Source organism: Pseudomonas sp. BGA-UO-ETr-WB11, assembly GCF_059567785.1.
Genome location: NZ_JCAQOS010000006.1, coordinates 1 through 222,967 on the forward strand (window position 1 = coordinate 1; position 222,967 = coordinate 222,967).

Annotated in this window: 213 protein-coding genes, 3 tRNA genes, 6 pseudogenes and 1 riboswitch (1 of these 223 cut by a window edge); of the genes and pseudogenes, 119 read left to right on the forward strand and 103 right to left on the reverse strand. The window is 61.3% G+C overall.

The genetic code is table 11. From position 1 onward, the window contains the following. On the forward strand, positions 1–240 hold a 240-nt coding region (locus tag AC56DI_RS08845; RefSeq protein ID WP_496345840.1), incomplete at its 5' end, for a hypothetical protein. A 38-nt stretch (positions 241–278) separates the two neighbouring features. Here AC56DI_RS08845 and AC56DI_RS08850 read toward each other — a convergent pair. The 3 genes from AC56DI_RS08850 to AC56DI_RS08860 are packed head-to-tail and all read right to left on the reverse strand — an operon-like array spanning position 279 to position 3,250. Then, positions 279–2,153, reverse strand: a complete 1,875-nt coding sequence (locus AC56DI_RS08850) for a DUF927 domain-containing protein (protein WP_496345841.1) — start codon at positions 2,151–2,153, stop codon at positions 279–281. Next, the gene (locus tag AC56DI_RS08855) at positions 2,150–3,034 is read right to left on the reverse strand and encodes a toprim domain-containing protein (protein ID WP_496345842.1); all 885 of its coding nucleotides are present in this window, start codon (positions 3,032–3,034) and stop codon (positions 2,150–2,152) included. Before AC56DI_RS08855 ends, AC56DI_RS08850 begins: the two co-directional genes overlap by 4 nt. Further along, entirely contained in the window at positions 3,035–3,250 is a 216-nt protein-coding gene (locus AC56DI_RS08860) for a helix-turn-helix transcriptional regulator (protein WP_496345843.1), read from the reverse strand. Positions 3,251–3,915: 665 nt separating this feature from the next. Between AC56DI_RS08860 and AC56DI_RS08865 the strand changes: the two genes are divergently transcribed. The 5 genes from AC56DI_RS08865 (at position 3,916) to AC56DI_RS08885 (ending at position 7,211) form a co-directional block, all read left to right on the forward strand. Next, positions 3,916–4,845, forward strand: coding sequence for a site-specific integrase (locus tag AC56DI_RS08865; protein WP_496345844.1), 930 nt, complete (start codon positions 3,916–3,918; stop codon positions 4,843–4,845). A gap of 138 nt (positions 4,846–4,983) precedes the next feature. Continuing rightward, the gene (locus AC56DI_RS08870; RefSeq protein ID WP_496345845.1) at positions 4,984–5,226 is read left to right on the forward strand and encodes a hypothetical protein; all 243 of its coding nucleotides are present in this window, start codon (positions 4,984–4,986) and stop codon (positions 5,224–5,226) included. Between the two features lie 94 nt (positions 5,227–5,320). After that, positions 5,321–6,289 (forward strand): hypothetical protein, encoded by a 969-nt coding sequence (locus AC56DI_RS08875; protein WP_496345846.1) that lies wholly within the window; start codon positions 5,321–5,323, stop codon positions 6,287–6,289. A 9-nt stretch (positions 6,290–6,298) separates the two neighbouring features. Beyond that, the gene (locus tag AC56DI_RS08880; protein WP_496345847.1) at positions 6,299–6,967 is read left to right on the forward strand and encodes a metallophosphoesterase; all 669 of its coding nucleotides are present in this window, start codon (positions 6,299–6,301) and stop codon (positions 6,965–6,967) included. Continuing rightward, positions 6,864–7,211 (forward strand): HAD domain-containing protein, encoded by a 348-nt coding sequence (locus AC56DI_RS08885; protein WP_496345848.1) that lies wholly within the window; start codon positions 6,864–6,866, stop codon positions 7,209–7,211. Before AC56DI_RS08880 ends, AC56DI_RS08885 begins: the two co-directional genes overlap by 104 nt. Before the next feature lie 97 nt (positions 7,212–7,308). On the opposite strand, the gene AC56DI_RS08890 is transcribed toward AC56DI_RS08885, so the two are convergent. The 4 genes from AC56DI_RS08890 to AC56DI_RS08905 all read right to left on the reverse strand — a co-directional run bounded on the left by AC56DI_RS08890 (position 7,309) and on the right by AC56DI_RS08905 (position 9,605). Further along, positions 7,309–7,482: a hypothetical protein gene (locus AC56DI_RS08890; RefSeq protein WP_496345849.1), complete on the reverse strand. Its 174-nt coding sequence runs from the start codon at positions 7,480–7,482 to the stop codon at positions 7,309–7,311. A gap of 162 nt (positions 7,483–7,644) precedes the next feature. Beyond that, on the reverse strand, positions 7,645–8,073 hold the full coding sequence (locus AC56DI_RS08895; RefSeq protein ID WP_496345850.1) for a hypothetical protein: 429 nt from the start codon (positions 8,071–8,073) through the stop codon (positions 7,645–7,647). Positions 8,074–8,112: 39 nt separating this feature from the next. Next, positions 8,113–9,354: a tyrosine-type recombinase/integrase gene (locus AC56DI_RS08900; protein ID WP_496345851.1), complete on the reverse strand. Its 1,242-nt coding sequence runs from the start codon at positions 9,352–9,354 to the stop codon at positions 8,113–8,115. 166 nt (positions 9,355–9,520) lie between these two features. Further along, positions 9,521–9,605 (reverse strand) — tRNA-Leu (locus AC56DI_RS08905). Between the two features lie 110 nt (positions 9,606–9,715). Here AC56DI_RS08905 and queA point away from each other — a divergent pair. The 9 genes from queA (at position 9,716) to AC56DI_RS08950 (ending at position 17,320) form a co-directional block, all read left to right on the forward strand. After that, positions 9,716–10,765, forward strand: coding sequence for a tRNA preQ1(34) S-adenosylmethionine ribosyltransferase-isomerase QueA (gene queA / locus AC56DI_RS08910; RefSeq protein ID WP_496345852.1), 1,050 nt, complete (start codon positions 9,716–9,718; stop codon positions 10,763–10,765). Positions 10,766–10,779: 14 nt separating this feature from the next. Beyond that, the gene (gene tgt / locus AC56DI_RS08915) at positions 10,780–11,895 is read left to right on the forward strand and encodes a tRNA guanosine(34) transglycosylase Tgt (protein ID WP_324518011.1); all 1,116 of its coding nucleotides are present in this window, start codon (positions 10,780–10,782) and stop codon (positions 11,893–11,895) included. Positions 11,896–11,948: 53 nt separating this feature from the next. Then, complete coding sequence (gene yajC / locus AC56DI_RS08920; RefSeq protein WP_422587635.1) at positions 11,949–12,287, forward strand: preprotein translocase subunit YajC; 339 nt, start codon at positions 11,949–11,951, stop codon at positions 12,285–12,287. Positions 12,288–12,349: 62 nt separating this feature from the next. Continuing rightward, on the forward strand, positions 12,350–14,218 hold the full coding sequence (secD, locus tag AC56DI_RS08925; RefSeq protein WP_422587636.1) for a protein translocase subunit SecD: 1,869 nt from the start codon (positions 12,350–12,352) through the stop codon (positions 14,216–14,218). A gap of 13 nt (positions 14,219–14,231) precedes the next feature. Beyond that, positions 14,232–15,143: a protein translocase subunit SecF gene (secF, locus tag AC56DI_RS08930; protein ID WP_422587637.1), complete on the forward strand. Its 912-nt coding sequence runs from the start codon at positions 14,232–14,234 to the stop codon at positions 15,141–15,143. A gap of 130 nt (positions 15,144–15,273) precedes the next feature. Then, complete coding sequence (locus tag AC56DI_RS08935; protein WP_324518007.1) at positions 15,274–15,819, forward strand: glycine zipper 2TM domain-containing protein; 546 nt, start codon at positions 15,274–15,276, stop codon at positions 15,817–15,819. 126 nt (positions 15,820–15,945) lie between these two features. Next, positions 15,946–16,530 (forward strand): DJ-1/PfpI family protein, encoded by a 585-nt coding sequence (locus AC56DI_RS08940; protein ID WP_324518157.1) that lies wholly within the window; start codon positions 15,946–15,948, stop codon positions 16,528–16,530. A gap of 62 nt (positions 16,531–16,592) precedes the next feature. Continuing rightward, entirely contained in the window at positions 16,593–16,901 is a 309-nt protein-coding gene (locus tag AC56DI_RS08945; protein ID WP_324518006.1) for a ribbon-helix-helix domain-containing protein, read from the forward strand. A 77-nt stretch (positions 16,902–16,978) separates the two neighbouring features. Beyond that, positions 16,979–17,320 carry an FKBP-type peptidyl-prolyl cis-trans isomerase gene (locus tag AC56DI_RS08950; RefSeq protein ID WP_496345853.1) on the forward strand — a complete coding sequence of 114 codons (342 nt, stop codon included), beginning with the start codon at positions 16,979–16,981 and terminating at the stop codon, positions 17,318–17,320. Positions 17,321–17,353: 33 nt separating this feature from the next. Here the strand turns inward: AC56DI_RS08950 and rnt are convergent, their stop codons facing one another. Together rnt and pyrC are read right to left on the reverse strand one after the other, a co-directional pair. After that, complete coding sequence (gene rnt, locus AC56DI_RS08955) at positions 17,354–18,028, reverse strand: ribonuclease T (protein WP_324518004.1); 675 nt, start codon at positions 18,026–18,028, stop codon at positions 17,354–17,356. Further along, complete coding sequence (gene pyrC, locus AC56DI_RS08960; protein ID WP_324518003.1) at positions 18,025–19,071, reverse strand: dihydroorotase; 1,047 nt, start codon at positions 19,069–19,071, stop codon at positions 18,025–18,027. The genes rnt and pyrC overlap by 4 nt, the downstream gene beginning before the upstream one ends. Before the next feature lie 175 nt (positions 19,072–19,246). On the opposite strand from pyrC, the gene AC56DI_RS08965 reads away from it, so the two are divergent. Next, positions 19,247–20,149 carry a flagellar protein MotY gene (locus AC56DI_RS08965; RefSeq protein ID WP_496345854.1) on the forward strand — a complete coding sequence of 301 codons (903 nt, stop codon included), beginning with the start codon at positions 19,247–19,249 and terminating at the stop codon, positions 20,147–20,149. A gap of 128 nt (positions 20,150–20,277) precedes the next feature. Further along, positions 20,278–21,495: an argininosuccinate synthase gene (locus AC56DI_RS08970; protein WP_496345855.1), complete on the forward strand. Its 1,218-nt coding sequence runs from the start codon at positions 20,278–20,280 to the stop codon at positions 21,493–21,495. A 69-nt stretch (positions 21,496–21,564) separates the two neighbouring features. Here the strand turns inward: AC56DI_RS08970 and AC56DI_RS08975 are convergent, their stop codons facing one another. Further along, positions 21,565–22,239: an OmpA family protein gene (locus AC56DI_RS08975; RefSeq protein WP_496345856.1), complete on the reverse strand. Its 675-nt coding sequence runs from the start codon at positions 22,237–22,239 to the stop codon at positions 21,565–21,567. A 178-nt stretch (positions 22,240–22,417) separates the two neighbouring features. Here AC56DI_RS08975 and gloA point away from each other — a divergent pair, with 178 nt between their 5' ends. Next, positions 22,418–22,810, forward strand: coding sequence for a lactoylglutathione lyase (gloA, locus tag AC56DI_RS08980; RefSeq protein WP_496345857.1), 393 nt, complete (start codon positions 22,418–22,420; stop codon positions 22,808–22,810). Positions 22,811–22,878: 68 nt separating this feature from the next. Here gloA and AC56DI_RS08985 read toward each other — a convergent pair whose 3' ends face one another. The 7 genes from AC56DI_RS08985 to AC56DI_RS09015 form a co-directional block, all read right to left on the reverse strand. Next, on the reverse strand, positions 22,879–25,935 hold the full coding sequence (locus AC56DI_RS08985; protein ID WP_496345858.1) for a multidrug efflux RND transporter permease subunit: 3,057 nt from the start codon (positions 25,933–25,935) through the stop codon (positions 22,879–22,881). A 29-nt stretch (positions 25,936–25,964) separates the two neighbouring features. Then, complete coding sequence (locus AC56DI_RS08990; protein WP_496345859.1) at positions 25,965–27,173, reverse strand: efflux RND transporter periplasmic adaptor subunit; 1,209 nt, start codon at positions 27,171–27,173, stop codon at positions 25,965–25,967. A 375-nt stretch (positions 27,174–27,548) separates the two neighbouring features. Next, complete coding sequence (locus AC56DI_RS08995) at positions 27,549–29,174, reverse strand: methyl-accepting chemotaxis protein (protein ID WP_496345860.1); 1,626 nt, start codon at positions 29,172–29,174, stop codon at positions 27,549–27,551. Between the two features lie 80 nt (positions 29,175–29,254). Then, positions 29,255–30,352 (reverse strand): DUF1513 domain-containing protein, encoded by a 1,098-nt coding sequence (locus AC56DI_RS09000; protein ID WP_496345861.1) that lies wholly within the window; start codon positions 30,350–30,352, stop codon positions 29,255–29,257. An 8-nt stretch (positions 30,353–30,360) separates the two neighbouring features. Beyond that, positions 30,361–31,422 carry an imelysin family protein gene (locus AC56DI_RS09005; protein ID WP_496345862.1) on the reverse strand — a complete coding sequence of 354 codons (1,062 nt, stop codon included), beginning with the start codon at positions 31,420–31,422 and terminating at the stop codon, positions 30,361–30,363. A gap of 10 nt (positions 31,423–31,432) precedes the next feature. Beyond that, positions 31,433–32,842, reverse strand: a complete 1,410-nt coding sequence (locus AC56DI_RS09010) for a di-heme oxidoreductase family protein (RefSeq protein ID WP_496345863.1) — start codon at positions 32,840–32,842, stop codon at positions 31,433–31,435. A gap of 98 nt (positions 32,843–32,940) precedes the next feature. Beyond that, positions 32,941–34,257, reverse strand: a complete 1,317-nt coding sequence (locus AC56DI_RS09015) for an imelysin family protein (RefSeq protein ID WP_496345864.1) — start codon at positions 34,255–34,257, stop codon at positions 32,941–32,943. A 186-nt stretch (positions 34,258–34,443) separates the two neighbouring features. On the opposite strand from AC56DI_RS09015, the gene AC56DI_RS09020 reads away from it, so the two are divergent. Further along, complete coding sequence (locus tag AC56DI_RS09020; protein WP_422587650.1) at positions 34,444–35,016, forward strand: LemA family protein; 573 nt, start codon at positions 34,444–34,446, stop codon at positions 35,014–35,016. A 3-nt stretch (positions 35,017–35,019) separates the two neighbouring features. Then, a complete protein-coding gene (locus AC56DI_RS09025) occupies positions 35,020–35,910 on the forward strand; it encodes a GIDE domain-containing protein (protein WP_496345865.1) in 891 nt (296 codons plus the stop codon). 77 nt (positions 35,911–35,987) lie between these two features. On the opposite strand, the gene AC56DI_RS09030 is transcribed toward AC56DI_RS09025, so the two are convergent. The 5 genes and pseudogenes from AC56DI_RS09030 to AC56DI_RS09050 form a co-directional block, all read right to left on the reverse strand. Then, positions 35,988–38,048: a putative bifunctional diguanylate cyclase/phosphodiesterase gene (locus tag AC56DI_RS09030; protein WP_496345866.1), complete on the reverse strand. Its 2,061-nt coding sequence runs from the start codon at positions 38,046–38,048 to the stop codon at positions 35,988–35,990. Positions 38,049–38,202: 154 nt separating this feature from the next. Further along, entirely contained in the window at positions 38,203–38,646 is a 444-nt protein-coding gene (locus AC56DI_RS09035; protein WP_496345867.1) for a ketosteroid isomerase-related protein, read from the reverse strand. Between the two features lie 164 nt (positions 38,647–38,810). Further along, complete coding sequence (locus AC56DI_RS09040) at positions 38,811–39,413, reverse strand: TMEM165/GDT1 family protein (protein ID WP_496345868.1); 603 nt, start codon at positions 39,411–39,413, stop codon at positions 38,811–38,813. Positions 39,414–39,519: 106 nt separating this feature from the next. Beyond that, positions 39,520–39,619: riboswitch (yybP-ykoY riboswitch) on the reverse strand. A 107-nt stretch (positions 39,620–39,726) separates the two neighbouring features. Beyond that, positions 39,727–40,719: pseudogene (locus tag AC56DI_RS09045) on the reverse strand (methyltransferase); the annotation flags it as partial. 72 nt (positions 40,720–40,791) lie between these two features. Further along, the gene (locus tag AC56DI_RS09050) at positions 40,792–41,757 is read right to left on the reverse strand and encodes a 2-hydroxyacid dehydrogenase (protein ID WP_496345869.1); all 966 of its coding nucleotides are present in this window, start codon (positions 41,755–41,757) and stop codon (positions 40,792–40,794) included. Between the two features lie 79 nt (positions 41,758–41,836). Here AC56DI_RS09050 and AC56DI_RS09055 point away from each other — a divergent pair, with 79 nt between their 5' ends. After that, positions 41,837–42,463 (forward strand): LysE family translocator, encoded by a 627-nt coding sequence (locus AC56DI_RS09055; RefSeq protein WP_496345870.1) that lies wholly within the window; start codon positions 41,837–41,839, stop codon positions 42,461–42,463. Positions 42,464–42,527: 64 nt separating this feature from the next. On the opposite strand, the gene AC56DI_RS09060 is transcribed toward AC56DI_RS09055, so the two are convergent. The 9 genes from AC56DI_RS09060 to metG form a co-directional block, all read right to left on the reverse strand. Beyond that, complete coding sequence (locus tag AC56DI_RS09060) at positions 42,528–42,710, reverse strand: PA3496 family putative envelope integrity protein (RefSeq protein ID WP_422587656.1); 183 nt, start codon at positions 42,708–42,710, stop codon at positions 42,528–42,530. Positions 42,711–42,817: 107 nt separating this feature from the next. Next, entirely contained in the window at positions 42,818–43,456 is a 639-nt protein-coding gene (nth, locus tag AC56DI_RS09065; RefSeq protein ID WP_422587657.1) for an endonuclease III, read from the reverse strand. Between the two features lie 121 nt (positions 43,457–43,577). Next, entirely contained in the window at positions 43,578–44,288 is a 711-nt protein-coding gene (locus AC56DI_RS09070) for an electron transport complex subunit E (RefSeq protein WP_496345871.1), read from the reverse strand. After that, positions 44,281–44,934 (reverse strand): electron transport complex subunit RsxG, encoded by a 654-nt coding sequence (gene rsxG, locus AC56DI_RS09075; protein ID WP_496345872.1) that lies wholly within the window; start codon positions 44,932–44,934, stop codon positions 44,281–44,283. Before rsxG ends, AC56DI_RS09070 begins: the two co-directional genes overlap by 8 nt. A gap of 2 nt (positions 44,935–44,936) precedes the next feature. Next, on the reverse strand, positions 44,937–45,968 hold the full coding sequence (locus AC56DI_RS09080) for an RnfABCDGE type electron transport complex subunit D (RefSeq protein WP_496345873.1): 1,032 nt from the start codon (positions 45,966–45,968) through the stop codon (positions 44,937–44,939). A gap of 381 nt (positions 45,969–46,349) precedes the next feature. Next, complete coding sequence (rsxC, locus tag AC56DI_RS09085; protein WP_496345874.1) at positions 46,350–48,656, reverse strand: electron transport complex subunit RsxC; 2,307 nt, start codon at positions 48,654–48,656, stop codon at positions 46,350–46,352. Further along, a complete protein-coding gene (rsxB, locus tag AC56DI_RS09090; RefSeq protein ID WP_496345875.1) occupies positions 48,653–49,228 on the reverse strand; it encodes an electron transport complex subunit RsxB in 576 nt (191 codons plus the stop codon). Before rsxB ends, rsxC begins: the two co-directional genes overlap by 4 nt. Next, positions 49,225–49,809 (reverse strand): electron transport complex subunit RsxA, encoded by a 585-nt coding sequence (gene rsxA / locus AC56DI_RS09095; RefSeq protein WP_324517977.1) that lies wholly within the window; start codon positions 49,807–49,809, stop codon positions 49,225–49,227. The genes rsxB and rsxA overlap by 4 nt, the downstream gene beginning before the upstream one ends. Positions 49,810–49,968: 159 nt before the next feature. Beyond that, positions 49,969–52,014 (reverse strand): methionine--tRNA ligase, encoded by a 2,046-nt coding sequence (gene metG / locus AC56DI_RS09100; protein ID WP_496345876.1) that lies wholly within the window; start codon positions 52,012–52,014, stop codon positions 49,969–49,971. Positions 52,015–52,194: 180 nt separating this feature from the next. Between metG and apbC the strand changes: the two genes are divergently transcribed. Next, positions 52,195–53,289: an iron-sulfur cluster carrier protein ApbC gene (gene apbC, locus AC56DI_RS09105; RefSeq protein ID WP_496345877.1), complete on the forward strand. Its 1,095-nt coding sequence runs from the start codon at positions 52,195–52,197 to the stop codon at positions 53,287–53,289. 128 nt (positions 53,290–53,417) lie between these two features. Here apbC and AC56DI_RS09110 read toward each other — a convergent pair whose 3' ends face one another. Further along, on the reverse strand, positions 53,418–53,627 hold the full coding sequence (locus AC56DI_RS09110; RefSeq protein ID WP_014336857.1) for a cold-shock protein: 210 nt from the start codon (positions 53,625–53,627) through the stop codon (positions 53,418–53,420). Positions 53,628–53,952: 325 nt separating this feature from the next. Here AC56DI_RS09110 and dcd point away from each other — a divergent pair, with 325 nt between their 5' ends. Beyond that, entirely contained in the window at positions 53,953–54,519 is a 567-nt protein-coding gene (dcd, locus tag AC56DI_RS09115) for a dCTP deaminase (RefSeq protein ID WP_324517974.1), read from the forward strand. A gap of 68 nt (positions 54,520–54,587) precedes the next feature. Here the strand turns inward: dcd and AC56DI_RS09120 are convergent, their stop codons facing one another. Both AC56DI_RS09120 and AC56DI_RS09125 read right to left on the reverse strand, forming a co-directional pair. Beyond that, positions 54,588–55,577, reverse strand: a complete 990-nt coding sequence (locus tag AC56DI_RS09120; protein ID WP_496345878.1) for a 2-hydroxyacid dehydrogenase — start codon at positions 55,575–55,577, stop codon at positions 54,588–54,590. A 17-nt stretch (positions 55,578–55,594) separates the two neighbouring features. Next, a complete protein-coding gene (locus AC56DI_RS09125) occupies positions 55,595–58,354 on the reverse strand; it encodes a response regulator (RefSeq protein WP_496345879.1) in 2,760 nt (919 codons plus the stop codon). A gap of 175 nt (positions 58,355–58,529) precedes the next feature. Here AC56DI_RS09125 and cysM point away from each other — a divergent pair, with 175 nt between their 5' ends. From cysM to AC56DI_RS09150, 5 genes are all read left to right on the forward strand, one after another. After that, on the forward strand, positions 58,530–59,432 hold the full coding sequence (cysM, locus tag AC56DI_RS09130) for a cysteine synthase CysM (protein ID WP_496345880.1): 903 nt from the start codon (positions 58,530–58,532) through the stop codon (positions 59,430–59,432). Between the two features lie 64 nt (positions 59,433–59,496). Beyond that, entirely contained in the window at positions 59,497–60,846 is a 1,350-nt protein-coding gene (gene rlmD / locus AC56DI_RS09135; protein ID WP_496345881.1) for a 23S rRNA (uracil(1939)-C(5))-methyltransferase RlmD, read from the forward strand. A 94-nt stretch (positions 60,847–60,940) separates the two neighbouring features. After that, entirely contained in the window at positions 60,941–63,187 is a 2,247-nt protein-coding gene (gene relA / locus AC56DI_RS09140) for a GTP diphosphokinase (RefSeq protein WP_496345882.1), read from the forward strand. Positions 63,188–63,331: 144 nt separating this feature from the next. Then, the gene (mazG, locus tag AC56DI_RS09145; protein WP_496345883.1) at positions 63,332–64,165 is read left to right on the forward strand and encodes a nucleoside triphosphate pyrophosphohydrolase; all 834 of its coding nucleotides are present in this window, start codon (positions 63,332–63,334) and stop codon (positions 64,163–64,165) included. Between the two features lie 34 nt (positions 64,166–64,199). Next, entirely contained in the window at positions 64,200–64,739 is a 540-nt protein-coding gene (locus AC56DI_RS09150; RefSeq protein WP_324517967.1) for a DUF2058 domain-containing protein, read from the forward strand. 65 nt (positions 64,740–64,804) lie between these two features. Here AC56DI_RS09150 and AC56DI_RS09155 read toward each other — a convergent pair whose 3' ends face one another. The 5 genes and pseudogenes from AC56DI_RS09155 to AC56DI_RS09175 form a co-directional block, all read right to left on the reverse strand. Then, a complete protein-coding gene (locus tag AC56DI_RS09155; RefSeq protein ID WP_496345884.1) occupies positions 64,805–65,521 on the reverse strand; it encodes a DUF3108 domain-containing protein in 717 nt (238 codons plus the stop codon). 13 nt (positions 65,522–65,534) lie between these two features. After that, the gene (gene purN / locus AC56DI_RS09160; RefSeq protein ID WP_496345885.1) at positions 65,535–66,209 is read right to left on the reverse strand and encodes a phosphoribosylglycinamide formyltransferase; all 675 of its coding nucleotides are present in this window, start codon (positions 66,207–66,209) and stop codon (positions 65,535–65,537) included. Further along, a complete protein-coding gene (gene purM / locus AC56DI_RS09165) occupies positions 66,209–67,267 on the reverse strand; it encodes a phosphoribosylformylglycinamidine cyclo-ligase (RefSeq protein ID WP_422588348.1) in 1,059 nt (352 codons plus the stop codon). The genes purN and purM overlap by 1 nt, the downstream gene beginning before the upstream one ends. A gap of 166 nt (positions 67,268–67,433) precedes the next feature. Then, positions 67,434–68,423 (reverse strand): methyl-accepting chemotaxis protein, encoded by a 990-nt coding sequence (locus AC56DI_RS09170; protein WP_496346145.1) that lies wholly within the window; start codon positions 68,421–68,423, stop codon positions 67,434–67,436. Between the two features lie 105 nt (positions 68,424–68,528). After that, a pseudogene (locus AC56DI_RS09175) lies at positions 68,529–69,233 on the reverse strand (MCP four helix bundle domain-containing protein); the annotation flags it as partial. Here AC56DI_RS09175 and AC56DI_RS09180 point away from each other — a divergent pair. Both AC56DI_RS09180 and hda read left to right on the forward strand, forming a co-directional pair. Further along, complete coding sequence (locus AC56DI_RS09180; protein ID WP_496345886.1) at positions 69,223–70,245, forward strand: DUF2066 domain-containing protein; 1,023 nt, start codon at positions 69,223–69,225, stop codon at positions 70,243–70,245. The pseudogene AC56DI_RS09175 and the gene AC56DI_RS09180 sit on opposite strands and share 11 nt — an antisense overlap. 115 nt (positions 70,246–70,360) lie before the next feature. Then, a complete protein-coding gene (hda, locus tag AC56DI_RS09185; RefSeq protein WP_496345887.1) occupies positions 70,361–71,065 on the forward strand; it encodes a DnaA regulatory inactivator Hda in 705 nt (234 codons plus the stop codon). A gap of 39 nt (positions 71,066–71,104) precedes the next feature. On the opposite strand, the gene AC56DI_RS09190 is transcribed toward hda, so the two are convergent. The 3 genes from AC56DI_RS09190 to arsC are packed head-to-tail and all read right to left on the reverse strand — an operon-like array spanning position 71,105 to position 72,463. Further along, positions 71,105–71,515: a DUF2069 domain-containing protein gene (locus AC56DI_RS09190; protein WP_496345888.1), complete on the reverse strand. Its 411-nt coding sequence runs from the start codon at positions 71,513–71,515 to the stop codon at positions 71,105–71,107. Then, on the reverse strand, positions 71,508–72,113 hold the full coding sequence (gene wrbA / locus AC56DI_RS09195; protein WP_496345889.1) for an NAD(P)H:quinone oxidoreductase: 606 nt from the start codon (positions 72,111–72,113) through the stop codon (positions 71,508–71,510). The genes AC56DI_RS09190 and wrbA overlap by 8 nt, the downstream gene beginning before the upstream one ends. After that, positions 72,110–72,463, reverse strand: a complete 354-nt coding sequence (gene arsC / locus AC56DI_RS09200; protein WP_496345890.1) for an arsenate reductase (glutaredoxin) — start codon at positions 72,461–72,463, stop codon at positions 72,110–72,112. Before arsC ends, wrbA begins: the two co-directional genes overlap by 4 nt. A gap of 121 nt (positions 72,464–72,584) precedes the next feature. On the opposite strand from arsC, the gene AC56DI_RS09205 reads away from it, so the two are divergent. After that, the gene (locus AC56DI_RS09205) at positions 72,585–73,805 is read left to right on the forward strand and encodes a YihY family inner membrane protein (RefSeq protein WP_496345891.1); all 1,221 of its coding nucleotides are present in this window, start codon (positions 72,585–72,587) and stop codon (positions 73,803–73,805) included. A 25-nt stretch (positions 73,806–73,830) separates the two neighbouring features. Here the strand turns inward: AC56DI_RS09205 and AC56DI_RS09210 are convergent, their stop codons facing one another. Next, positions 73,831–75,240: a PilZ domain-containing protein gene (locus AC56DI_RS09210; RefSeq protein ID WP_496345892.1), complete on the reverse strand. Its 1,410-nt coding sequence runs from the start codon at positions 75,238–75,240 to the stop codon at positions 73,831–73,833. Between the two features lie 24 nt (positions 75,241–75,264). Here AC56DI_RS09210 and AC56DI_RS09215 point away from each other — a divergent pair, with 24 nt between their 5' ends. Then, positions 75,265–75,750, forward strand: a complete 486-nt coding sequence (locus AC56DI_RS09215) for a TlpA disulfide reductase family protein (RefSeq protein WP_496345893.1) — start codon at positions 75,265–75,267, stop codon at positions 75,748–75,750. Then, positions 75,750–76,025: an acylphosphatase gene (locus AC56DI_RS09220; protein WP_496345894.1), complete on the forward strand. Its 276-nt coding sequence runs from the start codon at positions 75,750–75,752 to the stop codon at positions 76,023–76,025. Before AC56DI_RS09215 ends, AC56DI_RS09220 begins: the two co-directional genes overlap by 1 nt. Before the next feature lie 60 nt (positions 76,026–76,085). Here the strand turns inward: AC56DI_RS09220 and AC56DI_RS09225 are convergent, their stop codons facing one another. Both AC56DI_RS09225 and AC56DI_RS09230 read right to left on the reverse strand, forming a co-directional pair. After that, positions 76,086–77,042 carry a hypothetical protein gene (locus tag AC56DI_RS09225; RefSeq protein WP_496345895.1) on the reverse strand — a complete coding sequence of 319 codons (957 nt, stop codon included), beginning with the start codon at positions 77,040–77,042 and terminating at the stop codon, positions 76,086–76,088. A 10-nt stretch (positions 77,043–77,052) separates the two neighbouring features. After that, positions 77,053–78,768 (reverse strand): proline--tRNA ligase, encoded by a 1,716-nt coding sequence (locus AC56DI_RS09230; RefSeq protein WP_496345896.1) that lies wholly within the window; start codon positions 78,766–78,768, stop codon positions 77,053–77,055. Positions 78,769–78,942: 174 nt separating this feature from the next. On the opposite strand from AC56DI_RS09230, the gene AC56DI_RS09235 reads away from it, so the two are divergent. Continuing rightward, positions 78,943–79,302, forward strand: a complete 360-nt coding sequence (locus AC56DI_RS09235; protein WP_422588366.1) for a PaaI family thioesterase — start codon at positions 78,943–78,945, stop codon at positions 79,300–79,302. 70 nt (positions 79,303–79,372) lie between these two features. On the opposite strand, the gene AC56DI_RS09240 is transcribed toward AC56DI_RS09235, so the two are convergent. Continuing rightward, complete coding sequence (locus AC56DI_RS09240) at positions 79,373–80,767, reverse strand: OprD family outer membrane porin (protein WP_496345897.1); 1,395 nt, start codon at positions 80,765–80,767, stop codon at positions 79,373–79,375. 300 nt (positions 80,768–81,067) lie between these two features. Here AC56DI_RS09240 and AC56DI_RS09245 point away from each other — a divergent pair, with 300 nt between their 5' ends. From AC56DI_RS09245 to AC56DI_RS09285, 9 genes are all read left to right on the forward strand, one after another. Further along, the gene (locus AC56DI_RS09245) at positions 81,068–81,760 is read left to right on the forward strand and encodes a thermostable hemolysin (RefSeq protein ID WP_496345898.1); all 693 of its coding nucleotides are present in this window, start codon (positions 81,068–81,070) and stop codon (positions 81,758–81,760) included. Next, on the forward strand, positions 81,744–83,207 hold the full coding sequence (locus AC56DI_RS09250; RefSeq protein ID WP_496345899.1) for an AMP-binding protein: 1,464 nt from the start codon (positions 81,744–81,746) through the stop codon (positions 83,205–83,207). Before AC56DI_RS09245 ends, AC56DI_RS09250 begins: the two co-directional genes overlap by 17 nt. 9 nt (positions 83,208–83,216) lie before the next feature. After that, positions 83,217–83,870, forward strand: coding sequence for an iron-containing redox enzyme family protein (locus tag AC56DI_RS09255; RefSeq protein WP_496345900.1), 654 nt, complete (start codon positions 83,217–83,219; stop codon positions 83,868–83,870). Positions 83,871–83,879: 9 nt separating this feature from the next. Further along, on the forward strand, positions 83,880–84,671 hold the full coding sequence (locus AC56DI_RS09260; protein WP_496345901.1) for an SDR family oxidoreductase: 792 nt from the start codon (positions 83,880–83,882) through the stop codon (positions 84,669–84,671). 12 nt (positions 84,672–84,683) lie between these two features. Further along, on the forward strand, positions 84,684–85,337 hold the full coding sequence (locus AC56DI_RS09265) for a tetratricopeptide repeat protein (protein WP_496345902.1): 654 nt from the start codon (positions 84,684–84,686) through the stop codon (positions 85,335–85,337). Between the two features lie 29 nt (positions 85,338–85,366). Beyond that, complete coding sequence (locus AC56DI_RS09270; RefSeq protein WP_324517938.1) at positions 85,367–86,023, forward strand: response regulator; 657 nt, start codon at positions 85,367–85,369, stop codon at positions 86,021–86,023. Beyond that, entirely contained in the window at positions 86,024–87,514 is a 1,491-nt protein-coding gene (locus AC56DI_RS09275; protein WP_496345903.1) for an ATP-binding protein, read from the forward strand. Positions 87,515–87,618: 104 nt separating this feature from the next. After that, the gene (locus tag AC56DI_RS09280) at positions 87,619–88,050 is read left to right on the forward strand and encodes an HIT family protein (RefSeq protein ID WP_496345904.1); all 432 of its coding nucleotides are present in this window, start codon (positions 87,619–87,621) and stop codon (positions 88,048–88,050) included. Then, positions 88,047–88,250, forward strand: a complete 204-nt coding sequence (locus tag AC56DI_RS09285) for a SlyX family protein (RefSeq protein ID WP_422588331.1) — start codon at positions 88,047–88,049, stop codon at positions 88,248–88,250. Before AC56DI_RS09280 ends, AC56DI_RS09285 begins: the two co-directional genes overlap by 4 nt. 59 nt (positions 88,251–88,309) lie before the next feature. On the opposite strand, the gene AC56DI_RS09290 is transcribed toward AC56DI_RS09285, so the two are convergent. The 5 genes and pseudogenes from AC56DI_RS09290 to AC56DI_RS09310 all read right to left on the reverse strand — a co-directional run bounded on the left by AC56DI_RS09290 (position 88,310) and on the right by AC56DI_RS09310 (position 92,319). Beyond that, positions 88,310–88,534, reverse strand: coding sequence for a cold-shock protein (locus AC56DI_RS09290; protein ID WP_305650214.1), 225 nt, complete (start codon positions 88,532–88,534; stop codon positions 88,310–88,312). Positions 88,535–88,651: 117 nt separating this feature from the next. Continuing rightward, positions 88,652–88,909, reverse strand: a pseudogene (locus AC56DI_RS09295) (cold shock domain-containing protein membrane protein); the annotation flags it as partial. 172 nt (positions 88,910–89,081) lie between these two features. Further along, entirely contained in the window at positions 89,082–90,149 is a 1,068-nt protein-coding gene (locus AC56DI_RS09300) for a GGDEF domain-containing protein (RefSeq protein WP_496345905.1), read from the reverse strand. Between the two features lie 133 nt (positions 90,150–90,282). After that, positions 90,283–91,101 (reverse strand): SDR family NAD(P)-dependent oxidoreductase, encoded by an 819-nt coding sequence (locus AC56DI_RS09305; RefSeq protein ID WP_496345906.1) that lies wholly within the window; start codon positions 91,099–91,101, stop codon positions 90,283–90,285. Between the two features lie 99 nt (positions 91,102–91,200). After that, positions 91,201–92,319, reverse strand: a complete 1,119-nt coding sequence (locus tag AC56DI_RS09310; protein WP_496345907.1) for an HD domain-containing phosphohydrolase — start codon at positions 92,317–92,319, stop codon at positions 91,201–91,203. A 163-nt stretch (positions 92,320–92,482) separates the two neighbouring features. On the opposite strand from AC56DI_RS09310, the gene AC56DI_RS09315 reads away from it, so the two are divergent. The 17 genes from AC56DI_RS09315 to nadA all read left to right on the forward strand — a co-directional run bounded on the left by AC56DI_RS09315 (position 92,483) and on the right by nadA (position 106,048). Further along, a complete protein-coding gene (locus AC56DI_RS09315; RefSeq protein ID WP_324517932.1) occupies positions 92,483–92,704 on the forward strand; it encodes an FmdB family zinc ribbon protein in 222 nt (73 codons plus the stop codon). 40 nt (positions 92,705–92,744) lie between these two features. Continuing rightward, positions 92,745–94,520: an aspartate--tRNA ligase gene (gene aspS / locus AC56DI_RS09320; RefSeq protein ID WP_324517931.1), complete on the forward strand. Its 1,776-nt coding sequence runs from the start codon at positions 92,745–92,747 to the stop codon at positions 94,518–94,520. 111 nt (positions 94,521–94,631) lie between these two features. Continuing rightward, positions 94,632–95,378 carry a YebC/PmpR family DNA-binding transcriptional regulator gene (locus AC56DI_RS09325; protein ID WP_422588327.1) on the forward strand — a complete coding sequence of 249 codons (747 nt, stop codon included), beginning with the start codon at positions 94,632–94,634 and terminating at the stop codon, positions 95,376–95,378. A gap of 152 nt (positions 95,379–95,530) precedes the next feature. After that, positions 95,531–96,055, forward strand: a complete 525-nt coding sequence (ruvC, locus tag AC56DI_RS09330) for a crossover junction endodeoxyribonuclease RuvC (RefSeq protein WP_324517929.1) — start codon at positions 95,531–95,533, stop codon at positions 96,053–96,055. A 20-nt stretch (positions 96,056–96,075) separates the two neighbouring features. Next, a complete protein-coding gene (gene ruvA / locus AC56DI_RS09335) occupies positions 96,076–96,681 on the forward strand; it encodes a Holliday junction branch migration protein RuvA (RefSeq protein ID WP_496345908.1) in 606 nt (201 codons plus the stop codon). 32 nt (positions 96,682–96,713) lie between these two features. Continuing rightward, positions 96,714–97,766, forward strand: a complete 1,053-nt coding sequence (gene ruvB, locus AC56DI_RS09340; protein ID WP_324517927.1) for a Holliday junction branch migration DNA helicase RuvB — start codon at positions 96,714–96,716, stop codon at positions 97,764–97,766. A gap of 53 nt (positions 97,767–97,819) precedes the next feature. Further along, entirely contained in the window at positions 97,820–98,272 is a 453-nt protein-coding gene (gene ybgC / locus AC56DI_RS09345) for a tol-pal system-associated acyl-CoA thioesterase (protein WP_496345909.1), read from the forward strand. A 2-nt stretch (positions 98,273–98,274) separates the two neighbouring features. Next, positions 98,275–98,970, forward strand: a complete 696-nt coding sequence (tolQ, locus tag AC56DI_RS09350) for a protein TolQ (protein ID WP_324517925.1) — start codon at positions 98,275–98,277, stop codon at positions 98,968–98,970. 34 nt (positions 98,971–99,004) lie between these two features. Then, on the forward strand, positions 99,005–99,457 hold the full coding sequence (tolR, locus tag AC56DI_RS09355; protein ID WP_324517924.1) for a protein TolR: 453 nt from the start codon (positions 99,005–99,007) through the stop codon (positions 99,455–99,457). Continuing rightward, positions 99,457–100,398, forward strand: coding sequence for a cell envelope integrity protein TolA (gene tolA, locus AC56DI_RS09360; RefSeq protein ID WP_496345910.1), 942 nt, complete (start codon positions 99,457–99,459; stop codon positions 100,396–100,398). The genes tolR and tolA overlap by 1 nt, the downstream gene beginning before the upstream one ends. After that, positions 100,395–101,696, forward strand: a complete 1,302-nt coding sequence (gene tolB / locus AC56DI_RS09365; RefSeq protein ID WP_496345911.1) for a Tol-Pal system beta propeller repeat protein TolB — start codon at positions 100,395–100,397, stop codon at positions 101,694–101,696. Before tolA ends, tolB begins: the two co-directional genes overlap by 4 nt. Positions 101,697–101,746: 50 nt before the next feature. Further along, positions 101,747–102,250: an OmpA family protein gene (locus AC56DI_RS09370; RefSeq protein WP_324517921.1), complete on the forward strand. Its 504-nt coding sequence runs from the start codon at positions 101,747–101,749 to the stop codon at positions 102,248–102,250. A gap of 6 nt (positions 102,251–102,256) precedes the next feature. Next, the gene (ybgF, locus tag AC56DI_RS09375) at positions 102,257–103,069 is read left to right on the forward strand and encodes a tol-pal system protein YbgF (protein ID WP_496345912.1); all 813 of its coding nucleotides are present in this window, start codon (positions 102,257–102,259) and stop codon (positions 103,067–103,069) included. 223 nt (positions 103,070–103,292) lie between these two features. After that, the gene (gene queE / locus AC56DI_RS09380; protein ID WP_422588321.1) at positions 103,293–103,940 is read left to right on the forward strand and encodes a 7-carboxy-7-deazaguanine synthase QueE; all 648 of its coding nucleotides are present in this window, start codon (positions 103,293–103,295) and stop codon (positions 103,938–103,940) included. A gap of 1 nt (position 103,941) precedes the next feature. Beyond that, positions 103,942–104,616, forward strand: coding sequence for a 7-cyano-7-deazaguanine synthase QueC (queC, locus tag AC56DI_RS09385; protein WP_496345913.1), 675 nt, complete (start codon positions 103,942–103,944; stop codon positions 104,614–104,616). A 54-nt stretch (positions 104,617–104,670) separates the two neighbouring features. Next, positions 104,671–104,746: transfer RNA gene (locus AC56DI_RS09390), tRNA-Lys, on the forward strand. Positions 104,747–104,989: 243 nt separating this feature from the next. Beyond that, a complete protein-coding gene (gene nadA / locus AC56DI_RS09395) occupies positions 104,990–106,048 on the forward strand; it encodes a quinolinate synthase NadA (protein ID WP_422588319.1) in 1,059 nt (352 codons plus the stop codon). Between the two features lie 62 nt (positions 106,049–106,110). On the opposite strand, the gene AC56DI_RS09400 is transcribed toward nadA, so the two are convergent. Beyond that, entirely contained in the window at positions 106,111–107,544 is a 1,434-nt protein-coding gene (locus tag AC56DI_RS09400) for a M48 family metalloprotease (RefSeq protein ID WP_496345914.1), read from the reverse strand. A 107-nt stretch (positions 107,545–107,651) separates the two neighbouring features. Between AC56DI_RS09400 and AC56DI_RS09405 the strand changes: the two genes are divergently transcribed. Then, positions 107,652–107,903 carry a sulfurtransferase TusA family protein gene (locus tag AC56DI_RS09405; RefSeq protein WP_496345915.1) on the forward strand — a complete coding sequence of 84 codons (252 nt, stop codon included), beginning with the start codon at positions 107,652–107,654 and terminating at the stop codon, positions 107,901–107,903. A 62-nt stretch (positions 107,904–107,965) separates the two neighbouring features. Here the strand turns inward: AC56DI_RS09405 and AC56DI_RS09410 are convergent, their stop codons facing one another. Together AC56DI_RS09410 and AC56DI_RS09415 are read right to left on the reverse strand one after the other, a co-directional pair. Next, on the reverse strand, positions 107,966–108,439 hold the full coding sequence (locus AC56DI_RS09410; RefSeq protein WP_496345916.1) for a peroxiredoxin: 474 nt from the start codon (positions 108,437–108,439) through the stop codon (positions 107,966–107,968). Between the two features lie 10 nt (positions 108,440–108,449). Beyond that, on the reverse strand, positions 108,450–109,007 hold the full coding sequence (locus AC56DI_RS09415) for a glycine cleavage system transcriptional repressor (RefSeq protein ID WP_496345917.1): 558 nt from the start codon (positions 109,005–109,007) through the stop codon (positions 108,450–108,452). A gap of 212 nt (positions 109,008–109,219) precedes the next feature. Here AC56DI_RS09415 and dapA point away from each other — a divergent pair, with 212 nt between their 5' ends. The 5 genes from dapA (at position 109,220) to AC56DI_RS09440 (ending at position 113,118) form a co-directional block, all read left to right on the forward strand. Then, positions 109,220–110,098, forward strand: coding sequence for a 4-hydroxy-tetrahydrodipicolinate synthase (gene dapA / locus AC56DI_RS09420; RefSeq protein ID WP_422588314.1), 879 nt, complete (start codon positions 109,220–109,222; stop codon positions 110,096–110,098). 35 nt (positions 110,099–110,133) lie between these two features. Continuing rightward, on the forward strand, positions 110,134–111,264 hold the full coding sequence (gene bamC / locus AC56DI_RS09425; RefSeq protein WP_496345918.1) for an NlpB/DapX family lipoprotein: 1,131 nt from the start codon (positions 110,134–110,136) through the stop codon (positions 111,262–111,264). 114 nt (positions 111,265–111,378) lie between these two features. Further along, on the forward strand, positions 111,379–112,248 hold the full coding sequence (locus AC56DI_RS09430) for a phosphoribosylaminoimidazolesuccinocarboxamide synthase (protein WP_496345919.1): 870 nt from the start codon (positions 111,379–111,381) through the stop codon (positions 112,246–112,248). Positions 112,249–112,406: 158 nt separating this feature from the next. After that, positions 112,407–112,496, forward strand: a tRNA-Ser gene (locus AC56DI_RS09435). 190 nt (positions 112,497–112,686) lie between these two features. Next, positions 112,687–113,118, forward strand: coding sequence for a hypothetical protein (locus AC56DI_RS09440; RefSeq protein WP_496345920.1), 432 nt, complete (start codon positions 112,687–112,689; stop codon positions 113,116–113,118). Here the strand turns inward: AC56DI_RS09440 and AC56DI_RS09445 are convergent. The 5 genes from AC56DI_RS09445 to AC56DI_RS09465 all read right to left on the reverse strand — a co-directional run bounded on the left by AC56DI_RS09445 (position 113,087) and on the right by AC56DI_RS09465 (position 119,922). After that, positions 113,087–113,611, reverse strand: a complete 525-nt coding sequence (locus AC56DI_RS09445; protein ID WP_496345921.1) for a hypothetical protein — start codon at positions 113,609–113,611, stop codon at positions 113,087–113,089. The genes AC56DI_RS09440 and AC56DI_RS09445 overlap by 32 nt on opposite strands. A gap of 375 nt (positions 113,612–113,986) precedes the next feature. After that, on the reverse strand, positions 113,987–114,529 hold the full coding sequence (locus AC56DI_RS09450; protein ID WP_496345922.1) for a recombinase family protein: 543 nt from the start codon (positions 114,527–114,529) through the stop codon (positions 113,987–113,989). A 129-nt stretch (positions 114,530–114,658) separates the two neighbouring features. Beyond that, positions 114,659–115,114, reverse strand: a complete 456-nt coding sequence (locus tag AC56DI_RS09455) for a hypothetical protein (protein WP_496345923.1) — start codon at positions 115,112–115,114, stop codon at positions 114,659–114,661. 517 nt (positions 115,115–115,631) lie between these two features. Beyond that, positions 115,632–118,034, reverse strand: a complete 2,403-nt coding sequence (locus AC56DI_RS09460; RefSeq protein WP_496345924.1) for a DUF4238 domain-containing protein — start codon at positions 118,032–118,034, stop codon at positions 115,632–115,634. Positions 118,035–118,443: 409 nt separating this feature from the next. Next, entirely contained in the window at positions 118,444–119,922 is a 1,479-nt protein-coding gene (locus tag AC56DI_RS09465; RefSeq protein WP_496345925.1) for a tyrosine-type recombinase/integrase, read from the reverse strand. 509 nt (positions 119,923–120,431) lie between these two features. On the opposite strand from AC56DI_RS09465, the gene AC56DI_RS09470 reads away from it, so the two are divergent. Continuing rightward, positions 120,432–121,067: an OmpH/Skp family outer membrane protein gene (locus AC56DI_RS09470; protein ID WP_496345926.1), complete on the forward strand. Its 636-nt coding sequence runs from the start codon at positions 120,432–120,434 to the stop codon at positions 121,065–121,067. A 339-nt stretch (positions 121,068–121,406) separates the two neighbouring features. Here AC56DI_RS09470 and AC56DI_RS09475 read toward each other — a convergent pair. Continuing rightward, positions 121,407–121,562, reverse strand: a pseudogene (locus AC56DI_RS09475) (integrase); the annotation flags it as partial. A gap of 137 nt (positions 121,563–121,699) precedes the next feature. On the opposite strand from AC56DI_RS09475, the gene AC56DI_RS09480 reads away from it, so the two are divergent. From AC56DI_RS09480 to AC56DI_RS09490, 3 genes and pseudogenes are all read left to right on the forward strand, one after another. Then, entirely contained in the window at positions 121,700–123,364 is a 1,665-nt protein-coding gene (locus AC56DI_RS09480; RefSeq protein ID WP_496345927.1) for a nitrite/sulfite reductase, read from the forward strand. Further along, positions 123,361–123,882 carry a DUF934 domain-containing protein gene (locus AC56DI_RS09485; RefSeq protein WP_496345928.1) on the forward strand — a complete coding sequence of 174 codons (522 nt, stop codon included), beginning with the start codon at positions 123,361–123,363 and terminating at the stop codon, positions 123,880–123,882. The genes AC56DI_RS09480 and AC56DI_RS09485 overlap by 4 nt, the downstream gene beginning before the upstream one ends. A 150-nt stretch (positions 123,883–124,032) precedes the next feature. Next, a pseudogene (locus tag AC56DI_RS09490) lies at positions 124,033–124,143 on the forward strand (LrgB family protein); the annotation flags it as partial. Between the two features lie 127 nt (positions 124,144–124,270). Here the strand turns inward: AC56DI_RS09490 and AC56DI_RS09495 are convergent. Then, on the reverse strand, positions 124,271–125,971 hold the full coding sequence (locus tag AC56DI_RS09495; protein ID WP_496345929.1) for an amidase: 1,701 nt from the start codon (positions 125,969–125,971) through the stop codon (positions 124,271–124,273). Between the two features lie 388 nt (positions 125,972–126,359). On the opposite strand from AC56DI_RS09495, the gene pqqF reads away from it, so the two are divergent. From pqqF to nahK, 5 genes are all read left to right on the forward strand, one after another. After that, positions 126,360–128,921, forward strand: coding sequence for a pyrroloquinoline quinone biosynthesis protein PqqF (gene pqqF / locus AC56DI_RS09500; protein ID WP_496345930.1), 2,562 nt, complete (start codon positions 126,360–126,362; stop codon positions 128,919–128,921). A 298-nt stretch (positions 128,922–129,219) separates the two neighbouring features. After that, positions 129,220–130,422, forward strand: coding sequence for a porin (locus AC56DI_RS09505; RefSeq protein ID WP_496345931.1), 1,203 nt, complete (start codon positions 129,220–129,222; stop codon positions 130,420–130,422). Between the two features lie 135 nt (positions 130,423–130,557). After that, entirely contained in the window at positions 130,558–130,947 is a 390-nt protein-coding gene (locus AC56DI_RS09510; protein WP_496345932.1) for a hypothetical protein, read from the forward strand. Positions 130,948–131,162: 215 nt separating this feature from the next. After that, a complete protein-coding gene (nosP, locus tag AC56DI_RS09515; protein ID WP_496345933.1) occupies positions 131,163–132,317 on the forward strand; it encodes a nitric oxide-sensing protein NosP in 1,155 nt (384 codons plus the stop codon). After that, positions 132,256–134,892, forward strand: a complete 2,637-nt coding sequence (gene nahK, locus AC56DI_RS09520; RefSeq protein ID WP_496345934.1) for a hybrid sensor histidine kinase/response regulator NahK/ErcS' — start codon at positions 132,256–132,258, stop codon at positions 134,890–134,892. Before nosP ends, nahK begins: the two co-directional genes overlap by 62 nt. A gap of 9 nt (positions 134,893–134,901) precedes the next feature. On the opposite strand, the gene AC56DI_RS09525 is transcribed toward nahK, so the two are convergent. The 3 genes from AC56DI_RS09525 to AC56DI_RS09535 form a co-directional block, all read right to left on the reverse strand. Beyond that, complete coding sequence (locus AC56DI_RS09525) at positions 134,902–135,756, reverse strand: DMT family transporter (protein ID WP_496345935.1); 855 nt, start codon at positions 135,754–135,756, stop codon at positions 134,902–134,904. 62 nt (positions 135,757–135,818) lie between these two features. Continuing rightward, positions 135,819–136,484: a response regulator gene (locus AC56DI_RS09530; protein WP_496345936.1), complete on the reverse strand. Its 666-nt coding sequence runs from the start codon at positions 136,482–136,484 to the stop codon at positions 135,819–135,821. Positions 136,485–136,548: 64 nt separating this feature from the next. Further along, positions 136,549–137,106: a PQQ-dependent catabolism-associated CXXCW motif protein gene (locus tag AC56DI_RS09535; RefSeq protein ID WP_496346146.1), complete on the reverse strand. Its 558-nt coding sequence runs from the start codon at positions 137,104–137,106 to the stop codon at positions 136,549–136,551. Positions 137,107–137,440: 334 nt separating this feature from the next. Here AC56DI_RS09535 and AC56DI_RS09540 point away from each other — a divergent pair, with 334 nt between their 5' ends. Further along, positions 137,441–137,905, forward strand: a complete 465-nt coding sequence (locus AC56DI_RS09540) for an REP-associated tyrosine transposase (protein WP_496345937.1) — start codon at positions 137,441–137,443, stop codon at positions 137,903–137,905. Positions 137,906–138,019: 114 nt separating this feature from the next. On the opposite strand, the gene AC56DI_RS09545 is transcribed toward AC56DI_RS09540, so the two are convergent. Genes AC56DI_RS09545 through AC56DI_RS09560 form a run of 4 tightly spaced genes read right to left on the reverse strand, consistent with a single transcriptional unit; the run spans position 138,020 to position 141,719 of the window. After that, positions 138,020–138,811 carry an ABC transporter permease gene (locus AC56DI_RS09545; RefSeq protein ID WP_324518150.1) on the reverse strand — a complete coding sequence of 264 codons (792 nt, stop codon included), beginning with the start codon at positions 138,809–138,811 and terminating at the stop codon, positions 138,020–138,022. 11 nt (positions 138,812–138,822) lie between these two features. Further along, complete coding sequence (locus AC56DI_RS09550) at positions 138,823–139,551, reverse strand: ABC transporter ATP-binding protein (RefSeq protein ID WP_496345938.1); 729 nt, start codon at positions 139,549–139,551, stop codon at positions 138,823–138,825. Continuing rightward, complete coding sequence (locus AC56DI_RS09555; RefSeq protein ID WP_496345939.1) at positions 139,548–140,513, reverse strand: YVTN family beta-propeller repeat protein; 966 nt, start codon at positions 140,511–140,513, stop codon at positions 139,548–139,550. Before AC56DI_RS09555 ends, AC56DI_RS09550 begins: the two co-directional genes overlap by 4 nt. A 27-nt stretch (positions 140,514–140,540) precedes the next feature. Beyond that, positions 140,541–141,719: an ABC transporter substrate-binding protein gene (locus AC56DI_RS09560; RefSeq protein WP_496345940.1), complete on the reverse strand. Its 1,179-nt coding sequence runs from the start codon at positions 141,717–141,719 to the stop codon at positions 140,541–140,543. A gap of 156 nt (positions 141,720–141,875) precedes the next feature. Here AC56DI_RS09560 and AC56DI_RS09565 point away from each other — a divergent pair, with 156 nt between their 5' ends. From AC56DI_RS09565 to AC56DI_RS09575, 3 genes are read left to right on the forward strand one after another with little or no spacing between them, the layout of a single operon-like run. Then, positions 141,876–142,313: a cupredoxin domain-containing protein gene (locus AC56DI_RS09565; RefSeq protein WP_496345941.1), complete on the forward strand. Its 438-nt coding sequence runs from the start codon at positions 141,876–141,878 to the stop codon at positions 142,311–142,313. 3 nt (positions 142,314–142,316) lie between these two features. Next, positions 142,317–143,570 (forward strand): HAMP domain-containing sensor histidine kinase, encoded by a 1,254-nt coding sequence (locus tag AC56DI_RS09570; RefSeq protein ID WP_496345942.1) that lies wholly within the window; start codon positions 142,317–142,319, stop codon positions 143,568–143,570. Beyond that, positions 143,567–144,217, forward strand: a complete 651-nt coding sequence (locus tag AC56DI_RS09575; protein WP_324517896.1) for a response regulator transcription factor — start codon at positions 143,567–143,569, stop codon at positions 144,215–144,217. Before AC56DI_RS09570 ends, AC56DI_RS09575 begins: the two co-directional genes overlap by 4 nt. A gap of 19 nt (positions 144,218–144,236) precedes the next feature. On the opposite strand, the gene cmoB is transcribed toward AC56DI_RS09575, so the two are convergent. The 8 genes from cmoB to AC56DI_RS09615 all read right to left on the reverse strand — a co-directional run bounded on the left by cmoB (position 144,237) and on the right by AC56DI_RS09615 (position 152,152). Next, complete coding sequence (gene cmoB, locus AC56DI_RS09580) at positions 144,237–145,196, reverse strand: tRNA 5-methoxyuridine(34)/uridine 5-oxyacetic acid(34) synthase CmoB (protein WP_496345943.1); 960 nt, start codon at positions 145,194–145,196, stop codon at positions 144,237–144,239. 11 nt (positions 145,197–145,207) lie between these two features. After that, a complete protein-coding gene (cmoA, locus tag AC56DI_RS09585; protein WP_496345944.1) occupies positions 145,208–145,951 on the reverse strand; it encodes a carboxy-S-adenosyl-L-methionine synthase CmoA in 744 nt (247 codons plus the stop codon). 126 nt (positions 145,952–146,077) lie between these two features. Next, positions 146,078–146,608, reverse strand: coding sequence for a hypothetical protein (locus AC56DI_RS09590; RefSeq protein WP_496345945.1), 531 nt, complete (start codon positions 146,606–146,608; stop codon positions 146,078–146,080). A gap of 57 nt (positions 146,609–146,665) precedes the next feature. Continuing rightward, a complete protein-coding gene (locus tag AC56DI_RS09595; RefSeq protein ID WP_496345946.1) occupies positions 146,666–147,313 on the reverse strand; it encodes a lysoplasmalogenase in 648 nt (215 codons plus the stop codon). A 123-nt stretch (positions 147,314–147,436) separates the two neighbouring features. Then, on the reverse strand, positions 147,437–147,841 hold the full coding sequence (locus AC56DI_RS09600) for a protease inhibitor I42 family protein (RefSeq protein ID WP_496345947.1): 405 nt from the start codon (positions 147,839–147,841) through the stop codon (positions 147,437–147,439). A gap of 52 nt (positions 147,842–147,893) precedes the next feature. Further along, positions 147,894–150,287, reverse strand: a complete 2,394-nt coding sequence (lon, locus tag AC56DI_RS09605; RefSeq protein ID WP_496345948.1) for an endopeptidase La — start codon at positions 150,285–150,287, stop codon at positions 147,894–147,896. 63 nt (positions 150,288–150,350) lie between these two features. Continuing rightward, positions 150,351–151,058 carry a hypothetical protein gene (locus AC56DI_RS09610; protein ID WP_496345949.1) on the reverse strand — a complete coding sequence of 236 codons (708 nt, stop codon included), beginning with the start codon at positions 151,056–151,058 and terminating at the stop codon, positions 150,351–150,353. Further along, a complete protein-coding gene (locus AC56DI_RS09615) occupies positions 151,055–152,152 on the reverse strand; it encodes a methyl-accepting chemotaxis protein (protein ID WP_496345950.1) in 1,098 nt (365 codons plus the stop codon). The genes AC56DI_RS09610 and AC56DI_RS09615 overlap by 4 nt, the downstream gene beginning before the upstream one ends. A 169-nt stretch (positions 152,153–152,321) precedes the next feature. On the opposite strand from AC56DI_RS09615, the gene AC56DI_RS09620 reads away from it, so the two are divergent. From AC56DI_RS09620 to AC56DI_RS09655, 8 genes are all read left to right on the forward strand, one after another. Beyond that, entirely contained in the window at positions 152,322–153,071 is a 750-nt protein-coding gene (locus tag AC56DI_RS09620; RefSeq protein ID WP_496345951.1) for a helix-turn-helix domain-containing protein, read from the forward strand. Between the two features lie 152 nt (positions 153,072–153,223). Next, the gene (locus AC56DI_RS09625) at positions 153,224–153,922 is read left to right on the forward strand and encodes a hypothetical protein (RefSeq protein ID WP_496345952.1); all 699 of its coding nucleotides are present in this window, start codon (positions 153,224–153,226) and stop codon (positions 153,920–153,922) included. Between the two features lie 207 nt (positions 153,923–154,129). Then, complete coding sequence (putA, locus tag AC56DI_RS09630) at positions 154,130–157,294, forward strand: bifunctional proline dehydrogenase/L-glutamate gamma-semialdehyde dehydrogenase PutA (protein WP_496345953.1); 3,165 nt, start codon at positions 154,130–154,132, stop codon at positions 157,292–157,294. Positions 157,295–157,653: 359 nt separating this feature from the next. Continuing rightward, on the forward strand, positions 157,654–159,147 hold the full coding sequence (gene putP, locus AC56DI_RS09635; RefSeq protein ID WP_496345954.1) for a sodium/proline symporter PutP: 1,494 nt from the start codon (positions 157,654–157,656) through the stop codon (positions 159,145–159,147). A gap of 170 nt (positions 159,148–159,317) precedes the next feature. Beyond that, a complete protein-coding gene (locus tag AC56DI_RS09640) occupies positions 159,318–160,007 on the forward strand; it encodes a methylamine utilization protein (RefSeq protein WP_496345955.1) in 690 nt (229 codons plus the stop codon). After that, positions 159,991–162,345, forward strand: coding sequence for a putative bifunctional diguanylate cyclase/phosphodiesterase (locus AC56DI_RS09645; RefSeq protein ID WP_496345956.1), 2,355 nt, complete (start codon positions 159,991–159,993; stop codon positions 162,343–162,345). Before AC56DI_RS09640 ends, AC56DI_RS09645 begins: the two co-directional genes overlap by 17 nt. Further along, positions 162,342–163,181, forward strand: coding sequence for a DUF3034 family protein (locus tag AC56DI_RS09650; protein ID WP_496345957.1), 840 nt, complete (start codon positions 162,342–162,344; stop codon positions 163,179–163,181). Before AC56DI_RS09645 ends, AC56DI_RS09650 begins: the two co-directional genes overlap by 4 nt. A gap of 2 nt (positions 163,182–163,183) precedes the next feature. Then, positions 163,184–163,600 carry a group I truncated hemoglobin gene (locus AC56DI_RS09655; RefSeq protein ID WP_496345958.1) on the forward strand — a complete coding sequence of 139 codons (417 nt, stop codon included), beginning with the start codon at positions 163,184–163,186 and terminating at the stop codon, positions 163,598–163,600. A gap of 74 nt (positions 163,601–163,674) precedes the next feature. Here AC56DI_RS09655 and nadE read toward each other — a convergent pair whose 3' ends face one another. Then, positions 163,675–164,502, reverse strand: coding sequence for an NAD(+) synthase (nadE, locus tag AC56DI_RS09660; protein ID WP_496345959.1), 828 nt, complete (start codon positions 164,500–164,502; stop codon positions 163,675–163,677). Between the two features lie 164 nt (positions 164,503–164,666). Between nadE and AC56DI_RS09665 the strand changes: the two genes are divergently transcribed. The 7 genes from AC56DI_RS09665 (at position 164,667) to AC56DI_RS09695 (ending at position 168,657) form a co-directional block, all read left to right on the forward strand. Continuing rightward, the gene (locus tag AC56DI_RS09665; RefSeq protein ID WP_324518361.1) at positions 164,667–164,879 is read left to right on the forward strand and encodes a VF530 family protein; all 213 of its coding nucleotides are present in this window, start codon (positions 164,667–164,669) and stop codon (positions 164,877–164,879) included. 6 nt (positions 164,880–164,885) lie between these two features. Further along, the gene (locus tag AC56DI_RS09670) at positions 164,886–165,296 is read left to right on the forward strand and encodes a MerR family transcriptional regulator (RefSeq protein ID WP_496345960.1); all 411 of its coding nucleotides are present in this window, start codon (positions 164,886–164,888) and stop codon (positions 165,294–165,296) included. Between the two features lie 57 nt (positions 165,297–165,353). After that, positions 165,354–165,932: an NAD(P)H-dependent oxidoreductase gene (locus AC56DI_RS09675; RefSeq protein ID WP_496345961.1), complete on the forward strand. Its 579-nt coding sequence runs from the start codon at positions 165,354–165,356 to the stop codon at positions 165,930–165,932. 88 nt (positions 165,933–166,020) lie between these two features. After that, entirely contained in the window at positions 166,021–166,329 is a 309-nt protein-coding gene (locus tag AC56DI_RS09680) for a PepSY domain-containing protein (RefSeq protein ID WP_422588523.1), read from the forward strand. Next, positions 166,329–166,649 (forward strand): PepSY domain-containing protein, encoded by a 321-nt coding sequence (locus AC56DI_RS09685; RefSeq protein ID WP_496345962.1) that lies wholly within the window; start codon positions 166,329–166,331, stop codon positions 166,647–166,649. Before AC56DI_RS09680 ends, AC56DI_RS09685 begins: the two co-directional genes overlap by 1 nt. After that, entirely contained in the window at positions 166,649–167,317 is a 669-nt protein-coding gene (locus AC56DI_RS09690) for a response regulator transcription factor (RefSeq protein WP_324518352.1), read from the forward strand. The genes AC56DI_RS09685 and AC56DI_RS09690 overlap by 1 nt, the downstream gene beginning before the upstream one ends. Further along, on the forward strand, positions 167,314–168,657 hold the full coding sequence (locus AC56DI_RS09695; RefSeq protein ID WP_496345963.1) for an ATP-binding protein: 1,344 nt from the start codon (positions 167,314–167,316) through the stop codon (positions 168,655–168,657). Before AC56DI_RS09690 ends, AC56DI_RS09695 begins: the two co-directional genes overlap by 4 nt. 9 nt (positions 168,658–168,666) lie before the next feature. Here the strand turns inward: AC56DI_RS09695 and AC56DI_RS09700 are convergent, their stop codons facing one another. Then, positions 168,667–168,960, reverse strand: coding sequence for a DUF2845 domain-containing protein (locus AC56DI_RS09700; RefSeq protein ID WP_496345964.1), 294 nt, complete (start codon positions 168,958–168,960; stop codon positions 168,667–168,669). Between the two features lie 185 nt (positions 168,961–169,145). Here AC56DI_RS09700 and AC56DI_RS09705 point away from each other — a divergent pair, with 185 nt between their 5' ends. After that, positions 169,146–170,018: a hypothetical protein gene (locus AC56DI_RS09705; protein WP_496345965.1), complete on the forward strand. Its 873-nt coding sequence runs from the start codon at positions 169,146–169,148 to the stop codon at positions 170,016–170,018. A gap of 62 nt (positions 170,019–170,080) precedes the next feature. Here the strand turns inward: AC56DI_RS09705 and metR are convergent, their stop codons facing one another. Continuing rightward, positions 170,081–171,001, reverse strand: coding sequence for a transcriptional regulator MetR (metR, locus tag AC56DI_RS09710; protein ID WP_496345966.1), 921 nt, complete (start codon positions 170,999–171,001; stop codon positions 170,081–170,083). Positions 171,002–171,313: 312 nt separating this feature from the next. On the opposite strand from metR, the gene metE reads away from it, so the two are divergent. The 3 genes from metE (at position 171,314) to brnQ (ending at position 176,571) form a co-directional block, all read left to right on the forward strand. Then, complete coding sequence (metE, locus tag AC56DI_RS09715) at positions 171,314–173,605, forward strand: 5-methyltetrahydropteroyltriglutamate--homocysteine S-methyltransferase (protein WP_496345967.1); 2,292 nt, start codon at positions 171,314–171,316, stop codon at positions 173,603–173,605. Positions 173,606–173,983: 378 nt separating this feature from the next. Continuing rightward, positions 173,984–175,006, forward strand: coding sequence for an alpha/beta fold hydrolase (locus AC56DI_RS09720; protein ID WP_496345968.1), 1,023 nt, complete (start codon positions 173,984–173,986; stop codon positions 175,004–175,006). A 251-nt stretch (positions 175,007–175,257) separates the two neighbouring features. Next, entirely contained in the window at positions 175,258–176,571 is a 1,314-nt protein-coding gene (brnQ, locus tag AC56DI_RS09725) for a branched-chain amino acid transport system II carrier protein (protein ID WP_496345969.1), read from the forward strand. A 322-nt stretch (positions 176,572–176,893) separates the two neighbouring features. On the opposite strand, the gene glpD is transcribed toward brnQ, so the two are convergent. Both glpD and AC56DI_RS09735 read right to left on the reverse strand, forming a co-directional pair. After that, positions 176,894–178,426, reverse strand: a complete 1,533-nt coding sequence (glpD, locus tag AC56DI_RS09730) for a glycerol-3-phosphate dehydrogenase (protein WP_496345970.1) — start codon at positions 178,424–178,426, stop codon at positions 176,894–176,896. 125 nt (positions 178,427–178,551) lie between these two features. Beyond that, complete coding sequence (locus AC56DI_RS09735; RefSeq protein WP_496345971.1) at positions 178,552–179,310, reverse strand: DeoR/GlpR family DNA-binding transcription regulator; 759 nt, start codon at positions 179,308–179,310, stop codon at positions 178,552–178,554. 220 nt (positions 179,311–179,530) lie between these two features. On the opposite strand from AC56DI_RS09735, the gene ybaK reads away from it, so the two are divergent. Both ybaK and glpK read left to right on the forward strand, forming a co-directional pair. Then, positions 179,531–180,001 (forward strand): Cys-tRNA(Pro) deacylase, encoded by a 471-nt coding sequence (ybaK, locus tag AC56DI_RS09740; RefSeq protein WP_496345972.1) that lies wholly within the window; start codon positions 179,531–179,533, stop codon positions 179,999–180,001. A gap of 182 nt (positions 180,002–180,183) precedes the next feature. Further along, positions 180,184–181,671 carry a glycerol kinase GlpK gene (glpK, locus tag AC56DI_RS09745; RefSeq protein ID WP_496345973.1) on the forward strand — a complete coding sequence of 496 codons (1,488 nt, stop codon included), beginning with the start codon at positions 180,184–180,186 and terminating at the stop codon, positions 181,669–181,671. Positions 181,672–181,682: 11 nt separating this feature from the next. On the opposite strand, the gene AC56DI_RS09750 is transcribed toward glpK, so the two are convergent. Both AC56DI_RS09750 and AC56DI_RS09755 read right to left on the reverse strand, forming a co-directional pair. Next, positions 181,683–182,468 (reverse strand): type IV pili methyl-accepting chemotaxis transducer N-terminal domain-containing protein, encoded by a 786-nt coding sequence (locus tag AC56DI_RS09750; RefSeq protein ID WP_496345974.1) that lies wholly within the window; start codon positions 182,466–182,468, stop codon positions 181,683–181,685. Between the two features lie 123 nt (positions 182,469–182,591). Then, positions 182,592–183,875, reverse strand: coding sequence for an alginate export family protein (locus AC56DI_RS09755; protein WP_496345975.1), 1,284 nt, complete (start codon positions 183,873–183,875; stop codon positions 182,592–182,594). Positions 183,876–184,228: 353 nt separating this feature from the next. Here AC56DI_RS09755 and AC56DI_RS09760 point away from each other — a divergent pair, with 353 nt between their 5' ends. Beyond that, a complete protein-coding gene (locus tag AC56DI_RS09760) occupies positions 184,229–185,017 on the forward strand; it encodes a PhzF family phenazine biosynthesis protein (RefSeq protein WP_496345976.1) in 789 nt (262 codons plus the stop codon). 16 nt (positions 185,018–185,033) lie between these two features. On the opposite strand, the gene AC56DI_RS09765 is transcribed toward AC56DI_RS09760, so the two are convergent. Both AC56DI_RS09765 and argF read right to left on the reverse strand, forming a co-directional pair. Further along, entirely contained in the window at positions 185,034–186,080 is a 1,047-nt protein-coding gene (locus AC56DI_RS09765; protein ID WP_496345977.1) for an ABC transporter ATP-binding protein, read from the reverse strand. Beyond that, positions 186,077–186,997, reverse strand: a complete 921-nt coding sequence (gene argF / locus AC56DI_RS09770) for an ornithine carbamoyltransferase (protein ID WP_496345978.1) — start codon at positions 186,995–186,997, stop codon at positions 186,077–186,079. The genes AC56DI_RS09765 and argF overlap by 4 nt, the downstream gene beginning before the upstream one ends. A gap of 482 nt (positions 186,998–187,479) precedes the next feature. Here argF and AC56DI_RS09775 point away from each other — a divergent pair, with 482 nt between their 5' ends. From AC56DI_RS09775 to grxD, 3 genes are all read left to right on the forward strand, one after another. Beyond that, positions 187,480–189,588 (forward strand): molybdopterin oxidoreductase family protein, encoded by a 2,109-nt coding sequence (locus AC56DI_RS09775; protein ID WP_496345979.1) that lies wholly within the window; start codon positions 187,480–187,482, stop codon positions 189,586–189,588. Between the two features lie 24 nt (positions 189,589–189,612). Beyond that, the gene (locus AC56DI_RS09780; RefSeq protein ID WP_496345980.1) at positions 189,613–190,245 is read left to right on the forward strand and encodes a hypothetical protein; all 633 of its coding nucleotides are present in this window, start codon (positions 189,613–189,615) and stop codon (positions 190,243–190,245) included. A gap of 104 nt (positions 190,246–190,349) precedes the next feature. After that, positions 190,350–190,676, forward strand: coding sequence for a Grx4 family monothiol glutaredoxin (grxD, locus tag AC56DI_RS09785; RefSeq protein WP_324518318.1), 327 nt, complete (start codon positions 190,350–190,352; stop codon positions 190,674–190,676). Positions 190,677–190,737: 61 nt separating this feature from the next. Here the strand turns inward: grxD and bfr are convergent, their stop codons facing one another. Beyond that, the gene (gene bfr, locus AC56DI_RS09790; RefSeq protein ID WP_496345981.1) at positions 190,738–191,208 is read right to left on the reverse strand and encodes a bacterioferritin; all 471 of its coding nucleotides are present in this window, start codon (positions 191,206–191,208) and stop codon (positions 190,738–190,740) included. Between the two features lie 207 nt (positions 191,209–191,415). Next, positions 191,416–191,631: a bacterioferritin-associated ferredoxin gene (locus AC56DI_RS09795; protein WP_422588502.1), complete on the reverse strand. Its 216-nt coding sequence runs from the start codon at positions 191,629–191,631 to the stop codon at positions 191,416–191,418. Positions 191,632–191,896: 265 nt separating this feature from the next. On the opposite strand from AC56DI_RS09795, the gene AC56DI_RS09800 reads away from it, so the two are divergent. After that, entirely contained in the window at positions 191,897–192,499 is a 603-nt protein-coding gene (locus AC56DI_RS09800; RefSeq protein ID WP_496345982.1) for a peroxiredoxin, read from the forward strand. 199 nt (positions 192,500–192,698) lie between these two features. Here AC56DI_RS09800 and AC56DI_RS09805 read toward each other — a convergent pair whose 3' ends face one another. Beyond that, positions 192,699–194,222 (reverse strand): fumarate hydratase, encoded by a 1,524-nt coding sequence (locus AC56DI_RS09805; RefSeq protein ID WP_496345983.1) that lies wholly within the window; start codon positions 194,220–194,222, stop codon positions 192,699–192,701. 221 nt (positions 194,223–194,443) lie between these two features. Between AC56DI_RS09805 and AC56DI_RS09810 the strand changes: the two genes are divergently transcribed. The 3 genes from AC56DI_RS09810 to AC56DI_RS09820 are packed head-to-tail and all read left to right on the forward strand — an operon-like array spanning position 194,444 to position 197,306. Beyond that, positions 194,444–195,571, forward strand: a complete 1,128-nt coding sequence (locus AC56DI_RS09810) for a GGDEF domain-containing protein (protein WP_496345984.1) — start codon at positions 194,444–194,446, stop codon at positions 195,569–195,571. Further along, positions 195,564–196,502 carry an iron-sulfur-binding ferredoxin reductase gene (locus tag AC56DI_RS09815; protein WP_496345985.1) on the forward strand — a complete coding sequence of 313 codons (939 nt, stop codon included), beginning with the start codon at positions 195,564–195,566 and terminating at the stop codon, positions 196,500–196,502. Before AC56DI_RS09810 ends, AC56DI_RS09815 begins: the two co-directional genes overlap by 8 nt. A 30-nt stretch (positions 196,503–196,532) precedes the next feature. Continuing rightward, positions 196,533–197,306 carry an enoyl-CoA hydratase-related protein gene (locus AC56DI_RS09820; protein ID WP_496345986.1) on the forward strand — a complete coding sequence of 258 codons (774 nt, stop codon included), beginning with the start codon at positions 196,533–196,535 and terminating at the stop codon, positions 197,304–197,306. 62 nt (positions 197,307–197,368) lie between these two features. Here AC56DI_RS09820 and pyk read toward each other — a convergent pair whose 3' ends face one another. The 3 genes from pyk to AC56DI_RS09835 all read right to left on the reverse strand — a co-directional run bounded on the left by pyk (position 197,369) and on the right by AC56DI_RS09835 (position 200,709). Continuing rightward, the gene (pyk, locus tag AC56DI_RS09825) at positions 197,369–198,820 is read right to left on the reverse strand and encodes a pyruvate kinase (RefSeq protein WP_324518303.1); all 1,452 of its coding nucleotides are present in this window, start codon (positions 198,818–198,820) and stop codon (positions 197,369–197,371) included. 79 nt (positions 198,821–198,899) lie between these two features. Beyond that, complete coding sequence (locus tag AC56DI_RS09830; protein WP_496345987.1) at positions 198,900–199,814, reverse strand: universal stress protein; 915 nt, start codon at positions 199,812–199,814, stop codon at positions 198,900–198,902. Positions 199,815–199,908: 94 nt separating this feature from the next. Beyond that, positions 199,909–200,709, reverse strand: coding sequence for a tetratricopeptide repeat protein (locus AC56DI_RS09835; RefSeq protein ID WP_496345988.1), 801 nt, complete (start codon positions 200,707–200,709; stop codon positions 199,909–199,911). 176 nt (positions 200,710–200,885) lie between these two features. Between AC56DI_RS09835 and AC56DI_RS09840 the strand changes: the two genes are divergently transcribed. The 3 genes from AC56DI_RS09840 (at position 200,886) to AC56DI_RS09850 (ending at position 202,449) form a co-directional block, all read left to right on the forward strand. Then, positions 200,886–201,257, forward strand: a complete 372-nt coding sequence (locus AC56DI_RS09840) for a tetratricopeptide repeat protein (RefSeq protein WP_324518297.1) — start codon at positions 200,886–200,888, stop codon at positions 201,255–201,257. A 347-nt stretch (positions 201,258–201,604) separates the two neighbouring features. After that, entirely contained in the window at positions 201,605–202,027 is a 423-nt protein-coding gene (locus tag AC56DI_RS09845) for a DUF4124 domain-containing protein (protein WP_496345989.1), read from the forward strand. Positions 202,028–202,089: 62 nt separating this feature from the next. Then, entirely contained in the window at positions 202,090–202,449 is a 360-nt protein-coding gene (locus tag AC56DI_RS09850) for a PilZ domain-containing protein (RefSeq protein ID WP_496345990.1), read from the forward strand. 476 nt (positions 202,450–202,925) lie between these two features. Here AC56DI_RS09850 and AC56DI_RS09855 read toward each other — a convergent pair whose 3' ends face one another. Genes AC56DI_RS09855 through AC56DI_RS09880 form a run of 6 tightly spaced genes read right to left on the reverse strand, consistent with a single transcriptional unit; the run spans position 202,926 to position 209,852 of the window. Next, positions 202,926–204,257: a DUF58 domain-containing protein gene (locus AC56DI_RS09855; RefSeq protein WP_496345991.1), complete on the reverse strand. Its 1,332-nt coding sequence runs from the start codon at positions 204,255–204,257 to the stop codon at positions 202,926–202,928. Then, a complete protein-coding gene (locus AC56DI_RS09860; RefSeq protein ID WP_496345992.1) occupies positions 204,254–205,300 on the reverse strand; it encodes an AAA family ATPase in 1,047 nt (348 codons plus the stop codon). Before AC56DI_RS09860 ends, AC56DI_RS09855 begins: the two co-directional genes overlap by 4 nt. After that, complete coding sequence (locus AC56DI_RS09865) at positions 205,297–206,568, reverse strand: DUF4350 domain-containing protein (RefSeq protein ID WP_496345993.1); 1,272 nt, start codon at positions 206,566–206,568, stop codon at positions 205,297–205,299. Before AC56DI_RS09865 ends, AC56DI_RS09860 begins: the two co-directional genes overlap by 4 nt. Beyond that, positions 206,565–208,154, reverse strand: a complete 1,590-nt coding sequence (locus tag AC56DI_RS09870) for a DUF4129 domain-containing protein (RefSeq protein ID WP_496345994.1) — start codon at positions 208,152–208,154, stop codon at positions 206,565–206,567. Before AC56DI_RS09870 ends, AC56DI_RS09865 begins: the two co-directional genes overlap by 4 nt. Then, entirely contained in the window at positions 208,141–209,121 is a 981-nt protein-coding gene (locus tag AC56DI_RS09875) for a stage II sporulation protein M (RefSeq protein WP_496345995.1), read from the reverse strand. Before AC56DI_RS09875 ends, AC56DI_RS09870 begins: the two co-directional genes overlap by 14 nt. Then, positions 209,118–209,852: an RDD family protein gene (locus tag AC56DI_RS09880; protein ID WP_496345996.1), complete on the reverse strand. Its 735-nt coding sequence runs from the start codon at positions 209,850–209,852 to the stop codon at positions 209,118–209,120. The genes AC56DI_RS09875 and AC56DI_RS09880 overlap by 4 nt, the downstream gene beginning before the upstream one ends. A 299-nt stretch (positions 209,853–210,151) precedes the next feature. Here AC56DI_RS09880 and sbcB point away from each other — a divergent pair, with 299 nt between their 5' ends. Then, positions 210,152–211,582: an exodeoxyribonuclease I gene (gene sbcB / locus AC56DI_RS09885; protein WP_496345997.1), complete on the forward strand. Its 1,431-nt coding sequence runs from the start codon at positions 210,152–210,154 to the stop codon at positions 211,580–211,582. 68 nt (positions 211,583–211,650) lie between these two features. Here sbcB and mvaT read toward each other — a convergent pair whose 3' ends face one another. Next, positions 211,651–212,025, reverse strand: coding sequence for a histone-like nucleoid-structuring protein MvaT (gene mvaT, locus AC56DI_RS09890; protein ID WP_496345998.1), 375 nt, complete (start codon positions 212,023–212,025; stop codon positions 211,651–211,653). Between the two features lie 563 nt (positions 212,026–212,588). Between mvaT and purU the strand changes: the two genes are divergently transcribed. Genes purU through AC56DI_RS09905 form a run of 3 tightly spaced genes read left to right on the forward strand, consistent with a single transcriptional unit; the run spans position 212,589 to position 214,119 of the window. Further along, positions 212,589–213,440, forward strand: coding sequence for a formyltetrahydrofolate deformylase (gene purU / locus AC56DI_RS09895; protein ID WP_496345999.1), 852 nt, complete (start codon positions 212,589–212,591; stop codon positions 213,438–213,440). Between the two features lie 27 nt (positions 213,441–213,467). After that, entirely contained in the window at positions 213,468–213,878 is a 411-nt protein-coding gene (locus tag AC56DI_RS09900; protein WP_496346000.1) for a CBS domain-containing protein, read from the forward strand. A 37-nt stretch (positions 213,879–213,915) separates the two neighbouring features. After that, the gene (locus AC56DI_RS09905; protein ID WP_496346001.1) at positions 213,916–214,119 is read left to right on the forward strand and encodes a hypothetical protein; all 204 of its coding nucleotides are present in this window, start codon (positions 213,916–213,918) and stop codon (positions 214,117–214,119) included. Between the two features lie 7 nt (positions 214,120–214,126). Here the strand turns inward: AC56DI_RS09905 and AC56DI_RS09910 are convergent, their stop codons facing one another. Then, the gene (locus tag AC56DI_RS09910; RefSeq protein WP_496346147.1) at positions 214,127–215,011 is read right to left on the reverse strand and encodes a methyl-accepting chemotaxis protein; all 885 of its coding nucleotides are present in this window, start codon (positions 215,009–215,011) and stop codon (positions 214,127–214,129) included. Continuing rightward, a pseudogene (locus tag AC56DI_RS09915) lies at positions 214,985–215,998 on the reverse strand (HAMP domain-containing protein); the annotation flags it as partial. The pseudogene AC56DI_RS09915 and the gene AC56DI_RS09910, both read right to left, overlap by 27 nt. 117 nt (positions 215,999–216,115) lie before the next feature. Between AC56DI_RS09915 and AC56DI_RS09920 the strand changes: the two are divergent. Beyond that, on the forward strand, positions 216,116–217,594 hold the full coding sequence (locus tag AC56DI_RS09920) for a helicase HerA-like domain-containing protein (RefSeq protein ID WP_496346002.1): 1,479 nt from the start codon (positions 216,116–216,118) through the stop codon (positions 217,592–217,594). Positions 217,595–217,611: 17 nt separating this feature from the next. Here the strand turns inward: AC56DI_RS09920 and AC56DI_RS09925 are convergent, their stop codons facing one another. Continuing rightward, positions 217,612–217,827, reverse strand: coding sequence for a TIGR02450 family Trp-rich protein (locus AC56DI_RS09925; RefSeq protein ID WP_324518272.1), 216 nt, complete (start codon positions 217,825–217,827; stop codon positions 217,612–217,614). Next, positions 217,827–218,810 (reverse strand): NAD(P)/FAD-dependent oxidoreductase, encoded by a 984-nt coding sequence (locus AC56DI_RS09930; protein WP_496346003.1) that lies wholly within the window; start codon positions 218,808–218,810, stop codon positions 217,827–217,829. The genes AC56DI_RS09925 and AC56DI_RS09930 overlap by 1 nt, the downstream gene beginning before the upstream one ends. Positions 218,811–218,951: 141 nt before the next feature. Here AC56DI_RS09930 and AC56DI_RS09935 point away from each other — a divergent pair, with 141 nt between their 5' ends. The 3 genes from AC56DI_RS09935 (at position 218,952) to AC56DI_RS09945 (ending at position 222,374) form a co-directional block, all read left to right on the forward strand. Further along, positions 218,952–219,863, forward strand: a complete 912-nt coding sequence (locus AC56DI_RS09935; protein ID WP_496346004.1) for a TIGR01777 family oxidoreductase — start codon at positions 218,952–218,954, stop codon at positions 219,861–219,863. Beyond that, the gene (gene hemH, locus AC56DI_RS09940; RefSeq protein ID WP_496346005.1) at positions 219,860–220,885 is read left to right on the forward strand and encodes a ferrochelatase; all 1,026 of its coding nucleotides are present in this window, start codon (positions 219,860–219,862) and stop codon (positions 220,883–220,885) included. Before AC56DI_RS09935 ends, hemH begins: the two co-directional genes overlap by 4 nt. Before the next feature lie 145 nt (positions 220,886–221,030). Beyond that, on the forward strand, positions 221,031–222,374 hold the full coding sequence (locus tag AC56DI_RS09945) for a spinster family MFS transporter (protein ID WP_496346006.1): 1,344 nt from the start codon (positions 221,031–221,033) through the stop codon (positions 222,372–222,374). A gap of 77 nt (positions 222,375–222,451) precedes the next feature. Here AC56DI_RS09945 and AC56DI_RS09950 read toward each other — a convergent pair whose 3' ends face one another. Further along, positions 222,452–222,967, reverse strand: partial view of a uracil-xanthine permease family protein gene (locus tag AC56DI_RS09950; protein ID WP_422588470.1) — the 3' portion only. It continues 762 nt past the right edge of the window; the window shows 516 of its 1,278 coding nt (coding positions 763–1,278); its start codon lies beyond the right edge, outside the window — the gene reads right to left on this strand; its stop codon occupies positions 222,452–222,454.

Here is a 222,967-nt window from a genome sequence, read left to right on the forward strand (position 1 = left end):
TTCCATACTGATCACCCTGTGTTCTCCTGCTCAAAAATTGAGCAGAAGCAGTTGAACACCTGGGTCAGTTTTCAGTCGGCAGAACAGCCTCTACTGGGTCAGTTTTCGGTCAGCGGCAACATAGAAGCTTCTATCCATGAGCAGAGCTTTATCTGGAGTACACGCAAACTAATACTTCGCGCGGTACTGGCGGAACACGCGGAACCACTCGCAGCGGCAAGGTCTGTGGTGGTTCCGTGAGTTTTTATGCTGACGGAACCGACGGAACCTACAGACGGTCATGGACTTGGATTGAGAGCGGGTAGTTCCTCTATTGGTACCAAGTGATATAGCCAGAGAGACTGTCCATTCACCTTCACCTTTTTCGCGCGTTCCTTAACGCTCCGCTGAGCAATCCAGCCGGCCGTGTCTAGCGCAGTGAGAACTCGTTTCATTTCATAGCCAGGCACTGCGCGGCGCAGGCCTTCCGAAGTGAGCAGCCACATGCGGGTGTTCCCATCATCCCGCCACCAGCCAGCGCGATCCCTGACCACAGCATCACTTCCAATGGCAGAAAACAACGCATCTCCGTGACGACTAAGGAAATCAGCTAGGCTGCGCAGGATTTTGGTGTCCTCACTCAAACCATGTCCTCGGCCCGCGCGCCAAGACTCGAATAGTTCAAGCATTGCAGCCTGCGCTGTTCCGCAGGGCGCAGGCAAAATACTCCACCGTATGGCCAGTTCACCAGCCAGTGCCAGCAGAGCAAAACGCTCTGCCGCTCGGCCCTCCTGACCACTGCTGTGGGGGTACTGAGCAACCAACGCCGCAGACATTGCGTGCAGGCCATCAACCTCGCCTGACTCCAGTAATCGACTAATAAATAGCGGACCAGCGTGCCCATAATGTGTAACGCTGGCTTTCTGCAATGTATCGGAAAATTCCCGACCTCCAGGCAGGCCATGTAGGTCATCCCACGCGCCGAATGTGCGTTGTGCTGGTATATCCAGTAAGCGAATTTCCTGGCCGGCTCGGCTGAGTTGACCTCCTTCAGCCATGTGAGCCGACAGCCCCAACTCACCGGAGGAAAATACAACTACCCGCCATCGTCTGGTCGCACGGGCTGCACCAGTTCGATTTGCCCTAGCCTTTCCTACACCATTTGCCAGGGCGTAAACCACTGCCCCTATCTCTTGGGGGTCAGCCTCTCCGATTTCGTCCAGTGCCAGTAATGTGTCATTACGTTGTGCAGCGATGCCCTCTAGGCCATTGCCCGTGGCGCGCCACGATCGTTTAAATTGCTCACCATTACCCCATACCGAAGCTGCAGCCTGAATAACAGTGCTTTTCCCGGTCGAGCTGTCGCCAACAATATGAAAGCCTCCGCTTTGACGATTCAGGTGGTATAGCAATGGTCCGGCCATCGCGGCGCACACACCTAGCATCAACAGCGGGTTGCCGTCGCAGCGAGCACCAATCTCCGTTTGCCAGCTTTGCAGCGTGCCGGACTGGCGGAAATCCTCAAAATTTGCTGCCTCGCTTTGGTACATGGCATCGCCTTGTCCAATGTTTTGTCGAGGCATTACAAACAGCGTGGATGAATGCCAACCGGTAGCGGACGCCGTAATGACCTCGCGCTGCGGATGCTGGCTCTGAATGTAGCGGTTCAGTATTCGAAATGCGTCCGGATCAATTTCCACCCCCATATCAAGAAGTTCTCCGCGCAACTCCTCTCCACCCCCTTTGAGTAAACGCATCGGCATGACCCATTCACGCCAGCGCCCTAGACTAGTGCGAAAGCGCAGGAGGCGGCCGAACTCGCCACCGTCACAATTAGTGATTGCATCAACATGCAGCGGTGAGCAAATCCAGCGATTGCGGGGCGCCGTGTCTTCATTACTATCGCGAGATTCATGTAACCAAACTCCGGGCAGATAGGTCCTCGATGGACACCTCGCAGGATGATCGTAAACCTGAAATCCCGGTCGCTTCGGTTCTGGATGCAGCGCCGCTGGGATAAGGGTTAACTTTTCACCTGGAGCGGTTCCGTCGGTTCCGTCAGTGACTTCGGTCACGGAACCAACGAAGGAGGCCTGGGTGCTAACGGTTCCGCGGGTGCTGTCAGTTCCGCCATTGGGCTGGAATACGTCGTTATTGTCCTGGACCCCGCTCATATGCAGGCCGCCTGCCACTGGCGCAGATCGTTAAAGTCGGTCAGGTGGAGCGGTGCATCCACAGGCCAGGGTGGCAGGATCAACCCGCAGCCGAGTTGCTGGGCCGCGATGTGGGCGAATCTACGGCCAGGGTTCCCCTCCGTCAGGCGGTCATCATCGCCGGCTACTATCAAGTGGCTATTCGGGTGCCGGCTTCGTAAATGAAGCCCGGCTTCAAGTAAATTGTTCGCCGACATCGCGCAGGCCACAGCAGCGCCAGTTGCGGCGTGGAGAGTGCTGCCTGTGGCCCAGCCCTCACAGATATACAGCGGTTCTCCAGCCGCAATTGTGCCCAGTAATGCGGCGGCTCCTTTGGTTCTACCGCCCCCCAAAAACCGCTTGTCACCATTCAGCCCTATGCGTTGCATACTGACTATCTCACCTGCGTGATACAGCGGCACTAGCAACCATTCGTCACACTGACGCAGCCCCGTTGGGGGGCAGCCCTTTGCAACGAGGTAGGGGTGCTGTGGGTCAGCGCTATCAGCTCCATCCCATAGCTGACGGGCAGATGCAGCAGCTGTCGCCTGGCGCTGCAGCAACTCGGTATCTCGCTGTAAGCGGGCCTGATCAATACGCTGGCGAATCAAATTTGACTCAAGGGGATCGCCAGTCGTTCTGCTGCTCCAGTACGTAGTCACGCCAGTTTTCCAGCTGCCGAAACACCCTGCAGAAACGTCTCCACTGAACACCAGGTACCACCCATTACGAGAGCCGGGTTTGTCGCCAGGAGCGTGGAACCGGTGGATGCCGCCATCTGCTATGGGCCACCAGTCGAGGGGGCCAAATACGGACTGTAGGGCGGTGTGAAAGCCGTGCAAATTTGTGCTGAGTCTGCGCATTTACTTGGCCTCGCGCTTAGCAATTCTGGTCTCAATCCACTGAATTATTTCGCTGAGGACGAACCCCACGGGTGCACCTCGAGCGGTGCTGTCGCTGAGCGGAAATCGCTTTGGAAACGTTGGGTCAGTTTTCAATTTTTTATATATCGTTGCGGGCCGAAGAGCGGTTAATCGCGCAACTTCTTTCATTCGTATAACGCATACTTTCTGGGTCATGTGTAGCCTCTAATATTGAGTGGAGTTGATCTGGATGGCTGCGCGCAAACAAATTAAAAGACTAAAAAAGCAGGCTAGGCAAGCGCTATTTTTAACTTTTCTTAATTAATTAATTGGTGTGTTTTACTATCGCAATTGCTTAATTAAATAATATGTTGTGCTATCGCAATTGCTAAAGCATACGCGGCCTGCGGCGCTATTCATCGTGACTTTTCAGTAATCGCTTAGCCGAATTTCTTATGAGTTAAATAATTTGACCAATTCTAAATTGTTGGTACATGCTGCCTGCAGATAGCCAGTGGAAAGCAAGACTTTTGGTATGAAAATACTCTCAAATAAATAAATGCTTTTATATATACAACTGCATAACAAGGCGTCTTGTTAAGTCTCAGGATTGTCGGTAAGTCGAAGAGCGTCATGCTGGCTAAGCTGAGAATTATTTACCCATTTTTGGTGGCCAGAATGGCGGCCAAAAATGGGGGGGTAAGCAATATTTATGCGGTAGTTGCGGCTTTCGGAGCGCAGCGTAGATAACGGCGCAATCGGGGTAAGCAGGGGAATTTATGAGGCGACCAGATAAAAAATCAGACAGCTCAGCAAAGAGTCCTGAGACAGCCGCAGCGCCGTCAGATCGGGGAGCACTCCGAGCAATCGCCAAGCCGATCTTGGACCGCTACAACGGTCTAGCCGAGTCAACCAAAGCGGAATATCGTCAAATTATGCTGCGCCTTGATGGTGCTCACTGGCACGATTACGCGACCGCTAGACAGCTACGCAACCCATCTGCGGTGAGGGCAGCCTGGCGTGTATTTATGGCGCATTGGTTGTCCGAGGCATTACGCGAATCAGAGCACGCCCCCACCGCCGAGGCTCGCGCAGCAGCACGAGTGCTGGCTAGAAACTATGCAGCTCAACTACTGACTCAAGAGCAATACAATCTCCCCCAAAAGCCACAGATAAACTCAAAAGCCAAGCGCGGTTCACTGGCGGGGTTGCCGACCAACTGGCGTGAACTGTTAGTTGGAACGATTCCTGTTAAACATCGTAACCACTGCATGATATTGGCGCTCTGCGGTGCCAGGCCTGAGGAAATGGGAAAACCTGTTGAGCTTCTAGCCCTGCCAGACGGCACCTTGGAAGTTCTAATCAAAGGCGCCAAGGTAAGCGAACATACGAATGCCGGCCAAGAATGGCGACGTCTGACCCTGCGCGGTGGGCTTGCCGAACAACTTCGCCAAGCTGTTGTGCACAGGGGCGGCCATATTGTCGTGGAACCTAAGCAGGGGCTTGGCCTCCAAAAAGCCATTGCTGCAGCCGCGCAGAAACTGGGCTTTCAAGGGGTTAGTGCGTACAGCATGAGACACGCATTTGCGGCAGATTTAAAAGCGCAAAAAGCCGATCCTGACGCAATCTCTCTGGCGCTAGGTCATGTCAGTCGTGCAAGCAAAAGTCGGTACGGTTCTGCGCGAAATGGTCGCGCAGGGAGAACCATTTTGCTGGCAGTAGAGGCAGATAGAGCTCTGCGCGGTGAGGTGCGAGACCCGAAGTTACTTTTTGTCGATCAGCCGTCTTTTGTAAAAACTAAACGTCGATAATTCTTGGGCGTGGCGTAGGCCGCGCACGGAGCCTTAGCATCATCCGAAACTCGGATGATGAGCCAGCCCCGACTGCGCTCAAGCAAACTCATGACCGCCACCAAGACCGCGGCATAAGCCGCTGATGAGGTAACCCCCATGACCCAACGCCTACAACCCGTCATCGACCTGAACTACGGCGAGCAGGAAGTGCTGCAGCGAGTGCTGGCCGAGCCTCAGAAAATCGCAAACGCCTTGGCGCCAGACGACGCCCGTGAAAACTCGCGGATTGTTGGCGTTCTGCAGGAGCTCGCCGAAGCCTTTGCTGAGGTCTTTTTCCCTGTTGTCGAGCAGCTTCCCGATCTCGAACAGACCCAGCAAGACCTAGACATGAGTCGTTGATTGAGCAGCTCAACCACCTCTAGTAGGCTGCCTTGGAGCGCATGGCGCGCCCCAGGGCAGCGCCTTCTTCTGTGCCCCAATCCTGGAGGGCATCATGCCCAAATTCCTGATCGAACCGGACGACTTACCCTCGGCCACCCTCGAACTACTGACGTCAATCAGCGCCGGACGCGGCTGGCTCGATCTGGTTAAAAAAGCTTTGGCGATCTCCGCCGGCGAGCCGATCCTGTCGATCAAGGAGAAGGCTGGCACCCTCACCGTTCAGATATTGACGAAAGACCTCGCCAAGCTGCAGCTGCTCGACGCCCTGCGCGAGGCCTCGGCCTCGATCTGCGAAATCTGCGGCGAATTGGGCACGCTGACCCACCACCAGACCCGGTGCGTGGATCACGCAGGCTGGCGAACTTCACCCCCGTTCCCGCCCGAACAGCGTGGTTATATCGAGGTCTGCGAGAGGGCTGAAGCCGAGCCTGTCGGCCTCGAATTCGGTTCGGTTGAGTCAGACCTACTGACCCGTGAGCTGGCCCGCCACAACGCGCTGTTGGCGCTCGACAACCCGACCACGCGGGAGCAGGCGACCCAAGACCTTCTGCGTGTCTGGCGTGCTGACCGAGACTACCCACTGGGTCCAGCGGCAGGCCTAACTGCCGAGGAAATCGGCGTCCAAGTGCCAGCCACCGTCGAGGGAGGCGCCCTGGTGCGGTTTTCTGAAATTCCAGAACCTTGGGCAACCCGGTTCCAGGTGGCGAACCTCGGCGCAACCCACGCCCTAGACGGCTACTACTCCCGCGACTGGGAAAAATTCCTAGAACGCTGCCCAGCCGAAGACGAGAAAATCGAGGACTTGGTCGAGCGGGAACTCGAACGCGCAATCAGCAATGGCTTTCGCCAGGCCGTCGCGAGTGGCAGGGTCAAGCGCGCCGAACGGGGTGTCGATGACGCTGATTTGGCGGAGTTTGTGCGCGTCCAGGTCGAGAAAGGCCGCTGGCCGGAAGGCGATTTGCTGGAAGCGTTCCGCGTCTGGCGAGACCAGAAAAATACGTCGAACGCCGCTTACCTGTGAGAAGTTTTTATGCGTATCCATCTGTTGTCCGACCTGCATAACGAGTTCAGTCCGTTCATTCCAGAGCCTCTGGACTGCGATGTGGCCATTCTGGCGGGCGACATTGACGTCAAAACTCGCGCTGTTGATTGGGCCAGGCAATCCTTCTCTGTCCCAGTGCTGTACGTGCCAGGCAACCACGAGTTTTATGGTGGCCACCTGACCCGTACCTTGGAAAAACTAAGGGCTGCTCAGGATGATCGCGTTCGCGTGTTGGATCGGGATGAAGTGATTCTGGCCGGCGTACGGTTTCTGGGCGCGACCATGTGGACGGATTTTGCGGCCACCGGAAACCCACCCATTGCCGCCTTCAGCGCCCAAAATGCCATGAACGATTTTCGGCAGATTAGAACGGCGAACTATCGCCGTATCCGGCCTGCCGATTTAGTTGAGCAGTCCGTGAAAACCCGCGATTGGCTGCGCACCAAATTGGCTGAGCCTTTTGATGGACGCACTGTAGTGATCACCCATCATGCCCCTACCTTGCGTTCGCTCCAGGATAGCCCCCATGCTAGGGGCCACATGGATGCCGCGTATGCCAACCGCTGGGAGGACCTCATGGGTGGTGATCAGCTCGCTCTGGCGCGAGCACCTCTCGCTCGACCAACTGCGCGAGCTGTTCCCTCAGGATCTGCGTGATCGGATCATCGGTGTGACACTGATCGCCGAGCGGATCGATGGTTGGCTGCCCGCCCGCCGCGAGGGCGAGATTCTGGATTGGCTTGAGAAATCAGGCAGGATCGACGAGCTGTGGCTCGCCCTGGACGATGCCGGCTGGCAGTTCACCAGGCACAGGGACCGGCTGATCGAATGCGTTTTCTATGATGGGCTGGATGATCGGATCGAGGCGCTGCTGCGCCAGATGCTGGCGGCCGGAAGCTGAAAATACGTCGAACGCCGACGCAACTCTCATCACCTCCTTCCCATGGACGGTGCTAAAAATGGTGTAATTCTCTGAGCCAGACCTGAACCCCTCGCTCTTACAAATTGTAACCTTTGGCCTGAAACACTACACCCATACCAGATATGAAATCCAAGGCCTGCTCACCAGGCAGGTCGTAATTACCACCGAAGCGCGGACCTGCAGCAGTACCAACACGGTAGCCTTCCGACTCATTCCAGTGTATCGCTATCACCGCGTTACGATCGATCACGTGACACGCAGAGGTTACAGGCTTAACGACACCGTTAGCCGGGTTGCAGCCCGTCCACGCCTTCTTTTTGCCGTCCACGAAGACGCTGACTATCTGTATGCCCTGATCGTCCTTTATTTCCAGCTTCCAGGCGCTTCGCGCGCTCCTCAGGCGATAGCTTGGTCACGGCTCCATCCCCATCGCAAAGTCCATCTCGATCTGCGGCAGCTCAGGCTCCTGCCGTGCCCGGCGCATATACAGATCGAGCGCCTCACCCTCGATCAGTCGCCAGCCGCGCCCGGTTTCAGGTGTGTACGCCTCTGTCCCCATCAGCCAGTTGGCCCACTGGATCATCACGCCGCCCACCGTCACCGGAAATGCCTTCTCGGCCTCGGGGTGTTTCAGGATGACGGCATGGGTCGGTCGCCCGGTTCTCAGCATGGCAGTGGTCACCCAGGCGGCGTACGGCTGATAGTCCGCAAGCAGAGCCTGACGCACGGTCTCAACGAACGCCTGCCGATGATCACCTGTGCGGGCGTGAGCCTCGTAGTAGATCGAGGCTACGTGAGCCAGGCATTCGGAGTCTGCTTGTTTAAAAACACGGCTTATCATGAGCGTCCTCACAGCTGATACCCTATTGCCCCACTAGCGCTAAACCACCTTGCCGAACTGGCCTTGCATCACGTTGCCGGCTGCTAGTTTGTCTAGGTGGTCGGCATACCATTGCATCATGGTCGTGCGCTGCTCCAAGTATTGGGCTTTATTGCAGATGCCGGATATGCCTTCTTCCTTGTGGGCCAATTGCGCTTCGATATGATCCTTGGGCCAACCGTTTTCACGCAGCAGGGTGCTGGCCGTGTGGCGGGTGCCGTGGCCGACCAAGCGTCCCTTGTAACCAATGCCGGCAAACACCTTGTTGATGGTGTTTTCACTGATGGTCGGGTTCTTCGGGCCGACACCGGGGAACAGCCAGCGATTGCGTCCGGTTAGCTGGTGGAGTTCGCGAAGGGCATCAATGGCTTGGCGGGGGAGGGGTGCCACGTGATCCCGGCGCATTTTCATTTTGCCCGCTGGTGTCGTCCAAGTGCCGGCATCGAGGTCTATTTCCTTCCACTCGGCCAGGCGCACCATGCCGGGCCGTGATGCCGTCCAGATACAGAGCCAAGCGGCGGTCTTGGCCGTCAGGCGGCTGGTGGTGGTTTTCAGTGCTCTAAGGAACTCCGGTAACTCGGGTTCCAGTAGGTGAGGGTGTTGCTGGGTCTTGGGTGCTGGGGCGGCGATATCGCGCAGCCTGCTGGCCGGGTCGTTTTCAGTAAGTCCCAGGCCGATGGCGCGGCCAAATATTTGATTGACCCAGGTGCGGCACTTCTCGGCCACGTTATGGGCAGCCCGTGCTTCGATTGAGGCTTGCAGGGCGGCGCAGTCGGTGCGGGTGATTTCATCCAGTGGCTTGTCACCTAGCGCCGGGAGTATGTCTTTATCCAGGTAGGTGCGGATTTTGCTGAGGGTGGAGTCGGCTAGGCCCTTGTCTACTTTGGCTTGCAGCCAGTCGTCAGCAGCTGCGCGGAATGTTCGGGTCTTGGCCGTTTCAATGGCGACCTTGGCGGCACGCTTTTGCTCCAGTGGGTCGATGCCATCACTGATGGTCTTGCGCAGATCGGCGGCTTTGCTTCGGGCCAGCTCCCCGCTGACTTCGGGGTAGCCCCCCAGTCCAAGCCATGCCCAGGTGCCGCTCGGCTTTTTGTAGCGCAATTGCCAGGATTTGCCGCCGTCAGCCTTCACTCTGAAATAAAGGCTGCTGCCATCTAGTTCCCGATATTCCTTGGTTTCGGCTTCCAGGCTGGTCAGTACGGTGTCAGCCAGCGGGCGCCGCTTTATCTCAGAGCGTTTCATGTCCTGTATCCCAAAGTTAGGGCTTTTCACAGGGATACAGGTGGGGATACACCGTGTCAAGGCATAGGCATAGACAGGGGGATATAGCCAGAAACAAGAAAGCCCGCACGGGGCGGGCTTTTCAGGTGGTTTCATAGACTGTCAGAGACAGGCTGAAACAGATAAATGGTGCCCCGAGGGAGACTCGAACTCCCACTCCTTTCGAAAACGGATTTTGAATCCGCCGCGTCTACCAATTCCGCCATCAGGGCAACAATGGGCGCGAAGTATAGGGAGGGAAAAGCCGTCGGTCAATCCACCTGCGTGGTCAGATTGCGCTATTTCCGCTAAACTTTGCGGCCCTGCAAAACGACCTCTTTATATGCGCGTTGCCGACTTTACCTTCGACTTGCCCGAAGCCCTGATTGCCCGTCACCCATTGCCTGATCGTAGCGCCAGCCGCCTGCTGACCCTGGATGGGACTACGGGTGCCTTGGCTCATCGTCATTTCCCGGATTTGCTGGAGTATCTGCGTCCGGGTGATCTGATGGTGTTTAACAATACCCGAGTGATTCCGGCGCGCTTGTTCGGCCAGAAAGCGTCCGGCGGCAAGTTGGAAGTGTTGGTCGAGCGGGTGCTGGATACGCGCCGGGTGCTGGCCCATGTGCGTTCGAGCAAATCGCCCAAGCCTGGTTCGACGATTATTCTTGATGGCGGTGCCGAGGCTGAAATGCTGGCGCGCCACGATGCCTTGTTTGAACTGCGCTTCAGTGAAGATGTCCTGCCGCTGCTGGAACGGGTCGGCCATATGCCGCTGCCGCCCTATATTGATCGCCCGGATGAAGACGCCGACCGCGAGCGCTATCAGACGGTGTACGCCGACCGCACGGGCGCCGTGGCGGCACCGACGGCGGGCCTGCATTTTGATCAGGCGTTGCTCGACGCGATCCGCGAGATGGGCGTGGAGACGGCCTTTGTCACCCTGCATGTCGGCGCTGGCACCTTTCAGCCGGTGCGCGTTGAGCGACTCGAAGACCATCACATGCACAGCGAATGGCTGGAGGTCGACGCTGCCGTGGTGGCTGCCGTCGCCGCTTGCCGGGCGCGGGGTGGGCGGGTGATTGCCGTGGGCACCACCAGCGTACGTTCGCTGGAGAGTGCCGCCCGCGATGGCGAGTTGAAGCCGTTCAGCGGTGATACCGATATCTTTCTTTATCCCGGGCGCCCCTTCCATGTGGTTGATGCCCTGGTGACCAACTTCCATTTGTCCGAGTCGACCCTGCTGATGCTGGTGTCGGCGTTTGCTGGTTACCCCGAGACCATGGTGGCGTACCGCGTCGCCATCGAGCAGGGTTATCGCTTTTTCAGTTACGGTGATGCCATGTTCATTACCCGCAATCCCGCCCCGCGTGGGCCCGAGGAACAGCTATGACGGGCAATTGCCGCATGTCTTTTGAACTCCTGGCCACCGATGGTCGGGCTCGGCGCGGGCGCCTGACCTTTCCCCGTGGCGTGGTGGAAACCCCGGCGTTTATGCCGGTGGGCACCTACGGCACGGTCAAGGGCATGCTGCCGCGCGACATCGAGGCGATTGGTGCGCAGATTATCCTCGGTAACACCTTTCACCTGTGGCTGCGTCCCGGTACTGAAGTGATCAAGCGGCACGGCGACCTGCATGACTTTATGCAGTGGCAAGGGCCGATCCTTACCGATTCCGGCGGTTTCCAGGTGTTCAGCCTGGGCGCGATGCGCAAGATCAAGGAGGAGGGCGTGACCTTCGCCTCGCCGGTGGACGGCGCCAAGGTGTTTATGGGCCCGGAAGAGTCGATGCAGGTGCAGCGCGATCTCGGCTCCGACATCGTGATGATCTTTGACGAATGCACGCCGTATCCGGCCGATGAGGATGTGGCACGCCGTTCCATGGAACTGTCGCTGCGTTGGGCCAAGCGCTCGAAGATCGCCCACGGCGACAACACGGCGGCGCTGTTTGGCATCGTTCAGGGCGGCATGCACCAGGACCTGCGCATGCGCTCGCTGGAAGGCTTGAATGAAATCGGCTTCGACGGTCTGGCCATTGGCGGCCTGTCGGTGGGTGAGCCGAAGGAAGAAATGATTCGCGTACTGGACTTCCTGCCACCGCAATTGCCGGCCGACAAACCCCGTTACCTGATGGGTGTGGGCAAGCCGGAAGATTTGGTTGAAGGTGTGCGCCGCGGCGTGGACATGTTCGATTGCGTGATGCCAACCCGCAACGCGCGTAACGGCCACCTGTTCGTCGACACCGGCGTGCTGAAAATCCGTAACGCGGTGCACAAGCATGACGACTCGAAGCTGGACCCGACCTGCGATTGCTACACCTGTCAGCACTTCTCCCGTGCGTATCTGCATCACCTGGATAAATGCGGCGAAATGCTGGGCAGTATGTTGAATACAATCCATAACTTGCGTCATTACCAGCGCCTGATGGCTGGTTTGCGCGAGGCTATTCAACAGGGTACATTGGCCGCCTTCGTGGATGCCTTCTATGCCCGTCGTGGCTTGCCAACGCCGCCGCTGGACTGATCCAGACCAAGCATTTAGACCCTACTTTTCACGTCTCTATAGAGGAGCGTTACATGAGCTTTCTGATTCCTGCTGCTTTTGCTGCTGATGCTGCCCCGGCTGCTGGCGCCCCTGCCGGTACCGGTTTTGAATGGGTGTTTCTGGTCGGCTTCCTGGTTATTTTCTACCTGATGATCTGGCGTCCCCAGGCCAAGCGCGCCAAAGAGCAGAAGAACCTGCTGGGTGGCTTGCAGAAGGGCGACGAAGTGGTCACCTCCGGCGGTATCGCGGGCAAGATTGTCAAGGTTTCTGACGACTTCGTGGTCATCGAAGTGTCTGACACCGTTGAGCTGAAGATCCAGAAGCTGGCCATCGCAGCGACCCTGCCCAAGGGCACGCTGAAAGCCATCTGAATTCAACACTATTAACATCGACGGGGCGCGCAATGCGCCCCGCGTCATAAGCGGGCGGCGTCATGCTGAATAAATACCCTCTGTGGAAATACCTGCTGATCCTCGCAGTGCTGGCGATCGGCTTTATCTATTCCGCACCGAATCTCTATCCTGACGATCCGGCCATTCAGGTCAGCGGTGCCAGCACGGCGTTGCAGATCAATCAGGCCGACCTTGATCGGGTTAGCAAGGCTCTGACGGACGCTGGTATCGGCGTCAAGTCGGCGAGCCTGGGTAAAGAGGGGAAGGCTGGCTTGCTGCGTTTGCAGGATAAAGCCGACCAACTGCCCGCCAAAGACGTGGTGCGTAAAGCCCTGGGCGATGATTATGTGGTGGCGCTGAACCTGGCACCGACCACGCCGCAATGGCTGCGCAACCTGGGCGCCAGCCCGATGAAACTGGGCCTGGACCTGTCCGGTGGTGTGCACTTCCTGCTGGAAGTGGACATGGACAAGGCCATCAATGCGCGCCTGAAAGTCTACGAAGGTGACGTCAAGAGCCTGTTGCGTAAAGAGCGTGTGCGCTATCGCAGCCTGCCGCAGCAAGATGTGGCTATTCAGCTCGGCTTCACCGATGAGGCAGCGCTGGAAAAGGCCCGTGCCCTGGTGCAGAAGAGCTTTACCGACTTCGCCTTGACCACCAGCGAGCGCAATGGCTTGCAGGTGCTGCGCCTGGAGATGACTCCGGCCAAGCTGCAGGAAATTCGCGAATACTCGATCAAGCAAAACCTGACTACCGTGCGTAACCGGGTTAACGAGCTGGGTGTGGCCGAGCCGCTGGTGCAGCGCCAGGGTGCCAACCGCATCGTGGTCGAGTTGCCGGGTGTGCAAGACACCGCCGAAGCCAAGCGTATTCTCGGCAAGACCGCCAACCTGGAATTCCGTCTGGCGGCTGATGCCGACGCCGGCAAGGCCAGCACCGAGTCGTTTGAATTCCGTGAGCCGGGCCGTCGTCCGGTGCCGCTGGAGCGTGGTCTGATCATCACAGGTGACCAGGTAACCGACGCCCAGGCGAGCTTCGACGAGAACGGCCGTCCGCAGGTGAACATCAACCTTGATGGTCACGGCGGCGAGCTGATGAGCCGCGCTACCCGCAGCAATGTTGGGCGCAGCATGGCGGTGATCTTTATCGAGCAGAAGCCACTGACCAAGTACGTCAAGCAGATGGTGGATGGCGTCGAAAAAGAAGTGCCGGTACAGACCTTTAAGGAAGAGAAGCTGATCATCAGCCTGGCGACCATCCAGTCGCCGCTGGGCAGTCAGTTCCGCATCACCGGCCTTGACGGCAAGGGCGAGTCCTCCGAGCTGGCCTTGCTGCTGCGCGCTGGTGGCCTGGCCGCACCGATGTACTTCGCGGAAGAACGCACCATCGGCCCAAGCCTGGGTGCGGAAAACATCCAGTTGGGCATCGAGGCTTCGCTGTGGGGCTTCCTGTTCGTCTCGATTTTCATCCTCCTGCTTTACCGTTTCTTCGGTGTGCTGGCGACCGTGGCCCTGGGCTTCAACATGGTCGTGCTGCTGGCGCTGATGTCGATGCTGGGTGCTACGCTGACCCTGCCGGGGATCGCCGGTATTGTGTTGACCATGGGTATGGCGGTGGACGCCAACGTGCTGATCTTCTCGCGGATTCGTGAAGAAATCGCCAATGGCATGTCGGTGCAGCGCGCCATCCATGAAGGCTTCGACCGGGCGCTGTCGGCCATCGTCGACGGCAACCTGACCACCTTGCTGGTCGGCGGCATTCTGTTTGCCATGGGCACCGGGCCGATCAAGGGCTTCGCGGTGACCATGTCGCTCGGCATCCTTACCTCAATGTTCACTGCGGTCATCGTGACCCGCGGCATGACCAACCTGATTTTTGGTGGTCGGGACTTCAAGAAGCTGTGGATCTAAAGGGGCGATGACAATGAAACCTGTAATCAATTTCATGGGCATTCGCCATGTGGCGTTTGCCGTGACCGTTCTCCTGACCCTGATTTCCCTGGGCAGTTTGGCGGTCAAAGGTCTGAACTTCGGCCTCGACTTTACTGGCGGTACCCTGATCGAGTTTGCCTACGAAAAGCCGGCGGACCTCAATAAGGTGCGTGAGCAACTGCGCGGCGCCGGTTATGAAGATGCCGTGGTGCAGAGCTTTGGCGCGACCACCGATGTGCTGGTGCGACTGGCTGGCGATGATCCGCAACTGGGTAACAAGATTGCTGCTGCTCTGCTTGAAGCCGATGCCAGCAACCCGGCAGCGGTCAAGCGCGTCGAGTTCGTGGGCCCGACCGTGGGTGAAGAGCTGCGTGACCAGGGTGGCCTGGGCATGTTGCTGGCCCTGGCCGGGATCATGGTCTACGTGGCATTCCGCTTTCAGTGGAAGTTCGGCTTTGGCGCCATCGTCTCGTTGATCCACGACGTAATCGTGACCCTCGGGGTGTTCTCCTTCTTCGAAATCCCTTTCGATCTCACCGTGCTGGCCGCAGTGCTGGCGATCATCGGTTACTCGCTGAACGACACCATCGTGGTCTTCGACCGGATTCGTGAGAACTTCCGTTTGCTGCGCAAGGCCGAGTTGATCGAGAACATCAACATCTCCACCACCCAGACCCTGCTGCGCACCATGGCGACGTCGATTTCGACCCTGCTGGCGATTGTGGCGCTGATGATCTTTGCCGGTGAAAACCTCTGGGGCTTCTCCCTGGCGCTGTTTATCGGTGTGTCGGCGGGTACTTACTCGTCGGTGTATATCGCCAGCATCCTGCTGATCTGGCTCAAGCTGACCCGCGACGACCTGATCCCGCCAGTAGTGGCCGAGGAAGTGGACGAGCGCCCTTAAACGCATCTGTGACGTCGCTCGCGGTTTAGGCAGGCGGCGGTTTGTGCACTGAACTGATTACAGGTATCGGCAGTCAAATGTCGGGAATGGGAGCGAATAGGCTCCCTCACACAGTTGTCAGGAGTCGGGCGTGAACAAATCAATGCTAGTGGGTGCGGTGCTAGGTGCGGTGGGTGTCACTGCGGGTGGTGCGGTGGCGACCTACAGCGTAATCAACAGTGCGCCGAAGTACGCCGAAGTTTTGGCGGTACAGCCGATCAAGGAGACCATCAAGACGCCGCGGCAAGTGTGTAAAGACGTGACGGTGACCAAGCAGAAGCCGGTGCAGGACCAGCACAAAATCGCCGGTACGCTGGTTGGCGCCCTGGCAGGTGGTCTGCTCGGTAATCAGATTGGTGGCGGCACCGGCAAGAAGGTCGCCACTGTGGCGGGCGCTGCCGCTGGCGGTTACGCCGGCAATCAGGTGCAGGGCAACATGCAGGCCAACGACACTTACACCACCACCGAGACTCGTTGCAGCACGGTGACCGATACCAGTGAAAACGTGGTCGGTTATGACGTGAAGTACCAGATTGGCGATAAGGTCAGCCAGGTACGCATGGACCGTGATCCGGGTACGCAAATCCCCTTGAGCAAGGAAGGCGAGCTGCTGCTGGTGCAGAAAGCGGCCGAGTAAGCGTCCGTCGTTCGATCAAGAAGCGCCCCGCGGGGCGCTTTTTTTATGCGCGTAGTAGCCAGCTATTACCCCGTGGAAGAGCAGCGGGTGAACAATGGGCTAACTGAATACACCCACGGGAGAGCGATCATGGCAGCGAAGAAGATTCTGATGGTAGTCGGCGACTATGTTGAAGACTACGAAGTGATGGTGCCCTTCCAGGCCTTGCAGATGGTCGGCCACAGTGTGCACGCGGTGTGTCCGGGGAAGTCGGCCGGGCAGAGTGTGCGCACCGCCATTCACGATTTTGAAGGCGAGCAGACCTACAGCGAAAAGCCGGGGCACAACTTTGCCCTGAATTTTGACTTCGCCGAGGTCAAGGCGGCTGACTACGATGCCTTGCTGATCCCCGGTGGTCGTGCGCCGGAATACCTGCGCCTGAATGCCGACGTGCTGGCCCTGGTGCAAGCTTTCGATGCCGCCGGCAAGCCGATTGCAGCTGTCTGCCACGGCGCCCAGTTGCTGGCGGCGGCGGGTGTGCTTAAAGGCCGTGAATGCAGCGCCTACCCGGCCTGTGGCCCGGAAGTGCAGTTGGCGGGCGGCCAGTATATGGACATCGGCGTCGATCAGGCCCATGTTCAAGGTAATCTGGTGACGGCGCCGGCTTGGCCTGCGCACCCTAACTGGCTGGCGGCCTTCCTCGGTCTGCTGGGTACCCAGATCAGTCTGTAAGCGTTTACTGGTAACCGTGGGCGCCATGTGCGTGGCGCCTGCGGTTATTCAAGGAGGCATCCATGTGCGAGCTGTATGTCAAAGCGGATCCGATTCTTTACGAGTCGCGCTCCCGCTCGTTGCGCATTCGTGGTGTGGTCACCACCTTGCGCCTGGAAAATCAGTTCTGGGACATCCTCGGCGAAATCGCCGCCGTCGATGGCATGACCACCAATCAGTTGATCACCAAACTGTATGACGAAGTCATGGATTACCGCGGTGAGGTGGTCAACTTCGCGTCTTTTCTGCGCGTCAGTTGCACGCGCTTTCTTGGCCAGCGCCGCGAGCGCCTGGGCGAGTTGAGCCTGGTGCCGGGGCGTGCACTGCCCTGAATGGCCGTTGCACTTGCACGTCTGCGGCCCATGGCGATAATCAGCCGCCACTTCTGGCGATGAATCGAGCGTGGGCGATGGGTAACGAATTACAGGTTGAGGATATTCAGCTGGGTGACGGCAAAGCCGTGGTCAAGGGCGCGTTGATCACCACCCAATACCGTGGCTGGCTTGAGGATGGCACGCCGTTCGACTCGTCCTTTGATCGCGGTAAACCGTTCCAGTGCGTGATCGGCACCGGTCGAGTGATCAAGGGCTGGGATATTGGGCTCATGGGCATGCAGGTTGGCGGCAAGCGCAAGCTTTGGGTGCCGTCCCATCTGGGCTACGGCGAACGCCAGTTCGGCGCCCACATCAAACCCCACTCCAATCTGATCTTTGAAATCGAACTGCTGGAAGTGCTGACGCGCGATGAGTGACCGGCGTCAGCCCTAGGGCCTAGGCTGGCGACCTCAGTCGTCGAAGTCGTGCCAGCCGCCCAGTTCCTTCCAGCGATTGACGATGCCGCAGAACAGCTCGGCAGTCTTCTCGGTGTCGTAACGGGCCGAGTGGGCTTCGCGGCCGTCGAAGTCCATGCCCGCCGCCTGGCAGGCTTTCGCCAAGACCGTCTGGCCATAGGCGAGGCCGGCCAGGGTGGCGGTGTCGAAGCTGGAGAACGGGTGGAACGGGTTGCGCTTGAGTTCGGTGCGCTCAACAGCAGCGTTGAGGAAGCCGAGATCGAAGCTGCTGTTGTGCCCGACCAGAATCGCGCGCTTGCAGCCGTTGGCCTTCAGCGCCTTGCGGATGCCACGGAAAATATCAGTCAGGGCGCTTTCTTCACTTACTGCCATGCGCAGCGGGTGATCGAGCTTGATGCCGGTGAAATCCAGTGCGGCCTGTTCGATGTTGGCGCCGGCAAACGGCTCAACACGAAAGAAATAGGTGTGGTCGGGGAACACGAAGCCCTTTTCGTCCATGCCGATGGTGGTCGCGGCAATTTCCAGCAGGGCGTCGGTGGCGCAGTTGAAACCGCCGGTTTCAACATCGACGACTACCGGCAGGTAACCGCGAAAGCGTTGGGCCATGGGGTGTCGTGCACCGCCGCCGCTACCGCCTTCATGTTCGTCGTCGTAGTGGTCTTCGCTCACGCAGTGTGCTCCAGCAGGCGCCAGCGCAGTTGTTCACCAGCGCGCAGCGGAATAACGGTTTGCTCGCCGAGCGGCAAGCTGGTCGGGGCGGTCCAGTCTTCACGGACCAAGGTGATGCGGTCGGTATTGCGCGGCAGGCCGTAGAAGTCCGGGCCATGCAGGCTGGCAAAGCCTTCCAGCTTGTCCAGCGCATTTCGCTGCTCGAAGGCCTCGGCATACAGTTCAATGGCCGCATAGGCGGTGTAGCAACCGGCGCAGCCGCAGGCGGCTTCCTTGGCGTGCAAGGCGTGGGGTGCCGAGTCGGTGCCGAGGAAAAACTTGCTGCTGCCGCTGGTGGCCGCATCCAGCAGGGCGTCCTGGTGGGTGTTGCGCTTGAGAATCGGCAGGCAATAGAAGTGCGGACGAATTCCGCCGACCAGCATGTGGTTGCGGTTGTAGAGTAGGTGATGGGCGGTGATGGTGGCGCCAACATTGGCCGAGGCACTGTTGACGAACTGCACCGCGTCGCCGGTGGTGATGTGTTCGAACACCACTTTCAGGCTTGGGAAGCGTTCTACGACGCGCACCAGGTGCTCATCGATAAAGGCTTTTTCGCGGTCGAACACGTCGATCTCGCTGCGCGTCACTTCGCCGTGCACCAGTAGCGGCAGGCCAACGTCGGCCATGGCTTCCAGCGCCGGGAAGATCTTGTCGATGCTGGTGACGCCCGAGTCCGAGTTGGTGGTGGCACCGGCCGGATACAGCTTGGCGGCATGCACAAAGCCCGAAGCCTTGGCGGCGCGCACGTCGGCGGCCGAGGTCAGGTCGGTGAGGTACAGCACCATCAGCGGCTGAAACTGGCTGCCGGCAGGCCGTGCGGCAAGGATGCGCTGGCGGTAGGCGTCGGCTTCGGCGGCGTTGCGTACCGGCGGCACCAGGTTGGGCATGATGATGGCGCGGCCAAAGGTGCGGGCCACATCGGCCACGGTATTGGCCAGCACGGCACCGTCGCGCAGGTGAATGTGCCAGTCGTCGGGACGCAGCAGGGTCAGGCGGTCAGACATGAAGGGGTTCCAGGCGGGTAAAACTGGTTGAACATGCTACCGGAAAAGCCCTGCGCCGGCACGCCGCTGTTTGTCTGAAAGCACCGTGGGACGGGAAAAAGTCGCCCCAGCGCTTAAGTTTTGCCGCGCTGCACCGATACTGAGAGGAATGCCGTAATCCCTTGTGGAGCCTGCTGTGCATCAGCGCTATTTCGTCCTGCTCAGTCTGCTCGTCAGCCTGCCAGCCACCGCCATTACCTTCCAGACGCGTCTGGAGGCGGTGCAGTGGACGGTGGCAGGGGATCAGTTCGAGTGTCGCTTGTCGCAGCCGATCAGCGATTTTGGCAGCGGTGAGTTTGTGCGCCGTGCGGGTGAGTCGGTGATTTTTCGTATCAATGGCCATGAGCACTGGCTAGGTAACGGCTCCGGCACCTTGCTGGCCGCGGCGGCGCCTTGGCAGCCGGGACGTGGAGATATCAACCTGGGTGCAGTGCGGGTGGCGGCTGGCCAGCCGGTCAGCAGCAATCAGTTGCAGGCTGGGCGCTTGCTCACCGGCTTGCTGGAAGGGCGCAGCCCGCTGGTGCGGATGCGCACCCAGCACGGCAACGATGCGCTGGAAGTGCGCGTCCTGCCGGTCAAGTTCGCCCAGGCTTACCGAGACTACCTTGGCTGCACGGCCAAGCTGCTGCCGGTCAATTTCGATCAGATCAAACAAGCGCAGATTGGTTTCCCGTCAGGGGTGGTGGTCGATGCGTTGGCCCAGGCCAAGCTGGACATCATTTTGCAATTCCTCAAGGCCGACCCGACGGTCAATCGCATCAACCTCGATGGCCACTCCGACAACAGCGGCAATCGCCTGAGCAATCGCGACCTGTCGCGCCGTCGAGCATTGGCGGTGATGGAGTACCTGAAGGCCAATGGCGTGCCCGAAGCGCAGATCACCCTGCGTTTTCACGGTGAACGCTATCCGCTGGTGCCAAATAACAACGAGGCCAATCGCGCCAAAAATCGCCGTGTGAGCCTGCAACTGGAGCGTGAGGCCGTGCAGGAAGCGCCGCCAGCCGCGGCTGCCAAGGGTGAGGCGGGCGCCACCTCCTGACGGCAGCAGACGGTCAGCAGTGCGGCACAAGCCGTCGCTTCGTCGTCATCGCGTGTCGCGCCCCTGTAAATAAGCTGTCGCGGCCGGTAGAATCGCGGGTTTTCCGTACAACCCGTGGAGTTGATGGCATGACGGACGTTAAGAAGGTAGTTCTGGCCTATTCCGGTGGCCTGGATACCTCGGTGATCCTCAAGTGGCTGCAAGACACCTATCACTGTGAAGTGGTGACCTTCACCGCCGACCTCGGCCAGGGCGAAGAGGTCGAACCGGCCCGCGCCAAGGCTCAGGCCATGGGCGTCAAGGAAATCTACATCGACGACCTGCGCGAAGAGTTCGTGCGTGATTTCGTCTATCCGATGTTCCGCGCCAATACCGTGTACGAAGGCGAGTACCTGCTGGGTACGTCCATCGCCCGTCCGCTGATCGCCAAGCGTCTGATCGAGATCGCCAACGAGACTGGCGCCGACGCCATCTCCCACGGCGCCACCGGCAAAGGCAACGACCAGGTCCGTTTCGAACTGGGCGCCTACGCGCTGAAGCCGGGCGTGAAGGTTATCGCTCCGTGGCGCGAGTGGGATCTGTTGTCACGCGAGAAGCTGATGGACTATGCCGAGAAGCACGGCATTCCGATCGAGCGTCACGGTAAGAAGAAGTCGCCGTACTCCATGGATGCCAACCTGCTGCACATCTCCTATGAAGGCGGCGTGCTGGAAGACACCTGGACCGAGCACGAAGAAGACATGTGGAAATGGACCGTGTGCCCGCAAAAGGCACCGGACGTGGCCACCTACATCGAGCTGACCTACCGCAAGGGCGACATTGTTGCCATCGACGGCGTTGAGATGACCCCGGCCACCGTGCTGGCTGAATTGAACCGCATCGGCGGTCTCAACGGCATCGGCCGTCTGGACATCGTCGAGAACCGTTATGTCGGCATGAAGTCCCGTGGCTGCTACGAGACCCCAGGTGGCACCATCATGCTGCGCGCGCACCGCGCCATCGAGTCGATCACCCTGGACCGCGAAGTGGCCCACCTGAAAGACGAGCTGATGCCCAAGTACGCCAGCCTGATCTACACCGGCTACTGGTGGAGCCCGGAGCGTCTGATGCTGCAACAGATGATCGACGCCTCCCAGGAGCATGTGAACGGCGTTGTGCGCCTGAAGCTGTACAAGGGCAACGTCATCGTCACCGGGCGCAAGTCCGACGACTCGCTGTTCGATGCCAACATCGCCACCTTCGAAGAAGACGGCGGTGCTTACAACCAGGCCGACGCGGCGGGCTTTATCAAGCTCAACGCGCTGCGCATGCGTATCGCTGCTGGTAAAGGCCGTAAGTTGTTCTAACGGCTGCCGGTAGAAAAAACGCCTCGCTTTTGCGGGGCGTTTTTTTGTCTGCTGATTTTGGCTGGTGAGTCAGGGTTTGCTGCTGGCCAGTTTGGCTGGGGTCGGCGGGCGCAGGTACTGCTGCAGCAGGGCTACTAGGTTGGCCTTGGGCGCCAGCAGGATTTCCACTCGGCGATTCAAGGCTCGGCCCTCAGGGCTGTCGTTGGCGGCGCGTGGCATGTCTGAACCCACACCTTTGAGGCGCATGCGGTCACGCTCGAAGCCGCTGAGACGGAAGATGCCGCCAACCGCCTGAGCCCGCTGTTCGCTGATCCGCCGGTTCAATTCCAGTTTGCCGCTGCTGTCGGCGTGACCGAGGATCAACACGGCAGCACCTTGCGGGTCTTGCTCGGCGAGCTTGGCCATACGCGTGAGCGGGCCGAGTTTGGTCGGCAGTAGCAGTTGCGGCCGGTCCGGATTGAAGCTGCCCTCTACCGGCATGGTTACCAGCAGCACATCCTCGCGTCGCTCCAGGTCGAAGCCGCTACCTTGCAGGGCTTCGCGCAGGCGTGGCTCGTATTCATTCAGCCATTTCTGATCATATTTGGGCGCCGCCAGGGTCGGATTTGCGGCGATTTTGCTGGCGCTGGTGTTGTCGAATGGCCACCAGCGTTTGGCCGTGCCGCTTTTGTCGGGTGCGGCGCCGGAGTGGGCGCAACCGCCGAGCATGACCAGAACCATGGCTAAAACGAGTTTGGGTGACATGCAGTGTTTCCTGAAAGGTGCGCTGCCAAGCGGCCGGCGCCAGAGGGGCGCAGTCTTTCCTGTCACAGACCGATAGGCAAGGGCGGTAGCGCGCCGTTGGTCGCAGGGCCGTTGCTGCTTGGCCTGGCAAGTCTGGCGGTTCACAATGCGCCACTGATTTATCGCTGAGGGAACCACCATGCGAATTTTGCACACCATGCTGCGCGTCGGCGATCTGGACAAATCCATCGCCTTTTACACCGAGGTGCTGGGCATGACCCTGCTGCGTCGCAACGACTACCCGGACGGCAAGTTCACCCTGGCCTTCGTCGGTTATGGCGACGAGGCGCACAACAGCGTGATTGAGTTGACTCACAACTGGGGCGTAAGTGAATACGCGCTGGGCGGCGGCTACGGCCATATCGCCCTGGAAGTGGCCGACGTCTACAAGGCCTGCGAGGACATCCGCGCCCGCGGTGGCAAGATCACCCGCGAAGCCGGGCCGATGCAGCATGGCAACAGCATCCTGGCATTTGTCGAAGACCCGGACGGCTACAAGATCGAGCTGTTGTCGCCTTCGCGCCGCGACTGAGTCTCTCGGCAAAACAAAAGGCCCCGTCCAGTTAGTCGCTGGACGGGGCCTTTTTTTGCGGTGGCAGCTTAGGTGTGCGCGCTCTGGGGCGCTGCCGCGCCGTCGAGGTTTGGCTTGGCCAGCACGCTGTACACGCAGGGCAGTACGAACAGGGTGAACAGGGTGCCGACAGACATGCCGGTAGCGATCACCAGGCCGATGTCGAAACGGCTGACCGCACCGGCACCGCTGGCGAGGATCAGCGGCAGCATGCCGAAGACCATCGCCGCGGTGGTCATCAGTACCGGACGCAGGCGAATGGCCGCCGCTTCTTCGACCGCTGCACGCGGCCCAAGGCCTTTGTCGCGGCGCAACTGGTTGGCGAACTCGACGATCAGGATGCCGTGCTTGGTGATCAAGCCAATCAAGGTCACCAGGCCGACCTGGGTGTAGATGTTCATGCTGGAGAAACCGAGGAACAGCGGGATCAGCGCACCGCAGATCGACAGTGGCACGGTCACCAGAATCACCAGCGGGTCGCGGAAGCTCTCGAACTGCGCCGCCAGCACCAGGAAAATCAACGCCAGCGCCAGGCCAAAGGTGACATACAGGGCGCTGCCTTCCTGCACGTACTGGCGCGAGGCGCCGGCATAGTCGAAGGCAAAGCCCGGCGGCGCCTCTTCAGTGGCGATCTGCCGCACCGTCTCGATGGCATCGCCCATGCTCACGGTCGGGAAGCCCTGGATGATCGCCGAGTTGAGCTGCTGGAACTGGTTGAGCTGGGTCGGCCGGGCGCGGTCATGCACTTTGATCAGGGTCGACAGCGGCAGCATCTGCCCCTGGCCGTTCTTCACGTAGTAGCTGCGCAGCCAGTCGGGGTTGTCGCGGTAGGCGCGTTCCACCTGGGCGATCACCTTGTAACTACGGCCGTCGATGGTGAAGCGGTTGATCTCGCCTTCGCCCAGCAGAGTGGCCAGGGTACCGCCGAGGTCTTCCATGGACACGCCCATTTGCGCGGCTTTCTCGCGGTCGATCTCGACCACCACTTCCGGCTTGTCGAAGGCCAGGTCGACGTCGAGGAAGGCGAACTTGCCCGAGGCCTGGGCCCGTTGCTTGATCCGCTCGGTCACCTGCAGCAGCGACTCGTAGTCGTTGGGGGTGTTGATCACGAACTGGAAGGGCAGGCCTTCGCCGGTGCCGGGCAGGGACGGTAGGTTGAAGCCGAAGATCTGCAGGCCGGGGATCTGGCCGAGCTTGGCCTGCACTTCCGGAAGGATCTCCATCTGGGTGCGCTGGCGCTCGTCCCAGGGCTTGAGCAGGAAGCCGCCGATGCCGGCCTGCACGCCGTTGAAACCGTTGATCTGGAACGACGAGTAGTACTCGGGAAATTCCTTGAACAAGGTTACGAACTGATCGGTGTAGGCATTCAGGTAATTGAGGTTGGTCGGCTGCGGTGCGGTGGCCATCAGGAACACGATGCCCTGGTCCTCGTCCGGTGCCAGTTCCTTCTCGGTAAACATCAGCAGCAGCGGGATTAGGCACAGCACGATGGCGGCAAAGGTCAGCACCACCGGGCGGGTGTCGAGGGTGGTGTGCAGGGCGCGCTGGTAGCGCTGCTTCAGACGCTCGAAAATCTGGTCGAGGCGATGGGCCAGGCCCGAGGGGTTTTCCTCGTGGCGCAGCAGCACCGAGCACATCATCGGCGACAGGGTCAGGGCGACAATGCCGGAGATCACCACGGCACCGGCCAGGGTCAGGGCAAACTCCTTGAACAGGGCGCCGGTCAGGCCTTCAAGGAAGCCGATGGGGGCGTACACCGCTGCCAGGGTGATGGTCATTGATACCACCGGCACGGCGATCTCGCGGGCGCCTTCGATGGCCGCATTGAACGGGGTTTTGCCTTCCTCGATATGGCGGTGGATGTTCTCCACCACGACGATGGCGTCGTCCACCACCAGGCCGATCGCCAGGACCATGGCCAGCAGGGTCAGGAGGTTGATCGAGTAGCCCATCAGCTGCATGAAGAACAGCACGCCGATCATCGACAGCGGGATGGTGATCACCGGGATCAGCACCGAGCGGAACGCGCCGAGGAACAGGAACACCACGACGATGACGATCAGCACCGCCTCGATTAGGGTCTGCACCACTTCATCGATGGAGGCCTGGATAAAGCGGGTGGCGTCGTAGGCAATCGCCACTTTCAGGTTGGGCGGCAGCTGAGCGGTCAGTTGTGGCATGACCTTGCGCACTTCCTTGATCACGTCCAGCGGGTTGGCGCTGGGTGAGGCTTTGATGCCGATATATACGGACGGGATGCCGTCGAAGGAGCTGATCGAATCGTAGTTCTCCGCGCCCATTTCCACTCGTGCCACGTCGCGCACCAGCACCCGGCGGTCGCCGAGGGTTTTCAGCGGGATGGCGGCAAAGGCGTCGGCGGATTTCAGGTCGGTTTCCGCGTTGAGGCTGGTGACCACGTACTGGCCTTTGACCTCGCCGGCGGCGGACAGGAAGTTGTACTTGCGCACCGCCTCGTTGACGTCATTGGCGGTCAGGCCGAAGGCGGCGAGCTTGACTGGGTCCAGCCACAGGCGCATGGCGAACACCTGGTTACCGAGGATTTCGGCCTCGGCCATGCCAGGCAAGGTGGCCAGCTTGGGCTGGATCACCCGCGACAGGTAGTCGGTGATCTGCGGGTTGTTCAACTCATCGCTGTAGAAGCTGATGTACATCAGCGCGGAGGAATCGGCGGCTTCCTTGCTCAGCACCGGGTCTTCGGCGTTGGCCGGCAGTTGGTTCTTCACTTCGCTGGCCTTGGCCAGTAGCTCGGTGAACAAGCGATCGCTGTCGGCGCCGATGCGCGCATAGATCGAGATGATCGACACGTTCTGTCGGCTCACCGAGGTCATGTAGTCGATGCCGGCGGCGCTGGCCAGGCTTTGCTGCAGGGGTTGGGTGATATAGCCCTGGATGGTTTCGGCGTTGGCGCCCGGATAGGCGGTGGTCACCGTGATCAGGGCGTTTTCCATCTGCGGGTATTGGCGGATGGTCAGTTTGTTGAAGGCCTGCAAGCCGAGCAGCACGATCAACAGACTGACCACCGTGGCCAGCACTGGGCGACGGATAAAGGGATCGGTAAAAGCCATGAAAAAAGGTCCTTGGCGCGGGCGCCGAATCAGTTGGCGGCGGGCTGGCTGTTGGCTTTGCCGGTCAGGGCCTGATCAGCGATCAGGCTGACGCGGGCACCGTTATCCAGCTTCAACTGGCCGGCAGTGACGATCTGCTCGCCGGCCTTCAGGCCTTTGCGAATTACCACCTGGCCGTCGCGGCGCTCACCGGTTTCGACAAAGCGGCGCTCCACCTGCAGGTCCTGCACGGGCTGCTCGGCGGCCGCAGGGGCCTGGGCGATACCGACGGCGCACATCAAACTGCCAACGGCAGACTCGCACGGGTTGGGCGCAGGCTCCGGCGTATGGGGCACCACCACATACAGGCTGTTGCCGTAGAGGGTGAAGGTCACCGCGGTTTCCGGCACTACTACTTGCTCGGCCTGTTCGGCCAGCAGCACCTGCAGGTTGGCGAACATGCCCGGCAGCAGCTTGCCATTGGGGTTGGCGAGCATGGCGCGCACTTGCAGGTTGCGCGTGCTGTCTTCGACCTTGGGGTTAATGGCGCTGATCTGACCGATAAACACCTCATCGGGATAGGCCGCGACCTTGATGCGCACCTGTTGACCGATGGCCAGCAGGGGCACGTTCTGCTCCGGCAGGAAGAAGTCGACGAACAGGGTGGAGAGGTCCTGCAGGGTGGCCACCGGGGTGCCGGCGGCAACGAAGTCACCGACATCCACCTGACGGATGCCGATGGTGCCGGCGAACGGCGCGATGATGCGTTTCTTCTCCAGCAGGGCCTTGAGTTGCGCCACGCGGGTGATGGACTTTTGCAGCTCGGCGCTCAGGCGGTCGAACTCGCTTTTCGAGATCGCCTGGCGCCCCACCAGGTTCTTGCCGCGCTCGTACTCGACCTTGGCCAGGCCCAGTTCGGCTTGAGCGGTGGCCATGCTGGCCTGTTCCACATCGCTGTCGAGTTGCACCAGCGGCTGGTGCAGGCGGACTTTCTCGCCGGAGTTGAACTGCAGGTCGTTGACCGTGCCGCCTACTTCTACCGTCAGCTCCACACCTTGAAAGGCTTTCAGGCTGCCGATGGCCGGCAGCAGGTTCTGCCAGGGCTGCAGGCTAGCGGTCGCGGCGCTGACCGCAATCGGTGGCCGCGGTCCGCTGAACTGCTGGATCTGCTGGTAAATGGAGATGAATTTAGCGGTGGCGAGGGCGAGTACCGTGAGGGTAACCACACCCAGCATGGTCAGCATGCGGCGGCGCAACATAGTCCGAATCCTTGGCTTGGCAGGAGGGGCGTTAGGGTCTGTTCCCGTTTCATCGCACGCCGCGTTGCTGCGAAAAAGAGTCCCCGGTTAGGCGCAGGACGCCGGTAATGGCTATTTCCTTACCAAGTCCTGCAACAACAGCGGGGGCATTTCTCGCGCAACCCGAAGGGGCGGGCCGGCGCGGCCGCGAATGGAATGGGAACAAACCCTATCAAGCCTCGCACCTTAGCCCTGCGCGGCCTCTAGAGTCAAAAGTGCTGCTTTGCAAAAGTTTACGGCGTCGCTTTCGCGTAACAGGCTGTTGCCCGTTTCGATCTAATTGAGGAGGGGGGGGAGGCGCAGTACCTGGCTGCTTGGCCAGGTACTGCGCGAGGCTTAGGCCTGGAGGCGCTGGCTGACGCCGCCCAGTTGACTGGACAGGTCTTGCAGGGAGTGGCTGGCGGTTTGCGTGCGAGCAACATGCTCTTGGTTGGCGTTGGCGATGGCGGTCAGTTCAGTGAGGTTTTGCGAGATATCTTCAGCCACTGAGGTCTGTTCTTCGGCGGCGGTCGCAATCTGCCGGTTCATGTCGCGGATTGCTTCCACGGCGCCGGAGATACGCTGCAGCATGGCGCCGGCCTGGGTGACTTGTTCAACGCCTTCTTCGCTGCGGCTCTGACCGCTTTCGATAGCGCGCACGGCATTTACCGCACTGTTTTGTACATCGTTGATGATTTGGTTGATCTCGGCGGTGGAGTCGGCGGTTTTTTTCGCCAGGTTGCGGACTTCATCGGCCACCACGGCAAACCCACGACCTGCATCGCCTGCGCGGGCCGCTTCAATGGCGGCGTTAAGGGCCAACAGATTGGTTTGTTCAGCGATGCCGCGAATCACTTCCAGCACCTTGCCGATGCGACCGCTGTCGGCTTCCAGGGTGCGAATCACGCTGGCAGTGTTGGCAATCTCGCTGCGAATGCTGGTGATGGTGTTGATGGTGGACTGCATAACGTTGTCGCTCTGGCGCGCCGAACTGTCGGCGTCGTCGGCGGCGTGGGCCGCTTCGGCGGCATGGCGGGCAACCTCTTGGGCGGTGGCGGACATTTCCTGCATGGCGGTGGCCACTTGATCGGTGCGGTCGAACTGCTCGCGCACGCCTTCGGTCATCAGGGTGGCGATGTTATTGAGGTTGCCGCTGGCGCTGTCCAGCTCCTGGGTACTGTGGTGCAGTTGTTGGCTGGCATCGGCGAGAAAGTCGCGCAGCAGATTGGCGGAGTCGGTCAGGCGACCCAGTTCGTCGTGGCGCTGGTTGATCAGGCGTTGGCCAATCTTGCCGCGGCTAAGTTGTTCGATATGGCCGGTGAGTGTGCCGATAGGCACCAGCAAGTTGCGATTGACCAGGGCCAGGCTGCCAATGGCCACCACGATGGCCGCCCCGACCAGAATCAATACGCCACTGAGAATGGTGCCACTGGCACTGCTGGCAATCGCCACAGATTTATTCTGGGCGTGCTCATGCAGCTGCTTGACCAAAGCGGACATCTGCTCGCTGGCGGCGCGGTCGATGCCTTTGACCGCAGCATCGCCGGCTTTGCCGTCCGCATTGGCGGCAATAAATGCGGCGCGGCCCTGGCGATAGGCCTGGCCGAGGCTACGGTGTTCATCTTTTAGGCGGCTGGCTTGTTGTCTGAACTCGTCCTCGAGCGCCGGCACAGCCAGCAGAGCTTCAAGGCTGTGCTGAACCTTGGTTTCCTGCTCGACAAACTGGTTCCAGTACTTGTCCAGAGCGGCTGGGTCGCTGCCGCGCAAGAGCACGTTTTTCCACTCTTGCACCTGGATCTTGAACTCTAGGTTGGCTTGGTCGACCTCACTGGCAGCCAGCATTTCCTGGGCCAGTAGATTTTGATACGCGTGGATATTGCCGGAGAGGAACTTGAAGCAGCCCAAGGCAATCAGCAGCATCAGCAACAAGCTGCCGCTGAGCAGGACTAGGGTTTGACTGCGCAGGGAGTTTTGGATGGCCATGCTGACGCCTCAATGTTGGGGAACCTAGAAGTTCCAGTATAGGTCGGCGTCAGGATTTGTAACTTGAGCGAGTTCTTGCTTCAGGCCAGGCGCAAATGGTTGTCCCACAGCCCGGCAGGCAGTTCCAGCGGCCGGCCGCCGATGGTTTCGCTGTGGCAGTTGTAGAGACGACAGCGGCCAACTCCGGAGCTGACCACAAAGCCTTCGGCCACCGCGCCGACGCCTGCGCAGTCGGGGAGCGGGGCATCCAGGCGCAGGCGGGCGTTGTCTAAATCCCAGATCAGCAGGCGATTGCCCCGTGGGGCGGTGAGGGCCAACAGGCGCAGCTCATCGTGAATCGCCAGGCTGGCGCAATATTGCTGCATGACCTGGCGTTGCTCGGCAGCCACCGGGAACTCTGCCAAGGCTTGGCCGGGGCGCTTGATTGCCAGAAGCGGCACGGCGTCGCCTAGTTCGCCCTGATATTGCTGACCGCAGGCGATGGTGCCGTCGGCGGCTACGGCCAGGTGGCGGATGCTGTTCAGTGGGTTGGCCAGGCGTTCGCGGCTGAACAGGTTGCCGTCGCGGCTCATCAGTACCAGACTCGACTCCATGGCATCGAGGTTGGTGGCCTCGCGACTGTCGGCCTCGGTGCGGATGCCGCCGTTAGCCACCACGAGGGTTTCACCGTCGGGCAACCACAGCAGTTGGTGCGGGCCGATGCCGTGGGTCGACAGTTCGCTGTGGCGCTGCAACTGACCATTACTCAGGCGCCAGACGCCCAGCACGCCGCGACCGGGCTCGCGGGTGTCGTTCTCGGTGCTGTACAGCCATTCGCCGTCCTTGTGGAACACCGCGTGGCCATAGAAGTGGCGGTCTGCCGGTGTGCGCAGGGTTTGCAGCAGACGGCCGTCGCGGCAGTCGATCAGGTAGCTCTCAGTGCCGGGACGACGGCCGACAAACAGCGCCAGCGGCTGCTGTGGATGCACGCTGATGTCGTGGCAGCGGCTGGCCACCTGGGTGCTGAATGCCTGGCTGCCATCCAGGCGAAAGCCGACGGCGTAGTGGCGTCCGGCCGCGTCGTTACGGGCAGACAGCAGCAGCGGCTGATGGGTTTGCTGGGTCAGAGTCCAACCGCCCAGCGCCCCGGCACCGAGCAGGGCGAGGCCACTGAACTGAAGAAAATGCCTACGGTTCATTGTTGGCCTCAGTCGCCATCGTTGGCGTTAAAGCCCAGCTGGATATCCAGGGCCTTGGCCAGGTCGGTTTCATGCAGGCGATGCAGGCGGCCGAAGCTGTCGTACAGGGCATTCAATTGTGCGCGGCCGCTGTCGTTGCTCAGCAGTTCGCTGAGGGGCTGCTTGAGGGCCGTCAACTGCTGGCGACTGTCCTGGTAGGCGCTGTCGATGCGGTTGGCCAGTTCATGTTGTTCGCTGCTCAGCAGGGCGCGCAGGCCGTCGGCTTTAGCACCTTGCCAGACCTGTTCGGCGCTATTGAGGCTGGCCAGCAGGTTGCTCAAGCTGGCGTTGCTGCGCCAGGCTTCGGCTTGATAGGGCTGGGGCAGGCCCTTGGTTTGCCGGCCCAGTGGGGTGCCGAGTTTCTTTTTCATGCCTTCCAGGCCGGTGACCTGGCTGCGCAGGATCGCGGCGATGGCTTCTTTGCCGTCGGCATAGCGCTCGTTAGGGAAGGCTTGCAGTTGCGCGAGCATGCCGTCCTTTGCCTGCCACTGTTCGAGCATGCTGCCCGCCAGCGTCTGCTGGTGGCCGCCGATGGCGATCAGTAGCGGGCAGTAACGACTTTTTTGCTCCGCCTGGCTGAGGTCGAGGCTTTGCTCGAAGAGCACGTATTCATTGGCGGTCAGGCCCTGAACCACCACGCTGGCTTGGTCCAGCGCTGTCTGGGTGAGGGGCTCCGGCTTGCTCAACAGGCTTTCGACCTGGCGGGCGACGAGATTCTTCTTGTCCGGCCAGAACTGCACTTGCCAGGCACGGTTGCCTTCCGCCAACGGGCCGAGCAGCAGCGGTTGCAGGGCGCTCCAGGCCCCCTGGGCTTGGAGCAGGGCAGCGCGGGCGCTGGCCAGGTCCGCCTCACCTTGGCAAAACGCCTGGCTGCTGGCGGCCAGTTGTTGGTCGGCCTGCAGCCATTGCTGGTAGGCCGGCAGCAGCACGCCGCTGGCCAGGGCACTGCTGGTTTGCTGATGCGGGTCTGCGGGACTGCAGGCGCTGAGAGCCAGGGCCAACAAGGTGGCGGTAACGGGCATACGGAACATGAACGGCTCCTTAGAGAGAATGCAAAAAGGCCAGCAGGGCGGCACGTTGTTCGGCATCGAAGGTGAGCACTTGCTGGCGGGCGGCTTCAGCTTCGCCGCCATGCCAGAGAATCGCCTCAAGTAGGTTGCGGGCACGGCCGTCATGCAGCAGTTGGCTATGGCCATTGACGGTTTCCGTGAGGCCCACGCCCCACAGCGGGGCGGTGCGCCATTCGCGGCCGCTGGCAAGAAATTCCGCGCGATTGTCCGCCAGACCGTCGCCCATGTCATGTAGCAGCAGGTCGCTGTAAGGGCGAATCAACTGGTTAGCCAGCTCGGGTTCGGCGGCATCGGTGCGAGTGGTGAACGATGGGGTATGGCAACTGCTGCAGCCGGCCTGTTTGAACAGTTGTTTGCCCTGGCGCACTTGCAGGTCATCGACCTGGCGACGCGCCGGGACGCCGAGGTTGCGGCTGTAGAACAACACCAGGGCGAGGATGTCGTCACTGACTTCCGGCTGGCCGCCGTTGACGGCCTGGCGACAGCTTGTTTGGGTAGCGGTGCAATCGTCGCGGGGCAACAGGTTTGTGGTCAGGCCCATGTCGCCGGCAAAAGCGTGGGCGTTTTGCTGGTTGAGCGTCGGTTGGCCGGCCTTCCAGCCAAAACGGCCGAGCACGGTTTTACCCAGGGCATCGTCCCAGACCTGGTTGGCGCGGCCGGAAATACCATCGCCATTGGCGTCGTCAGGGTCGGCGTTGGCCAGAATGCTGGCTGTAGGGATGGCTTCCAGCAGGCCGAGGCCGATCATCGGCGGTGCTATGCGCGCCGAGAACTGGGTGTCGGGGTGCAGCGGGCCGTAACCCAACTGGCTGATCTGCAGTGTGGGTTGGCGCAGGTCAACCTGGGTGCCGTCGGCAAAGTGCATGGGTAGGCTGCGATAGTCGATGCGCACCTTACCTTCCGGCGCGCTGCCGGGGATGGCCATGTCCTGCAGTTGGCCGCCGTACACCGGCTCGGGGACGATGCCTGCGTGCAGCAGGCTGGTCTTATCGGCGGGGCCGGCAGGGATGGACAGACGCACCAGCATGGACACGGCGCTTTCCGCGTCCGCGGCGGGTGGATGACCGCGACCGTCCTTGATATGGCAGTTCTGGCAAGCATTGGTGTTGAACAACGGCCCCAGTCCATCGCGGGCGGTGGTGGTGGCCGGGGCGATGACCCAGGGGTTGCGAAAGAAACTGTTGCCGACGCTGAAGTCCAGACGCCGAGATGGCGAAAGGTTGGCGGAGGGCAGGGAGAAGGCGTTGTGATCGCTTTGCTGCACTGTGGCGCTGCCGCCGGACAGGGCTTCACCAGGCTCGGCAGGCGGTGGGGACTGGTCGCAGGCCGCCAAGGTCAGCAGTAAGGACAAACCGACGAAGCGGCTTAGCAGTGCAGGCATGTTCGAGCATCTCGTGACGTTGCAGCGGGGCTGGGTAGAAATGCCAACAGGCGCCGGCTCATAAAAGTCGGGCGCCCGTTAGCGATACCGCAGTGGGTTTAGAACTGGTGGTCAGCGGTGTCCGGGTTGAGGTCGCTGATGCCCAGTTTCTTGGCCGCCTGTTCGATCGCCGCAGTCTGGGTGACCAAGGCTGTGATGGCGTCGCGGATGATTTGCTGGCCGGCCTTGTTGTCGGCGGCAATCAGTTGGTCAAAGTGCACGTGGTTTTTCTCGGCGCTGTCGACCAAGGCTTGCAGCTTGCTTTCGCTGGCCTGCAAATCGGCTTTCAGGGTGCTGTCGGCCTGGGCGTCCGCTTTGGCTACCAGGTCAGACAGGCTTGGGCCGCTGAGGGTGCTGCCGTCCGCCTTCAGGTATTCGCCGAGGTAGACGTTACGGATACCCTTGGCATTGAAGAAGTGCGAGTTATGGGTGTTGTCGCTGAAGCAATCGTGCTCGTCTTCAGTCGAGTTAGCTTCCAGGGCGACTTTCATGCGCTCGCCGGCCAGTTCGCCAAGGGACAGGCTGCCCATACCGAAGAGCATTTTGCGCAGGCCATTCTCGGCCGGCTCTGCTTCAAGCTTGGCGCGGTAGTTGTCGGCCACACCGGCTTGCCATTGGCCAGCCATGTAATCGAGGTCGGTGATCAGTAGGGTAGTGGCCGCTTTCAGGTAGCTGGCGCGGCGGTCGCAATGGCCGCCGGTGCAACCGTCACCCTGAATGAAGTCGCTGGCCGGGCGCTGACCTGCGCCTGGGTTGCTGCCGTTGAGGTCCTGACCCCAAAGCAGGAATTCGATGGCGTGGTATCCGGTGGCGACGTTGGCTTCGGAGCCGCCCAGTTCATTCAGGCTGGCCAACAGTTCCGGGGTGATGGCGCTGGCATCGAGCTTGTCTTCACCCACCTGGATCTGCTTGTTGGCGATGATGTTGGCGGTGGCACCGGGGTTGCCCAAGGCGTGCGGGTAGTTGCTGGCCACGTAGTCGATCAGGCCTTCATCCAGGGGCCAGGCATTGAGCTGACCTTCCCAGTCGTCGACCACGCCGTTGCCGAAGCGGAACACTTCACTTTGCATGTAGGGCACACGAGCGGCCAGCCAGGCGGTGCGGGCGGCGCTGAGGGTGGCTTCGCTCGGCGCGGCCAGCAGGGCGTCAACGGCGCTCTGCAGTGCTTTACCGGTGCTGGCAGCATCGTTGAACACCGCGGAGGCGAGAGCGGCGTAATGGGCAACCACGGCCTTGCTGGCGGCCGGGTCGAGTGCGCTGGCGCTGCTGGCTACGGGCGCCGTAGCCGCTGGCGGAGTGGCTTTATCTTCGCCGCAGCCGGCGAGAGTGATGGCGAGAGCGAGCAGGCTGGCGCTGGCCAGGGGCATACGAAGCATGGCGAAGTCCTTAGCGGCAAGAAGATGACGGCGGCGATAGTAGCTGAAACTACAACGTAATGCGAAGGATTTGCATTTTGATGCGCGTGAGCCGTCGCTGACATTTGGCCGACTGGACCTCAGCGCGGCGGCCTGACTGTGGTTAGAATCCGCCCGTCATTACTTTGGTTTTCTGGAGAAGCCTGTATGAGCCTGACCGCCGTTGCTCTTGTTGTGGTGCTGTTCTTGCTGGTGGCCTACCTGGTCAACCTCTACAACGGCCTGGTGCGCCTTAAGCACGGGGTGAGCAAGGCTTGGGCGAACATCGATGTGCTGCTGCGTCAGCGCCATGAAGAACTGCCCAAGCTGGTCGAGACCTGCAAGCAGTACATGCAGCATGAACGCAACACTCTGGAGGCGGTGATCGCGGCGCGCAATGCTGTGGCCAGTGCGCGGGACAAGGGCGATGTGGGTGCCTTGGGGCAGGCCGAAAGTGGGCTGCGCGCGGGCCTGGGTCAGCTGTTTGCGTTGGCGGAAAATTATCCGCAACTGAAAGCCAATGAGAGTTTCCAGCATTTGCAGCAACGCATCAGTGGTCTGGAAAACGGCATTGCCGATCGCCGTGAGTTGTACAACGAGGCGGTCAATCTCAATAACGTACGTATCGAGCAGTTCCCCGACGTGCTGATCGCCAGCCGCTGCGGCTTCAAGGCCGCCGAGCTGCTGCAGTTCAGCGAGGCCGAGAAGGCTGACGTCGACCTCAAGTCGCTGTTCAGCTAAAGCATGGAAATCGATGGGCTGGTTGTGGCCCTGGCCGCCAGTGTGGGGGCTTGTGTGGGCGGTGGCTGGTGGTCGCTGAAGCGGATGGCCGAAGCGCGCTATCTACAGGATACCCCGACCTCGAAGATTCGCTCGGCAGCCCAGGGCTATGTCGAGCTATACGGCGTGCTGCAGGAGCATCAAGCCAGTCTGCAGGCGCGGCTGACTGGTAAACCCTGTCTGTGGTGGCGCTTCAAGGTCGAGGAATACAGCAGCGGCGAAAAGCGTAACTCTTGGCGGGTGGTGAAAAGTGGTAGTAGCGAGGCGTGCTTCCTACTGTCCGATGGCACTGGCGAGTGCCTGATTGATCCCAAGGGCGCGGAAATACGTCCGGCGACCAAGGAGGTCTGGCAGAGCGACCAAGCGCCACTGACAATGGGCGGAGGTGGGTTGTTCGATTGGTTCTCCAGTGGCAAGCAATACCGCTATACCGAAGAGCGTTTGCATCAGGGCGAGCCGTTGTATGCCATCGGTGGTTTCCGCACCACCGGTGCCAGTCAGCAGGGACTGGATATGAATGCGCTCCAGGGGGCGGTTGTGCGCGAATGGAAGGCCAATTATTCCGAGCTCTTGGAGCGGTTCGATAGTGACCACAATGCGCAGCTGGACGAGTCAGAGTGGAGTCGAGTGCGTCTTGCCGCACAGCTTGAAGCTGAGGATCGCCACCGCGTGCAGAGCCTGCAGCCGGCACAGCACCAGATGGGCAAACCTAATCAGGCGCAGCCGTTTATCCTCTCCAGCCATGGTGAAGACCAGTTGGCGCGGCAGTTTTACTGGCAGGCACTGGCCGGTGGCGTGGTTTGCCTGATTGGTGCTTTGGCGTTGACCTGGTTGTTGCGCAACGCGCTGCCTTGATTCAGCCGTTAAATGCGCCACAAAAAAGCCGCTTACCTCTGCCAGGTGAGCGGCTTTTTTGTGGGCGCGCTGATGTTTTACAGCGACGCGGAGTTGGCAGGGCTCAAACGTCGGGACTGTTTGAGGAATAGCGTCAGCTCCCGTGGCGGCAGCGGTTTGCTGTACAGGTAACCTTGGCCCTCGTTACAGCCCTGGGCGACGATGTAGGCTTCCTGCTCGATGGTTTCTACCCCTTCGGCGATCACCTGCATGCCGAGGCTTTTGGCCAGCTGGATGATGGCGCGCACGATGGTGGCGTCGTCCTCGTCTTCCAGCAGGTCCTGGACGAAGCTCTTGTCGATCTTGATCTTGTCTAGCGGCAGGCTCTTCAGGTAACTCAGCGAGGAGTAGCCGGTACCGAAGTCGTCAATGGCAATCAGGGCTCCGGAACGGCGCAGGCTGAGCAGGTGCTGAGCGGCGGTAGTGATGTCTTCCATCAGGCCGGTTTCGGTGACTTCCAACTCCAGGCTGCGCGGCGGCAGGCGATAGACCTGCAGCAGGTTGTTGACGATGCGTGGCAGCTCGGCGTGGTGCAGCTGTACCGAGGACAGATTGACTGCCATGCGCAGATCGATAAAGCCCTGATCGTGCCATTCGCGCAGTTGCTTGCATGCCTGATCCAATACCCACTCGCCAATCGCCACGATGGAACCATTCTGCTCAGCCAGCGGGATGAAGATGTCCGGCGAAACAAAGCCGTGTTGCGGGTGTTGCCAGCGCAGCAGGGCCTCGACGCCAATGACGCGATGGTCGCTGTAATCGATTTGGGGCTGATAAACCAAGTGCAGCTCATTGTTGGCGAGGGCTTCGCGCAGGGACTTCTCCAGTTCGCGGCGGCGGCGCATCTCGCTGTCGACGCTGGCGATGTAGAACTGGTAGCGGTTGCGCGAGCGGCTTTTGGCCAGGGTCATGGTTTGTTCGGCTTTCTGCAGCAGCTTCTCGGTGCTGTCGCCATCTTCCGGGAACAGGGTGATGCCGATGGTGGCGCGCAGGCGGATTTCCTGGTGTTCGAGCACAAACGGCTGCTCCAGGTCATCGAGGATGGTTTGCGCCAGCTCGGCAGCTTCGTAAGGTTGCTCGATGTCGGCCTGGATCAGGGCGAACTGGTCGCCGCCCAGGCGGGCCAGGGCGCCGAGACGACCGCTGTGGCTGCGCAGCCGGTCAGACAGCAGCAGCAGTAACTGGTCCCCGGTCTGGTAGCTGAATTGTTCGTTGATGCCCTTGAAGTCATCCAGGCCAACGCAGAGTACCGCCACCCGGTGTTGCACGCGGCCGGCGTCGCTGAGGATCTGGTCGAGTTGCTCCTGCAGTTGCTGGCGGTTAGGTAGGCCGGTGAGGAAGTCGTACTGCGACATGCGTTGCAGGCTGCTTTCGGCTTCGCGGCGCAGGTGGGTGTTACGTTCGATGGAGGCCAGCAGTTGGTTGGCGGTATTGATCCACAGCCCCAGTTCATTTTTCTCGTTGCCCTTGAGCATCGGCAGCTTGTGCTCGCTGGGACGGTCCGGGTTGATGTTGCTGAGGTGCTCAATGATTTTCGACAGCGGCTTGGTCAGCAGCCATTGGTAGACCAGGTACAGCACCAGGCTCATGGCCAGCGCGCGGAGCATGCCGGAAATAAAGATCACCACCGAACTGGTGATGAAGTTCTCGCCATAAGGGGCGGTGTCGAGAGTGATGTTGAGGTCGCCGTAATACTCTTTGTACGGTCCACGGCCAACCAGGGGAATGCTGAACGTCTGCTCTTTGCCGAGGATTACGTCAGTAAGAATGCGGCTCTCGATATCCAGCAGCGGACGAGATTTTTCCGCTAGCACGGGCTCATTCGGATGGCCAATGGCTGCGTAGCGCACCGAGTCATTCTGGAACAGGCCTTCGATCACCTGCAGCCCCATTTCTCGGTCCAGACTATAAACCGCCTGGGTCGATGGGTCGCTGAACATGGCCAGGATGCGCTGGGCATCGTTGGCGACGGTCTGGCGGGTTTTGTAGATATCAAAGACGATTTGCGCGCAGCTCAACACCAGCCCAACGATCAGGGCCGAGAGAAGCACCACGCGCAGGAGTTTCAGCGACAAACTGTGCCTGAGATCAAGCTTCAAATGGATGATTCCTTGTTCGATGCTCGAGGACTCAACTGCTTGTGAGTATTGGCAAAGTCTCGATAACCGTCAAAGCCTGATTTTTACTCAAGGCCTTTTTTTTCCGCAAGTTACTGGTTGCGACGACGCTTTACAACTGACAAGGACTCGAGGCTCAGGGTAGAGCCTTTTCTTCCAGGGCTTGAATGGCCAGACCCTGCTGGGCACGAAAACTTTCCATGTCGAACATGGTGCAGATTTCCTGAATTTCGCCACTGGGCGTGAGGGTCCAGAACGCCATGGCTGAGATGCTCAGCACTTTGTCACTGGGTGGGTAGCCGAAGGCCGGTTTTTCGATGGTGCCGATCAGGGTGCTCCAGGTCACCACCTTGTTGCCTTCGGCAATGCACTCCTCGACCACCACCTGCAGGTCGGGCATGGCCAGGCGAATGTCATGGACCATCTGGGTGAAGGCGCTGCTGTTCAGCGGACGCCCGATAAACGAACTTTTATATAGAAAGTCCTTGCTGTGTAGGCGCTCGGTCAGGGCCAGGCGGCCTTTGTTCCAGGACAGATCGATGTGCTGACAAACCAGGCGTTTCAAGTCATCCAATGACATGGTGGAGCTCCACAGGGCTGGCGCTAGAGTGCGCAAAAGGTTGCGCACTCTAGCGCCTCTGTGGGCGCCGGGATTGGCCGCCGTGACAGCGTTAAGCGAGTTTTTGAACCAGCTCACACTAGGCCGCTGCAGGCGTGTTACCGGTTCCTTCGTTGCTGCGCGGCTTACGATGAAACAGCAAAAGGCCCTATTCCCGCCAGGCTTAGCGCCTGGTAGCCGGCATACAGCGCCAGTAGGGCGAAAGCGCAGGCCGCGATGCGGCGGATCAGGGTCAGCGGCAGGCGCTCGGCGGCAAAGTTGCCGGCCAGCACCACGGGCACGTTGGCCAGTAGCATGCCCAGGGTGGTGCCGATAATGACCATGATGAAGTGCGGGTACTGGGCGGCCAGCATCACCGTGGCCACCTGGGTTTTGTCACCCATCTCGGCCAGGAAGAAGGCGATTAGAGTGGTCAGGAACGGGCCATAGCGCTTCAGGCCCGAGGCTTCGTCATCGTCGAGTTTGTCCGGCACCAGAGTCCACAGGGCCACGGCCGCAAACGCCAATGCCAGCACGGCACTCAGGGTGGCGGCTGAGAAAAAGCTGGCGACCCAGCTTCCTACGGCGCCGGCGGCGGCGTGGTTGGCCAAGGTGGCGACGATGATGCCGGCGATGATCGGCCAGGGTTTGCGAAAGCGCGCGGCCAGCAGCAGGGCAAGCAGTTGGGTTTTGTCACCGATTTCGGCGATGGCCACGATAAAGGTGGGGACGACCAGGGATTCGAGCATTGGGATTCCTTGGGGCGGGTTAACAATTGGCTATGACACGAACGACCTTCCCGCCCCGGGTGAGGTGTACGTGTCATAGGTCTTGTCAAACCGGCGGCCTGCGTAGGCAGGCGTGGGTCGCACGCGCCATGGTCTGTTGACCAAGTATGTTGACGCGTGCCGGGCGAGCTAGCGCTCGCGGGAGACTACTCCCCTAGGACGGGGCGCATTGTGCCCAAGCCTGCCGCTATCGGCAAGCGTTCGGCGCTCAGAGGTTGCGCCGCCAATCGCGCTCGGCGCGGCTTTCACGGTTGGAGGTACGCACCTCGGCCGGGCGTTTGGCCTGGTACAGGTGAAAGCCGTCCGCTGCCGCCAGGGTGGTGCAGGGGCCGAGATTGGCTTCGATGATTGGTGGGTACTTGAGGAAGTTGTTTGCCACCAGGCGCAATTCGCCGCCGGGCTTGAGGTGCTTGGCCGCTTCGCGCAGCAGGGTTTCGGTCGCCTGGTATTCGGTGTGCACACCCTGGTGGAACGGCGGGTTGGTGATGATCACATCCAGCTCGAAGGGCGCGGCATGAATGCCGTCACCGGCCACGACCTCGGCCTGCAGGTCGTTGGCCTGCAGGGTCAGGCGGCTGCTGGCGAGGGCGAAGGCGTCGACGTCCAGCAAGGTTACTTGGCTCTCTGGGTAACGGCGCTTGAGGGTGGCGCCAAGCACGCCCGCTCCGCAGCCAAAATCGAGAATGTGGCCGGCTGTCAGCTGATCGAGGTGCTGCAAAAGCAAGGCCGTACCACGATCCAGGCGACCGTGACTGAACACCCCTGGCAGGCTGACGACCTTGAGCGGGCCGTCCGCCAGTGGCAGTTCATACCGCTGAGCAAGGGCCATCAAGTCTGGGGCGACGGGCGCCTGATCCACCCGCACCTGCCAGAGTTGGCAATGGCGGGCGCTGTCGAGTTTGCGCGGCTTGCCGTAGCTGGCCAGCTGTTTGGCTGCACGCTCGATGCCGGCACGTTTTTCCCCAACCAGAAACAGCTCGCGACCGCCCAGGCGCGCGGCGAGGGCCTGCAGCAGGTAGTCGCAGAGTTCACGGGATTTGGGCAGGAACAGCACCGCCGCCTCGAACGGCGCATCTGGCACGTTCACAGCAAACTGGCTGCGCCCGGCGAAGCGTGCCTGCAGCTGGGCCTGTTCACCAGCATGCCAGCTCCAGCCGTGGGCAGCGGGGAAGCGACCGAGCAGGTCATCGCCCGGTAGCCCTGCCAGCAGCAGGTTGCCGGTAAACAGCTCGGCCTGACGCAGGAGTACTTCGCTTCGCGGGTCCATGATTGCTCCTTGGAAAAAGTGGCTCAGCTTAGCCGATTCTTGGCCACGTCTGGGTATTGCCTGCCCGCGTGCTCAGTTGATCAGGCGGCGTGGCGCGGCATTGAAGTAGGCATGGGCATTCTCTGCCAGTTGGCCGACGATGCGCTGCCGGGCTTCGCGGCTACCCCAGGCACAGTGCGGGGTGATGATCAGGCGCGGAATATCGCCGGCCAGCAGCGGGTTGTCGGCCTGCGGTGGTTCGCTGCTGAGCACATCACAGGCGGCGCCGCCCAAATGGCCGCTGCGCAGGGCGTCGGCCAGGGCCTGCTCGTTGACCAGACCGCCGCGGGCAGTATTGACCAAGAGGGCGTTGGGTTTCATTGCCTGTAATTGAGCGGCGCCGATCAGGTCGCGGGTGTGTTCGTTGAGCGGGCAGTGCAGGCTGAGGGCGTCCACGTGGGGTAGCAACTCATCCAGCGGCAGACGATCACTGCGCGTCGGGCGGCCGGGCAGTTGACCGAGCAGCACGCGCATACCGAAGGCTTCGGCCAGGCGGCCGACGGCGCTGCCCAGTTCGCCATGGCCGAGCAGGCCGAGGGTCTTGCCGTGCAGCTCCATGATCGGATAGTCCAGTAAACAGAACTGGCTGGCTTGCTGCCAGCGCCCTGCAGCGACGGCCTGTTGGTAGTCGGGCAGGCGCGTAGCCAGGGCCAGCAGCAACATCAGGGTGTGCTGGGCCACCGCCGGGGTGCCGTAGCCTTGGCAGTTGCACACGGTAATGCCCTGGGCGCGTGCGGCGGCGAGATCGACATTGTTGCTGCCGGTGGCGGCGATCAGGATCAGCTTGAGATCCGGGCAGGCGGCCAGGGTGCTGGCATCCAGCAGCACCTTGTTGCTGATGACCACCTGAGCGCCTTGCAGGCGTTCGATGATGAGCTCTGGCGGGGTCTGGGCGTGCAGGTGCAGATCGCTGAAGAGCTGCCGCAGAGGTGCCATATCGAGGTCGCCGAGATCCAGTGAGGCATGGTCGAGAAATACTGCGCGGCGGCCATTATTCATCAGCTGTACCTGTTGCTGGGGAGGGTGTACGGATAAGCTCGCCAGCCTAACAGAAGGCGATTACGGCTGTGGAGGCTGCATGTACTGGACGGAATTTCTCACGGTGGCGCTGGTGCATCTGCTGGCTGTTGCCAGCCCTGGCCCGGACTTTGCCATCGTGCTGCGCGAAAGCGTGAGCAATGGTCGCCATGCCGGGATCTGGACGGCTTTGGGGGTTGGCAGTGGGATCTTGCTGCACGTCGGCTACTGCCTGTTGGGTATCGGTCTGATCGTGTCGCAGTCGATTGTGCTGTTCAATCTGCTCAAGTGGCTGGCGGCGGCGTATCTGATCTATATCGGTATCCGTGCCTTGCAGGCCCGTCCGGCCGATCCTGCCAGTGCCGAGCTGGCGCCGCTTGCTGCGCGTTCGCCACGGGCGGCGTTTGTCCGCGGCTTCGTCACCAATGGCCTGAACCCCAAGGCCACGTTGTTTTTTCTGTCGTTGTTTACCCTGGTGATCAGCCCGCAAACCCCACTGCTGGTGCAGGCGGGTTATGGCCTGTATCTGGCCCTGGCCACCGCTGTGTGGTTTTGCGCAGTGGCGCTGCTGTTCAGCCAGGCGCGGGTGCGTCGCGGCTTTGTGCGCCTGGGCCACTGGTTTGACCGGCTGATGGGCGCGGTGCTGGTTGGCTTGGGCATCAAGGTGGCGTTCAGCGAACTGCACTGAGCCTTGCGCTAACAAAAAAGCCCCGCGAGTGATCCCTGCGGGGCTTTTTTAGTGGGGGGTAGGACTAGAGGTCGAAGTCATAGTCGTTCAGCTGCTTTTGCAAGCGCCGCTCTTCCAGGTAGTTGTCGATCACTCGACGTTTGGCCAGGTTGGTTTTGGCGACTTCCACCGGTGCTTCGGCGGCTTCTTCGCCGTCCTCGGCGACCAGGTCGTCGTCTACTTCGAGGGGTTGGGTTTCAGTGCTCATCAGTTTCACTCCAGCTGTGGGGTGCCATTGGCGGACCTTATAGCGGCAAAGCGATGAAGGGTAAAAAAGATTTTTTCAATCGGCAGTATAGCCAAGCTGTTAAAGGCTCAATCGTCGCTGGTCTTTTGCTTGAAATCACACAGGTCTTCGATCCGGCAGCTGCCACAGCGCGGTTTGCGCGCCTGGCACACGTAGCGCCCGTGCAGAATCAACCAGTGATGGGAGTCGAGGAGGAATTGTTTAGGTACAAACTTGAGCAACTGACGCTCCACCTCCAGCACGTTTTTACCCGGAGCAATGCCCGTGCGGTTGCTGACTCGGAAGATGTGCGTGTCCACGGCCATGGTCGGCTGGCGAAAGGCGGTGTTGAGCACCACGTTAGCGGTCTTGCGTCCCACGCCGGGCAGGGCTTCGAGTGCTTCGCGGGTTTGCGGCACCTGGCTGGCGTGCTGTTCCACCAGCAGGCGGCAGGTTTCGATGACGTTCTTGGCCTTGCTGTTGTATAGGCCGATGGTCTTGATGTACTCGCTCAGGCCCGCGACCCCCAAGGCGTAGATCGCCTCTGGGGTGTTGGCGACGGGATATAGCTTGGCGGTGGCCTTGTTGACGCTGACGTCGGTGGCCTGGGCCGAGAGAATCACCGCAATCAGCAGCTCGAAGGGCGAATTGTAGGCCAGCTCGGTCTTCGGCTCGGGATTGTCCTCATGCAGGCGACGGAAGATCTCCAGGCGTTTGGCGGCGTTCATGCTCGGGCACCACGATTTGGCAGCCGATTCTGACTGACTGCGTTGTAGGGCATCAATTCGGTCTTCGGCTCTGGGTTGTCCTCGTGCAGGCGGCGGAAGATCTCCAGGCGTTTGGCCGCGTTCACTCGATTACCCCGGTAACCCGCACGCGCCGGCTGGGCGCTGCTTCGACCGGCACGTGCGCGGCCTTGGCACGTTCGCTGGCGCGGGCATCCAGGTAGTTTTTACCCGCGATCAGCAAGCCCAGAACCAGAAAGGCACCCGGTGGCAGGATGGCGAGGAGGAAGCCCGGGTAGTGAGGGAACACTTCGATCTGCCAACTGGCAGCTTGGGCGCCAAACAGCAGCTGCATATTGCTCAGTAGCATGCCGGTGCCGAGCAGCTCGCGCACGCTGCCCAGGGCCAGCAGCACCAGGCCGAAGCCGGTACCCATCATCAGGCCATCAAAGCTGGCATGGGCCACGCTGTTTTTCGCGGCAAAGGCTTCGGCCCGGCCGAGGATGATGCAGTTGGTGGTGATCAGCGGAATAAAGATGCCGAGGATCTGATACAGCTCATAGGTGAAGGCCTGCATCAGCAGTTCGATGCAGGTGGTCAGGGCGGCAATGATCATCACGAACACCGGCAGGCGCACGGCATCGGTGACCTGACGGCGGATCAGCGCCACGGCGGCGTTGGAGGCCGCCAGTACCAGGGCCGTGGCGATGCCCATGCCGAGGGCGTTGACCATCGAGTTACTCACCCCCAGTAGCGGGCACAGGCCCAGCAACTGCACCAGGCCGGGGTTGTTCTTCCACAGGCCGTTGACGGCAATTTCGCGATAACTAGCCATTGTTGTGTTCTCCGCTGCCGGTGTCGGGGGCTAGCAAGTGGGCGCGTTGCTGATCGAAATACTGCAGCGTCTGGTGCACGGCTTTGACCACCGCCCGTGGGGTGATGGTGGCGCCGGCGAACTGGTCGAACTGGCCGCCGTCTTTTTTCACTGCCCAGCCCGATTCATCCGGCGCCGTCAGGGATGTGCCAGCAAAGGCGCCGATCCACGGGCTTTTGCTTAGCTCAATCTTGTCGCCCAGGCCTGGGGTTTCCTTGTGGCTGATAACCCGCACGCCAGCCAGCGTGCCATCGGCCTTGACCCCCACCAGCAGGTGGATGGCGCCGCTGTAGCCGTCTGGCGCGCTGACCTGGAAGATGATCGCGCTGATCTGGCCATTCAGGCGGGCGATATAGGCCGGCTTGGCTTGGCTGTAGCCGAGTAGCGGACTTTGCACCGAGCGCGGGTGGTCCAACAGGTGATTGTCGTAGCTGCCGGGCGGCAGGATTTCGCTCAGGGCCCGGGCCTTGGCATCCCGCTCGGCGCTGGCAATCCGCTCAGCGGTGCCTTGCTGGGTGATGGCCACCAAACCGACGGTAAATACGGCAAACAGGCCGAGAATGACGCTGTTTTTCAGCATGGAGCGGCTGATTTCTGGCAGGTTCATGCTCACTCCCCGATCTTGAAACCGCGTTCGGCTTTGCGGTGGCCGTAGGTACGCGGGCGGCTGTAATAGTCGATGGTCGGGGCGGTCAGGTTCATCAGCAACACCGCGAAGGCCATGCCGTCCGGGTAACCGCCCCAGGTGCGAATGATGTACACCAGCACGCCGACACCGGCGCCAAAGATGATCCGGCCCAGTTGGCTGGTGGCGCCAGACACCGGGTCGGTGACGATAAAGAAGGCGCCAAGCATGGTGGCGCCGGTCAGCAGGTGGAACAGCGGCGAGCCGTTTGAGTCCGAGCCGCTGCCATTCCAGAACAGCAGGCTCATCACGGCGAGTGCGGCGAGCATGCCCACGGGTGCGTGCCAGCTGATCAGTTTTTGTTTGAGCAAGTACAGACCGCCGAGCAGGAAGGCTAGGTTGACCCATTCCACCCCTTGGCCGCCAAAGCGACCAAAGGCTGGGTTCTGGGCCCAGAGTTCGTCGACCGTCAGGCTCTTGTTGAGCTTCAGGCTGTCCAGGGCTGTGGCTTGGCTCCAGCCGTCGGGCAGGCTGGCCAGGCCCCAGATGTGTTCGATGCCAGCGAGCATGCCGACGCTATGGGGCGCCGGCCAGGTGGTCATCGGCAGCGGGAAGGAAATCAGCACCACCACATAGCCCAGCATGGCCGGGTTGAAGGGGTTCTGCCCGAGGCCGCCATACAGTTGCTTGCCGAAGATGATGGCAAAGCCCACGGCGATCAGGGTCAGCCACCAGGGGGCATAGGGCGGCAGGGCTAGGGCGAGCAGCACGGCGGTGACCAGGGCGCTGCCGTCCTTGAGGTAGAAGGCGATGGGCCGTTTACGAATGGCCAGGATCGCGGCCTCGCAGCCCAGCGCTACCAAGCTGGTCCACAGCAGGTTGACCAGGGTGCCGATACCGAACAGCCAGGTCAGGACCAGCACCGCCGGCACGGTGGCCAGCAGCACCTGCAGCATCACCCGTTGGGTGCGCTGGTTGCCGGTGGCATGGGGCGAAGTGATGCGGGGCAGGGCCATTGGTGCTCCGGAGCTGACTAAGACGTTCACGTGCCTGGCCAGTGGCGGCGCAGGTACTCTGGCTGATCGGTTGGCCGGAGGGCGTCCGGCGTTATTCGTGGTGCTAGGCACACGCTGTAGGCGCGGCTTCAGTCGTGAAGTTCGCGGATAAATCCGCTCCTACAAAGGCTCAACGTGCAACATGGATAGAGCCTTGTTCGTGCTTCCGCGTCCCGGATTACCTCCGGGCTACGCGGCGAGGCCAACACTGTAGGAGCGGCTTCAGCCGCGAAATTCGCGGATAAATCCGCGCCTACAAGGGCTCAACGTGCAACATGGATAGAGCCTTGTTCGTGCTTCTGCGTCCCGGATTACATCCGGGCTACGCGGCGTGCCAGGTGTTCAGTTGTTGATGTGGGCCTCTAGCTGTTGCTCTGCCTGGGCCAGGCGTTGCCGGGCCGCGGCCAGCACAGCGGCGTCGCTACTGTCATCGCGCTCCAGCTTGCGCAGGTCAGCGCGGGCAAAGGCCAGCTCGGTTTTCAGCGCGCGAGTGGCTTCGTCCACGGGCTGCTTATCGGTGCGCACCAGCTCCGGCGCCGGCTTGCCGGAGGCATCCTCGGCGGCATGCAGGGCGTGTTCAGCCTCCGCCAGGGCGTTACGCAGGGCCACCAACACGCTGTCGTCGCTCAAGGCTTTCTCGGCTTTTTTCAACTCGGCACGGCGCATGGCCAGCTCGATCTTGGCCCGTTTCAAGGGGCTCAGCTCGCTGCTTTCGGCGGGTTTTTCCGCTGCAGCGGGTGCTTGGCTTTGCAGGCTGGCCAGCAGTTGTTCGGCGGCCTCCAGCTGAGTGGCCAATTGTTGGCGCTCGGCTGCTTGCTCGCTGCTCGGCGCTTCGACCTTCTCCAGCTTGCGCAGTTGGGCACGGAGCATAGCGGCGTCGATCTTGGCTTTTTTCAGGACGTTGTCGTCGGCAGCTGGCGTGCTGGCTGGCGGAGTTGCGGTTTTGCTCAGTTCGGCAGTGAGTGCCTGTTGTGCGGCCTCGGCGGCGATGCGCAGTTCATCCACCTGACTTTGCAACTCGCTGCTGGCGTGGATGGCCAACTGCTTCTCGGCCTTCTTCAGCGCCACCTGGGTCATGCTGGCTTCGATCTTCAGGCGTTTGAGCGGGTCGATCTGCGCGGTTGCGGCACTGCTGGGGGCACTGCCGACGGCGGCCGAGCTGCTGCCTGCCTCGGCTTGGGCGGCTTTGGCGCGGGCGGCTTTCTCCGCGCGGGCCTGGCGCTCGGCTTCTTTGCGTTCCTCTTCGCGGCGCAGGCGTTCCTGGCGTTGTTCGAAGCGCTGGCGCGACTGCTCGGCCTTCAGTTGCTTGTGTTCCAGCTCGCGGATTTCGCTTTTGGCGGCGCGGTAGTACTGCACCAGCGGGATGCTGGACGGGCAAACGTAGGCGCAGGCGCCACATTCGATGCAGTCGAACAGGTGGTGCGCCTTGAGCTGTTCATGCTGCTGGCCGAGGGCGAAAAAATGCAGCTGTTGCGGCAGCAGGCTGGCTGGGCAGGCCTCGGCGCAGTCGCCGCAGCGAATGCACGGCAGCGCCTGCGCGGGCGCTGGCAACTCGTCGCGGCTGGCGGCCAGCAGGCAGTTGCTGGTCTTGATCAGCGGCACGTCCAGGGAGGGCAGGGTAAAACCCATCATCGGCCCGCCCATCAATAGGCGGCTGAGGTGCTTGCGGTCGAGGCCGGCAAACTCCAGCAACTCGCTGACGGGCGTGCCCAGCAGCGCTTCGACGTTCATCGGTCGCGCCAGGGCGGTGCCGGTGAGGGTGGTGATGCGCGAGATCAGTGGTCGGCCAAGCACCACGGCGTCATGGATGGCCACGCAGGTGCCGACGTTCTGACAGAGCATGCCGATGTCGGCAGGCAGGCCGCCGCTGGGGACTTCATGGCCAGTGAGAATCTGGATCAGCTGCTTCTCGCCACCGGAGGGGTACTTGGTGGGGAAGACTTTGAGGCTGTAGCTGCGCTCGCTGAGGGCGGCGCGCACGGCAGCGATGGCCTCGGGCTTGTTGTCTTCGATGCCAATCAGCACTGCGTCGGGCTGTATCAACTGCACCAGGATGTCGATGCCGCTGATCAGTGCGTCGGCTTTTTCGCGCATCAGCAGGTCGTCGGCGGTGATGTAAGGCTCGCACTCCGTACCGTTGATGATCAGGGTGTGAATCTTCTGCTGCGCGCGGGCGGTGAGTTTGACTGCCGTGGGGAAGCCAGCGCCGCCGAGGCCGCTGATGCCGGCCTGACGGATTTTTTCCAGCAGCTCCGTGGCTTCAAGGTGGCGATAGTCCGGGCAGGGCTGCAAGGTGGTCCACTGCTCCAGGCCGTCGCTGTCGAGCACGATGGCCGGCGCCGGCAAGCCCGAAACATGGGGGAAGGGCTGCGGGCCTATGGCGCTGATGGTGCCGGAGGTCGGTGCATGCACCGGCACGCTAACCAAACCGTTGGCGGCGGCGAGTAGCTGGCCTTTGAGAACCCGCTCACCCACGCTGACGCTCGGCTCGGCGGGCGCGCCCAGGTGTTGGCTTAGTGGCAGGATCAGGCGCGCAGGCAAAGGCGCGGGCTGAATCGGCAGCTGATTGGACAGCTCTTTATGTTCGGCCGGGTGGATGCCGCCGGGAATGTCCCAGACCTGTTGGGCGTGGTCGATCAGCGCAGTCATGCCGCTTGCTCCCGGTCGGTGGCGATCAGTTGGCTAGGGGGCAGCGGCAACTGCCATTTCCAGCCTTGCAGGTTGCCGTTTACGGGCAGCATGTCGATGCAGTCCACTGGGCAGGGCTCGACGCAGAGGTCGCAGCCGGTGCATTCGCTGATGATGACGGTGTGCATCTGTTTGGCGGCGCCGACGATGGCATCCACCGGGCAGGCCTGGATGCACTTAGTGCAGCCAATGCACTCAGCCTCGCGGATAAAGGCGACCATCTGCGGCTTTTCGCCTTCGACCGCGTCCAGGGGTTCGGCTTCGACGTCGAGCAAGTCGGCCAGAGCTTGAATAGTGGCTTCGCCGCCAGGTGGGCATTTGTTGATCTTGTCGCCTTTGGCAATCGCCTCGGCGTAGGGCTTGCAGCCGGGGTAGCCGCACTGGCCGCACTGGGTCTGCGGCAGTAGGGCATTGACCTGCTCGGCGATGGGGTCGCCTTCAACGCGAAAGCGCACTGCTGCGTAACCGAGGATTGCGCCAAACACCAGGCACATGGCGAGCAGGGCGAGCACGGCAATCAGGATCAGGCTCATAGCTTGATCAGCCCAGCAAAGCCCATAAAGGCCAGGGACATCAGACCAGCAGTGAGCATGCCGATGGCGGCGCCGCGAAAGGGTACGGGCACATCGGCAATCGCAATGCGTTCACGCATGGCGGCGAACAGCACCAGCACCAGAGAGAAGCCCAGCCCGGCGGCAAAGCCGTTGGCGGTAGCGGTGAAGAAGGTGAACTCGGCCTTGTTGGCATTCAGCAGGGCCACGCCGAGGACGATGCAGTTGGTGGTGATCAGCGGCAGGAAGATGCCCAGCACCCGGTACAGCAGCGGGCTGGTTTTATTTACCACCATCTCGGTGAACTGCACCACCACGGCAATCACCAGAATGAAACTGATGGTGCGCAGGAACTCAATATCCAGCGGTTTGAGCACGTATTGCTGGACCAGATAGCTGCACATGGCAGCCAGGGTCAGTACAAAGGTGGTCGCTAGGGACAGGCCAATGGCGGTCTCGATCTTCTTCGAAACGCCCATGAATGGGCACAGGCCGAGAAACTGCACGAGGACGAAGTTGTTGACCAGGATGGAGCTGACCAGGATCAGGGCGAATTCGGTCATGCGGGGGTGGCCATGGTGAGTACCGTCGCAAGCAGGCAGAAGGCAGGTTGTATAGCTGCGTATTATCGGCAAGCGACGCCGCGCAAACAAGCCGACCCGAGGTGTCAGCTTGTTTGCATCATGCGGGGCTTGGTGGCCCTGCGCTGATGGGTCGCAGTCTTACTTGATGCGCTGGCCGGGTTTGGCGCCGTTGTCCGGGCTGAGCAGGTAGATCTCGCTGCCACCGGGGCCCGCTGCCAGGACCATGCCTTCGCTGATGCCGAACTTCATTTTGCGCGGCGCCAGGTTGGCGACGTAGAGGGTCAGGCGACCTTCCAGCTGGCTTGGGTCCGGGTAGGCGCTCTTGATACCGCTGAACACGTTGCGCTTGGCGTCGCCGATATCCAGGCTCAGGCGCAGTAACTTGTCGGCGCCTTCAACAAACTCGCATTTCTCGATCAGGGCCACGCGCAGGTCGATGGCGGCGAAGGTGTCGAAGTTGATCTCGGCGGCCAGCGGTTCTTTGGTCAGCTCGCCATTGCCAGCGGCCGGGGCAGGCGCGCCGGTTTCGGCGGCGAGGTCTTCTTTCGAGGCTTCCAGCATGGCTTCGATCTTCGCCGGGTCGATGCGCGTCAGCAGCGGATTGAACGGATTCAGTTGGTGGTTGGCCAGTGGCGTGCTGAGGTCAGACCAGTTCAGCGCGGGCACATTGAGGAAGGCCTCGGCGTCGCCAGCCAGTTTCGGCAGCACGGGTTTGAGCATGATCACCAACTGGCGGAACAGGTTGACGCTCAGGGCGCAGACTTCCTGCACTTCGGCCTGCTTACCTTCAACTTTGTTCAGCGCCCACGGCGCTTTCTCGGCAATCCAGGCGTTGGCGCGATCGGCCAGGGCCATGATTTCGCGCATGGCGCGGGCGAAGTCGCGGGCTTCATAGGCGTCGGCGATGCTCGGCGCAGCGGCTTGGAAGGCCTCCCACAGTGCCGGCTCGGGATTGGCGTCGACCAATACACCATTGTTGCCTTTGTGGATAAAGCCGGCGCAGCGGCTGGCGATGTTCACCACCTTGCCCACGAGGTCAGCATTGACCTTCTGCACGAAGTCTTCGAGGTTGAGGTCGAGGTCGTCGACGCTGCGGCCCAGCTTGCTGGCGTAGTAGTAACGCAGGTACTCCGGGTTCAGGTGGTCCAGGTAGGTGCGCGCCTTGATAAAAGTGCCGCGGGATTTCGACATCTTCTGGCCGTTAACGGTCAGGTAGCCGTGGACGTTGACCGCGGTTGGCTTGCGGTAGCCGGCACCTTCGAGCATGGCTGGCCAGAACAGGGCGTGGAAGTTGACGATGTCCTTACCGATGAAGTGGTACAGCTCGGCGGTGGAGTCCTTGGCCCAGTAGGCGTCGAAGTCCAGTTCCGGGCGTTTGCTGCAGAGGTTTTTGAAGCTGGCCATATAGCCAACCGGAGCGTCCAGCCAGACGTAGAAGTACTTGCCGGGCTCGTCGGGAATTTCAAAGCCGAAGTACGGCGCATCGCGGGAGATGTCCCACTCCTGCAAACCAGCATCCAGCCATTCGGCAATCTTGTTGGCGACGGCGTCTTGCAGGGTGCCGCTGCGGGTCCAGGTCTGCAGCATGGCCTGGAAGTCGGGCAGCTTGAAGAAGAAGTGCTTGGAGTCGCGCAGCACCGGCACGGCACCGGAGATGGCCGAACGTGGGTTCTTCAGTTCGGTGGGCTCGTAGGTGGCGCCGCATTTCTCGCAGTTGTCGCCGTACTGGTCCTCGGCCGCGCATTTCGGGCATGTGCCTTTGATGAAACGGTCGGCGAGGAACATGCCTTTTTCAGGGTCGAAGTACTGGGTCACCGAGCGGGTAGCGATGTGGCCAGCGTCACGCAGCTTGAGGTAGATGCCGGTGGCCAGTTCGCGGTTTTCTTCGGCGTGAGTCGAGTGGAAGTTATCGAAATCGACCAGGAAGTCGGCAAAGTCGGCGCTGTGCTCGGCCTGTACGTTGGCGATCAGTTGTTCCGGGGTGATGCCTTCCTTCTCGGCGCGCAGCATGATCGCCGAGCCGTGGGCGTCGTCGGCGCAGACGTAGGTGGCCTGATTGCCGCGCAGTTTCTGGAAGCGCACCCACATGTCGGTCTGGATATATTCGAGCATGTGGCCCAGGTGAATGGAGCCATTGGCGTAGGGCAGGGCGCTGGTAACGAGAATCTTGCGGGCTTCGGACATGGTGATCGACTGCGCTGGTGATACGAAAGAGGTCGGCAACTATAAAGCAGCGGCCAGCGGCAAGCCAGAAACGGCGGGCAAACCGTGGCTGGCAATGGGCGTTTTACTGGGCGCAGCGAGGCGTGGGTTGCAGCTGTTAAGATGGCTGCCTGTTTTACTCAGTCTTTTGGAGCGTTAGTCATGGGCCTTGTCACCCGCGAAGCAGTCGAAACCGCGCTGCGCCAATACACCGATCCCCATTTGAATCAGGACCCGGTCAGCGCCGGTTGCCTGCGTGAGGTCGATATTCAGGGCGGCAAGGTACGGGTGCGTTTGCAGTTGGGTTATGCCGCAGGCTTGTTCAAAAGCGGTTGGGCGCAACTGCTGCAGATGGCCCTGGAAAACCTGGACGGCGTGGACTCGGCCAGTGTGCAGGTCGATTGCGTGATCGAGGCTCACCAGGGCCAGGCGCAGGTGCCGGCGCTGAGCAACGTGAAAAACGTGATCGCCGTGGCGTCCGGCAAAGGCGGTGTGGGCAAATCAACCACGGCGGCCAATCTGGCGTTGGCCCTGGCTCGCGAAGGCGCCAAGGTCGGCATTCTCGATGCAGACATCTACGGCCCCAGTCAGGGCATCATGTTCGGCATTCCGGCCGGCACTCGTCCGCAGGTTAAAGAGCAGAAGTGGTTTGTGCCGATTACGGCCCACGGCGTGGAAGTCATGTCGATGGCCTTCCTGACTGACGACAACACGCCGATGGTCTGGCGCGGGCCGATGGTCTCCGGCGCCCTGCTGCAGCTGGTCACCCAAACCGCCTGGGGCGACTTGGATTATCTGGTGGTGGACATGCCGCCGGGCACCGGTGATATCCAGCTGACCCTGGCGCAAAAAGTGCCGGTGGCCGGCGCAGTGATTGTCACCACGCCGCAGGATCTGGCGTTGCTGGATGCGAAAAAGGGCGTGGAGATGTTCCGCAAGGTCAACATTCCGGTGCTGGGCGTGGTTGAGAACATGGCCGTGCACATCTGCTCCAGCTGCGGGCATGCCGAGCATTTGTTCGGCGAGGGCGGTGGCGCGCGGCTGGCCGAGCAATACGGGGTTGAGTTGCTGGCATCAATGCCGCTGTCGATGCTGATTCGTGAGCAGGCCGATAACGGCAAACCGACTGTGGTGGCTGAACCAGAGTGTCAGATATCCATGGTCTATCAGGAGCTGGCGCGTCTGGTGGGTGCGCGTATCGTCCTGCAAGCAGCCGCAGCGCAAGCCATGCCCACGATTATGGTTAGCGAAGACTAATAGCTGATGGCGTTGCCCGGTGGCAGGATTGCCGGGCAGTGTTCTGGGTGTGCAGGCGAGGGGGGTTAAATCGCAGGCATAAAAAACCCCGCTCGAAAGCAGGGTCTTTTTAGCGAGTAAAGCGCAGGTTAGATAACCTGAACTTCCTCAGCTTGCATGCCTTTCTGGCCGCGGGTAGCGACGAAAGAAACTTGCTGGCCTTCTTTCAGGCTCTTGAAGCCATCGCTCTGGATAGCTTTGAAGTGTACGAACAGGTCGTCACCGGATTGCGGGGTGATGAAGCCGAAGCCTTTTTCATCGTTGAACCACTTAACGGTGCCAGTTTGACGATTCGACATGGTGTATCTCCTAAAACAAATTTAATTACAGCCCTGGAAAAGCCCAGGCCAAGACTGAGTGCAACGAGTAAAAGGAGTCGTGGCGATGATTGGATCGAAATCTTACATCAGGTAGCGATTCACGGTGACACATGCAGCACAGTGGGAACACCATACGTGATTTTTCAGGCCAGTGCTAATTTATCTGCAAGACTTTTGTAGATAAGGATATTGCCAGGTGGAGAGCCGCTATCACCGGCTGCTGACGTCAGGCTTTGAACCCTGTCGCCGGCCCCGGTAATATGCGCTCACCGTTTTATCGCTGCTTTAATTCAGGACAGTCGCCATGAGCATCAAACCGGATAAATGGATTCGTCGCATGGCCCAGGAGCACGGCATGATCGAGCCCTTCGTCGAGCGCCAGGTGCGCACCGAAGGCGCTAACGCGCTGATCTCCTACGGGGTTTCCAGCTACGGTTACGATGTGCGCTGCGCCGATGAATTCAAGGTGTTCACCAATATCAACTCGGCCACCGTTGACCCGAAGAACTTCGATGAGAAGAGCTTCGTCGACGTCAAAAGCGATGTCTGCATCATCCCGCCGAACTCCTTCGCCTTGGCGCGCACGGTCGAGTTCTTTCGCATCCCGCGCAACGTGCTGACCATCTGCCTGGGCAAGAGCACCTATGCGCGCTGCGGCATCATCGTCAACGTGACGCCGCTGGAACCCGAATGGGAAGGCCACGTGACCCTGGAGTTCTCCAACACCACCACGTTGCCGGCGAAGATTTATGCCAACGAAGGCGTGGCGCAGATGTTGTTCTTCGAGTCCGATGAAGAGTGCGAAGTGTCGTACAAGGACCGTGGCGGCAAATATCAGGGCCAGTTGGGCGTCACCCTGCCGCGCACCTGAGTTCGCGGCAGTCATGAAAAAAACCGGCCTCGGCCGGTTTTTTTCTGCCTGATTAGTTTGTCGCGGGCTTAAGCGGTGACCAGGTTGTTCGGCGTGCCTGCTGCCCAGTCCGCGATATTGCTCAGGGTCGTCTCGGCAATCGCGCTCAGGGCTTCACGGGTGAGGAAGGCCTGGTGGGCGGTGATGATCACGTTGGGGAAGGTCAGCAACCTGGCCAGGACGTCGTCCTGCAGGGGCAGGTCGGACTGGTCCTCGAAGAACAGGGCGGCTTCTTCTTCATACACGTCCAGGCCGAGGTAGCCGAGTTGGCCGTCTTTCAGCGCGTCGATCAGTGCCGGGGTGTCCACCAGGGCGCCGCGGCCGGTGTTGATCAGCATGCTGCCCGGTTGCAGGCGCGCCAGGGACTGCTGGTTGATCAGGTGGCGAGTGCCGGGCGTCAGGGGGCAATGCAAGCTGATGATCTGCGCCTGTTGCAGTACCTCATCAAGCGGCAGGTAGCGCACGCCAAGGGCTTGCAGGTCGCGGTCGGGATAGGGGTCGTGGGCCAGCAGCTGGCAGCCGAAGCCGGCCATGATGCGGGCAAAGGCGGCGCCGATCTGGCCGGTGCCGATAATGCCCACAGTCTTGCCGTGTAGATCGAAGCCAATCAGACCGTGTAACGAGAAGTCGCCCTCGCGGGTGCGGTTGAACGCGCGGTGGATACGTCGGTTCAGCGCCAGGATAAGGGCTACGGCGTGCTCGGCGATCGCGAAGGGCGAATAGGCCGGTACCCGCACCACACTTAGACCCAGTTGTTGTGCAGCATGCAGATCAACGTGGTTGTAACCCGCCGAGCGCAGGGCGATCAGGCGTGTGCCGCCGGCAGCCAGTTGCTCCAGTACCGGCGCTGAGAGGTCGTCGTTGATAAAGGCGCAGACCACCGCGCAATGGTTGGCCAGGGCTGCGGTATCCAGCCCCAGGTGGGCGTGCTGATACGCCAGGCTGCAGCCGGGTGGCAAGGCGGCGGCGCTGAAACTGTCGCGATCATAAGGCTGGCTGCTGAACAACATGATGCGCATGGTGGGCTTCCAACTATCTATAGTGCTTGGCTGGGTTGGCCGGTTTCTTCGAGCAATTGCTCGATGGCGGCGTCCAGATCGTCCAGGGCCGCGGCGCTGGCCGGCGAGTTCTGTTTAAGTAGGGTTTCGCAGTGCTGGCAGGCCGCGCGCAGGTGTGGCACCCCGCAGTAGCGAGTGGCGCCATGCAGGCGATGGACGCGCTCCAGAAGCGCGTCTTTGGCGTCGCGGGTGCGGGCGTCCCGAATGATCTGGCGGTCGGCCGCGAGGGAGTCTAGGAGCATGCCGAGCAGTTCGGCGGCCAGGTCGGCCTTGCCGGCGGCCAACTGCAGCCCTTCGGCATGATCCAGCACGCTGGGGCCTTGGGCGGCTTGACGGCGTTCGTTGGCCGGCGCGGGTTGCTGGTGCAGCGGCAAGCCGGTCCACTTGAGTACCACCTGGGCTAGCTGGCGTTCACCGATGGGCTTGGTCAGGTAGTCGTCCAGGCCATTTTGCAGCAGCGAGCGCTTTTCATTGGCCAGGGCATGGGCGGTCAGGGCCACGATCGGCACTGGCGCGCTGTCCTGTGCGGCTTCCCATTGGCGGATCGCTTCGGTGGTTTCGCGACCATCCATTCCAGGCATCTGCACGTCCATGAAAACCAGGTCGTAGCCGTTGCGTTTGACCGCGTCCAGGGCGGCATAGCCGCTGTCGACGGCATCCACGCGGGCGCCGAGATCTTCCAGCAGAGTTTGCACCAGCAGCAGGTTGGCCGGATTGTCATCGACGCAGAGTAAATAGGGCGCGCGGCTGGCGTGCGGGGCGCGGTTGCTATGGCGTTGCGGGCGCGGGCCGCAGAGTTCGCTGAGGGTGCGCTGCAATTTGCGTGTGCAAGCGGGCTTGGCCTGCAAGCGGCTATGGGTTTCGGGCAGAGAGTCGTGAAACAGCGCCTGCTCGGTGGTGGGGCACAGCACCAGGCTTTTACACGCCAGGCGGTCAAGGTCCCACAGCTTCGGGATCAGGCGCTCCGGGGGCAGTTCGCGGGCGGTGATACCGAGTACGGCCAGCTCAATCGGCGCGCTGCTGTGCTGCCGCTGAGCGACGGCGGCGAGCAGGCTGTCGAGGTTGCTGAAGGCCTCGACCTTGAGACCGCAGTCTTCCAGTTGGTGTTGCAGGGCCTGGCGGGCCAACTCATGGCTTTCCAGAATGGCCACTGGCTGGCCGAGCAGCGGCGGGCGCGGTGAGTCGCTGTCATCGTCGTTAGCTTTGGGCAGGCTCAGGCTGATCCAGAATTCCGAGCCTTCGCCGGGCGTGCTGGCAACGCCAATTTCGCCGCCCATCTGCTCGATCAGGCGTTTGGAAATCACCAGGCCGAGGCCCGTGCCGCCGGCCTGACGCGACAGCGAGTTATCGGCCTGACTGAAGGCCTTGAACAGAGCGCGCAAGTCTTCCTCGGACAAACCTATGCCACTGTCCTGCACACTGATGCGCAGTTGCACGCTGTCTTCGCTCTCGTCCTCGAGCATGGCGCGGGTAATGATGGTGCCTTCCTGGGTGAACTTGATGGCATTGCTGGCCAGGTTGGTCAGCACCTGCTTGATGCGCATCGGGTCGCCGACCAGAGACAGCGGCGTGTCGCGGTAGATCAGGCTGAGCAGTTCCAGGTTTTTGGCGTGGGCAGCCGGGGCCAGAAGAGTCAGGGTGTCCTGCAGCAGGTCACGCAGGTTGAACGGGATGCTTTCCAGCACCAGCTTGCCGGCTTCGATTTTCGAGAAGTCGAGGATCTCGTTGATGATCCCCAGTAGGCTGTCGGCCGATTGGCTGATGGTGCCGAGGTAGTCTTGCTGGCGCGGGCTGAGTTCGCCCTTTTGCAACAGGTTGGTGAAACCGATGATGCCATTCAATGGCGTGCGGATTTCATGGCTCATGTTGGCGAGAAATTCCGACTTGATCCGGCTGGCTTCCAGCGCTTCTTTGCGGGCCATGTCCAGCTCGATGTTCTGGATCTCGATGGTCTCCAGGTTCTGGCGCACGTCCTCGGTGGCTTGGTCGACACTGTGCTGCAGTTCTTCCTGGGCGTTCTGCAGGGCTTCGGCCATGCGGTTGATCCCGCCGCCGAGCTTGTCCAGTTCGTGGCTGCCGAGAGGTTCCAGACGAGTCTGTAGGTGGCCTTCCTTGAGCAGGTCAACGGCATGCTTGATCTTATGCAGTGGCTCGTTGATGCCGCGGCTCATGCGCACCGCCATCAAGGCGGTGGCAGCCAGCCCTGCAAGCACCAGCAGCAGGCTGACCAGTAGGCTGCGGTAACCGCGCAGCAACGTGCTGTCGTGGGACAGCTCCAGTTCTACCCAGCCGAGTACCGGCGCCTCGCTGGTGGCTGTGGTTTCGTGGCTATGGTTCAGGTGGCGTTGGCTCACGGCCAGTTGAAAGCGACTGGCGTTGTCGTTGCTGTGTACCTGCAATTGCCGTGATGAGCTGGCAGGCGCTCGGTTGAGCATGCTCGGTCCCGCGTGGGCCAGGAGTTTGTGCTGGCCATCGTACAGGCGTACCGAGCGCGTATCGGCGTGCTCCAGGCTGGCGTCAGCAATTTGCTCCAGCAGGGCGCTGTCGTTGCGCGCCAGTGCAGGGGCGGCGATTGCGGCCAGTTGCTCGGTCATCAGCTGTCCGCGCTGCAGCAGTTGAGCGCGCAGTTCAGACAGTTGCATCCAGGTGAAATAGCCGCCCAGTGCCACGGCCAGCAGGCTGGTGGGCAGTAGCGAGAGCATGAGTACGCGGCTCTTGATGCCGAGATCCTTGAACACAACCCTGCTCCTTGTCTGCGCTAAATACCGAGTCATTGCGGCGGCCAGTGTACCGGTTGGTCTTGGCCCCGACTAATCACAAGGTGCAATAGTCTGGTTGGCTCCAGCGATATGGCCGCCGGCCGTTTGCCGTTATCATAGGCGCCCTTTGATAGCGTGCGGATCGTCTACAGCCATGACCCTGCAGTTTCCGACCATTGCCGAGTGCATCGGCCACACCCCGCTGGTGCGCCTGCAGCGCTTGCCCGGCGCGACGTCCAATACCCTGTTGGTGAAGCTGGAAGGCAATAACCCTGCGGGCTCGGTGAAGGATCGCCCGGCGTTGTCGATGATCAATCGCGCCGAGCTGAGCGGCGCGATCAAACCGGGTGACACCCTGATCGAAGCCACCTCCGGCAATACCGGCATCGCCCTGGCCATGGTTGCTGCGATCAAGGGCTACCGGATGATTCTGATCATGCCGGACAACTCCACCGCCGAGCGCAAGGCGGCGATGACCGCCTATGGCGCCGAGCTGATTCTGGTCGAGAGCATGGAAGGCGCCCGCGACCTGGCCCTGCAGATGCAGGCCGACGGCGTGGGTAAGGTGCTCGATCAGTTCGCCAATGGCGATAACCCGCTGGCCCATTATGCCGGCACCGGCCCGGAGATCTGGCAGCAGACTCAAGGGCGGATCACTCACTTTGTCAGTTCAATGGGTACCACCGGCACCATCATGGGGGTGTCGCGTTACCTCAAGGAGCAGAGCCCGGCGGTGCAGATCGTCGGCTTGCAACCCCAGGAAGGTTCAGCGATTCCGGGTATCCGCCGCTGGCCGAGCGAGTACCTGCCGAAGATTTTCCAGGCTGAGCGCGTTGATCGGGTGATCGACATGGGCCAGGCCGAGGCCGAGCAGGTGATGCGTCGCCTGGCGCGTGAGGAAGGTATTTTCTGTGGCGTGTCGTCGGGTGGCTCGGTGGCCGCCATGTTGCGTCTGTCGGCTGAGGTGGAGAACGCCGTGCTGGTGGCGATCATCTGCGACCGCGGCGATCGCTACCTGTCCACTGGCATCTATGATCAACCCCTTGGCGATGCTTGAAGCCGTTGTTGTGACGGCTCAGGCCGTTTCTTTTTTGTGTGATTGATGATGAGTTGTACTGACCATGGCGAAGCGTGACACGGGCCTGCGATTTCAACCGGCGGGCGGCAGCAAGGCGGTCGCCGTGCCTACGGGCAAGAAGCAGCGCTTGCACATTGAGCGGCTGGCCAACGATGGCCGTGGCATCGCTTTCGTCGACGGACGCACCTGGTTTGTCGCCGGCGCCCTGGCCGATGAGGATGTCGAAGCGCGGGTGCTGGGTGCCCGTAGCCAGGTGGTCGAGGCGCGTGCCGAACGCATCTTTACCAGCAGTGCTCAGCGGCGTGTGGCGCCTTGCGCCCATGCCGGGCAGTGCGGTGGCTGCACCTTGCAGCACCTGCCCCACAGCGAACAATTGGCGCTTAAGCAGCGCACCCTGGCGGAGCAATTGTTGCGCGTCGCCGCCGCCGCGCCCGAAGAGTGGGCGCTACCCTTGGTGGGGCCGGAGTTTGGTTATCGCCGCCGCGCCCGCATTGCGGTGCGCTGGGACGTGAAGAGCAAGCACTTGGCGGTGGGCTTTCGTGCCTCCGCCAGTCAGGACATTGTCGCCATCGCCGATTGCCCGGTACTGGTACAGCCCTTGCAGACGCTGCTGAGCGCCTTGCCTGAGGTCTTGCGTGGTTTGCGTAAACCCCAGGCCCTGGGTCATGTGGAGATTTTCAGCGGCACGGCCATGGCCTTGTTGGTGCGCCATACCGCGCCTTTGGGCGACGAGGATGTGGCTCGCCTGCAGCACTTTTGTCAGGCGCAGAACGCCCAGTTGTGGCTGCAGGGCGAGGGTGATCCGCAGCCGCAGCAGGCGGACGCCGAGCTGGGCTATCGGCTGGAAAGTTGGGACTTGCAGTTGGCCTATCGGCCGGGAGACTTCGTCCAGGTCAACGGCCCGGTCAACGAGGCGATGATCGCCCAGGCGCTGGACTGGCTGGCACCGCAAGCCGGTGAGCGGGTGCTGGACCTGTTCTGCGGGCTGGGCAACTTCGCCTTGCCCCTGGCGCAGCGGGTGGCGGAAGTGGTGGCAGTGGAAGGCGTGGCGACCATGGTGGCACGGGCGCAGCAAAACGCCCGCAGCAACTGCCTGGAGAATCTGCACTTTTATCAGGCGGATCTGTCGAACCCGCTGGATGGCGCCTGGATGTACAAAGGTTTTTCGGCGGTGTTGCTCGATCCGCCAAGGGATGGCGCCTTCGCGGTGGTGAAACAGATCGCCGCACTGGGCGCCGAGCGTGTGCTGTATGTGTCGTGCAACCCGGCAACCCTGGCGCGGGATACGGCGGAGTTGCTCAAGCAGGGTTACCGGCTCAAGCGGGCCGGCATTCTCGACATGTTTCCGCAGACCGCCCATGTCGAGGCAATGGCGTTATTCGAGAGAGGCTAGGAAGCTTCTGGAGTCCAGTGGCCCTGAGTGGCCGCAAGACAAGACCGCAGGCAACCGGCGCGAGTCGGTTGCCGATCAGCAAGGGTAAACACTGATGGTACAGGTACGCGCGCAACAGCCGATCAACACCGACGGCAGCATCAATCTGGATGCCTGGCTGGACCATGCCCTGAGCGTCGATCCGGCGCTGGACCGCGAGGCGCTGAAAAGTGCCTGTGAGTTTGCCCGCGAGGCCGAGCAGCAGGCCAATGCGGCGCAGAACCTGTGGACCGAAGGTACCTCGAGTTTCCGCGTCGGCCTGGAGATTGCCGAGATACTCGCCGACCTCAAACTGGACCAGGACTCTCTGGTAGCGGCGGTGATCTACCGCGGTGTGCGTGAAGGCAAGATTTCCCTGGCCACGGTGCAGCAGCGCTTCGGCCTGGTGGTGGCCAAGCTGATCGACGGCGTCTCGCGCATGGCCGCCATCAGTGACAGCCTCAGCTCGCGCGAGTCGCTGGTGCTGGGCTCCCAGGTGCAGGTGGAAAACCTGCGCAAGATGCTGGTGGCAATGGTCGATGACGTGCGCGTGGCCCTGATCAAGCTGGCCGAGCGTACCTGCGCAATCCGTGCGATCAAGAACGCGCCCGATGAGAAACGCCAGCGCGTGGCCCGTGAGGTGGCGGATATCTACGCGCCGCTGGCCCATCGTCTGGGCATCGGCCATATCAAGTGGGAGCTGGAAGATTTGTCCTTCCGCTACCTAGAGCCGGAGAAGTACAAGCAGATCGCCACTCTGCTGCATGAGCGGCGGCTAGACCGCGAGCAGTACATCAATGAAGTCATGGACCACCTGCGCAGCGAGTTGACGGCCACTGGCATCAAAGCTGACATCAGTGGGCGGGCCAAACACATCTATTCGATCTGGCGCAAAATGCAGCGCAAAGGCCTGGCCTTCAGCCAGATCTACGACGTGCGTGCGGTGCGCGTGCTGGTGCCGGCGGTGCGCGATTGCTACACCGCCCTGGGGATCGTCCATAGCTTGTGGCGGCACATTCCCAAGGAGTTCGACGACTACATCGCCAACCCCAAGGAGAACGGCTACCGCTCGCTGCACACCGCGGTGCTGGGCCCGGATGGCAAGGTCTTCGAGGTGCAGATCCGTACCAGCGACATGCATGAAGAGGCCGAGCTGGGCGTTTGCGCCCACTGGCGCTACAAGGGCACCGACGTTAAAGGCAAGTCTGATCACTACGAGGAGAAGATTTCCTGGTTGCGTCAGGTGCTGGAGTGGCACGAAGAACTGGGCGATATCGGCGGTCTGGCCGAGCAGCTACGGGTCGATATCGAGCCAGATCGGGTTTACGTTTTCACCCCCGACGGTCACGCCATCGACTTGCCCAAGGGCGCCACGCCGCTGGATTTTGCCTACCGGGTGCACACCGAGATCGGCCACAACTGCCGTGGCGCGAAGATCAACGGGCGTATCGTGCCGCTCAGCTACAGCCTGCAAACCGGCGAGCAGGTGGAGATCATCACCAGCAAACACGGTACGCCGAGCCGTGACTGGCTGAACTCCAACCTGGGCTACATCACCACTTCACGGGCGCGGGCGAAGATCGTCCACTGGTTCAAACTGCAGGACCGCGATCAGAACGTGGCGGCCGGTAAAACCCAGTTGGAACGCGAGCTGGCTCGCTTGGGCCTGCCGGCGGTGGACTTCGACAAGCTGGCGGAAAAAGCCAACCTCAAAAGTGCCGAAGACATGTTCGCCGGCCTCGGTGCTGGCGATCTGCGCCTGGCCCAGTTGGTCAACCTGGCCCAGCAGTTGGTGGAGCCGGAGCGCGGCGAGCAACAGTTGGAGCTGATTCCGCGTCGGCCGGGCGCGATCAAGCCGGGCAAGCGCGGCGACATCCAGATTCAAGGAGTCGGCAACCTGCTGACGCAAATCGCCGGTTGCTGCCAGCCGCTGCCGGGCGACCCGATCGTCGGCTATATCACCCAGGGTCGCGGCGTCAGCATCCACCGCCAGGATTGCGGTTCGGTGCTGCAACTGGGCAGTCGCGAGCCGGAGCGGATCATTCAGGTCAGCTGGGGTCCGGTACCGATCCAGACCTACCCGGTGGACATCATCATTCGTGCCTACGACCGTTCCGGGTTGCTGCGTGACGTCTCTCAGGTGCTGCTCAACGAGAAGCTCAACGTGCTGGCCGTGACCACCCGCTCGAACAAGGACGACAACACTGCGGCCATGTCTCTGACCGTCGAGATCCCGGGTCTGGAAGCCTTGGGTCGCCTGTTGGGACGGATCAGCCAGCTGCCCAATATTATCGAGGCGCGGCGCAGTCGAACCAGCGGTTGAGCCGCTGCGCTCGGTCTGGCGTTGTTGAAGCAGCCCGTAGCCCGGATGCAATCCGGGGGGCTTGCCCGTCGGCCATCCCGGATTGCATCCGGGCTACCGCTCGCGACGCTTAGCAATCCCGATTACCTATTCCAAGGGCTTGTCATGTATCAAATCGACGACCTGCTGCACCTGATGGCCCGACTGCGTGACCCGCAGTACGGTTGCCCGTGGGATCTCAAACAGACCTACGCGACCATCGTGCCCTACACGCTGGAAGAGGCTTATGAGGTGGCCGATGCCATCGAACGGGCCGACTTCGAGCACCTGCCCGGCGAGTTGGGCGATCTGCTGTTTCAGGTGGTGTATTACAGCCAACTGGCGCAGGAGGAAGGGCGCTTCGAGTTTGCCGCGGTGGTCGATGGCATTGCCCGCAAGCTGATTCGCCGCCACCCCCATGTGTTTGTCGATGGCGATCTGTATGGCGCGCCCGATGCGGCGCGGCTCGAAGAAGCTGCCGTCAAGCAGCGCTGGGAGGAGCTCAAGGCCGAAGAGCGCGCCGCCAAGGCCGCTGTGCCCGAGCAGCTGTCGTTGCTCGATGATGTGCCCCAGGCGCTGCCGGCCCTAAGTCGGGCGGCCAAACTGCAGAAGCGCATGGCTCAGGTTGGCTTCGACTGGCCAGATGCCTTGCCTGTGGTGGACAAGGTCCGCGAAGAGCTGGACGAAGTGCTGGAGGCCATGAGCGAGAACGACCCGCAGGCCATCAGTGAGGAAATAGGTGACCTGCTGTTTGTGGTCACCAACCTGGCCCGCCACCTCAAGGTCGACCCCGAAAGCGCTTTGCGCGCGGCCAACGCCAAGGTTGAGCGGCGCTTTCGTTTTATCGAACAGGCATTGCGCGAAGCCCAGCGGCCCATTGAGAATTGCACCCTTGATGAACTGGACGCCCTTTGGGGTGAAGCCAAAAAACAGGAAAAGCACGGCCTCGGCTGTGACTGACACTGCCCACCTCTCAACGTGTAAGGCGTAGGTTATGAGTCTTTCCCTTCGTGATCAGCTGCTCAAAGCCGGGCTGGTCAATGAAAAGCAGGCCAAGCAGGCCGGCAAGCAGAAGCAGAAACAGCAGCGCCTGGAAAAGAAAGGCCAGATCGAAGTCGATGACTCGCAGCAGCAGGCCGCCTTGCAAGCCAAGGCTGAGAAGATCGCTCGCGACCAAGAACTGAACCGCCAGCAGCAGGAAAAGGCCGAACAAAAGGCCCGTGCCGCGCAGATCAAGCAATTGATCGAAGTGTCACGCCTGCCCAAGCTGACCACCGAGGATTACTACAACTTCGTCGACGACAAAAAAGTTAAACGTCTGTCGGTCAACAAGTTGATGCGCGATAAGCTCAGCAGCGGCTCCCTGGCCATCGTCCAGCACGGCGGCGGCTACGAAGTGATTCCGCGCGAAGCGGCGTTGAAGATTCAGGAGCGCGATCCGCGCCGGGTGCTGTTGCTCAACACCCAGACCGAGGCACCGGATGCCGATGATCCGTATGCGGCCTATCAGGTACCCGATGACCTGATGTGGTAACGGCTCGTAATTCTCAGGCATAAAAAAGCCGGGCAATGCCCGGCTTTTTTATGCGGTGTCGCGGTTTATTCAGCAATGCCGGTGACAGGCTTGCCGTCGACGCTGCCGTCCTTGAGCATGATCTGGTATTCCTTGCCGTCGGTTTCGGCCTGATGCAGGCGCACCAGCAGGTAGTCCCAGTCTTTGGCGAACCAGAGCACGGTCTTGCGCTTGCTCTTGGTGGGGTCGCGTACTCGCTCGACCTTGATCGCGTCGATCAGACCGGCTTTGGTGCGCACTCGTTCGCTGCCCAGCACGCGAAAATCATAGGTCTCGATTTCGTCGCCATCGACCACTTGGTAGCTCATGCTCTTTTGCCCGGCAGCCACGGCAAATTGCAGTTCCAGCTGATAGGTCGACTTGTCCTGCAGGCCACGATTGAGTGGCAGGCGCACGGACTCGCCGCGGTCATTGCCGATCACCTGTTTTTCCGTCCAGTCGAAATCCTGTTCGACCTTCTTGCTCTTGCCCAAGCCGCTGCGGTTGAGGCGGTAGGTCAGGGGCAGGAAGCTGTTGTTTTCCAGGCGGAAGGTGCTTTCTTCGGTGAGGCTGGCGACCAGCATGGCGGCCTCGAAGCTCAGTTGCCAACGCTGGTCATCCAGGCGCTTGAGGCTGCGTTCGGCGGTGCCGCTGATGGGCAGTTGCTTCCAGTCAGCGGTATAGCTAGCGGTGAAGGGCTTCAGTTCGATGGCCTGAGCCGACAGGCTCAAGGCAGCGAGAACAAACAGCAAGGCGCGGCGCATAGGTTCTCCAGGGTTACGAATCGGCGTAATGCAGCACTTGACCGCTGGCGGGCAGCAGTTGCCCGTCGAGGGTGGCGCCTTGTTCGTGTAGCTGTACCCGGCCTTCGGCGAACCAACGTACGGCCAGGGGGTAGATCTGGTGTTCTGCCCCATGGACACGCTGGGCCAAGGTGTCTGCGGTGTCGTCTGCGGCAATCGGTACTACCGCTTGTACGACCAGCGGCCCGCCATCCAGTTCCTCGGTAACGAAGTGCACACTGCAGCCGTGCTCTCGGTCACCGGCGTCCAGCGCCCGTTGATGGGTGTGCAGGCCTTTGTATTTGGGCAGCAGGGACGGGTGGATATTCAGCAGGCGGCCTTGATAGTGACGGACAAAGCCGGCACTCAAGATGCGCATAAACCCGGCGAGTACCACCAGTTGCGGATGGTGGGCGTCGATAGCTGCCGCCAGGGCCGCATCGAAGGCTTCGCGGCCATCGAACTGTTTATGGTCGAGCACTTGGGTGGCAATGCCGGCAGACTGGGCCCGTTGCAGCCCGTACGCGTCGGCGCGGTTACTGATTACCGCGCTGATCTGCGCCGGGTTGTCGCCGCTGGCGATGTTGTCAATCAGGGCCTGCAAATTGCTGCCAGACCCGGAAATCAGCACCACCACCTTGCACTGGGGTGAAGAACAGCCTGAACGCATCAGTGGCTTTTCAGGTTGTTCAGTACCACGCGCTCGGCACCCGCGGCAGCATTCTCGATACGGCCGATGATCCAGGGTTTTTCACCGGCTTCACGCAGCACGTCGAGGGCGACGTCGGCTTGTTCTGGGGCTACGCAGATGATCATGCCAACACCGCAGTTGAGTACGCGGTGCATCTCGTGCTCGTCAACGTTGCCCTGTTCTTGCAGCCAGTCGAAGATGCTTGGACGGGTCCAGCTGGCCACGTCGATCACTGCCTGAGCGCCATCTGGCAGTACGCGTGGGATGTTGTCGAGCAGACCGCCGCCGGTGATGTGGGCCATGGCTTTGACGGCGCCGGTGTCCTTGATCAGTTGCAGCAGGGCTTTAACGTAGATGCGCGTCGGTGCCATCAGCAGTTCGCTCAGCGGCTTACCGTCGAGCTGAATGGTTTCGATGTCGGCGCCGGACACTTCGATGATCTTGCGGATCAGCGAGTAGCCGTTGGAGTGCGGGCCGGAAGACGGCAGGGCGATCAGGGTGTCACCGGTGGCCACTTTCGAGCCGTCGATGATTTCGGCTTTTTCTACCACGCCCACGCAGAAGCCGGCCAGGTCGTAGTCTTCGCCTTCATACATGCCCGGCATCTCGGCGGTTTCACCACCGACCAGAGAGCAGCCGGCCAGTTCGCAGCCAGCGCCAATGCCCGTCACTACGGTGGCGGCTACGTCGACGTTGAGCTTGCCGGTGGCGTAGTAGTCAAGGAAGAACAGTGGCTCGGCGCCACACACGACCAGGTCGTTGACGCACATGGCGACCAGATCCTGGCCGATGCTGTCGTGTTTGTTCAGGTTCAGTGCCAGGCGTAGCTTGGTGCCGACGCCGTCAGTGCCGGAAACCAGCACCGGCTGCTTGTAGCCTGCCGGGATTTCACACAGGGCACCGAAGCCGCCCAGGCCACCCATGACTTCCGGGCGTGCGGTGCGCTTGGCAACGCCCTTGATGCGTTCGACCAGGGCTTCGCCGGCGTCGATGTCTACACCGGCGTCCTTGTAGCTGATGGAGGGTTGCTTGCTCATGGGTTCAGGCCTTTAAAGGGGAATTCGAGGGGCGACCGGGGGGCTGCGCGCGCCGGTCTGCGAAGGCGCGCGATTTTATCAGGCTTGAACGCTAGCGGCCATCGGCGCATGCCTGCCGGCCATCGAGTGGCTCGCCAGGCTTGCCGTCACGCGGTTTGTGTCGCCCTCAACTGAGGCGGAAGCGGTCCACGGAGTGCCCCAGCTCATCGGCCAGGCGCGCCAGTTCGTCGGTGGTGCGCGCGGTTTGCTCAATGACCTGGCTGTTGTCGTGGGACATGTTGGCGATGTTCTCCACTTGCTGGGCAATTTCGTGGCTGGCCAGGCTTTGTTCACCAATGGTGCGGGAAATGTCGTCGACCAGGCGCGTGGTACTGAGGGTGGCCTCGAGGATTTCACGGATGGCGCGCTCGACATCGGCGGTTACGGTCATGCCTTTGTCCACCTGGGTAACGCCCGCTTCCATGCTGGTCACCGCTTCACGGGTGCTGCTCTGAATGCGCTGTACCATGGACGCGATTTCTTCGGTGGAGGCGCTGGTGCGGCCGGCCAGTTGCCGCACTTCATCCGCCACTACAGCGAAACCGCGGCCCTGCTCTCCGGCGCGAGCGGCTTCAATGGCGGCATTCAGGGCCAGTAGGTTGGTCTGGTCGGCGATGCCCTTGATCACTTGGATGATGCTGAATATCTGCTCTGACTCTTGATCCAGGGTGCGGATTACCTGGGCCGATGCCTGTACGGAATGGGCAATGGCGTCCATATCTTTGACCACCTGGTGAATCACCAGCCCGCCATCTTTGGCCAGATGCTCGGCCTGGTTAGCCATTTGCCGGGCTTGCTCGGCGTGGCGGGTGATTTCTTCGATGCTGGCATTCATCTGGTTGGCCGCTGCGGCCATGGTGTTGGCACCGTCGGTCTGTTGTTGGCTGCTGATGGCGACGCTGTGGCAGCCGCTGCTCAGGCGCTGAGTGATGGCGCTGACGCCGCGGGCCTTGGTCGTGATCAGCTCGATCATTTCACGCAAATCACGCTGCATGCTGGCGAGGCTGCGCACCAGGGTACTGGCTTCATCCTGGCTGCTGGGTTGTTCGATGTACTCGCTGAGATTGCCGGACGCCGTGGCGGTGGCAATTCGGTTGGCGAAGCGCAGCGGCCGCATGATGCTGCTGACAATCCATATGCCCTGAGCTGTCAGTAGAAGCAGGCTGACCAGCAATGCCGCGATAATGGCTTTGTTGGCTGCACTGATGGCTGAATTGGTTTCGTCACTGCTTTGATGGGCGTTTTCCTCGATCAGGCCGCTGAGTGCCTCCATGTCGCCTTCCAGTTGCTCGAAGGCCTTATTGAAGGACGGCAGGGCTTTCTGGCCGAGTTCGGGGTCTTGCAGGCTTTGGCTGACAATTTGCTCGGCGGCTGCCAGGTAGGCATTCAGGTTGGGTTGTACTTGCTCCAGTGCCTGTTTGATGGCGGCGCTGGTGGGCAGTTGCTGATTGGCTTCTAGCACCTTGCGAAAGCGCGCGGCATGCTCCTGCAAGCTGCTGCGCACTTCGTCTGCACTGCTCGGGCTCTTGCCCAGGCCCACCAGCAGGGCTGAAAAGGCATCGGCGCGCAGGGCGTCGTGCATCATGTCCGCTTCCAGATGGTTGCGCAGGGCAGTCAGGCTGACCTGGTTGTCGTTTACTGCGTCCGCTGTGCGGGCATTATTGAACAAGCTGTCCAGGCCCATGAATAGCGCGGCTAGCAGGCCGGTAGCGGTCAATAGCAGTAAGCGTATTTTTATCGACATTCCTGGTCTCCAGAGCGAGCGTTTGCCGGCGTGAGCGCGCGCTTGGCGCACTGCACTTAGGGGCAGTATCGACCGGCATGGGCGCTTGTTTAGCGCTATTGCCCATTGCCGCGGTTGGGGTGGCTGTTTAAGGTATAGCCACTCTTTAGCCTTTAAGTCGTCCGAGAAACTGATGCGCCTCATTGCCCGCTTGTTTGTCAGCTGTTTGTTCTTGTCTAGTTTGCCGCTCTCGGCAGAGACCTTGACCAGTCTTTATCAAGTGCGTGAGGTGGTGAACAGCCAGCAACCGACTGAGCGCGAGGCGGCGTTAAGCCGTGCACTGGACACGTTGGTGTTGCGCCTGACAGGCGATCCTGCAGCCTTGCAGAGCCCGGCCGTGGCGGAGTTGCGCAAGAATCCGCAGCAGTTGATCAGTCAGTACTCCTATCAAAGTGGGCCACCCCAGGTGTTGCAGGTGGATTTTGATCCGCTGAGCAGCGAGCAAACCCTGCGTCGGGCTGGTTTGCCTTTGTGGGGCGCCAACCGTCCGGCAATTCTGGCCTGGTGGCTGAATGAGGCCACTGATGGCAGTACTTTGGTAGGTGATGCCCAGGCCGCCGCTCCCTTGCTGCGCGATGCCGCTCAACATCGCGGCCTGCCGCTGCGATTGCCGCTGGCGGACCTGGATGAGCAATTGCTGGCGACTGCCGAAAACCTTTCGGCGAATCAGCCGGCAGCCTTGCAGCAGGCGTCTACCCGTTATGGCGCTGACGCCTTGCTGACCGTACAAGCCCGCGAGGCGGACGGACAATGGCAGGCGCAATGGCGTCTGTGGTTGGGCGAAAGCCGCGAGCAGGGCACGGCTCAGGGCGCCGATCAGGCGGCCTTGGCTGATGCTGTGTGGTTGGCCGTCAGTCAGCGCCTGGCGCCGCGTTTTGTCAGTCGTCCGGGCGCCGCCCAAGGTCTGCAGCTGGAAGTGCAGGGCGCCAACCTGGCACGTTACGCCGAGCTTCAGCGCCTGCTTGAGCCTTTTGCTGCACGCCTGCAGTGGGCTAAGGGTGATCGCCTAGCGTTTCGTCTAAATGCCAGCCCTGAGCAGTTGCGTGCCCAGTTAGCATTGGGGCGTTTGCAGGAAGGCAGCGTCGCTGTCGATCCGGCAGCCCCGGCGACGGCTGCGCCGGTCGATGGCAGCGAGGCCTTGCAGTTTCACTGGTAATGCCCGCGATGCGCAGCTTCAGCCGCTTGGAGCTGCAGTATCTGGCTGATTTGTATAGACTTTCCCCGTCCTATAAAGAGTCTTGCGGCGGCTTTGCGAAGTTGCCCCGCCCGTTATGATCCCGATCCAGCTGCCTCTGGGGGTGCGTCTGCGTGATGACGCCACCTTCGCCAACTACTACCCCGGCGCCAACGCGGCGGCCCTCGGCTATGTCGAGCGGCTGTGCGAGGCGGAAGCCGGTTGGACGGAAAGCCTGATTTACCTGTGGGGCGGCGAGGGCGTGGGTTGCAGCCATTTGCTCCAGGCCGCCTGTTTGCGCTTCGAGCAGCGCGGCGAGCCGGCGGTGTACCTGCCGCTCCGTGAGGTGGCGGACTACGGCCCAGAGTTGCTCGATAACCTGGAGCAGTGCGAGCTGGTGTGTCTGGATGATCTGGATGCAGTGGCGGGACGGCGTGAGTGGGAAGAGGCGCTGTTTCACCTGTTCAATCGCTTGCGCGACAGTGGCCGGCGTCTGTTGTTGTCGGCCAATTGCTCGCCAAGAGAGTTGCCGGTCGGTCTGCCGGACTTGCAGTCGCGACTGACCCTGGCGTTGGTGTTTCAGCTGCAGTCGCTGTCCGATGAGGACAAGCTGCGGGCCCTGCAACTGCGTGCTTCGCGCCGTGGCTTGCAGTTATCAGACGACGTCGGGCGTTTCATCCTGACCCGCGGCACCCGCAGCATGAGTGCCCTGTTCGAGCTGCTCGAACGGCTCGATCAGGCGTCCCTACAAGCCCAGCGCAAGCTGACCATTCCCTTTCTGAAAGCCACCCTCGGCTGGTAGCCGCGGCCCCTGCACGTGCAGGGGGCAGTTAACGCTCCGTCAGAGTTCACCAGCGAGGATGCGGTCGTACTGAAAGCGCCAGCGGGTGTACATCAGCGCGGCGCAGAACAGGCTGACGCTGAGTAGCACTTCGATCCAGCCCAGCAGGCTGCGGGCCGGGTCGAAGGCCGCCAGTACGCCCTTGATGAAGTACAGGTTGACCACGAAACAGGCCCAGGCATAGGCGCGCGCCTTGCCCAGCAGCAAGCCGGGAGCCAGCAGGGCCAGTGGTGCCAGCTCGATGGCCATGATCACTTCGGTGCGCGCGCCATGCAGGTCGGCGAACGCCAGGTTCCACACCACCAGCAGTACGGCCAGGGCGAAGAAGCTGAACAGGCTGATGGCGCGGCTGATGCTCAGGCGCGGCTGCAGCCAACTGATGGCGGGCAGGGGTTTGGCGATTTTAGCCACGGGTGTTCTCCAATTGCTGAGCCAGTTTCGCCAGGCGCAGGCCAAGGGCGCGGCACAGGGCGGTTTCGTCTTCATCGAGTGCGCGCTTGCCGTCGGCGCCGGCATGGTGGCTTGGGCCGTAGGGTGTGCCGCCGCCGCGGGTGCTGAGCAGTGCGCCTTCGCTGTAAGGCAGGCCGCTGATCAGCATGCCGTGGTGCAGCAACGGCAGGAGCATCGACAGCAAGGTGGTTTCCTGGCCGCCATGCAGGCTGGCGGTGCTGGTGAACACGCCGGCCGGTTTGCCGACCAGGCCGCCGGTAAGCCATAGGTTGCTGGTGCCATCAAGGAAGTACTTGAGCGGGGCGGCCATGTTGCCAAAGCGCGTCGGGCTGCCTAGGGCCAGGCCCGCACAGTGCTGCAAGTCATCAAGGCTGGCATATAGGGCGCCTTCAGCCGGAATCTCCGGGGCGACTTGCTGGCATTCGCTGGACACTGCCGGCACCGTGCGCAGGCGCGCCTCCAGGCCGCCGAGCTCGACGCCGCGAGCGATCTGGCGGGCCATTTTTGCGGTGGCGCCATGGCGGCTGTAATACAGCACGAGAATGTAAGGCGTGCTCATGGCAGCAGCTCAAGCAATTTTTCGGTGGGGCGGCCGATCACCGCGCGGGCGCCAGCAATTAGAATCGGGCGCTCAATCAGTTTCGGGTGGGCGGCCATGGCGCTGAGCAGGTGTTCTTCGCTGAGGCTGACGTCGGCCAGGTTGAGGGCCTTGTATTCCTCTTCGCCGCTGCGCAGCAATTGCCTGGCCGGCAGGTTTAGCTTGCTCAGCAGCTCGCGCAATTGCTCGACGCTGGGTGGGTTTTCCAGGTAGCGCACAATGGTTGGCGTCAGGCCGCGGGCTTCGAGCAGCTCCAGGGCGGCGCGCGATTTCGAGCAGCGCGGATTGTGATAGAGGGTCAGATCGGTCATTTGCGGGTCGCATCTTGCCTGGTGAGGCGGCTATTCTAACCGCGTCTGAGCGCCGGCCTGCATCTTGTATGACCGATACGCCTCACGGGCCGCCACGGCCTTTGCTTATCAAGGAGATGTAATGCGCCAGCGGCTACACGATGTTCTGGATTTCTGGCGTTTTCTGCTGCAGCGCTTTCTCGCCGACCGCGGCATCAGCAGCGCGGCAGCCCTGACCTACACCACCCTGTTTGCGGTGGTGCCAATGATGACCGTGACCTTCGCCATGCTCTCGGCAGTGCCGGCTTTTCAGGGCGTTGGCGAGCAGATCCAGCACTTCATCTTTCGCAATTTTGTGCCCTCTACCGGTGCTGCGGTGCAGGAGTACCTGTGGGCCTTTACCGAGCAGGCGCGGCAGCTGACCTGGGTGGGCGTGCTGTTGCTGGCGGTCACCGCCTTTATGATGCTGGTGAATATCGAGCAGGCATTCAACACCATCTGGCGAGTGCGCAAGAGCCGGCGCGGGGTGTCCAGCTTTCTGCTCTATTGGGCCATTCTCAGTCTCGGACCTCTGCTGCTGGGCAGTGGTTTTGCGATCAGCACTTACCTGACCTCGACCTCTTTACTGAGCGGGCCTGATGCCGTGGCAGGGGCCAAGACGCTGCTGAGTTTTACTCCGCTGCTGTTCAGTGTGGCGGCCTTTACCCTGATTTACGCGACGGTGCCCAATGCTCGGGTGCCGCTCAAGCATGCGCTGATTGGTGGCGTGTTCACGGCCAGCCTGTTCGAGGTAGCCAAGGCGTTTTTCGGCCTTTATGTGAGCTTCTTTCCCGGCTATCAGCTGATTTACGGTGCTTTTGCCACGGTGCCGCTGTTTCTCCTGTGGTTGTATTTGTCCTGGCTGATCGTGCTGTTCGGTGCCGAACTGGTGTGCAATCTGTCGGCGCCACATCATTGGCGTCGCCGCGGTTTGCCGCGTCTGCTGGTGTTGTTGGGTGTGCTGCGGGTTTTTCACCTGCGCCAACAGCGTGGGCTGGTGGTGCGCCATAGCACGGTGCAGCGCGCGGGTTGGCAGTTGCCGGGTGACGAGTGGAGTGAGGTGGTGGCGTTTCTTGAAACCGAGAAGCTGATCTGCATGACCGGTAACGATGGCTGGGTGCTGTCGCGCGATCTCTCCACGTACAGCCTGTACCAGCTGATCAGTCGCTGCCCATGGCCAATTCCGCGCCTGGAGCAGTTACCGGCGCAGCTGGACGAGGCCTGGTACCCAGGTGTGCGGGCGGCGTTGGAAAGCCTTTACGCGCAAGAGTCGGAACTGTTCAGCGGTAGTCTGGCGCTGTGGTTGCGGGCCGGCGACGAGTGAAAGGCTGTCTGGCCTGATCAGTCGATCAGGCCAGACGCAGTGGATAGCGTGATACCGATGGCGTGCACAGGTTGCTGGCCGGCAGCGGCAGGATGGCCTGGTTGTTGACGCTGGCCAGTTGCAGCCAGAGATTCTCTCCTTCGACAAACTGCCCATTGGGTAACCACAAGCCGTGATGCCAGCCATTGCCTGGCTCCGGGGTGCTTTGCATAACGCCTGGATGGGTTTGGGCGCTGGGGGCCCGGCGCAGCCACACGGGGCGTGGCAGGCCCTTTAGGTAGCGCAGGCCAAGGTGCAGGCCTTCAGCGTTCTGATGGCGCCAGCGCACCAGCGCCAAGGTGGGTGTGCCGCTCTCGGCGAGCACCAGCACCAGTTGACCGACAGGCAGATGGGCGCCTTGATCGCTGTTGCAGATCAAGCGAGCCCCGCCGGCGCTGGCATCCAGCATTAGGGTGGCGCAGTGCTGTGGGCGCTTCTCCAGCAATTGGGCGTGAATGTCATTCAGGCCGATGACCAGGTTGCATGAGCCCTCAAGGTCGGAGCGGTCATGGCGGCGTTGCTGACGCCCCAGCCAGTGCGGGCGTACCCGTTCCAGCAGCGCTCGTTCGGCGGTGGTTTGCAGCGGAGCGGGCTCATGCAGGGCCACCAGCAGGGCGCCCAACTCCAGGCGCCGCAGTTGGCTAGCGTCGCCTTCAGGGGATTGCTCGTAGGTCAGGCAGGCCTGGGACGCGCCGAGGTCGACAATCGGGCCGTCCGACTCTTCCTCGTCATCCCAGGGCAGCAGGCGCGCAAGGCCCGCCAGTGGGGCGAGGGCGCCGAACAGCAGTGGGCTTTCACCTTCAGCCAAGTGAAACGGGTTGCTCAGGGCCAGGATCAAGGCCTGCTGATACAGGCCGCGCAAGGTGCAGGCCGGTGCAGGCAGGAACGCGGCAGAAATGTGTTCGTCCAGGCACTCCTGGTGCTCGCCGATCCAGTACAGCAAATGGCTGTCGCGCCACAGGCTGGGTGGCGGCTCCTGGTAGAGCTGGTAGTGGCGCAGCAAGCTTTGCGCAAGAAAGTGTTGGGCCATATACAGGCACCAGGCCAGGTGCGGCCGTGACGGCTGTCGGCCTTGCAGTATCTGCAGCAGCAGGCGTTTGAAGCCGGCCGCCAGCTCGCTGCACAGGCGTACAAACAGCGTGGGCGGTGCGCTGTGATCGGCGTACGCGCTGGCGTAATGCCGATAGGCATCGCTGAAGCTTTGCAGGGCGCGCTGTCTTTCAAGTAAGGTCATGGCGCTGCGATTGAGGCGAAACAGCAGGCTCAGTACCTCCTGCAGTGCGCAGTCGCTGTCTAGCAGGCGCGCAGCCGCCAGGCGCTCGTTGAGGTCGGCCAGCGAGGATGCTTCCTCGTTGAGGATATCCGGCACTTCCAGGCGCAAGGCATCCAGCGTCATATCAACCCCGCGAGGATCGACAGCATGGGAATGCAACTCCATTGGTTCAAGGGGCGAATGCTCATAGGGGGCCTGGCCGTATTATTACTGGCGGGGTGTGGCGAGAATTACGGCATTGATCAACATGGTAGAAAGGTAACGGCTGAGAGTCTTGAAGGCCAGTGGTTGCTGATTAATTACTGGGCAACTTGGTGTGCGCCATGCCGGGCTGAAATCGGCGAGTTCAATCACTTGGCCGGACAACTCAAGGGGCAGCCGGTCAGCGTGCTCGGGGTTAATTTCGACGGCTTGCAGGGCGCGGAGCTGAGCAAGGCCAGTGCAGAACTGGGGATCGACTACCGGGTCTTGGCCCAGGACCCGGCGGAGCGCTGGCAATTACCGCGCGCCGAGGTGCTGCCGGTGACCTATATCGTCGGACCGGATGGCGTGCTGCGTGAGCGTTTGCTCGGTGAGCAAACCTCGTCAGGGTTGCAGGCGCGTTTGGCGCAATTACAAGAAGGTGAGCACTAATGGCGCGCGTATGTTGGCATGCCTTGGTTCGTGGTCGGGTGCAGGGCGTGGCGTATCGGCAACACACCGATGAGCAGGCTCAGCGCCTGGATCTTGATGGCTGGGTACGCAACCTGGAGGATGGTCGGGTTGAGGTGCTGTTTGAGGGCGAGACAGACGCCGTGCAAGCACTGGCGACTTGGCTGGAGCAAGGGCCATCAGCGGCAGAGGTTACCGAGGTCACCTTGAGCGAAATGCCGCTGCAGGGGATGGTGGGCTTTATCGTGCGGCGTTGAGCACTTGGCCTAATGCGGTGGTGTCAGGCGACTGACTACCACCGCATGAGGGTGAGTGGCTTAGTCGTTGGCGCCAGGGTCGGCGGCCAGGCGGCCAGCGTTTTTTTGCAGGCTCTGGATAAACTCCAGCTGCAGTTCAGGATCATTGCGGGTCAGCTCGATCAGGCTTTGCTCCAGTTCGCTGGCTTCTTCTTCCAGGCCCAGTTCTGCGAGGCGTTTGACCCGGTGTACCCACTCGGCCACGCCACTGCCTTCCAGGTCGTCGTAGATCAGCCCATGGGCTTCCACCAGCTTGCCCCGTAGTGCGCGGCTAACAGCCAGGCTGGCTTCGGCCTGGGTGCCGTCTTGCGGGTCGCTGACACTGATCAGCAGGGTGCCTACCTTGCTGATCCCGGCTTGATCGGCAAACGGGCTGTCGAGCAGGTTGAGCCGCAGCATGCCTTTGTTATCGGTACTCAGCTCATAGCTGTGTCCGCCCGCTTTGACCGTGACGTTGCGTTCACTCCAAGGCAGGCTGGTGTACTCGGTACGTCGCTCAACTTGTTGTTCGTCAATGTTCGCCAGGTTCTGCTGCGAGCGGCCATGGGACTCGACGTTGATGAATGGATTGAGCCCGGCAAAGCCGTAGTCGAACCAGCCCTTGGTGGCGCTGTCCGGGACGTTGCCGAAGGTCAGGATGTTAGCGACGTTGGCACCTACACCGGCCACCACGGCGACGGCGCCGAGGGGGATTTCATAGAGTTTGCGCCACGCCTGGTAAGGGGTGTAACGGTCGTAGTGACGGTTGACCTCGAACTCGGTCACGTCGAAGGTTTTCTGCTCCAGGATGCGCACACGGCGCTGGGGCAGTTCGAGGACCTTGGGTTCGCCGACATCAATCTGCAGGCTGTGCGCGAGCAGTTTGCGCTCGACGCGCTCCTCATGTTCGCTGCGTTGCGACAGCTGATTGGCGCAGCCGCTGAGCAACAAGGCGCCACCGAGGGTGGCGACGAGGGGAAGATTGAGTCGGCTGTACATGACGCCTCGATCAGCCGCGAATGCGGGCTTGCAGGAAGGCCAGAACGTCGGCAGCTGGAATCGCTTGCGCCTCGGTCTCGCGGCGGCTCTTGTATTCCAGGTTGCCGTCAGCCAAACCGCGATCGCTGATAACGATGCGGTGCGGAATGCCGATGAGTTCCATGTCGGCAAACTTGATGCCGGGGCTGGTCTTCTTGTCGCGGTCGTCCAGCAATACTTCAAAACCAGCGGCGGTCAGCTCAGCGTAAAGCTTGTCGGTAGCCTCGCGTACCACTTCGGTTTCATAGCGCAGCGGTACCAGAGCAATTTGAAACGGCGCCAGGGTGTCGTTCCAGAGGATGCCGCGCTCATCGAAGTTCTGCTCAATGGCAGCCGCCACTACGCGCGATACGCCAATGCCGTAGCAACCCATGGTGAGGATCACGGGTTTGCCGTTTTCGCCCAGCACCTGGCAGTTCAGCGCCTGACTGTACTTGGTGCCGAGCTGGAAGATATGCCCGACTTCGATGCCGCGTTTGATCACCAGGGTGCCCTGGCCGTCCGGGCTTGGGTCGCCCTCGACCACGTTGCGCAAGTCGGCGACGGCCGGCAGCCGCAGGTCGCGTTCCCAGTTGACGCCAAGGTAGTGCTTGTCGTCGATGTTGGCGCCGACGGCGAAGTCGCTCATCAGAGCCACAGAGCGGTCAACGATGCACGGCAGCGGCATGTTCAGCGGGCCGAGTGAGCCAGCACCGGCGCCGATGGCGTCACGCAGCTCGGCTTCCCCGGCAAAGACCAGCGGGCTGGCAACCAGTTCATGGTTGGCGGCTTTGATTTCGTTCAGTTCGTGGTCGCCACGGATGATCAGGGCGATCAGCTTGCCCTCTTCGGCGGCGTGTACGACCAGGGTTTTGACGGTTTTTTCGATGGCCAGGTCGAACTGGCTGACCAGCTCGTCGATGGTCTTGGCGTTTGGCGTGTCGATCAGGCGCAGTGCTTCAGTCGCCGCACCGCGTGCGGTTTCCCGTGGGATGGCTTCGGCCTTCTCGATGTTAGCGGCGTAATCGGAGCTGTCGCTGAAGGCGATATCGTCTTCACCAGACTCGGCCAGCACGTGGAATTCGTGGGAGCCGGTGCCGCCGATGGAGCCGGTGTCGGCTTGTACCGGGCGGAAGTTCAGGCCCAGGCGGGTGAAGATATTGCAGTAGGCCTGGTGCATACGGTCGTAGGTCAGCTGCAGGGAGGCCTGGTCCTGGTGAAAGGAGTAGGCGTCCTTCATGATGAATTCGCGACCACGCATCAGGCCGAAGCGCGGACGGATTTCGTCACGGAACTTGGTTTGAATCTGGTACAGGTTGAGCGGTAACTGCTTGTAGCTGTTGAGCTCGTTACGGGCCAGATCAGTGATCACTTCTTCATGGGTCGGGCCTGCGCAGAACTCGCGGCCGTGACGGTCTTTAACCCGCAGCAATTCTGGGCCGTACTCTTCCCAGCGACCGGACTCTTGCCATAACTCGGCAGGCTGGAACAGCGGCATCAGTACTTCCAAGGAGCCGGCGGCGTTCATCTCTTCACGCACGATGGCCTCGACCTTGCGTAGTACGCGCAGGCCCATCGGCAGCCAGGTGTACAGGCCCGAGGCGAGGCGGCGGATCATGCCGGCGCGCAGCAACAGTTGGTGGCTGATCACAACTGCATCAGAAGGGGTTTCTTTGAGAGTGGAGAGCAGATACTGGCTGGTGCGCATGATTGGCCGTTTTGTCAGTTGCGAGGACGTAGAAAGGTTCGCATTGTACGGCGCCTGTACAGTCGCGTACAGGCTGCCAGGCCACGCGGCTGCGGCGTTTGATTGCAGGAGGAGTTGCCGGTGAGTGCTTTAACCGCAGAGCAAGTACAAGGTTTGATTCGCCTGGGGGTGCCGATGGCCGAGGATATCGACCTGCGCATTGATCATCTGGATGGCGACAAAGCGGTCGCACGGGTGCCGTTTCACGGCAAGCTGGTACGTCCAGGCGGCACTCTTTCCGGGCCGACCATCATGGCGCTGGCCGATGCGGCCATGTATGCGGTGGTACTGGGGCGTCTGGGGCGAGTGGAAATGGCGGTGACAGCCAATCTGAATATCAATTTTCTGGCTAAGCCAAAGCCAGTGGACCTCGTGGCGGAAGCGCGAATTCTGCGGGTATCACGGCGTCAGGCTGTGTGCGAGGTGTCGCTTTATTCGCACGGTGAGGAGGAGTTGGTCGCCCATGTGACTGGGACGTATGCCTTGCCGTTGTAAGCTGAATTGCAGATAAAAAGAAACCCGGCCGAGGCCGGGTTTCTTGTGTGTCATCGGGTAATCGAAGTGATTACAGGATGCTCAGCGGGTACTCAACGTAAGCGCGAACTTCGTTGACATCTGTCGAAACGTTTTCAGTTGCGCGGTATACGGAGGAGCGGACTTTAAAGAACAAGTCTTTTGCAGGACCTTCTTGAACGGTGTAGGTGATCTGATTGTAGAACTCGTGCTCGCGACCCTCTTCAGCGCTCTCGGCATTTGGGTTGCCGTTAGTGGTGTCGATATTACTGCCGGTTACGTAGGCGGTCTTGAAGCCCAAGCCTGGTACGCCGTAAGTACCAAAGTCGATGGAGTAGCTTGCTTGCCACGATGTTTCGTCAGCGTAGTTGAAGTCTGACAGGTAGCTGTTGGCCAAGTAGATTGCGCTGCCGCCGTCGCCATAGCCATAGTCATAGCCGCGATCGCCGCTGCTGCGCTGATTAGCGATGGTGAAGGTGTGAGCGTCCAGTGTGTAGCTGGCAGCCAAGCTCCAGATGGTGTTGCTTTGGTTTTCGCGTACGCCGTCAATGCCGGCGTCTTCGTCTGCCGTAGCTGCTTCAACAAAATCTTTGTCGAGGTCAGTTTTGTAGATGTTGAAATCCAAAACCAATGCCTGGTTATCTGCAAATGGCAGGTTGTAGTTCAGGTTGGCGTATTTCTTTTCGTAGGTGTTTTCAGTGTCAGCGAAGTAGAGGGCTGCGCTGAAGTTGTCATTGAAAGCGTAGCTACCGCCCATCACGTCGATGGACTTCAGGCCGGCGCTGTCATGGCCTGTCTGATTCATCAGATTTTGTGCGGTGAAGCGACCAGCGTTCAGCTCCAGGCCTTCAATTTCAGAGCTGGTGACCATGGTGCCTTCAAATGTTTCAGGCAGCAGGCGACCATCGTCATAAGCAAGCACTGGCAGTGCAGGCATTTGTGAGCCAGTGGTGATAACAGTGTTGGAAACGCGGGCTTTAACAGCAGCGTTGGCAAGGCCGTAATCGCTCGGTACCGATGTGCCAGCATCGTGCGCCGGGAACATGCCGCGGTCGTCACGACCAGCGCCAGTATCAAGTTTTGCTGCGCCGCCAGCGTAGGCATTAACACCAAAACCAACGGTGCCTTGGGTGAAGCCCGATTCGAAAATAAAGCGCTGGCTCATGCCCAGCTCTTCGCCGTAGCCCTTACGCTTACCTTTAGCATCGTTGGTATCGGTTACAACACTGGCGCCATTACGCACGTCTTTGTTGTAGTACATGGCGCGGGTCAGAGCCTCGAGACTGCTGTCCTCAATGAAACCCTTCGACTGTGCTTGAGCCGAGCCTTCACGGTTCAGCATGGATTGCAGCTGTTCGGTCTGGATGGGGTCCTCCTCAGCCAGGGCCATCTGGGAGGTGCCGGCGGCGACTGCCAGGGCGATTACGCTCCACTTCATCATTTGCATTGAGGTTGCTCCTTTGGTTTTAGAAGATTTGCTCAGTCCACGGTATCTATATATGGACAGGTCTTTCTTTTTGTGTCGGCGTTGAATTTATAGCACGTCGGCACTTATGGCGATACTTGCGGTCTAAGCGTTCCGCATTCTGGGGCGCTTTGTCGCAATTGTGTAATTTAGATGTCGCTATTTTATGCGTGCTGCTTGTCATCTTGCCGTAATTTTTTGCTTCTTACGGCTTAAGTATTTGTTAAGGCTCGTCAGGGAAGATCAGCCTCAAGCCCATTTAGATCGCTTGAGGTTCATTCAATGGAGTTGCCTTGGGAGCATCACGAGGGAGCATTGGCCTGTATCGGCCATGACCCTTCATTGTCGTTGTACTTGCTTAAGCAACATCCGTGCACAAAGCGCCGTGATGAGATAGAGAATCTCATTCGTGTGCGTTTTGCTGAACAGTACGGTGCAAAAATTCAGCATTTCATGCCGTGTCTGCTGGGGCTTGAGGATCTCTCTGGGCAACTGCAGGCCGCTGTCGGTATTCGCGGGGCGGATGCTGGCGAGTTGTTTCTTGAGCGTTACCTGGGTCGTCCGGTCGAGGAAGAGATTACCGCTCGTAACGGTCGTTACCTGCAACGGCGCGAAATTGTCGAAGTCGGCAACCTGGCGGCGGTGGGGGCAGGGCATGCGCGACTATTAATAGTGGCACTGACGGATGTGCTGGTTGCCCTCGGTTTTCGTTGGGTGGCATTCACCGGCACCTCGACCTTGCTTAACAGCTTTCAACGCTTGGGCTTGAGCCCCTTGTCGCTGGGTGTCGCCGATCCTGCCTGCATGGGCGAGGACCTGGCCGACTGGGGCAGTTATTACGCGACCCGGCCGCAGGTGATGGTGGGTGATATCTATGCCGGCCATCAACGCTTGCAAGCCATGGGTATCTACCGTCGCCTGGGTTATCAACCCCTGTACGCGGCTGAGGAGTTGGCTAATGTCTGCAGCGGTTGAATCATTACTGGAGACCCTGGCTCAGCACGGCGAACGTGTGGCCTTGGTGCAAGCGAGTCAGCAACTGAGCTATACGCAGCTTCTGCACGAAATAAGTGCGCGAGCTAAGCGTCTGCGTCAGGTTGGTGCGAAGCGCTTGGGTTTGGCGCTGGATAATGGTCTGGAGTGGGTGCTTTGGGATCTGGCTGCCCTGGTCGCGGGCATTGTCTGTGTGCCGGTGCCCGGTTTCTTCTCGCCGGCTCAGCAGCGTCACGTGCTCGACAGTGCCGGCGTCGACAGCCTGATTGCCGCGGATGCCTCGGTTTTTGCTGCCCTGGGCTTCGGTGCGGCTGCGGCGCAAATTGCTCAGCGCAGTTTGCCTGTGGTGGCCGAACTGCCGGCAGGCACAGTTAAAATCACCTACACCTCCGGCACCACCGGGCAACCCAAGGGCGTTTGCCTGGATGCCGAGGTGCAGTTGGCCGTGGCGCGCAGCCTGTGGCAGGCCAGCATGCCGTGCCAGGTCGAGCGGCATTTGTGCGTACTGCCGCTGGCCACCCTGCTGGAGAACATTGCCGGGATTTATGCGCCGCTGCTGGCTGGCGCGACCATTGAGTTGTTGCCGGTGGCTGAGGTGGGCCTCAAAGGCGCCAGCCAGTTTGATTTGCCGAGTTTCCTCAGCTGCCTGAATCGAGTGCAGCCCCACAGTCTAATTCTGTTGCCGCAGTTGTTGCTGGCCTTGGTGACGGCGGCTGAGCGGGGCATGCCAATCGCCAACTCCCTGCGCTTTGTCGCCGTCGGCGGTGGGCGCGTATCGGCACAGTTGCTGGAGCGTGCCGATGCGCTGGGGCTGCCGATTTATGAAGGTTATGGCTTGTCCGAGTGCGCCTCGGTGGTGTGCCTGAACACGCCGCAACAGCGCAAGGTGGGCACTGTCGGCACGCCATTGCCCCATGTTCAGGTGCGCCTGGCCGCGGATGGCGAGGTGCTGGTCAAGGGCGCGCGGATGCGCGGTTACCTCGGCGAGCCGGCGCTGGCTGACGACTGGTTGGCAACCGGCGATCTCGGTCATTTTGATGGTGCTTATCTGGTCCTGCACGGACGTAAGAAGCACCAGTTCATCACGGCCTTTGGTCGCAACGTCAACCCTGAGTGGGTGGAGTCGGAGCTGGTCCAGCAGTTGCCCATCGCGCAGGCCTGGCTATATGGCGAGGCGTTGCCGGCGAATGTGGCCGTGCTGGTGCCGCGTTTCTCTTCAGTGAGCGATGCAGAGCTGGCGGCGGCGGTGGAGCAAGTCAATCAAACCCTGCCGGATTACGCCCGTGTTCACCACTGGCTGCGTGGCGAGCAGGCGTTTACCGATGACAACGGCCTGGCCACCAGTAACGGTCGGCTGCGGCGTGTGGCATTACTCGAACATTACCAATCGGCCATCACTCAGGTGATGGCTGGCGAAACGGTCTATTAAGGGGTTTACATGAATTTTTTCGACCAGTTGCAAGAGCAAACCAAGGCTGAGCGTGAGTACCTGTTGAGCGCGCCGATTATTGCCCAGGTTATGGCGGGTACCGTCAGTCCGGCCAGTTATGTGGCGTTTCTCGGTCAGGCTTACCACCACGTCAAGCACACCGTGCCGTTGTTGATGGCGTGTGGTGCACGGTTGCCGGAGCGCCTGGAGTGGCTGCGTGAGGCGATCGCTGAATACATCGAGGAGGAGTACGGCCATCAGGAGTGGATTCTCAACGATATCCGCGCCTGTGGCGCCGACGCCGACGCGGTGCGGGTGGAAACCCCTAACCTGCCGACCGAACTGATGGTCAGTTATGTCTATGACCAGATCAATCGGTGCAATCCGGTGAGCTTCTTCGGCATGGTCAACGTGCTGGAGGGCACCAGTATTGCCCTGGCGACCCAGGCTGCTGGCATCATCAAGGGCGAGTTGGGACTGCCACCGCAGGCGTTCAGTTACCTGACTTCCCATGGCAGCCTGGATATCGAGCACATCGCCTTCTACGAGAAGCTGATGAATCGTCTGGAAGAGCCAGCCGACAAAGCTGCCGTAGTGCACACCGCCAAAGTGGTCTATCGCCTGTATGGCGACATGTTCCGCAGCCTGCCGTTGTCGGCCTGAGGAGGGACTATGCAATTGTCAGATTGTCGTGCGCTGATTACCGGTGCCAGTGGTGGCATTGGTCAGGCGTTGGTCGAGCGGCTGTGTCAGGGCGGCGCCAAGCTGTTGCTGGCGGGGCGTCAGCTCGCGCCGCTGGAAGGCTTGGTGCAGCGTTTTCCCGGTCAGGTCGAGCTGGTCTGTGCGGACATCACCGAGGCCAGCGGGCGTGAGGCTGTCTTGGCGGCAGCGCGGCGCTTTGGTGGGATGAACACCTTGATCAATGCCGCGGGGGTCAATCGCTTCAGCTTGCTGGAGCAGCATGACGAGGCCGATATTGCCGCCTTGATCGGTCTGAATGTGACGGCCACCTTGCAGCTCACCCACCGTCTGCTGCCGTTGTTGCGGCATCAGGGCCGGGCGCTGGTGGTTAATCTGGGTTCGACCTTTGGCTCGATTGGTTATCCGGGTTTCAGTGCCTATTGCGCCAGCAAGTTTGCCTTGCGCGGGTTTTCCGAGGCGCTGCGCCGCGAGCTGGCGGACACTGAAATGAAGGTGCTGTACATCGCTCCGCGGGCGACCCGCACCAGCATGAACAGTGCGCAGGTGGTGGCCATGAACGATGCGCTCAATGTGGCCATGGATGATCCGTTGCAGGTGGCCGATCAGGTGGCCCAGGCGATCATCCGCGAACGCGAAGAGCTCTATCTAGGCTGGCCGGAGAAGCTTTTTGTCCGGCTTAACAGCCTGCTGCCGCGGGTGGTCGATCAGGCCCTGCGCAAGCAACTACCGATTATCCAGCGCTTTGCGCGCAACAAACCTTGAAGGGACGTTCTGATGATTAAGCTACGTGTTCTCTGTGTGGCGGCGCTGTTGAGTACCGTAAGTCTGCCAAGCCTGGCCCTGACCGACAGCGGTCAGAAGAGCCTGCAGCTGCTGCAAAGCCGCTGGGCCGAAATCAACTATCAAGTACCGGCAGCGCAGCGTGAGGCCGAGTTCGCTAAGTTGGCGGCAGAGGCCGACACCCTGGTGCGCAGTAACCCGCAGGATGCCGAGTTCTACATCTGGCGCGGCATCATCCTCAGCACCTATGCCGGTGCCAAGGGTGGCTTGGGTGCGCTGGATCTGGTCAAGCAGTCCAAGGCCAGTCTGGAGCAGGCGGTTGCGCTTGATCCCAAGGCGCTGGAAGGCTCGGCCTACACCAGCATGGGCGCGCTGTACTATCAGGTGCCCGGCTGGCCGATTGGCTTTGGCGATGACGAGCAGGCGGAAAAACTGCTCAAGCAAGCGCTGCAGTTGAACCCCAATGGCATCGACCCGAACTACTTCTATGGCGATTTCCTGTTTCGGCAGAAGCGTTACAGCGAAGCCAAGTTAGCCCTGGAAAAGGCTCAGGCGGCCACCGCTCGCCCAGGACGTGAAGTCGCTGATCGCGGTCGCCAGGCTGAAATCGCCGCATTGCTGGCCAAGGTTCAGGCCGAACTCAAGTAAGCTGACGGGATTGTTGGTGGAGACAACGCATGCGCATCCTGTTGGTGGAAGATGATCTGGCCCTGGGCGAAGGTATTCGCACGGCGCTCAAGCCTGAGGGTTATACCGTTGACTGGCTGCAGGATGGCGTCAGCGCCCTGCATGCGTTGACCCATGAGAGTTTCGAGTTGGTGATTCTCGATTTGGGTTTGCCGCGGATGGACGGCTTGCAACTGCTCAAGCATTTGCGCGCCGCCGCCAATCCCTTGCCGGTGCTGGTGCTGACGGCGCGTGACGCCACTGCGGACCGGATTGCCGGGCTGGATGCTGGCGCCGATGACTACCTGACCAAACCCTTCGATGTGGCCGAGCTCAAGGCTCGGCTGCGGGCTTTGCTACGGCGCAGTTTCAATCGTCCGCAGCCGGCGCTGGAGTACCGTGGCATCAGCCTCGACCCGGTCAGTCAGGAGGTGTGCTATCAGGGCCGGGTGATCAATTTGCCGCGCAAGGAGTTCCTGCTGCTGCATGAGTTGATCGCTCAACCGGGGCGGGTGCTGACCCGCGATCGTCTGCAGCAGGCGTTGTATGGCTGGGACGAAGAGGTGGAGAGCAACGCCCTGGAGGTGCACATCCACCATCTGCGCAAGAAGTTCTTTAGCGAGCTGATTCGCACCGTGCGCGGTGTGGGTTACCTGGTGGATAAATAGATGTCCATGCTGCGCTCCATTCGCGCCCGTACGCTGGTGTTGGTGCTGGGTTTGCTCAGTGTGTCGATGACGCTGATCTCGTACAAAAGCTACCGTGATGCCAATCACGAGATCGAAGAGCTGTTCGATGCCCAGTTGGCGCAGACCGCGCGTTTGCTGAAAGGCATGCTGGGCCTGGGGCAAACCCCGGCTGACCGGCAGCGCTTGCAGGCATCGCTGGATGCTGCTTTTGCCGGTCAGCATTCACAACTGATGGCCGAGTTGGCAGCTGAGGAAGGTGCCGGCCATCCCTACGAGAGCAAGCTGGCGTTTCAGGTGCTCGATGCGCAGGGTGAGGTATTGCTGCAATCCGCCAGTGCGCCGGCCGATTTGTTGCGGCGGACCATTGTCGAGTTCCATCAGCATTCAGGCACGGCCCATTCACATGTCGCCGATGAGGCTGTGAGCGCCCTGGGGTCAGCCTTTGCGGGGTATCACAGTGTGCCCCTGGGGGATTATCACTGGCGGGTTTTTGTCCTGCACGATGCTGGCGAGCAAAAGTGGATCATGGTCGCTGAGCGCAGTGATGTGCGCGGTGAGCTGGTAGGGCTGATCGCCCGGCGCATGCTGTTGCCCGATCTGCTCGGGTTGCCGATCCTCGCGTTGCTGGTGTGGATGGCCGTCGGCTGGGGCCTGGCGCCGCTGGCGCAGATGGCTAGCTTTATCAAATCACGCGATGCCGACAACCTGGCCCCACTGCTTTTGGCGCCGCTGCCCCAGGAGTTGGAGCCGATCGTGGCGGCGCTCAATCGCTTGTTGCAGCAGGTGGCTCAGTTGCTGGCGCGCGAGCAACGCTTCCTGGCCGATGCCGCCCATGAACTGCGTACGCCCTTGGCGGTGCTGCGTATCCATGCGCAGAACGCCCAGCAGGCGCCGGACCCCGAGGATCGGGCCAAGGCCCTGCAACAGCTTGAACATGGGGTCGAGCGCGCCACCCGTGTGGTGACCCAATTGCTAACCCTGGCGCGGCTGGAGCCGGCGGCCGTGCAGCTGGCCATGGCGCCGTTGGACTTGGCAGCCCTGGCCCGTGAAGAACTGGCCGAGCTGACGCCGCTGGCGTTGGATCACCAGCAGGAACTGGAGTTCGAGGCTGAAGGCAGCGACTTCCAGTTGCTGGCGGATGGCCCTAGCCTTGGCACCTTGCTGCAGAACCTGCTCGGCAATGCCCTGCAATACACCCCGGCTGGTGGGCGTATTCGGGTGCTGTTGCAGGGGCAGCCTGAGGCTTTGCTGCTGCGCGTGCAGGACAGTGGTCCGGGTGTTCCGGCGGAGCTGCGGGAGAAACTCTTCGAGCGCTTTTTCCGCCAGGGCATGGGTCAGGGCGCAGGCCTTGGCCTGTCCATCGTGCGTCGGGTGGTGGAGCTGCACAGTGGTGAAATCGAGTTGCTTGACTCGCCCTTGGGCGGTCTCGACGTGCTGGTGCGGCTGCCGCGGCATGGCTATCGCGGGTGAATTGAGGCGTTGCAACGCGCTATCCTGCACCGATCGTTTGCCGGGTGCCCATCGTGGGCTCGGCAAGCGGCCGTCATTTGCCGTCGACCCGGAGCCCTTTCGCCATGTTTAGTCTCGACCCACGCTTGCAGCAGGACACCCTGACGGTTGGGGACTTCCCCCTTTGCCGCCTGTTGCTGATGAACGATGCCCAGTACCCCTGGTTTATTTTGGTGCCGCGCCGCGCAGATGTTAGCGAGGTGTTTGACCTTGATGCCGCCGATCAGCTGGCGCTCTGGCAGGAAACCACGGCCCTGGCCGCTGCGCTGAAAGACAGTTTCGCCGCCGACAAAATGAATGTGGCGACCCTGGGCAATATGGTCAGCCAGTTGCACATGCATGTGATTGTGCGCACCCGCGAAGATGCCGCGTGGCCCGCGCCCGTATGGGGTAAGTTGCCTGCCCAGCCTTACAGTGAGGCGCAGTTGGCCGAAGTTCTGGCTCGGCTGCGTTCGCTGCTGACGGATGATTTCCGTTTCGTGCAGGAGGCTTCATGAGTCTGGAGCTGCGCATCAATGACCTGGAGAGCCGTCTGGCTTTTCAGGACGACACCATTCAGGCGCTCAACGATGTGCTGGTCGACCAGCAGCGTTTGCTCGATCGCCTGCAGTTGCAGCTGGCGGCGCTGGCGCGTCGGCAGGACGAGCAGCAGAACCAGTTCGGCAGTGAAGACAATCAGCCGCCACCCCATTACTGATGCTGCTGCGCACAAAAAAGCCCGCTGAGTGAGCGGGCTTTTTGTTGCTCGGCGCTGACTCAGCGGCGGCTGGGCAGTGCCGCAATCACGTCTTCGGCTTGCAGGCCTTTGTCACGCTGCATAACGGCGAACTCGACGCGCTGACCTTCGACCAGGACGCGGTGACCTTCACCGCGAATGGCGCGGAAGTGCACGAAAATATCGTCGCCCGAGTCGCGGGAGATAAAGCCGAAGCCTTTCGAGGTGTTGAACCACTTGACCGTGCCAGTCTCGCGGTCGCCCAGATCCTGAGGCGAGGCGGGGCTGTAACTGCTATTGCCGTGTGGGCGCAGGTTGAGCCACAGGTTCACGGCTACAGCGGCAGTGATGGCCAGCAGGCTGAACAGGGCGGCTGGCTGGGTGCCGATGAAAGGCAGTGGGGCCAGCAGGATCAGCGCTTGCAGGGCGGCAGCAAAGATCAGCAAACCCGACACCAGGTTGTGCAGCCCTTCGCGGCCTTGGCTGACGGTGGGCGCATAAAGCAGGTTAAACAGACCGAACAGGCCTAGATACAGCGCGTCGCTTTGCTGCATGTAAGGCAGGGCTTCGCTACGTAGGCTGGGGAGGAAAGACAGCAACAGCGCGGCAGCGCCGCTTAACAGGTGGACGATTTTCAACATATGCAATGAGCTCACTTCAAGATGGATAACGAGGAAAAGCGGTCACTATGTGGTACGCCTTGAGGCAATGAGGGCGTTGGACAGACACGTAGCAGCCGCATGCGTCAGCCGCTTAAAAAGGGCGTGGCTGACGGCACGGGGTATTTAACAGCAAAGCGCGGGGCTACTCAAATCAAGCGATGAGCGCAGTTTCCGGGAAGGGAGGGTGAACCTGGTTGCGGCCATTGCGTTTGGCCTGGTACATGGCGTCGTCGGCGCGGGTGATCAGTGCCTCGGGGTCATCGCCGGCTTGCGCCAGGGCCAGGCCGAAGGAGGCGGTGATGGTGTCTAGTACCTTGTCGGTGCTGCGCACTTTTACCCGCAAGGCCTTGATCTTCAAGCGCAGTCGCTCGGCGAAGGCGTGGGCGGTTTCCAGGTCATAGCAGTCGCGCATGATCACGCAGAACTCTTCGCCGCCGTAGCGGGCGGCCATGGCCCGTGGAGGCAGCATGTCGCGCAGCAACTGGCCAACGTGTTGCAAGACTCGGTCACCGAGTGGGTGACCGTATTGGTCGTTGAACTGCTTGAAGTGGTCGATATCCATCATCACCAACGCGAGGCCCTGGTGATCGGTTTTAAGGGCCTGTTCCAGCAGACGACTAAAGGCGTTGCGATTGAACACCTGGGTCAGGTTGTCGAGGGTGGCGGCCATGTGCGCGCGCTCAAGCTGGGCGCGCAGGTGCTGGATTTCAGTTTGGGCGTTGCGCAGGCGATAGAGAAATTGCTCCTGCTGCTCCTGCATCAGTTGCGTGCTTTGTTGCAGTTCGTTGAGCACGTTAGGCAGGTTTTCATCCAGCGGCTCGCGCAGCGCATCAAGGCCGAAGCTGAGGCTGGCCTGATACGTCTGGCTGCCCGCTACGCTGCGGCTCACATCACCCTCGATATCGTCGACCAGTTCGATCACTTGCTGCTGACCGATCCGTGCATCTTCCAGCTCTTCGCGAATGATGTGGTCGCGAAATAGCTTGAGGGCGGTTTCCGGTGGGAAGACGTCAAAGTCGCTGACAACCTTGTCCAGGCGGCGGTTCAAGTCGGGATTCTTGCCCTGGCTGTAGGTGTACCAGAGGGCGTAATGCACAGGGTTTGGCGGGATCTGGTGGCGCATCATGAGCGGCACAGCATGCTTGAGGAGGTCCGCGGCTTCGCGGGTTTCCTCAGGATACTGGGCTAAAAGAGAAGCTGCTTTGGGCTGTTGGCTCATGCTCGTCACTGAGGCGAAGGTCCGTAATGTGCAAGCATAGAACAGCTGTTGTGCCGATGCCTAGTGAAAGACCTAGATCGCAAGCCCCTTCAGACCGATGCGAACCGGCGTGCTAGGGGGCTGGCGGGCGGGCTTAGTGACGCCCCAGCAGCTTGTTCAGCAGCCAGGGATAGGCGCTTGGCAGCAGGCGCTGGATGAGATCCAGCAAGCGCGCGTCGCCACCGATCAAGATGCGTGGTTGCTTGCGCAAAATGCCATCAACGATCACCTGCGCGGCTTGTTCGGCGCTGGTTCGGGCCAGTTTGTCGAAGTTGGCAGCGGCGCTGTTGGCGTCATGGCCGCCGTCTGGGCCCTGGTAGAAACGCCCGGCGCGGGCAATGTTGGTTTTGATTCCGCCAGGGTGTACGCAACTGACGGCTACCTCGCTGCAGGCCAACTCCTGACGCAAGGCCTCGGTAAAACCACGCACTGCAAACTTGCTGGCGTTGTAGGCGCTTTGTGTGGGGACGCCGATAAGGCCGAACAGGCTGGAAATATTGACGATATGACCGTCGTTGTTTTTCAGCAGGTGCGGCAGGAACGCTTTGGTGCCATGGACCACGCCCCAGAAATTGATGTTCATCAGCCATTCGAAATCGTCGTAGGCGAGTTCGGCAACGGTCTGCGACAGGGCCACGCCAGCATTATTAATGATCAGTTGGGCATTGCCATGAACGGTTAGCACCTCATCGGCAAAGGCATACACAGCGGCGCGGTCAGCCACATTGAGCACGTGGGTGCTGATGTTGGTGCCATGGCTGCGTACTGCCTGGGCGGTGGCGGCAAGGTTATCGTGATGGATGTCGGCCAGGGCCAGATGGCAGCCGCGGCTGGCCAGTAACTGGGCCAGCGCCTTGCCAATGCCGGAGCCGGCACCGGTGATAACCGCCACTTTGCTTGCCAGAGATTGCATCCGTGCTCCTTGGGCTGCGCCCAGTAGGTGTTCAGCTTGGGCCGCCGGGAGTGGCGGGCGCCTTCGAGCTTAGTGACCTTGATTGGGGGTAGCAACGGCTCAGCGCGGCGTGTGTCCTGTTTGTTGCTGCAATGCGCGGTTGAACACCTCGACCCAGTGGCTGCTGAACTGGCGGCCGGCGAGGCCGTTGATCTCTAGAATGGCGCGCATCAGCGGGCGCTTACTCAATGTCTGATGGGCGCGTTCGTGGGTGCGTGCATCGAAGGTGTCGACGATGCCAAGGATCAGCGCGCCGGGAGCGATTTCGATCTCCGTCAGGGCCTTGGGGTAGCCAGAACCGTCAGCGTGTTCCTGGTGCTGCAGGATGATTTCTGCGGCGGCCGCCCACTTGGGCATGCGCCGCAGCAGCTCAAAGCCCTGGCGCGGGTGGGCCTGCATCTGCCGTCGTTCGTCACGGCTGAGATTCTGCTCTTTATGCAGCAACTCCAGGGGCAGGAAAGCCATGCCCAGGTCGTGCAGGCACACGGCCGCGGCCAGTTGCGCCGGCTCGGTAGGCTTGCCGCCCAGCTCATTAATCGTTAGCGCCAGGCTCAACAGGCGTTGACCACGGCCTTCCCAGTAATGGGAGCGGCGTTCACCGGCTTGCATCAGTTCGGCAAAAAACAGCAGGTCGGCGTCGGTGTCGATGCCATGTTGCGCCAGCAGGTGTTGAATCGCCGGGGCTTGTTGGGGCTTCGGTTGCTGCAGCTGGGTGCTGGGGTCAAGTTGCTGCAGCAGGGTGCGGCGCAGTTGGCTTTGTTGGGTGGGTGCGCCGCCCGCGAGGTTATGCAGAGCCTCACTGAGCGCGAGCATTTGTGTTGGATTGATGCGTGCTGCGCCGCCGCCCAGGGCTTCGCGGATCAGTTCGCGCAGGTGATCGAGGTTCACCAGCAGGATGTCGCCGAGCAGACTGTCGAAGTCGATCCGTCGCTCGCGCAGGGCGTCGAGCACGTCTTCCATGGCCTGCGGCAGTGGCATCAGGTGATTGAGGCCGACGTAACCCAGGTTGCCCTTGAGGGTGTGCACGAGCCGAAACAGTTCGCGCAAGCGCGGTTCATCGTCGGGGTAGTGTTCCAGCTCAATCAGCAGTTGCTCGCAGCGCGGAAACTGCTCGGCGGCATCCAGGCGGAAGTCTTCCAGCAGGTCGGTGGACAGGTCATCGGAACGGGGTATGGTCATGGCGACTCTCCGCAGGGCAGCAAGCTAGCCCATTTAGTATAGAAGCCACGGAGAATGTGACAGGTCGCGCGGCTGCACAGCCTCGCTTAACCATATATAATCCCGCCCTTTGCCGCTGGGCGCGGGCTTGCGGCGGGTTTTTTCCGATTGCCGAGATGAGCTAATGCCGATTTACGATTACCAATGCGCTTCCTGCGGTCACCAAATGGAAGCCATTCAGAAGTTCAGCGATGCGCCGCTGGTCGACTGTCCGACCTGCAAGGCGCCCGAGTTGAAAAAGCTGTTGTCCATGCCCGGTTTTCGCCTGAAAGGCAGCGGCTGGTATGAGACCGACTTTAAAACCGGCGCGAAAAAGAACCTGGCTGGCGGCGACAAGTCCGAATAACCAGCACCCCTGAACCATCGAATTACGAGAAGCCAAGATCATGATGCGCAGCCACTATTGCGGCCAGTTGAACGAGACCCTGGACGGCCAGGAAGTCACCCTTTGCGGTTGGGTGCACCGTCGTCGTGACCACGGCGGGGTGATTTTCCTCGATATCCGTGACCGTGAAGGCCTGGCTCAGGTGGTGTTTGACCCGGATCGCGCGGCCACCTTCGCCGTGGCCGACCGCGTGCGCAGCGAATATGTGGTGAAAATCACCGGCAAGGTGCGCTTGCGTCCGGCCGGTGCTGGCAACGCCAACATGGCCTCCGGCGCCATCGAAGTGCTGGGCTACGACCTGGAAGTGCTGAACGAAGCGGAAACTCCGCCGTTCCCGCTTAACGAATACACCGACGTCGGCGAAGAAACCCGCCTGCGTTATCGCTTTATCGACCTACGCCGCCCGGAAATGGCCGCCAAGTTGAAGCTGCGCTCGAGCATCACCAGCAGCATTCGTCGTTACCTCGACGACAACGGCTTCCTCGACGTGGAAACGCCGATCCTCACCCGCGCCACTCCAGAAGGTGCGCGTGACTACCTGGTGCCGAGTCGTACCCACGCCGGTAGCTTCTTCGCCTTGCCGCAGTCGCCGCAGCTGTTCAAGCAGCTATTGATGGTGGCCGGCTTCGACCGTTACTACCAGATCGCCAAGTGCTTCCGCGACGAAGACCTGCGTGCTGACCGTCAGCCGGAATTCACCCAGATCGACATCGAAACCAGCTTCCTCGACGAAGCCGACATCATGGCTATCACCGAGAAGATGATTCGCCAGCTGTTCAAGGAAGTCCTGGACGTTGAATTCGGCGAGTTGCCGCACATGACCCTGGCCGAAGCCATGCGTCGTTATGGTTCGGACAAGCCGGACCTGCGCAACCCGCTGGAGCTGGTGGACGTTGAAGATCAGCTCAAGGACGTCGACTTTAAAGTCTTCGCCGGCCCGGCTAACGACCCTAAATGCCGCGTCACCGCCTTGCGTGTACCGGGCGGGGCGAGCATGCCGCGTAAGCAGATCGATGATTATACGAAGTTCGTCGGTATCTACGGTGCCCGCGGCCTGGCTTACATCAAGGTCAACGAGCGCGCAGCTGGCGTTGAAGGTCTGCAGTCGCCGATCGTGAAAAACATCCCGCTGGACAACATCAATGTGATCCTTGATCGCGTCGGTGCGGTCGATGGCGACATCGTGTTCTTCGGTGCCGACAAGGCCAAGGTCGTTAGCGAAGCCCTGGGCGCGCTGCGGATCAAGCTCGGTCACGACCTCAATCTGCTGACCTGCGAATGGGCGCCGCTGTGGGTTGTCGACTTCCCGATGTTCGAAGAGAACGACGACGGCAGCCTGACCGCCATGCACCACCCGTTTACCGCGCCAAGCTGCAGCCCGGCCGAGCTGGAGGCCAATCCGGCCGCCGCGCTGTCGCGTGCCTATGACATGGTGCTGAACGGTACTGAACTGGGTGGCGGTTCGATCCGTATCCACGACCGTGCCATGCAGCAGACGGTGTTCCGTGTGCTCGGCATCAGCGAAGACGAGCAGCAGGAGAAGTTCGGCTTCCTCCTCGATGCCCTGAAATTCGGCGCACCGCCCCACGGTGGTCTGGCCTTCGGTCTCGATCGTCTGGTAATGCTGATGACCGGTGCCCAGTCGATCCGTGAAGTGATCGCCTTCCCGAAAACCCAGAGCGCGGCCTGCGTGATGACTCAGGCGCCGGGTGAGGTGGATAACAAGGCACTGCGCGAGCTGCACATTCGCCTGCGCGAGCAGCCGAAAGCTGAGTAAAGCGACAACAGAAGCCTGGTTTTCCAGGCTTCTTCGTTATGGGGCGTGGAGACTCGAACGCTCAGGCCCCGCTGCATCGATATCGAATTCGTAATAAACGGAGTGAGTGTTATGGCTGGTCATTCCAAGTGGGCCAACATCAAGCACCGCAAAGGGCGTCAAGACGCCAAGCGCGGCAAGATCTTCACCAAGCTGATCCGTGAGCTGACAGTCGCCGCCAAGGGCGGTGCGCTGGCGGCGGACAATCCGCGTCTGCGTCTGGCGGTGGACAAAGCCCTGACCGCCAACATGACTCGTGACACCATTGATCGCGCCATCGCCCGTGGCGCCGGTGCCGACGAAGCCGACAACATGGTCGAGCTCAGCTACGAAGGCTACGCACCCAATGGTGTGGCGGTGTTCGTAGAAGCTATGACCGACAACCGCAATCGCACGGCGGCCGCCGTACGCCATGCCTTCACCAAGTGTGGCGGCAACCTCGGTACTGATGGCTCGGTGGCCTACATGTTCGACCGCAAAGGGCAGCTCAGCTTTGCACCGGGCGTCAACGAAGAGGCGTTGATGGAGGCTGCGCTGGAAGCGGGTGCCGATGACGTGGAGATGGGCGAGGACGGCTCGGCCCTGGTGTCGACCAGCTTTGCCGACTTCCATGGCGTCAACGAGGCACTCAGCGCCGCGGGATTCAAGGCGGATGAGGCGGAAATCGCCATGATTCCATCCATCAGTGCTCCGATTACCGAGCTGGACGTGGCGCAGAAGGTCCTCAAGCTGATCGACATGCTCGAAGACCTCGACGATGTGCAGGACGTCTACCACAACGCCGAGATCGCCGACGAACTACTGGAGCAGCTGGACTGATCGTGCTGCGCTGCACGCAACCGGAAGCTGCTGCAGGCGCTTCCGGTTTTTTTATGGTGACGGGTGACGTCGCCGGCGCGACTCCCTATACTCGCAGCTGGATAAATAAACAGTGTTGCTGACAGTGTGCGGCGCTACAGGCGGAAGACAGCATGACCCTGATTTTGGGTATCGACCCCGGTTCGCGCATCACCGGCTACGGCGTGGTCCGTGATCTTGGCCGTGGTTGCGAGTATGTCGCTTCGGGCTGTATTCGTACCGGCAGTGGACCGCTGCCGGAGCGCCTGCAAATCGTCTTCCGTGGTGTGCGTGAAGTGATCCAGAGCTACGAGCCGGTGACCATGGGGATCGAGCAGGTGTTTATGGCCAAGAATGCCGACTCCGCGCTCAAGCTCGGCCAGGCGCGCGGCGCAGCGATTGTTGCCGCGGCCGAAGCCGGGCTGGAAATCGCCGAGTACACGGCCACCCAGGTCAAACAGGCGATTGCCGGCAGCGGCGGGGCGGCCAAAGAGCAGGTGCAGTTGATGGTCATGCACCTGCTGAAGCTCACTCAGAAGCCGCAGATCGATGCCTCCGACGCCCTCGCCATCGCGCTCTGTCATGCCCATACCCGGCAAACCCTGAGCGTGCATGGGCTAGTAGGTGCGCGCAGTCGCGGCGGCCGTTTGCGCCTGTAATTCAACTTGAGGAAGGTTTTGTGATCGGACGCTTGCGTGGCACCCTGGCGGAGAAACAACCGCCGCACCTGATTATTGACGTCAACGGTGTCGGCTACGAGCTGGAAGTGCCGATGACGACTCTGTATCGCCTGCCTGCGGTGGGCGAGCCGTTGACCTTGCACACCCATCTGGTGGTCCGTGAAGACGCCCAGTTGCTGTATGGCTTTTATGAAAAGCGCGACCGCGAGCTGTTTCGTGAATTGATTCGTCTCAACGGGGTTGGGCCCAAGCTGGCGCTGGCGCTGATGTCCGGGCTTGAGGTTGATGAGCTGGTGCGCTGCGTGCAGGCTCAGGACACTTCGGCGCTGATGAAAGTGCCGGGTGTTGGCAAGAAGACCGCCGAGCGTCTGCTGGTGGAATTGAAGGATCGCCTCAAAGCCTGGGAAACCCTGCCGGGCATGTCGACCCTGGTGATTGAACCAAGCGCGGGCCCGGCAGTCTCAAGCGCGGAGAATGATGCTGTCAGTGCACTGATTTCCCTCGGCTACAAGCCACAGGAAGCCAGTCGTGCGGTGGCTGGTATTAAGGAAGATGGTTTGTCCAGTGAAGACCTGATTCGTCGTGCATTGAAGGGAATGGGCTGAGCGCATGGGTAACTGCCGCCGGATAATTCGCCATGATTGAAGCTGATCGCCTGATTACCGCCAATCCGCGTGAGCGTGATGAACAGATCGACCGCGCCATTCGGCCGCTGAGCCTGGCCGACTATATTGGCCAGCCCAGTGTGCGTGAGCAGATGGAGCTGTTTATCCAGGCCGCACGCGGTCGTCAGGAAGCCCTTGATCACACTCTGATCTTTGGCCCTCCAGGGCTCGGCAAAACCACCTTGGCCAATATCATTGCCCAGGAAATGGGCGTGTCGATCAAAAGCACCTCAGGGCCGGTGTTGGAGCGTCCTGGCGATCTGGCGGCGATGCTGACCAATCTGGAAGCCGGTGATGTGCTGTTTATCGATGAAATCCATCGCCTGTCGCCGATTGTCGAGGAAATCCTTTATCCAGCCATGGAGGACTTCCAGCTCGACATCATGATCGGCGAAGGCCCGGCCGCACGCTCGATCAAGCTGGATCTGCCGCCGTTTACCCTGGTTGGCGCCACTACGCGCGCCGGCATGCTGACCAACCCGTTGCGCGACCGTTTTGGCATCGTCCAGCGTTTGGAGTTTTATAACGTCGACGACCTGGCGACTATCGTTGGTCGTTCTGCCGGCATTCTCGGCCTGCCGATTGAGGCACTGGGAGCGTTCGAGATTGCCCGTCGCGCTCGGGGTACGCCGCGCATTGCCAATCGTCTGTTGCGCCGGGTGCGTGATTTTGCCGAAGTGCGGGCCCAGGGCGAGATCAGTCAGGTGATTGCCGACCGCGCATTGAACCTGCTGGATGTCGATGAGCACGGCTTCGATCATCAGGACCGGCGCCTGTTGCTGACCATGATTGAGAAATTCGATGGCGGGCCGGTGGGGATCGACAGCTTGGCGGCGGCGATCAGTGAAGAGCGACACACCATTGAGGACGTTTTGGAGCCCTATTTGATCCAGCAGGGGTATATCATGCGAACCCCTCGTGGTCGGGTGGTGACGCGCCATGCCTATCTGCATTTTGGTCTGAACGTGCCCAAACGCATGAATGACCCGCTGCTAAGCGAATTATCCAGCGATGACGACCAATGACCGTCAATCAATTAGCGGAACCGATTGGCAAGCCGTGGAGTAAGCACTAGAGTATGCGCGCGCAAAATGAGGCTCAGCCGTTCGCCCATCGCTGTCGTGTGTATTACGAAGACACCGATGCCGGCGGTATCGTTTATTACGTCAATTACCTCAAGTTTATGGAGCGGGCTCGCACCGAGCGCCTGCGGACGTTGGGCTTTGCCCAGTCGCAGATGGCCGGTGAGGGCCTGTTGTTCGTTGTGCATTCTGCCGAGGCGCGTTACCACGCCCCGGCACGACTGGACGACGAGTTGCTGATCAGTGCCGATGTAAGTGAATTAAACCGTGCCAGCCTGCGTTTTCATCAGCAGGTCAGGCGGGCAACGGACAATGCGCTGCTCTGTGAAGGGCGGTTCCTGGTGGCCTGTGTGGGCGCCGATAGTTTGAAACCCCGGGCGATTCCGGTGGCCTTGCGTACGGCGTTTGCCGGCCTCTGTCACCCCGATCAGCCCCGTGCAGGAGAGTAAGCGTGGAAGCCAACGCCGTTGACCACATGTCGATGTGGAGTCTGATCAGCAACGCCAGTGTGGTGGTGCAGCTGGTGATGTTGATTTTGGTGGCCGCCTCGGTCACTTCCTGGGTGATGATCTTCCAGCGCAGCACCATGCTGCGTGCCGCCAAGCGGGCGCTGGATAACTTTGACGAGCGCTTCTGGTCGGGCATCGACCTGTCCAAGTTGTACCGTCAGGCCGGCAGCAACCCGGACCCGGATTCCGGTGTTGAGCAGATCTTCCGTGCTGGCTTCAAGGAATTCTCCCGTCTTCGTCAGCAGCCCGGTGTCGACCCAGGCGCGGTGATGGACGGTGTGGCCCGTGCCATGCGCGTGGCCATCTCCCGCGAAGAAGAGAAGCTTGAGCAAAGCCTGCCGTTTCTCGCCACTGTCGGTTCCACCAGCCCGTATATCGGCCTGTTCGGCACCGTGTGGGGCATCATGAACTCCTTCCGCGGTCTGGCTCAGGTGCAGCAAGCTACCCTGGCCACGGTAGCGCCGGGTATTGCCGAAGCCCTGATTGCCACAGCAATCGGCCTGTTTGCGGCCATTCCCGCCGTAATCGCCTACAACCGCTTTGCCGCCCGCGGCGAAATGATGATCGGCCGCTACTACACCTTTGCCGATGAGTTCCAAGCCATTCTGCACCGCAAGGTTCACACCAGCGATGAGTGAAGTCTCGGTTCTCTGCGGGGGTAAGTTTTAAGCCATGGCCAGAATTCGTCAGAAACGCAAACCCCACGCCGAAATGAACGTGGTGCCTTACATCGACGTGATGTTGGTGCTGCTGGTGATCTTCATGGTCACCGCGCCCATGCTCAATCAGGGCGTCAAGGTCGATCTGCCCAAGGTCTCCAGCGAGGCCTTGCCGCAGGATAACAACTCCCAGGTGCTGACCATTTCCATCAAGGCCGACAAGACCTACTACTGGAACATGGGCACTGAGGTGGATGTTGATACCGCCCAGGATCAGGCCATGACGCTTGAGCAGATGACCAAGGCAGTGACCGCGATCATCAATCAGAGCCGCAGCCAGGGTAAGCCGGTGCAGGTGTTCGTGCGCGCCGACAAGTCGGTGGATTACGGCACCGTGATGGGCGCCATGGGCGGTCTACAGCAGGCTGACGTGGGTAACGTCGGGCTGATCACTGAGGCGCCTTGATGCACGGGCAGGCTGAACGCTCCTCCTCGGAAAGTTACTTCTGGCCAGTCATCTGGGCAGTGACTTTTCACGTCCTGATGTTTGCCATGCTGTTTGTCAGCTTTGCCATGACCCCTGAGCTGCCGCCGTCGCGGCCGATCGTGCAGGCAACCCTGTACCAGCTCAAGTCGCAAAGCCAGGCCACAGTCCAGACCAATCAGAAAATTGCCGGTGAGGCGAAGAAGACCAAAGCGCCCACTCACGAAACCGAGCAGTTGGAACAAAAAAAGAACGAGCAGGAAAAACTCGAAGTCGCCAAGGCGGCCGAGCAGAAGAAAGCCAACGAAGTTAAAAAGGCCGATGAAGCCAAGAAGTCGGCTGAGCAGAAAAAGCTCGCCGATGTGGCACTGAAGAAAAAAGCCGAAGAAGAAAAGAAAAAGGCTGCGGCTGAAGAACAGAAGAAAAAGAAAGCTGCCGAAGACGCCAAAAAGAAAAAAGCCGCGGAAGAGGCCAAAAAGAAAGCCACCGCCGACGCCAAGAAAAAAGCCACGGCCGAAGCGGCTAAGCGCAAGGCAGCAGAGGACAAAAAGGCCCAGGCCTTGGCCGAGTTGCTGTCTGACACGACCGATTACCAGCAGGCAGTGGCCGACACACAAGGTGACCAAGTGGCCGGCAGCCTGGATGATTTGATTGTTAAACTGGTCAGCGACAACTGGACCCGACCGCCTTCTGCCCGTAACGGTATGAGCGTAGAGGTACTGATTGAGATGCTGCCAGATGGCACCATTACCAACGCCAGCGTGGCCCGATCCAGTGGCGACTCGGCGTTTGACGGTTCGGCGGTTTCGGCGGTGCGCAAAGTAGGGCGCATCCCGGAAATGCAGCAATTGGACCGCGCCACTTTTGATCAGCTGTATCGCCAACGGCGTGCGGTCTTTAAACCGGAGGATTTAAGCCTGTGAATACCCTGATTCGTATGGCCTTGCTGGGCTTGGCCTTGCTGGCTGGCACCGTGCAGGCGGCAGATCCGCTGGTGATCTCGGGCGGTAACGACCGCGCGATCCCCATTGCTGTAGTGCCGTTTGGCTGGCAGGGCGGCACTGTGCTGCCGCAAAACATGGCGGAAATCATCGGCAATGACATGCGCAACTCCGGCATCTTCGAACCGATTCCGGCGCAAAACATGATCAGCCTGCCAACCCAAGCCTCGGAAGTGATCTTCCGAGATTGGAAGGCCCTCGGTGCACAGTTCGTCATGGTGGGCAGCATTGTGCCGGCCGGTGGCCGTCTGCAGGTGCAGTTCGCGTTGTTCAACGTGGCCACCGAGCAGCAGGTGATGGCGGGTAATGTCAGCGGTGGCGTGGATCAACTGCGTGACATGGCGCACTACATTGCCGACCAGGGCTTTGAAAAGCTCACCGGCATCCAGGGCGCGTTCTCAACCCGTTTGCTGTTTGTCACCGCCGAACGCTTCTCCGTGGACAGCACCCGTTACACCCTGCAGCGCGCTGATTATGACGGCGCGCGCGGCGTAACCCTGCTGCAATCACGCGAGCCGATTCTGTCGCCAACCTTTGCTCCAGATGGCAAGCGCATCGCCTATGTGTCGTTCGAGCAGAAGCGTCCGCGCATCTTTGTTCAGTACGTAGACACCGGTCGCCGCGAGCAATTGACCAACTTTGAAGGCTTGAACGGTGCGCCAGCCTGGTCGCCTGAAGGCAATCGCCTGGCGTTCGTGCTGTCTAAGGACGGCAATCCGGAAATCTATGTGATGGATCTGGGCTCGCGCCAATTGCGCCGGGTCACCAATCATTTTGGCATCGATACGGAACCGTTCTGGGGCAAGGATGGGCAAACCATCTACTTCACCTCCGACCGCGCCGGCAAGCCACAGATCTACAAAACCAACATCAGCAGCGGTTCGGTTGAGCGCGTGACCTTTATCGGTAACTACAACGCTAACCCGAAACTGTCCGCGGATGAGAAAACCCTGGTGATGGTCCATCGTCAGGACGGCTACTCGGTATTCCGCGTAGCGGCCCAGGATCTGACCCGTGGCACGGTAAAAATCCTCACCCAAAGCAATCTGGACGAGTCGGCGACTATTGCCCCCAATGGCACCATGGTAACCTACGCGACTAGCTCTGAAGGCCGTGGTGTGCTGATGCTGGCCTCGATCAACGGGCGGGTGAAAATACCGCTGCCAATCGCCGCACAAGGCGAGATTCGTGCGCCGTCCTGGTCTCCCTTTCTGAAGTGATAAACCTGGCCATTTGGCCTAATAAACTACAACTCATTAGGAGTTAAACGATGGAAATGCTGAAATTTGGCAAACTGACTGCTCTGGCTTTGACTCTGGCCATCGCTGCTGGTTGCTCCTCTAAAGGCGGCGACAACGCTGGCGAAGGCGCTATCGATCCTAACGCTGGCTACAACGCCAACGGCAATGGTTCGGGCCTGGACAGCAGCATGGCTGACGAAGCTGCTCTGCGCGCTATCACCACTTTCTACTTCGCTTACGACAGCTCTGATCTGCTGCCGGAAGCCATGCGCGCCCTCGACGTGCACGCTAAAGACCTGAAAGCCGACGGTTCGCGCGTAGTTCTGCAAGGTCACACTGACCAGCGCGGCACCCGTGAATACAACATGGCTCTGGGCGAGCGTCGCGGCATGGCCGTTCAGCGCTACCTGGTTCTGCAAGGCGTTTCGCCAGCTCAGCTGGAAGTGGTTTCCTACGGTAAAGAGCGTCTGGCCGCTACTGGCACTGACGAAGACAGCATGGCGCAAAACCGCCGTGTAAACCTGGTTAAGTAATTAGCCATGGGTAAGTGTCAGCGTGTTCTAGCCTTGATGGTTCTCGGTCTGCCGCTTGCGGCGCTGGCCGAGGTTCCGGTAGTGGACAGCAATGCCGCCTATGGCAGCAGTGGTTATCCACCCGCTGGCTATGGCACGTCTGGCGCCTATGCGGGAGGCGGGGCAACGGCCCCTGCCTCTGCGCAGAGTCAGCTGTTTATGCAGCTGCAGCAAATGCAGGAAGAGCTCAGTCAACTGCGCGGTATGGTTGAAGAGCAGCAGAACGAGATTCAACGTTTGAAGCAGGAAGGCCTCGAACGCTACCAGTCTCTCGATCAGCGTTTGTCAGGCGGTGCCACTGGTGCCCCGGCAACTCAGAATTCCCCTGCTGCTGGCGCGATCAACGCCAGCGGCGCCCCTGCTGCACCGCCGGCCGCGGCCGCTGTGAGCAATCAACCGGGTGATCCGGCAAAAGAAAAACTCTATTACGATGCCTCCTTTGAGCTGATCAAGGCCAAGGACTTCGACAAGGCCAGCCAGGCGTTTGAAGCCTTTCTGCGCAAATACCCTAACAGTCAGTACGCCGGCAATGCCCAGTACTGGTTGGGTGAAGTGAACTTGACTCAGGGTCGTCTGCAGGCAGCCGGTCAGGCATTTGCCAAGGTCAGTCAGAACTATCCAAGCCATACCAAGGTGCCGGATTCGTTGTACAAACTCGCCGATGTCGAGCAGCGCCTGGGTAACAACGACAAGGCCAAGGGCATTCTGCAGCAAGTGATTGCGCAGTTCCCCAGCAGCTCTGCGGCGCAATTGGCACAGCGCGACCTGAAGCGACTCTAGTCAATCAGGCGGCCGCCACTGGCCGTTCGATCAAGAAAACCCGCGCCTGGCGCGGGTTTTTTATGCTTCCTCCTCCCTGGCGGCGACCCTGCGGGCCGTCGGGTGCGCAACGTTAAAAATGTCTCCTGGAATTTTTTCGGTTAGACTCTGCGCCCCCTAATTTGTCCTCTACGAGGCGCAACGGAGGCGGATGGCCTGTGTCGCTGTCACGCCCGTGGCCCATATGCAAGAAACCCTGCGTATCACCGAAGTGTTCTATTCCCTGCAGGGCGAAACCCGCACCGCCGGTTTACCGACTGTGTTCGTTCGCCTGACAGGTTGCCCGCTGCGTTGCCAGTACTGCGATACCGCTTACGCCTTCAGTGGTGGTGAGTTGCAGTCGCTGGACAGCATCCTGGCCCAAGTGGCCAGCTACAAGCCGCGCTATGTCTGTGTCACCGGTGGTGAGCCGTTGGCCCAGCCGAATGCCATCAGCCTGCTCAAGCAGTTGTGTGACGCCGGATATGAGGTGTCCCTGGAAACCAGCGGTGCCCTGGATATTTCCGCCGTCGACACCCGCGTCAGTCGCGTGGTGGACCTGAAAACCCCAGGCTCGGCCGAAGTTGGGCGTAACCGCTACGAGAACATCCAGCACCTCACAGCTAACGATCAGGTCAAGTTCGTCATCTGTTCGCGTGAGGACTACGACTGGGCGGTTTCCAAGCTGATCGAGTATCGCCTGGAGCAGCGTGCCGGAGAGGTGTTGATGTCGCCCAGTCATCATGAGCTGGATGCCCGCTCGTTGGCCGAGTGGATCATCGCCGACAATCTGCCGGTACGCCTGCAGATGCAGCTGCATAAAATTCTCTGGAACGACGCGCCGGGACATTGAAATGACGACCAAGAAAGCCCTGATTCTGCTCTCCGGCGGCCTCGACTCCGCCACCGTGCTGGCCATGGCCAAGGCCGACGGCTATGCGTGCTACAGCATGAGTTTCGATTACGGCCAGCGCCATCGCTCCGAGCTGCAGGCAGCCGAGCGTGTTGCACGGCAGATGGGCGTAGTTGAGCACAAAGTGATCGGCCTGAACCTCAATGGCATTGGCGGTTCGGCCCTCACTGACACCACCATTGCTGTGCCGGAAACCCTGGAGGAAGGCATTCCAGTGACATACGTGCCGGCGCGCAATACGGTGTTTCTGGCCTTGGCTCTGGGATGGGCAGAAGTGCTCGGTGCTCGCGATATCTTTATCGGCGTGAATGCTGTGGATTACTCCGGCTACCCCGATTGCCGTCCAGAGTTTATTGCCGCGTTTGAAACCATGGCCAACCTGGCCACCAAGGCTGGTGTCGAGGGGCAGGGTTTTCGCATCCAGGCACCGCTGCAGATGATGAGCAAGGGCGAGATCGTTCAGGCGGGTCTGCGCCATGGCGTGGATTACGGTTTGACGGTGTCCTGCTACCAGGCTGACGATGACGGCCGAGCCTGCGGCAAGTGCGACAGCTGCCGCCTGCGCGCGGCCGGTTTTGCCGAGGCGGCGGTCGCCGATCCAACCCGGTACCGCTAAAAAGCCTGCGTGGTGTTGATTTTATGAATTAAATCAGTATCATGCACAGCTGTCGGGTCGTTAGCTCAGTTGGTAGAGCAGTTGGCTTTTAACCAATTGGTCGTAGGTTCGAATCCCACACGACCCACCATATTTCCTTCTCTGGAAGGTGGCGAAAAGCCAGGATGTCCTTGTTAAGGTCTCCTGGCTTTTTTGTGTGCGTGAGTTTTATTCGGCAGCGTCGTTCATCGTCATGCCGGTTAACGGATTGAGCGCGGTCAGTCGTCCGGTCGAGGCTGGTTTGCAAAGCCTTTTACGCTCAACTTAATATGCCGGCCTTTATGGCCGCCCGCGTTGAATGGCGCACGGTCAGATTTTTACAGGGGCAGAGCACATGTCGCAGATTTCCGAACGCCTGTTGGTGCAAGCCCACCTGGACGCCAAGCAGCCCACGCCGTTGACGGCTGAGCAGGAAGCGGCCTTGCGTGGCGAGATCGCCGCCGAGCTGAAGAAACAGAACGCTGTGCTGGTGGCGCACTATTACTGCGATCCGGTGATCCAGGCGCTCGCCGAAGAAACCGGCGGTTGCGTCTCTGACTCCCTGGAAATGGCCCGTTTTGGCAGCCAAAGCTCGGCACAGACGGTGCTGGTGGCAGGCGTCAAGTTTATGGGCGAGACGGCGAAGATTCTCAACCCGGAAAAACGCATCCTGATGCCTACCCTTGAGGCGACCTGCTCGCTGGACCTTGGCTGCCCGGTGGATGAGTTTGCGGCGTTCTGCGATCAGCACCCCGAGCGCACCGTGGTCGTGTATGCCAACACCTCAGCGGCGGTCAAAGCCCGTGCCGACTGGGTGGTGACCTCCAGTTGCGCCCTGGAAATTGTCGAAAGCCTGATGGATAACGGCGAGAAAATCATTTGGGCTCCGGATAAGCACTTGGGGCGCTATATCCAGAAACAAACCGGCGCGGACATGCTGCTGTGGGACGGTGCCTGCATCGTCCACGAAGAGTTCAAGGCCAAGCAGCTGCACGACATGAAGGCGCTGTACCCCGAGGCAGCCATTCTGGTGCACCCGGAGTCGCCGGAAGCGGTAATTGACCTGGCCGATGCGGTGGGCTCCACCAGTCAGCTGATCAAGGCGGCGCAAACCTTGCCGAACTCGACCTTTATCGTTGCTACCGATCGCGGCATTTTCTACAAGATGCAGCAGCTGTGCCCGGACAAGACCTTTATCGAGGCGCCGACCGCTGGTAACGGCGCGGCCTGCCGCAGTTGTGCCCATTGCCCGTGGATGGCGATGAACACCCTGGAGCGCACCCTGCAGTGCTTGCGGGAGGGCTCTAACGAGATTTTTGTTGATGCCGCCCTGGTGCCGCGAGCGGTCAAGCCGCTCAAGCGCATGCTCGACTTCACCCAGGCCGCGCGCTTGCAGCAGGCTGGCAACGCCTGAGTCTGTTCGCGCACAAAAAACCGGCCTAGGCCGGTTTTTTTGTGCGCCGTGTGTGCAGCGCTTTAGCGCAGCATCTGCTTGATCATCTCCTGTTCCTGGATAAACGCCTGTTGGCGGGCGTCGATACGTGAGGCCAGCTGGAAGTTGTTGCTGGCCCGGCGTTTGGCCAGGTCCAACTGCTGAATGGCCTGGTCGTAGTCGCCGACCAAGGCGAAATATTCGGCCCGCGCCTGGTGCAGGCCAATGATGTTGTTGGCCTGGCCGCGGGTCTCTGCGACCTGATACCAGATGTCCGGGTCATTGGGACGTGTCTTGATCAGATGGTCGAGCACCTTCTCCGCCTCGGATGAGCGGTTTTGCTTGAGCAGCAGGTCGACCAGGCTCTGGTTCAGCGGGTAGTCATTGGGGTACAGCTTGAGCAGGCGCTGCACCCGCTCCTGAGCCTCTTTGAGGCGATTGGCGGCAGTGTCCAGCTCAATCATTGCCAGGTTGTAGATGACTTCGTTGGGCGTCTTCTGCAGCAGAGGTTGCAGGCTTTCGCGCGCTTGCTCCAACTGACCGCTTTTTAGCTGAGCCAAGGCCAGGCCGTAGCGCGCTACATCGAGCTTCGGGTTCTCGTCGAGAATGCCGCGAAAACGTTTGGCCGCCATGCCCGGCGATTCTTCGTAGACCAGCTGCACGCGCATGCGCATCAACTGATAGCGCAGGCTGTCTTGCACGCCGCTGCCGGGGTATTGCTCGGCGCGGTTGCGGGTGTCGGCAATTCGCGATTCGCTGACCGGGTGGCTCAGCAGGAATTCGGGTGGTTTGCGGTCGTAGCGGTACTGGCGCATCAGGCGTTCGAACATGCTCGGCATGGCGCGGGGGTCGTAGCCGGCTTTTTCCAGGTTGAGGATGCCGATGCGGTCGGCTTCCTGTTCGTTTTGCCGGGAGAAGCGCTGACGCTCCTGCATGGCCGCCGCCTGGGTCGAGACAATCGCGGCCATGCCAGCATCGCCGGCCCCGGCGGCGGCAGCAATGATGCCGCCGAGCAGGGCAGCCATCATTGGCAACTGCATACGCTGCTGAGCCTCAACGCCGCGGGCAAAGTGGCGTTGCGACAAGTGCGCCAGTTCGTGGGCCATGACCGAGGCGTACTCGGCTTCGGTCTGGGCATACAGGAACAGGCCGCCGTTGACCCCGATGATGCCGCCGGGTGCGGCGAAGGCGTTCAGCTGCGCGCTGTCGATCAGCACGAACTCCAGGCGGCGGTCCTGCACCTGGCTGGTTTCCGCCAGCTTGTAGACGCTGTGTTCGACGAAGTTTTTCAGTTGCGGGTCGTCTAGCTGGCCGACCTGGCCGCGCAGCATGCTCAACCAGGCACGTCCCATCACGTGCTCTTGCATGGGCGAGACGATGGATGAGCTGGAGTCGCCGAGGGAAGGCAGGTCGCTGGCGATCACCGGGCTGGCCAGCAGGCAGGCCAGGGCGAGCAAAGAAGGGCGCAGAAAGTTCATGCACAGGGCTCTTGGCGGTAAAGGCAGCTACTGTAGCTGCCCGGCTGGGTGGCTGGCCAGGGCTGTACACCGCGGGTATCCTGCGGGCCTGGTTTGCGGAGGTAGAAATGACGGATGTGCAAAGTGAATGGCCGGCCGCTGACGCGGTGCTGGATACCTCTGGGCTGAATTGTCCGTTACCGCTGCTCAAGGCCAAGCTGGAGCTCAATCGCCTGGCCAGCGGTGCGGTGTTGCAGGTTACGGCCACCGACGCGGGCTCGCAGCGTGATTTCCGTGCGTTTGCGCGCTTGGCGGGGCACGCCCTGGTGCATGAAGAAGAGGCAGGCGGGGTGTATCGCTACTGGCTGCGCAAGGCGTGACGGTCGCGCACTTGAATAAATAAAGGCCGCAATTGCGGCCTTTATTTATTCGGGTATTGAACTCAGCCCTGTTGCAGTGCCTGCGCGGCCGCCAGGGTGGCGTCGACATGGCCTGGCACCTTAACGCCGCGCCACTCCTGGCGCAGCACGCCCTCTTTGTCGATCAGGAAGGTGCTGCGGTCAACGCCGAGGTATTCCTTGCCGTAGAGCTTTTTCAGCTTGATCACATCGAACAGCTGGCATAGGGCCTCGTCGGCATCGCTGATCAGTTCGAAAGGGAAGGCCTGCTTGCACTTAAAGTTTTCATGGGACTTCAGGCTGTCGCGCGAGACGCCAAAGATCACCGTATTGGCGGCCTGGAAGTCGGCATAACGGTCGCGAAAGCCTTGGCCTTCAGTGGTGCAGCCTGGCGTGCTGTCTTTCGGGTAGAAATAAATCAGCACCTGTTGGCCGCGCAATGCTGCCAGGGAAGCGCTCGTGCCACTGGTGGCCTGAGCTTGGAAGTCGGCAACCGGTTGATCAATGACAACAGCCACGGGTAGCTCCTTACGGGGTCTGTGGGCGCCAAGGTTCGATCAGCGCGTCCAGGTTGAGGGCGTCGGCGAAATCGAGGAACTGATCGCGCAGCCAACTGATCTGTGTGCCAGCCGGCAGGGTCACGGTCAGGGTGGCGTTGAGCATGGTGCCGCCGGTCTGCGGGGCCAGGTAGGTGTCGCAGGTGAGGTTTTCCAGCTCAACCTTATGGTCGGAGAAGAACTGGCACAGCTCATTGAGAATGTCAGGGCGGTACACCGAACTCACATAAGCGACGTACGGCAGGGCCTGTGGACGGACTTCCTGGGCGGCGCTGCGGGTCTGGGTAATGATGAATTCATGCTTCTTGGCCAGGCCTGGCAGGGTTCCTTCCAGGCGTGCCAAGGCGTCCCAGCTGCCGGAAATTTGCAGCACCAGGGCGCTGTATTCACCGTGGCGGCTGAGGCGAGTGCTGATCACCGAGCAGCGGTTCTCATGGCTGGCGCGGCACAGTACGTTGGTCAGCTCCATGGAGTTGGCGCCCAGGGCGCTGATGACAAGGAATTGTTCGCGGACTGTAGGGGTGGACATGCAGCATTCCTAAAGCAAAGAAGTGGTCGGGGCAGATGCGGGCCGACTAAAGTACGGAGGTTAGCGAAAAGCACGGCCTAGGGGAATGCTCGGCTGGGTTCTGTTGGCATTTACAGGTGCCGGTAAACGGCAACACAGCCGTGACCTTCGCTTGTACAAGGCAGGTGGCGCCAGTACCATTACGCCTCTCTTTTTGCGGCAGGAGCGGTGTGATGATTGCGGGCAGTATGGTGGCATTGGTCACGCCAATGGATGCACAGGGTGGTCTGGACTGGGACAGCCTGAGCAAACTGGTGGACTTCCACCTGCAAGAAGGCACTAACGCTATCGTTGCGGTCGGTACTACCGGCGAGTCGGCGACCCTTGAAGTCAGCGAGCACATTGAGGTCATCCGTCGTGTGGTTGACCAGGTCAATGGCCGTATCCCGGTGATTGCCGGCACCGGTGGCAACTCCACCCGTGAGTCGGTCGAGCTGACCCGCGCAGCTAAAGAAGTCGGCGCCGATGCCTGTTTGCTGGTGACGCCGTACTACAACAAGCCAACTCAGGAAGGCTTGTACCTGCACTTCCGGCACATTGCCGAGTCGGTTGCCATTCCGCAGATCCTCTACAACGTGCCCGGTCGTACCGTGTGCGACATGCTGCCCGAGACCGTTGAGCGCCTGTCCACAGTGCCGAACATCATTGGCATCAAAGAAGCCACTGGCGACCTGCAACGCGCCCGCGAAGTGCTCGACCGCGTCAGCAAAGACTTCCTGGTTTATTCCGGCGACGATGCCACCGCCGTTGAGCTGATGCTGATGGGCGGCAAGGGCAATATCTCGGTGACCGCTAACGTCGCCCCGCGCCTGATGAGTGAACTCTGCGCCGCCGCCATGCGTGGCGATGCCGAAACCGCTCGCGCGATCAACGACCGCCTGATGCCGCTGCACAAGTCGTTGTTTATCGAATCCAACCCTATTCCGGTGAAATGGGCCCTGCACGAGATGGGCATGATGCCGGACGGTATCCGTCTGCCTTTGACCTGGCTCAGCCCGCGTTGTCATGAACCGCTGCGTCAGGCCCTGCGCCAGACCGGCATATTGGTTTAATCGAGGAATTGTTCTTGTTTGAGGAATCGTTGCGCATGAAGCGACTGGCCGGACTCTCCGCACTTGCTCTGATTATCTCCAGCACCAGTGGTTGTGGCTGGCTCTGGGGCGAAGACGGCTACTTCCGTGATCGTGGCAATGATTACCTCGAGGCGCGCGAAACGGCGCCTATGCAGGTGCCTGCTGGCCTCAACGCCAAGCGTCTGGACCCCTTGCTGCCGATTCCTGGCACCGTGAGCACTGCGCGCCCAGCCGCCGATGTCGAGTTTGAAGTGCCGCGTCCGCCAGCCCTGAGCGCTGCAGTGGCCGAGGCCAGTGACTTCAGCCTGCAGAAGAGCGGCGCCTCGCGCTGGATCGTGGCCCAGCGTCCGCCTGCCGAAGTCTGGCCGGTGGCTCGTCAGTTCTTTGAAGACAACGGCTTCACCATCGCCTCCGAGCAACCGCAAACCGGCGAGTTCAGCACCGCTTGGCAGTCCCTCGACACCGTCTCGGCGACTCTGGCTCGGCGCCTCAGCAGCCGCGTCGCGTTCGCCGAAAACGCCGGTGAAACCCGTGTGCGTGTGCGTGTCGAGCCTGGCGTGCAGCGCAACACCAGTGAAGTGTTCATCCTCAGCGTCGAGCGTCCGGCCGGCAGCACTGCCGACGTCGCCTGGCCTGATGCCAGCAGCAACGCCGGCCTGGATGGCGCCTTGCTGGACGAAATGCTCGCCAACCTGTCGCGCAGTGCCGAGCAGGGCGGTTCCGTATCGCTGCTGGCAGGCAAGGGCTTTGATGCCCCGAGCCGTATCAGCATGATCGTCGACGGCAACGGCAACCCTATCCTCAACCTGGGCGCCGACTTTGACCGCTCCTGGTCGAGCGTTGGCCGGGCGCTGGACACCGCGCAAATTCATATCGACGACCTCAACCGCAGCCTGGGCGTCTACTACATCAACCTCGCCGCCAATGCCGGTACCGACAAGAAGCCAGGTTCGTTCGCCTGGGTACCGTTCTTCGGCGGCAAGGCCGATGCTGAAGAGATCGAAGCCAGCGCCGAGCGTTATCAGGTGCGCCTGACCAAGGCCGGCGACAGCATTCAGGTTTCCGTCGAAAAAGACGCCAACACCGTCGCGCCAGCCGATCTGGCCCGTGAAGTGCTGAGCCGTATTCAGGAAAACCTCGGTTAATAACCCCGATTGAGCGCGCCGGTCGCGCTCAACCGAGCTGTTTTAATCACGTACAAGCAATGGGCGAAACCTTCGGGTTTCGCCTGTTTCGTTAGATGAAGATGGAAATACGCCATGACCACTCCCAGCTCCCTGAGCCTGAAGAAAATCTACTCCGGCAAAGTGCGCGACCTCTACGAGATCGACGCCAAACGCATGCTGATGGTGGCCACGGATCGCCTGTCGGCCTTCGACGTGATCCTTGCCGAGCCGATCCCGGAAAAGGGCAAGATCCTCACCGCCATTTCCAACTTCTGGTTCGAGAAGCTGGCTGATCTGGTGCCTAACCATTTCACCGGCGACAAGGTCGAAGACGTAGTTCCGGCTGCCGAACTGCCGCTGGTGGAAGGCCGTGCCGTAGTCGCCAAACGCCTGCAGCCGGTTGCCGTTGAAGCCATCGTGCGTGGCTACATCGTTGGTTCCGGCTGGAAGGAGTACCAGAAGAGCGGCACCGTCTGCGGCATCCAGTTGCCGGCCGGCCTGAAAGAAGCGGCCAAGCTGCCTGCGCCGATCTTCACCCCGTCGACCAAGGCCGCCGTAGGCGATCACGACGAGAACATCTCCTTTGCCCAGTGCGAGGCCATCATTGGCGCCGAACTGGCCGCCAAGGTACGTGACACCGCCATCGCCCTGTACAGCGCAGCGGTGGAGTACGCAGCGACCCGCGGCATTATCATCGCTGACACCAAGTTCGAATTCGGCCTCGATGAAGACGGCACCCTGACCTTGATGGACGAAGCCCTGACCCCGGATTCCAGCCGTTTCTGGCCCGCCGACAGCTACGCCGAAGGCAGCAACCCGCCGAGCTTCGACAAGCAATTCGTGCGTGACTGGCTGGAGTCCACCGGCTGGAACAAAGAGCCTCCCGCCCCGGCTGTACCGGCCGATGTCGCACAGAAAACCGCCGACAAATACCGCGAAGCCCTGACCCGCCTGACCGCCTAAGACGTTCAGCGTGAGTCACCCGCACAAAGGCAGCCACGGCTGCCTTTGTGCGTTTTATCCAATGCCTAAGCAAAAACGGCCAAGCGCTTGAATACAGACGAAAAGTCCTGCTTTGGGGTTTCGCCCTAAGCATTTGAGCTGTTATCATGCGCGCCGCTGGAGAGATGCCGGAGTGGCCGAACGGGACGGATTCGAAATCCGTTGTACTGGCGACAGTACCTAGGGTTCAAATCCCTATCTCTCCGCCACTATTAAAAAAGCCCTGTAATTCAATGAGTTACGGGGCTTTTTGTTTCTGCGTTGTACGTAGGCTTTGTACGTACTACGGCGCGGCCAGAATCGTGCTCTGAGTGTGGGTGATTGCACTGAAACGGACTGAGCAGTTAGTTTGAAACTGTCTATCCTTTCGTTGCTATCTCAGACAAGGAGAGTCAACGAATGGCACACCTAGCAAGCTCACTCACGCCTTCCCAAGAAATCGTCGTCCAGCTCACCGGCACTGCTGATCGTGAAGAGGTGGGCCGGCGCCTGTCATTAGATGGCATTCGCGTCAAAGTGCTGCGAGGACTAAAGCGTGGCACTGTCAAATTGGGCGTGAATGCACCTGCCGGGCTAGTGCCTATCAGGCGTGATGCTCTCCTAATGCCTAGAGGTCGCTCTGTTGGGCGGCTAGCCCTTACGCGAGGCGTAGAGCAAGAGATCGTCGTCACCCTGAAGGATGGGGCGGACGTTGCTGTTGTGCTGGACTGGTTGGCTTCGGATGGCGTGACCTTCTCAGTCGAAGCGACTAGGGCCACGTTGAGCCTCATACACATTAAGGCGATCAATGAATTGCTGATCATGCGTGATGAGCTGATCTGTCACGATTAAACACGTTATCAAGTAAGTAAGACCTGCCAGCCGGCAGAACGGTGTATCCACTCGGGCCGTTAATTGCCCACGAGCAGCTAATAAAATCGATGCTCGTTAGGTGATCAAGGGCAGCCTCAGCCTCTAGAGGGGCTAGGGTAGTTTGCCTAATAACCGCTGGTAGGGTGGCGTTATACTTGCGCACCTCATCCATCGCTTGGACGGCACCTAAAACCATTGTCTGGGTGCGTGTAAGGGCAGCTTCTGGAGTAGTGGTTGAGGCAACGCGAACCTTCTTCGCAAGTTGCCAAACTGGCACCAGTGCTAGGGCGGCCACTAGCAAAGCAAGCCAGACCGGAATCGGTGCACTGCTGAAAAACCAATCGTAAACACCAACAACAAAACCCCATGCACCACGCCAAATGGCCTTGAGCCATTCAAGGTCGTTATTTTCAATAATCTTATTGATAACCGCTGTGACGAAGCCGCCAGCAACAAACAGCACCAAACCCACAGCACTCCTACGGTGCTCACGAATCCAAGCAAATCCCTTCACAATTCCCGCCCCGTAGAAAACCATGCACTAGACGGCATTCTATGGAATACAGCCGGAAAATATCACCCATGCCCCCGCCCCCCATAAATGGGCCTGTTTAGGGGTCTAGGTGCGCTGTTTAACACGGGCGGGAGGGGGCAGATAGGAACACTAGTGATTTTAGAATATCAACAGCCCTGCCAATCCCATGCATGGCCCTGTAAGGCTCTAGAAGGCTCTACAGTGCGTTTTGGTGTTCTTGGTTGTGTATGGATGCCATAAACAATAAAAGCCCCGTATACGAGCGTATACGGGGTTTCTTGAAGGATTTTAGGTGTTGTGGTGTGGGAAGACTCAAACAGTCTTCATTGCACGCTGTACGGTGGAGAGGCTGACGCCTAGCTGCTCGGCTGCTTTCCGGTAACTGACGTTCGAGGCAACCAGTGCACGGATCGCTGCATCATCTACGGTCTTCACTCGGCCTGTGTAGACGCCTTTAGTCTTAGCCTGTGCGATGCCTTCCCGCTGACGCTCTCGAATCATGCTCCGCTCGAATTGAGCCACTGCCCCCATCATGGACAGCATCAAGTGTTGTGTTGGGTTGTCGTCTCCAGTGAACAACAGATTCTCTTTCATAAACTGGACGTGCACGCCTTTGGCGTTGAAGTCTTGCACCAGAGCCAGCAAGTCAGCCAGAGAGCGAGCTAGGCGGTCGATGCTATGCACGACGATGCAATCACCCTCACGGACGTATTCAATCAGCGCTTGCAGCTGTGGACGGTCTACGTCCTTACCTGACGCCTTGTCAGTGAACACCTTGTCAAAGGACAGGCCATCAAGCTGACGATCCGTGTTTTGGTCAACTGTACTAACTCGAACGTAGCCAACCTTAGCCATGGTGCGCACCTCTTGTATTCATTTGGGTCTAGAGGTGGCCAGTGTATTCCGTATTCATGGCTAGATCAATCCTAATGAATACAGGATTTGTATTCAGGTTTCTGTATGCACTGGCGTGTACCCAAATGGCTACTTCTGGATAGAGGGCAGCTTTTCCTTGTTCAGGATTGTCCAGCGTCTAACCTGCGGCTTCTTGAAGAACCGTTGCAGGTTGTGCGGTTTCTGGCTGCTGATTCTGGTTTCAATGGCTTCCAGTTTCTCTGGTCTGACCTTTTCTCCCATTATGTTCGTTAGTGAAGAGAATGAATTTTCAGCGATCTCTTGGAGGTCGCTAACCTCCATTGTGGTCATGATCATCAGATAGGCTTGAGGCTTCTTCTCTCTGTTGAGCAGCTGGATTCGAATCAGGAATGGTTGCTCAGGGTGTTTACGTCGCAGTGCTTGCTTGAAGGCAACCATGTCGTTCAGTAAATGGATGCTCTCACTGTGATCGTCGTAGAACACGCTATGCCTGTATGACCATTCGTAGTTGGTCAGGGCATGGAGGTATTTACGTATTGTCTTGTCTTCACTTGCTTCAGCCATGAGAGGTGTAACTCCTTGCTGTAGATCACTATCTGGGGATACAAACACTTTCCTATACCGGATGCAATTTCTTTGCTTGAGGCTGCAGTGTTATGTGTGTTCTAGGCCCCGTATTGTCTTGGTTCTCTGGTTTGGCACATGGTGTTTATTATTCGAAATTCTGCATTAGTAGTGCGGTAACAGATGCTGAAGGTGCGAGGAGAGGGTTTGCTAGGAAATTGCCCGGCGAGAAGTCAATGAGCTGAAGTTTTTAGCTGCATTGCCTAAATGAGGAGTGGCGGCGAGGTCGGCTTTTGCACTGTTTTCGTCCCTGATATCTGATGCCCTCTCTCCGTTGATTTGAGGGTGTCTTTTCTGCGTTCTATTGTCGGACCTCAGTTGCGTGGGAAATCTTTTTATAGGAGTTTCTAGGGCTTGTTTGACTCAATTGCGTAGTTGCATCGCACTTGACCGACCATTGCACGCTAAAGTCATGACCGTCAGAGGGCGGCCAGAAGCGGCCATTAGAAAGTGACTATTAAAGCAGGTGCGATTCAGTATTTATATTTGAAAGCGCAATGCCGTACACCGATCCAACTTTATTTTCGTACCGCATACAGCTTGATCTAACTAACAATCGCTGCACGCTTGCGTCATACAGTCCACCGCTAGGGGAAAGTATTTCTAAACTTACAATCCTGTCATGCTCATGAGCTTGAAGAATTCTCTGTTGCAGCGTAGCAGCTTGATTGGTCAGTCTTGATATTTTTGAACTGTCGCGATCATCATTCAGGACTAAATGATTCGCGCTTTTCAAAAAATCTCTACAGTCCGAGAACAAGCCATTGCTTTTACGAAGATTTTGTAAAAATTCGTAATCAACTGGAAGTGAACAAAACTGGCCTAGCCCGCTGCTCCATGGATAGTTAACAACTCCTTGGTCGCGGTGTTGCGCCGTAATTAATTCACTCCATCTGGAACTACTATCTGTGACCAAAACCGAGCCGGTTACTTGAGCTAAGAATAATGCCATTTCGTAGTTCGGCCCCATTCGAAATTGCATGATCTGTCCTCCCTCAGGATAGTCCAGCTTTTGTAACAACATTAGCGGAGAAGATTCTGCCAGTAGCTCTAGTTCAGACACGGCTGTTTCCGCATCCTCGTGCGTCAGCCCGAAATCATGAACCAAAAACTGAACTCTCGCCTCGCTCGGCATCATGGCGGTCGAATTAAGCAGATCCTCCACTTGCAGTTTATAGCCTACCTTTAAGTCTTCTACGCTCATAGCGTCTTTGGTGCGATTTTTAGACCGGCCTCGAGCCATTTCTAACATTGCGCTCATTAGAGCACTGTCGAAATCAGAGGGGTCGGGAATAAGGTTTACTAATCCATGCGCAATGAGTGGCTCTATATCAAGCATGAAAAGAAATTCTTTCAATGCTTGATACTTGTATTTAGCGGGCGATTGGATTGGACTGAATTCTGGGCGAATATTATTAGGATTTGTAACGGGCGTTTGTATAAGGAACTCGTCAAAAAAAGATGCCGCTGGCAATGCGTTCTCGCTAATGACGCGAACGTCCAATATTCCGCTATAAAGCGCCCGAAATTTACCGTCCGGCTTCGGCAGCATCGCATAAATGTCGGTGCTGCGAGGCCAAAGAATCCCGTAAAATTTATAAATTTCTGAAATTTGTTCGTTGGTCAGCTCTCGACGTACGTCTTGCCAACTCTTACCATTGCTGAGTCCTAGAACGTCTCGTATGCAGTTGCAGAATGCTAGGTTTCGCTCTCGAACGCTGGCGACACTCCACGTCGTTCGAAGCTCGATTGGAGTGTTCCGGCAACAGTTTTTATACTTTCTGCCGCTACCACAGCCACAATTCCCGTTCCTGCTAATAGACTCCTCGACAATATTCTTGTTTAGAAACTCATCGTGGGGCTCGGTCCGCCCGAAAGCATCTTGGTAGTGAACGGAGCCATCAGCAAAAGAGGCGTACATTTCTCCACCAAACCCGTGAATCATATCGTTTGGCGGCAGCAATAAACTTTTTAGCTCCGCCCAGTCAGCAGTTATTTCTAGTTCTGGATAAAGCCACTCTTCTTTCCCCGCAGCCACAGACTCGGCTCTGCTCTTGATAATATAATTTATTTTTGCAACCTCCTCTGAGGTTAGATTTCGGGAGTTGATGAACTCAATTGTATTTACGAGGCTTTGACGAACACGATTAGCGTTTGTGCGTGGTTCGAGTGGGTCGACCGCATTAGGATTTTTAGCAAATTCCAAGTTTGTGAGAATTAAACAGCGATTCTTATTTAGGGGGAATATTGTCTGAGATCCTTTCAGCGCTATATCTGGATCGCTAGGGTACTTGCACATTGGTGAATCGGGCGGGCAAGCGTAGTTATAAATGGTGACCGGATGATCTGAGACAATAAATTTAACGTCAGAGTTTTCCGCGGATACCAACTCGCGGACCCCTTCCGCCCACAAGGTGCAATGTATGGATCGTAGCGATTGCATCTCTGTCATAAGAGAGAGCTGGCTTAGTTCAGGGTATTTGCTTTGAATCCAATCCAAACCTTTCGGCGTTCGCAGTTTTTGAGCATCCAGATACGTAAAAAAACTTTCAAAGTTATAATGCCACTGAGACTGATCGTTTGTTGAAAATGCCCGAATGGCCTTGGAGCCGCTGTCGTCAATTGGGCCAAACAATTTTTGCTCTATGTCATCGTTAACCTCGCCACCAAAAAATGTAGAGTAAAGATCTTTCCTATAAAATTGTTGAGCTGGTGTGCGCCACTTCGTCGAATATATCGTTTCGTTCTGCCCGTTCCGAACAATATCTTTGCGGGTTAAGTAGCAAAGTTTCTCTCCAGCGTCGATAAAGCCCTTCTGATGCCATTGTGCTACGAAGTGATTATCTCTGGTCTTAGTCATTACGGTGGGCAGTCCTTGGCGGGAGGAGCAGGTAGGCCCCTAAAAGATTGACATCGGCGGGAACGGCGCTCGCCCTGTGGGTTTAGCCCATACTACGTTTTCTGCTATTAAGCGGCACGCCGTCAACAGTTGCCGTATCCAGTGCCGACAACTGCGCATCCAAAACGCCGTTCTTCCTATCGAGTGGAGTTACTTGCCTATCGCCAATTTACTGAGCGAGCACCGCGATTTTCGCCGCCAAAATATTCGTTACAAAGCCGAGTGAATCGCCACTAGTCTTGTGGACACTCGAAGACCACTCTTGGCCGACTTCTGACCGTTGCCACCGGCTGCTATGGGTCGATTGCTGTCGTTCAAGGAGCTGGTCAGTAGTTGTGAAAATAGACGGTCAAGTCAGTGCTATTTCGCATCAATGGAATGGATAGCTAATCTTAGTTATGGCTTCCAGCTTCTGAGCTGCGCTCAAACCCTTGCTATAGGTGTCGAGAGTAACGGTCTTTGTTTCGTGCCCTAGCAGTTGCTGAACCGTGCTCAGGGGTAAGTCCGCTTGATGCAAGCTGGTAGTCACTGTATGACGGATCGAGTGAAAAACGTGCAGGGGGCCAAACCCTAATTCAGTCTTGAGCCTGCCAAATCGCTTGGACAATGCGTCTGAGCGGATGCCGTACATATTCTTGGTCTTGATAGGTAGCAGCCACCCGTCTTGGGAGCCCTGCACCAGCTGTTTAACCATGCCGAGAATGGCTAGATGAACGGGCACCTGACGGATGCCTGCAACGGTCTTGCTATCAACGATATCGAAGCATGAGACACCTTCAACAAGAATGATGTTCTCGACTTTGAGCTGGCAGAGCTCTTCGATACGGGCTCCGGTGTAGGCTCCTAGCTTGATCAAGGTTGCAAGGGTAGCGTCATTCTTGGCTAGAGCTGCGGCATATAGTACTGGTATGTCTTCACGCTCGAATGCCTTTCGCTTGGCCTCCTTGGCGAATCTACCTCGGAGCTGAGGGAGGTCATGATTTTCAAATGGTGATGCCAAGCCTTTGTACTGCTCTCGCCATTGGGTGTCGTACTTGATTGCCCACTTCCAGAATACGTTGCCGGCTAGTAGGTACTGGCTCTTGGTCTTGCTTGTCAGTCCTTCCAGCGTATTCAGAAAGGCTGCGACGCTATCAAAATCCAGCGGCCTGCCTGTCTCACTCAAGTAGTCCGAAAGCCTCTTTAGCTTGGCTTCCTGAGAATCTATCGCCTTTGGAGAGTTGGCTTGTGCAGTGCGGTGGGCGCGAAACTCTCGCAGGCGGGTGGCGGTAATCGGCGACTTAGGTTTATAGCTATCCGGGGCACCGAAAAGACTTGATAGCTCTTCAATCTCTAGCGTGCTCAAGCCCTCGCTCTGTGCAATAACTTGCTGAAGCAGACTGCCGACAATCTCTTGAATGTCATCACGCAACGCAAGCTGTCCGTCTGTGCCCTGCGCTTTGCGAATGGCTGCAAGTTGTTGCATATCTTCCATGTACCCGGGATCGGAGAACAGGGAAGCCATCGCGGCAGTAATATCGGGGGAGGGGGCATCGCTCGAATATGGCTCCGGCTCGCTAAGAGCGATTGCGATTTTGCTCGCTTTTGTAGCCTCGGCTATGGATGAGGCATAGGCGGCGGCAGACTCCTTCCATGCGTCGCCTCTCCCAGCTTTAGCAGAGCGAGCTGTTTCGATTTGAGCCTTCCACTTCGCTAAGTGGGGTAGACGCCGCCGTAGAGCCTCATTACGGTCTGTTGTGTCCAGTGACTTTGACAGGATGCGTCTATTACCAAAGGCGTGTTGCACGTCCTTCGGGATGGCTAGGCGAGCGTGATAAGTGCCGCCCTGCCTCTCAAGATTGTCTGCCATGCTCAGCCCCGATTTTAGCGAATTGTACGTAGTTATTGTACGTACAATTCCTCTGCATGCCTACAGGCACTGCATTCTGTGGGGTTTTGGGTGTGTTTCGGTGAGTCCCTATCTCTCCGCCACACATAAAAGCCCCGTAATTCAATGAATTACGGGGCTTTTTCTTGTCTGTAAGAAAGCTAAAAGCGTTTAGGGGCAAAATCCAGTCCTTCCAGACCGCTATGCACCGCCCCAATCCTCCCCAAATTCCATCTTCTCAGACACAGCACAGCCCAGAGTCTTGGGAAACCATCCAACGTTCATCAAGGAGCTGCGCGCGGGCATAGTCTCGAGTTGCTACGAGCTGAGCTTGGGAATGGCTATCATGGCTCGTAATAGAGGACATTGAGCTGTGCTGGCCCGCAAAAAACGGGTTAAGGTTACTTTCCCCCAATGGGCTAGTCGTCTGATATCTATCTCGATTGAGCGATTAACAGTAAATGGATGTTCAATAAGTCAAGGAGTGATTCATGCTTAAGCAATTTTTTCTATGTTGTGCGGTAGTTGGTGTGTCCGGCTGTGATATTAATTTATTCAGTCTCAGGCCTGTAAAGTGGGCAACTGTGGACGTGAATGAGTTAAGAGGTGCTTTGAAAAATGTGATTGCTGCTGAGAATCCATATCCAGAAGGGCTTGAAGCTATAAATGAGCGAAGTGTAGAGTTTGGCCGGATGCGTCAGCAAATAAGCACATTGGAAAGAACGGCATCTAATAATTGCAGGGCCAAGATTAACCCGAGGGGCGTTCAGCCCATACCGCCAAACATAATGAATGGCGCGGAAGCTTTTTATAAAGAAAATTATCAGCGGCAGAATGAGGTTGATAATGGCTATCAAGAGTGCGTGCGGGCGATTGAAAGTGATCAGCTGATTGCCGATTTGAAAAAGAAAGTCGATGCGTATAACAAGCTTTACGAGTTGAAGCAGAACCATGATCGCGATCGCATGGAGAAAATAGAACGTCGGGTTAAAGATGTTGTTGCTGATTATGCGAAGGCTAATAACTATGAGCTCGTTGTTTCGGAGAGTTCGACAACTGTTATTTTTAATTCGAGCGAAATGGTTGTTGATGTGACGGGTGGGGTTTTAGAAAAAATAGCTCGTTGAGTTGTTAGCGTGAAAGCTGTAGTTGTTAAACAGATATTTTAATAAATGTGCTTTATTTTTATGTGTTAAGCCTCTGGAACTCATCTGGTTTCAGGGGCTTTTGCATTTTAAGGGCAGGTCTAAGCCAGTAGCCTGGATATCTGCACGGTGGAAAACGCTGCGCGGTTTTCCACCCTACGCGATATCGGGAGCTCTGTAGGGTGGACAACGTTTACTTGTCCACCAGCTTTTTCGACAAGCAGCGCTGGGTCGGAAGCTGTCAATCGGGAGCATCTGCTTCGCCTGAGGGAGGGGCCTACATCTGTGCCGCTTGATGCTTCAATTTCAGGGGGGATTACCCCAGGATTTGACGATTCCCGCGTAATGTCGGGTCGACAGATGATCTGAACCATGTAATCGACTCGGAAAGAGACCGTCATCGCTACGGAACTTGGCTTGATCTATCAGGGCTGCCAAGGCTGCACGAGTTTGCTCGGTGAGTTCAACTGCACTGGGTTCTGGAGCTTAGTGTGGGGTGCGGGATGTGAGCTTCGCTGGGCATCTGATCTGCTTTTTTTAGTCTTTTCTGCCGCTGTTTATCATGTCTGCCTGGCGTGCATAGTCGTCCCCCCGCGACGATGAGGACGCCTTGAATGTATCACTACGACGAGTACGACTGCGCACTTGTGCGCGAGCGTGTTGCCCAGTTCCGCGATCAAGTTGAGCGGCGTATCGCGGGTGAGCTGAGCGAGGAAGAGTTTCTGCCGCTGCGCCTGCAGAACGGCCTGTACCTGCAAAAGCATGCCTATATGCTTCGCGTCGCGATCCCTTACGGCACCCTTTCTGCTGGGCAGATGCGTGCGTTGGCTCATATCGCCAAGGTCTACGACCGTGGTTACGGACACTTCACCACGCGCCAGAACATCCAGTACAACTGGATTGAGTTGGAGCGTGTAGCCGATATTCTCGATTGGCTGGCAGAGCACGATATGCATGCCATCCAGACCTCTGGTAACTGCGTGCGCAACATCACCACAGAAGCCTTTGCCGGCGTTGCCGCAGATGAATACCTAGACCCGCGGCCGATGGCCGAAATCCTGCGTCAGTGGTCCACGGTCAATCCGGAGTTCTTGTTCCTGCCGCGCAAATTCAAGATCGCGCTGTGCGCGGCTGCCGAGGATCGTGCGGCCATTCAGGTGCACGACATCGGTTTGCAGCTGTATCGCGACCCCTCCGGTGAATTGCTCTTGCGTGTACTGGTAGGGGGTGGCCTAGGCCGCACGCCCATCATTGCCCAGCAGTTGCGTGAAGGTCTGCCCTGGCAAGATTGTCTGTCTTACGTCGAGGCTATCTTGCGCGTCTACAACCGCCATGGCCGGCGCGACAACAAGTACAAAGCGCGAATCAAAATCTTGGTCAAGGCGCTGGGTATCGAGGCCTTTGCCGTCGAAGTGGAGCGTGAGTGGCAGCAAATCAAGGACGGCCCAGCGCAGCTTACCGAGGCGGAATATCAGCGGGTGGCGGCCTCTTTCAGGCGGCCGGATTACGCCGTACTGGCGTCTACCGATCTGGACTTTGGGACTGCGCTCGCGCGCGATGGCGCATTTGCTCGGTGGGTCGAGCGCAATGTGATGGCGCATCAGGTGCCGGGCTACGTCAGTGTGCTGCTATCGACCAAGCCCGGTATCAGTGCGCCGCCTGGTGATGTAACGGCCGAACAGATGGAGCTGCTGGCCGACTTGAGCGAGCGCTACGGGTTTGGCGAGATCCGCGTGGCTCACGAACAGAATCTGGTGTTGCCAGATGTGCGCAAGAGTGAGCTCTACACCCTGTGGTGCGAGGCTTGCTCAGCCGGGTTGGGCACCGCCAATGCGGGGTTGCTCACTGACATCATCGCTTGCCCGGGTGGTGATTTTTGTTCGTTGGCCAACGCCAAGTCGATCCCTGTTGCCCAGGCTATTCAGCAACGCTTCGATGATCTTGATTACCTGCATGACCTAGGCGACATCAGCTTGAATATCTCCGGCTGCATGAACGCTTGCGGCCATCATCACATCGGTAACATCGGCATTCTTGGTGTCGATAAAAACGGCAGCGAGTGGTACCAGCTAACCCTCGGCGGTAGCCAGGGCCAGCAGGCTGCTTTGGGTAAAGTGATTGGCCCATCGTTTGCTGCTGAGCAGGTGCCTGCGGTTGTCGAACGCATCGTGCACACCTACGTCGATTACCGCGAAAGCGGCGAAGGCTTTATCGATACGTTCCTGCGCATTGGTCTGGAGCCGTTCAAAGAGCGGGTGTACGCGGAGGCTGCGGTATGAATAACCTGATTCGTCTGGTCGACGGCCAGGCCTGCGTGGTGGCGGATGATGACTGGCAACTGGCGGGGCCCGATAGTGAGGTTGAGGTCGAGGGGGCGTGGATCCTGCCGCTGGTGCGCTGGCGCGAACGGCAGTCGGCCGAGGTGCTCGCCGGGCAGGGCATGAGTTGTGACGGCCTCCTGTTGCAGGTGGACGACGATCCTGAAGCGTTGCAGCCTTTGCTTGCCAGTGTGCCGTTAATCGCCATCGACTTTCCCAGCTTTCGCGACGGTCGTGGCTACAGCCAGGCCTATTTGTTGCGGACTCGTTTGGGCTGGCGCGGTGAGCTGCGCGCGGTGGGTGATGTGCTGCGCGACCAGTTGGCGCACATGCGTCAATGCGGTTTCGACGCGTTTGCCGTGCGTGCCGACAAGTCGCTGGAGGATGCGCTCAAGGGGCTGGCCGGGCTCAGTGTGCAGTATGGGCGTTCGGCCATCGAACCACGGCCGCTGTTTCGCCGTGAGCGTCTTCAGCCGTGATGCTGCGTGGTCTGTTCTGGCAGATCATGATTACGCTGATTGAGGGGGCATTCTCGACGGAGCTAAGCCTGGCCATCGGCTGGTTTCTGGGGGGCAGACGGGGTCGTTCTGATGAGTCTGGCCCCACGTCAGTGAGCAAGCCCATCTAGCACTGCGCACGCCCTGCAAGAGGGTGAGGAGTGCGGTGCTTTTGCTGCCTTGGCCATGAGCCTTTGGGGAGTGCTCACAGCACTTATCTTGCCTCTCGTGTTTGCCGGGTAAATCAAACATGAGGGCGTGATCAACTGAATATCTTGGTGAGCACTGTTGTATGCGCACAGCCACTTTGCTCTGCTGGCGAATAGTGCGTGGGATTGGCGCTGGCACGGCACCAATCCCGTCGCGTCTTTTACAGTGGCGGGGTGCGCGGTGGGATCAAGCGCTTGCTGCCGCTCGCCTCATAGGCTGATGCCAGGCGCAGTAGCGCCGAGTCGTCGTAGGCGCGGCCGGCAAAGGTCAGGCCTACGGGCATGCCGATGTCAGGCATGACGCCCATCGGCACGGTGACCGTGGGCACACCCAGGTGGCGGATGGCCAGATTGCCGTTGGCGACCCAGATGCCGTTGCTCCAGGCGATATCTGCCGATGCGGGGTTCACATCGGCATCTGCCGGCCCCACGTCGGCGACCGTCGGAAATAGCACCGCGTCGAGGCCCCGCTGATCCATCCACGCCTCTAGATCGATGCGCCGGGTCTGTTCCAGTCCGCGCAGGCCGTCAGGCAGCGTCGTAATTTGATCCCACGGAGTAATCCCGCGCTCGGCCATGCGCACGTATTCATCCATGCCAGCGGCCAGCTCGTCTTCGCGGTTGGGCAGCGTGCCTGGGTCGTGGGGGAATATCTGCGCGCCGTCCACGTCGGCCAGGCGGTTCAATTGCGGATCGCCATTGGCCCGCAGGAAATCATCGAAGGCCCAGGCCGAGAGGTCCCAAAGCTCGTCATGGAGGAACTCCTTGGACACTAGCCCACGGGTAAACACGGTCGGTGCGCCTGGGCGATCCCCCTCGCAATTGGAGACCAGTGGAAAGTCGACCTCGATCACTTCGGCACCAGCGGCTTGTAGTGTCTGGCGCGCCTGCTCCCAGAGGCCGATCACCGAGGCGCGGGTGTTGATGCGCTGGCCGGTTGGGCCACCGATACCCGGCTTTTCGCTGGTGCCCGCATCGGCATCGGCGTTGATAAACATGCGCGGTACGCCGAAACGTTTACCGGCCAGTGCGGCGGGCTTGGCAGCCAGCTCTAGGTATGAGGCAGGACGCACGGCAGCGACACTCGGAATCGGCACCCACGGCTGTAACCGCCACAGATCGCCCCGTGTGTCGGTGTCTTCCGCCACCACCACGTCGAGCACCTCAAGCAGGTCGGCCATGGTGCGCGCGTAGGGCACGACCACATCCATGGTCGGCGTCAGCGGCCAGTTGCCACGCACCGAGATCACCCCGCGCGACGGCGTGTAGGCGCATAGGCCATTGTTTGATGCCGGCCCGCGACCGCTCGACCAGGTTTCTTCGGCCAGGCCGAAGGCAGCGAAGCTGGCAGCGGTGGCTGTGCCTGCGCCGTTGGAAGAGCCTGAGGCGAAGGGCGCGGTGAGGTAGTCGGCGTTGTACGGGCTTTCGGCCCGGCCATAGACGCCGCGCTGCATGCCACCGTTGGCCATGGGCGGCATATTGGTCTTGCCCAGGCAGATGGCACCGGCGGCGCGCAGGCGTTCGATGGTGAATGCATCGCGGTGGGCGATCAGGTTCTTGAAGGCCGGGCTGCCGGAGGCGGCAGTCAGGCCCTTGACCAGATAACTGTCCTTGGCTGTATAGGGGATGCCATCCAGCGGGCCGAGGGTTTCGCCGCGTGTGCGCCGGGCGTCGGATGCCTGTGCCTCCTGAAGCGCAGCAGGGTTGCGCACCACCACCGCGTTGAGCGCGGTGGTGGTGTCGGGGCCGTCGTAGGCGTCAATTCTGGCGAGATAGGCCTGGACCAGTTCAACCGCCGTGGTTTGGCCGGACTCAAGCGCCGCACGCAGTTCGGCAATGGAAACTTCGGTTACTTCAAACATAGGGGCCCCGCTGGCGACTGGCTGGTTAGGCCGTGAATGTGGTTATCGCGCTGCACCTTGGACACAGGGGTTTCGATCAGTGTAAAACCAGCGCTCATTTCGATCCTTGTTTCACGTTTATGCATGGCAGGACTGGACTTAAAACCTGGTCTGGCCAGGCTCAGCAGCGGTCTATTTAGCACCAAGCGGGTAGCAGAGTGAATCGGTGCGCAGGTTCGCCCGCCAATATCTGGCGCCAGGCCGGTTTCTGCAACTCGCCAATGGCAAAGGGTCGAGCAGTCGATCACGAACAACTGCCCGCAGCCCCTCAGTGCTAAAGCACTATTGAATCGCCGGTCGCGAGGGTCGATGCTGAGCGTGCCGCACTCCGCAAGGGCCACGCTCCGTCATGTCCATCAGTTCGCCATCATCTGCCGTCTCGGCTGCCACGCCGGTTTGCACGCGCCTGGCCAATGGGCTGCAGCTGGCTGTGCTCAGTCAGGCGGGCAGTGCTCAGGCGGCGATCAGTGTGCGAGTGGCGGCGGGCAGTCATGATGAGCCGGCCGCGCACCCAGGCTTGGCGCATTTTCTCGAACATTTGCTGTTTCTCGACTGCGCCGACTACAGCGGCGAGCAGCGCCTGATGCCCTTTGTCCAGGCCTGCGGTGGGCAGCTCAATGCCTCGACCCAGGCGCGGCATACCGATTACTTCTGCGAGGTGCCGGCCGAGCAGTTGGCGGCGGCGCTGGCGCGCCTGTGCGCCATGCTCGCCCGGCCTTTGTTGAGTGTTGCGCAGCAGCTCTCTGAGCGCGAAGTGCTGCATGCGGAGTTTCTTGCCCGTGGTCAGGATGCGGACACCTTGGTGGCGGCCGCACTGGGCCAGGCGTTGGCCGATGGCCATGGGTTTGCCGCGTTTCAAGCTGGTTCGCGGGAGACGCTCGCGGTCGAGCAGGCGGCGTTTCAGCAAGCCTTGGGCGATTTCCATCGGCAGCATTATCAGGGCGCCAATGTGTCGCTGGTGCTGGTGGGACCGCAGTCGGTTGTCGAGTTGCAAGCCTTGGCGCAGCGCTATGCCGGTGAGCTGGCCAGCGGCCCGGCGTTGCCCGCGATGTCGCCGGCAGCCTTGTTGCCGTTGCGGCGGCCGCAGTTGCAGTTGCAATTGCCGAGCGGGGTGCCGACCTTGCATCTGGCGTTTGCCCTGGAGTTCGACCCCACAACGCCCGCTGGCGACCTGCAGCAGGTCCTGGCGTTTGTGCAAACCTGGCTGCTGGCCGAGTCGCCGGGCGGCTTGCTGGCCCAGCTGCGCGCGACGCAACTCTGCACCGGTTTAACGGCGCGCGTGCTCTATCACGATCAGGGCCAGGCCCTGTGGTTGCTGAGCTTTACCGGCTTCAGTGACGATGACTCGGCGCGGGCGGTATTGGTGGCGGCGCTGCAAGATTGGCTGGTTTTTTTCGCCACTCACGCACCCTGGGACGAACTGTGCGAGCGCTATCGGTTGATCCAGATGTGCCGGCCGCCGGCGCGCACGCCTCTGGCCCTGGCGCGGCAATGGCAAGAGGCGCTGGCCTTGGGCTTGACGCCGAATCAAGGGTTGAGCGCGCGTGGTCTGCAGTTGTTGCCGCAACTGTTGCAGCAATTGCAGGCACCGCAGCGCTGCATCAGTGTGTTGGCCAGTTCGGCACCGCTGCCGGTATGGCCGGGCACGGGCGGCTTCACTTTGCACCTGCAGGAGGCCGCGCTGCCCGTTGCGGCCAGCCGCCATAGGCGCTGGCACTTGCCCGCGGCCAATCCGTTGCAGGGCGATGTGTTGGCAGCGCTGCCGTCGTTGGCCATCGCGGCCCAGTTGCACTGGCTGGATGCGCCGCCGTCCGCGGTCAACCCTACGTCCGTCGTCCATGGTCTTTGCCGCTTCGCAGCGCAATTGCCAGCGGCGCAGCTGTTGACGGTGGCGCAGGTGGCGCTGCGCGAGCTGACGGCCAATGCCGAGCAGGTCGGCTTCGACCTGCAACTGTCCGCTCAGCGTGGCGTCTTGCAGTTATTTCTACAGGGGCCTGGGCCATTGTTGCCGCTGCTCTTGGGGCAGTTGCTGCAACGCTTGCAGGCGCCGCCGGCCGAGGTCTGGTCGCAGGCGCTGCGGTTGGCACAGCAGGCAAGTGACACCGCGCAGATGCCGTTGCGGCAGATGCTTGGGCGCTTGCCCGAGTTTTTTGAGGCGGGCGCTACGCCTTTGCCGGCAGTCACTGCCAGCGAGCTGCAACATGGTTATCAACTGACGGGCTTTGCTGCCCAACTGCTAGGTGTGACGGCGCCCGAGCAGGCACGGATCACGGCGCTGTTTAGCGCGACCACAGCTCTGGCGCTCGACCTGCCACCTGGAGTGCCCAGCTCCGGGCGTTACTGGCGGGCAGGGCAGGTCGATACATCCGAGGCCTGCGTGGTGCTGTTCTGTCCGTTGGCCAGCCCCACGGCGCACCACGAAGCTGGCTGGCGGCTGTTGGCCCACTGTTATCAAGGGCCGTTCTTTCAGCGTCTGCGCAGCGAGTTGCAGTTGGGCTACGGGGTGTTTTGCGGCTTTCGCCAGGTGCAGGGCCGGCGCGGCATCGTGTTTGCCGTGCAGTCGCCCCATGCCAGTGAGGCCGAGGTGCTGACCCATATCCGCCGTTTTCTCGCGGATCAGACTCCGCGGCTGGCCGCGCTCACTGCCACTGAACGTGGCGCCGCCGCCCAGGCGCTCGCCGAGCCGCTGAATAGTGCTCGCCTGACGGCGCTTGAGTGTGCCGAACTGCACTGGCAACAGCACTTGGCGGGATTGCCATCTACCCATGCTGCTGCCGTGTTGCAGGCCCTGGCGGGCTATGACACCCAGCAATTGCTGTGCAGCCAGCAGCAGCTGCTCGCTGCCCACGGCGGTTGGTATCTGCTCAGTAACCAAGCTCCCCGCGAAGACGGCTGGTTACCGCTCGCCTGAGTCGCGAGCCCCCCCAAATAACAACCCTCTTTCTACCTCTGCGTGCTGACTAGGCGCCGCGTGGCGTGCCTGCGCCTACGTGTTTTTGCCGGGCTCGTTCGTTGGGCTAACGGCGGCGTACGACCTACGAACGACCTCCCTGCGGTGGTCGCGGTCGTACACCTTTTTGGCCGCGCCGCCGGGCCTGGCCAAAGCAGCAGTGATTCGGCGCTTTTGCAGCGTATGGCCGGCTGTGGGGCTTTTCGATAATCGCCTCGACCTGACAGACCTGACTGTCGTCCCACCCGCGGAGCGCGTTATGAACAACAACAAAATCGCCAACACCCGATTCCTGCCACTCGCCCTGACGGCTGCTGTTGCCTTGGCCACGGCCCAGCAGGCTGCAGCGGAAATCGTTTTGTATGACAAGGACGACACCACCTTTGCCACCGACGGCTACCTCAACACCTTTTACGTCAACAGCGATGTCGACCGCGAAGGCGAGACCTTTGACCGCAGCCAGTCTCGGGTGAAGATGGGCTTTCTGCCCAACTGGCTCGGCTTTACTTTCGGTAAGGAAATCGACGGCCTGACCCTCAGCGGTCGCTCGTCGTTCTGGGTCACCATCAACGACAGCGAAACCAACGGCACCGACACCGCCATCGACGTGCGTCAGTTCTACGGCACCGTCGCCAGCCCAGAGTGGGGTGAAGTGCTGGTCGGTAAGGACTTCGGCCTGTTCTCGCGCTCCAACATTTTCCTCGATGAAATCCTCGCCGGCTTCGGCAACGTCAGCGACACCCTCGGCCTGGTCGACGGTGGCGGCGTGTCCTTCGGCAACATCGGCACCGGCTACCCGTACCCGTTCCCGACCTCGCAGATCACCTATCGCAACAACAACCTGGCCGAAGGCCTGCGCGTTGCCGTGGGCATCATGGACCCGGTAGACACCAACCAGGTCGATAAAGACCTCAGCGACGGCTACGACGACAAGGCCTACCAGGACCAGCCGCGCTACGAGTCGGAAGTCAGCTACCAGATGGATGTGGGCGACGCGACCATCTACTCCTGGGTCAACGGCGCGCACCAGACCTCGGAAAACACCAACAGCAGCATCGACAGCGTGACCTCCCAAGGCCTGGGTTATGGCGTGCAGGCCAAGCTGGCGGGCTTCTCGGTAACCGCTTCGGGCTTCCAGGCCGAAGGCATGAACCCGTTCTTCTCCAACAACGCCGGCGAAGCCATCTTGCGTGAAGTCGACAGTGACGGTTACCTGCTGCAGGGCTCCTACACCTCGGGCAAGAACCGCTGGGCGATTTCCTACGGCAAGACCGAAGACGACGGCAACGGCCTGGGCAGCGCCGCCGACTACGAGACCCGCGGTATCGCCTACTTCCGCACCATCAACGACAACCTCAAGCTGGTGGCCGAATACAACCAGTACGAGATCGACGCCGCCGCGGGCACCGGGCTGGGTGAAGACACCGACACCATCGCTCTGGGTGCCGTGCTGAACTGGTAAGCCATCGCGCACTCGATAAAAACCGGGCCAGGGAAACCTCGTCCGGTTTTATTTTGCATCCACGTTAGCGCTGGCCGCGCCCGGTGTTGCTAAAAGCCCCGGCCACTGGTGTTAACCCTTGTATTGGAGGTAGAGATGTTGGGACTTTGGAGTGCTAACGCAGCGGACTTTCTGCTGCTTCTGACCCTGGCAACCACCTTGGTCTTTGCCTTGCCGATCTTTTTAGTGCCCCTGACCTGGGCGCGCCTGATGGCCTGGCAGATTCCGCAGCAGACCGATCTGGCGGTGTACTTTGGTCGCTGCCTGGGCGCCTTTATCCTGATTCTTGAAGCCCTGATGCTGCGTGCCGCGCTCACTGGCGAGGCGATACACACGGCGTTCGAGCTGCTCGCCGCCACGGCCACGATGATGATCGTTGTGCATGTCTACGGCGCGCTCAAGCGCATCCAGCCCTTGAGTGAAACCCTGGAAATCGGCTTCTACGTGCTGCTGTTATTGCTGACTCTGATGTTCTGGCCCGTCTAGAACAGCAGGCCAGCCGTGTGGGAGCGGTCTTGACCGCGAATCGGCATCACGCGCAAAAGCTTCGCGACCAAGGTCGCTCCCACAGGGTGTGCCGCCCGGTCGATTTTCCGACCCGCTACTTAGGGAGTAGGGCGGCGCTACTCAAGTGGCATGGGGTGTGGGCGCCTTACTTCGTAGAATTCCCCAAGAGTTGTACTGTTTTTCGGGAGCACGCTATGCAGCGGGAAGGGACTGAAGGCGTGGTCACTGCGACCTCCAACGCCAAGGATGTCGAGCTGGTGGCGCAGGAGCTGGCGCGGCAGTTGATCCACCCGCACCTGGGCTTCGTACTGTTCTTCTGCTCGGCGGAGTACGACCTGCAAGGCCTGGGTGAAGCCCTGGAGCAGTACTTCGGCGGCATCAGCCTGATCGGCTGTACCACAGCCGGCGAAATCACCCCGCTGGGTTACGGGCGCGGCTGCATCAGTGCGGTGGGCTTTGATCACCGCAGTTTCTCGATTGCCAGCGGCCTGATCGACGAGATGGACCGCTTCAACTTGATCGACGCCCAGCAACTGGTCGAGCGCCTGATCAAGGATTGCCGCACCAACGAACTGGCCTCGATCAAGGGCCACAGCTTCGCCCTGACCCTGCTGGATGGCCTGTCCAGCCGTGAGGAAGTGGTGCTTGGCGCCCTCAGTGCGGCCTTCGGCAGCATCCCCCATTTCGGCGGCTCGGCTGGCGACGACAATCACCTGACCCACACCCACGTGTACTACGGCGGCCAATTTCATACCGGCGCGGCGGTGGTGGTGCTGTTCAACACCTGGCTGGATTTCGAGGTGTTCAGCACCCACCACATCCAGCCGTGCGCCGACAAACTGGTGGTCACCCGCGCCGACAGTGCCAGCCGCCGCGTCTATGAACTCAACGCCGCGCCCGCCGCCCAGGAATACGCCGAGCTGATTGGTGTGCCGCTGGCGGCTCTGGATCATCACGTGTTCGCCGCCCATCCGCTGGCCGTGCGCATCAGCGAGCAGTACTACGTGCGCTCGATTCAGCGGGTCAACGACGACCTCAGCTTGACGTTTTATTGTGCGGTAGAGAACGGCATCGTCCTCACTGCCATGCAGCCGGGGCCCTTGCTGCCCAACCTGGAAAACCTGTTCGACGGCCTGCGCGAGCGCCTCGGCCCGTTGTTGCTGACCATCGGTTGCGACTGCTTTTTACGCCGCCTGGAGATTGAGGATCACGACGGCGTGGACGCCGTATCAGAGTTTTTGCGCCGCCAGCCAGTGCTAGGTTTCAACACCTACGGAGAGCAGTTCAATGGTATGCATATCAACCAGAGCTTCACCGGAGTTGCCATCGGCCGCCCTGGCCGTGGCTGATGCTGCCGAGCTGCAGGCGCGCTGCGCCGCCTTGGAGTTGGAGAACCGCAAACTGCGGCGGATCAACACCGCGTTGATCGAACGGGTCGAGTCGATTCATTCCCGTGGCGACGATGCCTACGCCGCCTTCCAGCACTCGGTGGTGCTGTCCGAGCAGGTACGTGAGCGCACCGACGCGCTCAATCAGGCCATGGCCGAACTGAAGTCCAGCAACCAGCTGCTCAGCGATGCCCGTCTGCGCGCGGAAACCGCCCACCAGCATCTGATCGATGCGATCGAAAGCATCTCCGACGCCTTTGTGCTGTTCGACAGCGAGCAGCGCATCGTGCTGTTCAACAGCCGCTTCAAATCCTTCTGGGCCGGCAGCCGTGCGCGCATTGGCAGTGGCACTCGCCTGGCCGAGATCAAACGCCTGAGCAAGAGCACCGGCCTGGTGGTGGAAGAGCAGCGCAGCAGTCGCGACGACAACCTACTCTATCGCCTCAGCGACGGCCGTTGGGTGCAGGTCAGCGAACGGCCTACCCGCGAGGGCGGGCTGGTGATCCTCTACACCGACATCACCGAGGTCAAACTCAGCGAAACCCTGCGCCGCGAACAGGCCCTGGCGCAGAAGTCGCGGCTGCTGCAGCGGGCCATGGACAACCTGTCCCAGGGCATGGCGATGGTCAACGCCGAAGGCCAGCTGGAGCTGTGGAATCACCGCTTTCTCGACCTCTGCGGCCTGGCGCCGATCAACGCCCACCGGCCGTTCGCCGAGGTCATGGCCGACAGCGAGTTGGCCCTGCTCACACCGGCCAGCCGCGATGCCGGTGGCAAGCGTATCGAGGAACTGGAGCTGCGCCTGTTCGATGGCCGCATGCTGGAGGTGCGCACCCATCCGCTGCCCACCGGCGGCTTCGTCAACACCTTCACCGACATCACCGAGCGCTACCGGCATGCCGAGGCCCTGAGCGAAAGCGAGCGCTGGATTCGCCTGATCACCGACCACGTGCCGGCGCTGATCGCCTACCTGACGGCTGACCTGGTCTACGAATTCACCAACAAAGTCTACGAGGAATGGTACTGCTGGCCGCGCGGCGCAATGCTCGGCCAGAGCCTGCGCGAGGTGCACCCGGAGGAACATTGCCGGCGCCTGGAGCCCTATATCGAACGGGCGCTGTCCGGCGAGAGCGTGACCTTCGAGGTGGCGGAAACCAACCACGACGGCCAGGAGCGCTACATGCTGCGCTCCTACGTGCCGAACCGGCAGGCCAGCGGTGAAGTGCTGGGCATCTTCGTGCTGATCCGCGACATCACCGAGCGCCGGCGCACCGCCGAAGCCTTGCATCAGGCCTATCAGCACCTGGAGCAGCGGGTGCGTGAACGCACCACTGAACTCACCGACCTCAACACCCAGTTGCGCCGCGAAATCGACGAGCGCACACAGATGGAAGCGCGCCTGCGCGAGGCCAAGGGCGAGGCCGAGCAGGCCAACCTGTCGAAGACCAAATTCCTCGCTGCGGTCAGCCACGACCTGCTGCAACCCCTGAACGCGGCGCGCTTGTTTACCAGCGCGCTGCTGGAAAAGCGCGACCTCGCCGACAGCGTCGCCCTGGTGCGCAACGTCAGTAATTCTCTGGAAGATGTGGAAAGCCTGCTCGGCACCCTGGTGGACATTTCCAAGCTCGACGCCGGAGTGATCAAGGCCGATATTGCCCCGTTCGCGGTCAGCGAACTGCTGCAGAACCTGGCCGCCGAATACCACCAGATCGCCGGCAGCGAAGGCCTGCGCCTGGACTTTGTGCCCAGCTCGGCGCTGGTGCGCAGCGACATCCAGTTGCTCGCGCGGATTCTGCGCAACCTGCTCAGCAACGCCATCCGCTACACCCGCGAGGGGCGCATCCTGCTTGGTTGCCGACGGCATCGGCAGAGCCTGTCGATCGAGGTATGGGACACCGGTATTGGTATCGCCGAAGACAAGCTCGGCGAGATCTTCCAGGAGTTCAAGCGCGGCGATGTCAGCCAGCGCAAGCAGGACCGCGGCCTGGGCTTGGGCCTGGCCATCGTCGACAAAATCGCCGGCATGCTCGGCCACCGCATTCGGGTCAGCTCGACGCCGGGCAAGGGCTCGATGTTTGCCATCGACGTGCCGCTGACCAGCCGCGCGCCCCGTGCCCGTCTGGAACCGGCGCTGCCTGATTTGCTGATCGAGCGCCTCAGCGGCGCCCGCGTCTGGGTGCTGGATAACGACGCCGCCATCTGTGCCGGCATGCGCACCCTGCTCGAAGCCTGGGGTTGCCAGGTGGTCACCGCCTTGTCTGCCGAAGACCTGGCACGCCAGGTGGACAACTACCACGCCGACGCCGACCTATTGATTGCTGACTACCACCTCGACGACGACCGCAACGGCGTCGATGCAGTGGCGCAAATCAATGCTCGCCGCAGCTCACCGCTGCCGGCCCTGATGATAACTGCCAACTACAGCAACGAGCTGAAACTGCAACTGCGCGAACTCGGCCACACCCTGATGCACAAGCCGGTACGGCCGATGAAACTGAAGACGGCGATGAGTCATTTGCTGGAAAAGGGCGCCTGAGCGCCAGCCTCAGACCTTGCTGACCCTGGCGCGCAAGATTAGGCCGATGCCGCCGAGCACGGCCAGGGCCGCGAGCAGCAAACGCAGGCTGATGGCCTCAGCGAGCAGCAGGCTGCCGGCCAGGGTGGCGATAATGGGTACGCTGAGCTGCACCGATGCTGCTTGGAATGCGCTCAGGCCGGGCAGGGCGCTGTACCAGATGAAATAACCCAGGCCCGAGGTCAGGGCTCCGGACAGCACGGCATAGAACACACCGAGGCCGCTGCCCTGCAACTGTGGCCAATAGGCCAGCAGCATGACGGCGACGAAGGGCAGGGTGCGCAGAAAGTTGCCGCTGCTGGCCGCCAATGGCTCACAGGTGCCGCGCCCCAGCAGGGAATAGAAGCCCCAGGCCACGCCAGCCAGCAGCATCAGCAGCGCGCCCTTTAGGTCCGGGGCGCTGGCGCCGGGCAGGAGCAAGGCCAGCAGGCCGCCGAGGGCCAGGGCAAAACCCAGCACCTGCGCACGATCCGGGCGTTCTCCCTGCAACAGGCCATGCACCAGCATGCTGATTTGCACCGCCGCAAACAGCAGCAGGGCGCCAGTGCCCGCATCCAGATGCACATAGGCCAGGGAAAAAGCCGCCGCATAGGTGAACAGCGCAGCGGCCGAGCGCCAGTTGCCGCGCATCTGACCGCCGCCGTTGCGCCAGCGTAGTAACAGCCAGAGCATCAGGGCGCCAGCGATCAGGCGCAGGCTGGTAAAGCTGATGGCATCGATAGGGGTGTTTTTCAGCGCCAGGCGACAGAGCAACGAATTACCAGCGAAGGCCAACATGGCCAGGCCGGTGAGGAGCAGGGTGCGCTGGGTCAGGGCCTTGGTCATGGGGCAGTGCTCATCCGCGCAGGCTGCCACTGAGTCGCGGCAGGGGTGGTTTTGCGGCTGTTTTAACGGCGCAAGTAGGCGGCAAAGTCGATGTCGCCGGCGGAGAGAATCGCCTGCACGCGGTTGTGCACATTGAGCTTGCGCAGGATCGCCGAGACGTGGGCCTTGACCGTGGTTTCGGCGATATCCAGGTTGTAGGCGATCTGCTTGTTCGACTCGCCCTTGGTCATCCGCTCCAGCACCAGCAGCTGCTTGCGGGTCAGGGCTTGCAGCAGTTCCTGGGGGAAGCTGTGGTGCTCGGTGTGGCTGCGGTGCGAGCTGGTTTTCTGCGAACGGATGATGTCCGGCGGCAGGTAGACGTTGCCGTCGAGGATCTGCTGGATGGCATCGGTCATCTGCGCCCGTGGCGAAGACTTGGTGATAAAGCCGACCGCGCCATAGGTGATGGCCTGCAGGACGATTTGCTTGTCCTGCTCGGCGGAGACGATCACCACCGGGATGGTCGGCGCCTCGTTGCGCAGGTTGATCAAACCGTTCAGGCCGTGCATGCCAGGCATATTCAGGTCGAGCAGGATCAGGTCGAGGTCGTCGTGCTCCAGGGTCAGGGCCAGGGCGCTGTCGAGGTCGGCGGTTTCCATGATTTCGCAGCCGGGAAAACCATCACTGATGACGTTGTGGATGGCTTCGCGGAACAGCGGGTGGTCGTCGGCAATTAGAATTTTGTACATGGCTTTTCACCTCATTGTTTTGATTATGGTGTGGCTTCAGCCGTCATAGGGTGTTTCGCACGTTTTAAGGCAAGGCTTGCGGTTGCGCGGGGACCAGCGGCAGGCCGGCCTGTTCCCAGGCATCGATACCGTCACGGTACCAGTAGAGGTTGTGGTAGCCCAGATGATGGGCGCGTTTGACTGCATTCCAGCTCAGCCAGCAGTCGGAGCGGCAATAGAACACCAGTGGCCAACCTTTGTCGCCCTGCGTGACCTGTTGCAGGTTGCGGCTGAAATAGTCGAGCCACTGCGCAGTCAACACACCATCGCCGCTGTTGGCCAGCCACAGACTGCCAGGCAGGTTGCTGTGGGGCTCTTCGGCAATAAAGCGGCCGTGCAGCCATTGTTGGCGGTAAACGTCGATCAGGCGGGTCTGCGGCTGACTCTGCAACAGCTGTTGCAGGGCGGCAGTGTCGAGGGTTTGGGCGTACTCGCTGCTGGTTGGCGTGGGGCTGCGGTAATGACCGCTGCGGTAGCCATCAGGGGTTAGCAAGGATTCTTCAGCCCACAGCGGCGGGCTCGCCAGGCACAGGGCGAACACCGCCAGGCACAGGCGCAGCGGCAGGGCAAACGACAACGGCATTAGGTAGTTCATCGCCTTTGGTCTCGATTCTTTTTATCGGTCCATTACAGGGCAATGTACGGGCTTTGGAAATCCTACGTTGGAGAGTGCAGGCAGTACCAAAGTAGTAGTTTTATCTTGGCGTTTAGGGGCTTGGTTGTGCTTGGCCTGACCCTGGTGAGCGCGTTTTTTGTGGGAGCGGTCTTGACCGCGAAGCTTTTGCCGGAGCCGTACCCGTTCGCGGTCAAGACCGCTCCCACAAGGGCGGAGGGCTTATGGCTTGGGTGATGGTGATGGCGAGGGGGCTGCTGCGCTGCTATACCCACAACCCAACTGAAACCCAAGAGGCAATGGAATGCCTGCCCACGAGATTGCTTACTCTCAGCGCTTGCGTTTCGGTCGATTTTCCGAGCCCGGCCGCATCTATCTGCTGACCACGCAGGTACATGGACGCGAACCCTTGTTCGCGGATTTCAACCTTGGCCGCATGCTGGTTGGCGAGCTGCGGGCGGCCCACGAACAAGGCTGGGTGGACTCCTTGGCTTGGGTGCTAATGCCGGATCATTTGCACTGGCTGGTGCGGCTTGAGGCGCACTCGCTGGAACAGTTGCTGCGGCGGGTCAAAACCAATAGCGCTCGGCGCATTAACCAACGTCTAGGGCGGACGGGGCGGGTCTGGCAGGCGGGCTACCATGACCGGGCGCTGCGCCAGGACGAGGATCTTCAGGCTGCCGCCCGCTATATCGTGGCCAATCCGCTGCGCGCCAGGCTAGTGGCGCGGCTGGGCGATTACCCGCATTGGGATGCGGTCTGGCTGTAGCTCCGGCGTCAGGCTGGCAAGTTCGCGGTCAAGACCGCTCCCACTCAAAGCCTGCCAGTGCTCAGTCTGTGGGAGCGGTCTTGACCGCGAAGCTTTTGTGCAGCGGTTCGCGGGTTAGCTGGCACGGCGCAGGTTGGCGTGTTGCGGGTTGAAGGTGGCCACCGCAAGCACGCTAAACAGCAGGGTCAGGCCCAGGCACACCAGCAGGGCGGTGAGGTTCAGGCGTTCATAGAGGGCGAAGCGCACCAGTTCGACGGCATGGGTGAAGGGGTTGAGGGCGCACAGCCAGTACAGCCATTCGCTGGCTTCGCGCATTTTCCACAGCGGGTAGAGCGCCGACGAGAGAAAAAAAAGCGGGAAGATCACGAAGTTCATCACCCCGGCGAAGTTCTCTAGCTGGCGAATGCCGTTGGACAGCAGCAGGCCCAGGGCGCTGAGCAACAAGGCCACCAGCAGCAGCGCGGGCAGGGCCGCGAGCAGGCCGAAGGGCGGTGGCTGCACGCCATACAGCCAGGCAATGCCGAGGAAGGCATACACCTGCAACAGCGAGATCAGGGCGATGGCCAGCAGTTTGCTGGCCAGCAGAAAGGCCCGTGGCAGCGGGCTGGTGAGCAGCACGCGCATGCTGCCCATCTCGCGGTCGTAGACCATCGACAGTGAGCCTTGCATGCCGTTGAACAGCAAAATCATGCACGCCAGCCCCGGCACGATGTAGGTCTCGTAGGGGATGTAGGTGTCGTAGGGAGCGATGATGGCGATGCCTAGCGCTGCGCGGAAACCGGCGGCGAACACCAGCAGCCACAGCAGCGGGCGCACCAGGGCGCTGAGAAAGCGCGAGCGTTGCAGCACGAAGCGCAGCCATTCGCGTTGCACGATGCCGGCGAGGCAATACCAGTAGGCGCTCAGGGCGGGGGTATTCATGGGCTTATCTCGCTGCTAGTCAGGCGGCTGAAGGTGGCGGCCAGGCTGGCGTCGTCGGCGCCGATCTGGCTGGCCTGGCCCTGGGCGACCAGGTGGCCGCGGTTGAGGATCAGCAATTGGTCGCTGGCCTGCACTTCATCCAGCAGGTGGGTGGTCCACAGCACGGCCAAGCCCTCGTCGCGGCACAGTTGGCGCACATGCTGATTGAGTGCCAGGCGGCTGGCCGGGTCGAGGCCGGCGCTGGCTTCGTCGAGCAGCAGCAAACGGGGCTGGTGCAGCAGGGCGCGGGCGATTTCCACCCGTCGACGGTGGCCGCCATTGAGGTCGCGGACCTTGTCGTGACGGCGTTCGCCCAGTTGCTGGCGGGCCAGTTCGGCGTCGATACGTTGGCGCGCCAGGGCCGTGGGCATGCCGTGCAGGGCGGCGTGGTAGCGCAGGTTCTGTTCCACGCTCAGGTCTAGGTCCAGGGTGCTTTGTTGAAACACCACACCGAGTTGGCGCAGGGCCTGGCGTGGTTGGCGGCGCAGGCTGTGGCCGAGCACCTGGATCTCGCCCTGCTGCAGGTCGTAGAGGCGGGTGAGTAGGGCAATCAGGGTCGACTTGCCGGCGCCGTTGGGCCCCAGCAAGGCGTTGAAGGAGCCGGGCGCCAGGCTGAATGCCACTTCCTGCAAGGCCTGGCGCGGTCCGTAGGCGAAGCTGATGGCGTTCAGCACCAGGGCGTTCATGGGGTGACCACCACGCCCCAGGGGTAGCGACCGACCTTGATCGACTTGGTCACCTTGAGGCTGTCGACATCAATCACCGACACATCGCTGCTGACGCCGTTGGTGGTCAGCAACTGCTTCTGGTCCGGGGTAAACGCCATGTGCCAGACCCGGCGGCCGACCAGCAGGTAATCGAGAATTTCGTAGCTCTGGGCATCCACCACCGCCACGTGGTTGGCCGGGCCCAGGGCGATAAAGGCCAACTTGCCGTCGGCGCTGAGCTTGACGCCCACGGGCTGCACTTTGTCCGGGTGTACGCCCTTTATCTTGAAGGTCAGCACTTTGTCGATCGTGCGGCTGGCGACGTTGATCACGCTGACTGTGCCGCCGATTTCCGCCGAGGCCCACAGGCGTTTACCGTCGCCGTCGAACTCGACATGCCGGGGGCGCTGGTCGACCAGGGTGTTGTCCACCAGTTGCTGGGTACTGGTGTCGATCCAGTGCAGCATGTTGGTGGTTTCACTGGTGTTCACCGCCCACTTGCCGTCGGGGCTGACGGCCATGCCTTCGGGCTCGACGCCGACATCGATCTGCGCCAGCACCGCATCACTCTGGCTGTCGACCACGGTCACCAGCGCGTCGTCTTCGTTGGAGATATACAACCAGCGGTCGTTGGGGTGCAGGGCGAATTGCTCGGGGTCGGCGCCGGATGGCAGCTCCTTGATGATCTTGCGCGTGGCCAGGTCCATCACCTGCACGCGGTCGGAGTCACTGGCGCAGATGTACAGCAGCTTGTTATCGCTGGACAACAACAGCCCGCGCGGGCGCATGCCGACCTTGAGGGTTTCGGTCACCGTCTGGCTGGCGAGGTCGATCACGCTGATGCTGTCGTCCTTTTCGTTGGACACATAAGCGGTGGCGGCCAGGCTGGCGGTGCTGGCCATGGCGAGGGTGATACTGGCGGCGAGCAGGGCGATGCGCATAGGGATGGTCCTCGGGTTATCGGGGCGTCAGAACGCGGTGGCGGCCAGGTCGCAGCGCACTTCGGCGGCGTCGTAGCCAAGGCTGTCCAGCTCGCTGCTGGGATGGAGAAAACCGTCTTGGGGTGAGGTGCTGACCAGCGCGCGCGGCTGTACCAGCGGAATGGGCTGGCGCAGCTGGCCGCTCCAGGGCCGATAGCTCAGCTTGCGGCCCTTGAAGCCGTCCAGCGGCAACTGCTCGCTGAGGGCCAGTTGACGGATGGCCTTGGCATCGGTCTGGCGCAGTTTGCTGACCGCGCTGGCGATGCTGCGCACGGCGATCCAGGCAGCGAAATCGCGGTCGTTCATCCAGCGCTGGGCGTGGGCTTCGAAGCGTTTTTGCAGCTGGGCGGCGCCGTAGGTTTCCACCGTCTTGTGCCAGCCGGTAGGCGTTAAACCCTGGGTGCCGGCCACCGGCCGTGGGTACCAGGTCTGGTAAGGCAGGTATTCGCCGAAGTCGCCGCGCTCGTCGGCTACCAGCACCACGTCGTATTCCGCGGTCTGGGTGAACAGCGGCATTTCGGCCTGGGCGCTGCGGCGCTGGTCGTTGTCAAAGCTCCAGGCTTTTTCAGCAATAATTTTGTGGCCGAAACGTTTGGCGGCGCGCTTGAGGGCGGTAGCGTAGGCCTGGTCGTCTTCAGTCGGGCCACTGATCAGCAGCCAGCGCTGCCATTGGCGCACGGTCAGAAACTGCGCCAGGGCATCGGTCAGCATCGCCCGGCTTGGCAGCGTATGCAGCACGTTGGCCAGGCAGGCGCTCTGGCGCAATTCGTCGTCGGCACTGCCAGCGTTGAACAGCAGGCTGTCGGGCAGCGCCTGGCTGAGCTGGCGCACGCTGGCTGCCGGGGCATTCAGCACGAACAGGCGTACGCCTTGTTGATGCAGCGTTTTGGCGGCACTCAGCAGGCTGGCGCTGTCGTCCGCACGGGCCGTTTCCAGGCTGTAGTTGTGCTTGAGAAAGCGCCCAGTGCTGTTGCTGTCGACAATCGCCAGCTCGGCGCCGCGCAGGCCGGCGTCCGCTGGTTCCGGGATGACGTTGGACAGCAGCGGGCCGGTGGCCGGGATATAGGCCAGGTAGCCGATGCGCACCTGCAAGGGTTCGCTGGCATGGGTTGCGCTGGCCGCAAGGGCCAGGACGCAGAGCAAGAGATGACGGCGCAGCGGACCCATGGGCAACTCCTAAGTCGGTGTTGCCAGCATAGGAAGCCTGCGGGGTGGGGGAAATATGCACAAAGTACCAAGCGGCCAGTACCAAGGTCGTAAATGCGCGCAGTGCTGGCGCCTCTAGCATTGCCATATCGCCCATAACAATAAAACGGTGTTGCCATGCACGCGCTCAAGACCCTGCTGTTTCCCCTGTTGCTGATCGGCAGCCTGATCGGTTTCGATAATTTGCACGCCGCTGGCGACCTCACGCGCCTGACCACGACCTTGCCGGAGTTGCGCCTGGGCAGTGAGGACAGCGACTACAGCATGTCGCAGCACGAATATGCCCTGGAAACCGGCAAGGCCTACCAGCTCAAGATCATCGCCAGTGGGCAGAAGGAATACGCCTTTCAAGCGCCGGAATTTGCCACCTCGATCTTCCTGCGCAAGGTCGAGGCCGGTGGTGTCGAGATCAAGGCCGTGACCCTCACCGAGCTGGAGTTCGAGGACGCCGGTGAGGCAGAAATCTTTTTCGTGCCGATCAAGCCCGGCAAGTTCCGCTTCTATGCCAAGGGCCTGGAAGGCAAGGGCATGCTGGGCTACTTCGTGGTCAAGTAAGCGATGACTGCGCTCTGGCGAATCAACCTGTGGGTCACGCTGTTTTTTACCCTGGTGGCCGCGCTCGGCATGTTGGTGCTGCTGCGCCAGGCCACCACCGATGTGCAGCGCGAGATGCGCGCCGCGCAGGCCATGGTTGACTACCTGCACGTGGCCGCCAGCCGTGACCCGGCCAGCCTGCACAGTGGCCTGGCGGGCAACCTGCGGCACATCCGCATCACCCCACTGACCAACCCCGAGCTGACGCCGCTCACGCGCCAGGACTGGCTGGCGACGCAGTTGTTGCCCGAGTTGCCGGCGCCGGTCACGGTGCTGATGGACGACGGCCAGACCCTGCAAATTGCCGTCGACCCTCGCGATGAAATCGAGGAAGTGCGCGACTCGCTGCTGCAGTTGCTGTTGCTCAGCGTGCTGGCCTGGTTGGCCAGCCTGCTCAGCAGTCGCTGGGCGGTGGCGCGCGGGCGACGGGTGCTGGATGAATTACTCGGCGGGCTGCAGCAGGTCGCCCAAGGCCAACTGGAAGTGCGTTTGCCCGCCCATAGCATCGCCGAGGCGCAGGTGCTGGCTGGGCATTTCAACACCATGGTTAGCACTTTGCAGTATGCGCAAACCGACAACGCCAAGTTGACCCAGGCCTTGCTGGCCCTGCAGGAGCGTGAGCGTGCGCACCTCGGTCAGACCCTGCATGACGACCTTGGCCAATACCTCACGGGCATTCGCGCCCAGGCCTGTTTGCTGCGCAGCCTCGCCGAGCACCCCGACGCGGTGAAAAAAACGGCGCAGAGCCTGGAGGCCAATTGCGAGTATTTGCAGCAGGGCTTTCGCGCCCTGATTCGCGATCTCTACCCCGTGGTGCTGGAGCGCCTGGAGCTGGATGCGGCCCTGCAATTGCTCACCGACGATTGGCAAACCGCCCAGGGCATTCGTTGTCGCCTGTTGCTGGGCGCCGATTTGCCGACCCTGCCACTGCCGAGCAAGGCCCACTTGTACCGTCTGGTGCAAGAAGCACTGACCAACGTCGCCCGCCATGCCCAGGCCAGCGAAGTGCGTATTCGCTTGCAGCAGCGCGGCGGTCGTTTGCACTTGCTGGTGCGTGACAACGGCCGTGGCGCGCAGTTGCCGCAGCGGGCTGGGATTGGCCTGCGCTCAATTAGCGAACGCGCCCGCAGCCTCGGTGGCGTGGTGCATTGGCGCAGCCGCCCAGGTCGGGGCTGGCTGTTGCGTTTACGCGTGCCGCTGACGGTGGAGAACCAATGAAAATTCTTTTGGTGGATGATCACGCCGTGGTGCGCCAGGGCTATGCCAGCCTGTTGCGTGCTTTGTTGCCGGAGGTGCAGGTCAGCGAGGCCTGCGACGGTGAACAGGCCTTGGCACAGGTGCAGCTGGAGATTCCCAGCCTGATCATCATGGACATCGGCCTGCCCGGCATCAGTGGCCTGGAAACCTTGCGCCGTTTGCGCCAGCGCTTGCCGCAGATCCGCGTGCTGTTCTTCAGCATGCACGACGAGCTGCCTCTGGTACGCCAGGCCCTGGAGGCTGGCGCCCTGGGCTACCTAACCAAAACCTCGGCGCCGGAAGTGCTGCTGGAGGCGGTCAAACGCACGCTCGCCGGGCATGCGTATATCGAGCAGAACCTGGCCACCCATCTGGCCTGTAACCTGACCCAAGACGGCCGCCTGGACCCACGCCTGCAGAACATGACGCCGCGCGAGCTGGAGATCTTCGTGATGCTGGCCAAGGGCATCCCCAGCCGGCAGATCGCCGAGAAGCTGTGCATCAGCAGCAAGACCGTGTCCAATAACCTGACCCTGCTAAAAAGCAAACTGCAGGTCAGCAGCCAGGCCGAGTTGGTGCATCTAGCCATCGACACCGGCGTGCTGCGCCTGGGCCTGGAAAGCGCCTGAGGTCTAGTTGACGTCCCCGTTAAGGCTTGCGCGCCACCAGCACGGCGCGGGTGGGGGCTGGCAGGCCTTCGGCGGTGCGGCTGTGATCGTCGGGGTCGAGGAAGTCGCCCAGCGACTGATAGCGCATCCAGTCGGTGGAGCGTTGCTCCTCGACACTGGTCACGCTGACATCCACGCAGCGTACATCGACAAAGCCGGCACGCCGTAGCCACAGTTCCAGGGCCGGTACAGAGGGCAGGAACCAGACGTTGCGCATCTGTGCGTAGCGGTCTTCGGGCACCAGCACTTGCTGGGCATCGCCTTCTACCACCAGGGTTTCCAGCACCAATTCGCCGCCTTTTACCAGGCAATCCTTCAACGCCAGCAGGTGGTCGATGGGCGAGCGGCGGTGGTAGAGCACGCCCATGGAGAACACCGTGTCGAAGCCTTCAAGCTTCTCGGGCAACTCTTCCAACGCCAGGGGCAGGTGCCAGGCGGGCAGGTCCGGTAGGTAGCGCTGCATGGCCTGGAACTGGCAGAAGAACAGCCAGTTGGGGTCGATGCCAATCACGCTTTCGGCGCCGGCGCCGAGCATGCGCCACTGGTAGTAACCGTTGCCGCAGCCGACATCCAGCACGCGCCTGCCGCGCAGGTCGAGGTGCGGTGCGACCCGCGCCCACTTCCAGTCCGAGCGCCATTCGGTGTCGACATGCACACCAAACAGGTTGAACGGCCCCTTGCGCCACGGCGACAGGCCGAACAGGGCATCGCGCACCTGTTGGCGGGTAGCGTCATCGCAATCGGTGTCGAGGGTAAAACTATTGAGCAGGTCGACTTGGCTCGGCAGCATCACCGGCAGGGCGTCGAGCGCCGCTTGCCAGCGGCCGAGGTCGCCGTGGCCGACAGCCATCTTGGCGTCCAGCTGCTGTTGCAGGTCATCGGCCCAGTCTTCCAGGGGCGAGCCCTTCAGTCGTAGGACCAGCGGAGTCAAATCGAGCATGGGCAGGCCTGTTAGGGAAGGGCGATAAGCGAGGCGAAGTTAAGGCACTGGAACCACACCTCCACCTGGCTGAAACCGGCGGCCAGCAGGCGTTCGCGGTGTTCTTCCAGGCTGTCGGGGAGCATGACGTTTTCCAGGGCGCTGCGTTTCTGCGCGATTTCTAGCTCGCTGTAACCGTTGGCGCGTTTGAAGGCGATGTGCAGGTCGGTGAGCAGGGCGTGTTCGGCCGGGTCATTGAAGCGCAGCTTCTCCGAGAGGATCAGCGCGCCGCCGGGCAGCAAGGCCTGGTGGATGCGTTGCAGCAGGCCGAGGCGCTGGTCGGGCTGGATAAATTGCAGGGTGAAGTTCAGCGCCACCAGGGATGCCGGCTCGAACTGCAGGGCGAGAATATCCGCCTCACGTACCTCCACCGGCAGCAGTTCCTGGAACATCGAGTCCTGGGCGTGCAGGTATTCGCGGCAGCGCTCGACCATGGCCTGCGAGTTGTCCACGGCGATCACCCGGCAGTCGGCAATCTGCACATGGCGGCGCAGGGCTTGGGTCACTGCGCCGAGGGAGCTGCCCAGGTCGTACAGCACGCTGTGGGGCTGGGCGAACTGGGCGGCGAGCACGCCGAGGTTCTCGACAATGGTCGGGTAGCCCGGCACCGAGCGTTTGATCATGTCCGGGAACACGCGCACCACGTCTTCGTTAAAGGCGAAGTCGGCGACTTGCGCGTGTGGCGTGGCGAAGATGCGGTCGGGGTTGTGCTTCACGTGGCAGTTCCGGGCGGGCGAAAGGCCGGCATTTTAGCCAAATATCACGCCCGGCCGCAGCATTAGCGGCTCAGTGGCCGGCAAATCGCTCAGGCCCACGCGGCGGAGGGCAGCGTGCGAGCAGGTCTACTCTTGCAGCGCTTGTTTGAGAGCTGCATAGGCCGGCGCCGCTGGGATGCCGATTTCTACGCACAGCGCCATCACCCGTTCCAGGTCGCAGGTATAGACGAGTACGGCCTGCAATTCGTCGTCCAGGGGCTCGCTGAAATTGAGCAACACATAGCCGCCCACCTCTTTGTTCATGCTGCTCAGCTGCACCTGGATGCTGTTGAGCGCCGACAACGGCTTGGCCTTGGCCAGTTGCTTGGGCTTGATGTTGAAGGGCACATCGCTGCTGAACGACGCCATGATCTGTTCCAGCAACTCGGCGTAGCTATCGCCCTGGAACAGCACGGTATCCGGCAGGCTGCCGACCACCACCCATTCGCCTAGGGGGATGGGGTAGGTGTCGTCGTAGTTGATGTCCGGGTTGGCGGCCAGGAAGGCCTGCGGATCGGCATAGGCCTCGGCGGCCTCGCTGGCGATGCACAGGACCTCTTCGTCAGTCATGCAGCCGGAGCTGATTTTGCCGATCAATTCAACGAGCAGGTCTTTCATGGGCGATATCCAAAAGGCGTGATGGCCGCAAGGATATCGCGAATAGGCGCGCGCCGGCTAAGCCTGGCGCGTGTGCGCCGAGGCGGCGATACCGAGCTGGCCGAACCAGTAAGTGAGAATGATGGCCACGTCGGCGCCGGCAAACGGGCTGACGAAGCGGTTGATGCCGATCAGGCTGTCGGACAGCACAAACAGCAGCGCACCGCCGGCGCCGAGCCAGGCCGAGCGGCTGGCGATGCCTGGCACGCCGAGTCGCGCCAGGGCCCGCCAGAGCATGGCGCTGATGGTCAGGGCATACAGGGCCACCGGAATTTGTAGCGGGCCGAGGCCGTTTTGCGCCAACAGGCTGAACATGCCCAGGCCAAAGGCGGCGGCGATGGCCAGCGCCAGCAGGGCCGGGCGACGGCTGTCACCCAGGTAGGCGACGAGAAAGCACAGATGGCCGAGTAGAAAGGCGCCGAGGCCGAAGACGAACAGGTCCGCCGGCCACTCCAGCAGCATGTCGCCGGCCAGGGATAACAGCAGACCTAAGGTGATCCAGCGCCGGTAGCTGCCGGCGGGCGCTAGACGCATCCACAGCAGCAGGGCAATCAACGGCAGGGGTTTGCTCAGCAGGCGCAGCGGGGTGTTATCAAGGGCGAGGCCGAGCAGAAACAGGGCAAAGCCGCCGAGGCCGATCAACAGGATAAGTCGCACGTCACGCATGGCCGTTCTCATTGTTATGGGTGTGCCGGCATCTTGCGGTGTATTGGCACAGAAGTACCAGTCGTGCGGCGCCAAACCCAGCGGCAAATCGGGCCGGGCGAGCACCTATTCAGCGCCCTGGGTTTACTCCACGGTTACCTGGCAGTCGAAGGTTTGCTCAGGGGCTACGCCGGTTTCCCAGGGCCGGCGATAGACCAGCAACAGGCGGCCGCTGCCGGGTTGCGCGGCCTCGAAGCGCCAGCTGGATTGGCCGGCGCTGCCGACCAGGCCGCTGTCTTCCGGGTTGCTGTAGACCTCCGGGCCGAGGCTGCGCAAGACGCCGGGCGCAGCATCCTGGACCTGCCAGCGAAAGCCGGTGGTCGGGTTGCTGCGCAGGTTGATCAACACTGTCTGGCCGCGCGCCAGCTCCAGCGGGCAACGGCTGAAGCGCTCTTCATCGAGGCTGATGGTGCTGGGCGTCTGCGTACAGGCCGCCAGCAGGCTCAGGCTGCTGACCGCCGCAATGCGGCTCAGGGATGCAATGGACATGGCGACCTCCTTGGCTGAAGGTCGCCAGCATAGCCCCAAGGGGGGGCGCAGCCTACTGGAACAGCACCTTGGTGACATCACGGTAATGGCTGGCGAAGTGCGCGGTGATCCCGTCCTTGAGGTAGTCCGGCAGCTCGGCGTAGTCGCCGCGGTTGGCCTCCGGCAGGATCAGCTCGAAGAGCTTTTGCCGCCGCGCGGCGATGACTTTTTCGCGCACGCCGCCGATGGCCAGCACTTGCCCGGTGAGGGTCAGTTCGCCGGTCATGGCCACGCCTTTCTTCGCCGGCTGGTCACGGGCCAGGGAGAGCAAGGCGCTGGCCATGCTGATGCCGGCGCTGGGGCCGTCTTTCGGCGTGGCACCTTCTGGTACGTGCAGGTGGACGAAGGCCTGGTCGAAGAAGGTCGGGTCACCGCCGTATTGCGTGAGGTTGGCGCTGATGTAGCTGTAGGCGATTTCCGCCGATTCTTTCATCACCTCACCCAGTTGGCCGGTCAGCTTGAAACCACGGTTGAGGGTGTGAATGCGCGTGGCTTCGATCGGCAGGGTCACGCCGCCCATGCTGGTCCAGGCCAGGCCAGTGATTACGCCGATACCGCTGAGCAGGCGTTCGCGGCGGAACGGTGGCATGCCTAGGTAGCTTTCCAGGTCCTTGGGGCCGACCTTGATCTTCTCGTCCGGGTGCTCCAGCAGTTTGACCACCGCTTTGCGCACCAGCTTGCCGAACTGTTTCTCCAGTTGGCGCACCCCGGCTTCGCGGGCGTAGCCGTCGATAATGCCTTTCAGGGCCGCGTCGCTAATGCTCAGGTGTTTCTTCGCCACGCCGGCTTTGGCCAGTTGCTTGGGCCACAGGTGCTGCTTGGCGATGGCCAGTTTTTCTTCGCCGATATAGCCGGCCAGGCGGATGATCTCCATGCGGTCCAGCAATGGGCCGGGGATCGAGTCGAGGGTGTTGGCGGTGCAGACGAACAGCACCTTGGACAGGTCCAGGCGCAGGTCCAGGTAGTGGTCAAGAAACTCGCCGTTCTGCTCTGGATCGAGGGTTTCCAGCAGTGCCGAGGCCGGGTCGCCCTGGTGGCTGGCGCCGAGCTTGTCGATCTCGTCGAGCATGATCACCGGGTTCATCACCTCGACTTCCTTCAACGCCTGCACCAGCTTGCCGGGCATGGCGCCGATGTAGGTGCGCCGGTGGCCCTTGATCTCCGCCTCGTCGCGCATGCCGCCGACGCTGAAGCGATAGAACGGCCGGCCGAGGGTTTCGGCAATCGACTTGCCGATGCTGGTCTTGCCCACCCCCGGCGGGCCCACCAGCAGCACGATGGAGCCGGCGATCTCGCCCTTGTAGGCGCCAACGGCGAGGAATTCGAGGATGCGCGCTTTCACGTCCTCCAGGCCGGCGTGTTGCTTATCCAGCACCTGGCGCGCATGGGCCAGGTCGAGTTTGTCCTGGCCATAGACGCCCCAGGGCACGCTGGTCGCCCAGTCGAGATAGTTGCGGGTGACCGCGTACTCCGGCGAGCCGGTTTCCAGAATCGCCAGTTTGCCCAACTCTTCGTCCAGGCGCTTTTGCACCTGGGCGGGCAGGGTCTTGCCAGCCAGGCGGGCGCGGAATTCGTCACTGTCGGCGCTGCGGTCGTCCTTACTCAGGCCCAGCTCGCGCTGGATGATTTTCAGCTGTTCCTTGAGGAAGAATTCGCGCTGATGTTCGCCGATCTTGCGGTTGACCTCGGCTGACAGCTCGTTCTGCAAACGTGCGACTTCCACCTCTTTGCGCAGCAGCGGCAGGACCTTCTCCATGCGCTTGAGGATCGGCACGCAATCGAGCACTTCCTGCAGTTCGCTGCCCGGCGCGGTGGTCAGGGCGGCGGCGAAGTCAGTAAGCGGCGAGGGCTGGTTGGGGCTGAAGCGGTTGAGGTAGTTTTTCAGTTCTTCGCTGTACAGCGGGTTGAGCGGCAGCAGCTCCTTGATCGCATTGATCAGGGCCATGCCATAGGCCTTGACCTCGTCGCGGCCGTCGTTGGCACTTTGCGGGTATTCGACTTCCGCGAGATACGGCGGGCGATGGCGCTTGAGCCAGCCGCGGATGCGCACGCGCTGCAGGCCCTGAGCGACGAATTGCAGCTTGCCGCCTTCGCGGTTGACCGAATGCACGCGCACCAGGGTGCCGTGCTCCGGCAACTGGCTGGGGTCGAAGTGACGCGGGTCGCCCAGGGGCTGCTCGACAAAGAACAGCGCCAGGCTCTTGTGCTCGGTGTTGCCTATCAGCTCCAGGGTCTCGGCCCAGGGCTCCTCATTGAGGATCACCGGCAGTACCTGACCGGGGAAGAACGGCCGGTTGTGCACCGGGATGATGTACAGCGTGTCTGGCAGTTGTGGGCCTGACAACAGCAGGCCGGTGCCGGCGCTGCCTTCGTCAGGTTGATCGGTGTAGATATCCTGCTCGTTCATTGCGGTCCCTGATCACGGAAATGGGCTTTCCCGATACATGGGGCGATGGCCGGGGCATTTCAATCAAGCGGGCGCGCCAAGCTGTTGCTGCAAATTACCGAGGCGGGCGTCGATCAGTGGGGTGAGCAGGGCGAAACAGGCCGCGGGGCTGATGGCCACGCGGGCGGCGTCGATCAATTCGCGCCGCAACTGCTGCAGGGCGTTGCCCAGTTCCAACTGGCGGCTGGCGCTGGCCTGCAGGCGCTGACTGAGGTAACGCATCTGCACTTGCAGCGGCAACGGACAGCGCTCCTGCTGGGCACCGCGCACGGCCAGGCCGCGCAACTGAGCGAGGTCTTCCAGCTCGCGGCAGGCCAGGGTCAAACCTTGCAGGCTGGGTTGGCTGCGCAGCAAGCGCAGTTCCAGGTGCTCGACGCCATTGAGCAATTGCTCGATCAGCTGGCAGTGCCCGGCAAAGTCAGCGGGGTGCTGGCGCAAGCGGCGCCAGGCGCCATCCAGCTCGGCCAGGCCGCTGTCGTCTTGCGGGCAACTGCGCCACAGGTGATCCAGTTCGGCAGCGATCTGTTCGCGCTGCTGACGCGCCTCCTGACTGTCCTGGCCACCCAGGCCGCGGTGTTTCTGCACTCGCTGCAGCAGGGCCAGGGCATTGTGCAGGCTGGCTTGCCAGGCCTGGTTGTGGCGCTGGCGTTGTTGCCGGCGCAGGCGGTTGCACAAAGCGCCGAGGGCCAGCAGGGCGCCGGCGGTGCCCAGGGATACGCTTAACAGGCTCATGGGCGGGCCTCCAGAATGGCGGTCATCTGCGTCAGGTACAGGGTCAGTTCGTGCAGCTGCTGGTTGTCGCCGCTCTGACGCAGCAGTGCATCGCTGATCTGTTGCAGCTGTTCGCTGAGAGACTGATTGGCCTGGCTGTGTTCGTGCAGGGCGTGGTGCATGCTGCCCAGTTGCTCGACATTGCCACGGCTTTGCAGGGCCAGGGCGTCGAGGTTGCTGGCCAGCCCCAGGCTCTGCTGGTTGCCGGCCTGCAGCAGCTCGCGGTGCTCGTCCACCTGGCTGCGCACGGTGGCCACCGCCGCGGCAATCGCTGCCACCACTTGGGTGATGTCGCTGGCGGTATGGCTGGTGGCCTGGGCCAGGTGGCGAACCTCGTCGGCCACCACGGCAAAGCCGCGGCCCTGCTCGCCGGCGCGCGCCGCTTCGATGGAGGCGTTCAGCGCCAATAGCTGGGTTTGCTTGGCCAGGCCCTGGATGCTGGCGACGGCTTTTTCCACCGCCTCGGTGCGCAGCAGCAGTTCGCTGACGGCCAGTCCGGTACGGCCCAGGCTCTGACCGATATCGTGCAAAGCGCCGCCCACTTTTTGCGCATCCTGGCAGCCAGCCTCGCTTTTTTGGTGCGTTTCGCCAAATGCCTGCAGGGCGTGGTCGGCCAGGCTACGGATATGCAGCAGTGTCTGGCTGATCTGCTCGCTGGCGGCAGCGATCATATTTACGCGCTGGCTCTGCTGACTGCTCTGCTGCTCGGTCTGCTCGGCCATGCGCTCCAGGGCCTGGCTGGCAAACTGCACCTCGCTGCGCAGGCGCTCGGCCAGGCGTTGCTGGTCACGGCAGCGCACCAGCAGCTCCTCGCCGTCGGCCGGACTGTTAAGGGTGGTGGCCAGTAGCTGCAGGCTCTGTTGCAAGGGCGCCGTGTGGCGGCGCCACCAGCCGTGCAGGGCGGCGCTCAAATACAGGCACAGCACCAGGGCTGCCATGGCGCCTTGAGGGTGTTGAGTCAGCGCCAGGCCCACGGCCAGAGCGGCACACAGGGCTGGGATGGCCGCGCGCAAGGCGCCGCAACGGTCCAGCAACAGAATTCCGAATTCCCACATAAGTAACGTCCTGGCAGCGCCGATAAGGCTCGGCGACCAGAGGGTGATAGCAAGATACTGGCCAGTGCGCGGGTTGCCGTCGGTCGTTGACGCTTTCGCCGGCCCGGCAAGCGGTTAGAATGGCCCCACCTGCGGCGCCTTGATGCCGCGGCCGGCCTGGAATCCGTCGATGCTGAGTACCCGCCTGCTGTGCCTGGACGACCAGGCTCACGAACACGCCCACGACCACCATCAGTTGGTGCTGTCGTTGTCCGGGCGTGCGGAGTTCGAGGTCAACGGCCGCGGCGGTGAAGTCTGCCGGATGCGCGCCTGCTTGGTGCCCGGCGATGCCGAACACCAGTTCGCCGGAGTCGGCGACAACCGCATGCTGATCCTCGACCTCAACGAGCAGGACACGCCCGAGGCCGACCTTGCGCTGCTCGCCGAGCTGTTCGAAACCCCACGTTATCCGGCCCTGGATGCCGACTTCCAGAACCTGCTGAGCTACGCCGGCGCGGAGCTGGCGCGCTTCGGCAGTGATCCGCATTTGTCCCGCGCTCTCGGCGGCGTGCTGCTGCGCGCCTTGCACCTGCGCCTGTTCGGCAGCCCCAGCCGCAGCCCGGCCAGCGTCCTCGATGTGGAGCGCCTGGACGCCTATATCGGCGAACACCTGGCGCGGCGCATCAGCGTGGCCGAACTGGCCAACGTCGCCTGCCTGAGCCCCAGTCACTTCCACGCTCAGTTCAAAGACAGCGTCGGCTTCACCCCTCACCAATACTTGCTCAAAGCCCGCCTCGACCGTGCCAGCCGCCTGCTGCAAAGCAGCCCGCTGCCCCTGGTGCGTATCGCCGAGGAGTGCGGTTTCTCCAGCCAAAGCGCCCTGACCACCGCCATGCGCCGCTACCTCGGCCTGACCCCCAAGCGCCTGCGCAACGCCTGAGGCTTGGGTACATCTGCGCAGTGGTAAGGCTTTTGTAGAGACGGCTTTAGCCGCGAACAATTGGACGCCCTGCTGGGTTGCGCCATGGCCAGGCCTGGTTGGCTGTAGTAGCGTTGCCCGTCGCATGCCGTGGTCTGATCAGGAGGGATTCTGTGGATATCAAACTCATCATCAATGCGCTGCCTGAGGCAAAAGCCAAGGCGGTGCTGGCGCAGTTGCTGGAGCGCTACCTGACACCGGCGTTTGCCGCCTTGCCGAAGAACGAGGTGGAGTTGCTGGTGCTGGATGCCCTGGAGCAGGTGGGGGCGATTAGCGCTGACCCGCAGTTGTATGAACTGGTGTCCAAACTGAAGGTGACGCGGCCCAAGGCGCGCCGGTTGATCTATGACCGTGAGCTGCGCCACTCCAGCAGTGCGGACCTGGATGCCAAGGTCAAGGCGCTGCTCAAGCGCCCGTTACTGCAAAAACAGGGCGAGCTGTTTGTGCTGGAGGTGGAAAACCCGCTGGTCAGCGATCACCTGCGCGATAAGGTGCACCAGTTGGGTTATGTCTCCGATGGTTCCTTCTCGCCTAGTTTGATCAAACTTGGGCTGGAGGCCATCACCGCGCTGATCGCCTCCTTGCTCAGTACCGCCGAGCAAGAACAGGTGCGCCTGGCGCTGGTGGCGGCCGGTGCGCCGGATGGCTCGTTCAAGGGCGTCCTCAAGGCCACCTTGAAGAAGGTGGCCAGCAAGGTTGCCGCTGACAGTGGGGAAGCCTTGATGGACAAAGCCGCGGGCTATCTCGCGCCAATCGTCGATGCCAGCATTGCCGCGCTTGGCGAGAAAGCAGCGGAGCTGTTTGCCCAGTGATGCGTACGTCTTAAACAAGCGTTTAGCAAAAGTTCCAGGCCTCGGAGCTTTTGGCAAAAACTCCAGAGCTTTGCGCAAGAAGCCTTCATCCCTCTGTCACTAGAGTCCGTTATCCCGCCGCGTTGCGTGCATTAGAGCCAATGGTTCCTGCACCTGTGTGGCTATGGGCTAGACCGACAACAATGACTCCAGAAGAGGAAAGGCGTGATGTTTACAGCCAGCCACGTCTTGCAAGGCGACGTTCTCACAAAGACCGCTGCCGAGTTTTTCCCCGTCATCAGCGCCAATTACGGCGTCGACGAGGCTAACTATCTAACCGAGCTGCTCCAGCTCGCCGACCCCGGTGACGATGGTGTCGCGGCTATCCGCCGCAATGCCCGTACGTTGATTGACAACGTGCGTAGCCGGGACAACGCCGTCGATACCCTCGACGCACTGCTTCGTCAGTACAGCCTCGATACCCAGGAAGGGCTGATGCTCATGTGCCTGGCCGAGGCTTTGCTGCGGGTGCCGGATGCCGCCACGGCCGACGCCCTGATCCGCGACAAACTGAATGCCGCCGAGTGGGAACGCCACCTCGGCAAGAGCGACAACGTGCTGGTCAATTTTGCCGCCTGGGGCCTGGTGATGACTGGCAAGGTGGTCGACGCAGAAAACGCCGATGGCTCACCGAAGAATGTCATCGGCCGCCTGATCAAACGCTCCGGCGAGCCGGTGATTCGCGCGGCGATGAACCAGGCCATGAAGCTGATGGGCAAGCAGTTCGTGCTCGGCCGCAACATCAGCGAGGCGCTGAAAAATGGTCGTCCGCAGCGTGAGAAGGGCTACAGCTATTCCTTCGACATGCTCGGCGAAGCCGCGCTGACCCAGGCCGACGCCGAGAAGTACATGGCCGACTACCGCCTGGCCATCGACACCGTGGGCAAGGAGCCGCAAGTCGGTCCGGGGCCGCGGCCGTCGATCTCGATCAAGCTTTCCGCGCTGCACCCGCGTTATGAAGTGGCCCAGCGCGAGCGCGTGCTGACCGAGCTGTTCGCCAATGTGCTGGAGCTGGCCACCCGCGCCCGCGCCCTCGATGTGGGTATATCCATCGACGCCGAGGAAGCCGACCGCCTGGAGCTGTCCCTGGAGTTGTACGAAAAACTCCTGCGCGCGCCGGCCCTGCAAGGCTGGGGCGAGATCGGCCTGGTGGTGCAGGCGTACTCCAAACGCTGTCTGCCGGTGCTGGTGTGGCTGACCCTGCTGGGCAAAGAGCTGGGGGCGAAGATGCCGCTGCGCCTGGTCAAAGGCGCCTACTGGGACAGCGAGATCAAGCAGTCACAGCAGTGGGGCCTGGACAGCTACCCGGTTTTCACCCGCAAAGAAGGCACCGACACCTCGTACCTGGCCTGTGCCCGTTACCTGTTGAGTGAGCACACCCGTGGGGTGATCTACCCGCAGTTCGCCAGCCATAACGCCCACACCGTCACCTGCATCCTGGCTCTGGCCGCCGCGGCCAAGACGCCGCGCGAGTTCGAGTTCCAGCGCCTGCACGGCATGGGCGATGCCCTCTACGACACGGTGATCGAGCAGCACCGCCAGACCGTGCGCATCTACGCCCCGGTCGGCGCGCACAAAGACCTGCTGCCGTACCTGGTGCGTCGCCTGCTGGAAAACGGCGCTAACTCGTCGTTCGTCCATCAGTTGGTCGACCCGAGTGTGCCGGTGGAGTCCCTGATTGATCACCCGGTGACGCAACTGCGCAAGTTCGCCAGCCTCGCTAATGACAAAATCCCTCTGCCGCCGGCGCTGTTTGGCTCCGTACGGAAAAACTCCCAAGGCCTCAACATGAATATCTCCGCTGCTATGCAGGCCCTTGAGCTTGCCTATCAACCGCACCTCAACCGTCAGTGGCATGCCGCGCCGGTGATCAACGGCGAGAAGCTCAACGGCTACACCCAGGAAGTACGCTGCCCGTACCAGCAGAGCAAGGTGCTCGGCACCGCCCAGTTCGCCAGCGCCGCGCAAGCCGGCCAGGCCCTCGACGCCCTGGCCGTCGCTTGGCCGCGCTGGAACGCCACCCCGGTTGAGCAGCGTGCAGCGATCTTCGAGCGTCTGGCCGATTTGCTTGAAGCCCAGCGCGGCGAGCTGATGGCTCTCTGCACCCTGGAAGCCGGCAAGACCCTGCAGGACGGCATTGATGAAGTGCGTGAGGCGGTGGATTTCTGCCGTTACTACGCCCAGCAGGCCCGCCTGCGCCTGGGCCGTGAGGAGCTGCAAGGCCCGACCGGCGAGCGCAATGAACTGTTCCACGAAGGCCGCGGCATTTTCGCCTGCGTCAGCCCGTGGAACTTCCCGCTGGCCATTTACCTGGGCCAGATCAGCGCCGCGCTGTTGGCCGGTAACTGCGTGCTGGCCAAGCCGGCCGAGCAGACCAGTCTGATTGCCGCCCGCACCCTGGAGCTGATGTTCGAAGCCGGCTTGCCGACCGACGTGATCGCCTTCCTGCCGGGCGACGGCGCCACCCTGGGTGGCGTGTTCTGCCGCGATGCTCGGGTGGCGGGTGTGTGCTTCACCGGCTCCACCGACACCGCGCGCATCATCAATCGCCAGTTGGCCGACAAGCCCGGCCCGATTGCCGCGCTGATCGCCGAAACCGGCGGCCAAAACGCCATGATCGTCGACTCCACCGCGTTGCCCGAGCAAGTGGTCAAGGATGCCGTGCAGTCGGCCTTCACCAGCGCCGGTCAGCGTTGCTCGGCCCTGCGCGTGCTCTATGTGCAGGACGATATCGCCGAGCGCGTCATCGACCTGCTCAAGGGCGCCATGGCTGAACTGAAGGTCGGCGCATCGGAGAAACGTGAAAACGACATCGGTCCGGTGATCGATGCCGAGGCCAAAGCCGGTCTGTTGGCCCATATCGCCACGCTCAAGAGTGCAGGCAAGCTGATTGCCGAAACCCGCTTGCCGAGCGGCCTGGACGGTCATTTCGTCGCCCCGGTGGCGTTCGAGATCGGTGGCATTCACGAGCTGAACAAGGAACACTTCGGCCCCATCCTGCACCTGGTGCGCTTTGCCGCCAGCGAGCTGGATGCGGTGGTCGGCGCGATCAACGCCACCGGCTATGGCCTGACCCTCGGCGTGCACAGCCGCAACGAGGAAACCGCCAAGCGCATTGAGGCCCAGGCGCGGGTCGGCAACCTGTACATCAACCGCAACCAGATCGGTGCCGTGGTGGGTGTGCAACCGTTCGGCGGCTGCGGCCTGTCCGGCACCGGGCCAAAAGCCGGTGGGCCGAGCTACCTGCTGCGCTTTGCCAATGAACGCACCACCTCGGTCAATACCACGGCGGTGGGCGGCAACGCTTCGCTGCTGTCGTTGAACGACGCGTAACCGTTGTAGCCCGGATGTAATCCGGGGCGCTTCACCGCACGTGGTCCCGGATTGCATCCGGGCTACGGTGCTGCTGCCTCTGCTGTCAGAGGCATTGCCATGCGTGATCTGACGCCGTTGTTTGGCGTCAACCGCTGTAACACCCGCCACAAGTGGGTGGATTAAATGGCTATGTCGACGTTGTGTGTTGCGGGTGCGATTGGGCAGTTGTAGGAGCGGATTTATCCGCGAAGTTCGCGGCTGAAGCCGCTCCTACGGCATGCCGCTAGCGCTGCAGCGGATAACAGCTGTATGGCCAATTAAATGCCTGCGGACAACCCGCCGCGGCGCCATAACAACAATTGCGAGGGTATCCCCTGATGACCGCTAGTACTCCCATGCTGATCACCTTCGTGGTGTATATCTCAGCCATGGTCCTGATCGGCCTATTTGCCTATCTGCGGACCAACAACCTGTCTGACTACATTCTCGGTGGCCGCAGCCTCGGCAGTTTTGTCACCGCCTTGTCGGCTGGTGCTTCGGATATGAGCGGCTGGCTGCTGATGGGCTTGCCGGGCGCTGTATACATGTCCGGTCTGTCGGAGGGCTGGATTGCTATCGGCTTGATCGTCGGTGCCTACCTCAACTGGTTGTTCGTTGCTGGCCGTCTGCGCGTGCAGACCGAGCACAACGGCAACGCCTTGACCCTGCCGGACTACTTCAGCAACCGTTTCGAGGACCACAGCCGCGTGCTGCGGATTTTCTCGGCCCTGGTGATTCTGGTGTTCTTCACCATCTACTGCGCTTCGGGCGTGGTGGCCGGTGCGCGTCTGTTTGAAAGCACCTTCGGCATGAGCTACGAAACCGCCCTGTGGGCTGGTGCCGCCGCGACCATTGCCTACACCTTTATCGGTGGCTTCCTGGCGGTGAGCTGGACTGACACCGTGCAGGCCACCTTGATGATCTTTGCCCTGATCCTCGCGCCCGTGATGGTGCTGGTGGCCACCGGTGGCATGGACAGCACCTTCGCTGCCATTGAACTGAAGGACGCCACCAGCTTCGACATGCTCAAAGGCGCGACCTTTGTTGGCGTGATCTCGCTGATGGCCTGGGGCCTGGGCTACTTCGGCCAACCGCACATTCTCGCGCGCTTTATGGCGGCGGATTCGGTCAAGTCGATCCCTGCTGCACGACGCATCTCCATGACCTGGATGATCCTCTGCCTGGGTGGCGCGGTCGCCGTGGGTTTCTTCGGTATCGCCTACTTTACTGTGCACCCGGAACTGGGTGGCGCCGTGGCCGAGAACCCGGAGCGGGTGTTTATCGAATTGGCCAAGCTGCTGTTCAACCCGTGGATCGCTGGCGTGCTGTTGTCGGCCATTTTGGCTGCGGTGATGAGTACCCTGAGCTGCCAGTTGCTGGTGTGCTCCAGTGCCCTGACCGAAGACTTCTACAAAGCCTTCCTGCGCAAGAATGCCAGCCAGCTTGAACTGGTCTGGGTCGGTCGCGCCATGGTGCTGCTGGTTGCCTTGGTTGCTATCGGTCTGGCCGCCAACCCGGATAACCGCGTACTGGGCCTGGTCTCCTACGCCTGGGCCGGCTTCGGTGCCGCTTTCGGTCCGGTGGTGATTCTCTCGGTGCTGTGGAAGGGCATGACCCGCAACGGCGCCCTGGCCGGCATGTTGCTGGGCGCGCTGACGGTGATCCTGTGGAAGAACTTCTTCGCCTGGACCGGCCTGTACGAAATCATCCCGGGCTTTATCCTCGCCACGCTCGGCATTCTGCTGTTCAGCCGCATCGGCGCCGGCCCGTCCGCCGCCATGCACAAGCGTTATGCCGCGGCTGAGCTGGAGTATCAGCAAGCGCAAAGCTAAGCCTTAGCGTCTAAGCAAAAGGCCGCCCCGGCATGCATGCCGGGCGGCCTTTTGTGCATTCAGGGCGCGCGATCTTTGTGCGTGCTCTTCTGCCGACGGGCGGCTAATCTGACGACTAGGGCAAATTCCACCGGGCGCAATGCCCGCTGTTTCGCTGCTGGGTACTGCATATGTTTTTCAAACGATGGCAATGGCGTGTAATGGGCCTGGCGAGTGCGCTGTTGTGCGTCAGCACGGCTGGGGCCGCCAGCCTGCAGGTGCAGTTAAAGGACCAAAAGGGGCAACCGCTGGCCAACGCGGTGCTGAGCCTTCTCGGCCCCCAGGGCGGCGCAGCCAGCCCTGCGCCGGCGGTCATGGATCAGGTGCAGAAGCAGTTTTTGCCGGCGGTGCTGGCGGTACGCAGCGGCACGCGGGTGAGCTTCCCAAATCGCGATGATATCCGCCATCAGGTGTATTCCTTTTCCCCGGCCAAACGCTTTGAGCTGCGTCTTTACAAAGGCACGCCGTCAGAGCCTGTGCTCTTCGATAAACCAGGGTTGGTGGTGCTGGGCTGCAATATTCACGACTGGATGGTGGGCTATATCTACGTCACTGATGACCCCTGGTTCGCCGTCAGTGACGAGACCGGCACGCTGCATATCGACTCACTGCCCTCCGGTCGTTATCAGGTGACCCTTTGGCATCCGCAGATGACCGATCTGTTGCCCCAGGCGGGGGCGGATATCGAGCTGCCGGCGGCGGGCTTGCAGCTCAGCCTGCCGGTTTCCCTGGGCAGTACCCCCGTTGCCACGCCGCCGGCTGCGCCCGCGTCGGCCTTTGGTGACGCCTTCAAAAAGGCTGTTGATGAAGATCGCAGATAGTTTTCAGGCGCGCATCGCCACGGTGCTGATCCTGCTGCTGTTACTGGTGGTGGGTTCGTTGTACTTCGCCGTGCAGGTGGCCACCGGGGCGGCGGTCAAACAGCAGGCGGTGGCGCAACTTGGCGTCGGTGCGCGGGTCTTTGAACGCTTGCTGGACACCCGCGGTCGCCAACTGCGCGACGCCTTGCAGGTGCTGTCTGCTGACTTCGGTTTCAAAGATGCGGTGGCCAGCGATGACAGCGCCACCATCCGCTCGGTGCTGGCCAATCATGGCGCGCGCATCAGTGCCAGTGAAGTGCTGTTGCTGGGCCTGGACGGCAGAGTGCTGGTTTCCAGTGTCGAAGGTTTCGCCGCCGGCAGCCCGTTCCGTTACAGCCAGTCGTTGTTGCAGGCGCGCCAGCGCGGCCAGTCGAACCTGATCGTGGCCCTGAACGGCGAGCCCCATTTGCTGGTCGAGGCCCCCGTGTTGGCGCCGCTGCCGATTGCCCGGGTGGTGATGGGGTTTCGCATGGATCAGGCATTCGCCCGTGAGCTGCGCGAGCTGACCAATCTGGAGGTGTCGTTCATTGCCTTTGACCAAGGCCGTCAAGGGCCGTTGGTAACCACCCTGAACGCCGAGCAGGGCGCCGGCATGCGCGCGTTGAGTACGCCGGCGACCCGTGCGGGCGACCTGGAGGACCTGGACTTTGCCGGCCAGCATTACCTGACCAAACAATTGCCCCTGGCCGAGGCGGGCGACTATCAGGTGCAGGCGTTCCTGCACAGCTCGTTGAACCAGGCCATGCAGGCGTTTGCGCCGCTGGACCAGAACATTCTGCTGATTGCCGTGGGTGCTTTGCTGGCGTCGCTGATCGGCGCCTTGCTGCTGGCCCGTAACGTCTCCCAGCCGGTGCGCGAGCTGGCACGGGTGGCCGAACGTGTGGGCCAGGGCGACTATCAGGCGGTGCCGGCGGTGCAGCGTCGTGATGAACTTGGGCTGCTGGCCCAGGCTCTCACCCGCATGCAGGCGGGGATCGCCGAGCGTGAACGGCAGCTGGCCCACAATGCTCTGCACGATAGCCTGACCGGCTTGCCCAACCGCACGCTCCTGCTGGAGCGCCTGGGCAGCGCGATTGCCGCCGGGCGGCCGGTGGCACTGCTGTACCTGGGCATCGGCAACTTTCAGAGCATCAACGAGCACTATGGTGCGGCCAGCAGTGATCAGGTGTTGCAGCAGCTCAGCCAGCGCCTGCAGGGCAGCCTGCGCCCCGGTGACAGCCTGGCGCGGCTGCTGGCCGACGAGTTCCTGTTGTTGCTGGAGCATGCCGACAGCGACAGTGCGGTGGCGATTGCCGACCGCTTGCAACAGGGGCTGGCCCAGCCCCTGCGAATCGTCAATGTGGAGATGAAGCTGGACTGCCGGATTGGCATCGCCGCCTATCCCCTAGACGGCGAAACGGCCGAAGAGTTGGTGCGCCGCGCCAGCATCGCCATGCACGATGCCGCTCAGCTGCCGGGCCGCCTGCAGGTGTATCAACAGGGCCGCGATGATGCCCATCAGCGCCAGGTCAACCTGATCCGGGACCTGCGCCGGGCGCCGGGCAATGGCGAGCTGCAACTGCATTACCAGGCCAAGCTGAGCCTGAGCAGTGGCCGGGTCGAGCAGGCCGAGGCCTTGCTGCGCTGGCTGCACCCGCAATATGGCATGGTTTCGCCGGGAGAATTTATCCCGCTGGCCGAACGCACTGGCAGCATCCAGGCGCTGACCGCCTGGGTGATCGAAGAAGCCCTGCGTCAGTTGCAGGTCTGGGCCGAGCGTGGCTTGCGATTGCAGCTGTCGCTGAATATCTCTGCCGACGATTTGCACGACCTGCACCTGGCGGCGCGGGTCGGGAAGTTGCTGCAGCAGTATCGGGTGCCGGCCGAGCAGCTGATTTTCGAGGTCACCGAAAGCGCAGTGATGGGTAATCCGGAGCAGGCCCTGACGATTCTGCAGCAGCTGCGCGGGCTGGGCATCAGCCTGTCGGTGGACGACTTCGGCACCGGCTATTCGTCGTTGTCGCAGCTCAAGCGCATGCCGGTGCAGGAGTTGAAAATCGACCAGTCCTTTATCCGTGACCTGGACGAAGCCAGTGAGGACGCGGTGATCGTCCGCTCCACCATCGACATGAGCCACAGCCTCGGCCTGAAGGTGGTGGCCGAAGGCGTCGAGTACGAGCGCAGCTTGCGCCTGCTGGAGCGCTGGGGTTGCGACACCGTACAGGGTTACCTGATCAGCCGGCCGCTGAGCGCCGAAGCATTTGAAACCTGGCACGGCCAACCGCTCAATCCGCTGTTATTACGCGAGACAGAACGATGAAACATACCCTTGCTGTGCTGGCCTTCAGTGCGCTGCCGCTGCTTGCCGCCGCTGACGGTCGGTTGCTGGCCACGGGGGGCGCCAGCAGCCTTGAGGGCGCCGCGGGTGGGGGGATTACTCCCTGGGCGGTGCTGGCCGGTTATGGCGAGGCCGGCGAGTGGGGCGCCACGGCTTTTGCTACCCACGTCGACAGCCAGGATTACCGCCTGGATGTGACGGGTGCCGCGCTCGCCTGGGACAATCGTGTGGAGCTGTCCTTCGCCCGTCAGAGGCTGGATATCAGCAGCCTGCACCTGCCCGACAGCAGCCTCAATCAGGATGTTTTCGGTCTCAAGGTGCGCCTGTTCGGCGACCTCTTGTATGACCAGTTGCCGCAGGTGTCGCTGGGTGTGCAGCACAAGCAACAGCAGAACTTTCTGATCCCCGAACTGGTCGGCGCCCGCCGCGACGAAGACACTGAGGCGTATGTGCAGGCCAGTCGGCTGCTGCTCGGCGGCGCCTTTGGCTACAACCTGCTGCTCAACGGCGGGGTGCGTTACAGCCGGGCCAATCAGCTGGGTTTGCTGGGCTTTGGTGGCGATACCAATGATCAGCGCGAGCTGCTGGCGGAGGCTTCCCTGGCGGTGCTGTTCAATCCGCGCTGGGTGCTGGGCGCGGAATACCGGCAGAAGCCCGACAACCTCGGTTTTGCCAAGGAAAATGACTGGTCCGATGTGTTCGTCGGCTATTTCCCCAACAAGCACCTAGCGCTGGTGCTGGCCTGGGCGCAGTTGGGTGATATCGCCGGGCAGAGTAACCAGAACGGTCCGTATTTATCTGTGCAGGGGAGTTTTTAAGCATGCGGCGAGTGTTGTTGATCTGCCTGTTGCTCAGCGCCTGCAGCTCTATGCCGGCGCGCGATGTGAGCCTGTACCAGAACTTGGGCGAGCAAGCCGGGCTGACGCGGATTGTCGAAGGCATGTTGCTCAATATCGCCAAGGACCCGCGCATCGTCGACCACTTTGCCAACGTCGATATCACCCTGTTGCGTGACAAGCTGGTGCAGCAACTCTGCGTTGAAACGGGTGGTCCTTGCCAGCGCAGCGGCGACAGCATGGAGGAGGTGCACAAGGGCCTCAAACTCACCCGCAGCGACTTCAATGCCCTGGTGGAAGACCTGATCGCCGCCATGGAAACCCAAGGCGTGCCGGTGCCCGTACAAAATCGCTTGTTGGCGCGCCTGGCGCCAATGCGTGGGCAGATCATCAAGCGCTAACAGTGCTGCTCGCGTCGGCGCAGTCTTGACCGCGAAGTCGTTGCCGCTCGCGCCTTAGATCCAGTCCCGACCTATCAAGGTGCCAGCGGCAGTTCGCGCTTGTGGCGGCTGTTGTCGTAGGTGCGCACGATGATGGCGTAGGCCTCGTCGCTGACCGGTTGGCCGTGCAGGAAGGCATCGATTTCGGCATAGCTGACGCCGTGGGATTCCTCGTCCGGTTTGCCGGGGCGCAGTTCTTCCAGGTCCGCCGTTGGCACTTTGAATACCAGGTGTTCCGGTGCGCCCAGGTATTTGGCGATGGCGCGTACTTGGCCTTTGACCAGGCCGCTCAGTGGCGCCAAGTCGCAGGCGCCGTCACCGAATTTGGTGAAGAAGCCCATCACCGCTTCAGCGGCGTGGTCGGTGCCGATCACCAGGCCGTTGTGGGCGTTGGCGATGGTGAACTGGGCGACCATGCGGATGCGTGCCTTGATATTGCCGACCACGAAATCGCGGCGTGCGTCGCTCAGGGGTTGCAGGTCGCTGACCGCAGCGCTCAGGCCTTGCACGCTGGCGGCGATATTCACGCAGTCGTCGACGTCGGCACGGATAAAGCGCAGCGAATCCTGGGCATCCTGTTCGTCATGTTGGACGTTGTAGGGCAGACGTACGGCGATAAAGCGATAGCTGTCATCGCCGGTTTCTTCGCGCAGTTCTTCAACGCTGAGTTGCGCCAGACGCCCGGCGGTGAGCGAGTCGACGCCGCCGCTGATGCCCAGTACCAGCACTTTCAGGCCGGCGTTACGCAGGCATTGCTTGATAAAGGCCTTGCGCTTGGCGACTTCGGCCTGCAGCGCGGCCTCATCGCTAAAGGGTGGCACTACGTCCAGGGCGGCGGCGATTTCAGCTTGGCGATTGGTCATGGCGGGGTCCTCAGGGAGCGGCGCGGGGGCGCGCAACGGCGGGCCGAAAACGGCGGATAAGCAAGCTTACGTTGAACCGGCGCCGGGCGGAATGCGCTCTTTTCCCGCAGCAGGTAAGCTGGCGGCCTGTTGCGCTTCTGTCATTTTTGCCAAGGTATCTGTCGATGAACGCCAAGAACCCCCTGCATGGGATCACCCTCGAAGCCCTGTTGACCCAGTTGGTGGCCCACTATGGCTGGGACGGGCTGGCGCAGCGGGTGGATGTGCGCTGCTTCAAGAACGACCCTAGCATCAAGTCGAGCCTGTCCTTTCTGCGCAAGACGCCGTGGGCGCGGGACAAGGTCGAGGCGTTGTATATCCAGCTGCACCGCATGTAAGCCGCCATGTATATCGGTGAGATCGCGCGTTTGACCGGTGCCTCAGCCAAGGCGATTCGTCATTACGAGAGCTTGGGGCTGCTTGGCCGGGTCGAGCGTGCCGGCGCCTATCGGCATTACCGCGAGGCTGAATTGCAGCAGGTTCAGCTGATCCGCCAGGCGCAGGGGTTGGGCTTTCGCCTGGCTGAGCTGGTGGCATTGCTCGGTGGGCGCACGGGCGAACCGGACTGGTTGGCGCTGGCCCAGGCGCTGGCCCGCAAACGCGCCAGCATTGCCGGCGAGGTGGCGCGTTTGCAGGCCCTGGACCTGCGTTTGCAAGCGGTCAGTGAGGAGGTTCTCGGCTGCCTGGAGACGACTCCCGCCGTGCTGGCGCAGTGCGATCTGGCGCCGCCCGCTCGGGTGTTGAGCGAGGCTTGACTCTGCCCCTAGGGGCAAGCCTCAAGCTGGCTGCTCGACAGCACAGGAGCAGGCAGCATGGGCAAGCGAGTAGCCGTTATCGTCGGGCATCCGGCGGCAGACAGTTGGTGCGGGGCCCTGGCGGACAGCTATGCCGAGGCGGCTCGTGCGGGTGGCCATGAGGTGCGCATGGTGCACCTGGCGCAGCTGGATTTTGATCCGAGCCTACATGAAGGCTATCGGCAGATTCAGGCCTTGGAACCGGACTTGCTGGCGGCGCAGGCTACAGTGGCGTGGGCCGAGCACCTGGTGATCGCCTACCCGATCTGGTGGGGCAGTGTGCCGGCGCTGCTCAAGGGCTTTCTGGACCGTATCCTGTTGCCCGGCTTTGCCTTCAAATACCGCCCTGGCAAGGCCTTCCCCGAGCAGTTGCTGCGTGGCCGCTCGGCGCAGTTACTGGTGAGCATGGACACGCCGCCCTGGTACTTCCGCTGGGTCTACCGCATGCCTGGGATTGTGCAGCTGAAGAAGACTACCCTGGAGTTTTGCGGCATTGCCCCGGTTAAGGTGGCGGCCTTTGGGCCGCTGATTTCCAGCTCGCCGGCGCTGCGTGCGAGCTGGCTGGTCAAGGTCGCGCGATTGGCCGACGGCTTGTGAGATATTGAGATTCAGTTTCAGTTAAGCCAGGCCCGGTAACTTGAACCCATCGAAAGCAATCACGCTTCTGCAAACCAAGGAAACCACCATGAAAAAGCTTACTACGCTGTTCGCCATTGCTGCTCTGACCGCCACTGCCGGTATCGCTCAAGCCCGTGACCTGGGCCCGGATGAAGCGCTGAAACTGCGTGACGCCGGCACCATTCAGAGCTTCGAGAAATTGAATGCCGCAGCCCTGGCCAAACACCCAGGCGGCGTTATTGAAGAGACCGACCTGGAGCAGGAGAATGGGCGCTATATCTACGAGCTGGACCTGCGCGATGCCCAAGGCGTGCAATGGGATCTGGAGCTGGATGCCACTAACGGCCAGGTACTCAAGGACCATCAAGACAACTGATGAAATGGCTCGTGCGCTATAGCGGTATCACCGTGCTGGTGCTGGCGGTTCTGCTGCTCAGTACGCGGGCTTTCGCCCGCGACCTGAATCAGGATGAAGCTCTGCGCTTACGCCAGAGCGGCGCCATCCTGGGCCTGGAACAGGTGTTGCAATCGGCCTTGGGGCGTTACCCCGGGGCCGAGTTGCTGGAGGCTGAGCTGGAAGAAAAACACGGTCAGTACCGCTATGACATCGAGCTGCTGACGGTCGACGGCGTGGCCCGTGAACTGGATGTGGATGCCCGCGATGGTCGCATCCTGCGCGACAAGGAAGACGACTGATGCGCCTGTTGTTGGTGGAAGACCATGTACCGTTGGCGGACGAGTTGCTCGCCAGCCTGACCCAGCAAGGTTATGCCGTGGACTGGCTGGCGGACGGCCGTGATGCGGCGTACCAGGGTGCTACTGAGCCCTATGACTTGATCATTCTCGACCTCGGCTTGCCTGGCAAACCGGGGCTTGAGGTGTTGCGTGAGTGGCGCGCTGGTGGCCTGGTTACTCCGGTGCTGATCCTCACTGCGCGCAGCTCATGGGCTGAACGCATCGAGGGGCTGCAGACCGGCGCCGACGATTACTTGAGCAAACCTTTTCACCCGCAAGAGTTGCTGTTGCGCATCCAGGGTTTGCTGCGCCGTGCCCATGGCCTGGCCAATCAGCCGCAACTGCAGGCCGCCGGCTTACAACTGGATGAAAGTCGTCAGTGCGTCAGTCGCGGCGCTGAGGTGATCGAGCTGACCGCCGCTGAGTTTCGTCTATTGCGCTATTTCATGCTGCACCCGCAGCAGCTGTTGTCCAAAAGCCACCTGGCCGAGCATATGTACGACGGCGAGACCGAGCGCGACTCCAACGTATTGGAAGTGCAGGTCAATCGCCTGCGCGGCAAGCTCGGCCGTGAGGTGATCGAAACCAAGCGCGGTCAGGGTTATCGCTTTACCGGTGTCGGCGGATGAAGTCGATCCAGCGGCGCCTGAGCCTGGGTTTGTTTGGCGTGTTGCTGGTGGTCGGCTTGTTGCTGGCGCAAACCAGCCTGTGGCTGTTCGAGCTGGGCCTGCGCCGTTACCTGGAAGTGGGCCTGCGCAACGAAGCGGAAGGCTTGCTCGTGTCCATCAACCGTGGCGCTGCCGGCCCGCAGCTTGATCCGCAGCGGCTTACGCCCAGCTATAGTCGGCCACTTTCCGGGCATTATTATCGTGTCGAGGCGCTGGGGCAGGTCTGGCGCTCGCGCTCACTGTGGGATCACGATCTGGCTAAACCGGCCGAGTCCGGTTTGCAGAAAGCCCTGGTTGAGGGCCCCCAAGGCCAGCAGTTGTTGGTCCTGCGGGGTGATTACCGGCGCTTTGGTCAGCCACTGTCGATCACAGTGGCAGAAGACTACAGCCCGCTGCTGAGCAGCTTTCGCCGGGTGCAATACATTGGCCTGGGCCTGGGCCTGGCAGGATTGCTGCTGGTGCTATTTCTGCAGCGGCTCACTGTACGCAATGCCTTGCGGCCTCTGGAGCAAGCGCGCCAGCAGATCGCCCAGTTACAGGACGGTCAGCGTGCGCAGCTGGAAACCCAGGTGCCGCAGGAGCTGGAGCCTCTGGTGGCGCAGATCAACCATCTGCTCAGTCATACCAGTGACACCCTGACCCGTTCGCGGCATGCCATCGGCAACCTCGGCCATGCCCTGAAAACCCCGCTGGCGGTGTTGCTCAGCCTGGCTGGGCGCGCGGAGTTGAATGCCCATCCCGAGTTGCAGGCAACCCTGCGCGAGCAGTTGGCGCAGATCAATCAGCGTCTGGCCCGCGAATTGGCGCGGGCGCGGTTGTCTGGCGAGGTGTTGCCTGGTGCGCAGTTCGAATGCGCTGCTGAGTTGCCGGGGCTGTTCAGTACCCTGGCGCTGATTCATCCTCGCGACCTGCAGCTGAGCTGGCAGGCACCACCGGGCTTGCGCCTGCCGTGGGACCGTGAGGACCTGCTGGAAGTACTCGGTAACCTGCTGGACAACGCCTGTAAATGGGCGGCCAGCCGCGTGCAGCTGCAGATCAGCCTGGCGGACGGACGCTATTGCCTGTGGGTGGACGATGATGGGCCGGGGATTGCCGTAGCCCAGCGCGACGCGGTGCTCGAGCGTGGCACTCGCCTGGATGAGCAGGTGGCCGGGCATGGTCTGGGCCTGGGCGTGGTGCGCGACAGTGTCGAGGCCTGGGGCGGCAGCCTGCAATTACAGGACAGCCCTCTGGGTGGCTTGCGTGTGGCGATTGAGCTGAGTCGCGGTGCTGGCAGTAAGCGCAGCACCGCGCAGGGTTGAATTGCAGCTTTACTGGCGCTTGCTTTCCACCGAGGTCAGACGACCGCCTTCGAAGCGCAGGTAGTAGGTCATGCCGTTGGTCGGGCCATAGACCCATTCCTCGACCTGCAGGCCGATGTTGCCGTTAGGCGTCTCGGTATAACCGACCATGCTGCGGTTAACGGGCGCGCCACATTTGTTCTCGACTTCGCTGCTGCGATCACCGTCGCTGACCAGCTTGCTGCCGCAGCGAAAGGTCGCGGCAGAGGCATCCACAGCCAACACCATCAGGGGTAAAGCCAGGCTATAAAGCGCGCGTTTCATTGCAAATCCTTTGTGCGGTGAGGGTAAAGCGCCATGACTCGCCATGACGTTTGCGCAATATAGGCTGTTGCCCTTGGCTGCACTAGGGGCTGTTACCGACGTTGCCCGTGGCCATGGCGGCGGCACTGGCCTAGGCTCAGCAAAGGAGTGGCCGGGCGGTCTGCTGAGGGACGGAGGAGGGTGCTATGGGGCGTGGTGCGCTGGTGGGGTTGGTCTTGCTCGGTTGCTGCCAGCAGCCGGTGCTGGCTGAACCTCTGCCATGGGTACTGTTTGCCATGCCTGGCGCGGTGAACCTGCGCGACGGCAAGCCTTACGACGGATTGGTGTACGAGTATTTGCGCATGATCGAGCCTCACCTTGAGGAGGTGCAGGTCAGCTATGAGCTAGGCAATCTCATGCGTATGCAGAAGAACATGGCCGAAGGACGCAACCTCTGTTCCTCGGCCAATTTGCGCAGTCCCGAGCGCGACCGCATTGGTTATTTCATCCCTTATCTGATTACACCGCCTATGCAGGTGGTCGTGCGTGCCGAGACCTATGGGCGCTTGCCACTGCGTGATGGCCGTCTGTGGGTTGATGAGTTGCTTGCCGCTGACCTGCGCGGCGGCTTCTTTCCCCAGCGCAGCTATCCACCTGCTTTGCAGGCACGTCTGTCAGCGCGGCCGCCGTCCAACCTGATTGCGGTATCTATTGCGGCTAGCACCGATCGCACCTTGCGCATGCTGAGCCATCAGCGTTTTGACTACACCTTCGAGTACCCCAGCACGGTGGTGAACTACGCCCGCAGCAACCCTGAGAGCGTACCCTTGCGCAGTGTCACTCTGGCGGATGCCGCAGACTTGCAGGTGGTCGGCAGTTACTGCACACGCAATGCCTGGGGCCGGGCTATGGCTCTGCGGATCGACGCGGCCGTGCGTGCGCGCCTCAGTCAACCAGAGCCCGTATTGGCGTTGTACCGGCACTGGCTGCCGGTCGAAAGTTATCAGGCCTATGGCGCTGGGATTGAGGCCTATCTGCGCCAGCGCGCCGAGCAGCCGCTCAGTTTGCCTGCACCTTAGGACACAGTGCCTCGATACCAGCCGAGTGGGTGTAGTCCCCTGGGCTGATAGCCCGGCGCGGCTCAGCCGCGGGCCACGCTAACCCCTTCCAGATTGGCAAACGAGGTGTCCTTGGCCGTCAGCAGGAAGTCGCGCATAAAAGGCGCATCCAGCATGTCGGTGCGCACCCCGGCAAACAGGGTGGCGAACAGCCCCTTGTCGCCCAAACGTTTGGCCGTCACGTAACCGCGCGAGCTGTATTCGTGCAATGCCCAGTTGGGCAGGCCGCAAACCCCACGGCCGCTGGCCACCAGTTGCATCATCATCACCGTCAGTTCTGAGGTACGCACCTGGGCTGGCTCAACGTCGGCGGGCTCTAGAAAACGGGTGAAAATATCCAGACGGTCGCGCTCCACCGGATAGGTGATCAGGGTTTCCGTGCTCAGGTCTTCGGCGTGGATAAACGCCTTACTCGCCAGCGGATGTTGGTTGGCCACCGCCAGCAAAGCTTCGTAGGTGAACAGCGGCACATAGGTGATGCCGGCCATTTCGATTGGGTCGGAGGTCACCACCAGGTCCAGGTCGCCGCGCGCCAGGGCCGGCAGCGGGGCGAAGGAAAACCCCGAGGCCAGGTCCAGCTCGACCTCGGGCCAGGCATCGCGAAACTGGTCGATGGTCGGCATCAGCCACTGGAAGCAACTGTGGCATTCGATCGCCATGTGCAGGCGTCCGGCGGTGCCGCCGGCCAGGCGCGCCATGTCCCGTTCGGCGCTGCGCAGTTGTGGCAGCAGGCTGTCGGCCAGTTGCAGCAGGCGCAGGCCGGCGCTGGTGAAGCGCACGGGTTTGGTCTTGCGCATAAACAGCGACAGGCCGAGGCGTTCCTCCAGCTCCTTGAACTGGTGCGACAACGCCGACTGGGTCAGGTGCAGGCGCTCGGCGGCCAGCACCAGACTGTCGGTTTCGCGCAGGGCATGCAGGGTTTTCAGGTGGCGTAACTCAAGCATGGGGAGCCTCGCTGTGGCGCAGATCTGCTGTGGGTATTAGGAGTCTGTCGGACTTAATGCTGTTCTACTGCGGAAAAGCCGGACTTGGTCATTTTTCCCGCTTTTCCTCGTCAAATAGCTGGCTATTCTCCTCGAAAAACCGAAAAAACTGCCTCAAACCGGGCTTTCCCTCGCTACGAACGATCAAGTCCGACAGGCTCCTAACAGAACATGAGTAATTCTATAGATCAAGGCGAATAGGTTGAGTTTGTTTCACTAAGGCGCTCTGTCGAGAATAGCCTCCATCGTATTGATCTTCTGGAGCGTTCTGACATGGCCTTGTCCCATTCCCTTGGTTTTCCGCGCATCGGTCGCGACCGTGAATTGAAAAAAGCCCTGGAGGCATACTGGAAAGGCGAGCCGGATGAAGCGGGCTTGCAGGCCATTGGCCGCCAGTTGCGCGCTGCCCACTGGCAGTTGCAGAAAGAGGCTGGGATCGAGCTGCTGCCCGTCGGTGATTTTGCCTGGTACGACCAGGTGCTGACCCACTCGCTGACCTTCGGCGTGATCCCCGAGCGCTTTCGCCCACCCAGTGGCCAGCCAACCCTCGATACCCTGTTCGGCATGGCCCGAGGGGTCAGTCAGAGTTCCTGTTGCGGTGGGGCCCACGCCCAAGAAATGACCAAGTGGTTCGACACCAACTACCACTACCTGGTCCCGGAATTCAGCGCCGAGCAAAAATTCCAGCTGAGTTGGGAGCAGCTATTCGACGAAGTGGCCGAGGCCCACAGCCTGGGCCATAAGGTCAAGCCGGTGCTGATCGGCCCGCTGACTTACCTGTGGTTGGGCAAGGTCAAGGGCGAGGCATTCGACAAACTGGAACTGCTCGAACGCCTGCTGCCGGTGTATGGCGAGATCCTCGGTCGCTTGGCAGCCCAGGGGGTGGAGTGGGTGCAGATCGACGAGCCGATCCTGGTGCTGGATTTGCCCCAGGACTGGAAGAATGCCTTCGAGCGCGCCTACAACCTGCTGCAACACGCACCGCTGAAAAAACTCCTGGCCACCTATTTTGGTGGCCTGCAGGACAACCTCGGGTTGGTGGTCAATTTGCCGGTGGATGGCCTGCACGTGGACCTGGTGCGGGCGCCGGAGCAACTGCCGCTGCTGCTCGATCGCCTGCCGAACTACAAAGTGCTTTCCCTCGGTTTGGTCAATGGTCGCAATGTCTGGCGTACCGATCTGGCCGCCGCGCTGGCCTTGGCCCAGGACGCCTATGGTCGTTTTGCCGAGCGCTTGTGGCTGGCACCGTCTTGCTCGCTTTTGCACAGCCCAGTGGACTTGGGCCGCGAAGAACAACTGGATGCCGAGCTGCGCAGCTGGCTGGCTTTTGCCGTGCAGAAGTGCGCCGAGGTCGCCGTGCTGACCCAGGCCATTAACCAGCCGGAGGCTGCAGGCGTGCAGGCTGCACTGGCCTACAGCACCAACGTGCAGGTCAGCCGTGCACAGTCGCCGCGTATCCATAAACCCGCCGTGCAGGCGCGTCTGGCGGCGATCACGGCGGCCGACAGCCAACGCCATTCACCCTTTGTGCAGCGCATTGAGCAGCAGCGGGCGCGCTTGCAACTGCCGGCGTTACCGACCACCACCATCGGCTCCTTTCCGCAGACGGCGGCCATCCGCTTGGCACGCCAGTCATTCAAGGCCGGCAAGCTGTCCCCGGCCGACTACACCGAGGCCATGCAAAGCGAGATTCGCCACGCGGTGCAGGTGCAGGAAAACCTTGGCCTGGATGTGCTGGTGCACGGCGAAGCCGAGCGTAACGACATGGTCGAATACTTCGCCGAACAGCTCGACGGCTATGCCTTCACCCGCTTTGGTTGGGTGCAGAGCTACGGGTCGCGTTGCGTCAAACCCGCGGTGATCTTTGGTGACCTGAGTCGGCCCAAGGCCATGACGGTGGAGTGGATCAGCTATGCACAGACCCTGACTAAAAAGGTCATGAAGGGCATGCTCACCGGCCCGGTGACCATGCTGATGTGGTCATTCCCGCGCGACGATATTTCCCGCGAGCAGCAGGCGCGCCAGTTGGCCTTGGCGATTCGTGACGAAGTGGTGGACCTGGAGGCCGCCGGCATCAAGGTTATTCAAATCGACGAAGCCGCCTTCCGCGAAGGCCTGCCGTTGCGCCGTGCACAATGGCAGGACTACCTGAGCTGGGCCACCGAGGCGTTCCGCCTGTGCGCCTCGGGCGTGCGCGACGAAACCCAGATCCACACGCACATGTGCTACAGCGAGTTCAACGACGTGATCGAGTCGATCGCCGCCATGGATGCCGACGTCATCACCATCGAAACGTCGCGCTCTGACATGGAGTTGCTTGAGGCATTCGAGGCCTTTGCCTACCCCAACGACATCGGTCCAGGGGTCTACGATATCCACTCGCCGCGGGTGCCGGACAGTCGCGAAATGGTCAACTTGTTGCGCAAGGCGGCCCAGCGCATCTCCGTCGAGCGGCTGTGGGTCAACCCCGATTGCGGCTTGAAAACCCGCGCCTGGCCAGAAACCGAAGCCGCACTGGTGAACATGGTGGCAGCGGCTCGGCAGCTGCGGAGTGAATTGGCCTGAGTCTGGGATTTGCCTGGAGGCGCCCGTTTGAATCCATTCCACCGCCTCGCGAAGCCGTTCCTACGGGAACGGTGGCGGGTGTTGCTGATGCTGATCTAGCCCACTGCGCAGCTCTCGCCAACCTATGGAGTTGCGCTGCGTGTGTGCGCGGCGATCGAGCTCTTGTAGGAGCGGCTTTAGCCGCGAACCCTCCACACACCGCACAGCTTCGCGGCTGAAGCCGCTCCTACGGGAGGGGGGGCTTAACCGGCTGAGCCAATCCACCAACGTCACGACCGTTCGGCTAAGTTCATCAAACTGTCACGGCTTTGTGGCAGCGCTGTCGCGCGGGCTTGGTCAGACTCCGCTCTTTGCTGAGTCTTAGCTGTGGATCTTGCCATGCGTGCCTTGCTTTTCTGTGCCGCCCTGTTGTGCGGCCTGCCGTGTTTTGCGGCCTCTTCTTGTGATGTGCGCGTGCCCACCGAAACCCAGGTGGTGGGTGACGTGCGCCTGGCTTACCAAAGCATCGGTCGCCCCACCGATCCGGCTTTGCTGCTGGTGATGGGTGTCGGTGGTCAACTGATCGACTGGCCTGATGCGGTGCTCACGCGTCTGTGTCAGCAAGGCCTGCGCGTGATCCGGTTTGATAACCGTGACGTCGGCCTGTCAGCCTGGCCTCAGGGCGCACCCGAGGCCAACCTGGCTCTCGGTGTGTTGCGCTACAAGCTGGGTTTGCCGGTGACGGCGCCCTATCACCTGCGTGACATGGCCGGCGATGCCTTGCAGTTGATGAGCAGCCTGCGGATCGAGCGCTTTCATCTGCTCGGTGCGAGCATGGGCGGCATGATCGCCCAGCACTTGGCGGACCTGGCGCCGCAGCGGGTGCTGAGCTTGACCCTGTTGATGAGCAGCTCCAGCGCCCAGGGTTTGCCGGCGCCCAAGCAGGCGTTGCTGGAGTTGCTGGCCCGGCGCGAGGCGCCCAGTCGGGCCCTGGCTCTGGAGCAACAGGCCGACCTGCTGGCGGCCCTTGGCAGCCCACGGGTGCAGGATGAGCGCGGCGAGTTGTTGCGCCTGGCCGCGCGCAGCTATGACCGGGCGTTTAATCCGGCCGGGGTGGAGCGGCAGTTGCTGGCGATTCTGGCCGAGCCGAGCCGGGTCGAATTGCTCCGTCGCCTGCAGGTGCCGACTCTGGTGATCCACGGCACCGCCGACCCCTTGCTGCCGGTGATGCACGGCGTGCACCTGGCGGCGCAGATCCGCGGTAGCCAGTTGGTACTGATCCCCGGCTTGGCCCATCGCTTTCAAACGGCCTTCAAGCAACCCCTGTTGGACGCGCTGATGCCGTACTTGCAGCGCGAACACCTGAGTGGCCAGCAACTGGCCAGTCTGCCGGTGAAGCCAGGGTCTCAGGTCGTGCGCTGAACGTGACCAATAGCAGTCAAGGCTTGGCTGAACGGTCAGAAAATTTCATAATGGCGACATCCTCAGTTGTCCTGCCGACCAGCTGCCAGGCGGCCCGTGTGGTCGGCGGCGGCTTGCTTTAAGGTGGCGGCCCTTGCGCGCGAGGGCCTTCACAAGAGGTCTGCCGCGCCTGCCGGGCAACTGCTGCGCCTGGCGTTTCCCCCATCATCCCCGTGGGAAACCTCTGCCGATTTCTCTGCTGTGGTGACCTCATGCAACGCTTGACCCGTTCCGACCTGTTGGCCCTTGGGTTTATGACCTTTGCTCTGTTTCTGGGTGCCGGCAATATCATCTTTCCACCCAGTGTCGGCCTAGCGGCTGGTGAGCAAGTGTGGCTGGCGGCGGCGGGCTTTCTGCTCACCGGTGTTGGCTTGCCGCTGCTGACAGTGGTTGCTCTGGCGCGGGTCGGGGGTGGTTTGCCACGCCTGACCGCGCCCCTGGGCGTCAAGGCCGGAGGGCTATTTGCGATTGTCGTGTACCTGGCTATCGGCCCGCTGTTCGCCACGCCGCGCACCGCTGTGGTGGCCTTCGAGATGGGCATGGCGCCCTTCAGTGGCAGCAGTGATCTAGCTCTAGGGTTGTATACCCTGGTGTATTTCGCCGCGGTGTTGTTCCTCTCGCTCAACCCCGGACAACTGGTGGATCGCATCGGCAAGTGGATCACCCCGGTGCTGCTGAGTGCCTTGCTGGTGCTCGGTGGCGCGGCGCTGCTGGTGCCCGCAGGGGCCATCGGCACGACGACCGTGGCCTACCAAAACGCACCGCTGGTGCAGGGCTTTTTGCAGGGCTACCTGACCATGGACACCCTTGGTGCACTGGTGTTCGGCATCGTGATTGCCACCGCCATTCGTGATCGCGGGGTTAGCAACGAAGCGCTGATCACTCGCTATGCAGTCAGCGCCGGGATGATTGCCGCCGTGGGCCTGTCGCTGGTCTATCTCGCACTGTTCTATCTTGGCGCCACCAGTCAGGGCATTGCCGGCGAGGCGCAGAACGGCGTGCAGATCCTTTCCAGCTATGTGCAGCACACCTTTGGCGCCGCCGGCAGCGTCTTGCTGGCGGTGGTCATCACCCTGGCTTGCCTGACCACGGCGGTGGGCCTGTTGACCGCCTGCGGCGAGTTCTTCAGCAAGCTGCTGCCGCTGTCCTATCGTACGGTGGTGATTGCCCTCGGCGTGTTCAGCCTGCTGGTGGCCAATCAAGGCCTGACCCAGTTGATCAGCGTATCCGTGCCGGTGCTGGTCGGCCTGTATCCGCTGGCCATCGTGCTGGTAGCCCTGAGCCTGGCCGACCGCCTGTGGTGCCAGCCACGCCGGGTGTTTGTGCCGGTGATGGCGGTTACCCTGGTGTTTGGTCTGTTCGATGGCCTCAATGCCGCCGGCCTGAAGAGCTTTGTGCCGGCCGCGTGCAGCCACCTGCCACTGGCTGCCGAGGGGCTTGGTTGGCTGTTGCCGGTGGCCCTCACTCTGCTGCTGGCTGCTGCTTTTGATCGTTTGCGTGGCACGCCGCAGTTGCAGGTCGAGTAGGGCGGCAGCAGTGGGTGGAATCAGACGGTCTCCTGAGGAGGCCGTTTTTTTTGCGTGTTTATCTGCTCGCTGTTGGGGCGCAAGTCTGCCTGCGATGCTCAAACGAGCTTTCAACGGCCGAATAAAAGGCTCTGTCCATATTATGCGTTTAAGGTGCGACTGAGCTTCTGTAGGAGCGGATTTATCCGCGATGCCGTTTGCCTTGAAAGCATCGCGGCTGAAGCCGCTCCTACGGCGCGACGCTAGCGCTGCAACAGTTAACGGGTACATAGCCGAAAAAAAGCCCCGCAGTTGCGGGGCCAAGGGGGACTTGTTCGGTTTGTCAGGCGGCGTCGGCGCCGAGTGCATTGCGGGTGTTTAGGTAGTGCTCAAGTTTGGCTTGCTGGCCTGGGGTCATAAACAGGCCGAGTTTGCTGCGCCGCCAGAGGATGTCGGCGCTGCTGTGTGCCCACTCTTCGCAGCACAGGTAATCCACTTCGCGGGTATACAGGCCAGCGCCCAGGTGTTCGCCCAGTTCGCTGAGGTTGCTCACCCCGTCGAGTAGCTTCCAGATGCGCGAGCCATAACTGCTGGCCCAGCGCTTGGCCAGGCTCAGGGGCAGCCAGCCAAACTGCTGGCACAGGCGCTCGCTGAGTTCATCGACGCTGCTCATCTGTTCGCCACCGGGCAGCGGTGCGCTGGCGGTCCAGCTGCTTTGCATCTGGCTGAAGTACGGCGCCAGCTGGCTGAGCGCCGATTCGGCCAGCTTGCGGTAGGTGGTCAGTTTGCCGCCGAACACCGACAGCAGTGGCGCCTCACCAGGGTGGCCGGACAGCGCCAGGGTGTAGTCGCGGGTGATGGCCGACGGCTTATCCGACTCGTCATCGCACAGCGGGCGCACGCCGGCGTAGGTGTGCAGGATGTCGCTGCGGGCGATCTGCTGCTTGAAGTGGGCATTGACCACTTCAAGCAGGTAGTCGATTTCCGGGTCGGTGATTTTTACCTGGGCCGGGTCGCCCTGGTATTCGCGGTCGGTGGTGCCGATCAGGGTGAAGCGTTCCAGATAAGGAATGGCGAAGACGATGCGGCCATCCTCGTTCTGCAGGATGTACGCCTGCTCGCCGTCGAACAGGCGCGGCACGACGAGATGGCTGCCCTGGATCAGGCGGATGCCGTAGGGCGACTGCTGCTTGAGGTCGTCCTGGATAAAGCGTGCCACCCATGGGCCGGCGGCATTCACTAGGGCGCGAGCGCGGATCGAGTAGCGGCTGCCGTCGTTACGCTCCAGATGCAGGTGCCAGAGGCCCTTGCTGCGCCGCGCGCTGACACAGCGGGTGCGGGTGTGCACATGGCCGCCATGCTCGCGCACAGTCATGGCGTTGAGCACCACCAGGCGTGCGTCGTCGACCCAGCAGTCGGAGTATTCGAAACCGCGGCTGATCTCGGCCTTCAGCGGGCTGCCGGCACCGAAGCGCAGGCTGCGCGAGCCGGGCAGTTTTTCCCGCTTGCCGAGGTGGTCGTAGAGGAACAGGCCAGCGCGGATCATCCACGCCGGGCGCAGGTGCGGGCGGTGCGGCAGGACAAAACGCAGCGGCTTGACGATGTGCGGTGCCTTGGCCAGCAGCACTTCACGCTCGGCCAGGGCTTCACGTACCAGGCGGAATTCATAGTGTTCGAGGTAGCGCAGGCCGCCGTGGATCAGTTTGCTGCTGGCCGAGGAGGTGTGCTGGGCCAGGTCGTCCTTTTCGCAAAGGAACACCGACAGGCCGCGGCCAGCGGCGTCGGCGGCGATCCCCGCGCCATTGATGCCGCCGCCGATGACGGCCAAGTCATAGACTTCGGCGAGAGGGTCGGAGCTTGCTGGGGTTGTGGTCATGGAGGCACCGCTAATCAGATTCGAACGCTGAATGTTCACTTTCGAAAATATGCTAGACGAAAGCGCGCAGTCTGACCACCCCGATCTGCGTTGGCGCGCCGGGTGGTCAGTTCAGCGTAGAAGTTTCAGTGCAGTTCGAGCTGGATCTTCTGCTCGTGCAGCAGGCGGCTGATGGCGGCGCTGGGGGCGTGGTCAGTGAACACCTTGTCGACCAGGCTGATGGGGCCCAGGCGCACCACGGCGTTGCGGCCGAACTTACTTGAGTCGGCGGCCAGGAACACCTGGCGGGCGTTGTCAATGATGGCCTGGGAGACTCGCACTTCCTGGTAATCGAAGTCGAGCAGGCTACCGTCTTCGTCGATGCCGCTGATGCCCACCAGGGCGTAGTCGACCTTGAACTGGCGGATGAAATCCACCGCTGCCTGACCGACCACACCGCCGTCGCTGCGCACCGTACCGCCGGCCAGCAGCACTTCGAAATCAGCCTTGGCGCTGAGCAGGGCGGCCACGTGCAGGTTGTTGGTGATGACCTTCAGGCCGCTGTGGTTGAGCAGGGCGCGGGCAATGGCCTCGGTGGTGGTGCCGATGTTGATGAACAGCGAGGCGTGGTCGGGGATCTGCGCGGCGATGGCCTCAGCGATGCGCTGCTTCTCGTCGCGCATCAGCCCGGCGCGCATGGCGTAGGCGGTGTTCTGGATGCTTGAGCCAACGCTGGCCGCGCCGCCGTGGGTGCGCCGCAGCAAACCCTGGTCGGACAGCTGGTTGATGTCGCGGCGGATGGTCTGCGGGGTCATGGCAAAGGCCTGGGCCAGCTCGTCGATGCTCACATAACCTTGTTCGCGGGCACGTTCGAGGATGCTTTGTTGGCGCGGGGCTAGGCTCATGGGATCTCCCTGGGAATGGCCGCCAGTATAACGGCCAACGGGCCGTGTGGATCAGCGTCCCGTTAGCCGTTGCGCCGGGCAGAGTGCCCGCGGACGAATTTTATGGCCTGCCATCCATGGTGGCCACCCTGCGGGCCGTCGCTGCACGACGTTAAAAACTGCCTCCGGCAGTTTTTTCCGCTAATGTACGCGCACTTTTTCACTATTTTCGTTATCGAACATGACACCAGCCATCGATCTGTTGAAAAAAGCCCGAGCGGTCCATCAGGTGCACAGCTACACGCACGACCCCAAGGCCGCGTCCTATGGCCTGGAAGCCGCGGAAAAACTGCAGTTGCCGCCTGAGCGGGTGTTCAAGACCCTGCTGGCCGCCAGCGAGAAGGGCGAGTTACTGGTGGCGGTGGTGCCGGTGGCCGGCAGTCTCGACCTCAAGGCCCTGGCTCACGCAGCTGGGGTTAAGAAGGCCGAGATGGCCGACCCTCAGGCGGCGCAGCGCAGCACGGGCTACTTGCTGGGCGGCATCAGCCCGTTGGGACAGAAAAAGCGTCTGCGCACCTTTATCGACAATTCGGCGCAGTCGCACGAGAGCATTTTTGTCAGTGCTGGCCGTCGCGGTCTGGAAGTGGAGCTGAGTGCCGCCACCCTGGCCGAACATACTCAGGCCCGGTTTGCCGATATCGGCCGCGAGTAGGTGTTAGCGAGTGTTGACTAGTGTGTTCAAAGGCTTCGCGGTCAAGACCGCTCCCACACAATTCGCCGGCGCAGATTGATTCGCGACTGAAGCCGCTCCTGCGCCAGTACGTTGATGCGGTAACAGGCAGCAGGAACAACACCTTTTATTGCTGAACCCAGAAGAACAACAGGACGGATTTTATGGCTCATTACCTTCTCGCCATCGACCAGGGCACTACCAGCAGCCGGGCCATCGTGTTCAGCGCCCAGGGCCTGCCGGTGGCCAGTGCGCAGCAGGAGTTCAAGCAGTATTTCCCCCAGGATGGCTGGGTCGAGCACGATGGCGAGGAGCTGTGGCTGAGCACCCTCAAGGTCTGCCGTGAGGCTTTGAGCAGCGGTGGTTTGCAGGCCGAGCAGGTGGCCGCCATCGGCATCACCAACCAGCGCGAAACCACCCTGGTGTGGGATGCGCAGACGGGTACGCCGATCCATCCGGCCATCGTCTGGCAAGACCGGCGCACCGCCGACTATTGTGCCGAGCTGAAAGCCGCCGGCCATGAGGCCGCGGTCGCGGCCAAGACCGGGCTGCTGATCGACCCGTACTTTTCCGCCACCAAACTGCGCTGGATTCTCCAGCAGGTGCCCGGCGCCCGTGAGCGCGCCGAGCGCGGCGAGCTGCGCTTTGGCACGGTCGACAGCTTCCTGCTCTGGCGCCTGACGGGTGGCCAGTCGCACAAGACCGATGCCACCAACGCCTCGCGCACCCTGCTGTTCAATATCCACAGCCAGCAGTGGGATGACGAGTTGCTGGCGTTGTTCGACATCCCCCGCAGCCTGCTGCCGGAGGTGCTCGATTGCGCCGCCGAGTTTGGCCACACCACGCCTGAGTTGCTGGGGGCCAGCATTCCGGTGCTGGGCATGGCCGGCGATCAGCAGGCCGCGCTGATCGGTCAGGCCTGTTTTAGCCCTGGCATGGTCAAGAGCACCTACGGCACCGGCTGCTTCATGATTCAGAATACCGGCGCCACGCCAGTAACCTCTCAGCACCGTTTGCTGACCACCGTCGGCTACCGGCTCAACGGCGAGGTCAGCTATGCGGTGGAGGGCAGCATCTTCGTTGCTGGCGCGGCTGTGCAGTGGCTGCGTGACGGCATCAAGCTGATCAGCCACGCCCGCGACAGCGAGGCCATGGCCGAGCAGACCGGCGATGCCTGCGGGGTGTATCTGGTGCCGGCTTTTACCGGCCTTGGGGCACCCTACTGGGACCCGAAGGCGCGCGGGGCGATCTTCGGTTTGACCCGTGATACCGGGATCAAGGAAATCGTCACCGCTGGCCTGCAGTCGGTGTGCTACCAGACTTGCGACCTGCTTGAAGCCATGCGCCAGGACGGCGCCGCGGCGCCCAGCGCCTTGCGGGTGGACGGTGGCATGGTGGAAAACAACTGGGTCATGCAATTTCTCGCCGACATCCTCGGCGTGCCGGTGGAGCGCCCCGAGGTGACTGAAACCACGGCCCTGGGCGTGGCCTATCTGGCTGGTCTGCAGGTTGGCTGGTATGCCAGCCTGGAAGAGGTGGCCAGCCACTGGCACCTGCAGCGGCGCTTCACCCCGCGCATGGCCGGTGAACACCGCAGCAAGCTGTATGCCGGCTGGCTGGATGCGGTCAAACGGGTTCGCAGCGAAGGCTGAGGCCGGGGGTTTCAAGAGCCTGCTAGCATCACCCCTTCATAGGCGCTGGTGAGGTCCTGCATTTGCCGCAGCAGGGTTTCGGTGGTGGTGGTGATCAGGGTCGGCACATAACGCGCGTCACCGGACAGGCGAAAGCCCGCGCGGGAGAAGCTCCATTGTGCCTCGGCTTTCTGCAGTGCCAGCTTGATGGCCTGGGTGTTCTGCTCGGCGCTTTGCAGTTCGCCCAGGGCCTTGTCGAATTCCTCGACGGCCTGCTGGAACTGCTGGTCCAGCCCGGCGACCGGCAGGTGCCAGCTCTGTGCCAGGTAGAGCTTGGCAATCCGCTGGCTGAGCATGCGCTGGCGGCCGCTGCGATTGACCAGCAGTGCCGACGTACTGCCGGTGTGTTGTTGAATCAATTGCACAACTTTCTCGCACTGCGCCAGTAACTGGTCGCTGACCAGCAGCACCTGCGGTGCAGTTTGGCGGCTGGGACTGGTGAGCAGCAATTGCCGGTAGGTGTGCCAGAGGTCGCCGGCGCGCGCCAGTTCCTGGCGAATGGCATCGTTGGGGGCATAGTCATTGAGGGCTTGGTAGTTGCTCTCGAACTTGGCCAGGCTCTGATCGAATTGCTCATTGGCGACCTCGGCGCGCACGCCGGAGCCGATCATCAGGTAAGTCTTGGCCAGGCGCTGGCTGAGCATGCGTTGCATGCCGGACAGGTTCATCGCTTCGGCATCACTGATGACAGCCCAACTGGGCTGACTGGTTAGGCTGAGCAGGGTAGTGAGAAACAGGTGGCGCAGGGATAGACGCATGGGGCATCTCCTTGGGCAAGCGGCGGGACGGCTACGCATCCCGGTGGAGTGCGCGCCGCCGGCAGAGCTGCCGGCGGCGCGGATGCGGTGCCCCTGGGCGCGGGCGCGCCGGGGCACGCTCGGTCAGTAGATGTACTGCAGTTGTAGCCAGAGCTTGTCGGTGTCGACGTTGGCCACGTTGCCGCGCAGCACTGCGGTGTCGGCATCGTAGCTAGCGTATTTCACCAGCGCTGTCAGGCCCGGAACGGCTGGAATGGGGTGACCGTAGGAAAGGTCGATCTCGTCGCCGTAGCGGGTGCTGTTCTGCTCGGCGTCGAAGTCGTGGTACCAGGCCTGTAACTGGCCACCCCATAGCGGTGCGGTGACACCGACGTAGGTATCCTCGATACCATCGGCCGGGGTGGTAAGGAACACGTCGGCCCAGCCCTGGAAAGCATGCTTGGTCGCCAGCGGGGTCTGGAAGGCGCGGTTGCCGACGCCGTCGTCACCGCCGAGCACCTCGTAGCCGCCCTTGAACACGATGCCCTGCCAGGTGTAGCCCAGTTCGGCCAGGTAGTAGTCGCTGTCCAGTTCCTGCGGGTTATCGGCGTAGTCTTCCTGTTGCGCGTATTCACCGACGATGCTCAAGGCGCCGATGGCGCCAGTGGCACGTACGCCGTTGGTGCGGCTGGAGAGGCTGCCCACCGGGGCGGCAGCGGTTACTGCGATGTTGTCCAGGCCGAGTTGGTAGCTGTAGCCGGTCAGGGTCAGTTGCGGTGCGCCACGGCGATCACGCAGGAGAATGTACTGGGCATTGAACAGGTGGCTGTGGCCTTCGATGTTGGCCGGGTTGGTCTTGTTGTCGTAGCGGCCGTTGTCTGGACCGAAGATGGTGTTGATGTTGTCGAGGTAGCTGTAGGTCAGGGTCATGCCGGTGATCGGTTTGATCTGGCCGAGTACGCCGTCATAGGTCTGTTCGTTTTGGCGCCAGGCCACGCCACCGACGAAGCGCTGGTTGTCGAGGTTGATGCGCTGACGGCCGGCAACGGCGTTGCCGTATTTGTAGTCATAGCGCAGCAGGGCCTGGTTGAACTCGGTGCCATCCGGGTCGGCGACCACGGAGAAGTCCTTCTGACCGTCGCGGGTGTTGTTGTAAGAGGCATCACCGATACGGCTGACATTGTCGACCTCAACCAGGCCGGACAGGCCGTACCACTTGCCGCTCTGCACGCCGATGCGGGTGCGCAGGGTCTGGGCGTTGGCATTGTTGAGGGTGTTGTCCTGGTCGACGTTCTCGTAGCGGTAGCGGGCATCGACGCTGACCTTGCCGTAGTCGACCAGGTTGGCGAGGTCCTCGGCGGCCATGGTAATGCTGCTAAAGGCGCCGCAAACGGCCAGAGAAAGAACAGAAAGAGTGTGGATACGCATGTCGGTATTCCTTGTGCCAAAACGCAAAAAAAAACGCCACGAGCCGCTGCATCCGTTAGATGCGAGGCTTCGTGACGTCGTTGTCGGGTTGGCAGACACGCCTTTGTGCTGACCGGGATGGGTCTTAGCAGGGAGCGTGCCATTTTTCCTAGTATGTTGATTTTCAATGAAATTGTTACAGTTTTGCGTGGTTTTCATGACGCGGGCTGCACTGCCGTGGCGCCCGTATGCGCAGGGCGGACCCAGGGCAGTGCAGTTGACGAACTGTGATTGTGGAAAAAGCTTCCGCTGTAACGGGCGGCCGTGCACCGCGGCGGCCACACTGCAGGCATCAATGGCGAGGAGGAAGGCTCATGCAACTGGATTTTCATCAGGTCGATGCGTTTAGCAAACACGCGTTTCGCGGTAATCCGGCGATGGTCTATCGCCTGGACGCTTGGCTGGGCGACGAGCTGATGCAGCAGATCGCCGCGGAACACAACCTGGCCGAGACGGCTTTTATGGTCAAAGAGGGCAGCCACTGGCATATCCGCTGGTTCACGCCGGCGGCCGAGGTGCCCTTGTGCGGCCATGCCACGCTGGCGGCGGCCCAGGTGTTATTCGAGGTGTACGGCGAGCCGGGTGAGGGGATCGCCTTTAGCTGCAAGTCCGGAGCCCTCAGTGTCAGCCGTGAAGAGGGGCTGCTGGTGCTGGATTTCCCGGCGCTGATGCCGCAAGCGGTGGCGGTAAGTCTCGAGCTGGAGCAGGCCCTGGGCGTAAGTGTGGTTACCGCCCTGGCGGCCGACAAGTTGCTGGTGGTGCTGGATAACGAACGCAGCGTGCGCGCTTGCCGTCCGGACTTTGCCGCGCTGGCGCGTTTGCCCTGGCAGGGTGTGATCATCACGGCGCGCGGTGACAACCATGATTTTGTCTCGCGTTTTTTTGCCCCGGCCATCGGCATCAATGAAGACCCCGTCACGGGCTCGGCCCATTGCAGCCTGATCCCTTATTGGGCGCAACGCTTGAACAAGTCGATGCTGTCCGCCTACCAGTGCTCAAGCCGTGGCGGCGAGCTGCGCTGTCGGTTGGAGGGTGACCGGGTGAAAATCGGCGGCCATGCCCGTTTGGTGGCCAGCGGTCGCCTGTGGCTGGGTGCTGCCTAAGCTACGTCGGCGGCCGTCAGTGGGCGGGGAAGACCACCAGGTGGTCGGCGGCAATGCTGATGCCGACATGGCTGCCGGGTTCGAGGTCGGCATGGCTGGGGAAGATCGATTCCAGCAGGCTGCCGGTCGCCAGTTGCAGGCGGTACAGCGTGGCGGCGCCAAGGAAGGTCTTGCCGACGATGCGTGCCTGTAGCTCGCTGCCAGGGGCGTAAACGATGTCGTCCGGCCGCAGCAGTACATCCACGGCGCTGCCGGTTGGCCACTGATACGCGCGGTTACCGCGGATCACGCCGAGCTCGGTCTGCACCGTGTCGGGTGACAGCAACTGGCCGCGAATGAAATACCCCTGGCCGATAAAGCTGGCAACAAAGGGCGTCAGCGGCTCGTGGTAGAGGTTGTAGGGCGTGTCCCACTGCTGCAGGCGACCTTCATTGAATACGCCGACGTGATCGCTGACGGCAAAGGCTTCCTGCTGGTCGTGGGTGACCAGGATGGCACTGATGCCGCGGGCCTTGAGGATCTCGCGAACCTCCTGGCTGAGCTTGCGTCGCAGCTCGCCATCAAGGTTGGAAAACGGCTCGTCCAGTAGCAATAAGCGCGGGTCCGGCGCCAGAGCACGGGCCAGGGCCACGCGCTGCTGCTGGCCGCCGGACAGCTCGTGGGGGTAGCGCTGGCCGAGGCTTTCCAGCTTGACCAGCTCCAGCAGCTCACGGGTGATCTGCTCCCGTTGTGGGTGCTGGCGGATGGCAAAGGCCACGTTCTGCGCCACAGTCAGGTGCGGGAACAGGGCGTAATCCTGAAACACCATGCCGACCCGGCGCTTCTCAGGCGCCAGGGTGAAGCCGGCGCGGGAGATGACCTCGCCGGCCAAGCTGATCTCGCCTTGCTGCACCGACTCGAAGCCGGCAATCGCGCGCAGGGTGGTGGTCTTGCCGCAGCCGGAAGGGCCGAGCAGGCAACCGATATCACCGGCATTGAGGTGCAGGTTGAGGTCGCGGACTACCGCTTGGCCGCGGTAGCCGCAACCCAGATTGCGCAGGCTGAGCAGCAGGGGTTGGCTCATGCGTGGTGGTAAGCCGGCTCGACGAGCATTTCCAGCAGCGCCTTCTGCGCGTGCAGACGGTTCTCGGCCTGATCCCAGGCTACTGAACGTGGGTCGTCGAGCAGGTCGAGGCTGATTTCCTCGCCGCGGTGGGCCGGCAGGCAGTGCATAAACAGCACGTCGCTGGCGGCCAGGTCGAGCAGTTCGCGGGTCACCTGATAGGGCGCGAACAGCTTGAGGCGCTTAGCGGTTTCTTCTTCCTGGCCCATGGATGTCCACACGTCGGTGCTCACCAGGTGGGCGCCGGCCACGGCTTCGCGCGGGTCGCGGACAATCTGCACGCGCTCACCGGCCATCGCCAGGAAGCGCGCATCGGGCTCGTAGCCTTCAGGGCAAGCCACGCGCAGTTGGAAGTCGAACTGCAGCGCGGCTTCGATGTAGCTGTTGCACATGTTGTTGCCGTCGCCGATCCAGGCCACGGTCTTGCCCTGAATGGCGCCACGGTGTTCGAGGAAGGTTTGCATGTCGGCCAGCAACTGGCATGGGTGCAGGTCATCGGACAGGCCGTTGATCACCGGTACGCGCGAGTGGGCGGCAAACTCAGTCAGGGTGCTGTGGGCGAAGGTGCGGATCATCACCGCGTCAAGCATGCGCGACATAACAATCGCGCAGTCGCCAATCGGTTCGCCACGGCCCAGCTGGGTGTCGCGCGGCGAGAGAAAGATTGCCTGGCCGCCCAGTTGAATCATGCCGGCTTCGAAAGACAGACGGGTGCGGGTCGAGGCTTTTTCGAAAATCATGCCGAGCACGCGGTTTTTCAGCGGTTCGAACAGGCCGCCGCGGTTGCGCAGGGCTTTCAGTTCGATACCTCGGCGGATCAGGCTGCTCAACTCTGCGGGCGTACAGTCCAACAGCGAGAGAAAGTGCCTTGCGCTCATCATTAACTACCTTAGTTACAACAACACGCTGGACCTTGAAGCAGGTTTTTCAGGGAAAAGCCTAGGTAACCAGCGGCGTGGGCCGCTCAGTGCGACGAATAGGGGAGGCGCGATCTTATAAGGAAGTTACGCATAGGCGCAAATTGCCAAGGGGCGAGGGCGCCTGTGCTTGACGCTGATGATGCCTGATTCATGGCACTAAGGCTGCTGGCGCCGGTGCCCGGCAGTCGCCATAGTGGTGCGACCTGACCGGTCGACTAGCAGGCTGTTTAAAAACTACCTGCGTTGGCAATACGGCGTTAAAAACAGGCTCGGAAGCCGATTGCGGCTAGCGCGCTTCAGCGCGACCCGAAGGGCGAGTGCAGCGAGTTATGCTCATTTACCGCTCGTAAACTCCGCTTCCTCGCCTGTTTTTGCCTTGTCTTGCCTGCCTCGCCTACGTTTTTCAACGGCCTGTTAAAACAATAATCCCGAGGTTCGTCATGAGCACAACCCTGCATCACCGCGCCTGCCACCTGTGCGAGGCCATCTGTGGCCTGACCATCCAGACCGAGGCCGACGCTGCTGGCCAGGTGCAGATCGTGTCGATCAAGGGCGACGCTGAAGACAGCTTCAGCCGTGGCCATATCTGCCCCAAGGCTGTGGCCCTGCAGGATATTCAGAGTGACCCCGACCGCCTGCGTCAGCCCATGCGTCGGATCGGCAGCGAGTGGCAGGCCATAGGCTGGGACGAAGCGTTCAATCTGGTGGCCGAGCGCCTGGCCGATGTTCAGGCGCGCCACGGGCAGAACGCGGTGGCGGTGTACCAGGGCAACCCCAGCGTGCACAACTATGGGCTAATGACCCATAGCAACTACTTCCTTGGCTTGCTAAAAACCCGTAACCGTTTTTCCGCCACCTCGGTAGACCAACTGCCGCACCACCTGACCAGCCACCTGATGTACGGTCACGGCTTGCTGATCCCGATCCCCGATATCGATCACACCGACTTCATGCTGATTCTCGGTGGCAATCCACTGGCTTCCAACGGCAGCATCATGACCGTGCCGGACGTGGAAAAACGCCTCAAGGCCATCCAGAAGCGCGGCGGCAAGTTGGTGGTGGTCGATCCGCGGCGTAGCGAAACGGCGGCGATTGCCGATCAGCACGTGTTTGTTCGCCCTGGCGAAGACGCTGCGCTGCTCTGTGGGTTGCTCAATACCCTCTTTGATGAGGACCTGACCCGCGCCAGCCATTTGCCGATCAGTGATCTGGACGCGGTGCGCAGTGCTATCGCCGGCTTTACCGCCGAGGCCATGAGCACCCGCTGTGGCGTGCCAGCGGCGACCATTCGCCAACTGGCGCGGGATTTCGCCAGCGCCGATAAGGCGGTGTGCTACGGCCGTATGGGGGTTTCCACCCAGGCGTTCGGTACCTTGTGCCAGTGGTTGGTGCAGCTGATCAATCTGGTCAGCGGCAACCTTGATCGGGTTGGTGGCGTGCTCTGCACCGAGCCTGCGGTCGATATCGTCGCCGCCACCTCCGGCGGCCATTTCAACCGCTGGCAAAGCCGTGTCTCCGGTCTGCCGGAATACAGCGGCGAGCTGCCTGTGGCGGCCCTGGCGGAAGAAATGCTTACCCCAGGCGAGGGGCAGATTCGCGCCCTGGTCACCGTGGCCGGCAACCCGGTGCTGTCGACACCCAATGGCCGGCAGTTGGAGCAGGGGTTGGGTGGTCTGGAGTTTATGCTCAGCCTGGATTTCTACATCAACGAGACCAGTCGCTTCGCTGACCTGATCCTGCCGCCCACCGGGCCGCTGGAGCACGATCACTACGACACCACCTTCAACGCCTTCGCGGTGCGCAACGTCACCCGCTTCAACGAGGCGGTGTTGGCCAAGCCCGAGGGCACGTTGCATGACTGGGAAATTTTTGTCGGTCTGGCCAAGGCCTTTGCCGCGCACACCGGCGCTGAGCTGAAGCCAACCATGGCCCCGGAACAGATGATCGACATGGGCCTGCGTTTTGGCCCCTATGGCGACAAATCTGCGCACAAGCTGTCCCTGGCCGGCCTGCGTGAGCAGCCCCACGGGCTGGACCTGGGGCCGCTCAAGGCCAACTTGGCGGTACGCCTGAAGACCGCCAGCAAAACCATCGAAGCGGCCCCGGCCTTGTTGTTGGCCGACTTGCAGCGTTTGGCCGATGCGCCTGCGGGCAACCCCGAGCAGCTGTTGCTGATCGGCCGCCGCCATGTGCGCAGCAATAATTCCTGGATGCACAACTACCACCGCCTGGTGAAGGGCAAGCCGCGCCATCAACTGCTGATGCACCCGGACGACCTGGCCGCCCGTGGCCTGGCCGATGGTCAACGGGTGTGCGTGCGCTCGCGCGTCGGCACTATTGAGGTGGAGGTGGCGAGCAGCAGCGATATGATGCCCGGCGTCGTCAGCCTGCCCCACGGTTGGGGCCACGGTCGCCAGGGTGTGCAGCTGGCCATTGCCCGCGCCCAGCCTGGCGCCAGTGCCAACGACCTGACCGATGAACGCCTGCTGGACGGGCTGTCCGGCAACGCCGCGCTCAATGGTGTGCCGGTTGAAGTTCTTTCTGCCTAATTGTTTCTGGAGTAGTGGTTGCCAATGCGTGTTTTTCATCTGTCAAAAGCTTTCACCCTGTCGGCGCTCTTGTTACCGGCTATGTTGCCCGGCGGATTGACCGCCGCCGAGGCACCGTCTGGTGCGTTGGCCGTCGATGCGCAGAGCTTTCGCTGCATCCGCGAGATGACCCCGGTCCGGCATTTTTTCGTCGATAACGTTCTCGGTAATTTGCCCGCCACCCTGGCGGCGGCGAATGCGCCGGGCGGCGCGGTGTACCCGCCGGGTTCGGTGATCCAGTTGGTGCCCACCGAGGCGATGGTCAAGCGCGAGGCCGGCTTCAGCCCAGCCACGGGTGATTGGGAGTTCTTTGAACTGGCGGTTGATGGCAAGCAAACCGCGATCCGTGCCCGTGGTTTTGCCGAGGTTAACAACCGTTTTGGCGGCAACTGCTTTGCCTGCCATGCGCCGGCGCGTCAGCCCTGGGACTTCGTCTGCGAAGACAGCCATGGCTGCGAGGCCATCCCCGTGAGCCGGCAAATGACCGGCGCCCTGCAGCGCTCCGACCCCCGTTGTGGCGAGCCAGAACTGCAAAGTGGTGACCGCTGGGCGTTGTTCAAGTTGCAGGCGCTGGTGTGGATAGGCACGACCAAGGCCGCCCTTGGACAGATTTTTTAAGGGTTTTTTGCCCGCCCAATGACCGAGAAATATGCTCGGGTTTGGGTTAGAATCGCCGCCATCGTGCCCGGTGAGAGTCCGGGAAAGCTCAAGCGAGGTGCTCCATGGATATCATCGAAACGATCAAAGATCAGATCAGCAAGAACACCGTTCTGCTGTACATGAAGGGTTCGCCGAACGCGCCGCAGTGCGGTTTCTCGGCCAAGGCGGCGCAGGTAGTGATGGGCTGCGGCGAGAAGTTTGCCTTCGTCGACATCCTGCAAAACCCGGAAATCCGCGCCAACCTGCCGAAGTACGCCAACTGGCCGACCTTCCCGCAGCTGTGGGTAGCCGGTGAGCTGGTTGGCGGCAGCGACATCATGGTTGAGCTGTATGAAAGCGGCGAGCTGCAAACCATGATCAAGGACGCGACCAGCAAGGCCAACGCCTGAGTCGTCGTACCTGTAATAAAAAACCCGCCAAGTGCGGGTTTTTTATTGCGCCGGTGAGGCCTTATTCGTCCATCTGCGATTGCAGGTAGTTCTGTAGGCCGACCTTGTCGATCAGGCCCAGCTGGGTTTCCAGCCAGTCGATATGCTCTTCTTCGGAACAGAGGATTTCGCGCAGCAAATCCCGCGAGGCGTAGTCGGCGATGCTCTCGCAATAGGCGATGGCTTCTTTCAGATCAGCGTGGGCCTTGTGCTCGATCTTCAGGTCGCAGGCGAGCATTTCTGCGGTGTTTTCGCCGATATGCAGTTTGCCCAGGTCCTGCACATTGGGCAGGCCTTCGAGAAACAGGATGCGCTTGATCAGTTTGTCGGCGTGCTTCATCTCGTCGATCGACTCGTGATATTCGTGCTCGCCGAGCTTCTTCAGACCCCAGTCTTCATACATCCGTGCATGCAAAAAGTACTGGTTGATCGCGACCAGTTCATTGCCGAGGATCTTGTTCAGGTGCTGGATGACTTTCTTGTCGCCTTTCATGAGCCGCCTCGTCCGCATGGGGTGTTGAGAGATCATCAAGTCTGGCTTCAAGGCACCTGAGTGTCAAACTCAAGCCATTGATGCAAAAGGATATTGTTTGCCTCTCTGGACGCATTGAGATTGCATGCCAGTGCCAAGCTGTTGATTTGCAGGCACAAAAAAACCGGACAAGGTCCGGTTTCGTTTGGCTACGGGGTTGCCTACTTGTCAGGCCGGGCTAAACAGCTGCGCTGCCTGGCTGGCTTGCGCGCCTTGCAGGTCACTCAGGGTTTCGCGCACCACCTGCTTGGCCAGGCACGCGCACTTGCCGCACTGGCTGCCGACGCCGAGGCTTTCGCGCACATCGCGGTAGCTGCAGCACCCTTCGTAAATGGCGTCGCGGATGTGGCCGTCGGTGACACCTTGGCAGAGGCAGACATACATGGGCTTGGCTTCGCTGCAGGTTGTGGAAAGCAGGATTGGATCGTAATAGTAATGATAATGATTGTCAAATAGTGTGATTTTCGTTTCTCTGCACTCTCGAAAAATAGTGATTAATTACAAATGGTTAGATGATTTTTGCCAGTGCTTAAAAGCAATGGGCGAGGGCGAAAAGCGCGGTGTATGATTGTTCGTCTTGTGGTGCAGGCGCGTGCTGTTGGCGTGTCTGAACAGGGCCACATGCCCCCATTTTTCAAGGAGATATGAAATGAGCGTACTCGTCGGTAAACAAGCCCCGGATTTCACCGTTGCGGCCGTGCTGGGCAATGGCGAAATCGTTGAAGACTTCAACCTGGCGTCGGCGATCAAGGGCAAATACGGCCTGGTGTTCTTCTATCCGCTGGACTTCACCTTTGTCTGTCCGTCCGAGCTGATCGCGCTGGATCACCGCATTCCTGACTTCCAAGCGCGCAACGTGGAAGTGATCGGCGTGTCGATCGACTCGCATTTCACTCACAACGCCTGGCGCAACACCCCGATCAATGCTGGTGGCATCGGCCAGGTCAAATACACCCTGGCGGCCGACATCACCCACGAAATCTGCAAGGCTTACGACGTTGAAGCGGCAGGCGGCGTGGCTTACCGCGGCGCGTTCCTGATCGACCTGAATGGTGTAGTGCGGGCGCAGATCGTCAACGACCTGCCGCTGGGTCGCAGCATGGACGAACTGCTGCGTCTGGTGGATGCTCTGCAGTTTACTGAAGAGCACGGTGAAGTCTGCCCGGCCAACTGGAAGAAGGGCGACAAAGGCATGACTGCTTCGCCGGAAGGTGTTGCGGCTTACCTGAGCGAGAACGCTGGCAGCCTGTAAACCTGATGTGCGAAAGGCCTGGCAGACCGCCAGGGCCTGAGCACGGCAGAACAAACGCCAACGCCCCAGTGATGGGGCGTTGGCGTTTTTGTTTTTAGGTGCGGTGTTTTGTGCAATTGGCAGCGGCAGAAACGACAATCCCCGCACGTGGCGGGGATTGTCTTGGCGGTCCATGCAGACCGCGGGCACTGCTAACGGCTTACTTGATTTCGACGGCCAGGCTGTCGTGAATCTTCTTCTGCCAAATGGCCGGGCCGGTGATGTGCACCGACTCGCCCTTGGTGTCGACGGCCACGGTTACTGGCATGTCCTTCACGTCGAACTCGTAGATGGCTTCCATACCCAGTTCGGCAAAGGCCACCACGCGCGACTTTTTGATTGCTTGGGCAACCAAGTAAGCAGCGCCGCCGACAGCCATCAAGTACACGGCTTTGTTGTCCTTGATTGCGTCGATGGCAATCGGGCCGCGCTCTGACTTGCCGATCATGCCGAGCAGGCCGGTGCTTTCCAGGATCTGCCGGGTGAACTTGTCCATCCGCGTAGCGGTGGTCGGGCCGGCTGGGCCAACCACTTCGTCACGCACCGGATCGACCGGGCCAACGTAGTAGATAAAGCGGCCCTTGAGGTCGAACGGCAGGGTTTCGCCCTTGTTCAGCATGTCGACCATGCGTTTGTGCGCTGCGTCGCGGCCGGTGAGCATCTTGCCGTTGAGCAGTACGGTCTCGCCCGGCTTCCAGCTCTGCACGTCTTCCGGGGTGAGGGTGTCGAGGTTGACGCGGCGCGCGCTCGGGCCGGCTTCCCAGACGATTTCTGGGTAGGCGTCCAGATCCGGTGCTTCCAGCTCGGCCGGGCCTGAGCCATCCAGCACGAAGTGAGCGTGGCGGGTAGCGGCGCAGTTGGGGATCATGCACACCGGCAGGCTGGCGGCGTGGGTCGGGTAATCCATGATCTTGACGTCGAGCACGGTGGTCAGACCGCCTAGGCCCTGGGCGCCGATGCCCAGTTGGTTGACCTTGTCGAACAGCTCCAGGCGCATCTCTTCCAGCTTGTTCTGCGGGCCGCGCGCTTTCAGCTCATGGATGTCGATGGAGTCCATCAACACTTCCTTGGCCATTACCGCGGCTTTCTCGGCGGTGCCGCCGATGCCGATGCCGAGCATGCCTGGCGGGCACCAGCCAGCGCCCATTTCCGGCACGGTTTTCAGTACCCAGTCGACGATCGAGTCGGACGGGTTGAGCATCGCCATCTTGGATTTATTCTCGGAGCCGCCGCCTTTGGCTGCGACATCCACTTCCAGCTTGTCACCGGGCACTACGGAGTAGTGGATGACAGCCGGGGTGTTGTCCTTGGTGTTTTTGCGTGCGCCCGCTGGGTCGGCGAGGATCGAGGCGCGCAGAACGTTTTCCGGCAGGTTATAGGCGCGGCGTACGCCTTCGTTGATCATGTCGTCGACGCTCATGGTCGCGCCATCCCAGCGCACGTCCATGCCGACGCGGACGAACACGGTGACGATGCCGGTGTCTTGGCAGATCGGCCGGTGGCCAGTGGCGCACATGCGCGAGTTGATCAGAATCTGCGCCATGGAGTCGCGCGCGGCGGGCGACTCTTCACGCAGGTAGGCCTCGTGCATGGCCTGGATAAAGTCCACGGGGTGGTAGTAGGAGATGAACTGCAGGGCGTCGGCGACGCTCTGAATCAGGTCGTCCTGTTTGATCACGGTCATGGGGCGCGCTCCTTTATTTGGGCAGGAACTTGGAGGGGCGCAGGGCCACGACCCGGCGCGCGTTACAGCAAAAATGGCCGCGCAGTATAACGCGCAGCAGAGGGCTGGCACAGCGTGCAAAACTAGACTGATCAGTCTCTGCGGTTGCTGCTGCCGATGCTGGGTTTTCTCCAAGCGTCGGGGTACAGTGCTGGCTAATTGCCCCCACGGGACGGATCCCCATGCGTGCCAGCCATCAAGCAGTGAACAGGCGTTCGCTACAGCATTTGCTGTTGCGCCGCTTTGCCATGGCTGTGGCCACTTACGGCATTGCCATGACGCTGTTCTGGCTGGCCGTGAGTTTCGATCTCTTGCCAGCGCCGCAGAATGTGGCGCTGGTTAGTAGCGTGCTGGTGGTGGTCAGTCAGTTGCTGTTCTTTGTCATGCTGCGCAGCGGCTACAACTTGCGCTTCCGGGATCCGAGCATGACCGAGGCACAGGTATTGGTCGGCTGTAGTTGGCTGACCTATCTGCTGGCTCTGCTCGACAGCGGCCGCGGCACCCTGTTGATGTTCTATGTGTTGATTCTGTTATTCGGCGTGTTCCAGTTACCGCCACGAATCTTTGCCCGCTGTGCGGCCTTCGCTTTTTGCAGCTTTCTTGGTCTCAACCTGTGGGAAGCCTCGCAGCAGAAATTGCATGATCCGGCCTTGGTCTTGTTGCAGGTGGCGGCGCTGTTCTTTGTGCTTGTCTGGCTGTACCTGTTCGCCAGCTATGTGCAGGCCTTGAGCCAGCGCATGCGCAAACGCCGTTTTGCCCTGCAGGCGCACCAGGACACCTTGCGCGGGATGATGCGCCAGCTAGAAAGCCTGGCCGCCACCGATGAGCTGACCGGGCTGTTCAATCGCCGCCACTTTTTAGCCCTGGCGGCCAACGAGTTGGCCATGCTGGCGCCAGGACAGGTGCACGGCCTGGCCTTGATCGACCTCGACCATTTCAAGCAGGTCAACGATAGCTACGGCCATGCCGTCGGTGACCGGGTGCTGCAGACCTTTGCCGCGGTGGCGCGGGCGTGCCTGCGTGATGGCGATATCCTCGCCCGCTATGGTGGCGAGGAGTTCGTGCTGTTGCTGCCAGACACCACCATTGACCAGTTCAGTGCCTGTTGTGAACGTCTGCGCGAGGCGTTTGCGGCGGCGGAGCCTGTGGGCGTGCACGTCAAGGGCATCAGCCTGTCGGCAGGCATGACGTTGTTGCACTACAACGATGAGCTGGACGATGCCTTGCATCGCGCCGATCAGGCGTTGTACCGGGCCAAGCGCGACGGCCGTAATCGCTGCGCCGCTGCCTGGCAGGCCAGCGATGCCTGAGCTCAAGGTCGGCGATAAAAACATCCAGGTACCACAGGCCGGAAACCTGCTCGACGCATTGCTCGGTGCCGGCATTGCCGTGCCCAACAGCTGTCGCGCTGGCAGCTGTCACGCCTGCCTGGTGCGTTGTCTGCACGGTGAGCCGGTAGATGCTCAGCCCGATGCCTTGAGTGCTGCGCAGCGTCAACAAGGCTGGCGCCTGGCCTGTCAGTGCCGGGTGGCCGACGATTTAAGTGTGGAAGTCTTCGACCCCCTGCGTGACGGTCGCGCGGCGAGCATTGTCGGTTGCGACTGGCTGACGAATGACGTGCTGCGTTTGCGCCTGCAACCAGAGCGCCGCTTGCCCTATCAGGCCGGTCAGCATCTGGTGCTCTGGGCCGATGCGGGCATTGCCCGGCCATACTCCCTGGCCAGCCTGCCGGATGCCGACGACTGGCTGGAGCTGCACATCGATTGTGCCAAGCCCGGCGCTTTCAGCACGGCAGCACGCCGTTTCCAGCTCGGTCAGAGCCTGCGCCTGGGCGAGTTGCGCGGCGGCGCCCTGCATTACGACCCGGACTGGCAGGCACGGCCGCTCTGCTTGCTGGCGGCTGGCACGGGGCTGGCGCCACTCTGGGGCATCTTGCGCGAGGCCTTGCGCCAGGCTCACAGCGGACCGATTCAGCTGCTGCACCTGGCCCGCGAGGGCGACGGGCATTACTTGGCCACGCCGCTGCACGCATTGGCGGCACAGCATCCTCAGTTGCACATCCGCCTGGTGACGGCGGCCGAGTTGCCGGCTGCTTTGGCCGAACTGCGCCTTGTTTCCCGGCAAACCCAGGCCTTACTCTGCGGCGGCCCCGCCAGCGTCGAGACATTTGCGCGCCGGCTCTATCTGTTAGGTCTGCCGCGCAATCAAGTGTTGGCCGACGTGTTTTTGCCGCGCGCCTGACTTGCAGGCGCCTGCGCCGTGAGGAAGGTCATGAGTGAGCATGTAGTTGTGACGCGCGCCGATGGTCTGTTGACCCTGCGCATCAATCGCCCCGAGAAGAAGAACGCCCTGACCCGCGCCATGTACAGCGCCATGGCCGAAGCCTTGCTGGCCGCGGATGCCGAGCCTGAGGTGCGCGCGGTGCTGATTACGGGTGGAGCGGAGTGCTTTACCAGTGGCAACGATGTGGCGGATTTTCTCCAGGCTCCGCCGGTCAGCCAGGACAGTCCGGTGTTCCACTTTATGCGCGCGCTGTTCGAGTTGAAAAAACCGATTGTCGCCGCCGTGGCAGGTGCTGCCGTGGGGATTGGCACCACCCTGTTGTTGCATTGCGATCTGGTCTACGTCAGCCGCTGCGCCAAGTTGAAGATGCCCTTTGTCAGCCTTGGCCTGTGCCCGGAGTTCGGCTCCAGCCTGATCCTGCCGCGCCTGCTCGGGCACGCCAAGGCGGCCGAGCTGTTGCTGCTGGGTGAGTCCTTCACGGGCGAGCAGGCCGCCAGATGGGGCATTGCCAACAGCGTGCTCGACGATGGCGTGGCCACCCTGGAAAAAGCCGAGGCCATGGCCCGGCGCTTCCAGCAACTGGCTCCGTCAGCGTTAGCGGTGAGCAAACAACTGATGCAAGCGCCGGGGCGCGAAGAGTTGCGTCAGGTGATCACTGCCGAAGGCGAGCTGTTCGGCCAGCGCCTGCGCTCGCCGGAGGCCATCGAAGCCCTGTCGGCCTTTATGCAGCGCCGTCAGCCGGACTTTTCCAAATTCGTCTGACGGGTTTCATGTGCTAACAAAAAGGCCGCTCAATGAGCGGCCTTTTGCGTTAACCCGCAGGCTTAAACCATGACGTCGCCGACGTGGAGGATCTTCATGGTGTTGGTGCCGCCGATGGTGTGGTAGCTGTCGCCCTTGGTCAGGATCACCCAGTCGCCTTGTTGCACCACGCCGCGCTTGAGCAATTCGTCGATGGCCGCCTGGCTGACCTTGTCGGCTGGCAGGGCCGCGGCATCGAACGGCACCGTCTGCACGCCACGGAACAGGGCCACACGGGCCTGGGTTTCGCGGTGCGGAGAGAAGGCGAAGATCGGCATCGAGGAGCGGATGCGCGACATGATCAGCGGGGTGTAGCCACTTTCGGTCAGGCAGATGATCGCCTTGACGCCGGGGAAGTGGTTGGCGGTGTACATGGCGGCCAGGGCGATGCTTTCGTCGCAGCGCTCGAAGCTTTCTTCCAGGCGATGGCGCGAGACTTTGTTGATCGGGTGCTTTTCCGCGCCCAGGCACACACGGGCCATGGCCTTGACCGCTTCCACCGGGTAGGCGCCGGCGGCGCTTTCGGCCGAGAGCATCACGGCGTCGGTGTAGTCGAACGCGGCGTTGGCCACGTCCGAGACTTCGGCGCGGGTCGGCATCGGGCTGCTGATCATCGACTCCATCATCTGGGTGGCGGTGATCACCACTTTGTTCAGGTGGCGGGCGTGGGCAATGATCTTTTTCTGGATGCCGACGAGCTCGGCATCGCCGATTTCCACCGCCAGGTCACCACGGGCGACCATCACACCGTCGCTGGCGCGGATCAGGCCGTCGAGGGTTTCGTCGTCGGCCACCGCTTCGGCGCGTTCGACCTTGGCGATCAGCCAGGCCGTGCCACCGGCTTCGTCGCGCAGGCGGCGGGCTTCGTGCATGTCGGCGGCGTCACGGGGGAAGGACACGGCCAGGTAGTCCAGCTCCATCTCGGCGGCCAGTTTGATGTCGGCGCGGTCCTTGTCAGTCAGGGCTGGCGCAGTCAGGCCGCCACCACGACGGTTGATGCCTTTGTGGTCGGACAGCGGACCACCAATCAATACTGTGCAACGCAGTTCGTCGCTGCCCACTGAGTCGACGCGCATTTCCACCCGACCATCGTCGAGCAGCAGCTCGTCGCCGGCCTTGCAGTCGGTGATCAGGTCCGGGTAGTCGATGCACACCACGTCCTGGTTGCCGGCGTCGCGCGGATGGCTGATGGAGAAGCGGAAGGGGTCACCAACTTTCAGCTCAATGCGCTTGTTGGCGAACTTGGCGATGCGGATCTTTGGCCCTTGCAGGTCGCCGAGCAGGGCGACGAAGCGGCCGTGCTTGGCGGCAATCTCACGTACCAGCTTGGCGCGGGCTTTGTGCTCGTCGGGGCTGCCGTGGGAGAAGTTCAGGCGGGCTACATCCAGACCGGCAAGAATCAGTTGCTCCAGCACTTCCGGCGAGTTGCTGGCCGGGCCCAGGGTGGCGACGATTTTGGTACGGCGAAGGGTCATGCAAAGGCTCCATTTCTCAGACAGAGCACGAGGCTACTATGCCGCAACCCTGTAGTCATTTTTCCTCGGCACTACCTGTCTAAACAGTGGTGACAGCAGCCTTGAGGATCAGCAAATCGCACTCGACACTCTCCAGTACGCGCTCCGCAGTGTTGCCGATCAGGGCGTTGGCCAACTGGCCGCGGGCGATGGCACCAATTAATAGCAGGTCGATTTTCTCTTCCTGGACGAAGCGGGCAATTTCCTCTTCGGCAAAACCTTCGCGCAGTTGGGCCTGGTTGCGTGGTACGCCGGCATCCGCCAGCAGTTGCTCGAACGCCTCGCGGTGCTGTGTGGCGCAGAGCTGGCGGTAGTGCTCGTAGTCGTTAACCAGAGCGCTGTCGAACAGCAACGATTGCGGCACCGGGGCGTAGCTGTGCAGGTAGTGAGGCTGGATGCCGATGGTGTCGCTTAGCAACTGGGCGGCGGCAATCAGTTGCTGGTCGAGGACCGCCGGTTTGTCGTCCGCGTGCAGCGGATCGAGGGCCGCGCACAGCTGGCGGCATTGCCACTCGCCGTGTTGCACCAGCCACAGCGGTACCGGGCAATGACGCAGCAGTTGCCAGCAGCTATTGCCCAATAGTCGTTGTTTGAGCGAGTGATGGTGATGGGTCGACTTGAGTAGCAGGTCGGGCTGCAGTTCCGCTACCCGTTGCAGAATCACCTGCTCCAGTGGCTTGCCCCAGCGCACTTGCACGCTGACCTGCAGGCCTTCCTCGCGCAGCGGTGCGGCCATGCCTTCCAGTTCGGCATGCAGGCTGGCGAGCATCGCTTCGCGGGCACTGGTGAGGGTATCGCTGTCAAAAATCAGGCTGTTTACCAGCGCCGAGTTGTATTCGCAGAGCAGCAATTCGACCTTGGCCGAGGTGGCGCGGGCCAGCCAGTGGGCGCGTTGCAGTGCGGGTTGGCTGGGTTGGGACGGGTCGATCACGACCAGAAGCTGGCGCAGTTGCATGGGGCTCACCTTCACTTGGCTGATGCGCTATTGCACAGCAAATGCCCTTTACGGAGCTTGACGTGCATCAGCCAAGTGTAAGGCGCTGGGCGGCTTAAGGCATGCCGTTGTTCAGCGCCACGTCCAGGTGGCGGGCGGCTTTGTTGGCCAGTTCGCTGCGTGGGAACTGGGCCAGCAGTTGGCGCAGGTAGTCGATGGCCTTGGCGCGATCGGGCTGCGGGTTGTCGGCGGCCATGTGCATCAGGGCCATCTGGTACAGGGCCTTTTCCTTGATGCTCGCGGCAACACCATTGTCGGCCACGGCCAGGCTGTAGAGGGTTTCCGCTTCGCTGACGCGGTCCTTGAGGATGGCGCGGCGCGACAGCAGGGTCAGGTCTGGGTCCAGGCTGGGTTTGTTGAGGTCGAGGTTTTCGTTGGGCTTCCAGTGCTTAAGCAGTTCGCGGGCGTTCTGCTGCACCGGCTCCTGAGCACGCTGACGAATCATCTGAATGCGGGCTTCGGCGCGCTGGGCAGCGAGGGTGGCGGGGAACTCGTTGTGCACCTGATAGAAGTAGTTGAGCGCTTTGTTGTCGTCGCGATCATCGTTATAACGGCACATGTAGATCAGGCCGATCTGGTACAGGGCGATGGCGCGTACCTGGTCACCGAGTTTTTTGTCCTGGTAGCCGCTGAGGTATAGGGCTTCGGCCTGGGCACTCTTGTTGTCGCGGATGGCTTGGGCGCTGTAGGTCAGCAAATCACCATCTTCTTCGATGGCTGCGGTCATGCGGTTGGTTTTCAGGGTCTTGTATTCAACCACTTCCTGGGTGCCGATCTGGGCGATAAACAGTGGGGTGGTGGGCGAACAGCCTGCCAGCAGGCTCAGGCCCAACAGGCCAAGACACAATGAACGCATGAGAACTCCAGAGCCGGACGATAATGCACGCCAGTCTAGCAGTGCGCTCGTACTGGCAGGCGCCTCCCGGCTCACCACCCAACGGAGGTTATGCTCGTGCTGAAAGTGTCCGTCTGCTAGGGCTGGAGATTTGCGGCGGGCGGTCGATACACTGCAGAGCCGAGGAGGACACCGTTATGCGCAGCCTGTTAGTCATAAGCCTGATGCTGGTACTGGGCGCCTGTACCCGTATGTCGGCAGATTTCCATCTGGACAATGCCTACCGCCAATACGCCGCCGGCGACTGTGCGGCGGTGGCCCTGGAGTTGTCCCAAGCGCAGCGGCAGATTCGTTCGCGGCCGTACCTGCAGCCGGAAATTTCCCTGTTGCGCGGACAATGCCTGGAACGTGAGCACTTTTTTGTCGACGCCCAGCAGACCTACCAGTTTATCGTTTCGCATTACCCGCAGACCGAGTATGCCTATCGGGCTAAGGCGCGCCTGAGTACCCTTGAGCAGTTGGGGCAGCTACGCGATGCTGAGCCGGCCAAGGTGTCGCGGGCGCTGTAAACTGTCAGGCCGTTGGTCGTGCAGACGACGTAGCGCCAGTGTCAGGGATAAGCCAGGGGCTGTTCCCGTTTCATTGCGAGCCGCGTTGTTGCGAGAAATGGTCCCCGGTTAGGCGCAGGACGCAGATAATGGTTATTCCCTTACCAAGTCCTGCAACAACAGCGGGGGCCATTTCTCGCGCAACCCGAAGGGCCGGGCCTGTTTTTGTGCGAGGCGGCGTTACTCGTCGCTCATTTGGAACAACCAAATCACGCTCCTCGCGCCTTGCCTCGCGCAAAAACCGGCTCCGGCGCGGCCGCGAATGAAACGGGAACAGACCCTGGGAAGCAGTCATGGAGAGCGACAGCATGCGGCAATTGTGGTTATGCACCCTGTTATTACCGAGTCTGGCGCTGGCCGAGGTGTACCGCTGGACTGATGCCAATGGTCGTGTGCATTTTGGCGAAAGGCCACAGGCCGGGGCCGTGCAGGTCGAGGTCAAGCCCCAGGTGATCCAGCGCGATGCGGCCACTGTCGAGCGTGAAGCGCGCACTGAGCGCTTCTTTGCCGCACGCCGGGAAGAGCAACAGCAGGCCGCCGCCGTCAGTCGCGAGCAGCAGGCCAAACAGGCCCAGCACTGTCAGCGTTTACGTGAAAGCCAGGCGCAGCTGGGCGAGGGCGGTACTTTTTATAAAGATGATGGCAAAGGCGGGCGGAGCTATTACAGCGACGAACAAATCGACGCCGCTCGTCGCCGGCTTAACGCCCAAGTGGCGGAACAGTGCAGCTGAAACTGGCGTACCAAGCATTTGTGTGGCCATACTCAGCTTCCCCTGTATAGCGATCTGCCAGCATGCGCATTCAACGCCGCATTGAGCGCCATCAGTTGCCGTATTACCTGAAGGTGTTCAATCGCATCACCGACAAACCGATGGGCTACATCGGCAACGTATCCGTGGACGGCCTGATGCTGATCAGCCAGCTACCGATGCTGGTCAATGCGCGTTTTGACATGCGCCTGAAAATCCCCGGTAAGGATAGCCAGGTGCACTGCATCGACTTCTTTGCCACCTGCCAGTGGTGCCGTGAAGACGTTACCCCCGGCAGCTTCGACTCGGGCTTCGCCCTGGTGGCGCCGCCCGGCGAGTTTGTCGAGATGATCGACGCCTTGCGTTATTACTTCAGCTTTCGCACCCACGCCGCTTCGGCCTGAGGCTGGCCGGCGGGTGATTTTTCAGACGCTGCATTCAGCGCGTATTGTGCTCATGGCCACTAACGGTTTCGGCTTTACGCCGAGTCACTTTCTCTTGACTCGCTTTGCTCGCCCTTCGGGCCAGCCTGCGGCTGTTACTCCGCTGCGCTCCGTATGCTTGCGCGAAAGAGAAAGTAACCAAAGAGAAAGCGCACCCGGCATCCGGGTTTCGCTGCGCGAAACTTCCCTCGCTCCGGCACTGCTCCGAGGGTCGTCACGGTGGGCCATCCTTGGCCCATCGTGACTCATTTGGCATCCATGCCAAATGCCCCTCTCCACAGCACCTCCACTCGGCCTTCTGACGGGGCCGGGGGACCGAGGCGCCTGTGAACTTTGTGGGAGCGGTCTTGACCGCGAAGCTTTTAGCAGTCCAAAGCTGGTGTCGAGGTGAAGGCTCTGTAGCGCGTAACTAGGACATAGCCTTTGTCCGCGATCAGCTACAGCACCCCAGCCTTCTTCCAGGCCAGATACTGGCCGACCAACTCCGGCCCCAGTTCGCTTGGTCTTGCATCGAGCACCGGCACGCCGTGGGCGGCCAGGCGTTCGTGCAGGCTGGCGCGGGCATTCAGGTAGGCCACGCTGCCGCAATAGGCCAGGGCCGATTCATAGTCCTGCACCGGTGCCTGCCGCAGGCTGTCCAGCACCTCCTCGCGCAAGCTAACCAGTAGAACGCGATGCTGACGACCGAGGCGCTTGAGCGCCGCGAGCAGTTCTTCGTCATCTTCATCGCGCAGGTTGGTCACCAGTACCACCAGGGCTCGGCGGCGCTGGCGTGCCAATAGCTGGTTGATGGCAGCGCTGTAGTCCGCCGGTTGCTGGCTGCTCTGCAAATCGTAAACGCTGTTGAGCAGGGCGCTGAGCTGAGCCTGGCCCTTAACCGGCGCGAGGAATCGTTGCTGCGCGCCGGCAAACGTCGCCAGGCCTACGGCATCGCCCTGGCGCAGGGCCACATAACTGAGCAGCAGGCAGGCGTTGAGGGCGTGGTCGAAGTGCGCCAGTTCGCCGTCCTGGCTGCGCATGCGCCGGCCGCAATCAAGCAGGAAGACGATCTGCTGGTCGCGTTCGTTCTGGTACTCGCGGGCAATCGGCGTGCGCTTGCGGGCGGTGGCTTTCCAGTCGATTTGGCGCAGGGTGTCACCATCGCGAAAATCGCGCAGTTGGTGAAACTCCATGCCCAAGCCGCGGCGTTGGTGCTGGCGCACGCCGAGCTGGCTGAGCCAGTTATCCACGGCCATCATCTGCCCTCCCTGAAGGCGGGCGAAGTCCGGGTAGACGCGGGTTTCGCCGGGCAACTCCAGCAGTCGCCGACCGCGCCACAGGCCCAGGGGGCTTGGCAGCAGCAGTTCGCAGCGGGGAAAGTGGAAGTGCCCGCGTTGTAACGGGCGCACCCGATAGCTGCATTCGGTGTGACGCTGCGGCTGCAGCTCGATGTGCAGGGGCAATTGCTCGCAGGCCATGGCCGTCGGCAGGTGATCGAACAGCTCCAGATGCATGGCCTGTGAGTAATCGTGCTCGATACGCAGCCGCACGTCGCTCCAGCGCCCCAGCGGCAGGTTGCCCGGCAGACTGCGCTGCAGGCGTGGCGATGGCAGGCGGTGCAGCCACAGGGCATCGCTAGCGGCGACCAGCAGCAGGGTCAGCAGCAGGCCCCACCACAGCGGCGTCAGACTGGCTGGCAGCGGCAGGCCCAGGGCCGGCAAGGCGCCGAGCAGAATGGCTGCGCTCAGCAGCGCGGCCAGGAGGGAGAGCAGCGCACGGGACGGCTTCATAGGCGCGGCGCAGGCACCTGATCGAGCAACTGCTGGAGCAGCTGGTCGACGCTGATGCCTTCGATATCCAGCTCCGGGGCCAGGCGTACGCGGTGACGCAGCACAGCCAGGGCGCAGCCCTTGATGTCATCCGGGAGGACGAAGTCGCCGCCGCGCAGCAGGGCACGGGCGCGGCCGCAGCGCACCAGAGCGATTGAGGCGCGAGGTCCGGCGCCGATGCTCAGGCCCGGCCAGTTGCGGGTGGCGCGGGCGATGCGCACGGCGTAGTCGAGCACCTGCTCATCGAGCGCTAGGTCGCTGGCGATTTTCTGCAGGGCGAGGATGTCCTTGGCCTGTAGCAAGGTGCGCAGCGGCGTCACTTCGAGCATGTCGGCCTTGGCTGAGCGGGTTACCTGGCGCACCAGGTTGATTTCCTCTGCGGCCTGGGGGTAATCCATGCGCAGCTTGAGCATAAAACGGTCGAGTTCAGCCTCCGGCAGCGGGTAGGTGCCTTCCTGCTCGATCGGGTTCTGGGTGGCCAGCACCAGGAACGGTTGTGGCACCGGCAGGGCGCGGCCTTCCAGGGTCACCTGGCGTTCCTGCATGACTTCCAGCAGGGCCGCCTGGGTTTTTGCCGGCGCGCGGTTGATCTCGTCGGCCAGCAGCAAGTTGGTGAACACCGGGCCCTTGCGCAGCTTGAACTGCTCGGACTGCAGGTCGTAGACCGCATGGCCGGTGACATCACTGGGCATCAGGTCGGGGGTGAACTGGATGCGCGAGAATTCGCCGCCAAAGCAGCTGGCCAGGGCGCGTACCAGCAGGGTCTTGCCCAAACCAGGCACGCCTTCCACCAGTACATGGCCGCCGGCGAGCAAGGCGGTGAGCAGGTCGTCGATCACCGCGTCCTGGCCGAGCACTGCCCGTTGCAGTTCCTGGCGCAGGGCCTGGGCCAACTGGCTGGCGCGCTGGCGCTGGACGTTGGCAGGGCTGGCGGTGGGCGCTGCTGGCGCTACCGGGATGGCTGCACTGGCGTCGCTCGGTTGCTCGATGCGGTCTTCGCTCATAGGACATTCCTGAGGGTTTGCAGGTGGGCGACCTGACGGGTGAATTCGCTGGCCGACAGACGTCTGTCGGCGATGGGGCGCATGGCCTGGCTGATCGCGCTTGGCGTCAGGCGAGTCATGCGGCCGAGTACTTGCCACTGTTCGGCGACGCCGAGGCGGTCGAAGCCGGGGTGGCGCATGCGGGCGCGGCGCTGGATATCGCGCTGCAGGGCTTGCAGCAGATGGCGCTGACCGGCGTGGCGCAGGAGGAAGTCGGCGCTGCTGCGCAGGTGTTCCTGCAACTGCCGGCGCTGGCGTTCAGGCACCGGTTGCAGTGGGCCCTGGCGCAGGCCGGCGGCCCACAGTCCGGCCGCCAGCAACAGGCTCAGGGCCAGCAGGGCTTCGGGGAAATGCCGCAGCAGTAGGCTGAACAGATCATCGTGGTCGGCGCGGTAGAGCAGGGTGACTTCACGGTCCTGGGTCAGGTACCAGAGCAGCCAGGCGTTGTCATAGTCGCCGATGTGCGCGTTCTGCCAGATCCAGCTGTCGGTGACCACGGTGAGCAGGCCATCGCCCTGGCTGAGTTGCAGCATATGGGTGGTATCGGCGGAGTTGGCCCAGGCGTGGGCCAGGTCTTTGGAGTCGAACAGGTGGTAGTCGGTGTCGAAGTCGATATAGGCCGGGGCGTCTTCGTTTTCCAGGTACAGCTGAGTCAGGTCGACGGCAGGGGCTGGCTCTTGCTTGGTGTCTTTTGTTGGACTGGCAGCGGCAGCCGGTTCGTCGCTGGGCGCTGTCTCGGCTGCCTTGCCGTCCTCGTCGGTGTCCTTAGCAGCGTCGGCGTTCGGCTCCGACTCGCTGTCCTCGTCCAGTTCGTCACTCATATATTGCTGAATGCCCAGTGGGTCGAGCAGCAGGTCGCCGCTGCTGTTTTTGTCTTCGTCCCAGAGGGTTTCGGCCACCACCAGCAGGTGTCCGCCTCGGCGCGTCCAGGCCAGTAAGCGTTCGGTCTGCTTGGGCGTCATCTGCTCCCTTGAGCCCAGTATCAGCAGGACCTGTCCAGCGGCGGGCAGTTGCGCCAGGCTTTGCAGGCTGTCGGCGCGCTGCACCTTACGGCCCTGATTGCGCAGAAAGTGTTCGGCAGCCAAATACGGATTAGCGCGCGCCTCGGGCGCTGGGCCGTGTTTGACCACCTCCTGATAGGGCGTGGCTTGCGACAGCACATAGCTGCCCAGTAAACCGAGCAGCAGCACCAGGCCAGCGCCGAGAAAGAAGCCTAGGCGCCGGTTCATGTCGGCACCTGTTGAGTGCACAGCCGGCGCCAGGCTTCGCAGAGACCGCGCTTGAGGTTGTCCGGTGGCAGTTGGTGGCCGTAGGCCAGGTTCTGCCAGTGGCGGGTCAATACTTGGGCGAAGCGGCTGAGCTCGGCGTGTTGCAATTGCAGGGTGAGCTGCAAGACCTCGGCCTCGGTTTGGGAGCTCTTCAGCGGTAACTGGTGGTCATGCAGCAGGCGGCTGAGCAGGGCGCGGTAAAGCAGGCCGAGGGCCTCGCGCGGCTGTTCGGCCCACAGCGCTTCGACGCTGCCGGCGATGTCGTCGGGCAGGCTCTGTGGCGCCAGTTGCAGACCAAACAGTTGAGTGGGGGCGGGCGCTGGGGTTTTGACCGGGCGTTGCAGACGGGCGCCGAAGGTGCGCAACCAGTCGCGGTAACGCCAGATAAGGGTTAGCAGCAGGCTGAACAAGGCTGTCCACAGCAGCACTTCGAGGGCCAGGGCCAGCGTTTTGAAGCCGTCCATCAGGCCCATCAGTTCGAGCAGCTTCTTAAGCGCTTCGCCCAGGCTGCTGGCGTTGGCCACGTCATCCGGCTTGTCGCTGGCCTCCTTGGCAAAGCGCCAGCGGGTCACGCTCTCGCTGTGTTCGAAGGGCGGTTGCTCAAGCAGTTGCTTGATCGCGCTCTGCGCCGCCTGGCTGTTCAAGGGCTGCTTTAGCAGACGTGCGGCCTCTGGGCCGGGTGCCTCAGGCAGGGGCAGCGGGCAACTGGCGCTGGCCTCGTCGGTGGCTGCCCAGGCCGACGGTGCTGGCGGTAGCAGGAACAGGCCGCAGACCAGCAGTGCGACTGTCGCAATACCGCTCAGGCGCTGGCGCAGACGGCGGAAGGCCAGTTCGATGTCCCAGGCTTCGAGGGCACTGCGACGGTTCAGGTAGAGGCTGAAACCGCAGGCCACATACACCGGCTCCCAGATGATCAGCAGCAGGGCGTACAGCAAGTTGGACAGGTGCTCCAGCCACAACCAGCTGCCGCTGTCAGGTTCGATCAGGTTGCTCCAGCTCCAGTCCAGCTCCCACTGTTGCGGCAACAACAGGTACAGCAGGCTGAGCATGCCTAGCCACAGGGCCATTTCCACATGGCTACCGATGATGGTCAGCCAGGTGGCTGGCCGCGCGTCGCGCTGGCTGAGGACGATCAGGCGTTGGCTGCGGGCCTGGCCATTGAGGCCTTCGAGCTGCAGCACCGGCAGGTCGAAGCTGCGGGTCAGGCTCAGCCGTCGCCAGGTCAGGCTGGCCAGCAGTTGCGGCTTGAGTAGACCGGGTAAGGCCTGGAATGCCTGCTTGAGGGTCGGTGTGGCGCCAAACAGGGCCCTCGACAGAATGTGCAACGGCAGGCGTTCGTACAACGGCTTGAGCCACCAGAACAGCAGCATGGCCAGGCTCGGCTGTTGCCAGAGCAGCGCGCTGCAGAGGACAAACACCGGCAGGGTCAGCAGCGCCCAACTGGCGGTCAGCAGCCCGGCATGCCGGCGCGCCAGCAGCACGCCGAGGTCGCAGGCCTCCCAGGCGCTGCGCGGACGGATGGTTACGCTGGCGTCAGTCAGGCGCATGACGACCTCGTCCGGCGAGGGCAAAGTAACTCGCCAGCAGCAGCCACAGGCCGCCGCCAACGGCAAATTTGATGTTGCTGCCGATGCTGGTCATCGACGACCAGTAGGCTTCGACAAAGGCGGCCAGCAGCAGCAACAGGATGGCCCCGGCCACCAGCTGCACGCTTTGCCGTGCGGCCAGGCGCAAGGCTTCGCTGCGTGGCCAGCGACCGGGTGCGAGCAGCGCCCAGCCGAGTTTGAGACCGGCTGCCCCGGCCAGGGTAATGGCGGTCAGCTCGAAGGCGCCATGACCGATGACGAACGACCAGAATGTCTGCCCCGAGCCGATCTGGGTCAGGTGGCCGGCCACTGCACCGATCATCAGGCCGTTGAAAAACAGGAAGAACAGGCTGCCCAGGCCAAACAGCAGGCCGCTGGCAAAGGTCTGAAAGGCGATGCCGATGTTGTTCATGATGTAGTAGCCGAACATCACCCAGTCATCGCCGGAGTCTCGTTCGCCAAAGCGCCCCAGGCGTGAGGCGTCGCGGTCGTACATGGCTTCCATCTGGTTGACCTGCTCGGGGTCTACCACGCTGTAGACCAGCTCGGGGAACAGGTAGACCAACACGCCCATACCCAGCAGGCTGCCGTAGAACAACAGGCTGGCGGTCAGCAGGCTGCGCCATTCGCGGCGCACCAACTGGGCAAAGCCGCCGAGCACGAAGCGAATCAGATTGGCGCCCAAGGGACTGCGATGGCGGTACAGCTGCTGATGGCCGCGCATCACCAGTTGCTGCAGTTGCTCCACCAACAGGCTGCTGTAACCGCGTGCTTCGGCCAGGGCTAGGTGTTGGCACAGGTGGCGATAACGGCCGGCAAATTCGTCCACGTGTTGGGGTTCGCTTTTGCCCCGTTCAAGGGCTTGCAGCTGCTGGGCAAATACGTGCCAGTCGCTTTGATGGTGGCTTTCAAACTGGCTCTGCTTCATGTCGGCCCCAACAGGCCGCGGGCGATACCGTTGAGCTGGGCTTGCGCCTGCTCGGGTGCGACCTGCAACGGCTCAGCCAGCAGCGCAGCGACTTCCTGGCGGCGCTCATCGGACAAGCTGCCTTGGCGCTCGGCAAAGGCAAGGATTGCCCGTTGCTCATCCAGGCTCAGGGCGAAAGGTGCAGGCAGTGGCTCAGCTGGCGGCAGCGGTGGGCGCGGGCTCGGCGTTTCCTGGTAAACCACCAGAGTGCCGGCGGCCAGATCACCGAGGCGCTTGAAGGCTGGGTGATTGAGGCAGCTGAGAATGCCCAGGCCATAGGCGAATGGTAAAAAATCGACAAAACGCAGCAGGTTACGGGTCAGGGAAGCAGCCCAGCCGACGGGCGTGCCGTCGTCATGCACCACGCGCAGGCCCAACAGTTGTTTGCCAGGCGAGCGGCCCTGGTTGAGCACCTCGAACAACACCATGTACCACCAGGTCAGCAGAAAGGTGACGATCGCACCCAGGCCCATACCCAGCTTTCCGAGCAGGGCAAAGGCGACAAACAGCAGGCCCAGCAGCAGGCCGCGAATGGCCAGGTCGACGGCAAACGCCAGCGCGCGTGGCAGCAGGCTGGCGGGGCGCAAAATCAGGTCGATGCCTTCCGGGGTTTCCACTTTATAGCGGGTGTCCAGCAGCTCGCTGGGCGCGGGGCTGGCCTGGAATCGGGAGGGGGTGGCTATGGAGGGCATCGGCAGACTGCGTCAGATAAACCGCGATGCTAGCGGTATCGGCAACACGCCGGCAAGCCGCGTGCTCTGGACTGTGCGTTTGCCAGGCTTTTGCGCCGGCCAGCAGCCTGTCGAACTTAACGCTGTGCTACTGCAGAAAAATCGGGTTTGGTTATTTTCTGCGCTCTTTTTCGCTGAAGAGAATAACTGTTCGCTTCAAAAGCGCCCCGAAACTGCCTCAAGCCGACTTCCCCTCGCTACGAACGGTCAAGCCCGACAGGCTGCTAGACTGGCGCGGTTCATCTCTTCAGGACTTCGCCGTGACGCCCAGCATCTTCTGGTATGACTACGAAACCACCGGCATCAACCCGCGCTGTGATCGGCCGTTACAGGTGGCAGGCATTCGCACCGACGAGGCGCTGAATGAAATCGGCGAACCGCTCAATCTGTATTGCCAGCCCAGCGACGATATCCTGCCCCATCCCATCGCTTGCCTGATTACCGGCATCACCCCACAGCGCCTGGCTGAACGGGGGTTGTCCGAGGGCGAGTTTATGACGCGCCTGCACGCCGAGATGAGTGTGCCTGGCACCTGTGGCGCGGGTTACAACAGTTTGCGCTTCGATGACGAAGTAACGCGCTACAGCCTGTATCGCAACTTCTTCGACCCCTATGGCCGCGAGTGGCAGGGCGGCAACACCCGCTGGGATCTGATTGATCTGCTGCGCACCGCCTACGCCTTGCGCCCCGAAGGCATCAACTGGCCGCAAGAAGACGGGCGCGTCAGCCTCAAGCTGGAGCGACTGACCGCCGCCAATGGCATCGACCATGGCCAGGCCCACGATGCGCTGGCGGATGTGCGGGCGACCATTGCTCTGGCGCGGTTGGTGCGCAGCCAGCAGCCGAAGCTCTACGAGTTTCTTTATAAACAGCGCAGTAAGCCGCGGGTGTTGGAGCAGATCGAATTGCTCAAGCCGCTGCTGCATGTGTCTGGGCGCTTTGCTGGGGCGCGGCATTATCTGGCGGTGGTGCTGCCACTGGCCTGGCATCCGCGCAATCGCAATGCCCTGATTGTCTGCGATTTGCACCTTGATCCGGCGGTATTACTCGATCTGGACAGCGAAACCCTGCGTCAACGCCTGTACACCCGGCGCGACGAGTTGGCTGCGGATGAACTGCCCATTCCATTGAAGTTATTGCACGTTAATCGGTGCCCGGTATTGGCGCCGTTAAGCGTATTACGTGAAGAAGATAAACAGCGCTTGCAACTGGATATGACACTCATGCAACAACGCGCGACTTTGCTGCGTGACAGTCAATCACTCTGGCGAGACAAGCTTCCGGCGGTTTATGGCGAAGAGGCATTTGTTCCCAGTCAAGACCCGGAGCAGCAACTGTATGACGGCTTTTTCGGTGAGCGTGACCGGCGTTTATGCGAGCAAGTTCGTCGGGCCGATCCGCAAGAATTGGCGCGGGCGGTGTGGCCGTTTGATGATCAGCGCCTGAGTGAATTACTGTTTCGTTACCGTGCGCGCAACTTTGCCGACACCCTGTCAAATGCTGAAGCACAGCAATGGTTACAGTTTTGCCAGCAGCGTTTACGTGATCCTCAGTACGGGGCGCCCAATACCCTGGCGGACTTCAATAGCGCCTTGAGTGATGCACTGATCAATGCGTCCGCCAGTGAGCAAACCATTCTGTTGGCTTGGCAAGCCTATGGGCAGCAATTGCAGCAACGCTTGCAGCTGTAGATAGGGTCATTCTTCAGGCAATAAAAAACGCCAGCAAGCTGGCGTTTTTTATTGTGCGGGTGGTGCGATTAGTCGAGCAGGGTAACCCAGCTTTCAACTACATCAGAGCCCCACTTGGCTTTCCACTCTTTCAGAACCTTGTGATTGCCACCTTTGGTTTCAATCACTTCACCACTGTTCGGGTTCTTGTATTGCTTGATCTTGCGGGCGCGCTTGGTAGTGGTGGTTTTGCTGGCGCGGGCTACTTTGCTGCTTTTGGCTTCCGGGTCGAGAATGGCAATGATGCTCGGCAGGGATTTTTGGTATTCAGCCATCAGTGCGCGCAGCTTGCCTTCAAATTCCAGTTCTTTCTGCAGCTTGTCGTCAGCCGACATGCTTTGCAGGCGAGCTTGAAGTTCTTTGATGGCTTCTTCTGTGGCGCGGTATTCGTTAATCAGGGACATTGACGTTTCCTAGAATGTTCGGGTGGACGATGTGTTCGTTTGGCAATACTAGTCAGACATCTTGCGCAAGTAAACATGGAGAAGGGTTTTTATATCAACTTGTCGCTATTAATGTATGTCAAGAAATACAAATGACTCATTACGGCTGCATGTGTTGCGAGTAAATATGTCCGCATGGGGTCGTGGGCCTGTTTGCCCGGGCAAGTTTTCCGCATCACTAAGGGTCGCGTATCTCGCGAGTGTTTGCGTGTATTGAGTCTGCTGGTGTCAGTTCAGACGCTGAAGATAATTGCGCGGCCCGTTGTTCAACGGGTGCGTGTTACGCGCATGCAGTTATCAATAAGTGTGGATGTATCAGGTCGGTGGCTGGCATTAGTAATGCGGAAATTTGTTGCTGCCCTAGCCCGCGGCTGTTGCCGTTTTCTGCTCGGCTGGCGCGCAGTTTGTTATGGCGTGAGACACGGCCGTGCCCGCGGCAACCATTCTTGCGGTAACGCGGCTCGCAATGAAATGGCAACAGCCCCTAGAATGCCCACCTTTGCACACGTACCGGAGTTTTCTGCATGCGTACTTTTCGCCTGGTCATAGCCTGTCCGGACGGCGTTGGTATTGTCGCCAAGGTCAGTAACTTTCTGGCCACCTATAACGGTTGGATTACTGAGGCGAGCCATCATTCGGACAGCCACAGCGGCTGGTTCTTTATGCGCCATGAAATTCGCGCCGATTCCTTGCCGTTTGATTTGCCCGCGTTTCGTCAGGCTTTTGCCCCCATCGCCCGTGAGTTTTCGATGGACTGGCGGGTCACCGATTCAGCACAGAAGAAGCGTGTGGTGCTGATGGCCAGTCGTGAGTCGCACTGCCTGGCGGACCTGCTGCACCGTTGGCACAGCGATGAGCTGGATTGCGACATTCCCTGCGTGATTTCCAATCACGATGATTTGCGCAGCATGGTCGAGTGGCACGGCATTCCGTTTCACCATGTGCCGGTCGATCCGCAGGACAAGCAGCCGGCCTTTGCCGAAGTATCTCGCCTGGTTGAGGCCTGCGAGGCCGATGCCGTAGTGCTGGCGCGCTACATGCAAATTCTCCCGCCGCAGCTGTGCCAGGCGTTCGCCCACCGGGTCATCAACATCCACCACAGCTTCTTGCCGTCGTTTGTCGGCGCCAAGCCTTACCATCAGGCCTCGTTGCGTGGGGTCAAGCTGATCGGTGCCACCTGTCACTACGTCACTGAAGAGCTGGATGCTGGCCCGATCATTGAGCAGGACGTGGCGCGGGTTACCCACCGCGACAGCATCGAAGACATGGTGCGCTTGGGCAAAGATGTAGAGAAAAGAGTACTGGCCCGTGGTCTACGCTTCCATTTGGAAGACCGGGTATTGGTCCATAACAACAAGACCGTGTTGTTCGACTGATCGGCGTCAGACCCCAGGGGATTGTCAATGCCGAAATCAATCAAGGTGCGCGATTGCATGACCCGTCATCCGGTAAGTTTTCGTGCCGATACGGATCTCATGCGTGCGATAGAGCTGTTACTGGAACATCGGTTGTCGGCAGCGCCAGTGGTTGATGAGCATGGTTTGCTGATAGGTCTGCTGTCCGAAGGTGATTGCTTGCGCGGTATGCTCTCGGGGTCTTATTACGATGCGGTGGGCGGCACCGTGGCGGCTTATATGGCCACTGCCGTGGAAAGCGTTGGCCCTGAGACGGACATTATCGAGGTGGCGGGGCGATTTATCGAAGGTGGTCGGCACCGGCTGCCGGTGGTCGAAAATGGCCGCCTGCTGGGGCTGATCAGTCGCCATGATGTGCTGCGTGCGATCAAGTCCTTCGCCCAGCACGACGCGCGTTAGGATTGGGTTCTTGCGTCGCTATGTGGAGTAGAACGTGATGAGCGATCCACTGGCTCGCGGTGCGGCCCATGCACCGCAAATGATTGGTGAGGGTTGTACGCGTCGCTACGACCCTGAGGCATTGAGCGAAGAGGATGGCGCTGAGTTCGCCGAGGCGGCGACTCTGTGGCAGCGATTGCAGCAGGAAGCAGCGTTGCCCGCGACTGAAGCCGCCTTGCCATTGCCTGGCAAGGCGGGCTGAGGCCGGATCAGATCCGGAAACTGTCCACCAACTGCTTGAGGCGGGTGGCTTGCTGCTGCAGGTCATCACAGGCGCGCAAGGTCGCGTGCAGGTTTTCCACCCCATGCTGGTTGAGGGTGTTGATCTCGGTAATGTCGACGTTCAGCGACTCCACCACTGAGGTCTGTTCTTCGGTGGCGGTGGCCACCGACTGGTTCATCCCGTCGATCTCACCGATCCGTTCGGTGACGCTGCTCAGGCGTTCGCCGGCCTGGTTGGCGATCTCCACACTCTCTTCGCTGTAGCGCTGACTTTCGGTCATGGTGATCACCGAGTCGCGCGAGCCAACCTGCAACTCCTCAATCATTTGCTGGATTTCCTGTGCCGACTCCTGGGTGCGGTGGGCGAGGTTGCGCACTTCGTCGGCAACCACGGCAAAACCACGGCCGGCTTCGCCAGCGCGGGCAGCCTCAATGGCGGCGTTGAGGGCCAGCAGGTTGGTTTGCTGGGAAATGCTTTTGATCACCTCAAGGATCTGGCCAATATTCACCGTTTTACCGTTGAGGCTTTCGATGTTGCTGCACGAGGCGCTGATCTTGCCCGACAGTTCGCTCATGGCGACGATGGTCTTCTGCACCACTTCGCGGCCATCTTCGGCCAGATGGCGGGCATCGGAGGCCTGATTCGAGGCTTGCGCGGCGTTGCGTGCAATCTCCTGGGCAGCAGCGCCGAGCTCATTGATGGCGGCGGCCACGCTGTGGGTGCGGTTGGCCTGCTCGTCGGAGTTGGCCATCGATGATGTCGAGGCGTTGACCACCAGTTTGGCCACTTCGTTGAGGCGGCCGGTGGTTGAGGACACTTCGCGGATCGAGCTGTGAATACGCTCGACAAACTTGTTGAAGGAGCCCGCCATCTGGCCAAATTCGTCTTGCGAATGAATCTCCAGGCGCTTGGTCAGATCACCTTCGCCCTGGGCGATGTCCTGCATGGCTTTACCCATGATGCGCAAAGGACGCATCAGCACCTGAATCAGCAAACTGAGCAGGAAAATGATACTGACCACCGCGATGACCATGGCGATGATGGCCGAGGTGCGGAAGGTGCTAAGCATCGCGTAGGCTTTGGTTTTGTCGATGCTCAGGCCAACATGCCAGGTCACGCCTGGCAGGCCTTTGACCGGGGCGAAGGTCAGCAGGCGGGTCACGCCGTCGAGTTCAACTTCGCTGAGCTCCTGGGTGATGCGCGGGGTGTCTTTGGGGAACACGTCGCGCAGGCCTTTCATCACTAGGTCCTGGTTTGGATGCACCAGAATCTTGCCGTCCGAGCTGACCAGGAAGGCGTAGCCCATGCCGTGGAAGTCCAGCGAGTTGATGATCTGCACCAGGGTCTGCAAACTCAGGTCGCCACCGACTACGCCGGCCGATTGCGACGGGGTGGCGATGGTGATGATCAGTTGTTTGGTGGCTGCATCGATATAGGGTTCGGTCAGGGTGGTGCCGCCAGCCGTCATGGCGTCCTTGTACCAAGGGCGTGTGCGCGGGTCGTAATCGGCCGGCATGTCGTCGTTGGGGCGCATGGTGAAGCTGCCATCGGCGCTGCCCAGGTAGCTGTAGATAAAGGTCGAGGCCAGGGCTTTTTGCTCCAGCAGGCGACTAACGGCGTCTGCCGTCGGATTGCTGGCGATGGTCTGCGCGGCACTTTCCACCAGAAGGATGCGCCCCGACAGCCAGCTTTCAATGTTGTTGGCCGTGACCGTGCCCATTTCCGTCATGTAGCTGTCCAGGTCACTGCTGATGGCATTGCGTTGCTGATAATCGCCGAACAGGGTGAACAGCGAGAAGGCCGCAGCGACCACCAGGGAGGCTGCAAGCAAGATTTTCTGGCGAAATTTCAGGTTCATGGCAATGACCGCGGTTATGTTTGTTAGAAAGACGGCCTGTTCAGGCGCGCAGGCACTCCGGTTATGCTGTGTGTCTCGGCATATATGCAGTAAAGCTTTAACCCAAGGGAAGGCAAGATGACTGAAAATGTCGCATTTGTACTAGGTGCCGATCTGGCGGGGCAGCCGGTGGCTCAGTCCCTGCGTTTGTGCAACCGCCATGGCCTGATTGCCGGTGCCACCGGCACGGGCAAGACCGTGACCCTGCAACGCCTCGCCGAGGCGTTCAGCGACGCCGGCGTGGCGGTGTTTGCCGCTGACGTTAAAGGCGACTTGTGTGGGTTGGGCGCCAGCGGCAACCCGCAAGGCAAGATCGCCGAACGAATTGCCAGCATGCCCTGGTTGCAGCACCGCCCCCAGGGCTATCCAGTGACCTTGTGGGACGTTAATGGCGTGAGCGGGCATCCCCTGCGCACCACCCTGAGCGAGCTGGGCCCGTTGTTGCTGGGCAACCTGTTGGAGCTGAGCGACAGCCAGCAGGCGGCCCTGTATGCAACCTTCAAGGTGGCGGATCGCGAAGGCTTGCTATTGCTCGACCTGAAGGATTTGAAGGCGCTGCTCAATCACCTGGCAGCCCATCCCGAGATGCTTGGTGAGGACAAGCCGCTGTTTACCGGCGCATCCGGCCAGGCATTGCTGCGGCGTCTGGCGACCCTGGAGCAGCAGGGCGTGGAAGCCCTGTTTGGCGAGCCGGCGCTGCAGCTGGAAGACATTCTGCGCACCGAGGCCGATGGTCGTGGGCGCATTCACTTGCTCGACGCCAGTCGCCTGGTGCATGAGGCGCCGAAGGTTTATGCGACCTTCCTGTTGTGGCTGCTGGCCGAACTGTTCGAACAGTTGCCCGAGCGCGGCGATGCCGACAAGCCACTGCTGGCGCTGTTTTTTGATGAGGCCCACCTGCTTTTTGCCGACACGCCCAAGGTCTTGCAGGAGCGTTTGCAGCAGGTGGTGCGGTTGATTCGCTCCAAGGGCGTAGGGGTGTTTTTCGTTACCCAGTCGCCGGCCGACTTGCCCGATGAAGTGCTGGCCCAGCTGGGCTTGCGCATCCAGCATGGCTTGCGCGCCTTTACCGCCAAAGAGCAAAAATCCTTGCGCGCGGTGGCTGATGGCTTTCGCCCCAATCCGGCCTTCGACACCCTGGCGGTGCTGACTGAGTTGGGCATCGGCGAAGCGCTGGTTGGCACCCTGGAAGACAAAGGTACGCCGGCCATGGTTCAGCGTGTGGCCATTGCCCCGCCGCAGTCGCGTATTGGTCCGTTGAGTGAAGCTGAGCGTGCGCAACTGGTCCGTCAGTCGCCGCAAGCCGGTCGCTATGATCGGGCGATTGATCGCGAGTCGGCCTATGAGTTGCTGCTGGCGCGGGCGGCGCAAACCCCAGCGGCGGCGCCGACCAAACCGGCCGAAGCGGGCGACAGCCTGACCGAGATGGCCGGCGGCATGCTCGGCAGTCTCGCCAGTCAAGCGTTGAAAACGGCGGTGCGGCAAGTCGCTACTCAGGTTGGCCGCGAGCTGGTGCGTGGCTTGCTGGGGTCATTGCTGGGCGGCAAGCGCCGTTAGCAGTTAAGCGGCGGGTGTTATTGCCAGCCGCTTAACCACACCTCGTCATCTTGCAGCTGGCGCCAGTCGATCTGTTCGCTGCGCCGCGTCAGCACCGCCTGCAGTTCTACCTGCAGCACGGTGCCGGCTTCATCGCATAGCAGCTCGTTGACTAAAAAGTGCTTTTCGCGGTTCTGCGGGCGGGCTGCTGTCCATTTCGAGAGCAGCAGCTTGTTGGGGTTCAGGCGCCTCATCAGAGCTGCTCAAGGATGCGGCGGGCCGCTTCCTGGCCGCTGAGCCAGGCGCCTTCCACACGGCCGGACAGGCACCAGTCACCGCAGGCATACAGACCTAGATCGGCATCGGCCAGCACACTCCATTGGTGCGCGGCCGCCGGGCGGGCGTACAGCCAGCGGTGGGCGAGGGTGAAGCTGGCTGCGGGCACGGTGCAGCCAATCAGTTCGGCAAATGCGCCCTGCAATTGTTCGATCACCGCCTCTTTGGGCAGGTCCAGGTGATGTTTGCTCCAGTGGCTGGTGGCGTGCAGAACCCAGGTGTCGACGGCCGTATCGCGACCGGGTTTGCTGCGGTTGCGCGCGACCCAGTCAAGCGGACTGTCGTGAACAAAGCAGCCTTCGACCTCGGTTTGCAGTGGCTTATCAAACGCCAGGGCCACTGCCCAGGTTGGCTCCATCACCACGCTGGCGGCCGCACTGGCCAGCTTGGGTGCAGCGCTGAGCAGGGCACTCGCCTGTGGCGCTGGAGTGGCGACGATGACATGGCTGAACGGGCCGTGGCTGTTGCCCTCGGCATCCAGCAGGCTCCAGTGCTGTTCGCCGCGGAACACCTCGGTGATGCGGCAGGAGAACTGTACCGGCAGGCCAGCGAGCATGGCTCGGCAGATGGAACTCATGCGCGGAACCCCGACCCAGCGCTCCTGCTCATCTGGCGACACGCTCAGTTGGCCCTGGCGGCTGTGATACAGCTTGGGGCTCCATTGGCCGACCCAGCCGTGGGCCTTCCACTGTTGTACGGCCTCAACGAAGTGTCGGTCACGGGCAGTGAAGTATTGTGCGCCCAGGTCCAGCGCGCCGGCATCGCTGCGCTTGCTGGCCATCCGTCCGCCGCTGCCACGGCTCTTGTCGAATAGCTGCACGGCATGGCCGGCTGCCTGCAGGGTGTGGGCCGCCGACAACCCGGCGATGCCGGTGCCGATGATGGCGATAGGTGTGCTCATGGTTTACCTCATAGCTGTGGCAGCAGGTTAAGTCTTGGACGGTAATTATACAATCTGCTATTTTTGTATAAGTATGTGCGCCGCGCTTACCTGTCTACTCATCAGACTAGTCAGTGCTTTAGCTAATTGGAGAAAGATGCCATGCAGATATTGCTGACTGGTGGTACGGGTTTGATAGGTCGCGCGCTGTGCCGTCACTGGCATACCCAGGGCCATCAGCTCGTGGTGTGGAGTCGTCAGCCCGAGCAGGTCGCGCGTCTGTGCGGCACCGGGGTGCGGGCCGTTGCCCGGCTTGATGAACTGGGCGACGAACACTTGGATGCCGTGGTTAATCTGGCCGGCGCGCCGATTGCCGATCGGCCCTGGACGAGCAAGCGCAAGGCCGTTCTGCTGGCCAGTCGCGTGGCCCTGACGGAGCAGTTGCTGGCCTGGCTCGGCACTCGTGCAGACCGGCCGCGGGTGTTGCTCTCCGGCTCGGCGGTGGGCTGGTATGGCGATGGCGGCGAGCAAACCTTGAACGAGACAATGACGCCGGTCGCTGATGACTTCGCCAGCCAGCTGTGCTCAGCCTGGGAGGCTGCGGCGTTGGCGGGTGAAGCCTTGGGCATGCGCGTGGTGTTGCTGCGCACCGGTTTGGTCCTGGCGGCCGAGGGCGGTTTTCTCGGCCGTTTGCGGCTGCCGTTCAAGTTGGGTTTGGGCGGGCCGATCGGTAATGGCCGGCAATGGATGCCGTGGATCCATCTGCAGGATCAAATTGCCCTGATCGATTTTCTCTTGCAGCACGACGCTGCCTGCGGTCCTTATAATGCCTGCGCGCCGGCACCGGCCCGCAATCTGGATTTTTCGCGGGCCTTGGGCCGCGCCTGGCATCGTCCGGCGCTGCTGCCGATGCCGGCCTGGGTGTTGCGCCTGGGCCTGGGCGAATTAAGCGGCCTGTTGCTGGGTGGCCAGCGAGCATTGCCGGAACGGCTGACCGCGGCCGGTTTCACCTTCCGTTTTACCGACTTGGATGAGGCCTTGAACGATCTTCTTGGCCATAAGGATGCTGCATGACCGATCACGCGCTGTTGCTGGTCAACCTGGGTTCGCCGGCCTCGACTGAGGTGGCGGATGTGCGTCGCTACCTCAATCAGTTTCTGATGGACCCCTACGTCATCGATTTGCCATGGCCGGTACGCCGGCTGCTGGTGTCGCTGATTCTGTGGAAGCGTCCTGCGGCTTCGGCTCACGCCTATGCCTCGATCTGGTGGGATGAGGGCTCGCCGCTGGTGGCCCTCAGCCGCCGTCTGCAAACCCAGATGCAAGGCCTGTGGCGTCATGGTCCGGTGGAGCTGGCGATGCGTTACGGCGAGCCGTCGATTGAGAGCGTGCTGCTGCGTCTGGCCAGTCAGGGCATCCGCCAGGTAACGCTGGCGCCGCTGTATCCGCAGTTTGCCGACAGCACCGTGACCACGGTGATCGAAGAGGCCAAGCGGGTAGTGCGCGCGCATAAACTGGCGATGCAATTTGCCATCCTTCAGCCGTTCTACCAGCAGCCGGAATACATTGCCGCCCTGGCCGAGAGCGCCAAGCCCCATCTGCAGGCGGGCTTCGATCACCTGTTGCTGAGCTTTCACGGTTTGCCTGAGCGTCACCTGCACAAGCTCGACCCCACGGGTGGGCAATGTTTGAAAGGCCCAGACTGCTGCCGTAATGCAACGCCTGAGCTGCTCGCCGTGTGTTACCGCGCCCAGTGCCTGCGCAGCGCCGAGCTATTCGCCGCGCAACTGGGGCTCAAGCCTGAGCAATGGTCGGTGTCCTTCCAATCGCGCCTGGGTCGGGCCAAGTGGATCGAGCCCTACACCGAGGCACGTTTGCACGAGCTGGCCGGCCAGGGGGTCAAAAAACTGCTGGTGATGTGCCCGGCGTTTGTTGCCGATTGCATCGAAACCCTGGAGGAAATCGGTATTCGCGGCCGTGAAGAGTTCCTCGCCGCCGGCGGTGAAGAGCTGCTGCTTGTGCCCTGCCTGAACGATCACCCGGCCTGGGGCCCGGCGCTTAACAGCCTCTGCGAGCGCGCGCCGCAAGCCTTGTGACCTGCGAGTCATTCGCGCAAGGGCGCGTGCTGTATTCGCCGGCTGGATAAGGCCGGCGAACGGTATAAGCGTCGCGTTCGCTCCGGCTAAGCTGGGCGCACTTTCAACCGTCGGGTCGCGCGCAACGCGGCCCAGGAGAACGTGCGTGGCGAACAACAATAATAATTCTGCTTACCCCTCCAGCCTGCGTGCCTGGAGCACCGTGGCCATCCTTATGCTGGCCTACGTGCTGTCGTTTATTGACCGGCAGATTCTCAATCTGCTGGTTGGGCCGATCCGTCGTGACCTGGTGATCAGCGATACCCAGATGAGCCTGCTGATGGGCTTGTCCTTCGCGCTGTTCTATACCGTGTGCGGCATTCCGCTGGGGCGTCTGGCCGATACCAAGAGCCGGCGCGGCTTGATTGCCATTGGCGTGCTGTTTTGGAGTGCGATGACCGCAGCCTGCGGTATGGCGCGGCTGTATTGGCAGTTTCTGCTTTGTCGGATTGGTGTCGGCGTCGGCGAGGCGGCCTTATCGCCGGCGGCCTATTCGCTGATTGCCGACAGCTTCCCGGCCGAACGCCGGGCCACGGCCATCAGTGTCTATTCCATGGGCGTGTACCTGGGCTCCGGGCTGGCGTTCCTGCTGGGTGGCTTGGTGATCAAGTTCGCCTCGGCCCAGGGCGATGTGTTGCTGCCTGTGCTGGGCGAGGTGCGGCCGTGGCAGTTGATCTTCCTCATTCTCGGCGGCGCTGGCGTGTTGTTTACCCTGTTGCTGCTGGCGGTGCGTGAGCCGGCGCGGCGCGGTGTGGGGGCTGGGGTGGCGGTGCCGCTGGTTGAGGTTGGGCGCTACCTGCGAGCCAATCGGCGCACGGTGCTGTACCACAACTTCGGGTTTGCCGGCCTGGCCTTTGCTGGCTACGGCAGTGCCGCGTGGATTCCGACTTTCTTTATTCGCACCTATGGCTGGGATGCCGGCCATGTGGGCGTGGTGTACGGCAGCATCGTGGCGGTCTTTGGTTGTCTGGGTATCGTCTTTGGCGGGCGTCTGGCGGACTGGATGGCCAAGCGCGGGCGCACGGACGCCAATATGCGTGTCGGCCTGTATGCGGCCATGGCTGCATTGCCGTGTGTGGCGAGCTTTCCGCTGATGGACAATGCCCTGTGGGCGGCGGCGCTGATGGCGCCCACGGTGTTTTGCCTGAGCATGCCGTTTGGCGTGGCCCCGGCGGCGATTCAGGAAATCATGCCCAGCGCCATGCGTGGCCAGGCGTCGGCCATCTACCTGTTTGTGATTACCCTGATCGGCCTGGGCATAGGCCCGACGGCGGTGGCGCTGGTGACCGACTACCTGTTTGCCGATGACCAGGCGCTGCGCTATTCGCTGCTGATCGTCAGCACCCTGGCGGTATCGAGTTCGCTGTTTCTGCTGGCTAAAGGCTTGCAGCCCTATCGCGAGAGCGTGCTGCATTTGCAGCAGTGGGCAGCGCAGCCGGGACGCAGTTGAGCGCCTAAGCGCAGGCGCAAAAAAGCCCCTCGCGGGGCTTTTTTTATTCTCTCAAATTGACCCGCAGGGCATCTCGGCTAGATGTCTGGGCGGTCGTCCAGGGCTTTGTTCTTCCAGCTGTCATTGCCCGGCAACAGCAGGTTGAGAGCGATGGCGACAATGGCGCACAGGGCGATGCCCTTCAGGCCGACGTCGTCCGGGCCGGTGCCAGTGCCGACCAGCACGCCGCCGATGCCGAACACCAGGGTCACGGAGACGATCACCAGGTTGCGTGCTTCGGCCAAGTCGACTTTGTGGCGGATCAGGGTGTTCATCCCCACGGCGGCAATCGAGCCGAACAGCAGGCACAGAATGCCGCCCATGACCGGCACCGGAATGCTCTGCAGCAGGGCGCCGAACTTGCCGATAAAGGCCAGGCTGATGGCGAAAATCGCCGCCCAGGTCATGATTTTCGGGTTGTAGTTCTTGGTCAGCATCACCGCGCCGGTGACTTCGGCGTAGGTGGTGTTGGGCGGGCCGCCAAACAGGCCAGCGGCGGTGGTGGCGATGCCGTCACCGAGCAGGGTGCGGTGTAGGCCGGGTTTTTTCAGGTA

Bases quoted from the DNA above. Each gene is read 5' to 3' on its own strand.
- AC56DI_RS08850 (WP_496345841.1), bottom strand. From the start codon at position 2,153: ATGAGCGGGGTCCAGGACAATAACGACGTATTCCAGCCCAATGGCGGA.
- AC56DI_RS08855 (WP_496345842.1), bottom strand. From the start codon at position 3,034: ATGCGCAGACTCAGCACAAATTTGCACGGCTTTCACACCGCCCTACAG.
- AC56DI_RS08860 (WP_496345843.1), bottom strand. From the start codon at position 3,250: ATGACCCAGAAAGTATGCGTTATACGAATGAAAGAAGTTGCGCGATTA.
- AC56DI_RS08870 (WP_496345845.1), top strand. From the start codon at position 4,984: ATGACCCAACGCCTACAACCCGTCATCGACCTGAACTACGGCGAGCAG.
- AC56DI_RS08875 (WP_496345846.1), top strand. From the start codon at position 5,321: ATGCCCAAATTCCTGATCGAACCGGACGACTTACCCTCGGCCACCCTC.
- AC56DI_RS08880 (WP_496345847.1), top strand. From the start codon at position 6,299: ATGCGTATCCATCTGTTGTCCGACCTGCATAACGAGTTCAGTCCGTTC.
- AC56DI_RS08885 (WP_496345848.1), top strand. From the start codon at position 6,864: ATGCCAACCGCTGGGAGGACCTCATGGGTGGTGATCAGCTCGCTCTGG.
- AC56DI_RS08895 (WP_496345850.1), bottom strand. From the start codon at position 8,073: ATGATAAGCCGTGTTTTTAAACAAGCAGACTCCGAATGCCTGGCTCAC.
- AC56DI_RS08900 (WP_496345851.1), bottom strand. From the start codon at position 9,354: ATGAAACGCTCTGAGATAAAGCGGCGCCCGCTGGCTGACACCGTACTG.
- queA (WP_496345852.1), top strand. From the start codon at position 9,716: ATGCGCGTTGCCGACTTTACCTTCGACTTGCCCGAAGCCCTGATTGCC.
- tgt (WP_324518011.1), top strand. From the start codon at position 10,780: ATGTCTTTTGAACTCCTGGCCACCGATGGTCGGGCTCGGCGCGGGCGC.
- yajC (WP_422587635.1), top strand. From the start codon at position 11,949: ATGAGCTTTCTGATTCCTGCTGCTTTTGCTGCTGATGCTGCCCCGGCT.
- secD (WP_422587636.1), top strand. From the start codon at position 12,350: ATGCTGAATAAATACCCTCTGTGGAAATACCTGCTGATCCTCGCAGTG.
- secF (WP_422587637.1), top strand. From the start codon at position 14,232: ATGAAACCTGTAATCAATTTCATGGGCATTCGCCATGTGGCGTTTGCC.
- AC56DI_RS08945 (WP_324518006.1), top strand. From the start codon at position 16,593: ATGTGCGAGCTGTATGTCAAAGCGGATCCGATTCTTTACGAGTCGCGC.
- AC56DI_RS08950 (WP_496345853.1), top strand. From the start codon at position 16,979: ATGGGTAACGAATTACAGGTTGAGGATATTCAGCTGGGTGACGGCAAA.
- pyrC (WP_324518003.1), bottom strand. From the start codon at position 19,071: ATGTCTGACCGCCTGACCCTGCTGCGTCCCGACGACTGGCACATTCAC.
- AC56DI_RS08970 (WP_496345855.1), top strand. From the start codon at position 20,278: ATGACGGACGTTAAGAAGGTAGTTCTGGCCTATTCCGGTGGCCTGGAT.
- AC56DI_RS08975 (WP_496345856.1), bottom strand. From the start codon at position 22,239: ATGTCACCCAAACTCGTTTTAGCCATGGTTCTGGTCATGCTCGGCGGT.
- gloA (WP_496345857.1), top strand. From the start codon at position 22,418: ATGCGAATTTTGCACACCATGCTGCGCGTCGGCGATCTGGACAAATCC.
- AC56DI_RS08985 (WP_496345858.1), bottom strand. From the start codon at position 25,935: ATGGCTTTTACCGATCCCTTTATCCGTCGCCCAGTGCTGGCCACGGTG.
- AC56DI_RS08990 (WP_496345859.1), bottom strand. From the start codon at position 27,173: ATGTTGCGCCGCCGCATGCTGACCATGCTGGGTGTGGTTACCCTCACG.
- AC56DI_RS08995 (WP_496345860.1), bottom strand. From the start codon at position 29,174: ATGGCCATCCAAAACTCCCTGCGCAGTCAAACCCTAGTCCTGCTCAGC.
- AC56DI_RS09000 (WP_496345861.1), bottom strand. From the start codon at position 30,352: ATGAACCGTAGGCATTTTCTTCAGTTCAGTGGCCTCGCCCTGCTCGGT.
- AC56DI_RS09005 (WP_496345862.1), bottom strand. From the start codon at position 31,422: ATGTTCCGTATGCCCGTTACCGCCACCTTGTTGGCCCTGGCTCTCAGC.
- AC56DI_RS09010 (WP_496345863.1), bottom strand. From the start codon at position 32,842: ATGCCTGCACTGCTAAGCCGCTTCGTCGGTTTGTCCTTACTGCTGACC.
- AC56DI_RS09015 (WP_496345864.1), bottom strand. From the start codon at position 34,257: ATGCTTCGTATGCCCCTGGCCAGCGCCAGCCTGCTCGCTCTCGCCATC.
- AC56DI_RS09020 (WP_422587650.1), top strand. From the start codon at position 34,444: ATGAGCCTGACCGCCGTTGCTCTTGTTGTGGTGCTGTTCTTGCTGGTG.
- AC56DI_RS09025 (WP_496345865.1), top strand. From the start codon at position 35,020: ATGGAAATCGATGGGCTGGTTGTGGCCCTGGCCGCCAGTGTGGGGGCT.
- AC56DI_RS09035 (WP_496345867.1), bottom strand. From the start codon at position 38,646: ATGTCATTGGATGACTTGAAACGCCTGGTTTGTCAGCACATCGATCTG.
- AC56DI_RS09040 (WP_496345868.1), bottom strand. From the start codon at position 39,413: ATGCTCGAATCCCTGGTCGTCCCCACCTTTATCGTGGCCATCGCCGAA.
- AC56DI_RS09050 (WP_496345869.1), bottom strand. From the start codon at position 41,757: ATGAATAATGGCCGCCGCGCAGTATTTCTCGACCATGCCTCACTGGAT.
- AC56DI_RS09055 (WP_496345870.1), top strand. From the start codon at position 41,837: ATGTACTGGACGGAATTTCTCACGGTGGCGCTGGTGCATCTGCTGGCT.
- AC56DI_RS09060 (WP_422587656.1), bottom strand. From the start codon at position 42,710: ATGAGCACTGAAACCCAACCCCTCGAAGTAGACGACGACCTGGTCGCC.
- nth (WP_422587657.1), bottom strand. From the start codon at position 43,456: ATGAACGCCGCCAAACGCCTGGAGATCTTCCGTCGCCTGCATGAGGAC.
- AC56DI_RS09070 (WP_496345871.1), bottom strand. From the start codon at position 44,288: ATGGCTAGTTATCGCGAAATTGCCGTCAACGGCCTGTGGAAGAACAAC.
- rsxG (WP_496345872.1), bottom strand. From the start codon at position 44,934: ATGAACCTGCCAGAAATCAGCCGCTCCATGCTGAAAAACAGCGTCATT.
- AC56DI_RS09080 (WP_496345873.1), bottom strand. From the start codon at position 45,968: ATGGCCCTGCCCCGCATCACTTCGCCCCATGCCACCGGCAACCAGCGC.
- rsxC (WP_496345874.1), bottom strand. From the start codon at position 48,656: ATGACTGCGCTGATCGACCACGCCCAACAGGTCTGGGACATTCCCGGC.
- rsxB (WP_496345875.1), bottom strand. From the start codon at position 49,228: ATGAGCCTGATCCTGATTGCCGTGCTCGCCCTGCTCGCCATGTGCCTG.
- rsxA (WP_324517977.1), bottom strand. From the start codon at position 49,809: ATGACCGAATTCGCCCTGATCCTGGTCAGCTCCATCCTGGTCAACAAC.
- metG (WP_496345876.1), bottom strand. From the start codon at position 52,014: ATGTCCGAAGCCCGCAAGATTCTCGTTACCAGCGCCCTGCCCTACGCC.
- apbC (WP_496345877.1), top strand. From the start codon at position 52,195: ATGGGCCTTGTCACCCGCGAAGCAGTCGAAACCGCGCTGCGCCAATAC.
- AC56DI_RS09110 (WP_014336857.1), bottom strand. From the start codon at position 53,627: ATGTCGAATCGTCAAACTGGCACCGTTAAGTGGTTCAACGATGAAAAA.
- dcd (WP_324517974.1), top strand. From the start codon at position 53,953: ATGAGCATCAAACCGGATAAATGGATTCGTCGCATGGCCCAGGAGCAC.
- AC56DI_RS09120 (WP_496345878.1), bottom strand. From the start codon at position 55,577: ATGCGCATCATGTTGTTCAGCAGCCAGCCTTATGATCGCGACAGTTTC.
- cysM (WP_496345880.1), top strand. From the start codon at position 58,530: ATGACCCTGCAGTTTCCGACCATTGCCGAGTGCATCGGCCACACCCCG.
- rlmD (WP_496345881.1), top strand. From the start codon at position 59,497: ATGGCGAAGCGTGACACGGGCCTGCGATTTCAACCGGCGGGCGGCAGC.
- relA (WP_496345882.1), top strand. From the start codon at position 60,941: ATGGTACAGGTACGCGCGCAACAGCCGATCAACACCGACGGCAGCATC.
- mazG (WP_496345883.1), top strand. From the start codon at position 63,332: ATGTATCAAATCGACGACCTGCTGCACCTGATGGCCCGACTGCGTGAC.
- AC56DI_RS09150 (WP_324517967.1), top strand. From the start codon at position 64,200: ATGAGTCTTTCCCTTCGTGATCAGCTGCTCAAAGCCGGGCTGGTCAAT.
- AC56DI_RS09155 (WP_496345884.1), bottom strand. From the start codon at position 65,521: ATGCGCCGCGCCTTGCTGTTTGTTCTCGCTGCCTTGAGCCTGTCGGCT.
- purN (WP_496345885.1), bottom strand. From the start codon at position 66,209: ATGCGTTCAGGCTGTTCTTCACCCCAGTGCAAGGTGGTGGTGCTGATT.
- purM (WP_422588348.1), bottom strand. From the start codon at position 67,267: ATGAGCAAGCAACCCTCCATCAGCTACAAGGACGCCGGTGTAGACATC.
- AC56DI_RS09170 (WP_496346145.1), bottom strand. From the start codon at position 68,423: ATGCGGCCGCTGCGCTTCGCCAACCGAATTGCCACCGCCACGGCGTCC.
- AC56DI_RS09180 (WP_496345886.1), top strand. From the start codon at position 69,223: ATGCGCCTCATTGCCCGCTTGTTTGTCAGCTGTTTGTTCTTGTCTAGT.
- hda (WP_496345887.1), top strand. From the start codon at position 70,361: ATGATCCCGATCCAGCTGCCTCTGGGGGTGCGTCTGCGTGATGACGCC.
- wrbA (WP_496345889.1), bottom strand. From the start codon at position 72,113: ATGAGCACGCCTTACATTCTCGTGCTGTATTACAGCCGCCATGGCGCC.
- arsC (WP_496345890.1), bottom strand. From the start codon at position 72,463: ATGACCGATCTGACCCTCTATCACAATCCGCGCTGCTCGAAATCGCGC.
- AC56DI_RS09205 (WP_496345891.1), top strand. From the start codon at position 72,585: ATGCGCCAGCGGCTACACGATGTTCTGGATTTCTGGCGTTTTCTGCTG.
- AC56DI_RS09210 (WP_496345892.1), bottom strand. From the start codon at position 75,240: ATGACGCTGGATGCCTTGCGCCTGGAAGTGCCGGATATCCTCAACGAG.
- AC56DI_RS09215 (WP_496345893.1), top strand. From the start codon at position 75,265: ATGGGAATGCAACTCCATTGGTTCAAGGGGCGAATGCTCATAGGGGGC.
- AC56DI_RS09220 (WP_496345894.1), top strand. From the start codon at position 75,750: ATGGCGCGCGTATGTTGGCATGCCTTGGTTCGTGGTCGGGTGCAGGGC.
- AC56DI_RS09225 (WP_496345895.1), bottom strand. From the start codon at position 77,042: ATGTACAGCCGACTCAATCTTCCCCTCGTCGCCACCCTCGGTGGCGCC.
- AC56DI_RS09230 (WP_496345896.1), bottom strand. From the start codon at position 78,768: ATGCGCACCAGCCAGTATCTGCTCTCCACTCTCAAAGAAACCCCTTCT.
- AC56DI_RS09235 (WP_422588366.1), top strand. From the start codon at position 78,943: ATGGCCGAGGATATCGACCTGCGCATTGATCATCTGGATGGCGACAAA.
- AC56DI_RS09240 (WP_496345897.1), bottom strand. From the start codon at position 80,767: ATGCAAATGATGAAGTGGAGCGTAATCGCCCTGGCAGTCGCCGCCGGC.
- AC56DI_RS09245 (WP_496345898.1), top strand. From the start codon at position 81,068: ATGGAGTTGCCTTGGGAGCATCACGAGGGAGCATTGGCCTGTATCGGC.
- AC56DI_RS09250 (WP_496345899.1), top strand. From the start codon at position 81,744: ATGTCTGCAGCGGTTGAATCATTACTGGAGACCCTGGCTCAGCACGGC.
- AC56DI_RS09255 (WP_496345900.1), top strand. From the start codon at position 83,217: ATGAATTTTTTCGACCAGTTGCAAGAGCAAACCAAGGCTGAGCGTGAG.
- AC56DI_RS09260 (WP_496345901.1), top strand. From the start codon at position 83,880: ATGCAATTGTCAGATTGTCGTGCGCTGATTACCGGTGCCAGTGGTGGC.
- AC56DI_RS09265 (WP_496345902.1), top strand. From the start codon at position 84,684: ATGATTAAGCTACGTGTTCTCTGTGTGGCGGCGCTGTTGAGTACCGTA.
- AC56DI_RS09270 (WP_324517938.1), top strand. From the start codon at position 85,367: ATGCGCATCCTGTTGGTGGAAGATGATCTGGCCCTGGGCGAAGGTATT.
- AC56DI_RS09275 (WP_496345903.1), top strand. From the start codon at position 86,024: ATGTCCATGCTGCGCTCCATTCGCGCCCGTACGCTGGTGTTGGTGCTG.
- AC56DI_RS09280 (WP_496345904.1), top strand. From the start codon at position 87,619: ATGTTTAGTCTCGACCCACGCTTGCAGCAGGACACCCTGACGGTTGGG.
- AC56DI_RS09285 (WP_422588331.1), top strand. From the start codon at position 88,047: ATGAGTCTGGAGCTGCGCATCAATGACCTGGAGAGCCGTCTGGCTTTT.
- AC56DI_RS09300 (WP_496345905.1), bottom strand. From the start codon at position 90,149: ATGAGCCAACAGCCCAAAGCAGCTTCTCTTTTAGCCCAGTATCCTGAG.
- AC56DI_RS09305 (WP_496345906.1), bottom strand. From the start codon at position 91,101: ATGCAATCTCTGGCAAGCAAAGTGGCGGTTATCACCGGTGCCGGCTCC.
- AC56DI_RS09310 (WP_496345907.1), bottom strand. From the start codon at position 92,319: ATGACCATACCCCGTTCCGATGACCTGTCCACCGACCTGCTGGAAGAC.
- AC56DI_RS09315 (WP_324517932.1), top strand. From the start codon at position 92,483: ATGCCGATTTACGATTACCAATGCGCTTCCTGCGGTCACCAAATGGAA.
- aspS (WP_324517931.1), top strand. From the start codon at position 92,745: ATGATGCGCAGCCACTATTGCGGCCAGTTGAACGAGACCCTGGACGGC.
- AC56DI_RS09325 (WP_422588327.1), top strand. From the start codon at position 94,632: ATGGCTGGTCATTCCAAGTGGGCCAACATCAAGCACCGCAAAGGGCGT.
- ruvC (WP_324517929.1), top strand. From the start codon at position 95,531: ATGACCCTGATTTTGGGTATCGACCCCGGTTCGCGCATCACCGGCTAC.
- ruvB (WP_324517927.1), top strand. From the start codon at position 96,714: ATGATTGAAGCTGATCGCCTGATTACCGCCAATCCGCGTGAGCGTGAT.
- ybgC (WP_496345909.1), top strand. From the start codon at position 97,820: ATGCGCGCGCAAAATGAGGCTCAGCCGTTCGCCCATCGCTGTCGTGTG.
- tolR (WP_324517924.1), top strand. From the start codon at position 99,005: ATGGCCAGAATTCGTCAGAAACGCAAACCCCACGCCGAAATGAACGTG.
- tolA (WP_496345910.1), top strand. From the start codon at position 99,457: ATGCACGGGCAGGCTGAACGCTCCTCCTCGGAAAGTTACTTCTGGCCA.
- AC56DI_RS09370 (WP_324517921.1), top strand. From the start codon at position 101,747: ATGGAAATGCTGAAATTTGGCAAACTGACTGCTCTGGCTTTGACTCTG.
- ybgF (WP_496345912.1), top strand. From the start codon at position 102,257: ATGGGTAAGTGTCAGCGTGTTCTAGCCTTGATGGTTCTCGGTCTGCCG.
- queE (WP_422588321.1), top strand. From the start codon at position 103,293: ATGCAAGAAACCCTGCGTATCACCGAAGTGTTCTATTCCCTGCAGGGC.
- queC (WP_496345913.1), top strand. From the start codon at position 103,942: ATGACGACCAAGAAAGCCCTGATTCTGCTCTCCGGCGGCCTCGACTCC.
- nadA (WP_422588319.1), top strand. From the start codon at position 104,990: ATGTCGCAGATTTCCGAACGCCTGTTGGTGCAAGCCCACCTGGACGCC.
- AC56DI_RS09400 (WP_496345914.1), bottom strand. From the start codon at position 107,544: ATGAACTTTCTGCGCCCTTCTTTGCTCGCCCTGGCCTGCCTGCTGGCC.
- AC56DI_RS09405 (WP_496345915.1), top strand. From the start codon at position 107,652: ATGACGGATGTGCAAAGTGAATGGCCGGCCGCTGACGCGGTGCTGGAT.
- AC56DI_RS09415 (WP_496345917.1), bottom strand. From the start codon at position 109,007: ATGTCCACCCCTACAGTCCGCGAACAATTCCTTGTCATCAGCGCCCTG.
- dapA (WP_422588314.1), top strand. From the start codon at position 109,220: ATGATTGCGGGCAGTATGGTGGCATTGGTCACGCCAATGGATGCACAG.
- bamC (WP_496345918.1), top strand. From the start codon at position 110,134: ATGAAGCGACTGGCCGGACTCTCCGCACTTGCTCTGATTATCTCCAGC.
- AC56DI_RS09430 (WP_496345919.1), top strand. From the start codon at position 111,379: ATGACCACTCCCAGCTCCCTGAGCCTGAAGAAAATCTACTCCGGCAAA.
- AC56DI_RS09440 (WP_496345920.1), top strand. From the start codon at position 112,687: ATGGCACACCTAGCAAGCTCACTCACGCCTTCCCAAGAAATCGTCGTC.
- AC56DI_RS09450 (WP_496345922.1), bottom strand. From the start codon at position 114,529: ATGGCTAAGGTTGGCTACGTTCGAGTTAGTACAGTTGACCAAAACACG.
- AC56DI_RS09455 (WP_496345923.1), bottom strand. From the start codon at position 115,114: ATGGCTGAAGCAAGTGAAGACAAGACAATACGTAAATACCTCCATGCC.
- AC56DI_RS09460 (WP_496345924.1), bottom strand. From the start codon at position 118,034: ATGACTAAGACCAGAGATAATCACTTCGTAGCACAATGGCATCAGAAG.
- AC56DI_RS09465 (WP_496345925.1), bottom strand. From the start codon at position 119,922: ATGGCAGACAATCTTGAGAGGCAGGGCGGCACTTATCACGCTCGCCTA.
- AC56DI_RS09470 (WP_496345926.1), top strand. From the start codon at position 120,432: ATGCTTAAGCAATTTTTTCTATGTTGTGCGGTAGTTGGTGTGTCCGGC.
- AC56DI_RS09480 (WP_496345927.1), top strand. From the start codon at position 121,700: ATGTATCACTACGACGAGTACGACTGCGCACTTGTGCGCGAGCGTGTT.
- AC56DI_RS09485 (WP_496345928.1), top strand. From the start codon at position 123,361: ATGAATAACCTGATTCGTCTGGTCGACGGCCAGGCCTGCGTGGTGGCG.
- AC56DI_RS09495 (WP_496345929.1), bottom strand. From the start codon at position 125,971: ATGTTTGAAGTAACCGAAGTTTCCATTGCCGAACTGCGTGCGGCGCTT.
- pqqF (WP_496345930.1), top strand. From the start codon at position 126,360: ATGTCCATCAGTTCGCCATCATCTGCCGTCTCGGCTGCCACGCCGGTT.
- AC56DI_RS09505 (WP_496345931.1), top strand. From the start codon at position 129,220: ATGAACAACAACAAAATCGCCAACACCCGATTCCTGCCACTCGCCCTG.
- AC56DI_RS09510 (WP_496345932.1), top strand. From the start codon at position 130,558: ATGTTGGGACTTTGGAGTGCTAACGCAGCGGACTTTCTGCTGCTTCTG.
- nosP (WP_496345933.1), top strand. From the start codon at position 131,163: ATGCAGCGGGAAGGGACTGAAGGCGTGGTCACTGCGACCTCCAACGCC.
- nahK (WP_496345934.1), top strand. From the start codon at position 132,256: ATGGTATGCATATCAACCAGAGCTTCACCGGAGTTGCCATCGGCCGCC.
- AC56DI_RS09525 (WP_496345935.1), bottom strand. From the start codon at position 135,756: ATGACCAAGGCCCTGACCCAGCGCACCCTGCTCCTCACCGGCCTGGCC.
- AC56DI_RS09530 (WP_496345936.1), bottom strand. From the start codon at position 136,484: ATGTACAAAATTCTAATTGCCGACGACCACCCGCTGTTCCGCGAAGCC.
- AC56DI_RS09535 (WP_496346146.1), bottom strand. From the start codon at position 137,106: ATGCCGTTGTCGTTTGCCCTGCCGCTGCGCCTGTGCCTGGCGGTGTTC.
- AC56DI_RS09540 (WP_496345937.1), top strand. From the start codon at position 137,441: ATGCCTGCCCACGAGATTGCTTACTCTCAGCGCTTGCGTTTCGGTCGA.
- AC56DI_RS09550 (WP_496345938.1), bottom strand. From the start codon at position 139,551: ATGAACGCCCTGGTGCTGAACGCCATCAGCTTCGCCTACGGACCGCGC.
- AC56DI_RS09555 (WP_496345939.1), bottom strand. From the start codon at position 140,513: ATGCGCATCGCCCTGCTCGCCGCCAGTATCACCCTCGCCATGGCCAGC.
- AC56DI_RS09560 (WP_496345940.1), bottom strand. From the start codon at position 141,719: ATGGGTCCGCTGCGCCGTCATCTCTTGCTCTGCGTCCTGGCCCTTGCG.
- AC56DI_RS09565 (WP_496345941.1), top strand. From the start codon at position 141,876: ATGCACGCGCTCAAGACCCTGCTGTTTCCCCTGTTGCTGATCGGCAGC.
- AC56DI_RS09570 (WP_496345942.1), top strand. From the start codon at position 142,317: ATGACTGCGCTCTGGCGAATCAACCTGTGGGTCACGCTGTTTTTTACC.
- AC56DI_RS09575 (WP_324517896.1), top strand. From the start codon at position 143,567: ATGAAAATTCTTTTGGTGGATGATCACGCCGTGGTGCGCCAGGGCTAT.
- cmoB (WP_496345943.1), bottom strand. From the start codon at position 145,196: ATGCTCGATTTGACTCCGCTGGTCCTACGACTGAAGGGCTCGCCCCTG.
- AC56DI_RS09590 (WP_496345945.1), bottom strand. From the start codon at position 146,608: ATGAAAGACCTGCTCGTTGAATTGATCGGCAAAATCAGCTCCGGCTGC.
- AC56DI_RS09595 (WP_496345946.1), bottom strand. From the start codon at position 147,313: ATGCGTGACGTGCGACTTATCCTGTTGATCGGCCTCGGCGGCTTTGCC.
- AC56DI_RS09600 (WP_496345947.1), bottom strand. From the start codon at position 147,841: ATGTCCATTGCATCCCTGAGCCGCATTGCGGCGGTCAGCAGCCTGAGC.
- lon (WP_496345948.1), bottom strand. From the start codon at position 150,287: ATGAACGAGCAGGATATCTACACCGATCAACCTGACGAAGGCAGCGCC.
- AC56DI_RS09610 (WP_496345949.1), bottom strand. From the start codon at position 151,058: ATGAGCCTGTTAAGCGTATCCCTGGGCACCGCCGGCGCCCTGCTGGCC.
- AC56DI_RS09615 (WP_496345950.1), bottom strand. From the start codon at position 152,152: ATGTGGGAATTCGGAATTCTGTTGCTGGACCGTTGCGGCGCCTTGCGC.
- AC56DI_RS09620 (WP_496345951.1), top strand. From the start codon at position 152,322: ATGCTGAGTACCCGCCTGCTGTGCCTGGACGACCAGGCTCACGAACAC.
- putA (WP_496345953.1), top strand. From the start codon at position 154,130: ATGTTTACAGCCAGCCACGTCTTGCAAGGCGACGTTCTCACAAAGACC.
- putP (WP_496345954.1), top strand. From the start codon at position 157,654: ATGACCGCTAGTACTCCCATGCTGATCACCTTCGTGGTGTATATCTCA.
- AC56DI_RS09640 (WP_496345955.1), top strand. From the start codon at position 159,318: ATGTTTTTCAAACGATGGCAATGGCGTGTAATGGGCCTGGCGAGTGCG.
- AC56DI_RS09645 (WP_496345956.1), top strand. From the start codon at position 159,991: ATGAAGATCGCAGATAGTTTTCAGGCGCGCATCGCCACGGTGCTGATC.
- AC56DI_RS09650 (WP_496345957.1), top strand. From the start codon at position 162,342: ATGAAACATACCCTTGCTGTGCTGGCCTTCAGTGCGCTGCCGCTGCTT.
- AC56DI_RS09655 (WP_496345958.1), top strand. From the start codon at position 163,184: ATGCGGCGAGTGTTGTTGATCTGCCTGTTGCTCAGCGCCTGCAGCTCT.
- nadE (WP_496345959.1), bottom strand. From the start codon at position 164,502: ATGACCAATCGCCAAGCTGAAATCGCCGCCGCCCTGGACGTAGTGCCA.
- AC56DI_RS09665 (WP_324518361.1), top strand. From the start codon at position 164,667: ATGAACGCCAAGAACCCCCTGCATGGGATCACCCTCGAAGCCCTGTTG.
- AC56DI_RS09670 (WP_496345960.1), top strand. From the start codon at position 164,886: ATGTATATCGGTGAGATCGCGCGTTTGACCGGTGCCTCAGCCAAGGCG.
- AC56DI_RS09675 (WP_496345961.1), top strand. From the start codon at position 165,354: ATGGGCAAGCGAGTAGCCGTTATCGTCGGGCATCCGGCGGCAGACAGT.
- AC56DI_RS09680 (WP_422588523.1), top strand. From the start codon at position 166,021: ATGAAAAAGCTTACTACGCTGTTCGCCATTGCTGCTCTGACCGCCACT.
- AC56DI_RS09685 (WP_496345962.1), top strand. From the start codon at position 166,329: ATGAAATGGCTCGTGCGCTATAGCGGTATCACCGTGCTGGTGCTGGCG.
- AC56DI_RS09690 (WP_324518352.1), top strand. From the start codon at position 166,649: ATGCGCCTGTTGTTGGTGGAAGACCATGTACCGTTGGCGGACGAGTTG.
- AC56DI_RS09695 (WP_496345963.1), top strand. From the start codon at position 167,314: ATGAAGTCGATCCAGCGGCGCCTGAGCCTGGGTTTGTTTGGCGTGTTG.
- AC56DI_RS09700 (WP_496345964.1), bottom strand. From the start codon at position 168,960: ATGAAACGCGCGCTTTATAGCCTGGCTTTACCCCTGATGGTGTTGGCT.
- AC56DI_RS09705 (WP_496345965.1), top strand. From the start codon at position 169,146: ATGGGGCGTGGTGCGCTGGTGGGGTTGGTCTTGCTCGGTTGCTGCCAG.
- metR (WP_496345966.1), bottom strand. From the start codon at position 171,001: ATGCTTGAGTTACGCCACCTGAAAACCCTGCATGCCCTGCGCGAAACC.
- metE (WP_496345967.1), top strand. From the start codon at position 171,314: ATGGCCTTGTCCCATTCCCTTGGTTTTCCGCGCATCGGTCGCGACCGT.
- AC56DI_RS09720 (WP_496345968.1), top strand. From the start codon at position 173,984: ATGCGTGCCTTGCTTTTCTGTGCCGCCCTGTTGTGCGGCCTGCCGTGT.
- brnQ (WP_496345969.1), top strand. From the start codon at position 175,258: ATGCAACGCTTGACCCGTTCCGACCTGTTGGCCCTTGGGTTTATGACC.
- glpD (WP_496345970.1), bottom strand. From the start codon at position 178,426: ATGACCACAACCCCAGCAAGCTCCGACCCTCTCGCCGAAGTCTATGAC.
- AC56DI_RS09735 (WP_496345971.1), bottom strand. From the start codon at position 179,310: ATGAGCCTAGCCCCGCGCCAACAAAGCATCCTCGAACGTGCCCGCGAA.
- ybaK (WP_496345972.1), top strand. From the start codon at position 179,531: ATGACACCAGCCATCGATCTGTTGAAAAAAGCCCGAGCGGTCCATCAG.
- glpK (WP_496345973.1), top strand. From the start codon at position 180,184: ATGGCTCATTACCTTCTCGCCATCGACCAGGGCACTACCAGCAGCCGG.
- AC56DI_RS09750 (WP_496345974.1), bottom strand. From the start codon at position 182,468: ATGCGTCTATCCCTGCGCCACCTGTTTCTCACTACCCTGCTCAGCCTA.
- AC56DI_RS09755 (WP_496345975.1), bottom strand. From the start codon at position 183,875: ATGCGTATCCACACTCTTTCTGTTCTTTCTCTGGCCGTTTGCGGCGCC.
- AC56DI_RS09760 (WP_496345976.1), top strand. From the start codon at position 184,229: ATGCAACTGGATTTTCATCAGGTCGATGCGTTTAGCAAACACGCGTTT.
- AC56DI_RS09765 (WP_496345977.1), bottom strand. From the start codon at position 186,080: ATGAGCCAACCCCTGCTGCTCAGCCTGCGCAATCTGGGTTGCGGCTAC.
- argF (WP_496345978.1), bottom strand. From the start codon at position 186,997: ATGAGCGCAAGGCACTTTCTCTCGCTGTTGGACTGTACGCCCGCAGAG.
- AC56DI_RS09775 (WP_496345979.1), top strand. From the start codon at position 187,480: ATGAGCACAACCCTGCATCACCGCGCCTGCCACCTGTGCGAGGCCATC.
- AC56DI_RS09780 (WP_496345980.1), top strand. From the start codon at position 189,613: ATGCGTGTTTTTCATCTGTCAAAAGCTTTCACCCTGTCGGCGCTCTTG.
- grxD (WP_324518318.1), top strand. From the start codon at position 190,350: ATGGATATCATCGAAACGATCAAAGATCAGATCAGCAAGAACACCGTT.
- bfr (WP_496345981.1), bottom strand. From the start codon at position 191,208: ATGAAAGGCGACAAGAAAGTCATCCAGCACCTGAACAAGATCCTCGGC.
- AC56DI_RS09795 (WP_422588502.1), bottom strand. From the start codon at position 191,631: ATGTATGTCTGCCTCTGCCAAGGTGTCACCGACGGCCACATCCGCGAC.
- AC56DI_RS09800 (WP_496345982.1), top strand. From the start codon at position 191,897: ATGAGCGTACTCGTCGGTAAACAAGCCCCGGATTTCACCGTTGCGGCC.
- AC56DI_RS09805 (WP_496345983.1), bottom strand. From the start codon at position 194,222: ATGACCGTGATCAAACAGGACGACCTGATTCAGAGCGTCGCCGACGCC.
- AC56DI_RS09810 (WP_496345984.1), top strand. From the start codon at position 194,444: ATGCGTGCCAGCCATCAAGCAGTGAACAGGCGTTCGCTACAGCATTTG.
- AC56DI_RS09815 (WP_496345985.1), top strand. From the start codon at position 195,564: ATGCCTGAGCTCAAGGTCGGCGATAAAAACATCCAGGTACCACAGGCC.
- AC56DI_RS09820 (WP_496345986.1), top strand. From the start codon at position 196,533: ATGAGTGAGCATGTAGTTGTGACGCGCGCCGATGGTCTGTTGACCCTG.
- pyk (WP_324518303.1), bottom strand. From the start codon at position 198,820: ATGACCCTTCGCCGTACCAAAATCGTCGCCACCCTGGGCCCGGCCAGC.
- AC56DI_RS09830 (WP_496345987.1), bottom strand. From the start codon at position 199,814: ATGCAACTGCGCCAGCTTCTGGTCGTGATCGACCCGTCCCAACCCAGC.
- AC56DI_RS09835 (WP_496345988.1), bottom strand. From the start codon at position 200,709: ATGCGTTCATTGTGTCTTGGCCTGTTGGGCCTGAGCCTGCTGGCAGGC.
- AC56DI_RS09840 (WP_324518297.1), top strand. From the start codon at position 200,886: ATGCGCAGCCTGTTAGTCATAAGCCTGATGCTGGTACTGGGCGCCTGT.
- AC56DI_RS09845 (WP_496345989.1), top strand. From the start codon at position 201,605: ATGCGGCAATTGTGGTTATGCACCCTGTTATTACCGAGTCTGGCGCTG.
- AC56DI_RS09850 (WP_496345990.1), top strand. From the start codon at position 202,090: ATGCGCATTCAACGCCGCATTGAGCGCCATCAGTTGCCGTATTACCTG.
- AC56DI_RS09855 (WP_496345991.1), bottom strand. From the start codon at position 204,257: ATGAAGCCGTCCCGTGCGCTGCTCTCCCTCCTGGCCGCGCTGCTGAGC.
- AC56DI_RS09860 (WP_496345992.1), bottom strand. From the start codon at position 205,300: ATGAGCGAAGACCGCATCGAGCAACCGAGCGACGCCAGTGCAGCCATC.
- AC56DI_RS09865 (WP_496345993.1), bottom strand. From the start codon at position 206,568: ATGAACCGGCGCCTAGGCTTCTTTCTCGGCGCTGGCCTGGTGCTGCTG.
- AC56DI_RS09870 (WP_496345994.1), bottom strand. From the start codon at position 208,154: ATGCGCCTGACTGACGCCAGCGTAACCATCCGTCCGCGCAGCGCCTGG.
- AC56DI_RS09875 (WP_496345995.1), bottom strand. From the start codon at position 209,121: ATGAAGCAGAGCCAGTTTGAAAGCCACCATCAAAGCGACTGGCACGTA.
- AC56DI_RS09880 (WP_496345996.1), bottom strand. From the start codon at position 209,852: ATGCCCTCCATAGCCACCCCCTCCCGATTCCAGGCCAGCCCCGCGCCC.
- mvaT (WP_496345998.1), bottom strand. From the start codon at position 212,025: ATGTCCCTGATTAACGAATACCGCGCCACAGAAGAAGCCATCAAAGAA.
- purU (WP_496345999.1), top strand. From the start codon at position 212,589: ATGCGTACTTTTCGCCTGGTCATAGCCTGTCCGGACGGCGTTGGTATT.
- AC56DI_RS09900 (WP_496346000.1), top strand. From the start codon at position 213,468: ATGCCGAAATCAATCAAGGTGCGCGATTGCATGACCCGTCATCCGGTA.
- AC56DI_RS09905 (WP_496346001.1), top strand. From the start codon at position 213,916: ATGAGCGATCCACTGGCTCGCGGTGCGGCCCATGCACCGCAAATGATT.
- AC56DI_RS09910 (WP_496346147.1), bottom strand. From the start codon at position 215,011: ATGGCGGGCTCCTTCAACAAGTTTGTCGAGCGTATTCACAGCTCGATC.
- AC56DI_RS09920 (WP_496346002.1), top strand. From the start codon at position 216,116: ATGACTGAAAATGTCGCATTTGTACTAGGTGCCGATCTGGCGGGGCAG.
- AC56DI_RS09925 (WP_324518272.1), bottom strand. From the start codon at position 217,827: ATGAGGCGCCTGAACCCCAACAAGCTGCTGCTCTCGAAATGGACAGCA.
- AC56DI_RS09930 (WP_496346003.1), bottom strand. From the start codon at position 218,810: ATGAGCACACCTATCGCCATCATCGGCACCGGCATCGCCGGGTTGTCG.
- AC56DI_RS09935 (WP_496346004.1), top strand. From the start codon at position 218,952: ATGCAGATATTGCTGACTGGTGGTACGGGTTTGATAGGTCGCGCGCTG.
- hemH (WP_496346005.1), top strand. From the start codon at position 219,860: ATGACCGATCACGCGCTGTTGCTGGTCAACCTGGGTTCGCCGGCCTCG.